The organism is Streptomyces sp. HNM0574 (assembly GCF_012726235.1).
Taxonomy (GTDB): domain Bacteria; phylum Actinomycetota; class Actinomycetes; order Streptomycetales; family Streptomycetaceae; genus Streptomyces.
In genome coordinates this window covers 1-168,635 of sequence record NZ_JAASAH010000014.1, presented here as the reverse complement: position 1 = coordinate 168,635, position 168,635 = coordinate 1, and the positions used below count along the sequence as shown (strand labels likewise).

At 73.7% G+C, this 168,635-nt stretch carries 156 protein-coding genes, 1 rRNA gene, 2 pseudogenes and 2 riboswitches; of the genes and pseudogenes, 68 read left to right on the top strand and 91 right to left on the bottom strand.

Annotated elements, in window-relative coordinates; translation table 11 throughout:
- Positions 1 to 3: 3 nt before the first annotated feature.
- The 11 genes from rrf to HCC30_RS22260 all read left to right on the top strand — a co-directional run bounded on the left by rrf (position 4) and on the right by HCC30_RS22260 (position 11,186).
- A 5S ribosomal RNA gene (gene rrf, locus HCC30_RS22310) occupies positions 4 to 120 on the top strand.
- Positions 121 to 277: 157 nt separating this feature from the next.
- Positions 278 to 886 carry a CDP-alcohol phosphatidyltransferase family protein gene (locus tag HCC30_RS22305; protein WP_169444418.1) on the top strand — a complete coding sequence of 203 codons (609 nt, stop codon included), beginning with the start codon at positions 278 to 280 and terminating at the stop codon, positions 884 to 886.
- Positions 887 to 1,001: 115 nt separating this feature from the next.
- Complete coding sequence (locus tag HCC30_RS22300) at positions 1,002 to 3,497, top strand: mannose-1-phosphate guanyltransferase (RefSeq protein WP_169444416.1); 2,496 nt, start codon at positions 1,002 to 1,004, stop codon at positions 3,495 to 3,497.
- Positions 3,498 to 3,623: 126 nt separating this feature from the next.
- Positions 3,624 to 4,520 carry a DUF881 domain-containing protein gene (locus tag HCC30_RS22295; protein ID WP_169444414.1) on the top strand — a complete coding sequence of 299 codons (897 nt, stop codon included), beginning with the start codon at positions 3,624 to 3,626 and terminating at the stop codon, positions 4,518 to 4,520.
- Positions 4,517 to 4,849 carry a small basic family protein gene (locus HCC30_RS22290; RefSeq protein ID WP_169444413.1) on the top strand — a complete coding sequence of 111 codons (333 nt, stop codon included), beginning with the start codon at positions 4,517 to 4,519 and terminating at the stop codon, positions 4,847 to 4,849. Before HCC30_RS22295 ends, HCC30_RS22290 begins: the two co-directional genes overlap by 4 nt.
- Positions 4,850 to 5,607: 758 nt before the next feature.
- A complete protein-coding gene (locus tag HCC30_RS22285; protein WP_169444459.1) occupies positions 5,608 to 6,570 on the top strand; it encodes a DUF881 domain-containing protein in 963 nt (320 codons plus the stop codon).
- 428 nt (positions 6,571 to 6,998) lie between these two features.
- Positions 6,999 to 7,532 carry an FHA domain-containing protein gene (locus HCC30_RS29055; RefSeq protein ID WP_277348017.1) on the top strand — a complete coding sequence of 178 codons (534 nt, stop codon included), beginning with the start codon at positions 6,999 to 7,001 and terminating at the stop codon, positions 7,530 to 7,532.
- Between the two features lie 17 nt (positions 7,533 to 7,549).
- Complete coding sequence (locus HCC30_RS22275) at positions 7,550 to 8,278, top strand: MerR family transcriptional regulator (protein ID WP_169444411.1); 729 nt, start codon at positions 7,550 to 7,552, stop codon at positions 8,276 to 8,278.
- A 114-nt stretch (positions 8,279 to 8,392) separates the two neighbouring features.
- The gene (locus HCC30_RS22270) at positions 8,393 to 8,866 is read left to right on the top strand and encodes a bifunctional nuclease family protein (protein ID WP_027764781.1); all 474 of its coding nucleotides are present in this window, start codon (positions 8,393 to 8,395) and stop codon (positions 8,864 to 8,866) included.
- A 261-nt stretch (positions 8,867 to 9,127) separates the two neighbouring features.
- Positions 9,128 to 9,721, top strand: a complete 594-nt coding sequence (locus tag HCC30_RS22265) for a MerR family transcriptional regulator (protein ID WP_169444409.1) — start codon at positions 9,128 to 9,130, stop codon at positions 9,719 to 9,721.
- A 31-nt stretch (positions 9,722 to 9,752) separates the two neighbouring features.
- Positions 9,753 to 11,186, top strand: coding sequence for a DNA polymerase IV (locus tag HCC30_RS22260; RefSeq protein ID WP_169444408.1), 1,434 nt, complete (start codon positions 9,753 to 9,755; stop codon positions 11,184 to 11,186).
- Between the two features lie 24 nt (positions 11,187 to 11,210).
- Here the strand turns inward: HCC30_RS22260 and HCC30_RS22255 are convergent, their stop codons facing one another.
- Positions 11,211 to 11,630, bottom strand: a complete 420-nt coding sequence (locus tag HCC30_RS22255; RefSeq protein WP_169444407.1) for a PRC-barrel domain-containing protein — start codon at positions 11,628 to 11,630, stop codon at positions 11,211 to 11,213.
- Positions 11,631 to 11,793: 163 nt separating this feature from the next.
- Positions 11,794 to 11,892, top strand: a riboswitch (glycine riboswitch).
- Positions 11,893 to 12,080: 188 nt separating this feature from the next.
- Here HCC30_RS22255 and gcvP point away from each other — a divergent pair.
- Complete coding sequence (gcvP, locus tag HCC30_RS22250) at positions 12,081 to 14,975, top strand: aminomethyl-transferring glycine dehydrogenase (RefSeq protein WP_169444406.1); 2,895 nt, start codon at positions 12,081 to 12,083, stop codon at positions 14,973 to 14,975.
- Positions 14,976 to 15,118: 143 nt separating this feature from the next.
- Here gcvP and HCC30_RS22245 read toward each other — a convergent pair whose 3' ends face one another.
- Both HCC30_RS22245 and HCC30_RS22240 read right to left on the bottom strand, forming a co-directional pair.
- The gene (locus HCC30_RS22245; protein ID WP_169444405.1) at positions 15,119 to 15,325 is read right to left on the bottom strand and encodes a DUF5999 family protein; all 207 of its coding nucleotides are present in this window, start codon (positions 15,323 to 15,325) and stop codon (positions 15,119 to 15,121) included.
- Between the two features lie 244 nt (positions 15,326 to 15,569).
- Complete coding sequence (locus HCC30_RS22240; RefSeq protein ID WP_169444404.1) at positions 15,570 to 16,229, bottom strand: hypothetical protein; 660 nt, start codon at positions 16,227 to 16,229, stop codon at positions 15,570 to 15,572.
- Positions 16,230 to 16,772: 543 nt separating this feature from the next.
- Between HCC30_RS22240 and HCC30_RS22235 the strand changes: the two genes are divergently transcribed.
- A complete protein-coding gene (locus tag HCC30_RS22235; protein WP_169444403.1) occupies positions 16,773 to 18,269 on the top strand; it encodes a glutamate-cysteine ligase family protein in 1,497 nt (498 codons plus the stop codon).
- 13 nt (positions 18,270 to 18,282) lie between these two features.
- Here the strand turns inward: HCC30_RS22235 and HCC30_RS22230 are convergent, their stop codons facing one another.
- Positions 18,283 to 19,980, bottom strand: a complete 1,698-nt coding sequence (locus HCC30_RS22230) for a substrate-binding domain-containing protein (RefSeq protein WP_169444456.1) — start codon at positions 19,978 to 19,980, stop codon at positions 18,283 to 18,285.
- 361 nt (positions 19,981 to 20,341) lie between these two features.
- Here HCC30_RS22230 and HCC30_RS22225 point away from each other — a divergent pair, with 361 nt between their 5' ends.
- Both HCC30_RS22225 and HCC30_RS22220 read left to right on the top strand, forming a co-directional pair.
- Positions 20,342 to 21,148 carry a CPBP family intramembrane glutamic endopeptidase gene (locus HCC30_RS22225; protein WP_240979815.1) on the top strand — a complete coding sequence of 269 codons (807 nt, stop codon included), beginning with the start codon at positions 20,342 to 20,344 and terminating at the stop codon, positions 21,146 to 21,148.
- Between the two features lie 16 nt (positions 21,149 to 21,164).
- Positions 21,165 to 22,064 carry a phosphotransferase gene (locus HCC30_RS22220; RefSeq protein WP_169444402.1) on the top strand — a complete coding sequence of 300 codons (900 nt, stop codon included), beginning with the start codon at positions 21,165 to 21,167 and terminating at the stop codon, positions 22,062 to 22,064.
- A gap of 46 nt (positions 22,065 to 22,110) precedes the next feature.
- On the opposite strand, the gene HCC30_RS22215 is transcribed toward HCC30_RS22220, so the two are convergent.
- Positions 22,111 to 22,941, bottom strand: coding sequence for a PhzF family phenazine biosynthesis protein (locus HCC30_RS22215; RefSeq protein WP_169444401.1), 831 nt, complete (start codon positions 22,939 to 22,941; stop codon positions 22,111 to 22,113).
- 9 nt (positions 22,942 to 22,950) lie between these two features.
- The gene (locus HCC30_RS22210) at positions 22,951 to 23,922 is read right to left on the bottom strand and encodes an ankyrin repeat domain-containing protein (protein ID WP_169444400.1); all 972 of its coding nucleotides are present in this window, start codon (positions 23,920 to 23,922) and stop codon (positions 22,951 to 22,953) included.
- Positions 23,923 to 24,070: 148 nt separating this feature from the next.
- Here HCC30_RS22210 and HCC30_RS22205 point away from each other — a divergent pair, with 148 nt between their 5' ends.
- On the top strand, positions 24,071 to 24,760 hold the full coding sequence (locus HCC30_RS22205) for a PadR family transcriptional regulator (RefSeq protein ID WP_169444399.1): 690 nt from the start codon (positions 24,071 to 24,073) through the stop codon (positions 24,758 to 24,760).
- 79 nt (positions 24,761 to 24,839) lie between these two features.
- On the opposite strand, the gene HCC30_RS22200 is transcribed toward HCC30_RS22205, so the two are convergent.
- Together HCC30_RS22200 and HCC30_RS22195 are read right to left on the bottom strand one after the other, a co-directional pair.
- Positions 24,840 to 25,478: a DUF4232 domain-containing protein gene (locus HCC30_RS22200; protein WP_169444398.1), complete on the bottom strand. Its 639-nt coding sequence runs from the start codon at positions 25,476 to 25,478 to the stop codon at positions 24,840 to 24,842.
- Positions 25,479 to 25,706: 228 nt separating this feature from the next.
- On the bottom strand, positions 25,707 to 25,916 hold the full coding sequence (locus tag HCC30_RS22195; protein WP_169444283.1) for a hypothetical protein: 210 nt from the start codon (positions 25,914 to 25,916) through the stop codon (positions 25,707 to 25,709).
- A gap of 189 nt (positions 25,917 to 26,105) precedes the next feature.
- On the opposite strand from HCC30_RS22195, the gene HCC30_RS22190 reads away from it, so the two are divergent.
- Entirely contained in the window at positions 26,106 to 26,666 is a 561-nt protein-coding gene (locus HCC30_RS22190) for a Clp protease N-terminal domain-containing protein (protein ID WP_346776755.1), read from the top strand.
- 23 nt (positions 26,667 to 26,689) lie between these two features.
- A complete protein-coding gene (locus HCC30_RS22185) occupies positions 26,690 to 27,703 on the top strand; it encodes an EamA family transporter (protein WP_169444397.1) in 1,014 nt (337 codons plus the stop codon).
- A 55-nt stretch (positions 27,704 to 27,758) separates the two neighbouring features.
- Here HCC30_RS22185 and HCC30_RS22180 read toward each other — a convergent pair whose 3' ends face one another.
- From HCC30_RS22180 to HCC30_RS22170, 3 genes are all read right to left on the bottom strand, one after another.
- The gene (locus HCC30_RS22180; RefSeq protein WP_169444396.1) at positions 27,759 to 28,670 is read right to left on the bottom strand and encodes a TIGR03619 family F420-dependent LLM class oxidoreductase; all 912 of its coding nucleotides are present in this window, start codon (positions 28,668 to 28,670) and stop codon (positions 27,759 to 27,761) included.
- 147 nt (positions 28,671 to 28,817) lie between these two features.
- Positions 28,818 to 29,465 carry a hypothetical protein gene (locus tag HCC30_RS22175; RefSeq protein WP_169444451.1) on the bottom strand — a complete coding sequence of 216 codons (648 nt, stop codon included), beginning with the start codon at positions 29,463 to 29,465 and terminating at the stop codon, positions 28,818 to 28,820.
- A 170-nt stretch (positions 29,466 to 29,635) separates the two neighbouring features.
- A complete protein-coding gene (locus HCC30_RS22170) occupies positions 29,636 to 30,316 on the bottom strand; it encodes a pyridoxamine 5'-phosphate oxidase family protein (RefSeq protein WP_169444395.1) in 681 nt (226 codons plus the stop codon).
- A 91-nt stretch (positions 30,317 to 30,407) separates the two neighbouring features.
- Between HCC30_RS22170 and HCC30_RS22165 the strand changes: the two genes are divergently transcribed.
- A complete protein-coding gene (locus HCC30_RS22165; protein ID WP_169444394.1) occupies positions 30,408 to 31,745 on the top strand; it encodes an aminotransferase class I/II-fold pyridoxal phosphate-dependent enzyme in 1,338 nt (445 codons plus the stop codon).
- Positions 31,746 to 31,765: 20 nt separating this feature from the next.
- On the opposite strand, the gene HCC30_RS22160 is transcribed toward HCC30_RS22165, so the two are convergent.
- A complete protein-coding gene (locus tag HCC30_RS22160) occupies positions 31,766 to 32,236 on the bottom strand; it encodes a pyridoxamine 5'-phosphate oxidase family protein (protein WP_169444393.1) in 471 nt (156 codons plus the stop codon).
- 162 nt (positions 32,237 to 32,398) lie between these two features.
- On the opposite strand from HCC30_RS22160, the gene HCC30_RS22155 reads away from it, so the two are divergent.
- From HCC30_RS22155 to HCC30_RS22120, 8 genes are all read left to right on the top strand, one after another.
- Entirely contained in the window at positions 32,399 to 33,028 is a 630-nt protein-coding gene (locus tag HCC30_RS22155; RefSeq protein ID WP_169444392.1) for a cysteine hydrolase, read from the top strand.
- A gap of 142 nt (positions 33,029 to 33,170) precedes the next feature.
- On the top strand, positions 33,171 to 33,932 hold the full coding sequence (fabG, locus tag HCC30_RS22150) for a 3-oxoacyl-ACP reductase FabG (RefSeq protein WP_169444391.1): 762 nt from the start codon (positions 33,171 to 33,173) through the stop codon (positions 33,930 to 33,932).
- Positions 33,933 to 33,949: 17 nt separating this feature from the next.
- A complete protein-coding gene (locus HCC30_RS22145; RefSeq protein WP_169444390.1) occupies positions 33,950 to 34,708 on the top strand; it encodes an SDR family oxidoreductase in 759 nt (252 codons plus the stop codon).
- 355 nt (positions 34,709 to 35,063) lie between these two features.
- The gene (locus tag HCC30_RS22140; protein ID WP_169444389.1) at positions 35,064 to 36,650 is read left to right on the top strand and encodes an ABC transporter substrate-binding protein; all 1,587 of its coding nucleotides are present in this window, start codon (positions 35,064 to 35,066) and stop codon (positions 36,648 to 36,650) included.
- Between the two features lie 128 nt (positions 36,651 to 36,778).
- Positions 36,779 to 37,465, top strand: coding sequence for a uracil-DNA glycosylase (gene ung / locus HCC30_RS22135; protein WP_169444388.1), 687 nt, complete (start codon positions 36,779 to 36,781; stop codon positions 37,463 to 37,465).
- Between the two features lie 186 nt (positions 37,466 to 37,651).
- The gene (locus HCC30_RS22130) at positions 37,652 to 38,098 is read left to right on the top strand and encodes a hypothetical protein (protein WP_169444450.1); all 447 of its coding nucleotides are present in this window, start codon (positions 37,652 to 37,654) and stop codon (positions 38,096 to 38,098) included.
- Positions 38,099 to 38,205: 107 nt separating this feature from the next.
- A riboswitch (glycine riboswitch) is annotated at positions 38,206 to 38,300 on the top strand.
- Positions 38,301 to 38,583: 283 nt separating this feature from the next.
- Complete coding sequence (locus HCC30_RS22125; RefSeq protein WP_346776754.1) at positions 38,584 to 39,207, top strand: trimeric intracellular cation channel family protein; 624 nt, start codon at positions 38,584 to 38,586, stop codon at positions 39,205 to 39,207.
- A gap of 144 nt (positions 39,208 to 39,351) precedes the next feature.
- A complete protein-coding gene (locus HCC30_RS22120; RefSeq protein WP_169444387.1) occupies positions 39,352 to 40,257 on the top strand; it encodes a Gfo/Idh/MocA family oxidoreductase in 906 nt (301 codons plus the stop codon).
- Positions 40,258 to 40,267: 10 nt separating this feature from the next.
- Here HCC30_RS22120 and HCC30_RS22115 read toward each other — a convergent pair whose 3' ends face one another.
- The 4 genes from HCC30_RS22115 to HCC30_RS22100 all read right to left on the bottom strand — a co-directional run bounded on the left by HCC30_RS22115 (position 40,268) and on the right by HCC30_RS22100 (position 43,990).
- The gene (locus HCC30_RS22115) at positions 40,268 to 40,528 is read right to left on the bottom strand and encodes a hypothetical protein (RefSeq protein WP_169444386.1); all 261 of its coding nucleotides are present in this window, start codon (positions 40,526 to 40,528) and stop codon (positions 40,268 to 40,270) included.
- Positions 40,529 to 40,634: 106 nt separating this feature from the next.
- A complete protein-coding gene (gene lnt, locus HCC30_RS22110) occupies positions 40,635 to 42,137 on the bottom strand; it encodes an apolipoprotein N-acyltransferase (protein ID WP_169444385.1) in 1,503 nt (500 codons plus the stop codon).
- A 122-nt stretch (positions 42,138 to 42,259) separates the two neighbouring features.
- A complete protein-coding gene (locus HCC30_RS22105) occupies positions 42,260 to 42,628 on the bottom strand; it encodes an NUDIX domain-containing protein (protein ID WP_346776757.1) in 369 nt (122 codons plus the stop codon).
- Between the two features lie 192 nt (positions 42,629 to 42,820).
- Complete coding sequence (locus tag HCC30_RS22100) at positions 42,821 to 43,990, bottom strand: methyltransferase domain-containing protein (RefSeq protein ID WP_169444383.1); 1,170 nt, start codon at positions 43,988 to 43,990, stop codon at positions 42,821 to 42,823.
- 386 nt (positions 43,991 to 44,376) lie between these two features.
- Between HCC30_RS22100 and HCC30_RS22095 the strand changes: the two genes are divergently transcribed.
- Positions 44,377 to 45,591, top strand: coding sequence for a chitinase (locus tag HCC30_RS22095; RefSeq protein WP_169444382.1), 1,215 nt, complete (start codon positions 44,377 to 44,379; stop codon positions 45,589 to 45,591).
- A gap of 79 nt (positions 45,592 to 45,670) precedes the next feature.
- On the opposite strand, the gene HCC30_RS22090 is transcribed toward HCC30_RS22095, so the two are convergent.
- Entirely contained in the window at positions 45,671 to 46,006 is a 336-nt protein-coding gene (locus tag HCC30_RS22090) for a DUF952 domain-containing protein (RefSeq protein WP_169444381.1), read from the bottom strand.
- 143 nt (positions 46,007 to 46,149) lie between these two features.
- Here HCC30_RS22090 and HCC30_RS22085 point away from each other — a divergent pair, with 143 nt between their 5' ends.
- The gene (locus HCC30_RS22085) at positions 46,150 to 47,817 is read left to right on the top strand and encodes an AMP-binding protein (protein WP_346776753.1); all 1,668 of its coding nucleotides are present in this window, start codon (positions 46,150 to 46,152) and stop codon (positions 47,815 to 47,817) included.
- A 45-nt stretch (positions 47,818 to 47,862) separates the two neighbouring features.
- Here the strand turns inward: HCC30_RS22085 and HCC30_RS22080 are convergent, their stop codons facing one another.
- Both HCC30_RS22080 and HCC30_RS22075 read right to left on the bottom strand, forming a co-directional pair.
- Complete coding sequence (locus tag HCC30_RS22080; protein ID WP_169444380.1) at positions 47,863 to 49,035, bottom strand: FAD-dependent oxidoreductase; 1,173 nt, start codon at positions 49,033 to 49,035, stop codon at positions 47,863 to 47,865.
- Positions 49,032 to 49,400, bottom strand: coding sequence for a bifunctional 3-phenylpropionate/cinnamic acid dioxygenase ferredoxin subunit (locus tag HCC30_RS22075; RefSeq protein ID WP_169444445.1), 369 nt, complete (start codon positions 49,398 to 49,400; stop codon positions 49,032 to 49,034). The genes HCC30_RS22080 and HCC30_RS22075 overlap by 4 nt, the downstream gene beginning before the upstream one ends.
- 154 nt (positions 49,401 to 49,554) lie before the next feature.
- Here HCC30_RS22075 and HCC30_RS22070 point away from each other — a divergent pair, with 154 nt between their 5' ends.
- Together HCC30_RS22070 and HCC30_RS22065 are read left to right on the top strand one after the other, a co-directional pair.
- Entirely contained in the window at positions 49,555 to 50,373 is an 819-nt protein-coding gene (locus HCC30_RS22070) for an IclR family transcriptional regulator (RefSeq protein WP_169444379.1), read from the top strand.
- A gap of 239 nt (positions 50,374 to 50,612) precedes the next feature.
- Positions 50,613 to 51,698 carry an S-(hydroxymethyl)mycothiol dehydrogenase gene (locus tag HCC30_RS22065; protein ID WP_169444378.1) on the top strand — a complete coding sequence of 362 codons (1,086 nt, stop codon included), beginning with the start codon at positions 50,613 to 50,615 and terminating at the stop codon, positions 51,696 to 51,698.
- A gap of 67 nt (positions 51,699 to 51,765) precedes the next feature.
- Here the strand turns inward: HCC30_RS22065 and HCC30_RS22060 are convergent, their stop codons facing one another.
- The 3 genes from HCC30_RS22060 to HCC30_RS22050 are packed head-to-tail and all read right to left on the bottom strand — an operon-like array spanning position 51,766 to position 54,796.
- Complete coding sequence (locus HCC30_RS22060; protein ID WP_346776752.1) at positions 51,766 to 52,425, bottom strand: LUD domain-containing protein; 660 nt, start codon at positions 52,423 to 52,425, stop codon at positions 51,766 to 51,768.
- Positions 52,422 to 54,011, bottom strand: a complete 1,590-nt coding sequence (locus HCC30_RS22055) for a lactate utilization protein B (RefSeq protein WP_169444377.1) — start codon at positions 54,009 to 54,011, stop codon at positions 52,422 to 52,424. Before HCC30_RS22055 ends, HCC30_RS22060 begins: the two co-directional genes overlap by 4 nt.
- Entirely contained in the window at positions 54,008 to 54,796 is a 789-nt protein-coding gene (locus HCC30_RS22050; protein WP_169444376.1) for a (Fe-S)-binding protein, read from the bottom strand. The genes HCC30_RS22055 and HCC30_RS22050 overlap by 4 nt, the downstream gene beginning before the upstream one ends.
- Before the next feature lie 317 nt (positions 54,797 to 55,113).
- On the opposite strand from HCC30_RS22050, the gene HCC30_RS22045 reads away from it, so the two are divergent.
- A complete protein-coding gene (locus HCC30_RS22045) occupies positions 55,114 to 56,796 on the top strand; it encodes an L-lactate permease (protein WP_169444375.1) in 1,683 nt (560 codons plus the stop codon).
- A 15-nt stretch (positions 56,797 to 56,811) separates the two neighbouring features.
- Here HCC30_RS22045 and HCC30_RS22040 read toward each other — a convergent pair whose 3' ends face one another.
- The 8 genes and pseudogenes from HCC30_RS22040 to HCC30_RS22005 form a co-directional block, all read right to left on the bottom strand.
- A complete protein-coding gene (locus tag HCC30_RS22040) occupies positions 56,812 to 57,540 on the bottom strand; it encodes an FCD domain-containing protein (RefSeq protein ID WP_169444374.1) in 729 nt (242 codons plus the stop codon).
- Positions 57,541 to 57,662: 122 nt separating this feature from the next.
- Positions 57,663 to 58,991 (bottom strand): MFS transporter, encoded by a 1,329-nt coding sequence (locus HCC30_RS22035; protein ID WP_169444373.1) that lies wholly within the window; start codon positions 58,989 to 58,991, stop codon positions 57,663 to 57,665.
- A gap of 65 nt (positions 58,992 to 59,056) precedes the next feature.
- On the bottom strand, positions 59,057 to 60,013 hold the full coding sequence (locus tag HCC30_RS22030) for an MASE1 domain-containing protein (protein WP_169444372.1): 957 nt from the start codon (positions 60,011 to 60,013) through the stop codon (positions 59,057 to 59,059).
- 100 nt (positions 60,014 to 60,113) lie between these two features.
- Complete coding sequence (locus HCC30_RS22025) at positions 60,114 to 60,968, bottom strand: PP2C family protein-serine/threonine phosphatase (RefSeq protein WP_169444371.1); 855 nt, start codon at positions 60,966 to 60,968, stop codon at positions 60,114 to 60,116.
- A 194-nt stretch (positions 60,969 to 61,162) separates the two neighbouring features.
- Positions 61,163 to 62,419, bottom strand: a complete 1,257-nt coding sequence (gene rocD / locus HCC30_RS22020; RefSeq protein WP_169444370.1) for an ornithine--oxo-acid transaminase — start codon at positions 62,417 to 62,419, stop codon at positions 61,163 to 61,165.
- On the bottom strand, positions 62,416 to 63,228 hold the full coding sequence (gene ddaH / locus HCC30_RS22015; RefSeq protein WP_346776751.1) for a dimethylargininase: 813 nt from the start codon (positions 63,226 to 63,228) through the stop codon (positions 62,416 to 62,418). Before ddaH ends, rocD begins: the two co-directional genes overlap by 4 nt.
- Before the next feature lie 169 nt (positions 63,229 to 63,397).
- Positions 63,398 to 63,961: an Lrp/AsnC family transcriptional regulator gene (locus HCC30_RS22010; protein ID WP_169444369.1), complete on the bottom strand. Its 564-nt coding sequence runs from the start codon at positions 63,959 to 63,961 to the stop codon at positions 63,398 to 63,400.
- A 135-nt stretch (positions 63,962 to 64,096) separates the two neighbouring features.
- Positions 64,097 to 64,510 (bottom strand): annotated as a pseudogene (locus tag HCC30_RS22005) (TIGR03086 family metal-binding protein); the annotation flags it as partial.
- Positions 64,511 to 64,651: 141 nt separating this feature from the next.
- On the opposite strand from HCC30_RS22005, the gene HCC30_RS22000 reads away from it, so the two are divergent.
- Positions 64,652 to 65,770, top strand: a complete 1,119-nt coding sequence (locus HCC30_RS22000; RefSeq protein ID WP_169444367.1) for an aminotransferase class V-fold PLP-dependent enzyme — start codon at positions 64,652 to 64,654, stop codon at positions 65,768 to 65,770.
- A 44-nt stretch (positions 65,771 to 65,814) separates the two neighbouring features.
- Here the strand turns inward: HCC30_RS22000 and HCC30_RS21995 are convergent, their stop codons facing one another.
- Positions 65,815 to 66,405 (bottom strand): AAA family ATPase, encoded by a 591-nt coding sequence (locus tag HCC30_RS21995; protein WP_169444366.1) that lies wholly within the window; start codon positions 66,403 to 66,405, stop codon positions 65,815 to 65,817.
- Positions 66,406 to 66,471: 66 nt separating this feature from the next.
- The gene (locus HCC30_RS21990; protein WP_169444365.1) at positions 66,472 to 67,419 is read right to left on the bottom strand and encodes a DMT family transporter; all 948 of its coding nucleotides are present in this window, start codon (positions 67,417 to 67,419) and stop codon (positions 66,472 to 66,474) included.
- A 259-nt stretch (positions 67,420 to 67,678) separates the two neighbouring features.
- Between HCC30_RS21990 and HCC30_RS21985 the strand changes: the two genes are divergently transcribed.
- Positions 67,679 to 68,323: a hypothetical protein gene (locus tag HCC30_RS21985; RefSeq protein WP_169444364.1), complete on the top strand. Its 645-nt coding sequence runs from the start codon at positions 67,679 to 67,681 to the stop codon at positions 68,321 to 68,323.
- 27 nt (positions 68,324 to 68,350) lie between these two features.
- Here HCC30_RS21985 and HCC30_RS21980 read toward each other — a convergent pair whose 3' ends face one another.
- Entirely contained in the window at positions 68,351 to 69,229 is an 879-nt protein-coding gene (locus HCC30_RS21980; RefSeq protein ID WP_169444363.1) for an undecaprenyl-diphosphate phosphatase, read from the bottom strand.
- 86 nt (positions 69,230 to 69,315) lie between these two features.
- On the bottom strand, positions 69,316 to 70,185 hold the full coding sequence (locus tag HCC30_RS21975; protein ID WP_169444362.1) for a TVP38/TMEM64 family protein: 870 nt from the start codon (positions 70,183 to 70,185) through the stop codon (positions 69,316 to 69,318).
- A gap of 170 nt (positions 70,186 to 70,355) precedes the next feature.
- Between HCC30_RS21975 and HCC30_RS21970 the strand changes: the two genes are divergently transcribed.
- Positions 70,356 to 71,201, top strand: a complete 846-nt coding sequence (locus HCC30_RS21970; RefSeq protein WP_169444361.1) for a fused MFS/spermidine synthase — start codon at positions 70,356 to 70,358, stop codon at positions 71,199 to 71,201.
- A 138-nt stretch (positions 71,202 to 71,339) separates the two neighbouring features.
- On the opposite strand, the gene HCC30_RS21965 is transcribed toward HCC30_RS21970, so the two are convergent.
- Positions 71,340 to 71,768: an SH3 domain-containing protein gene (locus HCC30_RS21965; RefSeq protein WP_346776750.1), complete on the bottom strand. Its 429-nt coding sequence runs from the start codon at positions 71,766 to 71,768 to the stop codon at positions 71,340 to 71,342.
- 389 nt (positions 71,769 to 72,157) lie between these two features.
- Between HCC30_RS21965 and HCC30_RS21960 the strand changes: the two genes are divergently transcribed.
- Together HCC30_RS21960 and HCC30_RS21955 are read left to right on the top strand one after the other, a co-directional pair.
- Positions 72,158 to 72,613 carry a DUF4442 domain-containing protein gene (locus HCC30_RS21960; protein WP_169444359.1) on the top strand — a complete coding sequence of 152 codons (456 nt, stop codon included), beginning with the start codon at positions 72,158 to 72,160 and terminating at the stop codon, positions 72,611 to 72,613.
- 153 nt (positions 72,614 to 72,766) lie between these two features.
- Positions 72,767 to 73,543 carry a DedA family protein gene (locus tag HCC30_RS21955; RefSeq protein ID WP_169444358.1) on the top strand — a complete coding sequence of 259 codons (777 nt, stop codon included), beginning with the start codon at positions 72,767 to 72,769 and terminating at the stop codon, positions 73,541 to 73,543.
- 83 nt (positions 73,544 to 73,626) lie between these two features.
- On the opposite strand, the gene HCC30_RS21950 is transcribed toward HCC30_RS21955, so the two are convergent.
- Positions 73,627 to 74,166, bottom strand: a complete 540-nt coding sequence (locus tag HCC30_RS21950; RefSeq protein WP_169444357.1) for a gamma carbonic anhydrase family protein — start codon at positions 74,164 to 74,166, stop codon at positions 73,627 to 73,629.
- Positions 74,167 to 74,338: 172 nt separating this feature from the next.
- Here HCC30_RS21950 and HCC30_RS21945 point away from each other — a divergent pair, with 172 nt between their 5' ends.
- Positions 74,339 to 75,124, top strand: coding sequence for an acyltransferase (locus HCC30_RS21945; RefSeq protein WP_169444356.1), 786 nt, complete (start codon positions 74,339 to 74,341; stop codon positions 75,122 to 75,124).
- A gap of 185 nt (positions 75,125 to 75,309) precedes the next feature.
- Here HCC30_RS21945 and HCC30_RS21940 read toward each other — a convergent pair whose 3' ends face one another.
- Positions 75,310 to 76,182, bottom strand: a complete 873-nt coding sequence (locus tag HCC30_RS21940) for a DMT family transporter (protein WP_169444355.1) — start codon at positions 76,180 to 76,182, stop codon at positions 75,310 to 75,312.
- A gap of 102 nt (positions 76,183 to 76,284) precedes the next feature.
- Here HCC30_RS21940 and HCC30_RS21935 point away from each other — a divergent pair, with 102 nt between their 5' ends.
- Positions 76,285 to 76,857, top strand: coding sequence for an XRE family transcriptional regulator (locus HCC30_RS21935; RefSeq protein ID WP_169444354.1), 573 nt, complete (start codon positions 76,285 to 76,287; stop codon positions 76,855 to 76,857).
- A gap of 55 nt (positions 76,858 to 76,912) precedes the next feature.
- On the top strand, positions 76,913 to 77,467 hold the full coding sequence (locus tag HCC30_RS21930; protein ID WP_169444353.1) for a YbaK/EbsC family protein: 555 nt from the start codon (positions 76,913 to 76,915) through the stop codon (positions 77,465 to 77,467).
- Positions 77,468 to 77,500: 33 nt separating this feature from the next.
- On the opposite strand, the gene HCC30_RS21925 is transcribed toward HCC30_RS21930, so the two are convergent.
- A complete protein-coding gene (locus tag HCC30_RS21925; protein ID WP_169444352.1) occupies positions 77,501 to 77,920 on the bottom strand; it encodes a CoA-binding protein in 420 nt (139 codons plus the stop codon).
- A 79-nt stretch (positions 77,921 to 77,999) separates the two neighbouring features.
- Here HCC30_RS21925 and HCC30_RS21920 point away from each other — a divergent pair, with 79 nt between their 5' ends.
- The 5 genes from HCC30_RS21920 (at position 78,000) to HCC30_RS21900 (ending at position 84,492) form a co-directional block, all read left to right on the top strand.
- Positions 78,000 to 78,626: a YigZ family protein gene (locus HCC30_RS21920; RefSeq protein ID WP_169444351.1), complete on the top strand. Its 627-nt coding sequence runs from the start codon at positions 78,000 to 78,002 to the stop codon at positions 78,624 to 78,626.
- A 210-nt stretch (positions 78,627 to 78,836) separates the two neighbouring features.
- The gene (locus tag HCC30_RS21915) at positions 78,837 to 80,042 is read left to right on the top strand and encodes an exonuclease SbcCD subunit D (RefSeq protein WP_169444350.1); all 1,206 of its coding nucleotides are present in this window, start codon (positions 78,837 to 78,839) and stop codon (positions 80,040 to 80,042) included.
- Positions 80,039 to 83,158, top strand: coding sequence for an AAA family ATPase (locus HCC30_RS21910; protein WP_169444349.1), 3,120 nt, complete (start codon positions 80,039 to 80,041; stop codon positions 83,156 to 83,158). The genes HCC30_RS21915 and HCC30_RS21910 overlap by 4 nt, the downstream gene beginning before the upstream one ends.
- A gap of 61 nt (positions 83,159 to 83,219) precedes the next feature.
- Positions 83,220 to 83,594: a VOC family protein gene (locus HCC30_RS21905; RefSeq protein WP_169444348.1), complete on the top strand. Its 375-nt coding sequence runs from the start codon at positions 83,220 to 83,222 to the stop codon at positions 83,592 to 83,594.
- A gap of 10 nt (positions 83,595 to 83,604) precedes the next feature.
- Positions 83,605 to 84,492: an SDR family oxidoreductase gene (locus HCC30_RS21900; protein ID WP_169444347.1), complete on the top strand. Its 888-nt coding sequence runs from the start codon at positions 83,605 to 83,607 to the stop codon at positions 84,490 to 84,492.
- A 72-nt stretch (positions 84,493 to 84,564) separates the two neighbouring features.
- On the opposite strand, the gene HCC30_RS21895 is transcribed toward HCC30_RS21900, so the two are convergent.
- Genes HCC30_RS21895 through HCC30_RS21880 form a run of 4 tightly spaced genes read right to left on the bottom strand, consistent with a single transcriptional unit; the run spans position 84,565 to position 89,557 of the window.
- Positions 84,565 to 86,262, bottom strand: coding sequence for a DUF885 domain-containing protein (locus tag HCC30_RS21895; RefSeq protein WP_169444346.1), 1,698 nt, complete (start codon positions 86,260 to 86,262; stop codon positions 84,565 to 84,567).
- 36 nt (positions 86,263 to 86,298) lie between these two features.
- Positions 86,299 to 87,642 (bottom strand): GNAT family N-acetyltransferase, encoded by a 1,344-nt coding sequence (locus HCC30_RS21890; protein ID WP_169444345.1) that lies wholly within the window; start codon positions 87,640 to 87,642, stop codon positions 86,299 to 86,301.
- A 31-nt stretch (positions 87,643 to 87,673) separates the two neighbouring features.
- Positions 87,674 to 88,327, bottom strand: a complete 654-nt coding sequence (locus HCC30_RS21885; protein ID WP_169444344.1) for a DUF1990 domain-containing protein — start codon at positions 88,325 to 88,327, stop codon at positions 87,674 to 87,676.
- Positions 88,328 to 88,378: 51 nt separating this feature from the next.
- Positions 88,379 to 89,557 carry a helix-turn-helix transcriptional regulator gene (locus tag HCC30_RS21880; RefSeq protein ID WP_240979795.1) on the bottom strand — a complete coding sequence of 393 codons (1,179 nt, stop codon included), beginning with the start codon at positions 89,555 to 89,557 and terminating at the stop codon, positions 88,379 to 88,381.
- A gap of 373 nt (positions 89,558 to 89,930) precedes the next feature.
- On the opposite strand from HCC30_RS21880, the gene HCC30_RS21875 reads away from it, so the two are divergent.
- Together HCC30_RS21875 and HCC30_RS21870 are read left to right on the top strand one after the other, a co-directional pair.
- Positions 89,931 to 90,158 (top strand): hypothetical protein, encoded by a 228-nt coding sequence (locus tag HCC30_RS21875; protein WP_169444343.1) that lies wholly within the window; start codon positions 89,931 to 89,933, stop codon positions 90,156 to 90,158.
- Positions 90,159 to 90,472: 314 nt separating this feature from the next.
- Entirely contained in the window at positions 90,473 to 90,985 is a 513-nt protein-coding gene (locus HCC30_RS21870; protein ID WP_240979794.1) for a hypothetical protein, read from the top strand.
- Positions 90,986 to 91,438: 453 nt separating this feature from the next.
- Here HCC30_RS21870 and HCC30_RS21865 read toward each other — a convergent pair whose 3' ends face one another.
- Together HCC30_RS21865 and HCC30_RS21860 are read right to left on the bottom strand one after the other, a co-directional pair.
- Positions 91,439 to 93,034: an alkaline phosphatase D family protein gene (locus tag HCC30_RS21865; protein ID WP_169444342.1), complete on the bottom strand. Its 1,596-nt coding sequence runs from the start codon at positions 93,032 to 93,034 to the stop codon at positions 91,439 to 91,441.
- Positions 93,035 to 93,207: 173 nt separating this feature from the next.
- Positions 93,208 to 94,089 (bottom strand): alpha/beta hydrolase, encoded by an 882-nt coding sequence (locus HCC30_RS21860; RefSeq protein WP_169444341.1) that lies wholly within the window; start codon positions 94,087 to 94,089, stop codon positions 93,208 to 93,210.
- Between the two features lie 157 nt (positions 94,090 to 94,246).
- Between HCC30_RS21860 and sigJ the strand changes: the two genes are divergently transcribed.
- Positions 94,247 to 95,173: an RNA polymerase sigma factor SigJ gene (sigJ, locus tag HCC30_RS21855; protein ID WP_346776749.1), complete on the top strand. Its 927-nt coding sequence runs from the start codon at positions 94,247 to 94,249 to the stop codon at positions 95,171 to 95,173.
- A 4-nt stretch (positions 95,174 to 95,177) separates the two neighbouring features.
- Here sigJ and HCC30_RS21850 read toward each other — a convergent pair whose 3' ends face one another.
- On the bottom strand, positions 95,178 to 95,966 hold the full coding sequence (locus HCC30_RS21850) for an SDR family oxidoreductase (protein WP_169444339.1): 789 nt from the start codon (positions 95,964 to 95,966) through the stop codon (positions 95,178 to 95,180).
- Positions 95,967 to 96,242: 276 nt separating this feature from the next.
- On the opposite strand from HCC30_RS21850, the gene HCC30_RS21845 reads away from it, so the two are divergent.
- Entirely contained in the window at positions 96,243 to 96,971 is a 729-nt protein-coding gene (locus tag HCC30_RS21845) for a GntR family transcriptional regulator (RefSeq protein WP_169444338.1), read from the top strand.
- A gap of 160 nt (positions 96,972 to 97,131) precedes the next feature.
- On the opposite strand, the gene HCC30_RS21840 is transcribed toward HCC30_RS21845, so the two are convergent.
- The 8 genes from HCC30_RS21840 to HCC30_RS21805 form a co-directional block, all read right to left on the bottom strand.
- Entirely contained in the window at positions 97,132 to 98,307 is a 1,176-nt protein-coding gene (locus tag HCC30_RS21840) for an ROK family transcriptional regulator (protein ID WP_169444337.1), read from the bottom strand.
- A gap of 108 nt (positions 98,308 to 98,415) precedes the next feature.
- Complete coding sequence (mug, locus tag HCC30_RS21835; protein WP_346776748.1) at positions 98,416 to 98,907, bottom strand: G/U mismatch-specific DNA glycosylase; 492 nt, start codon at positions 98,905 to 98,907, stop codon at positions 98,416 to 98,418.
- 56 nt (positions 98,908 to 98,963) lie between these two features.
- Positions 98,964 to 100,394, bottom strand: coding sequence for an adenylosuccinate lyase (gene purB, locus HCC30_RS21830; protein ID WP_346776747.1), 1,431 nt, complete (start codon positions 100,392 to 100,394; stop codon positions 98,964 to 98,966).
- A 32-nt stretch (positions 100,395 to 100,426) separates the two neighbouring features.
- The gene (locus tag HCC30_RS21825; protein ID WP_346776746.1) at positions 100,427 to 101,248 is read right to left on the bottom strand and encodes an SGNH/GDSL hydrolase family protein; all 822 of its coding nucleotides are present in this window, start codon (positions 101,246 to 101,248) and stop codon (positions 100,427 to 100,429) included.
- A gap of 132 nt (positions 101,249 to 101,380) precedes the next feature.
- Positions 101,381 to 102,400, bottom strand: a complete 1,020-nt coding sequence (locus HCC30_RS21820) for a hemolysin family protein (RefSeq protein ID WP_169444336.1) — start codon at positions 102,398 to 102,400, stop codon at positions 101,381 to 101,383.
- The gene (locus HCC30_RS21815; RefSeq protein WP_169444335.1) at positions 102,397 to 103,743 is read right to left on the bottom strand and encodes a hemolysin family protein; all 1,347 of its coding nucleotides are present in this window, start codon (positions 103,741 to 103,743) and stop codon (positions 102,397 to 102,399) included. Before HCC30_RS21815 ends, HCC30_RS21820 begins: the two co-directional genes overlap by 4 nt.
- A gap of 203 nt (positions 103,744 to 103,946) precedes the next feature.
- On the bottom strand, positions 103,947 to 104,375 hold the full coding sequence (locus HCC30_RS21810; protein WP_169444334.1) for a GNAT family N-acetyltransferase: 429 nt from the start codon (positions 104,373 to 104,375) through the stop codon (positions 103,947 to 103,949).
- Between the two features lie 95 nt (positions 104,376 to 104,470).
- Positions 104,471 to 105,385 (bottom strand): TIGR03621 family F420-dependent LLM class oxidoreductase, encoded by a 915-nt coding sequence (locus HCC30_RS21805; protein WP_169444333.1) that lies wholly within the window; start codon positions 105,383 to 105,385, stop codon positions 104,471 to 104,473.
- Positions 105,386 to 105,770: 385 nt separating this feature from the next.
- On the opposite strand from HCC30_RS21805, the gene HCC30_RS21800 reads away from it, so the two are divergent.
- Positions 105,771 to 107,222, top strand: coding sequence for an aldehyde dehydrogenase family protein (locus tag HCC30_RS21800; protein WP_206324157.1), 1,452 nt, complete (start codon positions 105,771 to 105,773; stop codon positions 107,220 to 107,222).
- A gap of 101 nt (positions 107,223 to 107,323) precedes the next feature.
- Here HCC30_RS21800 and HCC30_RS21795 read toward each other — a convergent pair whose 3' ends face one another.
- The 3 genes from HCC30_RS21795 to phnA form a co-directional block, all read right to left on the bottom strand.
- Positions 107,324 to 108,457 (bottom strand): TIGR03364 family FAD-dependent oxidoreductase, encoded by a 1,134-nt coding sequence (locus HCC30_RS21795; protein WP_169444332.1) that lies wholly within the window; start codon positions 108,455 to 108,457, stop codon positions 107,324 to 107,326.
- A 90-nt stretch (positions 108,458 to 108,547) separates the two neighbouring features.
- Positions 108,548 to 109,822, bottom strand: a complete 1,275-nt coding sequence (locus HCC30_RS21790; protein WP_346776745.1) for an MFS transporter — start codon at positions 109,820 to 109,822, stop codon at positions 108,548 to 108,550.
- A 212-nt stretch (positions 109,823 to 110,034) separates the two neighbouring features.
- Entirely contained in the window at positions 110,035 to 111,321 is a 1,287-nt protein-coding gene (gene phnA, locus HCC30_RS21785) for a phosphonoacetate hydrolase (protein ID WP_169444330.1), read from the bottom strand.
- Between the two features lie 204 nt (positions 111,322 to 111,525).
- Between phnA and HCC30_RS21780 the strand changes: the two genes are divergently transcribed.
- The gene (locus tag HCC30_RS21780) at positions 111,526 to 112,482 is read left to right on the top strand and encodes a LysR family transcriptional regulator (RefSeq protein ID WP_169444329.1); all 957 of its coding nucleotides are present in this window, start codon (positions 111,526 to 111,528) and stop codon (positions 112,480 to 112,482) included.
- Positions 112,483 to 112,603: 121 nt separating this feature from the next.
- On the opposite strand, the gene HCC30_RS21775 is transcribed toward HCC30_RS21780, so the two are convergent.
- The 4 genes from HCC30_RS21775 to bioB all read right to left on the bottom strand — a co-directional run bounded on the left by HCC30_RS21775 (position 112,604) and on the right by bioB (position 116,699).
- The gene (locus HCC30_RS21775) at positions 112,604 to 113,299 is read right to left on the bottom strand and encodes a class I SAM-dependent methyltransferase (RefSeq protein WP_169444328.1); all 696 of its coding nucleotides are present in this window, start codon (positions 113,297 to 113,299) and stop codon (positions 112,604 to 112,606) included.
- 142 nt (positions 113,300 to 113,441) lie between these two features.
- Positions 113,442 to 114,158, bottom strand: coding sequence for a dethiobiotin synthase (gene bioD, locus HCC30_RS21770; RefSeq protein WP_346776744.1), 717 nt, complete (start codon positions 114,156 to 114,158; stop codon positions 113,442 to 113,444).
- Positions 114,159 to 114,163: 5 nt separating this feature from the next.
- On the bottom strand, positions 114,164 to 115,456 hold the full coding sequence (locus tag HCC30_RS21765; protein ID WP_169444428.1) for an adenosylmethionine--8-amino-7-oxononanoate transaminase: 1,293 nt from the start codon (positions 115,454 to 115,456) through the stop codon (positions 114,164 to 114,166).
- A gap of 91 nt (positions 115,457 to 115,547) precedes the next feature.
- Positions 115,548 to 116,699, bottom strand: a complete 1,152-nt coding sequence (gene bioB / locus HCC30_RS21760) for a biotin synthase BioB (protein ID WP_169444327.1) — start codon at positions 116,697 to 116,699, stop codon at positions 115,548 to 115,550.
- Positions 116,700 to 116,887: 188 nt separating this feature from the next.
- On the opposite strand from bioB, the gene HCC30_RS21755 reads away from it, so the two are divergent.
- Entirely contained in the window at positions 116,888 to 118,144 is a 1,257-nt protein-coding gene (locus HCC30_RS21755) for an 8-amino-7-oxononanoate synthase (RefSeq protein WP_169444326.1), read from the top strand.
- Positions 118,145 to 118,158: 14 nt separating this feature from the next.
- Here HCC30_RS21755 and HCC30_RS21750 read toward each other — a convergent pair whose 3' ends face one another.
- A complete protein-coding gene (locus tag HCC30_RS21750) occupies positions 118,159 to 118,398 on the bottom strand; it encodes a DUF397 domain-containing protein (RefSeq protein WP_169444325.1) in 240 nt (79 codons plus the stop codon).
- Positions 118,399 to 118,411: 13 nt separating this feature from the next.
- Complete coding sequence (locus HCC30_RS21745; protein ID WP_169444324.1) at positions 118,412 to 119,317, bottom strand: helix-turn-helix transcriptional regulator; 906 nt, start codon at positions 119,315 to 119,317, stop codon at positions 118,412 to 118,414.
- Positions 119,318 to 119,607: 290 nt separating this feature from the next.
- On the opposite strand from HCC30_RS21745, the gene HCC30_RS21740 reads away from it, so the two are divergent.
- A complete protein-coding gene (locus tag HCC30_RS21740) occupies positions 119,608 to 120,039 on the top strand; it encodes an ATP-binding protein (RefSeq protein ID WP_169444323.1) in 432 nt (143 codons plus the stop codon).
- Positions 120,040 to 120,153: 114 nt separating this feature from the next.
- Here the strand turns inward: HCC30_RS21740 and HCC30_RS21735 are convergent, their stop codons facing one another.
- Positions 120,154 to 121,101 carry a M28 family metallopeptidase gene (locus tag HCC30_RS21735; RefSeq protein WP_346776743.1) on the bottom strand — a complete coding sequence of 316 codons (948 nt, stop codon included), beginning with the start codon at positions 121,099 to 121,101 and terminating at the stop codon, positions 120,154 to 120,156.
- Between the two features lie 987 nt (positions 121,102 to 122,088).
- On the opposite strand from HCC30_RS21735, the gene HCC30_RS21730 reads away from it, so the two are divergent.
- The 9 genes from HCC30_RS21730 (at position 122,089) to HCC30_RS21690 (ending at position 130,278) form a co-directional block, all read left to right on the top strand.
- On the top strand, positions 122,089 to 122,391 hold the full coding sequence (locus HCC30_RS21730; protein WP_169444322.1) for an urease subunit gamma: 303 nt from the start codon (positions 122,089 to 122,091) through the stop codon (positions 122,389 to 122,391).
- 16 nt (positions 122,392 to 122,407) lie between these two features.
- Entirely contained in the window at positions 122,408 to 122,719 is a 312-nt protein-coding gene (locus tag HCC30_RS21725) for an urease subunit beta (protein WP_169444425.1), read from the top strand.
- Positions 122,712 to 124,433, top strand: a complete 1,722-nt coding sequence (locus HCC30_RS21720; protein ID WP_169444321.1) for an urease subunit alpha — start codon at positions 122,712 to 122,714, stop codon at positions 124,431 to 124,433. Before HCC30_RS21725 ends, HCC30_RS21720 begins: the two co-directional genes overlap by 8 nt.
- 121 nt (positions 124,434 to 124,554) lie before the next feature.
- Positions 124,555 to 125,223, top strand: coding sequence for an urease accessory UreF family protein (locus HCC30_RS21715; RefSeq protein ID WP_169444320.1), 669 nt, complete (start codon positions 124,555 to 124,557; stop codon positions 125,221 to 125,223).
- A gap of 60 nt (positions 125,224 to 125,283) precedes the next feature.
- On the top strand, positions 125,284 to 125,982 hold the full coding sequence (gene ureG / locus HCC30_RS21710; protein ID WP_169444319.1) for an urease accessory protein UreG: 699 nt from the start codon (positions 125,284 to 125,286) through the stop codon (positions 125,980 to 125,982).
- A complete protein-coding gene (locus HCC30_RS21705) occupies positions 125,979 to 126,821 on the top strand; it encodes an urease accessory protein UreD (protein ID WP_169444318.1) in 843 nt (280 codons plus the stop codon). The genes ureG and HCC30_RS21705 overlap by 4 nt, the downstream gene beginning before the upstream one ends.
- Positions 126,822 to 126,955: 134 nt before the next feature.
- Positions 126,956 to 128,623, top strand: coding sequence for an alpha/beta hydrolase (locus tag HCC30_RS21700; RefSeq protein WP_346776756.1), 1,668 nt, complete (start codon positions 126,956 to 126,958; stop codon positions 128,621 to 128,623).
- A gap of 95 nt (positions 128,624 to 128,718) precedes the next feature.
- Positions 128,719 to 129,315 (top strand): GNAT family N-acetyltransferase, encoded by a 597-nt coding sequence (locus tag HCC30_RS21695; protein ID WP_346776742.1) that lies wholly within the window; start codon positions 128,719 to 128,721, stop codon positions 129,313 to 129,315.
- 144 nt (positions 129,316 to 129,459) lie between these two features.
- A complete protein-coding gene (locus tag HCC30_RS21690) occupies positions 129,460 to 130,278 on the top strand; it encodes an SAM-dependent methyltransferase (protein WP_169444316.1) in 819 nt (272 codons plus the stop codon).
- A gap of 22 nt (positions 130,279 to 130,300) precedes the next feature.
- Here HCC30_RS21690 and HCC30_RS21685 read toward each other — a convergent pair whose 3' ends face one another.
- Together HCC30_RS21685 and HCC30_RS21680 are read right to left on the bottom strand one after the other, a co-directional pair.
- Positions 130,301 to 131,851 carry a M20/M25/M40 family metallo-hydrolase gene (locus HCC30_RS21685; RefSeq protein ID WP_169444315.1) on the bottom strand — a complete coding sequence of 517 codons (1,551 nt, stop codon included), beginning with the start codon at positions 131,849 to 131,851 and terminating at the stop codon, positions 130,301 to 130,303.
- 209 nt (positions 131,852 to 132,060) lie between these two features.
- Positions 132,061 to 132,774 carry a lysophospholipid acyltransferase family protein gene (locus HCC30_RS21680; protein WP_169444314.1) on the bottom strand — a complete coding sequence of 238 codons (714 nt, stop codon included), beginning with the start codon at positions 132,772 to 132,774 and terminating at the stop codon, positions 132,061 to 132,063.
- Positions 132,775 to 133,055: 281 nt separating this feature from the next.
- On the opposite strand from HCC30_RS21680, the gene HCC30_RS21675 reads away from it, so the two are divergent.
- On the top strand, positions 133,056 to 135,368 hold the full coding sequence (locus tag HCC30_RS21675; RefSeq protein WP_169444313.1) for a molybdopterin cofactor-binding domain-containing protein: 2,313 nt from the start codon (positions 133,056 to 133,058) through the stop codon (positions 135,366 to 135,368).
- Between the two features lie 29 nt (positions 135,369 to 135,397).
- Positions 135,398 to 135,886, top strand: coding sequence for a (2Fe-2S)-binding protein (locus HCC30_RS21670; protein WP_169444312.1), 489 nt, complete (start codon positions 135,398 to 135,400; stop codon positions 135,884 to 135,886).
- 41 nt (positions 135,887 to 135,927) lie between these two features.
- Here HCC30_RS21670 and HCC30_RS21665 read toward each other — a convergent pair whose 3' ends face one another.
- The 19 genes from HCC30_RS21665 to HCC30_RS21575 form a co-directional block, all read right to left on the bottom strand.
- The gene (locus tag HCC30_RS21665) at positions 135,928 to 137,211 is read right to left on the bottom strand and encodes an MFS transporter (RefSeq protein ID WP_169444311.1); all 1,284 of its coding nucleotides are present in this window, start codon (positions 137,209 to 137,211) and stop codon (positions 135,928 to 135,930) included.
- Positions 137,208 to 138,380: an ATP-grasp domain-containing protein gene (locus HCC30_RS21660; RefSeq protein WP_169444310.1), complete on the bottom strand. Its 1,173-nt coding sequence runs from the start codon at positions 138,378 to 138,380 to the stop codon at positions 137,208 to 137,210. Before HCC30_RS21660 ends, HCC30_RS21665 begins: the two co-directional genes overlap by 4 nt.
- A complete protein-coding gene (locus tag HCC30_RS21655) occupies positions 138,377 to 139,069 on the bottom strand; it encodes a metallophosphoesterase family protein (protein WP_169444309.1) in 693 nt (230 codons plus the stop codon). The genes HCC30_RS21660 and HCC30_RS21655 overlap by 4 nt, the downstream gene beginning before the upstream one ends.
- Positions 139,070 to 139,072: 3 nt before the next feature.
- Positions 139,073 to 140,284: an ATP-grasp domain-containing protein gene (locus tag HCC30_RS21650; RefSeq protein ID WP_169444308.1), complete on the bottom strand. Its 1,212-nt coding sequence runs from the start codon at positions 140,282 to 140,284 to the stop codon at positions 139,073 to 139,075.
- The gene (locus HCC30_RS21645; RefSeq protein WP_169444307.1) at positions 140,281 to 140,589 is read right to left on the bottom strand and encodes a glutaredoxin domain-containing protein; all 309 of its coding nucleotides are present in this window, start codon (positions 140,587 to 140,589) and stop codon (positions 140,281 to 140,283) included. The genes HCC30_RS21650 and HCC30_RS21645 overlap by 4 nt, the downstream gene beginning before the upstream one ends.
- Positions 140,589 to 141,731: an alanine--glyoxylate aminotransferase family protein gene (locus HCC30_RS21640; protein ID WP_169444306.1), complete on the bottom strand. Its 1,143-nt coding sequence runs from the start codon at positions 141,729 to 141,731 to the stop codon at positions 140,589 to 140,591. Before HCC30_RS21640 ends, HCC30_RS21645 begins: the two co-directional genes overlap by 1 nt.
- Positions 141,728 to 142,210 (bottom strand): YjbQ family protein, encoded by a 483-nt coding sequence (locus HCC30_RS21635; RefSeq protein ID WP_169444305.1) that lies wholly within the window; start codon positions 142,208 to 142,210, stop codon positions 141,728 to 141,730. The genes HCC30_RS21640 and HCC30_RS21635 overlap by 4 nt, the downstream gene beginning before the upstream one ends.
- Positions 142,207 to 143,346: a hypothetical protein gene (locus HCC30_RS21630; RefSeq protein WP_169444304.1), complete on the bottom strand. Its 1,140-nt coding sequence runs from the start codon at positions 143,344 to 143,346 to the stop codon at positions 142,207 to 142,209. Before HCC30_RS21630 ends, HCC30_RS21635 begins: the two co-directional genes overlap by 4 nt.
- A complete protein-coding gene (locus HCC30_RS21625; protein ID WP_169444303.1) occupies positions 143,343 to 144,284 on the bottom strand; it encodes an isocitrate lyase/phosphoenolpyruvate mutase family protein in 942 nt (313 codons plus the stop codon). The genes HCC30_RS21630 and HCC30_RS21625 overlap by 4 nt, the downstream gene beginning before the upstream one ends.
- Positions 144,281 to 145,288, bottom strand: a complete 1,008-nt coding sequence (locus tag HCC30_RS21620) for an aldolase (protein ID WP_169444302.1) — start codon at positions 145,286 to 145,288, stop codon at positions 144,281 to 144,283. The genes HCC30_RS21625 and HCC30_RS21620 overlap by 4 nt, the downstream gene beginning before the upstream one ends.
- Complete coding sequence (locus HCC30_RS21615; RefSeq protein ID WP_169444301.1) at positions 145,285 to 145,872, bottom strand: thiamine pyrophosphate-dependent enzyme; 588 nt, start codon at positions 145,870 to 145,872, stop codon at positions 145,285 to 145,287. The genes HCC30_RS21620 and HCC30_RS21615 overlap by 4 nt, the downstream gene beginning before the upstream one ends.
- Before the next feature lie 5 nt (positions 145,873 to 145,877).
- Positions 145,878 to 146,384 carry a thiamine pyrophosphate-binding protein gene (locus tag HCC30_RS21610; RefSeq protein ID WP_240979793.1) on the bottom strand — a complete coding sequence of 169 codons (507 nt, stop codon included), beginning with the start codon at positions 146,382 to 146,384 and terminating at the stop codon, positions 145,878 to 145,880.
- Between the two features lie 472 nt (positions 146,385 to 146,856).
- Positions 146,857 to 147,825 carry a zinc-binding dehydrogenase gene (locus tag HCC30_RS21605; protein ID WP_240979792.1) on the bottom strand — a complete coding sequence of 323 codons (969 nt, stop codon included), beginning with the start codon at positions 147,823 to 147,825 and terminating at the stop codon, positions 146,857 to 146,859.
- A gap of 81 nt (positions 147,826 to 147,906) precedes the next feature.
- Positions 147,907 to 149,556 carry an FAD-dependent oxidoreductase gene (locus HCC30_RS21600; RefSeq protein WP_169444299.1) on the bottom strand — a complete coding sequence of 550 codons (1,650 nt, stop codon included), beginning with the start codon at positions 149,554 to 149,556 and terminating at the stop codon, positions 147,907 to 147,909.
- A gap of 50 nt (positions 149,557 to 149,606) precedes the next feature.
- The gene (locus HCC30_RS21595) at positions 149,607 to 150,566 is read right to left on the bottom strand and encodes a diiron oxygenase (protein WP_169444298.1); all 960 of its coding nucleotides are present in this window, start codon (positions 150,564 to 150,566) and stop codon (positions 149,607 to 149,609) included.
- A gap of 44 nt (positions 150,567 to 150,610) precedes the next feature.
- The gene (locus tag HCC30_RS21590) at positions 150,611 to 152,095 is read right to left on the bottom strand and encodes an NAD(P)/FAD-dependent oxidoreductase (protein WP_169444297.1); all 1,485 of its coding nucleotides are present in this window, start codon (positions 152,093 to 152,095) and stop codon (positions 150,611 to 150,613) included.
- 234 nt (positions 152,096 to 152,329) lie between these two features.
- Positions 152,330 to 153,028, bottom strand: coding sequence for a TetR/AcrR family transcriptional regulator (locus tag HCC30_RS21585; protein ID WP_169444296.1), 699 nt, complete (start codon positions 153,026 to 153,028; stop codon positions 152,330 to 152,332).
- A 43-nt stretch (positions 153,029 to 153,071) separates the two neighbouring features.
- Entirely contained in the window at positions 153,072 to 153,743 is a 672-nt protein-coding gene (locus HCC30_RS21580; protein ID WP_169444295.1) for a response regulator, read from the bottom strand.
- A complete protein-coding gene (locus tag HCC30_RS21575) occupies positions 153,740 to 158,029 on the bottom strand; it encodes a HAMP domain-containing protein (RefSeq protein ID WP_169444294.1) in 4,290 nt (1,429 codons plus the stop codon). The genes HCC30_RS21580 and HCC30_RS21575 overlap by 4 nt, the downstream gene beginning before the upstream one ends.
- A gap of 87 nt (positions 158,030 to 158,116) precedes the next feature.
- On the opposite strand from HCC30_RS21575, the gene HCC30_RS21570 reads away from it, so the two are divergent.
- A complete protein-coding gene (locus HCC30_RS21570) occupies positions 158,117 to 159,988 on the top strand; it encodes an ATP-binding SpoIIE family protein phosphatase (protein WP_346776741.1) in 1,872 nt (623 codons plus the stop codon).
- Between the two features lie 9 nt (positions 159,989 to 159,997).
- Here HCC30_RS21570 and HCC30_RS21565 read toward each other — a convergent pair whose 3' ends face one another.
- The 4 genes from HCC30_RS21565 to HCC30_RS21550 form a co-directional block, all read right to left on the bottom strand.
- A complete protein-coding gene (locus tag HCC30_RS21565) occupies positions 159,998 to 160,153 on the bottom strand; it encodes a hypothetical protein (RefSeq protein WP_169444293.1) in 156 nt (51 codons plus the stop codon).
- 131 nt (positions 160,154 to 160,284) lie between these two features.
- Complete coding sequence (locus tag HCC30_RS21560; RefSeq protein ID WP_169444292.1) at positions 160,285 to 161,238, bottom strand: cytochrome c oxidase assembly protein; 954 nt, start codon at positions 161,236 to 161,238, stop codon at positions 160,285 to 160,287.
- Positions 161,239 to 161,378: 140 nt separating this feature from the next.
- Positions 161,379 to 162,107 carry a glutamine amidotransferase gene (locus HCC30_RS21555; RefSeq protein ID WP_169444291.1) on the bottom strand — a complete coding sequence of 243 codons (729 nt, stop codon included), beginning with the start codon at positions 162,105 to 162,107 and terminating at the stop codon, positions 161,379 to 161,381.
- A gap of 30 nt (positions 162,108 to 162,137) precedes the next feature.
- A complete protein-coding gene (locus HCC30_RS21550) occupies positions 162,138 to 163,376 on the bottom strand; it encodes a MurT ligase domain-containing protein (protein WP_169444290.1) in 1,239 nt (412 codons plus the stop codon).
- Positions 163,377 to 163,483: 107 nt separating this feature from the next.
- Between HCC30_RS21550 and def the strand changes: the two genes are divergently transcribed.
- Positions 163,484 to 164,047, top strand: a complete 564-nt coding sequence (def, locus tag HCC30_RS21545; RefSeq protein ID WP_169444289.1) for a peptide deformylase — start codon at positions 163,484 to 163,486, stop codon at positions 164,045 to 164,047.
- A gap of 23 nt (positions 164,048 to 164,070) precedes the next feature.
- Here def and HCC30_RS21540 read toward each other — a convergent pair whose 3' ends face one another.
- The gene (locus HCC30_RS21540) at positions 164,071 to 164,715 is read right to left on the bottom strand and encodes a TetR family transcriptional regulator (RefSeq protein ID WP_169444288.1); all 645 of its coding nucleotides are present in this window, start codon (positions 164,713 to 164,715) and stop codon (positions 164,071 to 164,073) included.
- A 190-nt stretch (positions 164,716 to 164,905) separates the two neighbouring features.
- On the opposite strand from HCC30_RS21540, the gene HCC30_RS21535 reads away from it, so the two are divergent.
- Both HCC30_RS21535 and HCC30_RS21530 read left to right on the top strand, forming a co-directional pair.
- Positions 164,906 to 166,138 (top strand): acyl-CoA dehydrogenase family protein, encoded by a 1,233-nt coding sequence (locus HCC30_RS21535; RefSeq protein WP_169444287.1) that lies wholly within the window; start codon positions 164,906 to 164,908, stop codon positions 166,136 to 166,138.
- A 119-nt stretch (positions 166,139 to 166,257) separates the two neighbouring features.
- The gene (locus HCC30_RS21530; protein WP_169444286.1) at positions 166,258 to 167,058 is read left to right on the top strand and encodes a DUF427 domain-containing protein; all 801 of its coding nucleotides are present in this window, start codon (positions 166,258 to 166,260) and stop codon (positions 167,056 to 167,058) included.
- Between the two features lie 146 nt (positions 167,059 to 167,204).
- Here HCC30_RS21530 and HCC30_RS21525 read toward each other — a convergent pair whose 3' ends face one another.
- On the bottom strand, positions 167,205 to 167,666 hold the full coding sequence (locus HCC30_RS21525) for a hypothetical protein (protein ID WP_169444285.1): 462 nt from the start codon (positions 167,664 to 167,666) through the stop codon (positions 167,205 to 167,207).
- Between the two features lie 283 nt (positions 167,667 to 167,949).
- Positions 167,950 to 168,635, bottom strand: a pseudogene (locus HCC30_RS21520) (hypothetical protein); the annotation flags it as partial.

Sequence of the window (168,635 nt, the reverse complement as noted above, 5' to 3'; positions counted from 1 at the left end):
TGTTTCGGTGGTTATAGCGTGAGGGAAACGCCCGGTTACATTCCGAACCCGGAAGCTAAGCCTTTCAGCGCCGATGGTACTGCATGCGGGAGCGTGTGGGAGAGTAGGACGCCGCCGAACTTCACTTGATGAGGGTCTGTGGTCCCGGAAAGAGAATTCCGGGACCACAGACCCTCTTTTTCGTTGTGGTCGTACCGCCCCGGTGCGTGTCCGTGCCGGCCCTGCCGGTAAGGTCATTGGGACATCACCGGCATAGTTCACGCACAGGAGGCACCGGGTGGAGGTCCAGGAGACACGGGTCCAGACAGACCAGGTCCTCACCATCCCGAACATCCTCAGCATGGCCCGCCTCATCGGCGTACCGGTCTTTCTGTGGCTGATTCTGTGGCCCGAGTTCGGCGGACCGAACGCGGACGGCTGGGCGCTGCTGATCCTGGCGCTGAGCGGCGTCAGCGACTATCTCGACGGGAAGCTGGCCCGGCGCTGGAACCAGATCAGCAGCCTCGGCCGGATCCTCGACCCCGCGGCGGACCGGCTCTACATCCTCTCCACTCTGGTGGGCCTGACTTGGCGGGAAATCCTGCCGTTGTGGCTGACGCTGGCGCTGTTGGCCCGGGAGGCGCTGCTGCTGGTCATGGTGTGGATCCTGGACCGGCACGGTTTTGCGCCGCCGCAGGTCAACTTCCTCGGTAAAGCTGCGACTTTCAACCTGATGTACGCCTTCCCGCTGTTGCTGCTGAGCGACGGAAGCGGCTGGTTGGCTTCTCTCGCTTGCATCTTCGGATGGGCGTTCGCAGGCTGGGGTACGACGCTGTACTGGTGGGCAGGGTTCCTCTACGTGGTTCAGGTCCGCCGGCTCGTGAGGGCGGACTCCGCGGCCGACTGAGCTCGTCCAAGACAGCGTCACGAAAGGCCGGGGTGCCCGTCATGCGCCACCGTGGGTCATCCTGAACGGGTGAGGTCGGTTAGACCGTCGTCTCTGCAAGGAGGGCGCTTCCGACATGAAGGCCGTCGTGATGGCCGGGGGAGAGGGCACACGCCTTCGTCCCATGACCGCGAGCATGCCGAAGCCACTGCTTCCCGTGGCAAACCGTCCGATCATGGAACACGTGCTGCGGCTGCTCAAACGCCACGGGCTCACCGAGACCGTGGTGACCGTGCAATTCCTCGCCTCCCTGGTCCGGAATTACTTCGGGGACGGCGAAGAGCTCGGTATGGAGCTCACGTACGCCAACGAGGAGAAGCCGCTCGGTACGGCGGGCAGCGTGAAGAATGCCGAAGAGGCGCTGCGGGACGATTCCTTCCTCGTCATTTCCGGTGACGCCCTCACCGACTTCGACCTGACCGAGCTCGTCCGCTTCCACCGCGAACGCGGCGCGCTCGTCACCGTCTGCCTGACGCGGGTGCCCAACCCGCTGGAGTTCGGCATCACCATCGTCGACGACGAGGGGAAGGTCGAGCGTTTCCTGGAGAAGCCCACCTGGGGGCAGGTCTTCTCGGACACGGTGAACACCGGCATCTACGTGATGGAGCCGGAGGTCTTCGACTACGTCGACCCGGACGTGCCCGTCGACTGGTCCGGTGACGTCTTTCCCCGTCTGATGAAGGACGGAAAGCCCGTCTACGGTTATGTCGCCGAGGGGTACTGGGAGGACGTCGGTACGCACGAGAGTTATGTGAAGGCGCAGGCGGACGTTCTCGAGGGCAAGGTCGACGTCGAGATCGACGGGTTCGAGATCTCGCCGGGCGTATGGATGGCCGAGGGCGCCGAGGTGCACCCCGATGCCGTTCTGCGCGGGCCGCTGTACATCGGGGACTACGCGAAGGTCGAGGCCGGTACGGAAATCCGGGAGCATTCCGTCGTCGGCTCGAACGTCGTCGTGAAGAGCGGGGCCTTTCTGCACCGTGCCGTGGTGCACGACAACGTCTACATCGGGCAGCAGTGCAATCTGCGGGGCTGCGTCGTCGGGAAGAACACCGACGTGATGCGGGCCGCGCGGATCGAGGACGGGGCGGTCATCGGGGACGAGTGTCTCGTGGGCGAGGAGTCCATCGTCCAGGGAAATGTGCGGGTCTATCCGTTCAAGACGGTCGAGGCCGGCGCGTTCGTCAACACCTCCGTCATCTGGGAGTCGCGGGGCCAGGCGCATCTTTTCGGTGCGCGGGGCGTCTCCGGGATTCTGAACGTCGAGATCACGCCGGAACTCGCGGTGCGGCTCGCGGGCGCGTACGCGACGACGCTGAAGAAGGGCTCGACGGTCACCACGGCCCGTGACCACTCGCGGGGTGCCAGGGCGCTGAAGCGGGCGATGATCTCCGCCTTGCAGGCGAGCGCCATCGACGTGCGGGACCTGGAGAACGTGCCGCTGCCGGTGGCGCGGCAGCAGACCGCCCGCGGGAGCGCCGGCGGCATCATGATCCGCACGACGCCGGGGGTCCCGGACAACGTCGACATCATGTTCTTCGACGAGCGCGGCGCGGACCTCTCGCAGGCCGCACAGCGCAAGCTCGACCGCGTCTACGCACGTCAGGAGTACCGGCGGGCGTTCCCGGGGGAGATCGGCGACCTGCGGTTCCCGTCCAGCGTGTACGACTCGTACACCGGCTCGCTGCTGCGGGCGGTGAACACGGAGGGGATCGCCGAGTCGGGGCTGAAGGTGGTCGTGGACGCCTCGAACGGCAGCGCGGGGCTCGTCCTGCCCAGCCTGCTCGGGCGGCTCGGCGTCGACTCACTGACGATCAACCCGGGCCTGGACGAGGCCCGTCCCACCGAGACGACCGAGACTCGCCGGGCCGGCCTGGTCCGGCTCGGGGAGATCGTGGCCTCGGCGCGGGCCGCCTTCGGCGTCCGCTTCGACCCGGTGGGGGAGCGGCTGTCGCTGGTGGACGAGCGGGGCCGGATCGTCGAGGACGACCGTGCGCTGCTGGTCATGCTCGACCTGATCGCGGCGTCCCGGCGCAGCGGCCGCGTGGCGCTGCCGGTGACGACGACCCGGATCGCCGAGCAGGTCGCCGCGTACCACGGGACGCAGGTGGAGTGGACGACGACGTCGCCGGACGATCTGACGCGGGTGTGCCGTACGGACGGAACGGTGTTCGGCGGTGACGGGCGGGGCGGGTTCATCGTCCCCGAGTTCAGCTCGGTGTTCGACGGTACGGCCGCGTTCGTCAGCCTCATCGGGCTGGTGGCGCGTGCGCAGTTGACGTTGAGCCAGATCGACGCGCGGATCCCGGGGGCGCATGTGCGGCGCCGGGACCTGGCGACGCCGTGGGCGGTCAAGGGCCTGGTGATGCGCACGGTCGTGGAGGCCGCGGGCGAGCGGCACGTGGACACCACCGACGGCGTCCGCGTCGTCGAGCCCGACGGCCGCTGGGTGATGGTGCTGCCCGACCCGGCCGAGGCCGTCACGCACCTGTGGGCCGAGGGGCCGGACGACGCCTCGGCGCTGGCGCTGCTGGACGAGTGGGCGGCCGTCGTCGACAGCGCGGGGAAGTGAACCGCGCGGCGCCGTGGGCCGTCCTGTGACGGGGTTGTGCGGGCGCGGCGGGTGTCAAGTACCGCCGCGTTGAACTCCCGTGGGCCCATTCGGCGGTAGCGGGCTCGACGTGCGACGATGTGCGGCATGTCGCAGCAGCATCCCGGAGGGACGAAAGCATCGCGGCCTGCGCGGCTGGATGCCTCCATGTCGCTGCTGACCAACGCGATGCACCACAGCCTCGACGACGGTTACGCGCAGGCCGCCGCACGCCGGGGTGCCGAGGGCCGGTCCGGGCTTCCCCGCTCGACGCGGGCGAAGCTCGGCCTGGCCGGCGGCCTGCTGCTGGCGGGGCTCGTGGTGACGGTCGGCGCCGCGCAGGCGCGGAGCGCGGCGCCCGAGCTGGCGAAGGAGCGGGAGGAGCTCGTCGAGCGCATCGACCAGGGCTCCGACCGGGCGGACGCGTTGCAGAAGAGCGTCGACGGCCTCCGTTCCGACGTGGAGACGAAGCAGCGCAGGGCCCTGGAGAAGCACGGCGGGGACACGTCGTACGAGGCGGCGCTGCTGTCCGGTGCCGTGCCCGTCAAGGGGCCGGGCGTCAAACTCGTCGTCGACGACGCGAAGGACGCCAAGAGCGAGGGCGGCGGGCCGCGCGAGAGCGGCGGCTTCGCCGACACCGGCCGGGTCCGCGACCGGGACCTGCAGCGGGTGGTCAACGGGCTGTGGGAGTCGGGGGCCGAGGCGGTGTCCGTCAACGGGCAGCGGCTGACGAGCCTTTCGGCGATCCGTGCCGCCGGTGACGCGATACTCGTCGACAACAAGCCGCTGGTGCCGCCGTACACTCTTCTCGCCGTCGGCCCCGGGCAGGAGCTCAGCACCGACTTCCAGGACAGCGCGGACGGGCAGTACTTGCACGTGCTGCAGGAGAACTACGGTGTGCGCACCAGCATCAGCACCCAGGACGCGCTGCGGCTTCCGGCCGCGCCGAGCCTGACCGTACGAACGGCACAGCCCGTGAAGACAGGAGAGGGCAGCACATCGTGATCGCCGTACTGGGCCTCATCGTGGGAGTCGTGGCCGGACTCGTCGTCCGGCCCGTCGTCCCCACGGTGGTGGAGCCCTACCTGCCGATCGCCGTCGTCGCGGCACTGGACGCGGTGTTCGGCGGCCTGCGCGCCATGCTCGACGGGATCTTCGACGACAAGGTCTTCGTCGTCTCGTTCCTGTCGAACGTCGTGGTGGCAGCGCTGATCGTCTTCCTCGGCGACAAGCTGGGCGTCGGCGCGCAGCTGTCCACCGGCGTCGTGGTCGTCCTCGGCATCCGGATCTTCTCCAACGCGGCCGCGATCCGGCGGCACATCTTCCGGGCGTGAGGCCGATGAGCGACGACGACAAGACGCCACCGGGCGAGCTGCCGCCGGAGCGGCCCGAGCGGGACGGGAACGAGACGGACAAGCCGGAACCGCGGACCCCGGACGGGGAGCGGGACGGCAAGCGGGACGCGAAGCCGGAGCCGGCCTCCGGGGCGAAGCCCGAGCCGGAACCGGAGTCGAAGCCCGGGCGGAAGCCCGAACCGGAGCCGGAGCAGGCGTCGAAGCCGGAGCAGGAGGGCGCCCGGAAGTCCGGTCGCCCCTCAACTCCCGCGTCCGGCCCGGAATCCGAGCCCGGCGCGGGCCAGAAGCCGGGCCCCGGCCAGAAGTCCGGCCGACAGCAGAAGCCCGCCCCGGAACCGAAGAACGCACCCGAACCGGAGGCCGCCCCGGAACCGGAGCGTGCCCCGGAGCGGAAGGACGGGCAGCCCGGGCCGAAGCGTGGGCCCGAGCCCGAGCGCGCCCCCGGGCCGAAGGACGGGCAGCCCGGGCCGAAGAGCGGCCCGCCGAAGGGTGAACAGGCCCCGCGCAGTGGCGAGTCGGGCTCGTCGGCGCGGCCGCCGGCCCGTCCCGGAGCCGGTGACCGGTCCGCCGGCGGGCGCCCGTCGGCGAGCGGAAACGGACGCGAGCCCGGGCCCGGGCGCCCGCAGCCCGGGCGTACGCCGCAGCCTCCGCCCGGGGCCCGGCCCCCGCAGCGTCCGCAGGGAGGTGCGGGACGTCCGCAGCCGGGACCGGGGCAGCGCAGGCCGGGCAACGGGCCGATGCCGCAGGCCGGTTCGGGTGCCCCGCGGCCGATCCCGGGCAATGCGGGTGTGCCGCGCGGCCCCCATCCGGCGGCCCGTGGCGGAGCCGTGCCCTCCGGCCCACGTGGACCGCAGGGTCCCGGAGGTCCGCAGGGCCCGCGCGGCGGCGCGTCCGGTGCGACGCCCGAGCCGCCGGACGGCGGGAAGCCGGAGCAGGACAAGGAGCAGGCGCACACCCAGGCGCAGGGCGACGAGACCCGGAGCAGCGGGCGCCGCAGACTGGCGGAGGCGCTGTGGCCGCCGCGGGTCTCGCGGGCCCAACTCATCGTCGCCGTGCTGCTGTTCGTGCTCGGCCTCGGCCTGGCGATCCAGGTGCGTTCGACGAGCGAGAACAGCGCGCTGCGCGGTGCCCGCCAGGAGGACCTGGTCCGCATCCTCGACGAACTCGACGACCGCACCAAGCGGCTGGAGGACGAGAAGCGCAGCCTGGAGCGTCAGCGCACCGAGCTGGACAACAGCTCCGACCAGGCCGAGGAGGCCCGCAAGCAGACGCGGGAGAAGCAGCGTCAACTCGGCGTCCTGGCAGGTACGGTCAAGGCCGAGGGGCCCGGCATCGCGCTGACGATCTCCGACCCCGGCGGCTCCGTCGAGGCGGACATGCTGCTGGACACGGTCCAGGAACTGCGTGCCGCCGGCGCGGAGGCGATCGAGGTCAACGAGGTACGTGTGGTGGCGAGTACGTACTTCTCGGACGCGGGCGGCGGCATCAGCGTCGACGGGCGTAGGATCACTCAGCCGTACCGTTTCGAGGTCATCGGCAAGCCACAGGACCTGGAACCCGCGTTGAACATCCCCGGCGGTGTCGTACAGACTCTGCGCAAGGAGCAGGCGGAGGTCGTGGTGAACCGCTCCGAGAGAATCACGGTGGACGCCCTCCGACCTGCGAAGCGACCGCAGTACGCGGATCCGTCGTCGTCGTGAGGCACCGGCGCGGGCGGCGGGGGGCCGGGGGGCTTGCCGGGCTCGGTGTGAGGGAAACTGTCTGAAGGCCGCAGACGTTGTCCGGGTATCAAGAATCGGTCAATGAGAGTATCGAGGGTCTGTCCTGCCCCACGGGCGGGTCTGTTTCGTGCGAGGGGAATACGCCCGTGAGTTTTTTTGCGAAGTTGTTCGGCAAGAGCCGCCAGGACGGCGGCAGCGGAGCCGCACGGCACGCCGCGCCCCGGCACGGAGAATCCACGGGGAATGCTGAGGAAGAGGGCGCGGCGCGCCCGTTGTTCCGCGACGAGGTGGCTTCCCAGGGCGGTGCCGATTCGAGTGGTCACGGTGCGGCGTCTGTTGACCCCGGAGCGTCGGCACGCATAGGTTCCGATGCACCATCAACCTCGAACACGGGTGGAGGGTCTTCCTTGCCGCTGTGCAACCGGTGCGGGACGCGCGCCGCCGAGGCGAGCCGCTTCTGTTCCAACTGCGGTGCTCCGCTTCGTGGTGGCGCACCCGCGGCGGAGCGGCCGTCGGAGACGACCTCGACCATTTCCATCTCGGGCCTGGAGGCGTACGACGCCGAGGTGTCGGGGCAGCAGGCCCCGCCGCTGTCGCCCGAGGCGCAGGCCGCGGTGGACGCGCTGCCCATGGGTTCGGCACTGCTGGTGGTCCGCCGGGGCCCCAACTCCGGTAGCCGTTTCCTTCTGGACAACGAGCTGACCACGGCGGGTCGTCATCCCGAGGGTGACATCTTCCTGGACGATGTCACCGTCTCGCGGCGGCACGTCGAATTCCGCCGTGGCTCCGACGGAGTCTTCACCGTGTCCGACGTCGGCAGCCTCAACGGCACCTACGTCAACCGCGAGCGCATCGAGGCGGGTGTCCCGCTCTCGAACGGCGACGAGGTCCAGATCGGGAAGTACCGGCTGGTCTTCTTCGCGAGTCAGCGCACGATCTGATCGCTTCGGGGAGGCCCATGAAGCACGCACCGTCGGGCGGTGCCGTCCGTGGCACCGCCACTGAGGACAGCGGACCGCTGAGCATCGGTGCCGTGCTTCATGTGCTCCGCGAGGAGTTTCCCGACGTCACGGTCTCCAAGATCCGTTTTCTGGAGACCGAGGGTCTCGTCGAGCCGGGGCGCTCGCCCTCCGGGTACCGCAAGTTCAGCCCGGAGGACGTCGAGCGCCTCGGCTGCGTGCTGCGGCTGCAACGGGACCACTACCTGCCGCTGAAGGTGATCAGGGACCACCTGGACGCCCTGGCCCGCGGCGAGCGCCCCCCGCTCCCGGGCCCGCGCCGTGACCCGCTGGACCCGGACCCGGCCGCTGCCCCGCCCGCCGCGCGCGTGGACCGCGCGCAGCTGCTCACCGCCGCCGACGTCACGGAGGACGAGCTCGCCGCCTGGGAGGCGTACGGGCTGCTGTCGCCGGGCGAGGACGGCTCGTACGACGGTGAGGACGTCACGGTCGCGCGGCTGATGGGGGATCTGGCGCGGTTCGGGCTGGAGCCGCGTCATCTGCGTGCGGTGAAGGCGTCGGCGGACCGCGAGGCGGACCTCGTCGAGCAGGTCGTCGCCCCGCTGCGGCGGCACCGCAGCCCCCGTACGCGGGCCCGGGCCGAGAGCACGGCCGCGGAGATGACGGGGCTGTCCGTCCAGCTGCACGCCGCGCTGCTGCGTTCCGCGCTGCGGCTGCGGACGGGCTGAGAGCGCTCCCGGACGGTGCGTGAGGGCCGGAAGCCGGCCGCGGGAGCGCTCCTGCCGTGAGACGGGACGGGCCCCGACTACCCAAACAGGCCGGGCACGGCCTAGGGTTGCTGTGTGAACGAGCTCGACGTTGTGGGTGTCCGGGTCGAAATGCCCTCCAACCAACCGATCGTGCTTCTGCGTGAAGTGGGAGGCGATCGGTACCTCCCTATTTGGATCGGCCCTGGCGAGGCGACCGCGATCGCCTTCGCGCAGCAGGGCATGACTCCCGCGCGCCCACTGACCCATGACCTGTTCAAGGACGTCCTGGAAGCCGTGGGGCAGGAGCTCACCGCTGTCCGGATCACGGATCTGAGGGAGGGCGTGTTCTACGCCGAACTGGTATTCGCCAGCGGTGTGGAGGTCAGCGCCCGTCCGTCCGACGCCATAGCTCTCGCTCTCCGCACGGGCACGCCGATCTACGGCAGCGACGGTGTGCTGGACGACGCGGGGATCGCGATCCCGGACGAGCAGGAGGACGAGGTGGAGAAGTTCCGCGAGTTCCTCGACCAGATCTCTCCCGAGGACTTCGGCACCAGCAGCCAGTGAGGCGGCCCGCTGCCACCGTCCGGCCCGTGGCTGCCCGGGCCGTTCCGGGTGGTCCCTCGCACGAGTGAGGGCGCCGCGTCCCGGCGGGGCCGGTGGGCAAACGGTCAGCCATTCCCCGGTCCCGGGCACGGAAAACCACACCTCGGGTGATTATCACTCGCCGTGCCGAGTGTGGCGATCGTTGACGCACCCCGGGCGACTGCCTACCTTCAATGAGGCAGGTCCCAGGGGTGACCCGGGATGTGAAGGACGGAGGTCGGGGTGAGCAGTACCGGCGACGGTATGGCAGCGGGCGGTTTGTCCCCGCTCGCCGGTTCCGCGGAGTGGACTCGGTCCGCGCCGACGCCGCAGGAAAGCGCCTCGGACCAGGTCGGCTACCGCGGCCCCACCGCGTGTTCGGCCGCGGGCATCACGTACCGCCAGCTGGACTACTGGGCGCGTACGGGGCTGGTCGAGCCGAGCATCAGGCCGGCCTTCGGCTCCGGCAGTCAGCGGCTGTACAGCTTCCGGGACGTGGTCGTCCTCAAGATCGTGAAGCGGCTGCTCGACACCGGGGTCTCCCTGCAGAACATCCGCACCGCCGTGCGGCACCTGCGTTCGCGGGGCGTCTGTGATCTGGCGCAGATGACGCTGATGAGCGACGGCGCCACCGTCTACGAGTGCTCCTCGCCCGACGAGGTCGTCGACCTGCTCCAGGGCGGCCAGGGGGTCTTCGGGATCGCCGTCGGCGTCGTCTGGAAGGACGTCGAGGGGGCGCTGTCCCAGCTGCACGCGGAGCGGGTGGACACCGGCGAGACGATCGTCGGCGACCATCCCGGGGACGAGCTGGCTCGGCGCCGTAACCGGGCGGTCTGACTGTCAGTGCCGTGCGGCACCATCTGTCGGTGTGAGAGCTTCCCCGACGATCCTGCATCTGGACATGGATGCCTTCTACGCCGCCGTCGAACAGGCGGCGAAACCCAGCCTGCGCGGGAAGCCGGTGATCGTCGGCGGGCTGGGGCCGCGGGGTGTGGTGGCCACCGCCTCGTACGAGGCGCGGGTCTTCGGGGTGCACTCGGCGATGCCGATGGGGCAGGCCAGGCGGCTGTGCCCGAACGCCGCGTTCCTCACGCCGCGCTTCGGGCTGTACCGGCGGGTCAGCGACACCGTCATGGAGCTGCTGGCCGGGCTGTCGCCGCTGGTGGAGCCGTTGAGCCTGGACGAGGCCTTCGTGGACCTGGAGGCGGGCGGGGCCGTCGCGGCGGACGCGGCACCGGAGGCCGTGCGCCGCGTCGGTGAGGAGCTGCGGGCCGCCATCCGGAACGCGACGGGGCTCAGCGGGTCGGTGGGGGTCGCGGGCGCGAAGATGCTGGCCAAGCTCGGTTCGGAGCAGGCGAAGCCGGACGGGCTCACGCTCATCCCGCCCGGAACGGAACGTGAGTTGCTGGCGCCGATGCCGGTGCGGGTGCTGCCCGGGGTCGGCCCCGCGACGGCCGAGACGCTGCGCCGGGCCGGCATCCACACCGTGGGTGAGACGGCCGAGGCGGGCGAGGCGGAGCTGCTGCGGCTGCTCGGGAAGGCGCACGGGACGTCGCTGTACGCGATGGCGAACGGGCGCGACGACCGGCCCGTGGTGGCCGAGCGGGACGCCAAGTCGATCTCCGTGGAGGACACCTTCGACGTCGATCTCACGGACCGGCTGAGCGTGCAGTTGCAGGTGGCGCGGCTGGCCGACCGGTGCGTGGAGCGGCTGCGTGCCTCGGGGCGGTCGGGCCGGACGGTCGTGGTGAAGATCCGGAGCTACGACTTCTCGACGGTCACCCGGTCCGAGACGCTGCGCGGGCCGACCGACGATCCCGGGGTGGTGCGGGAGGCGGCGGCGCGGCTGCTCGCCGGGGTGGACACCACGGCGGGGGTGCGGCTGCTGGGCGTGGGCGTGAGCGGGCTGGCGGACTTCACGCAGGAGGACCTGTTCGCGCAGGCCACGGCGAGCGGGGCGGCCGAGGACGCGGAGAGCGAGGCCCACGGGGAGGCCGGTGCGGAGGAGCGCCCGGCGGAGGTGCGGGAGGAGGCGCCGGAGGAGCGGCACTGGGTTCCGGGGCGCGACGTGGTGCACGCGGAGCACGGTCCCGGCTGGGTGCAGGGCAGCGGGGTCGGGCGGGTGACCGTGCGGTTCGAGGAGCCCGGGTCGGTGCCGGGGCGGGTGCGGACCTTCTCGGTCGACGACCCGGAGCTGCGGCCCGCGGAGCCGCCGCTGCTGGCCCCGATGCGGGAGGCGGCCGAGCGCGGGCCCGGGGATACGGCCGAACGTGTCACCGGCGAGGCGGAACGCACGCCGTGACGGGGCGGCCGGCGCCGGTGCCGGTCAGGTCTGGTTGCGGCCGGCTATGCGGCCGAACTCCCGGTCGGGGGGCCGCTGTCCGGGCTCCTGCGGGGTCAGCGGGACCTGCGGGAAGGGCGCCTCGGCGGGAGCCCGTACGTCCAGGCCGTAGTGGCGGTAGAGCAGGAGTTCCTGCTCGGGGGAGAGGTGACGGCCCGCTCCGAAGTCCGGGGCGTCCTTGATCAGCGCGCGTTCGAAGGGCACCCGGAGGGCGTCCTCGACGACCTCGCTCGGCGCCAGCGGGACGAAGGCGTCCCGGCTGAAGAGTCCGGTGCGGACGGCGGCCCACTGCGGTGTGCCGGTGGCGTCGTCGAGATAGACCTCGTCGACGGTGCCGACCTTGGTTCCCTGGATGTCGAATGCCTTGCGGCCGATCAGATTCCGCGGCTCGATCTCGGTCTGCACGGGACCTCCAGACTGATCGTGGTCGTCACCGGGGCGTAGCGCCCCAGGTACTACCAAAAGGCACATTCGCGGTGTCGGCCAGTTGAGCGGGTGTGCTGCTGGGACGGGTGTGCCTGCGCCATTCACCGGCGCATGTGCCGCTGGTAGGCTCGGCAGTGGCTGACGACCCCGAGCGGGAGAGTCCTCCGGCGAGATGCGCCGGAGGCGCCGAAGGAGCAACTCCTCCCCGGAATCTCTCAGGCTCACGTACCGCGCGGACGAGGTCACTCTGGAAAGCAGGGCGGGCCACGGACGAGCGCCATAGCCCCTCCTCACCGACGGTGAAAGCCGGCTCGGCCGACAACGGGCCGGCCGGTGAAACTCTCAGGTGTAGATGACAGAGGGGGAGGCCGTCCGGGCACCGAGCCGTGGTGCCCCTCGTAGGTCGCAGAGACCAGGAGGCCCCCGCAGATGACTGCCAACCGCATCCCCCTCGACGAGCTGGAGCGCGGCACGCCGTTCGAGCAGCGTCACATCGGGCCGCACGCCGGCGACCAGGCCAAGATGCTCGCCCAGGTCGGCTACGGCTCCCTCGACGAACTCACCGCCGCCGCAGTGCCGGACGCGATCCGCAGCGTCGGCGCGCTGAATCTGCCGGACGCCCGCAGCGAGAGCGACGTACTCGCCGAACTGCGCGCCCTGGCGGGCCGGAACCAGGTTCTGACGTCGATGATCGGCCTCGGCTACTACGGCACCGTCACGCCGTCGGTGATCCTCCGCAACATCATGGAGAACCCGGCCTGGTACACGGCCTACACGCCGTACCAGCCGGAGATCTCGCAGGGCCGGCTGGAGGCGCTGCTCAACTTCCAGACGGTGGTCGCCGACCTCACCGGGCTGCCGACCACCGGCGCCTCGCTGCTCGACGAACCCACCGCGGCCGCCGAGGCGATGGCCATGTCGCGCCGCGTCGGCAAGGTCAAGCAGGGCGTGTTCCTCGTCGACGAGGACTGCCTCCCGCAGACCGTCGCCGTGATCCGGACCCGCGCCGAACCGACCGGCGTCGAGGTCGTCGTCGCCGATCTGAGCGAGGGCATCCCGGCCGAGGTCGCCGAACGCGGCGTCTTCGGCGTCCTGTTGCAGTACCCGGGCGCCTCCGGCGCCGTGCGGGATCCGCGCGGTGTGATCGAGCAGGCGCACGAGCTCGGCGCCGTCGTCACCGTCGCCGCCGACCTGCTCGCGCTGACGCTTCTGACCTCGCCCGGCGAGCTCGGCGCGGACATCGCCGTCGGCAGCACCCAGCGCTTCGGCGTCCCGATGGGCTTCGGCGGGCCGCACGCCGGCTACATGGCCGTCCGCGACAAGTTCGCGCGCAGCCTGCCCGGGCGGCTCGTCGGCGTCTCCAAGGACGTGGACGGGAACCAGGCGTACCGGCTGGCGCTGCAGACCCGTGAGCAGCACATCCGCCGCGAGAAGGCGACCAGCAACATCTGCACCGCGCAGGTGCTGCTCGCCGTCATGGCCGGGATGTACGCCGTGCACCACGGCCCCGAGGGCCTGGCCGCCATCGCCCGCCGCACGCACCGCTTCGCCTCGCTGCTGGGCGCCGGGCTGCGTGCCGGCGGCGTGGAGACGGTGCACGGGGCGTACTTCGACACCGTCACCGCGCGGGTCCCCGGCCGTGCCGCGCAGGTCGTGGAGAACGCGCGCGGCGCGGGCGTCAACCTGCGCCTGGTGGACGCCGACCACGTCGGCATCGCCTGCGACGAGACCACCGGGCGGGACCAACTGGCCGCCGTCTGGGGCGCGTTCGGGGTCGAGGCCGAGGTGCCCGGCATCGAGGAGCTGGACGCCGGGTCCGAGGACGCGCTGCCCGAGGCGCTGCTGCGCACCGACGAGTACCTGACCCACCCGGTCTTCCACAGCTACCGCTCCGAGACGGCCCTGCTGCGCTACCTGCGGCGGCTGGCCGACCGGGACTACGCGCTGGACCGGGGCATGATCCCGCTCGGCTCCTGCACCATGAAGCTGAACGCGGCCACCGAGATGGAGGCCGTCACCTGGCCCGAGTTCGGCGGGCTGCACCCCTTCGCCCCGGCCGAGCAGGCCGCCGGGTACCTCACGCTGATCCGTGAGCTGGAGGAGCGGCTGGCCGAGGTCACCGGGTACGACGCGGTCTCGCTCCAGCCCAACGCGGGCTCGCAGGGCGAACTCGCGGGACTGCTCGCCGTGCGCGCGTACCACCGCGACAACGGCGACGAGCAGCGCACCGTCTGCCTCATCCCGTCCTCGGCGCACGGCACGAACGCGGCCAGCGCCGTCATGGCGGGCATGCGCGTGGTCGTCGTGAAGACCGGCGAGGACGGCGACGTCGACGTCGAGGACCTGCGCGCCAAGATCGAGCAGTACGGGGACGAGCTCGCCGTCCTCATGGTCACCTACCCCTCGACGCACGGCGTGTTCGAGGAGCACATCACCGACATCTGCGGTGCCGTGCACGACGCGGGCGGCCAGGTCTACGTGGACGGCGCGAACCTCAACGCGCTGCTGGGGCTGGCCAAGCCGGGCAAGTTCGGCTCCGACGTCTCGCACCTCAACCTGCACAAGACCTTCTGCATCCCGCACGGCGGCGGCGGTCCCGGCGTCGGCCCGATCGGTGTCCGCTCGCACCTCGCCAAGTACCTGCCCAACCACCCGCTGCAGCCCGCCGCCGGGCCCGAGACCGGCATCGGCCCGATCTCGGGTGCGCCGTGGGGCTCGGCCGGCATCCTGCCGATCTCGTGGGCGTACGTGCGGCTGATGGGGGCCGAGGGTCTGCGGGACGCCTCGCAGGTCGCGGTGCTCGGCGCCAACTACATCGCCAAGCGCCTGGAGCCGCACTACCCGGTGCTCTACACCGGCCCCGGCGGCCTCGTCGCGCACGAGTGCATCGTGGACGTGCGGCCGCTGACGAAGCAGACGGGCGTGAGCATCGACGACGTCGCCAAGCGGCTGATCGACTACGGCTTCCACGCGCCGACGATGTCCTTCCCGGTGGCCGGGACGCTGATGATCGAGCCGACCGAGAGCGAGGACCTGCGGGAGATCGACCGCTTCTGCGAGGCGATGATCGCGATCCGCGCGGAGATCGACAAGGTCGGCTCGGGCGAGTGGCCCGCGGACGACAACCCGCTCAGCAACGCCCCGCACACCGCGGCCCAGTTGGGCGGCGCGTGGGAGCACCCGTACAGCCGGGAGGAGGGGGCCTTCCCCGGCGGGGTGCAGGCGTCCGACAAGTACTGGCCGCCGGTGCGGCGCATCGACGGCGCCTTCGGCGACCGGAACCTGGTCTGCTCGTGCCCGCCGCTGGAGGAGTACGACGGCTGAGCGTGACGCTGCGGCCGGGGTGAGCTGACCCGGACATGTGTCAGGGCCGGTGCGGCGGTTGCCGTGCCGGCCCTGGTGTTTCTCGCGTGCGGTGCTCGTCGTGCTCGGTTGTTCGTCGCGCCGGCGCCGGGCGGGGGTGCCCGTCAGGCCGCCGTGGTGATGCCCCGGGTGCCGAGCGGGCGGTGCGGGGCGATGATCTGTCCGTTGGGCAGCAGCTCACCGGTGTCCTCGAACAGCAGGACGCCGTTGCACAGCAGGCTCCAGCCCTGTTCCGGGACGTGGATCATGGGCTGCGCCGCCTCGCGGTCCGCGGAGTCGGCGGTCGGGCACGGTGATTCGTGCTGGCACATGGGCGGTTTCGTCTTCCGTTGCGTCGTGGATTCTGTCGTGCGGCTGGGTGTGGATTCCATGGCCGCTACCCCCGTTCCTCGCGTATGGGCCCAGTGTTCACCCGCGGCGCCGATTCCGCAGGCATTTCGCGCCACCTCGCCGCCCTCGGCGCGCGCGCATCCCCCGTCCGGGCGGTTTCCGTCAACGGGACGGTCCCGACGGGTGGTTCGCGGGTGCGGGACGGACTAGTCCGTCCCGTCGCCCTCACACAGGGGTGGTCAGCGCGGCGGAGGACGGCACCCTCCGGCGGGTCAGCAGCGGCAGCAGCGCGTCCAGTTCGTGCGGGCGGTGCGCCGCGATGCCCGGGGGCGCGGGGGCGAGCGGGATCAGCAGGTCGCCCGGGACGGGGCTGCCCTCGGCCGGGTCGGCCGCGACGTCCTGGTGCAGCCAGAGCGTCAGCATGTACAGACCCGGCACGCACAGCAGCCGCGGCTGGTGGACGCCGCTGAGCGTCTCCGCCTGGTGCAGGGCGCGTTCGGTCGAGGTGACGTACGGGCCCTCGCGGAAGTCGGAGAAGGCCCAGCCGTCGGCGGTGAGCATCGCCTCGGCCGAGCCGACGGCCGGGCTGCCCGGCGGCGCGTCGGCCTCGCGCAGCAGGAAGCGCCAGCCCGTCAGCCGGGTGCGCGGGGCGGCCGGTGCGCGGTGCGCGGACGCGGTGCCGGGCGGTACCGGTGGCCCGGCCGGTGCGTGGCCCGGCGATCCCTCCAACTCGTGGACAGCGAGGGGGAGTTCGGGGCTGAGGACGCCCTGGGCCGCGCGCGCGACGGCGGGCAGGTGCGCCCCCTGTACGGCGGTGGGGGAGCGGAGGGCCGCGAGAACACTGCGCAGGGCGGGGGCCGGAGCCTGGGGGACGTGCAGCGGCATGGTGGGTCACCTCTCGCTCGGGAGCCGGGGAGGCGGGCGCGGGTGCTCGGCGATACGCGGACGGCGCTGTCGGCGAAGGAAGAGCCGCGAGGGCGGCAACGGGGTCAACGGCCGGTCCGCCGGATTCCCGCCTCCTGACGGAAGTTTATACGACGGGTGTTCGGAAGGGTTTTGCGCTAGAGGCTTCCGGTGTTTCCGGCAAGGACTTATCCGGTCGATATCCCTTGCTGTTTCCCCGCCTTCGCACACTTCTACACGAGGTCGGAACGGAAAAGCCATACGTGCGCGTACGGCCGGATCGCGCGGGTTGTTTCCGTTGTGACGGGACTTCCGCGACGGTGATCGTGAGGTCTTCCCGCCGCCTTCTCGCCGCCCCCGCACGGTACTTCTTGCAACTGTCCTGTGACGCTGGAATGTGCCATTGCCGAACACGCGCCGCGCGCACGGCAGTTCGGTGTTGCGGGTGGGGTGAGGGGTTGTCGATCACCTGCCCGGGCATCATGGCTCACACGACGCGGCCGTATCGAGGAGGGGGACGCCCCGATGGGAGAAGAGGTCGTGGCGGACAGGTTCGGCCTGTCCGATCGGCAGCGGTACCGGCGGAAGTTGCGCCGGTGCCTGGAGGGTCTGGAGAGGTTGCTGGAGGAGCGGCGCTTCGACCGTCCGCGTAATCTCATGGGGCTGGAGATCGAGCTGAATCTCGCCGACCCGGACGGCATGCCCAGAATGATGAACGGTGAGGTGCTGGAACGCATCGCCAGCCAGGATTTCCAGACCGAACTCGGGCAGTTCAACCTGGAAGTCAACATCGTTCCGCACCGGCTGGAGGGGCGGGTATTCGATCAGCTCGCCGAGGAGCTGCGCACCGGACTGGGATATGCCGACCGGCAGGCCCGCGAAGTCGCCGCGCGTATCGTCATGATCGGAATTCTGCCGACGCTCGCCGACACCGATCTGGTCCGGGCCAATCTCACCGCGATGGACCGCTACCGGCTCCTCAACGACCAGATCATGGCGTCCAGAGGCGAGGAGGTCGTGCTCGACATAGCGGGCGTCGAGCATCTGGAGTGCACCTCGGCCTCCATCGCCCCCGAAGCGGCCTGCACCTCCGTCCAGTTGCACCTGCAGGTGACCCCGGGACGCTTCGCCGACGTGTGGAACGCGGCGCAGGCGCTGGCCGGGGTGCAGATCGCGATGGGTGCCAACTCGCCGTTCCTGTTCGGCCGTGAGCTGTGGCGCGAGTCGCGGCCGCCGCTGTTCCTGCAGGCCACGGACACGCGTCCGCCCGAGCTGCGGGCGCAGGGCGTCCGACCGCGTACCTGGTTCGGCGAGCGGTGGATCGACTCCGCGCACGATCTGTTCGCGGAGAACCTGCGCTACTACCCGGCGCTGCTGCCCATCTGCGCCGAGGAGGACCCGCTGCGCGTCCTCGACTCCGGCGGTGTCCCCACCCTCGCCGAACTGGTGTTGCACAACGGCACCGTCTACCGCTGGAACCGGCCGGTGTACGGGGTCGCCGACGGCGTTCCGCACCTGCGGGTGGAGAACCGCGTCCTGCCCGCTGGGCCCACCGTCACCGACGTGCTGGCCAACACCGCCTTCTACTACGGGCTGGTGCGGGCGCTCGCGGACGAGGCGCGCCCGGTGTGGTCGCGGATGCCGTTCGAGCGGGCCTCGGCCAACTTCGACGAGGCGTGCCGGTACGGCATCGACGCGCAGCTGTGGTGGCCGCGCGCGGGCAGGGGCGGGGGCCTCGTCCGCGTACCCGCCGTCCGGCTCGTGCGCGAGGAGCTGCTGCCGCTGGCCGAGGCGGGACTGGACGCCTGGGGTGTGGAGGCGCGGGACCGGGACCGCTACCTCGGTGTCATCGAGGAACGGTGCCGGCTGCGCACCAACGGCGCTGCCTGGCAGGCCGCCGCCTACCGCCGGGCCGGGGAGTCGGGACTGGAGCGGGAGAAGGCGCTGGCCGCCGTCACCCGGCGCTACTGCGAACTGGCCGCCGGCGGCGACCCGGTGCACACCTGGCCGACGGGGCCCTGAGGGGCCCCGGGCGTCAGCCGGCCCTGCTGCCCGCCGCCATGATGGCCTTGAGGATCACGGCGTTGATCTGCGCCGGATCCTCGATGCGGTACGACGAGCCGCCGGTCGCCTCGGCGATCTCCTCGCAGGCCGCCGCGTCCGCGTCCGGGCCCACGGCGATCGCGACCACCGGCACCCGCCGCTCCCCGCCGAGCCGCTTGAGCTCGGCGACGAGGGCGCCCCGCGAGATGCTGCCCGGGTCCTCGTTCGCCCCGTCGGTGAGGACGACCAGGGCGTTGAACTTGCCCTCGGTGTAGGTCTTGTGGGCGTCCTTGTACGCGGCCAGCACCGTGTCGTACAGCCCCGTCGCGCCGCCCGGGATCGGTGCCAGGCCGGAGAACGCGGAGGTCAGCTCGTCGCGGTGGGTGCCGCCGCCCTCGGCGCGGTCGCCGAGCCGGGAGGTGGGGACGAGCCGGCGGTAGTCGTGCCCGCCGTCGAGCCGGGTGGCGAAGTCCCAGAGGCCGAACTCGTCGTCGGGCGTGAACTGCGAGAGGCCCTGGATCAGCGAGGCCTTGGTGACGTCCATCCGGGACTGGCCGTCGCGCCCGGGCACGGGGGCCGACATGGAGGCCGAGGCGTCCACCGTGAGCGTCAGGCGGGCGCTCTGCACCGTGATCGTCCACATGCCCTGGGCCGCGCTGACGCTCCGCGCCGACGGCGGCTCGGCGGCGTCCGCCCTGTACGGCTGCGGGTCGCGGGCGCCGGCGCGACGGGCCAGGCCGGCGGGGGCCGAACCGTCGGCGGCGCGGAAGCCGTGCCGGGCGAGGACGCGGCGGCCCGGCTCGTCGCCGAGCAGGGTCTGGAAGCGGATGGCCGCGCGGCTGCGTTCGGTGCCCAGCGACTCGCTGTCGACGAGCGTGTAGGGATAGTCGAGCAGCGTCAGCCCGCCGTCCGGATAGAACAGGCGCAGCCCGGGCGCACCCTGATGTGCCCTGTTGTGCGCGTACGCGGCCTGCTCGGAGAGCAGCAGGGCCTGATTCCGTTTCGGATTGCCCATCTCCGCGCCCGAGGTGTCGCGGGGGAGGGTGGCGAGCACCTGCGAGTCGCCCGGAGCGGTGCGCTCCGCCAGGAGCTTGGCCGCGGCGGCGGTCTCCGCGTCGCCCTTCTTCCCTTTGCCTGCGGAGGCCGCGTTCTGGATGCGGGTCAGTGCGAGCAGGCCGGTCGCGCTGCGCGCCGGGTCGGCGCTGCCGACGCGTACCGCGCCGTCCTCGGCGGAGGACGCGGCGATCCGCGGCCAGCTGTAGGTCTTCTCCGGCCAGCCCATGCGCTTCGCCGCGCGCGGCACCGCGGCCAGGGTGAGCGGCGAGGACGCCACGCTGCCCGCCGCCTCCAGGGGCGGGGCGCCGCTGGAGGCGGACGCCTCCTCCACCCACAGCGAGGAGTCCGGCAGCCAGACGTCGTAGTCCGGGTCCTCGCCGTGCCCCAGCGCCGCCGCCACATCGGCGCCGCTCCGCTCGCTCACCCGTACGTCCAGGCAGTGCCCGTCGGAGGTCACCCGCTCCGCGCGGGCGTGGGCGGCGGCCGCGCGGACCGCGGGCGCGATGTCGGGCGCCGCCGCGACGCTCAGCCGTACCGGGTCGCCGTCGCAGCCGTCGCTGAAGGGCGGGAGCCCGGCGCGCTGCGCCACGACCGTCCCCGCGGCGACGGCGAGCACCAGCGCGGTGGCCGCCACCACCCGGGCCCGCCTGCCCCGGCCCGGACCGGAACGCCGCGCGGCACCCGAACCGGAACGCCGGGCCGGGCCCGGAGCGGAACCCAGGGACCCGGGGGCGCCGCCGCGTGCGCGGGGCGGGCCCTGGCCGGGGTCCTGACCGGGGCCGTACGTACCGTGGTCATCGGGCAAGCTGTGACGTTCCATGGCGTGTACGCCTCTCCTGGCAGCCTGATACGGCGACGGAGCAGGGGTGTGCCCGATGGACGGCGCGCGTCCCCGCGGCTTGTCGCGCACGATCTTCGTACCTGCATTCGAGACCCTAGCGGTGCGGAAGTGCCCGTGCGGCGGGATTGGTGAACTGGAGGCATGTGTGCGGTCACTGGCAAGTGACACCGGCTCGTCCCCCGAGGGGAGCGCGGGAGGAACGCTCCTCTCCCGGCGGCTGCTCGGCCAGGAGACGGGGCTCGTCCTGGCGCTGTCGCTCGGGGCCAGCGCGCTCTCGGCGCTGATCAGCTTCCTCGGCTCGCTCACCGCGCCGGGGCCGCTGTCCGACCAGGCGGCGAACCTCAACACCTCGCGGGCGCCCGACCGTCCGTGGCTCGACCTCGCCTGGCAGCTGTTCGGCATCGCCACCGCGCTGGTCCCGGTGCTGCTCGTCGCCCACCTGCTGACCCGCGAAGGCGCGGGCGGGCTGCGGGCGTTGGGCTTCGACCGGCGCCGCCCCGGCTTCGACCTGCGCTGGGGCGCGGCGGTGGCGGCGGCCATCGGCGGCACCGGCCTGCTGCTCTACATCGGCGCGCGCTCGGCCGGATTCAACCTGACGGTGGTACCGGAATCGCTGCCGGAGGTGTGGTGGAAGTTCCCGGTGCTGATCGCCTCCGCGGTGCAGAACTCCGTGGTGGAGGAGGTCATCGTCGTCGGCTATCTCGTCCGCAGGCTCGACCAGTTGCGCTGGGGGCCGTGGGCGGTGCTCGCCGCGAGCGCGGGGCTGCGTGGGACGTACCACCTGTACCAGGGCATCGGCGGGCTCGTCGGGAACATGGCGATGGGCGTCGTCTTCGTGCTGCTGTACCGGCGTTGGGGCCGGGTCGGCCCGCTGGTCGCCGCGCACGCGCTGATCGACATCGTGGCCTTCGCCGGGTACGCGCTCCTCGCGGGCGAGGTCTCCTGGCTGCCGACGGCCTGACGGGAGGGGAGCGGTCGTGGTGTTCGCGGAGGTGCCGCTGACGGCGGCCGCGCGGTGGGTCTGCGGCGTCGACGGGCCGGCCACCCGGCTGTACGGCGGCGAGGAGTCCGCCGCCTGGCGGGTCGGCGAACACGTCGTCCGCGTCGCCGGGTTCGCACGGGACCCGGCCGAGGTGGAGTGGTGCCACCGGGTCGCGGCGGCGGCGCGGGCCGGCGGCTGCGCCGAGGCGCTCGCGCCGCTGCCCCTGCCGGGCCGGCCGGACGGGGCGACGGCGGCGCACGTCGAGGGGCGGACGGTGTCCCTGTGGCCGCACGTCGACGGGGTGTGGGCCTCGCCGGGCGAGGCGGGCGCGGTGCTGGCGGCGCGGCTGCTGGCCCGGCTGCACCGGGCGCTGGCCCCGGCCGCGCTGCCGCCCAGACCGCGCCCGAACTTCCTGCTCACGGGCCTGGACGGCCGCGCCACGTACGAGGACCCGCGGCTGCGCGACCCCCGACTCGACGCCTGGCTGCGGGAGTTCCACGCCCGGGCCCGCGCGCCGCACCCCCTGCACGGCGACTTCTACCGCGGCAATCTGCTGGCCGCGCCCGGCGACCCGGCCCGGCTGCTCGCCGTACTCGACTGGGACGAGGCGCTGGTGGCCCCGCCCGAGACGGAAGTCGCCAGCGCGGCCATGGAGTTCGCCGGGGACTTCGGCGCGGACACGGCAGCCGTCCGCCGCTTCGTCCGCGCCTACCGCGAGTCCGGCGGCACCGCGCGGCTCCTGGACGACGAGGCGCTCGCCCAGCTGATGCGGCACCGACTGCGGTGCGAGAGCGTCCGGTTCGCGGATGCGGCGGCCCGGGGCGAGCCGCAGGACGCGGAGGACCTGGCCCACCACCGGCGCCGCCTGACGGCCTTCGCCCGGCTCCGGCCCTGAGCTCCCGTACGGGGCGCGTGCCCGGATGCGGCACGCGCCCCGTCGCTCACAGGCCGGGGAGCAGCTGCGCGTCCAGCACGGTGACGGCGTCGCCGGTCAGTTCGGTGCGGTCGCCGCGGAGGGTGGTGCGGACGTGGCCGGTGCGGGCCGACGCCTGGAGGCCGGTGAGGGTGTCGCTGCCGAGGCGGGCCGACCACAGCGGGGCGAGCGCGGTGTGCGCGCTGCCGGTGACGGGGTCCTCCGGGATGCCGACCGCGGGCCCGAACATGCGGGACACGTAGTCGTGCGCGCTGTCCGGGGAGGCGGCCCGCGCGGTGACGATGACGGCCCCGTACGCGTCCAGCCTGCCGACGGCGGCCAGGTCGGGCGCGAGGTCCCGGACGGTGCGCTCGTCGGCGAGTTCGACGAGGAGGTCGCCGAGCGGGCCGGTGTCGTAGGCCCGTACCACCGGAGCGCCCAGTGCCTCGGCGAGGCCGTCCGGCGGGGCGATCCCGGTGAGCGGGCTGGTGGGGAAGTCCAGCGTGATCGAGCCCTCCGGGGTGAAGGCGGCGGTGAGCAGGCCGCTGCGGGAGCGGAAGCGGACGCTCTTCTCGGCGAGGCCGTCCGAGCGGAGCACGTGCGCGGTGGCGAGGGTGGCGTGACCGCAGAGGTCGACCTCGGTGGACGGGGTGAACCAGCGCAGCTCCCAGTCGTGTTCGGGGTCGTCGGGCAGGGGCAGCGCGAAGGCGGTCTCGGCGAGGTTGATCTCCATGGCGAGCCGCTGGAGGCGCTCGTCGTCGGGGAAGCGGCCGGGGCCGTCGCCGGGCAGCAGCACCACCCCCGCCGGGTTGCCGGTGTAGGGCCGGTCGGTGAAGGCGTCGACAGTACGGATCCTCATGGCACGAGCTTAGGAGCCCGGCGGGGCCGCGCGGCCTGGCCAATGCGCCTGGCCACGTTCCGGGAGTTCGGCCCACCGGCCGGGCGGGCCCGTGACGGGGGTCGCGTCCGTCGGGCGCAGTCCGGCGAAGGCGCAGGCGTAGGCCACCGGGTGGTGCTGGTACAGGTAGGCGCTCAGCAGCTCCTCGGGGCCGTCCTCCGCCTCCGGCCGGCCGCCGGGGTGCAGGTCCTGGCCCTCGACGGCGCCGTCCCTGGCGATGCTGCCCTGGTCGCCGCTCTTGGGGTTGGCGTACAGGCCGTAGCAGACGGTGCCGGGGGACAACCGGGCCAGTGCGCCCGGCAATTGGGGCGCGTACCCCCAGGGCTGGGTGACGACGCAGCCGCCCGGGACGGTCGTCACGCCGATGACCCGCACGTCCTCGTCCAGGTCGAAGCCGTACGGGTCCGCCAGCCGCCGGACGGCCTCGTCCGAAGCCGGTGCCGCCGCCAGGCGGCGGACCGCCTCGGCCGCGTCGATCCCGGCCACGCAGGCCAGGCCCGTGCCGTCGCACTCGAGGCTGCCGAGTGCCGCGATGAGCCTGTGGGCCTCCCGGGCCGCCGCCTGTTCGGCGTCGGTCAGGCCCGTCCCCGGTGGTGCCGGGAACAGGTCCGGTTCCGGCCCGGCCAGGCTCAGCCGCCCCGGGGACCAGTCGCCGACCGTGCTCAGCCAGGGGTCGGCGCCGGCGGCGGCGAGGGCGCGCGCGGTGTCCGTCCGGCCGGAGACGACGGCCTCCCACAGCGCGGTCGCGCCGTTCGCCGTCGCGTCCACGTCCGTGACCCGGGCGGCCAGTTCCGCGACGACCTCGGGGGTGCCGTACACCGCCGCGTGGTGCAGCGGCCGGCCGTCCTCCCAGGTGTCCGGGTCGGCGCCCTCGTCGAGCAGGCGGCGCGTGTGGCCGGCGTCGGTCTCGTCCCAGCCCCTGGCCGTCCAGATGTCCGTCATCGGTTCCCCTCCCACGGCGGTTCACGGGGCTTCCCCGCGTCCGCGCATGCTCGCACGCGGCTCGGACAGTCTTGCCGGAGAAGAGTTACCGATATATCGTTGAGGCATCGCGATAGATGGACGACAGATCACGGAAGAGGTGTGAGCGATGCACGCGGAAGGACACGAATACGGACAGCACGGCAAGCAGGGCCCGCACGGGCGCGGCCCGGGCCGGGGCGGCGGCCCCTGCGGTCCCGGCGGCTTCCAGGGCCCGGGCGGCCCCGGCGGCTGGGGCGGCTTCGGGCCCGGCACGGGCCCCTGGGAGCGCCGCGCCTTCGGCGCCTTCGGGCCGCCCTTCGGGGACGGACCGTTCGGCGGCGGCCGGGGCCGCGGCGGACGCGGCGGACCGCGCGGGCGCGCGCGGCGCGGGGACGTCCGCGCGTCGATCCTGGCGCTGCTGACGCAACGGCCGATGCACGGCTACGAGATGATCCAGGAGATCGCCGAACGCAGCGGCGGCGCGTGGAAGCCCAGCCCCGGCTCGGTCTACCCGACGCTCCAGCTGCTGGAGGACGAGGGCCTGATCACGAGCGCCAGCGAGGGCGGCAAGAAGCTGTTCTCGCTCACCGACGAGGGCCGTGCCGAGGCCGAGTCGGGCCCCGACGCGCCCTGGGAGGAGGCCGGGCGCGGCATCGACTGGGAGGCCATGAACGAGGTGCGCAAGGCGGGCAGCGGACTCGTCGGAGCCTTCCAGCAGGTGTGGACGACGGGTTCGCCCGAGCAGCGCGAGAAGGCGCTGGAAGTGGTCAACGACGCCAGGAAGAAGCTCTATCTGATCCTCGCCGAGGAGGACTGACGCAGCGGCGCCCCGGCGCCGGACACCCGATCCCCACCGTGAACGGGCGCCCGGCGCCGGGGCGTTGGCGGATGCGCGGTCAGTGGTCGGGGCCCGAGCCGGTGCCGAGCGGGAGGACGTCGACCTCACCGGTGCCGCACACGGTGCCCTGGTCCCACTTCGTCGCGCTCGGCGTGCGCGCGTCCGGCGGTGTGACCTTCAGGCCCGCCGGGTCCGGGCAGCCGTCGGAGGGATCGCCCTCGGACGGGACGACCGTCCAGTGCAGCCGGCTCCACGCGTTGCCGCCCGGCTCCAGCGTCAGCTGCTCCGGGGTGCGGCTGCGGTCGCGCACCGCGTCGGTGGGCAGCGCCTCGCCCGCCGCGTCGGTCAGCTGGAGCCCGGGCCAGCCCTGCGTACGGCAGGCCGTGTCCGAGGTGTTGGTGAGGACGAGGGCCGAGTAGCGGTTGCCCGCGGCGGATTCGAGGGGGCGGAGCGAGGGCGCGAGGTCGTCCGTCGCGCACCAGGGGCTGCCGGGTGCGGACTGCCCGTCGTCCGGGGCGTGCTGCTTGTCGGGGGCGTCCGCGTCCTCCGCGGGCGGTCCTTCGACGGCGGACGACCGCGCGTCCGAGGGGGCGTCGCCGCCCTGCGGGGCGACGGTGTCCGCGCCGCAGCCGGTGACGGCCAGCGCGGTGCCGGCGGTGAGAGCGATGAGGGCGGAACGTGCCGAATGCCGTGCCATGGGATCTCCAGGGGGCTGCCGAACCGGGGCGTCACGCATGAGACGGGCGCTTGGCCACACAGGTTCCCCATATGGCCTCAATCACGCATGTGTCGGGGAACACGCCCCGCCTGTGGGGGAGTTCGCGTCGCGTGAGACCGGCGCGATTTCTTCGGTCCGTACTCCCGGCGCGGTACGCCGGAGGTTCCGGTGCGCGGCGGGTGGTGCGGAACGGGCGCGCGCCCCGGGTCAGTCGAGGAGCTGCCAGATCTCGGCGGTGTCGAAGCAGTCCAGCGTCCGGGGCAGCAGCGAGTCCTCGTGGCAGTGGAAGGCGGACCAGAACAGGTCGCCGGGGCGCGCGTCGTCGGGCGCGTAGACGCGGTACACGTACTCCCGGCCGTCGGCCGCGAGCAGCGCCACCATCCAGCAGGACAGGACGGGCTGCGCGCGGGTGGCCATGGGTCTCCCTCGACGGACCGGGGACGGGCGCGTGTGACGGGTGCGGAGGGGGAGACGTGGCAGCGCGTCGCGTGGTTGCCTCTCCTCCTCAAGGAGGAGAAACGGCGGGGCCCGCCCCGACCTCAGTGTGACGGGCAGATGCCACGGGGCGAGGATGTTCAGCCACGATCCATGTGATGTGGTGGTCCTGTGCAGACCCCTACACCGTCCAGCCGTCCCGCCGACACAGAAGCCGATGCAGCCGAGGACCAGCTCAGCCCGCAGCTGGCCGACATGACGGCCACCGCGCGGCGGCGTGCCGCGCGGGACGGAGACCGGCAGGTCGACACCGCGCACCTGCTGCACAGCCTGCTCGAATCCGACCGGCGCGTATGGGACTTCCTGGACGGCGGCAGCCCGCAGGCGGGCAGGCTGCTCGGCTATCTCGTGCAGCGCAGCATCGGCTACGGCCTGCGCTGGCAGGGCACGGTCGAGGACTCCGGCGCGATCCCGCTCGCCGCGGCCGGGGAGCAGCCGGGCGCCGCGCCGCGCTGGTCGCAGGCGGCCGTCGCCGCGCTGGACCTCGCGCTGCGCCGGGCGCACCTGCGGGGCAGGCAACGGGCCGAGGGCGTCGACCTGTTCGCCGGGCTGGTGGCCGACGGCGAGTGCCGCGCCGCCGAGGTGCTGGAGCGTGCCGGGGTCGACCGGGAGCGCCTCGCGGGCCGACTGGGCGTCAGGGGCGAATCCGGTGACACCCCTGTCACCGCTTGACATGACGTTGACATGATGGGGCGATGTCGACCGCCGCACCCGATGCCTCCGCCGCGCGCCACCGCGGCCTCGGACTTCCGCTCGCCCTGATCTCCGCGCTGGCCTTCGGCGGCTCGGGCCCCGCGGCCAAGCCGCTGATCGAGGCGGGCCTCGACCCGCTGCACGTGACCTGGCTCCGGGTGGCGGGCGCGGCCCTGGTGATGCTGCCGCTCGCCTGGCGGCACCGGGGGCTGCTGCGTGAACGCCCGGGGCTGCTGGCCGGGTTCGGGCTGCTGGCCGTCGCGGGCGTCCAGGCGTTCTACTTCGCGGCGATCTCCCGCATCCCGGTCGGCGTCGCGCTGCTCATCGAGTACCTCGCGCCCGCGCTGGTGCTCGGCTGGGTGCGGTTCGTCCAGCGGCGGCCGGTGACGCGGGCCGCCGCCGTGGGCGTCGTGCTCGCCGTCGGCGGGCTGGCCTGCGTCGTCGAGGTGTGGTCCGGGCTGCGGTTCGACCTGCTCGGGCTGCTCCTCGCGCTGGGCGCGGCCTGCTGCCAGGTCGGCTACTTCGTGCTCTCCGACCACGGCAGCGACGCGTCCGACGGCAGGAGCGCCGCCGACCCGCTCGGCGTCATCGCCTACGGGCTGCTCGCGGGCGCGGCCGTCCTCACCGCCGTCGCCCGCCCCTGGACCATGGACTGGGCCGTACTGGGCGGCCCCGCGAGCATGGACGGGACGCGCGTGCCCGCCGCCGTGCTGCTGGCCTGGATCGTCCTCGTCGCCACCGTCGCCGCGTACCTGACGGGGGTGCTCTCGGTGCGCAGGCTCTCGCCGCAGGTGGCCGGTGTCGTCGCCTGCCTGGAGGCGGTCGTCGCGACCGTCCTGGCGTGGGTGCTGCTCGGTGAACACCTCTCGCCCGTACAGCTCGTGGGCGGCGCGGTGGTGCTGCTGGGCGCGTTCATCGCGCAGAGCGCGACGCCGAAGGCCCGGAGCGGGGAGCCGGTCGCCGCGGGCGGCGAGCCCCGCCTCCCGGACGAGGAGCGCGCGGGCGTCGGCGGCTGAACGGACGCTTCCGGCCCGGGAGTCGGACCTCCCGGGCCGGCCGCCCCTGCCGGGGTCAGCGCACGGTGCCCTTGGCCGGGTCGACGACGTGTTCCGTGAGCTGTTCCAGGACGGCGCGGTCCTGCTCGGCGGTGCCCCGGTCGGTGGGGTCGCCGGGGTAGGTGTCCACGAGTACGTGGGTGGCGCCGAGTTCGGCCAGCTCCGCGAAGTCGGCGCGGATCTGCTCCAGCGTGCCCTGCCCTGCCGTCCGCCCCGACTCCTCCAGCGGGCCGTCGGTGATGCGGACGGGGAGCCGGGGGACGAGCTCGGGCGCGGGCCGTCCCGCCTTGTCCGCCTCGGCGGCGAGGACGGGGAGCGCGGCGCGGATCTCGTCCAGCGTGGGCGCGACCGGGTGCCAGCCCTCGCCCAGCCGGGCCGCCCGGCGGAGCGCCGCCTGCGAGGAGCCGCCGACCCAGACGGGCAGCGGGCGCGCGACGGGCCTCGGCGCCGTGTGCACGTCGGTGTAGTGGACGTACTCGCCGTGGAAGGTGGTCGGGTCCTCGCGCCAGGCCGCGCGGATGGCGGTCAGGTACTCGTCGGCGATCCGGCCGCGCTGCGCGAAGGGGACGTTGAGCGCCTGGTACTCGGCGCGGGACCAGCCGATGCCGGCGCCGAGGATGAAGCGGCCGCCGGTGAGGACGTCGAGGTTGGCGGCGAGCCGGGCGGTCTGCAGCGGGTGGCGGTAGGGGAGGACGGTCACCGTGGTGCCGAGGGTGAGCTCCGGCTCCTTCGCGGCGAGCCAGGCGGCCAGCGTGAACTGGTCGTAGAACGGCGCCGGGTAGACGGCGTGCACGTCCTGGGTCACCGCGATGTGGTCGGAGATCATGACGAACCCGAAGCCCAGGGTGCGGGCCCTGGCCGCTTCCTCCGCGAGGGAATCGGGCGTCGTGCCGGGGCCGAAGTTGAGCAGATTGACGCCTAGGCGCACGTCATCTCTCCGTTCCTGTGCGGGACGTGGCGGTCGGCCCCCGAGCGTATCCCGCCCGCCCCCGGTGACGAGGGCGGACGGGCTCCGACTGCCGTACAGGAGACGGGAGTTGACGTTGTGTCACCGAGGGCGGGTGCGCCCGGAGGGTCAGGTGTGCGGGGTCAGGCCGAGCTCGCGGTCGACGGCGGGGCTGGTGCGGGTCGAGGCGGCGATGACCGCGGGCCAGCTGCCGTACTTGGTGTACAGCTGGTCGGCCGTCGGGCCCAGCGGGTTGCCGTACTTGACGACGTTCCGCCGCTCCAGGGCCTCGACCTGCTCGGGGGACATGCCGGCGCGGGTGATGTCCTTGGCCTCGTTGCGCATGGCCACCAGTTCGCGGGCGATGTCCTCGTCCGAGGCGCCCTCGGCGCGCATCCAGGCCTCGGTGCGCTCCATCCGGTCCAGCAGCGCGTGGTAGCGGACGCGCACCTCGCGGGCCTCGGCGCGCTCCTCCGGCGTCATCTGCCGGATGGTGCAGACGACGGGCTCGGGGCTGGTGCACGGCGCGTCCGCCTCCAGCGGCGGCGCCGCGACCGAGCCGGGCGAGGCGTCCGGGCCCGCGGCCGGGTCGGCAGCGGCCGTGGCGGGCGGCGGGGCCTGCGCGGGCGCGGCGGCCGTCGCAGCGGAGGCCCCGCCGCCGAGCAGCGCGAGCGCGCCCAGCAGCAGCGCGGCGATCCGCCGGGCCGCGAGCGAGCGGTACGGCCGTGCGGTGGCCGGGAGTTGGGGCGGGCGGTCCTGGCCGGTCGAGTCGATCATGGTTGCCATGGCCGCATCCTGGCCGCTGCCCCGTACGCCCCGGCCAAGGCGCGCGGACGGGGGCGGCGGCGCGTGGGTGCGGAAGCGCGGCGCGGGCCCGCCGTCCGGAAGCCCCCGCGCGGGCGGGGGAGTTGACCCGCCCAGGCCTCAGCCCGGCGCCGCCCCCGCCGTCACAGTGCGGCGAGGTAGCCGGGCAGGGGGGTCTCCCGGGCGCGGGCGTCGGCCGGTTCGGGGTCGCCGTAGGCGCGGCGGACGGGGACGACGCCGCTCCAGTGCGGCAGGGCGAGGTCCCGTTCCTCGTCGTTGGGGCCGCCGGTGCGGACCTTCGCCGAGACCTCCTCCAGGTCGACCCGGAGCACGGCGGTGGCCGCCAGCTCCTTGCCGTCCGCCGGACGGGAGTCGGCCGCCCGCCCGGCGACGACCTGGTCGGTGAGCGCGTCCAGCGCGGCGCGCTGCTCGGCCTCGTCCGTCACCGGGTACGCGGTGCCGTGCACCACCACACAGCGGTAGTTGACCGAATGGTGGAAGGCGGAGCGGGCCAGCACGATCCCGTCGACGTGGGTGACCGTCACGCAGACCGGCATCCCCTCCGGGCTGCCGCTCGCCGTCCGCAGCGGCCGGGAGCCGGTGGAGCCGTGCACGTACAGCCGGTCGCCGGAGCGGGCGTAGAGCGTCGGCAGGACGACGGGCGCCCCGTCGCGGACGAAGCCGAGGTGGCAGACGAACTCCTCGTCCAGGATGCGGTGCACCGACTCCCGGTCGTACGAGGCCCGCCGGCGGGCCCGGGTGAGCGTGGTGCGCTCGGTTCGGGGATAGGCGGCGGGGGCGCTGCTGCTGCTCGTCGGGGGCATGGGCTCTCTCCCTCGTGGGTTCGGGCCGCTCGCCGGCCGTGGTGCGTGTTCCGGCTTGCGTCTCTCGTTGTACTAGTGCAAACTGTGCTTTGTGCTAGGAGAGTACAGGATCACGGGCAGGCGCGCAGCGGAGATCGCGGCGAGCGTCGAACAGGGCGTCGGATCGGGGGAGTTGGCGCCCGGCGCCGCGCTGCCGCCGATGCGGGAGCTGGCCGCCGAACTGGAGGTCAACCCGAACACGGTCGCCGCGGCCTACCGGACGCTGCGCGAGCGCGGCGTCATCGAGACGGCCGGCCGCCGCGGCAGCCGGGTGCGGGCCAGGCCCGCGAGCACCGCGCGCGAGGCCCTCCGGGTCGAACCCCCCGAGTGGGCCACCGACGTCTCCCAGGGCAACCCCGACCCGGCGCTGCTGCCGCCGCTGGGCGAGGCGCTGGCCGCCGCGGCCGCGCGCGCGGCCCGCAGCCCCGTCTTCTACGGCGACGAACCCGTCGACCCCGGTCTGGCGCGGGCCGCGGCCGAGGCGTTCGCGGCGGACGGCGTCCCCTGCGGCCCGGACGGCATCGTGCTGACCTCCGGTTCGCTGGACGCCATCGAGCGGGTGCTCGCCGCGCACCTCAAGCCGGGCGACACCGTCGCCGTCGAGGACCCGGGCTGGGGCAGCCTGCTCGACCTCGTCCCCGCGCTCGGCCTGCGCCCCGTCCCGCTGCCGCTGGACGACGAGGGTCCGCTGCCCGACGGGCTGGAGCAGGCCCTGGAGCGCGGGGCCCGCGCCGTCGTGGTCACCGGCCGGGCCCAGAACCCGACCGGCGCCGCCGTGTCCGCCGCGCGGGCCCGCGCGCTGCGCGAGGCGCTCGCCCGCCGTCCCGGCGTCCTCGTCGTCGAGGACGACCACGGGCACGGCATCGTCGACCTCCCGCTGTGCACCCTCGCGGGCGCCACCGACCGCTGGGCGCTGGCCCGTTCGACGGCGAAGGCGTACGGGCCCGACCTCCGGCTCGCCGTCCTCACCGGGGACGCGGTCACGCTGGACCGGGTCCGGGGGCGGCAGCGGCTCGGCCCCGGCTGGGTCAGCCACCTCCTCCAGGACGCCGTCGCGCACCTCTGGCACTCCCGCGCCGTCGACCCGGCCGCGGTGGCCCGCGCCTACGGGCGGCGCCGCGACGCGCTGGTGCGCGAGCTGGCCGGGCGCGGGGTGCCGGCGTACGGGCGCAGCGGCATGAACGTCTGGGTGCCCGTCGCCGACGAGACCGGTGCCGTGACGGCTCTGCTCCAGTCCGGCTGGGCCGCAGCCCCCGGCGCGCGCTTCCGCGTCGCCTCGCCGCCCGGCATCCGGCTGACGGTCTCACCGCTGGACGACGTCGGCATCCCCCGCCTCGCCGACTCCGTCGCCGCGGCCGTCCGCCCGGCCGCGCCCCGCCGGTACGCCTGACGGACGGCGCGGCCCCGGCTTCAGATCTTGCGGAAGTCCCAGGAGACGACGCTGTCCGGGGTCAGGCGGAGCCAGGCGTGCCGGCCGTCGTGCGGCATCCGGTCCATGCCGAAGTACTTGGCGGCGAACAGCCGTTCCGGGGCGGCCAGTTCGGGCACGTCCGCCTCGCCGCGCGGGGCCTCGCCGACGGGGACGGCCCGGCCGGTGAGCTCCACGCCGCGCAGTTCGCCGTACTCGCGCCCGTCGTCCACGACGACCGCGACGCGCGGGTCCCGGCGCAGCTGGGCCCAGCGCCGGCTGCGGGTGATCGAGTACAGCCACAGGGAGGCGCCGTCCCAGCAGAAGAACAGCGGGCCCACGTGCGGGGTGCCGTCCGCGCCCACCGTGGCCACGCGGCAGGTGTGCTGCTCGGTGAGGTAGGCGTCCAGCTCCTCCGGGGACATCCTGATCCGGCGTCCGCGCCGCTGGCCGCGCTGTTCGGTGACGCTCATGGGCTCGTCCTTCCGCGTCCCTCCGCGCCCTCGCCCGACTGTTGCTGATGGCACGTCAGAAAATCATGCGCGCCGGACCGCCCCCGCGCAATGCCCCGCCCCCTTCCCTCTTCGTGCGGCGCCCTCTAGCCTCCGGTCACGCCGGGCGGAGAGGGGAGCGGGATGAGCGCGCACGGGGCACTGGAAGCGCTGCTGGAGCCGTCGCGCACGGCGCTGCTCACCGTCGAGTGCCAGAACGGTGTGGTGGGCGAGCGCAGCGCGCTGCCCGAACTCGCCGCCGCGGCACGGGAGTCCGGCATGCTCGACCGCGTCGCGCGCCTGGTGGGCGCCGCGCACGGCGCGGGCGTCCAGGTGCTGCACGCCGTCGCCGAACGCCGCCCGGACGGCCGGGGCTCAGGCGCCAACGCGCGCCTGTTCCGCGCCGCTTCCCGCCTGCCGGTGCAGCAGCTGTCCGGGACGGAGGCCGTACGGGTCGCCGCCCCCGTGCCGGTCGCCGAGGAGGACCTCGTCGTCCGCAGGCTGCACGGGCTCTCCCCGCTCGCGGGCACGGACGTCGACCCGCTGCTGCGCAACCTCGGGGTGCGGACGCTGGTGGTCACGGGCGTCTCCGCGAACGTCGCCGTGCCCAACGCGGTCTTCGACGCCGTCAATCTCGGGTACACCGTGGTCGTCCCGGAGGACGCCGTCGCCGGGGTACCCGAGGACTACACGCCCGCGATGGTCCGCCACACCCTGGCCCTCGTCGCCACGGTCACCGACACCGCGACGCTGCTCGGCCACTGGGCGCGCTGAGCCTTTCCCGGACCGCTCCCTCCCCGCGCCGGACGGCCCGGCGGCCAGGGACCGTTGACAGCGCGTTGCCCGCCTCATAGCGTCACGTCAGCCGTAGGTACTAAGCGGTTGCTCACCAATCCAGGGCGAGGAGAGAACCAGAATGTCCAGCACCGAGCAGCGTGTCGCGATCGTGACGGGCGGGGCCAGGGGGATCGGCGCCGCCACCGCCGTCCGGCTGGCCGCCGAGGGGCGTGCCGTCGCCGTACTCGACCTCGACGAGGCGGCCTGCAAGGACACCGTCGAGAAGATCACCGCGGCGGGCGGCAAGGCCGTCGCCGTCGGCTGTGACGTCTCCGACGGTGCGCAGGTCGAGGCGGCCGTGGCCCGCGTGGCCGAGGAGCTCGGCGCTCCCACCGTGCTCGTCAACAACGCCGGAGTCCTGCGCGACAACCTCCTGTTCAAGATGGAGGAGGCCGACTGGGACACCGTGATGAACGTGCACCTGCGCGGCGCCTTCCTGATGTCCCGCGCCTGCCAGAAGCACATGGTCGACGCCGGGTTCGGCCGGATCGTGAACCTCTCCTCGTCCTCCGCGCTCGGCAACCGCGGGCAGGTCAACTACTCGGCGGCCAAGGCCGGTCTGCAGGGCTTCACCAAGACGCTCGCCAAGGAGCTCGGCAAGTTCGGCGTGACCGCGAACGCCGTCGCGCCCGGCTTCATCGTCACCGACATGACCGCGGCCACCGCCGAGCGCGTCGGCATGGGCTTCGAGGACTTCCAGGCCGCGGCCGCCTCGCAGATCCCCGTCCAGCGCGTCGGCCGCCCCGAGGACATCGCCAACGCGATCGCCTTCTTCACCGGCGAGGCGGCCGGCTTCGTCTCCGGCCAGGTCATGTACGTGGCCGGCGGACCGCTCAACTGATCCCGGAGGCAGTGGACATGGCACAGCAGGGGCAGCAGGGCGAGGTCGCGCTCGTCACCGGCGGCAGCCGCGGGATCGGGTACGGCGTCGCACAGTCGCTGATCGCGCGCGGCGACCGGGTGTGCATCACCGGCCGGAACGAGGACGCGCTCAAGGAGGCCGTCGAGGCGCTCGGCGCCGACCGCGCGATGTACGTCGCGGGCAAGGCGCACGACGAGGCGCACCAGACCGACGCGGTGGAGAAGGTCATGGCCGCCTGGGGCCGGGTCGACCACCTCGTCAACAACGCGGGCACGAATCCGGTCTTCGGGCCGATCGCCGAACTCGACCTCAACGTCGCCCGGAAGGTCTTCGAGACCAACGTCGTCTCGGCGCTCGGTTTCGCGCAGCGCACCTGGGCGGCCTGGCAGCGGGAGAACGGCGGCTCGGTCGTCAACGTCGCCTCCATCGCCGGGATCTCGGCCTCGCCGTTCATCGGCGCGTACGGCATGAGCAAGGCCGCGATGGTCAACCTCACGCTCCAGCTGGCGCACGAGTTCGCGCCGGGGGTGCGGGTGAACGCGGTCGCGCCCGCCGTGGTCAAGACCAAGTTCGCCGCCGCGCTCTACGAGGGGCGCGAGCAGGAGGCCGCGGCGCGGTACCCGATGGGGCGGCTGGGCGCCCCGGAGGACATCGGCGGCGCCGTCGCGTACCTCACATCGCGGGACGCGGCGTGGGTCACCGGGCAGACACTCGTGGTCGACGGCGGTCTGTTCCTCAATTCGGGCGTGGAGTGAACGAATTGGACTGAGCGGGCACCCCGGGGCCGGACGGTGCCCGCTCTGCGGACGTGCGGGTACCGGTCCGTCGCCGGGTCGGTACCCGCAGTCACGACGCACCCCTCCTCACCTGGCTCGATGCGGTACAAATCCTTGATCTGTGCATGCTCCGGAGCGTCCGGCTGAGGTATGGTCGCTCTCGCCTTCGGCAGCGGATCCCCCGCGCGGCCGCCGCGTGCGCGGCGCGCGAGAGCGGAACGGACAGGGCGAGTGGCCGACGGCGAATTCCCTACGGGACGTCCATGGGCCCGCCCTTGGCGTCTTCTGGCAACCGCATCAGCAGTAGTGGCCCCGCCGACTGAGGAGCGCGTACGTGTTCGACCGCAACCGACCCCTGAGGCTGACCGCGTCCGTCGCGATGTCAACAGCCCTGCTCGCCGGGTGCAGTTCGCTGTCGGGAGACGACGGCAAGGGGGACGAACCGGTCGTCGTGGGCACCACCAGCGCCCCCAGCGTCCTCGACCCCGCGGCCGCCTGGGACGGCTCCTGGGAGCTGTACCGGAACGTCTACCAGACGCTCCTCACCGTCCCGAACTCCAGCAGCACGCCCGAACCGGACGCCGCGGAGCGGTGCGGTTTCACGGACTCGGCCAGCAAGGTCTACCGCTGCACGCTCAAGGGCGGGCTGACCTTCTCCGACGGCAGCACCCTGGACTCCGCCGCCGTCAAGCACTCCATCGACCGCATCCGGAAGATCGACGCGCCCGCCGGGCCGATCGGCCTCCTGGACAGTCTCGACCGGGTCGAGGCCCCCGACCGCAAGACCGTCGTCTTCCACCTCAAGAAGTCCGACGCGACCTTCCCGTTCATCCTGGCCACCCCCGCCACCTCGATCGTCGAGCCGGAGAGCTACCCAGCGGACCGGCTCCGCACCGACGAGGGCGTCACCGGCTCCGGGCCGTACCAGCTGGCCTCGTACACCGACGGCGAGAAGGCCGAGCTGACCCGGAACGAGTCCTACAAGGGCGCCGCCGACATGAAGAACGACGGCGTCACCATCCGCTACTTCTCCTCCTCCCGGAAGATGGTCGCGGCGCTGAAGGACGGCAGCATCGACCTGAGCTACCGCGGACTGACCCCGAGCCAGGTCACCACCCTCCAGAAGGCCGGCGCGAAGGGCGCCGACGCCCTCGAACTCAGCGAGATGACCGGCTCCGAGATCCGCTACCTGGTCTTCAACTCCCAGGACAAGACCGCCGGAAACCCGGCCGTACGCAGGGCGATCGCCCAGCTCGTCGACCGCAAGGCCCTGGTGCGCAACGTCTACGAGCGCACCGCCGACCCGCTCTACAGCATGGTCCCGAGCGGCATCACCGGCCACACCAGCGCCTTCTACGACCGCTACGGCGAGCCCAGCCGCGAGAAGGCGAAGCGGACGCTGGCCGCCGCCGGGATCAACCGCAAGGTCGAGCTCACCCTCTGGTACACCACCGACCGCTACGGCACCGCCACCAAGCGGGAGTTCGAGGAGCTGGAGCGGCAGCTGGAACAGTCCGGACTCTTCGACATCACCATCGAGGGCCGCGGCTGGAAGGAGTTCCAGAAGGGCTACAACAAGGGCCAGTACCCGGTCTTCGGCCGCGGCTGGTTCGCGGACTTCCCCGACGCGGACAACTACATCACCCCCTTCGTCGGCAAGCGCAACGCCGTCGGCACCCCGTACGAGAGCGAGCAGCTCGCGAGCACCCTGCTGCGCTCGCGCGAGGAGAGCGACCGGGCCGCCGCCGGGGAGCACTTCGCCAAGGCGCAGCGCGTCATCGCCGAGGACGCCAAGCTGCTGCCGCTGTGGCAGGGGCGCGTCTACATCGCCTCCCGCAAGGACATCGCGGGCGTCGAGTGGTCCCTGGACTCGTCGGTGATCATGCGGATGTGGGAACTGCACCGCAAGTCCAGCTGGTGACGGGCGAGTTGGGCACCCGCCCGGCCACCGCGACGGGTGCCCCGCGCCCGTTGTCGGTGGCCGGCGGTACGTTGCCGGACAGCACATGCACGAGCGAGTGCCTGTCCGGCACCGACGGAGGTTGACGCGTGAACGGCACCACGGGCCTGTTGCCCGCATCCTGGCAGGACGTCCTGGAGGAGGAGACGGCCAAGCCCTACTTCGAGGAGCTGACCGAGTTCGTGGCCCAGGAGCGGGCCCGCGGCCCGGTCTACCCGCCGCGGGAGGAGGTCTTCGCCGCGCTGGAGGCCACCCCGTACGACCGCGTCAAGGTACTGATCCTCGGCCAGGACCCGTACCACGGCGAGGGCCAGGGGCACGGGCTGTGCTTCTCGGTGCGGCCCGGCGTGAAGACCCCGCCGTCGCTGCGGAACATCTACAAGGAGCTCCGGGACGACCTCGGCCACCCCGTGCCGGACAACGGCTGTCTGATGCCCTGGGCGCAACAGGGCGTGCTGCTGCTCAACGCGGTGCTCACCGTCCGCGCGGGCGAGGCCAATTCGCACAAGGGCAAGGGCTGGGAGAAGGTCACCGACGCGGTGATCCGCGCCGTCGCCGCCCGCCCCGACCCGGCGGTGTTCGTCCTCTGGGGCAACTACGCGAAGAAGAAGCTGCCGTTGATCGACACCGAACGGCACGCGGTCGTGCAGGGCGCGCACCCCTCGCCGCTCTCCGCGCGGAAGTTCTTCGGCTCCCGCCCCTTCAGCCAGATCGACGAGGCCGTCGCCGCGCAGGGCCACACCCCGATCGACTGGCGCATCCCGGACCTCGGCTGACGCGCCCCCGCTCCCCGTCCCCTCCCGCCGGACCGCCGTGCGGGGGCCGCCGGGAGGGGCGCCGCGAGTGCCTGGACGGGATTGTCAGTGGCGGCGGTTAGCGTCGTGGAGACGACTGGCCGGGCCGCAGGACAGCAGGAGGCACTCGTGGCCGAGCAGCAGCAGAACGCGTCCCACGACGCGACGATGGTCCGGATCGGGCAGGCGATCATGCTGCACCGCGGCGGGGACCGGGAGGAGGCCCGCAACCGCTTCGCGCAGCTGTGGACGGAGACGGGCGAGCAGGAGCTCTTCCACCGCTGCACCATCGCGCACTACATGGCCGACACCCAGGACGACCCCCGCAGCGAGCTGGAGTGGGACCGAAGAGCTCTCGCCGCGGCCGACGCCCTCGCCGGGGACGAGGTGCGCTGGGGCGAGCACTCGCTCGCGGTCCGCTGCCTCTACCCCTCGCTCTACCTCAACCTCGCGGCCGATCACGCCAAGCTCGGCGAGGACGCCCCGGCCCGGCGCGAGCTGGCCAGGGCCCGCGAGGTCGCGGGCGAGCTCGCGGACGATCCGTACGGGCAGGGCATCCGGGCCGCGATCGACCGCCTGGGCCTCCAACTCGACGCGGGCGGCCGGGAGTTCTGACCCCGCTCCGGAGCCCGCCTGTCCCGGGCCCGGGTCCGCCCGGAGCGAGCGGGAGAGGCGGGTCCAGGCCGCGTGTTAGCGTGGCCGGACAATCGAACACAGGCTGTTGACCCCGTGCGGGAGAACACGTGCGCTCAGTGACCGCGTGTGCCGAAGGAGCAACTCTCCCGGAATCTCTCAGGCCACTTACCGCACGGGACGAGGCGACTCTGAAAAGCGGCTCCGCACCGGAGCCGCGCCGACGGGGCAAACCGCCGAGCAGGCGGTGAAACTCTCAGGCTCCATGACAGAGCGGGAACCCGCGCCGGGCGCACACCGCGCCCGGACGTACGCCCTCCGGATCACCGGAGGGCCTGCCGAGTCTCCCCGCGAAAGAGAGCCCTCCCGCCGTGTTTCCCCCTTCCTCCGTGCTGCCTGCCCACGGCAGCCCCGCCCGCCCCGTCCTGCCCGCGGCCCACGCCGCCGCGAGTGAGTGAGGAGGCGTCGTGGTGCTGCACGTGCTCTACCTCATCGGGATCGCCGCCTTCGCGGCCAGCGGCGTCCTGGCCGCGCACGAGGCGAAGATGGACCCCTTCGGCGGCCTCGTCCTCGCCCTCGCCGCCTCGATCTCCGGCGGCACCCTGCGGGACGTGCTGCTCGACCGCCGCCCGCTGTACTGGACGCAGGACTGGGTGCTGCTCGCCGTGATCGCCACGGTCGCCGTCCTCACCAGCCTCTACCTGCGGCGCCGCCGGCTGCCGCACCGGGTGCTGCTCACCGTCGACGCCGTCGGCCTCTCCGTGGTGACCGTCATCGGCGCCAAGGCGGCCCTGGACAGCGGCGTCACCCCGCCCGCCGTGATCATCCTCGCGGTGATGACCGGCGTCACCGGCGAGATCGTCCGGGACCTGCTGTGCGGGAGCACCCCGCCGCTGCTGCTGCGGGAGGACTTCTACGCCACCGCCGCGACCGTGGGCGCCCTGTGCTACCTCGCGATGGACGCGCTCGGCGTCCCCTCGACGCCCACCACGGTCACCTCCGCCGGACTGGTCTTCGCCCTGCGCATGCTCGCGATCCGCTACGGCTTCCGGCTGCCGCTGCTGCGCACCCCGGAGGCCGGCCGCGTCTGACCCCGAGCCCGACCCCGCGCCGGGCCCGCGCCGTCAACTCCGGCGCGGCGCCCGTATGCTCTGCCGGTACGCACGCCCGGCACAGCGGGCGCCCGCCACCGAAGGAGCCGGCCCCGACCGGGCCGTGCCGGACGAGGAGCCACCGTGAGAATCGGCGTCATCGGACTCGGCGACATCGCGCAGAAGGCCTACCTGCCGGTGCTCGCCGCGCAGCCGGACCTGGAGCCGCACCTGGTGACGCGGAACCCCGAGACGCTCGAACGCGTCGGCGCGGCCCACCGGGTGCCCGCCGGGCACCTGCACACCGACCTCGACGCGCTGCTCGACCGACGGCCCGACGCCGCCTTCGTGCACACCGCCACCGTGGCGCACCCGGAGATCGTCACCCGGCTCCTGGAGGCGGGCGTCCCCACCTACGTCGACAAGCCCCTGGCGTACGAACTGGCCGAGGCGCAGCGGCTGGTGGAGCTCGCCGAGCGGCGCCGCACCGGCCTCACCGTCGGCTTCAACCGCCGCCACGCGCCGGGGTACGCCCAGTGCCTGGAGCACCCGCGCGACCTGATCCTGCTGCAGAAGCACCGCGTCGGCCTGCCCGAGGCGCCGCGCACGATGGTCTTCGACGACTTCATCCACGTCGTCGACACCCTGCGCTTCCTGGCGCCGGGTACGCCCGACCACATCGACATCCGCACCCGGGTACGGGACGGCCTGCTGCACCACGCCGTCCTCCAGATGTCGGGCGACGGCTTCACCGCGATCGGCGCGATGAACCGGCTCTCCGGCTCGGCCGAGGAGGTGCTGGAGGTCTCCGGCGCCGACAGCAAGCGCGAGGTGCGCGACCTCGCCGCCGTCGTCGACCACCGGGGCCAGCCCAGCGTCCGGCGCCGCGGCGACTGGGTGCCCGTCGCCCGGCAGCGCGGCATCGAGCAGATCGTGCTGGCCTTCCTCGACGCCGTGCGTGCGGGGGAGCGGCCCTCGGCCCAGGACGCGCTGCTCACCCACGAGTTGTGCGAGCGCGTCGTCATCGCCGCGGAGGAACAGGCGGGTTGACCCCGCGTGTTCAGGCCGTCAGCGCGGGCGCGGCGCGGCGGATGCCGAGCACGGCGCCCGGGATCGCGGCCAGGTGGCCGACGAGGGCGAGGAAGTAGCCGTTGGCGGTGAGCACGTCCACGGCGACGCCGAGGAGCGCGCCGAGGGCGAAGCCCGCCCAGGCGCCGACGAGGGCGCCCAGCAGGGGCCGGAGGCGGGGCCGCCGGTTCCGGATCAGTACGGCGGCGACGATCAGGGCGATGAGGGTCACGGAGAGCGCAGGCATCAGCATGCCTCCAGCGTCCGCGCACCCGCCGCCCCCGGCCATCGGGAGCTCCCCGGAGTTCACCCCGCCCCGGCCCCTAGGGGCGGTCCGGTGGTTGCCCGGAGCACGCGCCTCAGCCCGGCCTCCGCCGCAGGGCCCGTACGCCCTCGGCCGAGCCGAACGCGGCCAGCGCACCCAGTGACAGCCCCAGCACCCAGTCCCCGAAGCGGACGTACGGAGTGGTGCCGCCGGCCATCGGCACGGGGTAGACCGCGCTGCCCTCGTCCTCCGTGCCCAGCCGTGGGCCGACGGCCTCGCCGCGCGGCCCGTACACCGCGCTGACCCCGGTGAGCGTCGCGTGCACCATCGGCCGGCCCGTCTCGGCGGCGCGGAGCGCGGCCAGCGAGGCGTGCTGCTGCGGGGCCCAGCTGTTCTGGAACGTCGAGGTGGCGGTCTGCCCGACGAGCAACCTGGCGCCCTCGCGCACCAGATGGCGGCTCATGTCGGGGAACGCCGTCTCGAAGCAGATCAGCGGGCCGAAGACCAGCCCGCCCGAACGCATCAGCACCGGCTCCTCGCCCCGGTGCCGGTCCTCGCCCGCGGCACGGCCCACCGAGGTCGCCCAGCCGAGCACCTGCCGGGCCGGGACGTACTCGCCGAAGGGCACCAGTCGCATCTTGTCGTAGCGCGGGCCGACCGGCCCCCCGGGACCGACCAGGACGGAGCTCTTGAAGATGCCGGGCCCGTGGGCGCGCCGCGCGTCCACGTTCACCAGCAGCGGGGAACCGGTCGCGCGGGCCAGCGCGGTGAGCCGCCGCCGCAGGTCCGGGTGGGCGCCCAGGTCGTAGCCGACGCTGCTCTCGCCCCACACGATCAGCTCGGGCGCGCGGCCCCGCTCCTCCCGGGCGAGTGCGCGGGTGAGCTCCTCACCGCGCGCGAACCGGTGCCGCGCGTCGGCCGTCCCGCCCGGCTGGACGACGCCGACCCGCACCGTCCCCTCGGGCCGCGGCTGCGGCGCCCACGCCCACACCGCGCAGGTGAAGAGCGCGGCCCCGGCCAGCCCGGCCGCCGCGGGGCGCCGGGCCGAGGGCGTGGCGATCAGCCCCGCCAGCGCCGTGTTCACCGCGACGAGCAGGAACCCGACGAGCCACACCCCGCCCACCGAGGCCAGCCGCAGCGCGGGCGCGACCTGCCACTGGCTCGCGCCGAGCAGCCCCCACGGGCCGCCCAAGTACTCCCAGGAGCGCACCAGTTCGACGAGGAGCCAGCCCGAGGGCACCAGCAGCAGCGCGGCCGCGAACCGTCCCGGGCCCGGAGCGCCGCCCAGCAGCCGCCGGACGAGCAGGCCCCACGGGGCCCACAGCGCGCCCAGAAGCAGGGTCAGCGGGAGCAGGAAGACGTGCAGGCTCGGCAGCAGCCAGTGGTGCACCGCCAGCATGAAGCCCGCGCCGCCGAGCCAGCCGGTGAGCGCCGCCTGCCGGGCGCGGGGCGCGGACCGGGCGAGCAGCAGCAGCGGCACCAGCGCGAACGGGGCCAGCCACCACAGCGCGGGCGCCGGGAACGCGAGCGCGGGCACCGCACCGGCCAGGACCGGGAGCACCAGGCGTACCCACCGGGACTCCTGTGCCACCCGCATACCGCGTGCCTCCCTCGTCCCCGGTGCCGCCCGCAGCCGGGTCACCAGTGTGCGCGAGGAGTTCCGCCGGGGCGAGAGTGCCGTGCCGGACGCCCGGCGGGCTCAGGGCTCCGGGGCCCGGCTCAGGAACCCAGGCCGAGGAGGGGGACGACGTGCCGGGCGATGGCGGGGGCCAGCGTGAGGGGACCGTCGTCGTCGCTCTCGCCGTCCCGCAGCCAGCGCATCGAGGCCAGTTCGGCGGCCGGGACGGGCTCCCGGTCGAGGCCGGCCCGGAAGACGGTCAGGTGCATGGGGACGTCCTCCAGCACGGCCCAGTCCTCCACCGTCACCAGCGGGGTCAGCCCGGTCGGCGTGACGCCGAGCTCCTCGTCCAGCTCGCGGGCCAGGGTCTGCTCGGGCGTCTCGCCGGGGTCGGGCTTGCCGCCCGGCAGGTAGTAGACGTCGGGCGCTGCCTGCTTGCTGACCACCAGCAGCCGCCCCTCCCGGACCACGGCGGCCGCCACCACACTGATCCCCTCCGCGCCTGGACTCTGTTCCGCGCCGGGGGTCTGTGCGGGGGCCGTCTCGGTTCCGGGGGTCACCTGTTCGTATGCCACGGCCCGCATTCTCCCAGCCGTCCCCCGGGGGCCGACGAGGCGGTCGCCGTCCCGGTGCGGGGCGGGAAGGGCGCGGGCCCGGCCACGTCACGTCCGCTGCTGCGGTGCCGTGTGCGCCACCACGTTCTCCGGGGTGTCCAGCCACGCCCGCTGGCCTGCCGGGTCCACGGTCAGTCCGTGCCGAGTGACTCCGGGGCGCCCGGCCTGCCGCCAGGCGGCATACGCGGCCACCACCTCGTCCCACAGGTTCCGCCGGCCGAAGACCCGCACGGCCCCCGCCTGCCACCAGTGGTCGTAGTCCACCAAGGTCACGTTCCGGCCGGACTCGTCCCACAACTGCACCTGCCGCGCCCGGCCTTCACCACGGTGCGTGTAGTCGATGTCCGGAACCCGCAGGCCGATCACGAAATCCTGCTCCCACGGCCCCCGGAACACGTCCGCCGGGTCCAGGGGCGAAGCGGCGGGAGTGTGTTCCTCCGGGGGTGCCAGGCTCCGCGGCGGCCGGTGGCTGCGCGCCCACATGTACCAGGCGCAGCCGGTGAACCGTCCCGATGCCGTGCCTTCGTTCACCCGCAGACGCACCAGGCCGCCGCTGGCGTACGCCGTGCCGAAGGGCGTGACGATCACCGCTTCCGGCGCGCACCGGGCGAGCCATTCCTCCGGTACCCGCCGCAGCGCGGCCGTGGACAGCACCCGGTCGTACGGGCCGCCCGCGGGACACCCGGACAGGCCGTCGCCGCACACCGTCGTCACCTCGTAGCCCGCGGCCCGGAGGTTGGCCGCACCCCATGCCGACAGCCCCGGATCGACCTCGACGGTCACCACCTGTCCGTCCCCGGCCAGTTCGCGCAGCAGGGCCGCGTTGTACCCGGACGCGGTGCCCACCTCCAGGACCCGGCACCCGGGCCGCACGTCCAGCTGCGCCAGCTTCTCGAAGACGATGTCCGGAGCCGACACCGACGAGGTGAAGTCGCCCACCGCCGGTTCAACGGGGCGGCCGCTGTCGTCGTCGAGCTGGACAACGGCGCTCAGCCGGTCGTCCCACACCGCCCGCAGCCATCCCCGCGCGTCCTCGGCACGGTCCACCACGGGATACAGCCCGTCGTCTCCCCGCCGGGGAAGCCAGAACCGCGAGGGTACGAAGGCGGCCCGGTCCACCGCGTCGAATGCGGCGGCCAGGCCCGGCGCGCGGAAGGCGCCCTTCGTCTCCAGCGCCGTGCGGCACACCTGCCGCCAGTCGGTCACCTCGTCGGCCACGGGGAGTTCACTTCTTCTCCGGGTTGTCGCCGTCCGGGCTCGGCGGCTCCGGCGGCGGCGTCCACGGCTTGTCGGACGGCCCCCCGCGGTGCTTGTCCTCCATGTCAGCCTCCTTCTCTCCGGCCGGAACCTGACGGAGAGAAGTATGGACACCGCCCGACAGCAGCCACAAGCAGGCGCCGACGCGAGCGCCGGATCGAAGCCACCACACACCGGCAGCCGCTTCCCGAGGCTCAAATGTCCATCTGGTCCAGACCATTGACAGCATTGGTCCGGTCCTGTTTGCTCCGGCGGCGAGGGGTACCGCCGGGGAAGCCTCCCCAGCGCAACAGCTTCCGGCCGGAGCCCCTCACCGGATCGACCCCGCAGTCGACGAGGAGGCCCCCATGCGCCCTGGCGCCCGCTCGAACCGCCGCACCCCCTTACTCTTCCGCCGCAACGGCCCCCGGCCGCGGCGGCACAGACGAGCGCTCATCGCCGTCCTCGCCGGACTCGCCGCCGCCGGCCTGCCGGCCACCTCGGCCACCGCCGGACCGCCCGCCTCCGCAGCCCCGGAGAAGGCCGCCACCGCGGAGACCGCCGCGCTGCCCAAGAACGCCCTCGTGGGCTATCTGCACACCAGCTTCGCCAACGGCTCCGGCTACACGCGCCTCGCCGACACCCCCGCGAGCTGGGACGTCATCCAACTGGCCTTCGGGGAACCGACGTCCACCACCTCCGGCGACATCCGCTTCTCGCTCTGCCCGAAGACGGAGTGCCCGAACGTCGAGACGGAGGCCGAGTTCACCGCGGCGGTACGCGCCAAGCAGGCCGCGGGCAAGAAGGTGCTGCTCTCCATCGGCGGCCAGAACGGTCAGGTCAGGCTGACCACGACGGCCGCCCGCGACGCGTTCGTCAGGTCGGTCGGCGGGATCATCGACAAGTACGGACTGGACGGCGTCGACATCGACTTCGAGGGGCACTCGCTCTCCCTCGACCAGGGCGACACCGACTTCAAGAACCCGAAGAGCCCCGTCATCGTCAACCTGATCTCCGCGCTCAAGTCGCTGAAGGCGAAGTACGGGGCGGGCTTCCACCTCACCATGGCTCCGGAGACCTTCTTCGTCCAGCTCGGCTACCAGTACTACGGCTCGGGCAAGTGGGGCGGCCAGGACCCGCGCGCGGGCGCCTACCTGCCCGTCATCCACGCGATGCGCAACGACCTCACGCTGCTGCACGTCCAGGACTACAACTCCGGTCCCATCATGGGCCTGGACGACCAGTACCACACCATGGGGAACGCCGACTTCCACATCGCCATGACCGACATGCTGCTCGCCGGCTTCCCCGTCGCGGGCGACAGGAACAACGTCTTCCCCGCGCTCAAGCCCTCCCAGGTCGCCATCGGCCTGCCCGCCAGCCCCCAGGCCGGCAACGGGCACACCCCGCCCGGCGAGGTGAACAAGGCCCTGGACTGCCTGACCAAGGGCTCGAGTTGCGGCTCCTACAAGACCCACGGCACCTGGCCGGACATGCGCGGCCTGATGGCCTGGTCCATCAACTGGGACCGCTTCGCGGGCGGCGAGTTCGCGAAGAACTTCGACCGGTATTACGCACGCTGACCAACCACCCGACGCGGCCCGCCCCTTGGACTCCGGGGGCGGGCCGCGTCGGGTGGTGCCGGGGACGGAAGGCCACCGCTCAGCCCACCCAGTCCCTCCACCGTTCGACGCGGGTGACCGCTGTGACCGGGAGCGGGCCGTACAGGTGGGGGAAGTCCTCGGCGCCGGGCACGGGCGGCTCGTAGCGGACCGGGACGGTCAGCCGGGTGTCGTCGATGACGAGGACGACCAGCTCGTCGTGGTCGTCGTCGCCGCCGTACAGGGCCTCGGCCACGGTGGCCAGCTGGTGCGGCAGCGAGGCGTGGATGAAGCCCACCTCGGCGAGGGTGCGGCCGCGTGTGGACATCTCGTAGGTGCCCCTCTCGCGCGCGGCGTCCCAGAGGGGGCGCTCGGTGATGTGCAGCAGCTCGGTCATGCGCCGACGGTACGGGCGGACCGCGCGCCGGGGAAGCACGCCGCTGTTGTCCCGTGGGCAGACAGGCGGCGGCGGGGCGCGTATAACGTCACCGGCCGGGCCCTGATCCGTGATGTCCGCCGCGTTCCGTGAGCTTCAGTTCCGTGACGTCCACCGCCAGGAGGTTCGACGTGCCGACCGCGCCCGCAGTGCCCAGTTACGCATCAGGCCCCTCCACCGTGCCGCTGCTCGGTGACACCATCGGCGACAACCTGGACCGCACCGCGGCCCGCTTCCCCGCCCGGGAGGCCCTCGTCGAGTACGCCACCGGCCGCCGCTGGACCTACGCCGCCTTCTGCGAGGACGTCGACGTCCTCGCGCGCGGACTGCTGGCCATGGGCCTGGCCAAGGGCGACCGGGTCGGCGTCTGGTCGCCCAACCGCGCCGAGTGGACGCTGCTCCAGTACGCGACGGCGAAGGCCGGCACCGTACTCGTCAACATCAACCCGGCCTACCGCACGCACGAGCTGGAGTACGTGCTGCGGCAGTCCGGGGTGCGCGCGGTGTTCGCGGCGCGGGAGCACAAGTCCTCCGACTACGCGGGCATGCTGGCCGAGGCCGGACCGCGCTGCCCGGACCTGGAGCACGTGCTGCTCTTCGACAGCGCGGAGTGGGACGGGCTGCTGGCCTCGGGGAAGGACGCGGACCCGGCGGCGCTGGCGGCCCGGCAGGCGGCGCTCAGCAGCGACGACCCGGTCAACATCCAGTACACCTCGGGCACCACCGGCTTCCCCAAGGGCGCGACGCTCTCGCACCACAACATCCTCAACAACGGTTTCTTCGTGGGGGAGTTGTGCGGCTACACCGAGCGGGACCGGGTGTGCATCCCGGTGCCCTTCTACCACTGCTTCGGCATGGTGATGGGCAACCTCGCGTGCACCACGCACGGCTCCGCCATGATCGTCCCGGCCCCGTCCTTCGAGCCGGCCGTCACTCTCGCCGCCGTGGCCGAGGAGCGCTGCACCTCCCTGTACGGCGTGCCGACGATGTTCATCGCGATGCTCAATGAGCCCTCGCTGGAGTCCCGCGACGTCTCTTCGCTGCGGACCGGCATCATGGCCGGGTCCACCTGCCCGGCCGAGGTGATGCGCCAGGTCATCGAGCGGCTCGGCATGGCCGAGGTGGCGATCTGCTACGGCATGACGGAGACCTCGCCCGTCTCCAGCCAGACCCGCGCCGACGACCCGCCGGAGCGCCGGGTCGGCACCGTCGGCCGGGTGGGCCCGCACCTGGAGCTGAAGGTCGTCGACCCGGACTCCGGGCTGACCGTGCCCCGCGGCGAACCCGGCGAACTGTGCACCCGCGGCTACTCGGTGATGCTCGGCTACTGGGACGAGCCGGAGAAGACGGCGGAGGCCATCGACGCGGCGCGCTGGATGCACACCGGCGACCTCGCCGTGATGGACGAGGAGGGCTACGTCCGGATCACCGGCCGGATCAAGGACATGGTGATCCGCGGCGGCGAGAACATCTACCCGCGCGAGATCGAGGAGTTCCTGCTCGGCCACCCCGACATCCTGGACGCCCAGGTCATCGGGGTGCCCGACGAGAAGTACGGCGAGGAGCTGATGGTCTGGCTGCGGATGCGGGAGGGTACGCGCCCGCTGGACGCGGAGGCGCTGCGGGACCACTGCCGGGGCAGGCTCGCCCACTTCAAGGTCCCGCGCTACGTGCACGTGGTCGACGAGTTCCCGATGACGGTCACGGGGAAGGTCCGCAAGGTCGAGATGCGCGAACAGGCCGTGCGCCTGCTCGGGCTGCCGCGGACCTGACCGCTCCCGCCGTCGACCCGCCTGCTGTGGCCCCGAGTTGCCGGGTCACAGCGCCGCGGGCAGGGTCTCCCGGGCGAGCGCCCGGCGGGTGCGGGTGAAGGCGCGCGGGCGGTTCAGCGCGAGCGCCGCCGTCGTGCCGCCGGTCTCCGGGTTCTCGTAGACGGCGAGGAAGCTGCGGTCGTCCGGGGAGCCCTCGGCGATCCGGACGGTGTCACCGGGACGGTGCCGTCCGGCGAACTGCAGCCGCGTCCCGTACTGGTCCGACCAGAAGTACGGCAGCGGGCGGTGCGTCTCGACGGTCGCGCCGGCCAGGAGGTTGCGCGCGGCGATGCCGGCCTGCGCCGTGGCACTGCTCCAGTGCTCGGCGCGGGACCCGGCCGTGCGCACCACGTCGCCGACCGCGACGATGCCGGGCACCGGCGTGACGCAGCCCGCGTCGGCCACCACCCCGTCGTCCAGGGGCAGTCCGGAGTCCTCCAGCCAGCCGGTGCTCGGGCTCGCGCCGATGCCGACGACGACCACGTCGGCGTCGAGGGTCCGCCCGTCCGAGAGCTCGACGCCGCGGACCCGGCCCGCGCCGTCGTCCAGCAGGGAGGCGACGCCGGTGCCGCACAGCAGCTGGACGCCGTGGTCCGCGTGCAGCTTGGCGCACTCGTGCGCCATCGCCTCGCCGAGCTGCCCGATCAGCGGTTGCAGCGCGGCCTCCACGACCGTCACCAGGTGCCCCCCGGCCGCGCAGGAGGAGGCCACCTCGGCGCCGATGAACCCGCCGCCGATGACGACGATCTGCCGCTGCCCGGCGGACAGTTCGGCGCCGAGCGCCTCCGCGTCGTCCAGGGTGCGCAGGGTGTGCACCCCGGCGAGGCGCTCGCCCGGCAGCCACCGCGCGGCGGCGCCGGTGGCGATCACCAGCCCGTCGGTGGTCACCCGCCGGCCGTCCTCGAACTCGACGGTGCGCGAGCCCGGTTCGAGGCGGCGGGCGCGGGCGCCGAGCAGCCACTCGGCGTCGAGCGCCGCCTCGTCCTCGGCAGGGGCGAGGGCGATCTGTTCGCGCGTCAGGTCACCGGTGAGGAAGCCCTTGGAGAGGGGCGGCCGGTCGTAGGGCCGGTGCGGCTCGTCGCCCGCGATGACCAGGCGCCCGTCGAAGCCCTGGTCACGCAGTGCGGTGGCGGTGTACAGGCCGGCCAGTGATGCTCCGACGACGGTGATGGTCCTCATGCGGCACTCCCTTCACGGGGGATCGCGGCGGAGTGCGCGGTCCCGGCATCTGCGGTCACGGCATCGGCTGCCGCGTGGACGTACACCGTGCCGTCCTCGACGGTCACGCGGTGGGTGCGGACGGGGCGACGAGCGGGGAGGCAGGTCGGCGCCCCCGTACGGAGGTCGAATGAAGCCTCGTGGAGCGGGCATTCGATGAAGCAGCCCTCCAGGAAGCCCTCGGACAGGGACGCGTCCTGGTGGGTGCAGGTGTCATCGATGGCGTACACCTCGCCGTCGGCGTGGAAGACGGCGATCGGAGGCTGCGTGGCAATGCGGACGGACTCGCCCTCGGGCAGGTCCTCCAGACGGCAGACGGGAATCACTGGGTCCCCCTCGTACTCTTCGGTACCATGCTCGTTGCGCATCACGCACGACATAGCGTGATGCGCAACAGAATCCAGACAGCAGGGGCGCGCGTCAAGGGATTCCTGGCAAACGGGCGTGCCAACCAGCCACATGGACGGTGGAGTTGAACACATGACCGACAAGACGGAGGACAAGAAGGCCGAGGACAAGGCGGAAGAGAGGGCCACGAAGGGGACCGCGGGCGGCGTGCAGTCCGTCGACCGCGCGGTCAGCGTGATGGAGATCCTCGCCCAGCACGGCGAGGCCGGAGTGACCGAGATCGCGGACGAGTTGAACGTCCACAAGTCGACCGCCTTCCGGCTGCTCGGCGTTCTGGAGAACCGCGGACTCGTCGCTCAGGAGCAGGACCGCGGCAAGTACTACCTGGGCGCCGGAGTGCTGCGCCTCGCCGGATCGGCCGCGGCCCGGCTGGACATCTCCCAGGAGGGAGCCCCCGTCTGCCGCGACCTGGCGGCCGAGGTGGGGGAGACGGCGAACATCGCGGTGCTGGACGACGACGCCGCGGTCAACATCATGCAGGCGCGCGGCACTTCGTCCGTCACGGCGCAGAACTGGCTCGGCCGCCGGACCCCGCTGCACGCGACCTCCAGCGGCAAGGTGCTGCTCGCGCACGAGCCCAAGTCGGTCCGGGAGAGCATCCTCGCCCGCAAATCGGCACGGATCACCGAACGCACGGTGACCGTCGCGGGCGAACTGCGGGCGCAGCTGGACGCGGTGCGCGCCAACGGCTTCGCCGTCGCGATGGACGAACTGGAGGTCGGACTGCACGCGGTGGCCGCACCGGTGCACGCGCACGACGGCGACGTGATCGGCGCGATCAGCGTCTCGGGTCCCGCGTACCGGCTCGAGGGAGAGACCTTCGAGGAGCTGATCAAATGCACGATGGCGGCGGCCGCGGAGCTCTCACGGCGGATGGGATACCGCTACTGACACCCGTGCGCCGGGCCGCGCCTCCCGTGCGCCCGGCGTGCCGCGCGGCGAACCTCCCACTCGCGCGCCGGAGTTGACGAACCCGCAGGGCGGGGCCGGTGTTCCGGCCCCGCCCGCGGCTCGTCGCCCGGGGTGACCAAGTCGTGACGCGCGGGGGTTGACGGTGGCCCGCGGTCGTTCCCAGTATGTCTCTCATAACGCAACTGGTCGTGCAGTACGCAACAGTTGAGGGAGCGATCATGCCGCACGAAGTCCCTGCTGTGATTGCGGGCAAGCAAGGCGCTCCGGTCGAGGTGCAGACGATTTCGGTGCCGGACCCCGGCCCTGGTGAGGCCCTGGTCTCCGTCCAGGCGTGCGGTGTCTGCCACACCGATCTGCACTACCGGGACGGCGCCGTCAACGACGAATTCCCCTTCCTGCTCGGCCACGAGGCGGCGGGCGTCGTGGAGGAGGTCGGCGAGGGCGTCACCGATCTGCGGCCCGGCGACTACGTCGTCCTCGCCTGGCGCGCGCCCTGCGGCAGCTGCCGGTCCTGCCGCCGCGGCCGGCCCTGGTACTGCTTCGACTCCGGCAACGCCGCCCAGCCCATGACGCTGCTCGACGGCACCCCGCTCACGCCCGCGCTGGGCATCGGGGCCTTCGCCGAGAAGACCCTGGTCGCCGCGGGCCAGGCGGTACGCGTCGACCCGGCGGCCCGGCCCGAGGTGGCGGGCCTCATCGGCTGCGGGGTGATGGCCGGTTACGGCGCCTCGGTCAACACCGGCGGCGTCACCAGCGGCGACACCGTCGCGGTGATCGGCTGCGGCGGGGTCGGCAACGCGGCCGTCGCGGGCGCCTCGTTGGCCGGCGCGCGCCGCGTCATCGCCGTCGACATCGACGAGCGGAAGCTCGACGGCGCCCTCCGCTTCGGCGCCACCCACGTCGTCAACTCCCGCCACACCGACCCCGTCGAGGCCGTACGGCAGCTCACCGGGGGCAACGGCGCGGACGTCGTCGTCGAGGCCGTCGGCCGCCCGGAGACCTACCGGCAGGGCTTCTACATGCGCGATCTCGCGGGCACCCTGGTCCAGGTCGGGGTGCCGGACCCGGAGCAGAAGGTCGAGCTGCCGCTGATCGACCTCTTCGGCCGCGGCGGCTCCCTCAAGTCCTCCTGGTACGGGGACGCGCTGCCCAGCCGGGACTTCCCGATCCTGATCGACCTGCACCTCAGCGGAAAGCTCGACCTCAAGGGCTTCGTGACGGAGAAGATCGGCCTGGACGACGTCGAGGAGGCGTTCGCGCGGATGCGCCGCGGCGAGGTCCTCCGCTCCGTCGTGGTCCTCTGAGCCCGGTGGGGGCGCCGGGCGGGTTCCTCAACTCCCGCCCGGCGTCCGCCGTTTGCACGGCGCCGGCTCAGGCGTCCGTACGGATCACGACCTCCAGGGTGCGCGGCCCGTGCACGCCCTCGACCCGCTCCAGCTCGATGTCGGAGGTGGCCGAGGGCCCGCTGATCAGCGTCGTCGGCCGCTCCGGCACCAGCCGGGCCACGGCCTCCGGCACCCCGGCCTCGACGCTCGACAGGTCCACCACGCACACGTGCAGGTCCGGGACGAGGGACAGGGCGCGGCGGCCCTGGTCCGGCGAACCGTCGAGGAAGACCGTGCCGGTCTCCGCGCAGCTCACCGCCGAGGACGTCACCACCGCGTCCAGCGTGGCCAGTTGGGGCGGCGGCGCCGCGGGCCCGTCCTCGCGCACCTCGTCCAGCTCCGCCTCCAGCGCGGCCCGCCACGAGACGTCCAGCCCCGGCGGGACGCCGACCCGCCGCACCCCGTGCCCGCGCAGCAGCCCGGTCAGCACCTCGGCCGTGGCGGCCGCCGTGCACGGGGTCACCCGCGCCCGGTAGTCGACCAGCCGGTCGGTGAACAGGGCCAGCCGCTCCGCGTCGGGCAGCGTCCGCCCGGTGCGGTAGGCGCGGGGGACGTCCGGGGGAGGGGAGCCCTCAGGGCGGCTCAGCGCGAGCGCGTCCCGCACCCGCCCGAGCACCGTCCCGCGTGCCGTCACGTCCTCGCTCACTGCTCCGACTCCCTTCCGCCGCCCTGCACTTCACCGTTCCCCGGCTCCCCGGCGCGAGCCCGGCGGCCCTCCTCGGCCGCCGCCGCGAGCGTCGCCGCGCCCTCGTCGGAGGCGAGCCAGGAGCGGAACGAGCGGCGCGGCGGGGCCGGAGTGTCCCGGCTGTCGCTCCAGCCGGTGAACGGGGGCGGCAGCCGCCGCAGGGTCCCGTCCCGGCCGCCGAGCACGTGACCGAGCCCGGCCGCCTTCTGCGCCGCGGTGTAGAGCCGGGGCCGCTTCATCACCCCGGCGGCGGCCTTCATCGCCGCCGACTCGGCGCTCCGGCCGGCCGACTCGGTGTGCTGGTGCCGCAGTTCGACGAGCAGCGAGGGGATGTCGATCTTCACGGGGCAGGCGTCGAAGCAGGCCCCGCACAGGCTGGAGGCGTACGGCAGCGAGCTGTTGGGGTCGTCCTCGGCCGCGTGCATCCCGGCCAGCTGCGGGGTGAGAACGGCGCCGATCGGGCCCGGGTAGGTCGAGCCGTAGGCGTGCCCGCCGGCCTGCTCGTAGACGGGGCAGACGTTCAGACAGGCCGAGCAGCGGATGCAGTTGAGCGCCTCGCGGCCGACGCGGTCGGCGAGCGCCGCCGTCCGCCCGTTGTCGAGCAGCACGAGGTGGAAGTCCTGCGGCCCGTCGCCCGGGGTGACGCCCGTCCACATCGAGGTGTACGGGTTCATCCGCTCGCCGGTGGAGGAGCGCGGCAGCAGCTGGAGGAAGACCTCCAGGTCCTGGTAGCGCGGCAGCACCTTCTCGATGCCCATCACGGTGATCAGCGTCTCGGGCAGCGTCAGGCACATCCGCCCGTTGCCCTCGGACTCGACGACCGACAGCGTGCCCGTCTCGGCGATGCCGAAGTTGGCCCCCGAGACCGCCACCCGCGTGGTCATGAACTTCTCGCGCAGATAGGCCCGCGCCGCCGCGGCCAGGTCCTCGGGCACGGAGGTCAGCCCGGGGTCGACGCCCGGGATGCCGTCGAGGAAGATGTCGCGGATCTCGTCCCGGTTCCGGTGGATCGCGGGCACCAGGATGTGCGAGGGCCGGTCGTCGGCGAGCTGCACGATCAGCTCGGCGAGGTCGGTCTCGTACGCCGTGACGCCCTCGGCCGCCAGGTGCTCGTTGAGGCCGGTCTCCTGCGTCGCCATCGACTTGACCTTCACGGCCTCGTCGCTGCCGGTCTCCTTCACCAGCCGGGTGACGATCGCGTTGGCCTCGTCCCCGTCCCTGGCCCAGTGCACCGTGCCGCCGGCCTCGGTGACCTTGCGCTCCAGCTGCTCCAGGAGCTCGGGCAGCCGGTTCATGGTGTCGGTCTTGACGGCCGCGCCCGCGTCCCGCAGCGCCTCCCAGTCGGGCAGCTCCCCGGTGACGGACAGCCGCTTGGCCCGGATCGAGTGCGTGGCCTTGCCGATGTTGCGGCGCATCTGCTCGTCCCGCATCGCGCCCTTCGCGGCCTCGGGGAAGGCCGCCGTGCCGCGCAGGTTCCCCGAGCCGTACGGCGAGCGGGGCGGGGGAGCGGGCATGCCGAGGAAGGTGCTGCTGCCGTTCGCGTTCATCGGGCGGCCTCCGGCTGCGTCTCGTCCGTACGGGGCAGGGTCAGCGGCGACTGCCGGGTGGAGCTGAGGATCTGCGCCAGGTGCAGCGTGCGCGTCCCGGCCCGGAGGCGGGAGAGACCGCCTCCGATGTGCATCAGGCACGAGGAGTCGCCCGCGGTGCACACCTCGGCGCCGGTGCCGGTGACGTGGCGCAGCTTGGCCCGGAGCATCGCGCCGGACGTCGCGGCGTTCTTCACCGCGAAGGTGCCGCCGAACCCGCAGCAGGAGTCGGCCTCCGGCAGCTCGGCCAGGTCGATGCCCTCGACGGCGCGCAGCAGCCGCAGCGGCTTCTCGCCGACCCGCAGCATCCGCAGCGAGTGGCACGTCGGGTGGTAGGTGACGCGGTGCGGGAACCACGCGCCCACGTCCGTCACGCCCAGCACGTCGACGAGCAGCTCGGACAGTTCGTAGGTCTTCTCCCGCACCCGGGCCACGCCGGAGCGCAGCGCCGCGTCCCCGTACCGCTCGGCGACGATCCCGTGCTGGTGGCGTACCGACCCGGCGCAGGAGCCCGAGGGCATGACGACGGCCTCCAGGGAGGGGTCGCCGAACTGCTCGGCGAAGCCGCGTACCAGCGGGACGGGTTCGCGCTGGTAGCCGGTGTTGACGTGCATCTGGCCGCAGCAGGTCTGGCCCGGCGGGAACACGACCTCGTGCCCGAGCCGGGTGAGCAGGACGGCGGTGGATTGCACCGCGTCCGGGAACAGCGTGTCTCCCAGACAGGTGGCGAAGAGTCCGATGCGCATGGGACCTCCCCGGAACGATTTATGGTCCGACCATACTAGCCACGGGCCGGACCGGCGGACGCGAGTGCCCCGTTACGAGGGCGCCGAGGAAGCCCAAGAAGCCCGTGAACAAAGGGATCCACCGCCTTCCCGGCAGGCCGGGGCAGGCAGGGTGGCTCCCGGTCTCCGGTGAAAAAGTTTGGTCGGACCTTATTGACATGCGACATCGCTCGGTGCGCTACTGAGTCCTCGTTCGCCCGCCACACCGCGCCGACACCCCCGGAGCCGTCCAGTCCCGGGGGCGCCGTCGTGCGCGCCACTCGACGAGGAGCACCCCTGTGGCCGCCACCGCACCCCCGGCCGTCCTCGCGGCCTACACCCCGGACGTGAGCGCCGTCGGCGACAGCCTCGTCGCCACGGCCCTGCTCGGCCTCGTCCCGCTCGCGGTCTTCTTCGCGCTGCTGACGGCCGCCCGGCGCAGCGCCCTCCAGTCCGCCCTCGGTGCCCTCGCGGCCGCGCTGCTCGTCGCCGTCCTCGGCTACGGCATGCCCGTCGGACTCGGGCTGCTCTCCGCCTCGCAGGGCCTGGTCTTCGGGCTGTTCCCGGTGATGTGGATCGTCGTCACCGCGATCTGGTTCTACGAACTGGGCGTCGTCAGCGGCCGGTTCGAGGACCTGCGCCGCGCCTTCGGCGCCGTCGGCCGCGGTGACCTGCGGGTGCAGGCGATGCTCGTCGCCTTCTGCTTCGGCGGGCTCCTGGAGGCCCTCGCCGGGTTCGGCGCCCCCGTCGCCATCACCGCCGCGATGCTGCTGGCGCTCGGGCTGCCCCCGGTGAAGGCCGCCGTCACCGTCCTCGTCGCCAACACCGCGCCCGTCGCCTTCGGCGCCATGGCCATCCCCGTCACCACGGCGGGCAACCTCACCGGCATCCCCGCCGAGCACATCGCCGCCGTCATCGGCCGCCAGAGCCCGCTGCTCGCGCTGTTCGTGCCGCTGCTGCTGCTCGTCATCGTCGACGGGCGGCGCGGGCTGCGCCAGCTCTGGCCCGTCGCGCTGGTCACCGGGGCCGCCTTCGCGCTCGCCCAGTACTGGTGCTCCTCCCACTTCGCGTACGAACTCACCGACGTCGTCGCCGCGCTGGCCGGCTTCGCCGCCGCCGTGCTCACCCTCCGCGTCTGGACGCCGCGCACCCCCGAGGACCGGCGCACCCCGGACGCCGCCGGGGACGGCCCGCTCACGCCCCGCCGGGTCACCCTCGCGGTGCTGCCCTACGTCCTGGTCGTCGCCGTCTTCGGACTCGCCAAGCTGGAGTGGGGCCCGGTGGACGTGCCGCGCGCGCTCGGCGTCCTCGACGTCGAACTCCCCTGGCCCGGGCTGCACGGCAACCTGCTGGAGCGCGGCGGCGAGGCGGCGGACAGCGCCGTCTACACGCTGGAGGTGCTCGGCAACCCCGGCACCCTGCTGCTGGTCACCGGGCTCCTCGTGACGGCCGTGTACGCGCGGGCCGCCGACGCCGGCCGCTTCCCGCTCGGCCCGCGCGCGGCGCTGCGCGCCTTCACCGGCACCGTGGTGCGAATGCGGACGTCGATCGCGACCGTCGCCACCGTGCTCGCGCTGGGGTACGTGATGAACCAGTCCGGGCAGACCGTCGCCATCGGCGTCTGGCTCGCCGGGACGGGCGGCCTGTTCGCGCTGCTCTCCCCGACCCTCGGCTGGCTCGGCACCGCCGTCACCGGCTCCGACACCTCCGCCAACGCGCTGTTCGCCACGCTCCAGCAGACCGCGGGCAAGGCCGCCGGCATCGACCCCGCGCTGCTCGTCGCCGCCAACACCTCGGGCGGCGTCGTCGGCAAGCTCGTCAGCCCGCAGAACCTGACGATCGCGGCCACGGCCGTCGGACAGCCGGGCTCCGAGGGCCTGTTGCTGCGCCGCGTCGCGGGCTACAGCCTCGCGATGCTCGCCGTGCTGTGCGTACTGGTCCTGCTCCAGTCGAGGCCCGTCCTCGCCTGGATGCTGCCCTGAACCGGGGCGCGGGGCTCAGTCCCCGGACGCCGGGACGAGGGTGCCGTGCAGCCCGCGGATGTGCTTCTCGACCAGCGCCGCCGCGCGCACTCCCTTGCCCGAACGCAGCAGCCGCAGCAGCTCCTTGTGCTCGGCGTTGAGCGCGCGGGCGGTGGCCGGCCAGTCCTCGGCCGCCTCCAGCGCGCGCAGGATCAGCGGGCGGACGGACTCGCGGACGGCCGAAGTGAGCGTCGACGTCAGCTCGTTGCCGGAGCCGCGGGCGATCCGGACGTGGAACCGGGTGTCCAGATCGTTGAACTCGACCGGGGAGACGTCCGGTTCGGCCATCCGCGCGACCAGTTCCTCCGCCTCGTCGAGGTCCTCGGCCGAGGCGTGCTCGGCGGCGGCCTGGAAGCTGGAGCGCTCCAGGGTGACCCGCGCCTCCAGCACGTCCTCCAGGCTGTAGCTGCCGAGCGCGAAGTGCAGGCGCAGCAGGCGGCCGAGCGCGTCGTCCGGGTTGAGCGTGATCCGCGCGCCCGCGTCCGGGCCCCGGCCGGCCTGCGCCGTGAGGACGCCGATGGTCTCCAGTACGCGCAGGGCCTCGCGGAGCGCCGAGCGGCTGACGCCGAGGACGGGGGCGAGCTCGCGCTCCGGCGGCAGCCGGTCCCCGGCCTTCAAGTCGCCCGCGAGAACCCGCTCCTCGATGCTCTCCAGCACCAGCTCGTGCGTGCGGGACTGCCGCACGGGCCGCCACTCGACAGGCATCCGTCACCACTCCCTGACTCGGCGGAGCTGGCCCCGTTCACCACTCCGGACTCGCGGGAAACTATGTCACACACCAGCAGTGGTAGGACCAAAACCGGCAGCCCGCCTCCCGCCGGCGACCGCTAGGCGGAAGGCGACGCCGGCGGGACGTCCCGCGGGGCGGCCGGGCCCGTGTCCGCCGGGTGGCCCGGGCTCGTGGTGAGGGCGCGCACCGAGCGGCTGCACAGGGCCAGGCCGGTGGCCGCCACGACGAGGCAGACGCCGCCGAGGAGCGTGGCCCGGTGGCCGAAGCGCTCGGCGAGCAGACCGGCCGACATCTCCCCGACGGGCAGCGCCAGGATCGAGCCCAGCATGTCGTACGAGTAGACCCGGGCCAGCCGGTCGGCGGGGACGTTCTCCTGGAGCGACAGATCCCAGGCGACGCCGAACTGCTCCAGCGCCAGCCCGTTCACGAACATCGCCACCAGCAGCAGCGCGAGCGGCGCCGACTCGGCGAGCGCCAGCAGCGGCAGCGCGTCCAGCGCGACCACGGCGACCCCGATCCGCAGCGCGTGCCGCGAGCGCGAGCGGCCGACGACGAAGCCGCCGACGAGCGCGCCCAGCATCTGCGTGGCCAGCACGAAACCCCAGGCGGTGCGCCCGTACGTGGTGTTGGCGAGCGCGGGCCCGAGCACCTGGATGCCGCCCGCGGTGACCGCGTTGACCACGAAGAACTGCACCACGACGACCCACACCCAGGTCCGCGAGGTGAACTCCCGCCAGCCGTCCCGCAGTTCCCGCAGCGGCCCGGGACGCGCGCCGTCCTCCCCGCCCGGAACCCCGGCGCCACGCGGCTGCGCCGCCACCCGCACGCCCCGGTAGGCCAGCGCCGCGAGCCCGAACACCAGGGCGTTCCCCGCCAGGCCCCAGCCCGGGCTGAACGCCGCGGTGATCAGACCGCCGAGCGAAGCGCCCACGATCATCCCGGTGTTGATGCCCATCCGGGTCACCGCGTTCGCCGGGCGCAGCTCGTCCCTCGGGACCGTCTGCGGGACCAGGGACGTCGACGCGGGCATCGCGACCGCCGCCACCGCGCCGTTGACCACGCTGAGGAAGAGCAGCACCCCGAGCGAGGCGCTGTCCGTCAGCAGCAGCACCGCGACCGCGCCCTGCACCCCCGCGGCGACCAGGCTCGAACCGCACAGCAGCAGCGACTTGCTCAGCCGGTCCGCCAGCAGCCCGCCGAACAGCACCAGCGCGATCGTCGCCACCGAGCGCCCGCCCACGACGATGCCGACGTCCACGGCGGAGCCGGTCAGGTCGAGCACCGCGAAGGCCAGGGCGATCGGCGCCATCGCGTTCGCCAGCCGGGTCAGCGTGCCCCCGACGGCGAGCCACCGGAAGGGGCGGTGCCGTAACGGGCGCAGCACGGGCCCGCCGGGCCCGGGACGGTGCGCTTCGGTTTCCGTCATGAGCAGAGTGTCCGGCCCGGCCGCACGTCCATCAAACCCTTTTCCGGGGCGCCGGGGACGGCCCGTCAGCCCTCGGAGCCGCCGCGGCCGCGTACCCGCCACCGGTCCGGGTTCTCCTCGGGGGCCAGGCGCTCGACCACCTCGGCCAGTTCCTGGCACGCGTCCTCGATCCGGGCCCGCATGTTGGCCTGTTCGGTGACCACGGCGGCCAGCAGCAGCGCCGTCAGCGCGGCCGACCCGTTCAGCGCCTGCAGCGTGACCATCCCCTGCATCAGGCTCAGCCCGGAGAACGGCCCCGCGTGGTCCGTCGCCGCCCACACGCCCGCGCCCGAGACCAGCAGCGCGCACGGCGCGCTCCCGGCGAGCTGGAACCGCAGAGCCGCCCAGATCAGCAGCGGGAAGACGAGGAAGAGCAGCCCGAGGGAACTCCGCGTCGCCACCAGCGTCAGCGGCACCGCGACGACCACCAGCGCCACCGCCTCCGCCCACCTCCGGGCGGTACGCGGCAGCCGGATGCGGCGCAGCACCAGCAGCAGCGGCGTGAACACCAGCACGCCCATCGCGTCGCCCACCCACCACGCCGTCCACACCGGGCCGAACGACTCCAGCGGGAGCTTGGCGTCCAGCACCAGCAGGCAGGTCGCGACCGTGGCGCTGATCAGCATCCCGCCGAGCGCGCCGAGGAAGACCAGCGCCACCCCGTCCCGCACCCGGTCCAGCGCGGTGCGGAAGCCCGCGTACTGGAGCATCAGGTACGAGCACACCGGGGCCAGGGTGTTGCCCATCAGGAGGAAGACGGAGTTCAGGTCGACCGAGGCGATCGTCGCGATGACGCCCAGGGCGCCGAGCGCGATGCCCGGCCAGATCCGGGTGCCCATCCACAGCAGGCACGCCAGCGCGACCCCGGTGGCCGGCCACAGCGGCGTGACCACCGCCCCCTCGACCGCCACCTGGCGGAGCAGGCCGATCCGGCCCGCCGCGTAGTAGCCCGCGGCCACCGCGAGCACGCGGAGCAGGGCCATGGCCTGACGTCGGTAATCAACGGAGCGCAGCACAGCAGCTATCAGACCCGTTCACCGGCCCTTCACCCACCCGTGACACGCGCGCCGCGCCGCCCCGGCCTCACGCGCCCGCGGGGTGCGGGCCCTCGCGGGGCCCGAGGTCGTGGCGGAGGACCAGGACGGCGGCGTCGTCGGAGTGCCCCGTGTGCTCGGCCACCGTCATCACCTCCGAGGCCAGCTCGTCCGGGTCGCCGCCGGGCAGCGAGGCGACGACCCGCGCCACCCGCTCGATGCCCTCCTCCAGCGGGAACGAGGGCCCCTCGACCACCCCGTCGGTCAGCAGCACCACCGCGCCCGGGGTGGTCAGTTCACGCCGCGTCACCGGGTACGTCTCGCCGGGCTGGATGCCGAGCGGCAGCCCGCCCTCGTCCTCGTCGGTGCCGTACCGGCCGTCGACGGTGGCCCAGACGGTGGCTATGTGCCCGGCCCGCGCGCTCTCCAGCACCCGTCTGACGGGGTCGAAGCGGTAGAAGCTGCACGTCGCGAAGAGGTCGTCGGCGCCGGACTGGAGCAGGTCGTTGGCCCGGCCGAGGACCTCGCCCGGGTCGGCGTCCGGCGCGGTCGAGGCGACGGCGCGCAGCCCGATCCGGATCTGTCCCATGAACGCGGCGGCCTCGACGTCGTGCCCCTGCACGTCACCGATGGTGAACCCGAGGGAGCCGTCGGGCAGCGCGAAGCAGTCGTACCAGTCGCCCCCGATGTCCAGCCCGTCCCGTGCCGGGGTGTACCGCGCGGCGACCCGCAGGCCCGGCAGTTCGGGCAGCTTCCCGGGGAGCATCTCCCGCTGGAGCACCTCGGCCAGCTCGACCCGGGCCCGCTGGAGCTCCACACCCTGCCTGGCCTGTGAGGTGAGCCGTCCGAGCCGGCTCAGCAGGTCGTCGGTGCTCGCGGGCTGGTCCGGACGGCGCCGGGGCATAAGCCACTCCGAGATGTGTCCACTCGCGTGCCGCGGGTCGGCGCGTGCCGCCTGGTGGCGGGACTGGCCACATCGTACGCACGCCCACCGCGCCGTGCCCCACGAAAGCGGCGCCCCGGTCCCGCTCGCGAGGGAGCCGGACCGGGGCGCCGAAACGGGGCACTGCTGTTCGGGGCGCCCCCCTGCGCGCGGGCCTAGCCGAGGACCTTACGGAGCGCGGCGAGCGAGATCTCCAGCTCCTCGCGGGTGATGGTCAGCGGCGGGGCGAGCCGGATCGTCGAGCCGTGGGTGTCCTTGACCAGGACGCCCTCCCGCATCAGCCGCTCGCTGATCTCCCGCCCGGTGCCGAGCGACGGGTCGACGTCCACGCCGGCCCACAGCCCCCGCGAGCGGAACGCCGTCACGCCCTCGCCGACCAGCCCGGTCAGCCCCTCCCGCAGCACCTCGCCCAGCTCGGCGGCGCGGCGCTGGAACTCGCCGGTCTCCAGCAGCCCCAGCACGGCCGTGCCCACGGCCGCAGCCAGCGGGTTCCCGCCGAAGGTCGAACCGTGCTCGCCCGGGTGCAGCACCCCGAGCACCTCGCGCCGCCCGACCACGGCGGAGACGGGCACGATGCCGCCGCCGAGCGCCTTGGCCAGGACCACCAGGTCGGGCCGTACGGACTCGTGGTCGCAGGCGAGGGTGCGGCCCGTGCGGCCCAGGCCCGACTGGATCTCGTCGGCGAGGAACAGACAGTTCGCGCGCCGGGTCAGCTCCCGTACGCCGGTCAGGTAGCCCTCGTCCGGGATGAGCACCCCGGCCTCGCCCTGGATCGGCTCGATCAGGACCGCCGCGGTGGTCTCGTCGATCGCGGCCTCCAGCGCCGCCAGGTCGTTGTACGGGACGCTGCGGAAGCCGGGCGTGAACGGGCCGAAGCCCTCCCGGGCCTCGGGGTCTCCGGAGAAGCTGACGATGGTCGTCGTCCGGCCGTGGAAGTTGCCGTCGGCGACGACGATCGTGGCCCGGTCGCGCGGGACGCCCTTCACGTCGTACGCCCACTTGCGGGCCAGCTTCACCGCGCTCTCGACGGCCTCGGCGCCGGTGTTCATCGGCAGCACCATGTCCTGCCCGGTGAGCGCGGCCAGGCGCTCGGCGAAGCCGGCCAGCCGGTCGTTGTGGAAGGCGCGGGAGGTCAGCGTCAGCGCGTCCAGCTGGCGGTGCGCGGCCTCGGTGAGCACCGGGTGCCGGTGGCCGAAGTTGAGTGCCGAGTAGCCCGCGAGCATGTCGATGTAGCGGCGCCCCTCGACGTCCTCCAGCCACACCCCCTCGGCGCGGGCCACGACCACCGGCAGCGGGTGGTAGTTGTGCGCGAGCACCGGCTCCTCGGCGCGGATCAGCGCCTGCGAGGAGCGGGAGGCGGACGGGGCGGGGGAGGAGGCGGGAGCGCTGTGGGTACCGGTGGGTGCGTTCATGAACGGATCTCCTGAGTGCAGCACTTGATCCCGCCGCCGGCCTTGTGGAACTCCGACAGGTCGACGGGAACGGGGACGTATCCGCGGTCGGTGAGGGCGGCGATCAGGTCCCGGGCGCCGGGCGCGACGAACACGTGCCGCCCGTCGGACACCGAGTTGAGGCCGAAGGCCAGGGCGTCCTGACGGGTCGCGGTCACCGCGTCCGGGAAGAGGCGGCGCAGCACCTCACGGCTCCCGGGCGAGAAAGCGGGCGGGTGGTAGGCGATGTTCTCCTCGTCGAGGGTGAACAGCGCGGTGTCGAGGTGGTAGAAGTACGGATCGGTCAGCTGGAGGCCGATCACGGGCACGCCGAGGTACTCCTGCGCCTCCCGGTGCGCGGCCCGCGTCGTGCGGAAGCCCGTACCCGCGAGCAGGAACCGGCCCGCCGGTACGAGATCGCCCTCGCCCTCGCAGACCGACTCCGGAACATGGACGCCGAAACCGGCCGCCTTGAACCACGACTGGTAGGCCGCGGCCTCCGGGCGGCGCTGCTCGGCGTGGAAGCGGGAGCCGAGGACGCGGCCGTCGACGACCACCGCCCCGTTGGCCGCGAAGACCATGTCGGGCAGGCCCGGCACGGGTTCGGCGAACTCCAGCGCGTGGCCGTGCGCGCGGTACGCCTCGGTCAGCGCCTCCCACTGCCGCTGGGCGAGCGCGGTGTCGACGGGAGCGTCCTCGCGCATCCACGGGTTGATCGAGTACTCGACGGCGAAGTACCGGGGCGGGCAGAGCAGATAGCGCCTGGGGCGCTGGGTACGCGTCGGGGGCACAGCGGCGTTCCTCCGTGTCCGGCGGGGGCCGGGGCCGTGCGGGGACGGTCCGGCGGGGACCGCCCGGTCGGGGCGACCGGCGGTGCCTTCAACGGTAGGAAGCGGCGGATCGGCTGAACAAGATCCGATTACTGCGTGTTGGCGCAGGAATGCTGCGTGCGGCGGCAGTTCACCGCAAAGGTCGTGCGCCGTCCACGGGGCCGGTCACCGTACCCGGGTCCGGACCGGTCCCGGCCGGGTCGGTCACCGTGCGCGGGGCCTGGCCGACGGCTCCCGCCTCGGGGCTGTCCGGCAGCAGGTGGGAGAGGACCATGTAGCTGATGGTCTTGCGGATGAAGGGCTCCGCCCTGATCCGCTCCAGCACCTCCTCGAAGTGCCCCACGTCGGTGGCGCGGACGTGCAGCAGCGCGTCGGCCGGGCCCGAGACCGTCATCGCGGCGGTGATCTCCGGGTAGTCCCGCACGACCTCGGCCAGCCGCCGGGGCGGCGCCGCGCTGTCGCAGTACACCTCGATGTACGCCTCGGTGCGCCAGCCCAGTGCGGCGGGCCGGACGGTGGCCGTGAACCCCGTGATCACTCCCGTCTCCCGCAGCCGGTCCACCCGGCGCTTGACCGCGGTGGCCGAGAGGCCGACCGCCGTACCGATCTCCGCGAAGCTGGTCCTGGCGTTCGCGGTGAGCGCCGCGACGATCCTCCGGTCCAACTCGTCGAAGGCCGAGGGGTGCTGGGGCATGGCTGGGGTGACCTTTCGTCAGCCGGTGTGCGACCGGCCGTACGCCGAACAATCCCGCAGCGTACAGCGCCGCACCCGGCCCCCGCGCCCGCGCGCACGCACCCCGCCCGCGCCCCCGGCGGGCCGCGCCCGCCCTCAGCCCGGCGGCGACCAGCCGGGGTCGCGGCCGCTGAGCGCGGCCACCCGGTCCAGCAGCGGGGCGTCCGGCGGCACGGGCAGGCTCGGCCCGAACATGCCCTCCCGCTCCGGCCCGTCCGGCGTCCCGCTCACCAGCGCGTGCGCGACGTCCAGAGCGGCGGGGTCCGGCGCGTACGGGCGGCCCGTGGCGCGGGCCAGGTCCCAGCCGTGCAGCACCAGTTCGTTCACCGCGACCTGCCCGGCCACCGCCGCGGGCAGCTCGACCCCGCCCGCGCGGGTGTCCCCGCGCCACGCCTCCGGGGCCCGCCACGCCTCGGCCAGCTCGGCGAGCCGGGCCACGAGCGCGGCCTGCGGGCGCAGATCGATCGTCTCGGGTGCGCCGGTCATGTCGTCCTCCCTCGGAGCGGCGTCCGATGTGAGGACCCGCGCCGGCGGGGAAACTCATCGGCGCCGCTCACCAGGGCGGCCTCCTCGGGCCCGTCGGCCGCCACGTACAGTCGGGCCGGAGAGGAAGCCGTGAGAGTGCGGCTCGCCGCAGCTGGAAGGGCCACCGTGACCGTGCCATTCAACGCCCTGGACCTGCCGCCGCTGACCGCGCAGGACTTCGCCCGCATCGAGGACAAGGCCGCCGCCGTCATGGGGACGCGCGCCGACGTCGTGGTCATGCAGGGCGAGGCGCTGCTGCCGCTGGAGGCCGCGCTCCGCTCGGCGGCGCACCCCGGCAGCACCGCGCTGAACATCGTCACGGGCCCGTACGGCGAGACCTTCGGCGGCTGGCTGCGCTCCTGCGGGGCGCACGTCGTCACCGTCAGCGCCCCCTTCACCGCCGCCGCCACGGCCGGGCAGGTGCGCGAGGCGCTGCGCGAGAACCCGGCGATCGACCTGGTCAGCCTCGTGCACGCGGAGGCAGCCACCGGCAACACCAACCCGGTGCCCGAGATCGCCGCCGTCACCAGGGAGCACGGCGCGCTGCTGATGCTGGACGCCGTCGCCTCGGTCGGCGCGGAGCCGTTGCTCACCGACGAGTGGGGCGTCGACCTGTGCGTCATCGGCGGCCAGAAGGCGCTCGCCGGGCCCGCGGGCGTCTCCGCCGTCTCCGTGAGCGACCGCGCCTGGGCGCGCATCGCGGCGAACAAGCAGGCCCCGCGCCGCTCCTACCTCTCCCTGCTGGACTGGAAGGAGCGCTGGACCGACGCCGGCCGCACCGCCCTCCCGCACGCGCCCGCGCAGCTGGAGATGCTCGCGCTGGAGCAGGCGCTCGACCGGGTCGGCGCCGACGGCCTGGACGCCACCGTCGACCGGCACCGCGCCGCCTCCGCCGCGCTCCGCGCCGGCGCCCGCGAACTGGCGCCGCTCACCCCGTACGTGACCCGCGACGAGGACGCCGCCCCCGCCGCGACCACCCTCCGCGCGCCCGAGGGCCTGGACGCGCGGGAGGTCGTCGCCGCCGCGCTGGCCGCCGACGCCGGCGTCCCGGTGCAGGCGGCGGCCGGTGCGCTCGCCGAGGACATGATCCGGGTCAACCACTACGGGCGGGCCGCCGACCGCGAGGTCGTCCTCGCCTCGCTCGCGGCCCTCGCCGCCGGCCTGCGCGCTCTCGGCCACGCGCCGGGCGCCGAGGCCGTACGGGACGCCGCCACGTCCGCCTGGGAGAAGACCCTCGCGGGCTGAGCGGCCAACTGCCGCGCCTGGCGCGCCGGTCGGGGCGGCCCCGGTCAGGGCACGGCGCCCTCGGTCCAGGCGCGGGTGAGGATCTCCCGCACCGTCTCCGCGACGCTCTGGCCCGTGGTGTCCAGCCACAGCCCCGTCCCGCGCGGCGTCCGCTCGCGGAAGGCGGCGTCCAGACCGGCCACCGACCAGTCGGCTCCGTAGGCGGACTTGGCCCGGCCCGCCTCCCGCTCCGCCACGGCGGCCGGGTCCGGCGCGAGCACCACGACGGCGAGCGGCCGCGCGGTGATCTGCCGGGCCGTCTCCGCCAGGTACGGGCCCAGCACGGTGTCCTGCGCGACGACGGTGAACCCGGCCCGCGCGTACTCGTCCGCGCACAGGGCCGTCAGCCGGTGCCGGAGCCGGAGCTGGGCGTGCGCCTCCTCGTCCGCGTCCGGCGTCATGGCCGCGCGCCCGCCGACGATGCTCCGGCGGAACGTGTCGCCCCGCAGGTGCACGGACCGGGGCAGCCGCTCGGCCAGCGCCTGCGCGACGGTGGACTTCCCCGCCGCCTGGATTCCGGTCAGCAGCAGGACGCCCCCGCCGGACCAGGCGTCGGGCGGGGCGGGGGCTTCGGGGGCACGGGCGGCACCGGTCATGGCCGGGATTCTGCCGCGTCCGCGCCGGGCGCGGGACGGATTTTCCGGCGTGGGGGACGTACCGCTTCAGCGGGAGAGCGGCCGGTGCCGCGCGCCGTGCTCGCGGGCGCACGGCACCGGACGCTCCCGCGGCACCACGGACACGGCACCCAACCCCCGCTCCGGGACGGGCTCTTGACCCGTACCGAGTCCCCCTCCCGTGGCGAGGACGGTCAGGCCCCAGGCCGTGACCAGCGCGCCCGCGAGGGCGCCGAGCCCGCCCGCGGTGCCGTACCGGAAGCCCTCGTCCAGCAGCAGGATGCCGGCGGCCGCCGCGACGGCCGGGTTGACGACGGTCGCCGTCGCCAGCGGCGTGGCCAGGCCGCCGCCCCGGTACGCGGCCTGCGAGGCCGCGAGCCCGGTCAGGGCCAGCGCCCCGATCAGCAGCAGTACGGGCAGCGACCTCACCGCCGAGGCCGCGCTCCACCCGTCGGCGACGGTCTTCACGAAGACCGAGGCGGTCCCGTACGCGACCCCCGCCGCAGCGGCCAGCGACACGGTGCGCACCGCGCCGGGGCCGCGCCGGGCGAGCAGCCCGACGGCGAGCAGCAGCGCCAGCCCTCCGCCGCCCGCCGCCGTGAGCAGCAGCTGCTCCCGCCCGTCGAGCGGGCGGGAGGTGGCGGTGCCGGTGAGGGAGAGGATCGCGGCCAGCCCGACCGAGACGAGGGCGATGCCGCGCCAGGCGGTGCCGCCGACGGGCCGCCTGACCAGCATCGCCGCCAGCGGCGCCGCGAGGACGAGGGTGAGCACCCCGAGCGGCTGCACCACCGTCAGCGGGCCGAGGCCGAGCGCCGCGGCGTGCAGCAGGGCGCCGGTGCCGTTGAGCGCGGCAGCGGCCCACCAGCGTCCCGAGGCCAGCAGCCGGTAGCGGCTGGGCGGGGTCGTCGCGGCGAGCCGCTCCTGGACGATCGCGGCCGAGGCGTAGCAGAGGGACGACACCACGGCCAGCAGGACCGCAGTCCAGAGACCGCTCATGACGGACGGCCCGGACGACCGTGCAGGACCGGCCCCGCGCTCGTGCGGAATTCGGCATTCCGGTTCATATGCTCAACGATGCACCGGTACGGACGAGATGTCCTCGTCTGACAGGCGGTATCCGCGCAGCGCCACCGGCCGGACGCGTACGGCCACGGCCCCGCGTCCCGCTGTCGGCGGCGGCCGTTAAGATCCACCCCGCGCACCGGCAACCGGTGACGCGGGAGTCACGGCACACCGGGGGAAACGGGGGAGCGCCATGAGCGCATCGCAGGAAGCGGCACAGGCACCGCAGGCCGAGCGGCCGGCGACGGGCGGACAGGAGCGGGGGCCGGGGCCCTCGCGGCGCGGGAAGGTGATCGCGGGGCTCGTGGCCGGCGGGCTGCTGATGCTCGCCGGCTGGTCGATGTTCGAGTCGAAGTACCTCGAACTGCGGCAGGTCATGGACCACGGCACCGCCGGGACCTTCACCCTCGAATCCTGCGAACGGTCCGGGAGTTCACGCAGCGGCCCCAGCACCACCTGCACCGGAACCTTCCGCTCCGCGGGCGGCGCGGTCGTCGTCGAGGACATCGAGCTCACGGAGAAGAACGACGCCCGCTCCCTGAGCCCCGGCGCCTCCTTCCCCGTCCGCGCGACCGTCACCGAGTACGGCTCGGGCCACGACGTCGAGAACGTCCTGCGGGACGACCCCGAGGGCCGGGGCAACCTCACCCAGAACGGCATCGGTTCGGCCGGCATCGGCGTCCTCGGCCTGACGACGGCGGCCCTCGGCTCGCTCGCCCTGTGGCCGCGCGGCTCCGGGGCCCGCCGGGCCGTCAGGACGACGCTGATCGTCGGCGCCGTCGCCGGCGCGGTGATGTGGGTGGCCGGCCTCACCGCGGGCGGCGGCTTCCTCACGTGACCGCCGGCCGGGGCCACCGGCGGAGGATCAGCCTCCGCCGACGGCCTCGCCCGCGTGCGGCGTGAGCACGCCCATGCCGATCAGCACGAAGATGACGATGCCGAGCACCACCCGGTAGATCACGAACGGCATGAAGCTGCGGGTCGAGATGAACTTCATGAACCACGCGATCACCGCGTACGCCACACCGAAGGCCAGCACCGTCGCGAACACGGTGGGGCCCCAGGAGACGTGGCCCTCACCGATGTCCTTCAGCTCGAACAGGCCCGAGGCCAGCACGGCGGGGATCGCCAGCAGGAAGGAGTACCGGGCAGCGGCCTCGCGGGTGTAGCCCATGAACAGCCCGCCGCTGATGGTCGCGCCGGAACGCGAGACGCCCGGCACCAGCGCGAGCGCCTGCGCGCAGCCGTACAACAGGCCGTCCCGGACGCTGAGTTCGTCCAGGGTCTTGCGCCGCCGCCGGACGCGGTGGCGGCCGCCCTTGGCGTCCCGCGCCGCCATCCGGTCCGCGACGCCGAGCACGATGCCGAGCGCGATCAGGGTGGTGGCGGTCAGCCGCAGGTCGCGGAACGGGCCCTCGATCTGGTCCTTGAAGGTGAGCCCGAGGACCCCGATCGGGATCGAGCCGACGATGACGAGCCAGCCCATCTGCGCGTCGTGGTCGCGCCGCCACTCCTTGTCGGTGAGGGAGCGGAACCAGGCCGAGATGATCCGGGCGATGTCCTTGCGGAAGAAGATCAGCACCGCGGCCTCGGTGCCGATCTGCGTGACGGCCGTGAACGCCGCGCCGGGGTCCTGCCATCCGGCGAACGCGGCCGTCAGCCGCAGATGGGCGCTGGAGGAGATCGGGAGGAACTCGGTCAGACCCTGGACGAGTCCGAGAATGAACGATTCGAACCAAGACATGGAGTGGGTCTGCTCGTCCTCGTGGTGGTGAACGGGTGGACCGGAGCGGCACACTTCGGACCGATCCGGGGCGGGACCGTCAGATGCTACGGCTCCGTGGCGCACGCCCCCTTGGTGCCCGCCGCCTCGCGTGTGTCCCGGCCGTCCGCCGGTTCGCCCCCGCCGACCGCGGCGGCCGCCGCCGGAACCAGCCCCGCCTCGGGCCCGTACGCAGGGGATTCGCCGTCCGCGGCGGCCGCGTGCTGGGCCCGTGCGGCCGCGCCGCGCAGGTGCGCGCGCTTGCGCCAGGCGATCAGCGCGCCGCCCAGCGCGGACAGCGCGATGAACCCGAACGAGGCGAGGAAGACCGGGGACGTGGGCGAGCGGGCGCTGCTGCCCGCCACCACGTAGGCGGCGGTGTTCGGCACCGAACCGAGCGTCGTCGCCGTCAGGAACCCGGGCCACCGGATGCGCGAGACGCCCGCCGCGTAGTTGGACGCGGCGAACGGCACCCCGGGCATCAGCCGGAGTACCAGCGTGGAGCGGAAACCGTGCCGGCTCAACTGCCGGTCGGCGAGGGCCAGCCAGCGGGCCCGCAGCAGCGGACGCAGCGCGTCCTGCCCGAGCAGCCGCCCGAGCGCCATCGCGAGGCTGGCGCCCAGCACCGTCCCGGCCAGCGCCGAGGCCGTCCCGGCCTGCGCCCCGAACACCGCGCCCGCGGCGATGTTCAGCACCGGACGCGGCACGAACGCCGCCGTGAACACCCCGTACGCGCCGCCGAAGAGCACCACGGCCTCGCCGCCGGAGAGGTGTCCGGGGAAGCCGCTGGTCAGCAGCTCCTGCGGCTCGTAGACGAGCATGCACACCGCGGCCGCGCCGAGCAGCACCACCAGCAGCACGAGCCGCGCCCAGGGCGACAGCAGGACCTGGGCACAACGGGCCGGGAGACCGGCGGGCTGCGGAGCTGGGGCGGACACGGGGGGAGCGTAACCGACGTGACTGTCCGACCGGCGAATCCCGCCGAGGTCACAGCGGCCCCTTCCGGCGCGCTTCACCCCACGTGCGCTGCCACGTCACCGCACCGCCCTCCGCCGGCCACCGACGGCCCGCGGACCGGGGCGGGCCCGACGGCCCGCACAATGGACGGATGGACGATCCGATACCGGTGAGCCGTGCCGTGGACCACGGCACCGCCAAGCTCATGCCCGACGTCGACCGTGACCACGCCTGGCTGCTCACCCTCGACGGCTCGCCCCAGTCGTACGTCGACCTCGACGACCCCACCCACCTGGAGTTCGAGTACGCACGCCGGGTGGCGCACTTCCTGGACACCACCGCGCCCGCCGGCACCCCGCTCAGCGTCCTGCACCTCGGCGGCGGCGCGCTGACCCTGCCGCGCTACCTGGCGGCGACCCGCCCCGGCTCCGCGCAGCACGTCGTCGACGCGGACGCCGCCCTGCTGGACCTCGTCACCGAGGTGCTGCCGCTCCCGTCCGGCTCCGGCATCGACGTCCGGGCGGCCGACGCCCGCGCAGCCCTGGAGTCCGCCGAGCCCGGCAGCCGTGACGTGGTCATCGGCGACGTCTACGGCGGCACCCGCGTCCCCGCGCACCTGACGACGCTGCCGTACGCGCACGCGGCGGCCCGCGCCCTGCGCGAGGACGGCCTGTACCTGCTCAACATCGCCGACGCCGCCCCGTTCGGCTTCCTCGGCTCCCAGCTCGCCACGCTCGCCGCGGTCTTCCCCGAGCTGTGCCTGGTCGCCGAGCCCTCGGTGCTGCGGGGGCGCCGCTACGGGAACATCGTCGTCGCCGGTTCGCGGCGGCCGCTGCCCTGCGACGAGGTCGCCCGCCGCAGCGCCTCCGACGTCTTCCCCGCCCGCGTCGTCCGCGGCGCCGGCCTGGACCGCTTCGTCCAGGGCAGGTCCCCGGTGGCGGACGGCGACGCCGTCCCCTCGCCCGAGCCCCCGGAGGGCGCCTTCACCATCGGCTGAGCGGCACCCGCCGACTCCCGCCCCCGCGCCGGGAGTTCGGACCGTGCGCGCGCACGGAAAGGGCGGAGCACCGGACAATTCCGGGGCTCCGCCCTTTTCACTCCCGTGCCTCGCTACGGGGATTCCTCAGATGCGCGCTCAGCCCTTCGGCGCGACCGATTCCGGGGTGGCCTGCTGCTGCGCGTTCTGCGTGGCCTCCTGCTCGGCGCGGGTGACCTTGCACCACCGGACGGGACGGTCGTTCTTCACGTAGCGCGCGGCGACCCAGTTGTGGTTGTGGTAACGCAGCTTGTACCAGATGCGGTTGCCGTCCACGTTCTGCGACTTCGTCTTGCAGGCCAGGCCGACCCGCTGCTTGTACTTCAGGAAACCCACGACCTTGGAGTGCGTGGTGGGGTGGTCCCGGACGTTCAGCCCCGAGCGGCTGACGACCGTGCCGACCGGCTTGTGCGCCGCGACGGAGGCCTCCTCACCGGTCGGGCCGGGGACGATGTCGGACGGCGCTGCCTGCGCGAGACCGGCACCGAGAAGCGAGGCGCCAAGCACTCCGGAGGCGACGGCGGACACGGCACGGAGTCTGAATACGTGGGAAGACGTGGGCATGTGACTTCCTCTCTGCGGAGATATTCGCTGAACTCCCCGATTCCGGCTGCTGCCTGTTCCGCCGCGCTTTTGCCTCGGCGTAGGGGAGATGAATGGGAAGAAGGTAGCGCCGCCGTGGTTTTTCGCCGGGCATTTCTGGCGGCCGCGTGTTTCCCGGGTACGGGAAGAACCGTTGTCCGTGCGGGGACCGGGGCCCGAGTCCGCGCGGAAAGCCGTCGTGGGGCGGGGCCATTCGGTGGCCGTCGTCGCGTCGTCCCGCTCGGGGCCGGGGCGGCGGGGGCCCGGCGCGGGCGGTGTGAGAAATCCTCGCGGAGGCCCTGACTGCTGTATTACTCGGTGGTAACATCCGGGGCATGTCCGCAGAAGCGCTGCCGTCGATCGGCGAGATGATGACGGCCTCCGTGCCGATGACCCGCACCCTGAACCTGGAGTTCACCGAGACCACCCCGGAACGCGCCGTCGTCTCGATGCCCGACCAGTCCGCGTTCCACAACCACGTCGGCGGGCCGCACGCCGGTGCCATGTTCACCCTCGCCGAGTCCGCCAGCGGCGCCGTCGTCATGGCGGCCTTCGGTGACCAGCTCTCCCGTGCCGTGCCGCTCGCCGTGCGCGCCGAGATCGGCTACAAGAAGCTCGCCATGGGTGCCGTCACCGCGACCGCGGAGATCGGCAGGACCAAGGCCGAGGTGGTGGCCGAGCTCGACGCGGGCGAGCGCCCCGAGTTCCCCGTGCACGTCTCCATCGCGCGCGAGGACGGTGCCGTCACCGGCGAGATGACCATCGTCTGGACCCTCCGCCCCAACAGCTGATCCCCTCCACCTCCTCCCGGCCGGGGCGGCCGCCCGCGCGGAACGGGCGGCCGGGTCCGGTCGAGTAGGCTGCCCGGATGCGCGTCCGCAGGCAGGGACCGGGCGCCTGACCGGCCCGCCGCAGCGCGCGCCCAGCAACGGGAGGAAGTGAACTTGCACGTCCAGGAGTGGCTCGAATCCGTGCCGGCCGTGAGCGTCTATCTCCTGGTGGGGGTGGTCATCGGGCTGGAGAGTCTCGGCATTCCGCTGCCCGGCGAGATCGTCCTCGTCAGCTCCGCGCTCCTGGCCTCGCAGCACGGCGAGATCGACCCCGTGGTGCTCGGCGTCTGTGCCACGGCCGGCGCGATCATCGGTGACTCGATCGGGTACGCCATCGGCCGCAGGGGCGGCAAACCGCTGCTCGACTGGCTCGGCGGCAAGTTCCCCCGCCACTTCGGTCCCGGTCATGTGGCCGCCGCGGAGCGGTCGTTCGAGAAGTGGGGCATGTGGGCGGTCTTCTTCGGCCGCTTCGTCGCGCTGCTGCGGATCTTCGCCGGGCCGCTGGCCGGGGTGCTGAAGATGCCGTACTGGAAGTTCCTGATCGCCAACGTGCTCGGCGGCATCCTCTGGGCCGGCGGGACCACGGCCGTCATCTACTACGTGGGCATCGTCGCCGAGGCGTGGCTGAAGCGGTTCTCCTGGCTCGGGCTCGTCCTCGCGCTGCTCGTGGGCCTGGGCTCGATGCTGCTGATCAAGCGCCGGGCGAAGAAGGCGGAGGCGGAGAGCGCCTCGGCCGGAACGGACGCCCCCGGCGAACCGGAGGCCGGCGAAACCGCGCCCGGTGACGCCGAGTCCGGTGACGCGGAGTCCGGTGACGCGGAGTCCGGTGACGCGGAGTCCGGTGACGCCGAGGCGGGTGGGCGGGAGCCCGTCCGTACGTCCGCCGGCTGAGCGGCGGCGGGCGGGAGTTCTTCACGGCCGTGTGCCACCCGGAACGTCCGGGTGGCACACGGCCGTTCGCATGGGCGGGGGCGTCAGTCGACGGGGGTGGACTCGTCGCGGTGCAGGCGGGCCAGTTCCTCGTACATGGCCGCGTTGGCGCGGACGCCCTCGCGCTCCTCGGCGGTCAGTTCGCGCTTCACCTTGGCCGGGACGCCGGCGACCAGCGAGCCGGGCGGCACCTGCATGCCCTGCGGCACCAGCGCGTGCGCCGCGACCAGCGAACCCTCGCCGATGCTCGCCCCGTTGAGGACCGTCGCGCTCATGCCGACCAGGACGTCGTCGCCGACGGTGCAGCCGTGCAGCACGGCGTTGTGGCCGACCGAGACGTTCTCGCCGACGGTGGCGGGGAAGCCCGGGTCGGCGTGCACCGTGCAGTTGTCCTGGATGTTGGAGCGCGCGCCGAGCGTGATGCTGTCGCAGTCGCCGCGCAGCACCGCGCCGTACCAGATGCTGGCGCCCGGGCCGAGCCGGACGTCGCCCACGACCACGGAGGTCGGCGCGGTGTACGCGTCCTCGTCGATCTTCGGCTGCTTGCCGCCCACGCCCGAGATCACCGCTCGCTGCTCAGTCATCGTCTCCGCTGCCTTCCCGGCTCGTCCGTCGCTGGCTGTCGCTCACGTCCGCCGGCGGGGGAGAAGCTCTCCGCACGGGCCGGACGCTCCGTGCACCGTAAGCGATCGGTGGGTTGAAGATCACAGCGCATCCGCGGGTACCGGGCCCGTACTCCCGGACTACGGTGAGCCGGTGCCCTCGATCCGCGACTCCCTCTCCGCGCTGGCCTCCCGCGCCGTACACCGCGCCTGGGGCTGGGCGCAGCGCACCGGCGCGGTGACCGCCGAGCGCCCCGGCCCGTACGCCTTCCGCCGGATCGGCACCGGTACCCGGCTGGCCTTCCCGCAGGGGACGGTGTTCGGTACGCCGTGGATCGAGCTCGGCGACCACTGCATCGTCGGCCAGGAGGTGACGCTCACCGCCGGGATGATGCCCGACCTGGACCTCGGCCCCGACACGGTGCTGCGGCTGGGGAACGGGGTGGTGCTCGGACGCGGCAGCCACGTCATCGCCGACACCTCGGTGACGGTGGGGGACGACGTCTTCTGCGGCCCGTACGTCTACATCACCTCCACCAACCACTCCTACGACGACCCGGACGAGCCCGTCGGCAAGCAGTGGCCGCGTACCGCGCCCGTCGAGATCGGCAGCGGCAGCTGGCTCGGGGCCGGTGCCGTGGTGCTGCCCGGCGCCAGGCTGGGCCGGAACGTGGTGGTCGCGGCCGGTTCCGTCGTCCGCGGCGAGGTGCCCGACCACGCCGTGGTGGCCGGTGCGCCGGCGCGGGTGGTGCGCCGGTGGGAGCCGGAGGCGGGCTGGCAGCCGCCGCTGCGCACGCCGCCGCCGGTGCCGGTGCCGGAGGGCGTGACGCCCGAACAGCTCGCGGCGCTGGGCAGGTTGCCCGCGCAGGAGGGCGCCCCCGGCTCCGGCACGGAACGGGGGAGCGGGGGCACACTGGACTCGGCTGCCGGGGAGCGGTAGCCGCCCCGGCCCCGGGCCGAAGTGGGGCGAGGGAGGAGGCAGCCGTGAACGACCGCGTGCTCCGTATCCTGCTCGCGTGCGCCGTCGCCCTCACGGGCGTGGCCATGCTGGCGTACCTGATCCGGCACCTGTGACCGGCGGGCGCCCGACCGGCGTCCCCGGCAGGGCCGTTGGGCCCGGGCCCGTCAGGCCGAGGCGAGGAGGACGGTGCCGAAGAGGGCGAGTCCGGCGCCGGCCGCCTGCACCACGCGCAGCCGCTCGCGCAGGAAGCCGCGTGCGGCGAGCGCGGTGACGACGGGGTAGAGCGAGGCCAGCACCGCGGCCATCGTCACCGGGCCGAGCTGGGCCGCGAGCATGTACGTGCCGTTGGCGGCGACGTCCGCGAGCCCGACGAAGGCGAGCGCGGGCAGCGCCGCCGCGACCGCCCGGCGTCCGGCCGCGCCCACCGCCGGGAGCGCCGGGACCCCGCGCCTGACCTGGGCGAACAGGGCGACGCCGCCGACGGCGACGTTGCACACCCGCTGGACGAACAGGGCGAGGAAGAGCCCGGTGAGGGTCGTCGAGGCGTGTTCGATCAGGGCCATCACCGCGCCGAAGCCGAGCGCCGAGAGCAGCGTCAGCGCGATCGTCTGCCGCTGCACGGGCGCGCCCCTGAACTCGGGCCCGCCCGCGAGGAGTACGCCGACGAGCGCGATGGCGAGACCGACGCCCTGGAGCAGCCCCGGGTGGTCCCCGAGGGCCAGCCCTGCGCCGACGGGGACGAGCACCGACAGCGAGGCGAGCGGGGAGACGACGCCCATGGGGCCCTGGGAGAGCGCCTTGTAGAAGGCGAGCATCCCCACCGGGCCGACGACCCCGGCGGCGACCGCGAACCACAGCTGCGGTCCCCACTCGCTCCAGCCGCCGGTCGCGACGACGATCCCGCCGAGGACCACGGCGGCCAGCGTCTGCGAGACCACGACGACGGTCAGCGCGGACATCCGCCGGGTGAGCAGCCCGCCCCCGAAGTCGGCCAGTCCCCACAGCAGGCTCGTGGCCAGGGCCAGGGCCGCGGTCATGGACGCACCTCGCAGTACAGTTGCCTGAACGATCAAGTCCAGTGCAGCGTAGGTCATTGAAATGCACACTGTCATCCAAAATATTGGACGGTACGGAAAACCGTGACGGACCTCGACCACCTCACGCAGTCCCTCGCCCGGAACCTCAAACGGTGGCGCCAGGAACGCGGGTTCACCCTCGACGCCCTCGCCGCGCGTGCCGGGGTCAGCCGCGGCATGCTCATCCAGATCGAGCAGGCGCGCACCAACCCCAGCGTCGCCACGGTCGTGAAGATCGGGGACGCGCTGGGCGTCAGCGTCACCACGCTCCTCGACTTCGACCAGGAGCCGCGCGTCCGCCTCGTCCCCGAGGAACAGGCCGTACGCCTCTGGTCGACCGAGGCGGGCAGCCACGGCACGCTCCTCGCGGGGGCCGAGGCGCCGGGGCCCGTGGAGCTGTGGCACTGGCGGCTGGAGCCGGGGGAGGGCAGCGAGTCGGAGCCGCACCCCTCGGGGACCGCCGAACTGGTGCACGTGCGGGAGGGCGAGCTCACGCTCACCGTCGACGGCGCCGACTACCGCGTCCCCGCGGGCACTTCGGCCACCTTCGAGTCCGGCGTCGCGCACGCGTACCGCAACCACGGGTCCGAGCCGGTGGCGATGACCATGGTCGTGGCCGTACCGGTCCCGCGCTGACCGGCAGTTGGACACCCGCCCCGCCGGCCCCTGACGCGGTGTTAGCGTGCGCCGCATGCGCCCGCCCATCGGAACCTTCGAGCACGCCGAGCCCGCCGCCGAGTCCGACGCCTGCACGGGGCCGGCGGCCGAGGCCGTCCGCGCCTGGAGCGGCCCCGTCCCCGCCGACCAGCTGCTCTACGTCGACACCGACCCCGAGAAGGCCGACACCGAGGTCTTCGTCCGCACCTACGGCGAGGAGCTGTGGGAGGCCTCGGCAAACTGCGTCGTCGTCGCCGCCAAGCGCGGCGGCGAGCGCGGACTGGCCGCCTGTGTCGTCCCCTCGGCCACCCGCGTCGACGTCAACGGGGCCGCGCGGCGCCAACTCGGCGCGCGCAAGGTCTCGTTCGCGCCGCGGGACCTCGCCGTCGGCGAGACCGGCATGGAGTACGGCGGGATCACGCCCGTCGGCCTGCCCGAGGCGTGGCCCCTCCTCGTCGACGCCGCCGTGGCCGATCTGCCCTGGGTGCTCATCGGCAGCGGACGGCGGCGCGGCAAGCTGATCGTGCCCGGCAAGGCGCTCGCCGGACTGCCCGGAGCAACGGTCGTGGAGGGCCTCGGCGTCCGCTGACCCGGCCCCCGGCCCCCGCCTCCAGTCCCCGGCTCAGCGCAGGCGGGGGATCTCGATCGCCGGGCAGCGGTCCATGACCATCTCCAGGCCCGCCGCGCGGGTGCGCGCCAGCGCGGCCTCGTCGATCACGCCGAGCTGGAACCAGACGGCCTTCGCGCCGATGGCGACCGCCTCGTCCGCCACGGCCCCGGCCAGCCGGGAGTTGACGAACACGTCGACCACGTCGACCGGGAACGGGATGTCGGAGAGCGAGGCGTACCCCGGCTCGCCGTCCACCGTCTCCGCCTTCGGGTGCACCGGCACCACGCGCTTGCCGAAGCGCCGCAGCACCCGGGCCACGCCCAGGGCCGGACGCTGCTCGTTCGTCGAGAGGCCGGCCACCGCCCAGGTGTCGCCGCTCTCCGTGAGAATCCTGCGGATCGTCCGCTCGTCCGCGTAACCGTCTGCGTTCATGACCCCGGCAACCGGTGCGGGGGCGCGGGCATTCCCGCCCGGCGGTATCGCTGTCGGCGGCCCCGCATAGGGTGGCGGGATGCAGGAACAGTACGTGACCCTCGCGGGCGAGGGGGTGCACGAGTCGGAGATCAACCGCTCACGCTTCCTGTGCCATCTGGCCCCGGCCGCGACCGAGGAGGAGGCGCAGGACTTCGTCGCGCGCATCCGCCGGGAGCACCCGGGCGCCAACCACAACTGCTGGGCGTACGTGATCGGCGCCGACGGCGGGATCCAGAAGGCCAGCGACGACGGCGAGCCCGGCGGCACCGCCGGCGTGCCCATGCTGCAGATGCTCACCCGCCGTGACATGCGGTACGTCGTCGCCGTCGTCACCCGCTACTTCGGCGGCGTGAAGCTCGGCGCCGGAGGGCTGATCCGCGCCTACGGCGGCGTGGTCGGCGAGGCGCTGGACGCGCTCGGCACGGTCACCCGCAAGCGGTTCCGGATCGTCACCGTCACCGCCGGCCACGAGCGGGCCGGACGGCTGGAGAACGACCTGCGCTCGGCGGGCCGCGCGGTGCGCGAGGTGACGTACGGGGCCGAGGTGAGCATCGAGGTGGGCCTGCCGGAGGCGGATCTGGAGGAGTTCCGGGCCTGGCTGGCGGACACCACCGCGGGCACCGCCGGGCTCGAACTCGGCGGCGAGGCGTACGGGACGGTCTGAAACCGTACGCGCGAACCGGGGCGAACCGGGCACGCCCGGTGCGTTGTCGGTGTCCGGTACTAGGGTGGGCCGCCGCTGATCGACAGCCGCCGGAGCGGGCGGCGGGCGGACAGGACGAGGACCGGGGCGGGAAGGGCGGGGAGCTGTGGCGACGGAGACAGGCGCGCCGACAAGGCGGGCCGAAAGGTGCGGCCCGGCGGAGGTGCCCTGGTGAGGCTGCTGCACACCTCGGACTGGCACCTCGGCCGCCGCTTCCACAAGGAGAGCCTGCTCGACGCGCAGCACCTCTTCCTCGACCACCTCACCGCCACCGTCGAACGCGAGGCGGTGGACGCCGTCGTCGTCGCCGGTGACGTCTACGACCGTGCCGTCCCGCCGCTCGCCGCCGTCGAGCTGTTCGACAGCGCGTTGCACCGGCTCGCCGACCTCGGCGTCCCGACGGTCATGATCTCCGGCAACCACGACTCGGCCAGGCGGCTCGGTGTCGGCTCCGGGCTGATGCGGCGGGCCGGAATCCACCTCCGCACCGACCCGGACACCTGCGGCGAGCCCGTCGTCCTCCCCGACGCGCACGGCGACGTCGCCTTCTACGGGCTGCCCTACCTCGAACCGGCCCTCGTCCGCGAGCAGTTGGGCGCCGAGGGACGCGGGCACACCGCCGTGCTCACCGCCGCCATGGACCGGGTGCGCGCCGACCTCGCACAGCGGCCCGAGGGCACCCGCTCCGTCGTCCTCGCGCACGCCTTCGTGCAGGGCGGGCAGGGCTCCGACAGCGAACGCGACATCACCACCGGCGGCGTGGCCTCCGTCCCGGTCTCCGTCTTCGACGGCGCCGACTACGTCGCCCTCGGCCACCTGCACGGCTGCCAGACCCTCACCGGCCGCGTGCGGTACTCCGGCTCGCCCCTCGCGTACTCCTTCTCCGAGGAGCACCACCGCAAGTCCATGTGGCTGGTCGACCTCGACGCCGAGGGCTCCGTCGAGGCGCGGCGGCTGTACTGCCCGCGCCCCCGCGCGCTCGCCCGGCTCACCGGCACCCTGGAGGAATTGCTCGGCGCGCCGGAGCACGAGGAGGCCGAGTCCGCCTGGGTCGAGGCCACCCTCACCGACCCGGTGCGCCCGCACGAGCCGATGGCCCGGCTCGCCGCCCGCTTCCCGCACGTCGTCAGCATCCGCTTCCGCCCCGACCGCCCCGAGGAGACCGCCTCCGGCACCTATGCCGAACGGCTCAGGGGACGCGACGAGCGGCAGATCGCCGAGGACTTCGTCGCCCACGTCCGCGGCGGCACCGCCGCCGACCCGGCCGAACGCCGCCTGCTCGGCGAAGCCTTCGACGCGGTACGCGAGGACGAGGCCCGCGAGACGGCGTACGCGCCCCCGGCCCGGGCCGACGAGCGGGCGGAGGCGGCGCGTTGAGGCTGCACCGGCTCTCCGTCACGGCCTTCGGCCCGTTCGGCGGCACCCAGCACGTCGACTTCGACGAACTCTCCGCCGCCGGCCTGTTCCTGCTGCACGGCCCCACCGGCGCGGGCAAGACCTCCGTCCTGGACGCCGTCTGCTTCGCGCTGTACGGCAGCGTGCCCGGCGCCCGCCAGCAGCCCGGCGGCACCCTGCGCAGCGACCACGCCGAGGCGCACACCCTCACCGAGGTCGTGCTCGACCTCACCGTCGGCGGCCGCCGCCTGGAGGTCACCCGCAGGCCCGAACAGCTCCGGCCCAAGCGGCGCGGCGACGGGTACACCACGGAGAAGGCACAGTCCTGGCTCCGCGAGTACCGCTCCGGCGCCTGGGACGGGCTCAGCCGCTCCCACCAGGAGATCGGCGAGGAACTGACGCAGCTCACCGGCATGAGCCGGGACCAGTTCTGCCAGGTCGTGCTGCTCCCGCAGGGCGACTTCGCGCGCTTCCTGCGGGCCGGCGCCGAGGACCGGGCCAAGCTCCTCGGCAAGCTCTTCGACACCGGTCGCTTCGCCGCCGTCGAGGAACAGCTCGCGGGCATGCGCCGCACCGCGCAGGAGCGGGTACGCGCCGCCGACGAGGCGCTGACCGGCCTCGCCCAGCGCATGCGCCAGGCCGCGGGCCCGGGAGCCCCCGAGGCCCCGGGGCTCTGGGAGGCCGAGGACGGGGCCGAGCCGGGCCTGCCCGACCAGCGCCGCCGAACCGGACGCCGCAGCGGCACGGCCAAGCAGCGCGCCGAACGCCGCGAACCGGCCCCCGCCGACCCGGAGTTGGCCCAGACGGTCCTCGGCTGGGCCGCGCTCGCCCGCGCCGAGGCACGCGAACGCCGCGACATCGCCGCGAGCGCCCTGCGCCTCACCGAGCGGGCGCAGGGCGAGGCCGCCGCCCGCCTCGACGAGGAACGCGGCCTCGCCCGCGCCCAGGACCGGCACGCAGCGCTCCGGCAGCGCGCCGCCGCACTGGAGTCCGTCGCCGCCGAGCGGGAGGAGACCGCCGGACGGTTGCGCCGCGCGCAGGCCGCCGAGGCCGTCGCCCCCGCGGCCGCGCTGTGCGCCGCGGCCCGTGAGGAGCACGCCCGCGCGGCCCGCGCCGAACAGACGGCCCGCGCCCAACTCCCGCCCGGCACCGCCGAGGAGAGCCCCGCGGCGCTCACCGAACGGGAGCGCGCGCTCCGCCAGGAGCTCGGCTCCCTCGACGCGGCCCGCCGCGCCGAGGCCCGCACCGCGGCCCTCACCGACGAGGTCGCCGCCCTCGACCGCGAGGCACGCGCCGACGAGGACCTCCAGCGCGAGGCCGCGGAGTGGCTCGCGGGCTGGGAGTCCAGGCGCCACACCCACCAGCGGCGGGTCGACGCGGCGCACGAGGCCGCCACCCGCACCGAGCAGCTCGCCGGGCAGCTCGGGCCGCTCCGGCAGCGCCTGGAGGCCGCCCGCCGCCGGGACAAGCTGGAGGAGACGGCGCGCGGCACCGAGGAGGAACTGCTGCGCGCCCGCGAGGCGGCGGCCGCGGCCCAGGAGCACTGGCTCGCCCTCAAGGAGCGCAGGCTGCGCGGCATCGCGGCCGAGCTCGCCCGGGAGCTGAGCGCGGGCGAGCCCTGCGCCGTCTGCGGCGCCACCGAGCACCCGGCACCGGCCCGCGCGGGCGAGGGGCACGTGGACCGCGCGGCCGAGGAAGCCGCGCTCGCCGCCTCCCGCGCCGCCGAGGAGTCCAGGGACCGCGCCGAGCACCGCGCCATGGGCGTCCGGGAGGAACTCGCCGCCGCACGCGCCGAGTCGGGCGGCGACGGCACGGACGGCCTGGAGAGCACGGACCGCCTCGCCGAGGCCGTCGCCGAGCTGGAGGAGCGGCACACCGCGGCGCGCGCCGCCGCCGGGGACGCGCACGCGGCCCGCGAGGCCCTCGACGCCGCCGAGCGCGAGCACGACCGCCGTCAGGAGCAGCACCAGGAGGCCGCCCGCCGCGCCGCGGCGCGTACCTCGCGGCGGGAGGCGCTCCAGCGGGAACACGAGGAACTGGCCGCGCAGTTGGCGCAGGCCAGGGGCGAGGAGGGCAGCGTGGAGGCGCGCGCCGCCGTCCTGGAGCGCCGCGCCGCGCTGCTGGCCGAGGCGGCGGAGACGGCACGCGCCGCCGGGACCGCGGCGCGGGCGCGGGACGACGCCGAGGCGCGGCTCGCCGAGGCCGCCGCGCGGGCCCGCTTCGCGTCCCCGGAGGAGGCCGTCGCCGCGGTCCTCGGCGAGGACGAACAGGCCGCGCTGCGGCACCGCCTGGAGTCCTGGCAGGCCGAGGAGGCGGCCGTCGAGGCCGAGTCCGGCGAGCCGGAGCTGGTCCGGGCCGCGGCGCTCCCGCCGGCGGAGGTGGCGGCGGCCGAGGCGGCCGCCGAGTCCGCCACCCGCCGCCTGCGCGAGGCGTACGCCACCGAGGAGACGGCCCGCGCCCGCTGCGCCGACCTCGACGCGCTGACCGCCGAGGCCGTCACCGGCGTCCGGGAGACGGCGCCGCTGCGCGCGCACGCCGCGCGCGTCGCCAGGATCGCCTCCCTCGCCGCCGGCACCTCGGCGGAGAACGAGCGGAAGATGCGGCTGGAGAGCTATGTGCTGGCGGCCCGGCTGGAGCAGGTCGCGGCCGCCGCCGGCATCCGGCTCGCGGCCATGTCCGCCGGCCGCTACACCCTCGTCCACTCCGACGAACGCACCGGCGGGCGCGGCAGATCGGGGCTCGGGCTGCACGTCGTCGACTCCTGGACGGGCGTGCGCCGGGACACCTCCACGCTCTCCGGCGGCGAGACCTTCTCCGCCTCGCTCGCGCTCGCGCTGGGCCTGGCCGACGTGGTCGCCGAGGAGGCGGGCGGCACCCGGCTGGAGACGCTCTTCATCGACGAGGGCTTCGGCAGCCTCGACGAGGAGACCCTGGACGAGGTGCTGGACGTCCTCGACTCGCTGCGCGAGCGCGACCGCTGCGTCGGCATCGTCAGCCACGTCGCCGACCTGCGCCGCCGTATCCCCGCCCAGCTCCAGGTCACCAAGTCCCGTACGGGATCGGGCCTCCGGCTGCGCGGGGCGCCGCTCGCCGACTGAGCCGCCCGGCGCGGCGAAATCCACACGACGCCGGGCGGTGCCGCGTGGAACGCTGGGGCGCATGCTCGATCACGTCGCGATCCAGGTCCAGGACGTGGGCGTCAGCGCGGAGTTCTACGCGCGGGCCCTCGCACCGCTCGGCGGCACCCGGCTGAAGGAGTACGGCGCGAACGCCGGCTTCGGTACGGCCGGCCACCCGCCCTTCTGGCTCGTCCCGGCGAAGGACGGGGGCGGCGCACCCCGCGAGGCGCACCTCGCCTTCGCCGCGCCGGACCGGGCCGCCGTCGACGCCTTCCACGCCGCCTGTGTGGCGGCCGGCGCCGAGTCGCTGCACGCGCCGCGCCTGTGGCCCGAGTACCACGGCGCGTACTACGGCGCCTTCGTCCGTGACCCCGACGGCAACAACGTCGAGGCCGTCTGCCACACCGCCCGGTGAAGGAGGCCGCATGCCGCACCACGACGCACCTTCCGGACCCCCGTTCCGTGACCCGTATCCGCTGCGCGGCCGGGCCGCCCTGGTGACGGGGGCCAGCCGCCGCGGCGGCATCGGCTTCGCTGTCGCCCGGCGGCTCGCCGCCTACGGCGCGAGCGTCTACCTGCACCACCACCGCCCGCACGACGAGGACCAGCCCTGGGGCGCCGACGAGGCGACCCCGGCCGAACTCGCCGCCGCCGTCCGCGAGGTGGCGCTCGACGGCGCCGTCGTCGCGCACGGCCCCGGCGACCTGGCCGACCCCGATGCGCCCGCCGCGCTGGTCGCCGAGGCCACGGCCGCGCTCGGCGCCGACCGCCTCGACGTGCTCGTCGCCAACCACGGGCGCAGCGGCGGCGACGGCCCGCTCGACGCCGTCGACGCCGCGATGCTCGACGCGCACTGGGCCGTCAACACCCGCTCGGTGATCCTCCTCGTCCAGGCGCTCGCCCGGCAGGGACGGGCGCCCGGCGGGCCCTCGGGGCGGATCGTGGTGATGACCTCGGGCCAGGACGTCCGCGGCGGCATGCCCGACGAACTCGCCTACGGCCTCGCCAAGGGCGCCCTCTCCTCGGCCGTCCGGACGCTCGCCACCGCGCTCGGCGCCGACCGGTACACCGTCAACGCCGTCAACCCCGGCCCCGTGGACACCGGTTACCTCACGGACGAGGACCACGCCGCCGTGGCCGGGCTGTTCCCCGGCGGGGCCTGGGCCGAGCCCGACGAACCGGCGCGGCTGGTCTCCTGGCTGGCCACCGACGAGGCCAGGTGGATCACCGGCGAGGTCGTCAACTCCGAGGGCGGCTTCGCCCGTTGGCCCCCGCCCGCCGGCCGGGGCGGCCCCGGCTCCGGGCACGCCTGACCCGCGCACACGAAGGGGCGCCCCGCATCCCGTGACGGGGTGCGGGGCGCCCCTCGTGCGCCGCGTGCCTGATCAGAGCGCCGCGAGCTCCTCCTCCAGGTCGTCCAGGCCCAGCGAGCCCTGCGACAGCGCGGCCATGTGCCACTTCTTCGGGTCGAAGGCGTCGCCGTGAGCCCGGCGGGCCGCCTCCCGGCCGCGCAGCCAGGCCCTCTCGCCCAGCTTGTAGCCGATCGCCTGCCCCGGCATGCCCAGGTAGCGGACCAGCTCGCTCTCCACGAAGTCCGCCGGACGCCCGCTGTGCAGACCGAAGAACTCCTGCGCCAGCTCCGGCGTCCAGTGCTCACCGGGGTGGAACGGCGAGTCCTGCGGGATCTCCAGCCCCAGGTGCATACCGATGTCGACGATGACCCGGGTCGCGCGCATCATCTGCGCGTCGAGGTAGCCCAGCCGCTGCTCGGCGTCGGTGAGGAAGCCCAGCTCGTCCATCAGGCGCTCCGCGTACAGCGCCCAGCCCTCGGCGTTCGCGCTGACCATGCCGACGGACGTCTGGTACCGGGACAGCCGGTCCGCGACGTGCAGCCACTGCGCGAGCTGGAGATGGTGCCCGGGGACGCCCTCGTGGTACCAGGTCGTCACCAGGTCGTACACCGGGAAGCGGGTCTCGCCCATCGTCGGCAGCCAGGTCGTGCCGGGCCGCGAGAAGTCCAGCGAGGGCTGTGTGTAGTACGGCGCGGCCGCGCTGCCGGGAGGCGCGATCCGGGACTCGACGCGCTTGACGCGCTCGGCCAGGTCGAAGTGGGTGCCGTCGAGCTTCTCGACGGCCTCGTCCATCAGACCCTGGAGCCAGTCCCGGACCTCGTCGACGCCCTCGATCGCCTTGCCGTGCGTGTCCAGGTGCCGCAGCGCCTCCCAGGGAGTCGCCGCGCCCGGCAGGATCTTCTCGGCCTCCTCCCGCATCTCGGCCAGCAGCCGGTGGTACTCGGACCAGCCGTACGCGTACGCCTCGTCCAGGTCCAGGTCGGTGCCGTTCCAGTAGCGGGACCACAGCGCGTACCGCTCGCGGCCCACCGTCTCCGGCTCGCCCTCGATCGCGGGGGCGTAGACGTCGCGCAGCCAGTCGCGGAGGGCGACGATGCCGCGGGTGGCCTCGGCCGCCGCCTCGGTCAGCTCGGACCGCAGCGCCTCGGGGCCCTCGGCGACGAAGTCGGCGAACCAGCTCGCGCCGTTCTCCGGCATCTCCGTCCACTCGCCCAACTGACCGATCACGGTGGAGACCTGGCGCGGGCCCGCGTACAGCTTCCGCTCCAGGCCCGCCTCCAGCGAGGCGCGGTAGCCCTCGACGGAGGCGGGGACGGCGCGCAGCCGGCGGGCGACGTTCCGCCAGTCCTCCTCCGTCTCGGTGGGCGTGACGGAGAAGATCCCGCGGACCGAGTGCACGGGCGAGCTGAGGTTGCTGACCGCGCGCAGGCCCTCGCCCGCCTCGTGCACGGCCAGTTCGGCGGTGAGCCGTTCCCGCAGCAGCCGTGCGCAGCGCCGTTCCTCGTCGCTGTCGCCGCCGGGACGCGCCTCGGCCTCTTCCAGCTTCCGCAGCGTGCTGCGGCCGAGCTCCGCGAGGGTCTCCTGTCCTGCGGGGGAGAAGTCGGGCAACCGGCCGTTGCTCTCGGGGACTCCGAGGTAGGTACCGGTGATCGGGTCGAGTCGGACGAGCTCGTCGACGTACGCGTCGGCGACCTGGCGCGGCAGTGGCGCCGTCTTCATTGCATCGGGCATGAACCCATCCTCTTACGGGAGGGGGCCCGGCCGCCATCAGTAGGCGGGGGGTACCGCGTCCTCCACGGCGTCCGCCGTCCCCGCGGCCTCCGCCGTCTCCGCGACGGGGCCGACCCGGGCCGTGACGACCAGGGTGCCCTCCTCGACCTGGTAGTCCAGCGGCAGCCCGAGGCTCCGCATCGCGGACACCATCGGGGTGTTGGACGCCTGGGTGACGGCGTACATCTGCTCCGCGCGGGCCTCCACGGCGAGCGCGGTCAGCCGGCGCAGCAGCTCCCGGCCGATGCCGCGCCGCTGCCAGGCGTCCTCGACGAGCAGCGCGACCTCGGTCTCGTCCCCGTCCCACAGCAGGTGGCCGAGGGCGACGAGCCGGCCGGAAGCGGTCTCGACGGCGAGGGTCCGGCCGAACCGGGGCGAGAGCAGGTGGCCCAGGTACCGGTCCGCGTCGGCGACGGGGCCGTGGTAACGCAGCGTCAGCGTCTCGCGGGAGCAGCGCGCGTGCATGGCGCGGGCGGCGGCCACGTCCTCGGTGTCGGCCCGGCGGACGGTGAGGTGCTGCCCCTCGGCCAGGGTCAGCGGGTCGCGCCCGTCGGGGACGCGGCCGTTGCCCGCGCCGCCGCCGAGCCGCGCGTCCAGCTCGACCAGGGCGCGGGCGCGGGCGAACTCGGCCGGAGTGAAGGGCAGTTGGGGGCGGTCGACGACGAGTGCGCCACCGGCCGGGTCGGGCAGCCGCAGCACGGTGCCGTCGAGCTCGCCCTCGGGCGGCACCCCGTGCGCGGACGGGCGGCCGCCGAGGGTGCGGGCCGGGAGCGAGTGGATGGTGCAGCGGCCGAGCAACTGGCGGAGGGCGAGCGGGAGTTCGGCGGTGTCGAGCGCGGTGCGGGTGGCCAGGCCGAGGACCCGGGTGGGGGTGTCGACGAGATCGTGCGCGTCGGCGCGCTCGGCCCAGGTGTCCCGGCCGCCCGCGTCCTCCACGGTCCGGCGCAGGTCCTCGGCCTGGAGCGGGCCGGGCACGCGGAGCAGGAACTCGTCCAGCGTCCAGTCCCGTACGCCGCCCGGGGCACCGGACTCGGGGCGCGGGCCCAGCGGGTGCGTCTGGAGGCTGACGATGTCGATCCGCCGGGCGGCGAGCGCCGTGCACAGCTCGGCCAGCGAGCCGGGCTCCTCGCGCACGGCCGTCCGCATCCGCCAGAGCGACGCCGCGACCGCCGCACCGTCCGCCGGGGCGGAGGTTCCGGCGGCCGCGGCGCCCGTATCGGACGAGGGCGGCGGCGCGTGTGTGTGCCGCTTTCGCAGCCGGGACCAGCAGGCGTGCACACCGGTGGTGGCGCGGAGCCAGGGGGTGCGGCGGGGGCCGGGGGCGTTGGGAGTCTCGTTCATGGCACCACTGTCCCGAAGGGGTATTGCCTGATCAAGAACGCTCTGTGACCGATGGGTTAAGGCTGGTTTTGTCCGATTGCCGGGATTCCGCGGCTCGTCGGACGAGCCGGAATCTCCCCTCGGCGCTCCCCGTCTCGCGGCGCACGATACGGCGCAACGCCCGCCCGCACCACCAGGCGTACGCCCGCTGGAAGGCCGGGAGCAGCGGACCGGCGGCCCGCGTCCACCACGTCACCGGGCGGCTGAAGGCCTGTACCGTCAGCCGCACCGTACCGTCCGCGCCGAGCGTGACCCGGAACGCCTCCTCGCCCGCGACCGGATGCCCGGGCAGCGTGCCGTACGCCCACCCCGCCGCCGTCGCGCGCTCCTCGGACCACACCACCCGGCACGGGCCCGGCACCCGCAGCCGCCCCACGCCCAGCCGCACCGTGACCTGCGCCCCGGGCCGCGCCCGCCGCGCCGCCGTCCGCACGGCGACGCCCATCTCGCGGTGCGCCCGCCACTCCAGCAGCGCCGCCGAGGCGGCGTCGAACGCCGCGCGCCCGTGGCCCAGTTCCGCCCCGTACCGCAGCGTCCGGAACCCCGCCCTCCGCAGCCGCTCGGGCGGCCAGGCGCCGGGTTCGCCGGTCGCGCCCACCGGCCGGTAGGTGAAGCCGGGCGCCCCGGCGCGGCAATCGTCCGTCACGCCGCCCGAGTATCCCGTACGCCCGGCGCCGGGGGCTCAGCGGGACTTGGCCTACGCGGCCGGGTGTTCCGCCAGGAGGGCGGCTACCTCGGGTACGTCCTGGAACTCGGTCAGGCGTCGGAGTACGACGGACGATCGACCGGCGGTGCGTTCGGAGGCTCCGGCGGAGGACAGGGTGATGACCCGGCCGGCCACGGCTGCCGCCTCTTCCGGCTCGTTCGCGTCGGCCAGGGCGACGGCCAGCCAGGAGAGGTAGAGCGCCAACTCACGGGTGTGCGTGGTGTCGTACTGGTCCAGGGCCCGGCGAAGGAGCGGCACGGCACGGAGGGGGCGTTGCAACTCCGTGTAGACCCTGGCGTCCATCACCTCCAGCTCCTCCGCGGATACCCAGTACGTCCACGTTGGTTCGTCGGCGCCTCGGCCGTCCGCGAGGGCGCTGTGAGCATCTGCCAAGGCCCGCATGGCGGGTTGTGCGTCCCCGGCCTTGGTGTGGGCCCAGGCAACCCTGTCCAGGAACAGCGCTCGGGCCCGTGGCGGCGCGTCCGGTCCGGCGGCTGAGGCTGCCGCGAGGGCCATCTCCACGGCCTCCCGGGCGTCACCGACGTTCGCCACCTGGTAGGCCAGGGAACCCAGGAGCTGTCCACTCAAAGTGCCGTCCCCGGCCATCTCCGACGCAGCCAGGCCCAGGCGGTAGATGCGCTCTGCTTCGGCGTACTGAGCTGCGTCGGAAGCCACCCATCCGGAGATCTGGGCCAGTTCGCCAATGACGCGCAGGAGTTCACGGCCCACGGCCTCCGTGTGGGTGGTCTCCCGGTACAGCTTGATGGCTGCCTTCAGCTCCCGGAGCGTCGGGCCGATCAGGTCGTGACCGTAGACCACGTCGTCGGCCAAGCGGAGGGCGTGGACGCGCTGGGCCCAGTCGGCAACGGTGTCTGTCCCGATGCGTCGGCCGTGACGAACTGCCAGGGGCGCCAACGGGTCTCCCGGAGGGAGGAAGTCCTCCACGGAGACCGGGGCGGCCGGCGCGGTCCCTGCCTGGCGCTGTCCGCTCTCGCCCAGCAACGTCCCCAGGGCGGAAACCAGTTGGGGCGAAGGGGGCTGCTTTCCTGCGAGCACGCGAGACAGATACGCGTGGTCGTAGTTGAGAGCCCGTGCGACGGAGCGAATCGACATGCGGCGATTCTTCAGGCTCTCGCGGGTCCAGCTCACGAACTCCCCTGCCTTCTCCATGGGCCGAGGGTAGCCGTCACCACCGAGTCACCACCCAGTCACCACACGAAGCCGCTCGCCGGCGGAAGACTCTCGTTCAGCAGGCAGAGACCCCCGCGACGCGGCTACGTCCGGGGGCATGGACTCCCTGAGAGGCAGGCAGCCGTGCAGAACCCTACGCGGAGACCGTCGCCGCCCGCGACGGCGACAACCAGCCGGATGACGCTGCGAGTCAGCCGAACCAGTGGGCGAACCTGGGCCGACCGCGAGACCGTCACCCGAAGCTGGGACAGCCACGAACTCCCTTCCAACCCCCTGCGGTTCCCTCCGTGCCGGTGCGGGTCCCCGGAGTGCCCGGACGGGGGTGCGGACCGTGGGCGGAGTGCCCGTTCCGATGGCTGAGCAGAAGCCGGTGCAGGAAGGTGACTTCCGGGTTCACGAGAAGTCCGGGGTCGTACGCGTCCGCAGCAGGACAGAGCACTATTGCGTGGCCCGGCTGGTAGGGCCGCCGTGGTCGGTGTTGATCGTCATCCCCGAAGATCTTGTGCCCTTGTCCTCCAAGGAACGCCTTGCGGCCTTCAACACGTGGGAGGCCACGTTCGGAGACGGGGGCGTCCGGTGAGCGAAGCCGAGAAGGAAGGACCGCCCGAGTCCTGGCACCCGCCGCGCCCGGCCACCAACGTCATCAAGCTCGCTGGGGGTGAGACGCCGGAACCGTGTCCGTTCCCCTGCATCGCGTGCCGGGAGAGGGGCCGCCAGTGAGACAGGCCACCTACGCGGACCCGCGCGGCTGACCCCACAGACCCCCGGCGCCGGATGACGGACAGCCCGGCGTCGGGGTGCACGAAGAAGAGAAGAAGCCGTCCCCCGCCGTGGGCTCACATTCCACCGATCACCCACGGCAGGAGACCACCATCTACCGGAGGTAGACAGCAGATGGCAGTACAGCACAGGGAGAGCGCCGAACGGCAGGCGTCTGCCCGGGACCTGCTCAGCCCGGAGGTCTTCGCCTCGGTCGCCGCAACTGTGCGGGACGCGAACAGCGGCATGTCCGTGGACGTGGCGGAGCGGATCGTCACCGAAGCCGTCGCGTTCATCGCGGCGTGCGCGGCCCCCGGCGGGAAGGGCCTGCGCCCCTCCCGGATCGTGGACGAGGGCTGGCACGCCCTGATCCTGCACACGCTGGTGTACCGGGAACTGTGCGAGCGGCTGGGCCGGTTCGTCCACCACGTGCCGGAGCGACCGGACCCGACCCGGTACGACCCCGGCGCCATGGACCGGACGCAGAACGCGATCCGGGCCCTGGGGTACACGCCGGACCCGATGCTGTGGGCGGGCCCGTTGGACGACACCATCCCGGTCTCCGCGAACTGCACCCACGGCCCCGGCGGTGAGGAAGGGACCTGCACCGGTGACCCGGACGGGGACGGGCCATCCGGCCCCAACTGATACGCCGCTGGGCTACGTTGGGTAGCTGGCTGCACACCCTCGGGAGGAGTACCCATGGCAGGTGCCGACTGGATGAATCCGAAAGCTCCGGAGATCTCGGAGCACGCGATCCACCACCCCATGACAAAGGGCTCGCACAGGGCCAAGAAGCGTCCTGACGCCGCTTTCAGGGCCGTTCCCCCGGCGTTCACGTACAGGGATGCCGACGGGGAGAACCGCGTCATCTGCTGTGGGTGCCTCCAAGGTTCCTGAACAACTCCGGCTCGGGGAGCCGCTCCGCCGGTTCTGCGAACGGCGGAGATCACGGAATCCCGGCGGGGTGAAGTCCACGGACCTGGACGGCCCCGGAGGCGGACCGTCTCCTCAGCGCCGCACGTGAGAATGGGCCCCTGCCCTCCCTGCCGTCCCGTGCAGTGAGGGCAGGGGCCCACACGATCGCGTCCGGTGAGCGGCCTATTGCCCCACCCGCCCCGGCTCCAGCACCTTGGTGAAGAGCACCGCGCCGCCCTCCTCGCGGAGGCGGACCGTCAGCTCGCCGGTGTCGCCGTCGATGTCGACCTGGCCGAAGTACTGGCCGCCCTCGCCGGGCGGGGTGTTGGCCTTCTCGGGGGCCTGGACGAAGACCTGGTCGGGGCCGAAGGTGCGATCCAGCTTCAGCGCGGGGAAGCCGCCCGCGTTCAGCGGGCCGGAGACGAACTCCCAGAACGGCGCGAAGTCCGCGAAGGCGGCGCGCGAGGGGTCGTAGTGCTGCGCCGAGGTGTAGTGCACATCGGTGGTGAACCACACGGTGCCGGTGATGCGTTCGTGCTTGATGTACCGCAGCAGCTCGGCGAGTTGCAGCTCCCGGCCCAGCGGCGCGCCCGGGTCGCCCTGCGCGACGGCCTCGAAGTCCCCCTCGCCGTCCGGCACGACGAGGCCGAGCGGCATGTCGGAGGCGATCACCTTCCACACCGCCCGCGAGCGCTTCAGTTCCCGCTTGAGCCACCGCAGCTGCGTCTCGCCGAGGATGCCGCGCGCCTCGTCGGGCTGCCTGCCGGGCGAGTTGGCGTTCCGGTAGGTGCGCATGTCGAGGACGAAGACGTCCAGCAGCGGGCCGCGGTGCACCACCCGGTACACCCGCCCGTCCTCGTCCTCCGGCGGCAGCGTGCCGACGGGCTGGTACTCGCTGAACGCCCGCCGCGCCCGCGCCGCGAGGGTGTCGACGTCCTTCACGGTGTACCGCTCGTCGTCGTGGATCTCGCCCGGGTACCAGTTGTTCAGCACCTCGTGGTCGTCCCACTGCACGACGGACGGGACCCGCGCGTTGAACGCGCGCAGCTGCTCGTCCAGCAGGTTGTAGCGGAAGTTGCCGCGGAACTCGGCGAGGGTCTCGGCGACCTTCGCCTTCTCCTCGGTGGTGACGTTCCGCCACCAGGAGCCGTCCGGCAGCTTCACCTTCTCCTCGATCGGCGAGTCCGCGTAGATGGTGTCGCCGCTGTTGAGGAAGAAGTCCGGCTCCAGGCGGCGCATCTCGCCGAAGATCGGGTAGCCGCCGCGGTCCGGGTTGATGCCCCAGCCCTGCCCGGCCAGGTCGCCCGACCACAGGAAGCGCACCCCGTCCCGCCGCCGGTCCGAGGCCGTGCGGAAGGTGCCGCACACCGGCTCGCCGGTGCGCCGCGGATCGTCCGGGTCCTCCAGCGTGACGCGGTAGTGGACGCGTTCACCGGCGGGCAGCCCGTGCAGCGCGAGGCGGCCGGTGAAGTCCGTGTCCGGGCCGATCAGCGGCCCGGACAGCCGCCGTACCCGCCGGAAGGACTCCGTCGCCGAGGTCTCCACCAGCATCCGCGCGGGCCGGTCGGACCGCACCCACACCAGCCCCGAGGAGGACGTCACGTCCCCGGCCTGGGTGCCCCACTCGGCCCGCGGACGCCCGCGCAGCGCCTGGGCCGGGGCGGCGCAGCCGAGCGCGGGCAGGGTCAGCGCGGCGCCCGTGGCCAGCGACCCCCGCAGCAGCGCACGCCGCCCGGGGCGCGCGGTCTTCTCGGCCGGGGTCGGGCTGTGGGGTTCCATGGGACGGCCTTTCGGGATCGGCGGGGCGTGCGCGTACCGGACAGGTGGACAGTGCCGGATTCCGCGGTGCCCCACAAGTACCTCCGTGACCCCACGAGGACGCCCACGTCACGTGCCCCACGGGCGACACCCGGGTGAACAGCGGGCCACGGACAGCCCGGTTGGCGCCCCGGTCAGCCGGCGGCCGTGCGCGCGAGGGTGTCGGTGATGACGCGGGTGACGGTCGCCGGGTCGTCGTTCATCGGCACGTGCCCGCAGCCGGGCAGCCGGACCAGCCGGGCCCCCGGAATGGTCCGCTTGGCCCGCACGCCCTGGCGGCGCAGCAGCACCCGGTCCCGGTCGCCCCAGCCGATCGTCACCGGCAGCCCGGACAGGTCGGCGCGGAAGCGGGCGCCGGGCCGCCGGCCCTCGCGGAGCACCGGCCAGAAGCCGATCGCGTCCCGCAGCGCCTTCGTCTCCGCCGTGACCGACTCGGGTGAACGCGCCCCGGGGCGGGCGTAGATGGTGCTGGTGAGCGCGGTGCGGCCGGCCGCCGTCCGGGCCAGCTGCCGGACCAGCGCGTCCGGCATGGCCTGCGCGCCGGCCCGCATGCCGCGCAGCACGCCGAAGGCCAGCAGGCGCTCGGGCGTGTTCCAGAAACCGGCCGGGGAGAGCGCCGTCACCGTGCGGGCGTGCCCGAGCAGGCCCAGCTCCAGGGCGAGCAGTCCGCCCAGCGAGTTGCCCACCACGTGCGGGCGTTCGACGCCCAGCGCCCCGAACGCCGCGCCGAGCAGCGGAACGACGGTCTCCATCGCGTAGCCCGTCTCCGGCGGCAGCCCGGGGGAGGCGCCGAAGCCCGGCAGGTCGAGGGCGATCACGTCGTACGAGGAGGCGAGCGCCGTCAGCACCGGCTCCCACGCCTGCCAGTGGTGCCCGATGCCGTGCAGCAGGACGACGGGCTCGCCGCTGCCGCGCCGCTCGTACGCGACGTCGAACGGCGGGTACCCGTCCGGGCTGACCCGGACGACGGAGCCGGAGGTGCGCACGGGGACGTACGGGGACGAGACGGCGGACATGGCTGCTCCTCGGTCGGCGGACTCGGCCGGACTCCGGCCGCGCGGGCCCGGCGGCACCGGAGCTGGTGGACACGATGTCAGCAACTGGCCCGGCGGGGAAGGCCGTTGCGGCAAGGCCGTGCGCGGCCCGCGCGGCGGCGGATGCCATGATGACCCCGTGAGCGACCAGGACCCGGAGCACAACACCCCGTACGGAACCGCCGACGCGGCGGCCGAGGTGTTCGAGGAGCACCGGTCCGTGCTGACCGGCGTGGCCTACCGGATGCTCGGCCGGGTCGCGGACGCCGAGGACGTCGTCCAGGAGGCGTGGCTGCGCTGGTCCGGGGCCGACCGCGAGGGCGTCCGCTCGCCCCGCGCCTTCCTCGTCCGCGTCACCACCCGGCTCGCCATCGACCGGCTCCGCCAGGAGCAGTCCCGCCGCGAGTCCTACGTCGGGCCCTGGCTGCCCGAACCGCTGCCCACCGACATGGCCTCCGAGCCGGTGCCCGACGGCGCCGACCGCGCGGTGCTCACCGAGTCGGTGTCGCTCGCCGTGCTCGTGGTGCTGGAGTCGCTCTCGCCGCTGGAGCGCGCGGTGTTCGTGCTCCGCGAGGCCTTCGGCTTCCCCTACGCCGAGATCGCCACCGCGCTCGACCGGGGCGAGGCGGCCGTGCGCCAGCTCGCGGGCCGCGCCCGCCGGCACGTCGAGGAGCGGCGCCCGCGCTTCGAGGTCGACCCGGGCCAGCAGCGCGACCTCACCCACCGCTTCCTCGACGCGGCCACCGGCGGCGACCTCGAAGGCCTGATGAGCCTGCTCGCGCCCGACACCCGCCTGATCGGCGACAGCGGCGGCAAGGCCAGGGCGCCGCTGCGGGTGATGACGGAATCCCGCAAGATCGGCCGCTTCCTCGCGGCGATCGGCCCGCAGGGCGCCGGCTACGAGTGGACCGTCCGGGAGCTCAACGGGGCCCAGGCGCTGCTGGCCTGGGAGGGGGAGCGGCTGCGCGCCGCGTTCGTCCTCGACGTCGCCGACGGACTCGTCCGCTCCGTGTACATCCTCGTCAACCCCGACAAGCTGGCCCGCCTCCGGCGCGGGGCGGGCTGACGCCTCAGAGACCGCCGCCGACGCGCAGCACCGCGCCCGTGGTGAACGACGCCTCGTCCGACATCAGCCAGCCCACCGCGTCGGCGATCTCCTCCGGGGTGCCGGGGCGCCGCACCGGCGTGCCCTCGGCCTTCCGCCACGCCCGGTCCGGCTCGCCCATCGCGGCGTGCATGTCCGTGAGGACCGAGCCCGGCTGCACCGAGTTGACCCGGACGCCCTCGGGCCCGAACTCCTTGGCCAGGCCGACCGTCATCGCGTCCACGGCGGCCTTCGACGCGGCGTAGTGCACGTACTCGCCGGGCGCGCCCAGCGTCGCCGCGCAGGAGGAGATGTTGACCATGCCGCCGCCGGACCCGCCGTGCGCCGTCGACATCTCCCGCAGCGCCCGCCGGGCGCACAGCAGCGTGCCGAGGACGTTGACGTCGACGACGCGGCGCAGGTGCGTGGTCGCGGTCTCCGTGAACCGGCCCAGCGGGCCCGTCACACCCGCGTTGTTCACCAGCCCCGTCACCGGGCCCAACTCCTCGCGCACGGTGCGGAAGAGGACGTCGACCTGCTCCTCCTCGCTGGTGTCCAGCCGCACGGTCACCGCGCGGCGGCCCTCGGCCCGCACCGCGGCCGCCGTCTCCTCGGCCGCGTCGGCGGCCTGTTCGTAGCCGATGCCGATGTCGTGCCCGGCCCGCGCGAGACGCCGCGCCACCGCGGCGCCGATGCCCCGGCTGCCGCCGGTGACGACGGTGACCCGCCGGCCCGCTTCCGCCGGCCCGTCCGTCCGCCGCTGTCCGTCCGTCATGGCTCGCCCTCCGTCTGTCGTCGCGCCCGGCTGGTGATCTTGGCACGGCGGGGGTGTGCGGCCACCGGCCGTCTCGCGCATTGGTCTTGACCAAGGCAGAGGGCGGTCCTAGGGTCGCAGGCATACGCAAGAACCTTTAAGAAAGAACCATGCGGGAAGCGGCGGCCTGAACAGGGGCCCGCCGCAGCGGAATCGGGCCGGTGCCGACCGGGAGACGACGGCCGGTGCCCGGCACGGCAAGGAACCGGTCGGCACACGGCGAACGCGGAGGCAAGGGTGGGGACCACGCAGCTGGAGACGGTGCCGGAGCCCAAGTACTGGCACCTCAAGACCGTCCTGTCCGACGCGCTGGACTCGGAGTTCGCGGTCGGGGAGATCCTGCCGAACGAGCGGGAGCTGGCCGCGCGCTTCGGCGTCGCCCGCGCCACGCTCCGGCAGGCCCTGGAGCAACTGGAGCTGGAGGGACGCCTCCAGCGGCGGCGCGGCGTGGGCACCACCGTCGCCCCGCCCCGCTTCGGCGTCGGCATCGGCCCCGCGGGCGAGGGCCCGTTCGCGGACGCCGAGGGCGGCTGGCAGACCGAGGGCGGCGGCGAGACGGTGCCGCCCGCCGCGGTGGCCCGGCTGCTGGAAACCCCGGCCGGCGCCCGGGTGTTCGCCCTGCGCCGCACCCGCGTCACCCACGGCCAGCCCGTCGCCACGGAGCTGCTGTACGTCCCCGAGCAGGCCGTCCCCGAGGAGACCCCGGAGGGCGACGAGGCCGCGCGGCGCGTCCTCGCCGCGCTGGGCCGGCTCGGGCTGGAGAGCCAGGAGCGCTCGGTGGAGCTCGGCTCGGTGCGCGCCGAGGACGCCCGCCGCCTCGACCGGCTGCCCGGCGCCCCCGTCCTCGTCGTCACCACCCGCTACGCGGCGCAGGACGGCCCCGCCGTCGTCGCCGTCTCCACCTACCGGGCCGACACCTGCCGCCTCACCTTCGCCGACAGCGGCGCCGAGGCCCTCGCCGGCTGAGCAACGGCCCCTTCCGCGCCGCCTGTTGGGGTCGGGGGCGCCCGCGCCGATGACGCGGGCCGGCCCGTCGGCGTGCGCCGCGGCCTCCGTCGTGACCTTCCGCGGCGTCCGGTGCTCGGGGCTCGGTGAGGGCCACCGTGCCCGGCCCACAGCGGCAGATCTAGCCGTCCGCGGCGTCCTCGAGGCTGAAGAGGTCGGCCTCCACATGATCCAGCGCGAGCCGCAGCGCGCCCGTCGCCACCGCCGTCTCGCCCAGCACGGACAGCTCGACGCGCGGCGGACGCAGGCAGTAGCGCTCCAACTCCCGCCGCAGCGGGGCCAGTACGTCGTCCAGCCCCGAGGCCCAGCCGCCCACGACGACGAGTTCCGGGTCCAGCGCCAGCGCCAGCGCGCCCACGTCGTGCGCGAGCCGCCGCTGGAAGCGGGCCATTGCCCGCCGCGCCTGCCCGTCGCCCGCGCGGGCCTGCGCGAACACCCGGGCCACCGCCGCCTCGTCGAGCGGCGGCAGCGGCTCGTCCGTCGTCGACAGCAGCCGCTCCGGGGTCGCCTCCCGGCCCAGCAGGTGCAGCGCGCCGATCTCGCCCGCCGCGCCGCCGAACCCGCGGTGCAGCCGGCCGCCGATCAGCGACCCGGCGCCGGGGGAGAGGCCGACCAGCACCATCACCACGTCCCGGACGCCCTCGGCCGCGCCCTGCCAGTGCTCCGCCAGGACGGCCGCGTTGGCGTCGTTCTCCACCAGGACGGGGCAGTGGAAGGAGCGCCGCAGCCGTTCGCCGAGCGGTAGCCCCGTCCAGCCGGGCAGCGCCGTACCCAGGACGACGGACCCGTCGGCCCGGACGATGCCCGGGGTGCCCACGCCGACGGCGCGCAGCGTGCTCCGGGAGACGCCGGTACGGCGCAGCAGTTCGGCGACGGTGGTGCGGGTGCGCTCCAACCGCTCGGCGGCTCCCACCCGTTCGCCGGTCTCGCGGGAGTGCGTGCCCACCGTCGTGCCCGTGAGGTCGGCGAGGGTGGCGGCCACCCGGTGCGGGCCGATCTCCAGGCCCAGCAGGTGCCCGGCCTCGGCGCGGAAGCGGAAGCGGCGCGCGGGGCGGCCGCGGCGGACCACCGTACCGTCCTGGCCCTCGTCGGCGACGGCGACCAGGCCCGCCTCGCCCAGCCCCTCGACCACGCCCTCGACGGTGGGCCGGGACAGGCCCGTGGCGCGCACGAGTTCGGTCAGCGTGAGCGCTTCCCCGTGCCGGGGCGGCGGCCCGGCGGAGCGCAGGGCCCGCAGGACGACGGCGGAGTTGATGCGCCGCAGCAGTGACGGGTCCCCGCCGGTGAGCCTCGCCACGTCCGCCTCCGCCTCCCTGTGCCTGCGCGTGTGCGGATGGTATCGGCTGCCCCCGCGCGCTGCGAGGGTCCGCGGGGTACCTCCCGGGGAACGCCGGAGGGCTTCCGCTCAGGCGCCTTCCGCGTCCTCGCGCAGCGCGCGGAACGCGTCGGCCATCGTCGCCACGCTCCAATGCGCGTTCAGCCCGCTCGGGTTGGGCAGCACCCACACCCGCGACGGGCCCAGCATCCGCTCCTGCGGGCCGACTTGAGCCTTCCGCTCGCCGAAGGCCGTGCGGTACGCGGTGACGCCGACGACCGCCAGCACCCGCGGACGCAGCCGCTCCACCTTCCCGGTCAGAATCCGGCCGCCCTCGCGGTACTCCTCGGCGTCCAGCTCGTCGGCCCGCGCCGTGGCCCGCGCGACGACGTTGGTGATGCCCAGCCCGTACCGCAGCAGCTCCCGCTCCTCCTCGGGCGCGAGCTGCCGGGGCGTGAAGCCGGAGCGGTGCAGCACCGGCCAGAAGCGGTTGCCGGGGCGGGCGAAGTGGTGGCCCGTGGCCGCGGACATCAGCCCCGGGTTGATGCCGCAGAACAGCACGCGGAGGCCGTCCGCGACCACATCGGGAACGAGGCGGTCGCGGGCGGCCTCCAGCTCGCTCGCGGTGAAGCGCGGTGTCAGAGGATCGCTCCCGGCGCGTAACCGGCCGCCTGCGGGTGCTCCTTCACGATCTCCTCGACCCGCCCGGCGACGGCGCCGACCTGCGCGGCGGCGGCACCGGTGAAGGACAGCCGGTCGGCCATCAGCGCGTCCAGCCGGCCGCGCTCCAGCGGAATCCGCTCGTCCTGCGCCAGCCGGTCCAGCAGCTCGTTGTGCGCCGCGCCCTCGCGCAGCGCCAGCGCGGAGGCGACGGCGTGCTCCTTGATGACCTCGTGCGCCAGCTCGCGGCCGACACCGGCGCGGACGGAGGCCATCAGCACCTTCGTCGTCGCGAGGAACGGCAGGTACCGGTCCAGCTCCCGCTCGACGACGGCGGGGAAGGCGCCGAACTCGTCCAGCACCGTCAGGAAGGTCTCGATCAGCCCGTCGAAGGCGAAGAACGCGTCCGGCAGCGCGACGCGGCGGACCACGGAGCAGGAGACGTCGCCCTCGTTCCACTGGTCGCCGGAGAGCTCGCCCGCCATCGACGCGTAGCCGCGGAGGATCACCATCAGGCCGTTGACGCGCTCGCAGGAGCGGGTGTTCATCTTGTGCGGCATCGCGGAGGAGCCGACCTGGCCCTCCTTGAAGCCCTCCGTGACCAGCTCCTGGCCGGCCATCAGCCGGATCGTCTTCGCCAGCGACGAGGGCGCGGCCGCCAGCTGCACCAGCGCGCTCACCGCGTCGTAGTCCAGCGAGCGCGGGTAGACCTGGCCGACGGAGGTGAACGCCTCCCGGAATCCGAGGTGTTCGGCGACCCGCTGCTCCAGCTCGGCCAGCTTGTCCTGGTCGCCGCCGAGGAGGTCGAGCATGTCCTGCGCGGTGCCGACGGGGCCCTTGATGCCGCGCAGCGGGTAGCGCGAGAGCAGGTCCTCCAGGCGCCGGTAGGCGACGAGCAGTTCGTCGGCGGCCGTCGCGAAGCGCTTGCCCAGCGTCGTCGCCTGCGCCGCGACGTTGTGCGAACGCCCGGCCATCACCAGCTCGGCGTGCTCACCGGCCAGCTTGCCCAGCCGCGCGAGCAGCGCCACCGTACGGTCCCTGGCCAGCAGCAGGGACTGGCGGATCTGCAGCTGCTCGACGTTCTCCGTCAGGTCCCGGGAGGTCATGCCCTTGTGCACGTGCTCGTGCCCGGCCAGCGCGTTGAACTCCTCGATCCGCGCCTTCACATCGTGCCGGGTGACCTTCTCGCGCTCGGCGATCGAGGCCAGGTCGACGTCCCCGAGCACCCGCTCGTAGTCGGCGACGGCCTGCTCGGGCACCTCGATGCCCAGGTCGCGCTGGGCCTTGAGGACGGCCAGCCACAGCTGCCGCTCCAGCACCACCTTGTGTTCGGGGGACCACAGCCGGGCCAGATCGGCGGAGGCGTAGCGGTGGGCGAGGACGTTCGGAATGCGCGGCGCTTCAGTCACGCGGCCGATTCTACGGGGTGCGTGTGCCGCCGTTACGGGGAGTCCTCGCAGGCCAGCGGTGCCAGCTCGGGGCGCTTCGGGGCGCGTCCGTCGCCGGAGGAACGGCCCGTCAGCCGCCGCCCCACCCAGGGCACCAGGTGCTCGCGTGCGAACCGCAGGTCCGCGATCCGCCGCCGGGCCCACGGCGCGGGGACGGGCGGCGGGAGCGGGGCCCGCCAGTCCGACTCGGGCGGCAGGCCCAGCCCCTGCCACACCGCCTCGGCCACGCGCGCGTGGCCCTCGCGGGTCAGGTGCAGCCGGTCGTCGGCCCACAGCCGGGGGTCGCCGAGGACCGGGGCGCCGAGCAGGTCCACCACGGTGGCGCCGTGCCGTGCGGCCAGCTCGTCGATGAACGTGCACAGCTGGTCGAGGCGGGGGCGGTAGCGCTCCATCACCGGGCCCGAGCGGCCCGGGCTGCGCATCAGCACCAGCCGTCCGCAGTGCGGGGCCAGTTTCTCCACCGACTCCTCCAGCAGGCCGAACACCCGCCCGAGGTCGCACTTGGGGCGGAGGGTGTCGTTCAGCCCGCCGACGAGGGTCACCAGGTCGGCGTGCATCCCGGCGGCGCGGTCGACCTGCTCGGCCGCGATCTGGCCGATCAGCTTGCCGCGCACGGCGAGGTTCGCGTACCGGAACGCGGCGGGGGCCTCGGCGCCGTCGTCCGGGACGGCGGCACGGGCGGCGAGGCGGGCCGCGAGGACGTCGGCCCAGCCGCGGTAGGTGCCGTCCGGGAGGCGGTCGGACATGCCTTCGGTGAAGGAGTCGCCGAGGGCGACGAAGCTGCTGACGCGGGGGCTGAGGGATGCGCTGTCCACGACCGGCAAGCCTAACCGGTTGCCCGGGGCACCGACTCGGGCCCGGCCCCTCCGGCTCCCCGGCGGACGACGGAACGACGGAGGGCGCGGCACCAGGACGAACCCGCCGCCGCGCCCTCCGGGCCCCGCGCGTCAGGCGGCGGGCTGGGTGCCCACCAGTTCGCGCAGCACGTCCTCCATCGTCACCACGCCCACGGCCCGCCGGTCCGCGCCGATCACCGCGGCCAGGTGCGTACGGCTGGAGCGCATCGCGGCCAGCACGTCGTCCAGCGGCATCGACGCCTGGACCAGCGCGATCGGCCGCATCGCGGACTGCGGGAACGGCTCGTCCCGGGGCGAGGCGTCCAGCGCGTCCTTGACGTGCAGATAGCCCACGGCCCGCCCGCTGGAGTCGACGACGGGGAAGCGGGAGAAGCCCGAACGGGCCGACATCTGCTCCAGCTCCTCGGGCGTCACCCCGAGCCGCGCCGAGACCACCCGCTCCGTCGGCCTGGCGACCTCGCCGACCGGACGGGTGCCCAGCTCCAGCGCGTCCCGCAGCCGGGCCGTCGAGCGGTCGTCGAGCAGGCCCGCCTGGCGCGAGTCGGCCACCATCTGGGCCAGCTCGTCGTCCGAGAACGCGGCCTCGACCTCGTCCTTCGGCTCCACCCGCAGCAGCTTCAGCAGGCTGTTCGCGAAGGCGTTGATCGTGAAGATCACCGGGCGCAGCGCGCGCGAGAGCTTCACCAGCGGCGGGCCCAGCAGCAGCGCGGTGCGCTCCGGCTCGGCCAGCGCGATGTTCTTCGGGACCATCTCGCCCAGCAGCATGTGCAGGTACGTCGCGAGGGTCAGCGCGATCACGAACGACACCGGGTGCGTCAGCCCGTCCGGCATGCCCACCGCGTGGAAGACCGGCTCCAGCAGATGCGCGATCGCGGGCTCGGCGACCACACCCAGCACCAGGGTGCACAGGGTGATGCCCAGCTGCGCCGCCGCCATCAGCTGCGACACGTGCTCCAGGCCCCACACCACCGTGCGGGCCCGCTTGTTGCCCTCGTCCGCGTGCGGCTCGATCTGGCTGCGCCGGACCGAGATCAGCGCGAACTCGGCGCCGACGAAGAAGGCGTTGACGACCAGCGTCAACAGTCCGATCAGCAACTGGACCGCGGTCATCGCCCGGCCTCCTCGTCGTCCTGGTCATCGGCGGCGGGCAGCGGTGCGAGCAGGCGCACCCGCGCGGCCCGCCGGCCGCGCGCGTCCGTCACCGTCAGTTCCCAGCCCGTCACCGTCACCGTGTCCCCCTCCGCGGGGATCCGGCCCAGCTCGGTGGCGACCAGGCCGGCCAGCGTCTCGTACGGGCCCTCCGGTACGCGCAGGCCGATGGTCTGCAGCTGGTCGGCGCGGGCCGCGCCGTCGGCGTCGAAGACCCGGCGGCCCTCGGCGTCCTCGCCCGCGGGGGCCAGGTCCGGGGTCTCCAGCGGGTCGTGCTCGTCGCGGACCTCGCCCACGACCTCCTCGATGATGTCCTCCAGGGTCACCACACCGGCCGTGCCGCCGTACTCGTCGATGACGACCGCGATGCTGCGGTCGCCGCCCGGCATCCGGTCCAGCAGCTTGTCCACGGTGAGCGACTCGGGCACCAGCAGCGGCTCCCGCATCAGCTCCGTGACGGGCTTGCGCAGCCGCTGCTCGGCCGGGACCGCCAGCACGTCCTTGATCCGCACGATGCCCGCGACCGAGTCCAGGCCGCCGCGCACCACGGGGAAGCGGGAGAGGCCGGTGGCCCGGGTCGCGTTCGCCACGTCCTCGGCCGTGGCCTGCACGTCGAGGGAGGTGACCTGGACGCGGGGCGTCATCACGTTCTCCGCCGTCAGCTCGGCCAGGTGCAGGGTGCGCACGAACAGCTCGGCCGTGTCGACCTCCAGCGCGCCCTCCTTCGCCGAGTGCCGGGCCAGCGCCACCAGCTCCTGCGGCGAACGGGCCGAGGCCAGCTCCTCGGTGGGCTCCATGCCCATCCGGTGCAGGAGCCGGTTCGCGGTGTTGTTCAGGTGCTTGATCAGCGGCCGGAAGACGGTGCTGAACGCGCGCTGCGGCGTCGCGATCCGCTTGGCCATCGGCAGCGGGCGGGAGATCGCCCAGTTCTTCGGGACCAGCTCGCCGACCACCATCAGCACGACGGTGGAGACCGCCGTGCCCAGGACCAGCGCGATCGAGGACGAGGCCGACGCGGGAACGCCGACGGCCTCCAGCGGGCCCTTGATCAGCTTCGCGACCGAGGGCTCGGCGAGCATGCCGACGACGAGGTTGGTGACGGTGATGCCGAGCTGCGCACCCGAGAGCTGGAAGGTGAGCGAGCGGACCGCCGCGAGGGCGCTGCTCGCGCCGCGCTCGCCGCGCTGCACCGCCCGCTCCAGGTCGGCCCGCTCCACGGTCGTCAGCGAGAACTCGGCCGCGACGAACGCGCCGCACGCCAGCGACAGGAGAAGCGCCACGAGAAGGAGAAGCACCTCGGTCATCGGTTCACCTCCGTCCCATCGTCGGGCAGGGGGGAGGGGATCGCTCGATGTGTGCTACTGAGAGGGTCGCCCATGGGCGGACGCTCACGACCTTTCGAGGACGCTGCGGATATGGAGCTGTCCATCGTAAAGGACGGGCAAAAGCCGCGGTCGCGCAGGAGTGCGACGCCGGTCACAGGCGACCGGGTACGGGGCGCCCCGGCTCAGTCCCGGGCCAGCGGCTTGACCCAGCGCCGCCAGTGGTCCTCGCGGTGGTAGCCGGCCGCGGCCCAGGTGTGGTGGGCCGGCTCGTTGGCCTCCAGCACCATGGCGTCGGCCCGCCGTCCGCCGAGGGCGAGGAAGCGCTCCTCGGCGGCCTCCATCAGCGCCGCGGCGATGCCCTGCCGGCGGCAGCCGGGGCGCACGGCCAGCCGGTAGGCGGAGCACCGCCAGCCGTCGAAGCCCGCGATGACCGTCCCCACGAGACGCCCGTCGCGCTCCGCGAGGAGCAGCGCCTCCGGGTCCCGGGCGAGGAGCCGGGCCACCCCGTCCCGGTCGTCACTGATGCTCGTCCCCTCCGCCGCCTCGCGCCAGAACCGCAGCACGGCGTCGATGTCGGAGGGGCGGGCGTACCGGACGTGAAGATCGCTCATGGGGCGAGCCAAGCAGAGAACGGGCCGGGACGGCGAGGGTTTCCACTGGCCGGACCTGCCCCAAGTCCCCGGCGTACGGGGCCAGTCGGCGCCGCTCACCCCCTCCGCAGCTCCCGGACGACCTCGCCGAAGGGTTCCAGGAAGGGTTCCAGGACGGTGATGTAGGAGAAGCCGAAGCGTTCGCGGAAGACGTGCAGTTGGTGGGCGACCTCGTGCGGGGTGCCCGCCAGGAGTGCCGGGTGCTCCAGCAGGTCCTGCTCGGTCAGTGCGGGGGCGTACGGGAGCAGCGCGGCGGCCGCGGCCCGGCGGTCGTCGGTGAGGACCACCCGCTGCACCAGGTGGTTCAGCTCGGCCGGTTCCGTGCGGTCCGCCCGGGCGGCCTCGAACGCGCGGTAGGCGGTGACGCGTTGCTCCAGCTCGGCGGGGGAGAGCAGCTGGAGTTCGCCCTGCGGCCCGTCCGGCGCCTGCCGAGCGCCGGTGAACGCGGCGACCGCGGCGCGCTCGGCCGCCAGCCGCAGCACCCGGTCCCCGTTGCCGCCCACCAGCAGCGGGACGCGGCGCTGCGCCGGGCGCGGCTCGTGGTCCGGGTCGGCCAGCAGGCGCGCCACCTCCCGCACGGTGTGCTCCAGGTGCGCGGCCCGCTGCCCCGGGGTGCCGAACGGCAGGCCGGCGGTGTCGTGTTCGGCCTGCACGTACCCCGCGCCGAGGCCCAGCTCCAGCCGTCCGCCGGTCAGCAGGTCGCAGGTGGCGGCCTCGCGGGCCAGCAGGGCCGGGTTCCAGAAGCCCGCGTTCAGCACGAAGGTGCCCACCCGGACGCGTTCCGTCGCGGCGGCCGCCGCCACCAGGGCGGGGAACGGCGCGGGGGCGCCGAGGTGGTCGGGCACGTGCACGGTGTCGTAGCCGAGCTCCTCGGCCCGGCGGCAGAGCGCCTGCCACCGGGGTCCCGGAGCGGCGGTGGTCAGGTTGACGCCGAAGCGGAATGGGCGGTTCCCCGCCGTGGCCTGGTACATGGCGGCTCCTCGGGTGCGGGTTCCTGGGGGCGTGCCGGTACGTACGCGCCTGCCGGTACGCCGTCACGGTAGCCGCACGCCCGCCCGCACCGGACCGGCTCCGCGCGGATTCGGCCGAGGGCAGAGCGGCGGTGTCCGCGGCACCGTCCATAGCCGCTCGCTATGCCCCGCATTCGTGATTGACGGATGGTCACGGCCCCCGGCCTGGGCGAACCTGGCCGCGACCCAGGAGCACCGGAGGAAGGACGGCGGCAGCATGGCCCGCATCCAGGAACACCCGCGTGTGACGGCACCCCACAAGGACGCGGCCGGGACCCGGCCCGCGACGGAGGACGACCCGCCCGTGGCGGGAGACCATCCGCCCGTGGCTGGAGACCATCCGCCCGTGGCGGAGCGATACCTGCTCAACCTCGTCGACGGCGACTGGTGCCCCGCCGAGTCCGGACAGACCCGGGTGAACGAGAACCCGGCCGATCCGGCCGACCGGATCGGGGAGTTCACCGAGTCCGGCGGCGTCGACACCGACCGCGCCGTCGACGCGGCGGCCCGCGCCTTCCCCGCCTGGCACGCCCTCGGCCCCGTCGCCCGCGCCGAACGCCTCGCCGCCGCCTCGGAACTCCTCGGCCGCCGCGCCGAGCTGTTCGCCCGCGCCATCACCCGCGAACAGGGCAAGCTGCTGCGGGAGGCGCGCGCCGAGGTCCAACGCGCCCGCTCCGTCCTCGACTTCACCCTCGGGCAGGCCAGGACGCTCGGCGGGGTCACCGCGCCCGCCGAGGAGGAACGCGTCTTCGCCTGCACCTTCCGCCGCCCCCTCGGCGTCGTCGGGCTGATCTCGCCGTGGAACTTCCCGCTCGCCATCCCGATGTGGAAGGTCGCCCCCGCGCTGCTCTCCGGATGCACCGCGGTGCTCAAACCGTCCCCGCTCACCCCGCTCACCGCGGCCCTGCTCACCGAGCTGTTCCACGAGGCGGGCGTCGGCGACGGCGTGCTCAACCTCGTCCAGGGCGACGCGGCGGCGGGCCAGGCCCTGGTCGACAACCCGGCCGTACGGGGCGTCAGCTTCACCGGCTCCCTCGCCGTCGGCACCGCCATCCAGACCGGGGGAGCGGCCCGGCTGCTGCGCACCCAGCTCGAACTCGGCGGCAAGAACGCCGTGGTGGTCCTCGACGACGCCGACCTGGACCGCGCCGTCGACGCCGTCGTGCAGGGCGCGTTCGGCCAGGCGGGCCAGCGGTGCAGCGCCACCAGCAGGGCCGTCGTCGACGTCCGGGTACGGGACGAGTTCCTCGACCGGCTGGTGCGCCGGGTCACCGCGCTGCGCGTCGGCCCCGGCGACGACCCGGAGTCCCAGGTCGGCCCGCTGGTCAGCGCCGCCCGCGCCGAAGCGGCCCTGGACGCGGTGGCCGCGGCCCGCCGGGCCGGCGGCACCGTGCTGTGCGGCGGCGGCCCCGAGCGGCGGCCCGGCCTGCCGGAGGGCGCCTACGTACGGCCCACCGTCGTGCGGGACGTCGCCAGGGACAGCGCGCTCGCGCAGGAGGAGGTGTTCGGCCCCGTCCTCGCCGTCCTCGACGCGGACGGCTTCGACGACGCCGTCGAGGTCGCCAACTCCGTCCGGTACGGCATGTCCGGCACCGTCTTCACGGCCTCCCAGTCCCGCGCCTTCGAGGCCGTCGAACGGCTGGAGGCGGGCATGCTGCACGTCAACCGGCCGGGGACCGGCGCCTACGCGCACCTGCCGCACGTGGGCACCAAGGCGTCCCAGTTCGGGCCGCCCGAGTGCTCCCCGCAGGTCTGGGACTTCTACACCGAGTGGCGCTCCGCCTGCATCGGCTACTGAGACACCGCAGGGGCCCCGTCCGGACACCTCCGGGCGGGGCCCCGCTCGTGCAACGGCCGGTGGCACCGGGGGAGTTGGTCCCCCGGCGCCACCGGCCGGGTTCAGCGGTCGAGGACCTCCTCCGCCAGGCCGAACGAGAGGGTCATGCCCGCGCCGCCGACGCCGTTCACCACCGTCACACCCGGCTCCGGCTCCACCACCAGTTCCGTCCGGCCGTCCGGCAGCGACGGGTAGTAGCCCGTCCAGCGTTCGGTGACGGAGGGGTCCGGGAGCCGGGCGAAGCCGTGCAGGTAGCCGAGGATCGCCGCGTTGATCTCCTCGCTCTCGAACGGGTCGTGCGTCGACGCGTACGCGTGGCTGTCGCCGATCGTCAGCCGCCCGTCCGCCGTCTGCGACAGCAGGACGTGGATGCCGTGGTCCCGGTGGAACGGCAGCTCGGCGCGCATCCGCCGCTCCAGCGCCGCCCGCGAGGCGCACTCCTCGAAGGCCGCGTAGTGCAGCAGCGTCAGCCCGCCGCACAGCATCGGGCCCAGCTGCCAGCCGCCCGGCTGCACGCCCGTACGCAGCATCTGCAGCTTGCAGCGGACCAGGCCGCTGTCGGCGAACACCTCCGGGTAGAGCGTGGCGAAGTCGTTCCCGCTGCACACCACGACCCGCTCGGCACGCCACTCCCCGGCGGTCGTCGACACCCGCGGCAGCTCGACACCCCGCACCGAGGTCCCGAACTCGATGCGTACGCCGTACTCCTCGGCCAGGTGCGCGGCCACCGCCGGGATCGCCCGGCGCGGGTCGACGTTGAGCTCCGTCGGGCTCCACATCGCGCCGAGCAGCCCCTCCTCCCGCACCGCGTGGCTGCGCCGCGCCGCCTCCCGGGCGCCGGTCATCCGGGTGCCCCGGTCCCGCGCCTCGGGCGTGCCGGCCACGAACTCCTCCAGCACGGCGAGCTCGTCGGGCCGGTGCGCGAGGTGCAGCGAACCGGCGGGCTCGGCCCACAGGCCCGTCTTCGCCGCGATCTCGCCCCAGATCTCCCGGCTGCGCAGGGCCCGTTGGTAGGTGGCGCCGCGCCGCTGGCCGATCGCCCAGATCATCCCGAAGTTGCGGATCGAGGCCCCGGCCGCGAAGTCGTCCCTCTCGAAGAGGACCACGCGGTCACCCCGCCGTGCCGCGGCCAGCGCGTGCGCGAGCCCGACGATGCCTCCGCCGACGACCGCCGTGTCGGCCTGCTTGAGCGTCATGAGATGTCTCCCCTCTGCCCGACGTGCCCTTGCCCGGCTCGGTCGCGCCGGGACGCCTCTGCCCCCGATGGCGCCGGTACGGTCCCGGCCTCAACTGCCCTGCGACGGCTGCGGATCGGCCGCGCGCGGGCGACGGTTCCAGTGCGGGAGGAGCAGCGCCCCGGCGACGAAGGCCGCCGCGGCGAAGCCGTAGAACAGCGCGGTGCCGGACAGGAATCCGGGCAGCAGCCCGCCGAGCACGGCCCCGAGGGAGCCGCAGCCGTTGACCACCCCGGCCGCCGTGCCCGCACCGTCCTCGGTGCCGAAGTCCACCGCGGCGACGCAGGAGATCATCGCGTCGGCCGCGTACACCGTCAGCCCGACCGCGCCCAGCACCGCGATCATCACGGGCACGCTCCCGGCCGCCGTCAGCGGCGTGAACAGCGCCATCACCAGCGTCAGCAGCCCCAGCGCCACCACGCACGGCGGGACCCGGCGCGAGCCGCAGACGGTGTCGGAGATCCAGCCGATGACGACCGGCGCCACCACGCCCGCGATCCCGAACGCGACCGGCACCAGCGTCGCCCCGACCTTGTCGATCTCGGGGAGCCGCCGGCTGACGATCACCGGGCCCCACAGCAGGATCGCGTAACGGGCCGGCTTCAGCAGGAAGTACGCGGCGCCCAGCGTCCGCACCATCGGGTCCCGCAGCGTCGCCCGGTACACCCCGGTCCGGGTCCGCGCCGTGCCGCCGCCCGTCTCCGGCGCGGCCTCCCGGCGGGGCTCCGGCACCGTGAGCCCCGCGTGCCGCGGGCTGTCCCGCTGGAAGAGCAGGAACAGCACCAGCACGACCGCCAGCGTCGCCGCGCCCGCGAAGAACGCCGCCTGCCACGCGTCGAACACGGCGTACGCCCACCAGCCGAGGAACGGGGGAGCGACGAGCCCGCCGAAGGCGTAGTTCGTGCTCCACACCCCGAGCACCCGCCCCCGCTCCCGCACCGGGAAGAAGCTGCTCATGTTCTTGCACAGCGGCGCCCAACCGGCCGACTGGGCCAGGCCCTGGAGCACCATCGCCACCCCGAAGACCGGCAGCGCGGCGGACGCGCCCATGGCCACCGAGGCCACGATCGCCCCCGCCATGCCGCCCGCCACCACGACCCGCGGCCCGAACCGGTCGGCCCACATGCCCCACACGAACTGGCCCACCGCGTACGCCAGCAGATACACCGCGTCGACGACGCCGAGCACCCGCTCGGTCAGCTGCGCCCCCGCCGCCGGGTCCTCCAGGATGCCCAGCTTCGCCACCGAGAACGCCTGGCGCGCGAAGTAGAACCCTGCGTACGCCACCCACGTCACGGCGAAGATCTGCCAGCGCCAGCGTGCCACCCCCCGCCAGGCCCCCGTACGCTCCAGCGCCGCGCGGGTGGTCAGCGGCCCCCCGGCCGTTCCGGGCGGTTCCCCCCGTCTTTCGGGTTCCTCCGGCTGTCGCTGTGGTGCGAGATCGGCCATGGCGTGTCCCGTCGTCGGTGGTGGTTCTCTCCTGTGGGGGGTCGTCTGCGGAGGTGCTGAGGTGCCGAGGTGCCGAGGTGGGTCCGGGGTCAGTCCCCGGCGGGTGCGGCCGCGAGGGCCGTGGCCAGCCAGTAGCTGTCGAAGTTGCGCAGCCGGTGCCCGGCGGGCAGCCAACGGCCCGGCGCCACCGGCACGTTGACCAGGAACGGCACCCGCTGCTCGGAGAGCCCGCCGTGCGAGCGCAGCGGCTCGGTGAAGCCGGAGATGTCGTGCCGCTCCGGCGAGGTGCCCAGCACGGTGTTCCGCTCCGCGACGACCACCAGCTCACCGATCCGGTCGCCCGGCAGCTCGAACCGCGCGCACGCCTCGTCCCGCGTCAGCACCTCCAGCACCCCCTCGGTGGCGGCCAGCCCGGCGGCCACCGCCGCGAGGTCCGTACCGTCCGGCAGGTGCACCGTCGCGTACGAGCCCAGCGCCCCGTGGTGCACCGTGTACGGGTCGGTGATCGGCAGCACGACCCGGGCGCGCGGGCCCCCGGCGGAGCCGAGCCGCGCGTCCAGCACGTCCTGGAGGAAGACCACCCGGGCCTCGCCCGCGCCGTCGCTCTTGGCGTTCATGCCGTGGTCCGCCGTCACCACCAGCACCGCGCCCAGCGCGTCGATCCGCTCGAACCAGTGGTCCAGCATCGCGTAGAACGCGTTGGCCACCGGCGAGCCCGGCGCGTGCTTGTGCTGGATGTAGTCCGTGAGCGACAGGTACGTCAACTCCGGGCGCTCCGACTCCAGTACGGACACCCCGGCCGCCATCACCAGCTCGCTCAGCTCCGCGCTGTACACCGACGGCTGGTCCATGCCCACCCGTTCGAGCACCTTGCCGATGCCGTTCTCCTCCTCGGTGGCCTCACCGGCCTTCTCCGCCGAGAAGCAGATGCCGCCCTTCAGGCCACGCCCGAGCAGCCGCCGCAGCTTGTCCTTCGCGGTGACGACGGCGACCCGTGCGCCCTGCTGCGAGAACCGCGCGAACAGGGTGTCCGCACGCAGCAGTTCCGGATCGTTCATCATCACCTCGGCGTCCGAGGCCGGGTCGTAGAAGTAGTTGCCGCAGATGCCGTGCACGGAGGGCGGCGCCCCCGTCGCGATCGACAGGTTGTTGGGGTTGGTGAACGAGGGCATCGCGCAGTCGGCGCGCAGGTCGGCGCCGCGCTCCAGCATCCGCTCCAGGAACGGCATCCGGCCGTCGGCGACGGCCCGTTCGTGGTACGCCGCCTCGCTCCCGTCCACACAGACCACCACCACGGGGCGGTCCGGCCACGGGTAGCGGCGCCCGTTGACCTCCAGCGGTCCGCGCCGTCCGTCTGCCGTCTGCGTTCGCGTCATCCGACCCTCCACCCGGTGTCCGTCAGCGGTGCCGGCGGTGTGTGCCGCACCGGGACATGAGTAGCACCGCGCCGAGGGGCCGCAGAACCACCGGCGTCGCTATACCGCCCATAGCCACAAGCGGCCCGCACCGGCCCCTCCCGGCCAGGGCGTCGGCCGGATACGCTCGCCCCGGCACCGGGCGGTCTCGTGGGCGGGAGGGCCGTGGAACTCAACCTCCACCGACTGTGGATCTTCATGCAGGTCGTCGAGCACCAGGGCTTCTCCGCGGCGGCGCAGAAGCTGTACATGAGCCAGCCCTCGGTCTCCAACCAGGTGCGCAGGCTGGAGCAGTCGCTCCGCGTCCCGCTCATCGACCGCTCCGGGGTACGGGCCAGGGCCACGGCCGAGGGGGAGGTCCTCGCGAGCTACGGCAAGCGGGTCTTCCTGCTCGCGGACGAGGCCGTCGCCGCCGTACGGCAGGTCAGCGGGCTCGTCACCGGCAGGCTGCTGGTCGGCGGCTCCACCACCGTCGGCACCTACCTGCTGCCGGCGCTGCTCGCCCGCTACCGCGAGGCGCATCCCGGCATCGACTGCGACATCTTCGTCGGCAACAACGAGGCCGTGCGGGAACGGCTGTTGAGCGGCGGCATCGGCGTCGCCGTCGTCGCCGGGGCCCCGCACGCCACCCAGCTGCACACCGAGCACGTGCTCGACGAACGGCTCGTCCTCGTCGCCCCCGCCGGGCACCCCCTCGCGCGGGACCCGGAGACGGACGGCCCCGTCACCCCCGCCGAACTCGACGGCGCCCGCTTCCTGTTGCGCGAACCCGGCTCGCAGACCCGCGAGCTCCAGGAACAGGTCCTCGCCGACTGGGGCCTGCGCACCGCCTCACGGGGCGACGTGTGGGGCCCCGAGGCGCTCAAGCGCTGCGTCGCCGCCGGCCTCGGCCTCACCCTCGTCTCCGAACACGCCGTCGCCGAGGACCTCGCCCACGGCTCCCTCACCGTGCTGCCCGTCGAACCCGCACCACGCCCCCGCCCCGTCAGCCTCGTCCGCCGCCGCGACCGCCTCCTCTCCCCAGCCGAATCCGCCTTCACCACCCTCCTCCGATCCCACCCCACCTGGCCCACCCCAGAAAGGGGGAACGACGCGAACAACCAGGACGCACCCGCACTTTGAGGACGGCCGCAAGGCCATGAAGGGGCGCGGGGAACGGCGCGAACAACCCCCACGCACCCGCACCCTGACGACGGACGCCAAGACCCAAAGGGGGCGCACGGCGCAAACCCCCGAGAACGGCCTACCCCCGCCGCGCACTCCCCAGCACATGAAACGAGTAGGGCAACGCCGGCCCCCGAGCCGGCACCAGCACACGCCGGAACCCCGAAACCTCGAACCCCGCCCCCCGGATCTCGGACAACGGCGCCCGCGCCGTATGACACCCCCCGAACAACCGCGGCCACACCGTACGGTCCAGCCCCCGCTGCACAGCGGACATCACCGGCCGCCCCTCGGCCACCCCGTGCTCGTAGAACCGCAGTTCGCCCCCGGGACGCAGCACCCGGTGCAGCTCCGACAGCGCCCGCCGCACGTCCCCGACCGAGCACAGCACCAGCGCGCACACCGCCGCGTCGAACGACTCGCTCTTCACCGGCAGCGCCTCGGCCGTACCCGGCACCACGTCCACCGGCACCCCCGCCTGCACCGCCTCCTCGGCCGCCAACCGCCGCATGTGCGGCTCGGGTTCGATGGCCACGACCTCGGAGACGGTGTGCGGGTAGCGGGCGAAGTTCAGCCCGTTGCCGGCGCCGAGCTCCAGCACCCGCCCGGACAGTCCGGCGAGCAGCTCGTCCCGGTGCTCGCCCACCCCGGCGCGGGTGTCGCTGACCCGGCTGAGCCGCGCGTAGAAGCGTGCGAACAGCGGGTGCCGCACGGTCGAGTACCGCGGCGGGCCGCCGCCCCGTCCACCGTCGGGAGCGTTGCTGGGTACGGGCATGGCCGGTTCCTCCCCGTCGACGTCGTCCGGTGCGCGGGCGGACGGCGCCGAACGGTCCGCCCGGTGCCCGATTCTCCCCGTATCGGGGCCGCGTGACGCCCGAACGCGCGGAACCACCCGGACGAGCAGCCCCGCCGGGAGCTCAGGGCTCCCGGCGCCCGCCCAGCCGCGGGTCCAGCCAACCCGGCGCCGCCGCGCGGAAGTCGGCCGGGTCCAGCCCGCCCGCGCCCTCCGGCAGCACCCCGAGCAGCGGCGCGCCCGCGACGTCCGCGAGCTCCCCGAGATTGCAGCGCGTCGCCAGGTCGGGCCGCGCGGGCAGGCTCCCGACGACCACGCCCGCCGCGTGCAGACCGCGGGCCCGCAGCGCCTCGGCCGTCAGCGCCGTCGCGTTGAGCGTGCCGAGGCCCGGGGCCGCGACCACCAGCACCGGCGCCGCCAGCAGCCCGGCCGCGTCGGCCAGCGTCCCGCCCTCCGCGTCGAACCGGACGAGCAGCCCGCCGGCGCCCTCCACGAGCACCAGGTCGTGCCGCGCCGCCAGCTTCGCCGCCTCCTCCGCGACCCGCGCGGGCCCCACGCAGGGCAGGCCCGCGCGGCGCGCGGCGGTCGCGGGCGCCAACGGCTCGGGGTAGCGGGCCAGTTCGGCGCCCGTCACCGCGCCGGCGGCCCGGTCCTGGGGACCGGCCGCGAGCCGCAGCACCTCGGCCACGTCGCCCGGCTCCTCCTCGGCCACGCCCGTCTGCGCGGGCTTGAGGACGGCGACGGAACGGCCCGCGGCGAGCGCGGCGGCGGTCAGCGCCGCCGTCGTCACCGTCTTGCCGATCTCCGTCCCCGTGCCGGTGACGACCAGTACCTCGCCCACGGCGCTCACCCCTCCTCGGCCGCGGCACGCAGGGCCGCGCAGATCAGTGCCACGTCGTCGTCACCGGTGACGTACGGCGGCATCGCGTACACCGTGTCGCGGAACGGGCGCAGCCACACGCCCGTCCGCACCGAGGCGCGGGTCGCGGCGGCCATGTCGACCGGGCGGTCGAGCTGCACCACGCCGATCGCGCCGAGCACCCGCACGTCCGTGACCCCGGGGATGTCCTCGGCGCCCGCCAGCCCCGCGCGCAGCCCGCGCTCGATGCGGGCGACCTCGCCGGCCCAGTCCTGCCCGAGCAGCAGCCCGAGCGAGGCGTCGGCGACGGCGCAGGTCAGCGGGTTGCCCATGAACGTCGGCCCGTGCGCCAGCACCGGCACCTCGCCCCGCGAGATGCCCTCGGCGACGCGCGGGGTGCACAGCGTCGCCGCCAGCGTCAGGTACCCGCCGGTGAGGGCCTTGCCGACGCACAGCACGTCCGGCGTGACCCGCGCGTGGTCGGCCGCGAACAGCGCCCCCGTACGGCCGAAACCGGTCGCGATCTCGTCCAGCACCAGCAGCACGTCGTGCGCGTCGCACGCCTCGCGCAGTGCCCGCACGTACGCGGGGGAGTGGAAGCGCATCCCGCCCGCGCCCTGCACCACCGGCTCGACGATCACGGCGGCGAGCTCGTCCGCGTGCCGGGCGACCGTCTCGTGCAGGTGCCGTACGTACGCCTCGTCCGGCCCGTCGTCGAAGCCGGGCGGCGGCGCGTCCGCGAAGACCTGACGCGGCAGCACCCCCGACCACAGCTCGTGCATGCCGCCCTCGGGGTCGCACACCGACATCGGCTGCCAGGTGTCGCCGTGGTAGCCGCCGCGCCAGGTCAGCAGCCGCCGCTTGGCCGGCCTGCCCAGCGAACGCCAGTACTGCAGGCACATCTTGACCGCGACCTCGACCGAGACCGAACCGGAGTCGGCCAGGAACACATGCTCCAGATCGCCCGGCGCGACGGCCGCCAGCCGCTGCGCCAGCCGCACGGCGGGCTCGTGCGTGAGCCCGCCGAACATCACATGGCTGACCTGCTCCAGCTGCGTCCGCGCCGCCTCGTCCAGCACCGGGTGCCGGTAGCCGTGGATCGCGGACCACCAGGAGGACATCCCGTCCACCAGCTCGCGCTGCCCGTACGCCTCCTCGGCCAGCCGCAGCCGCACCCCGGAGGCCGACTCCACGACCAGCGGCGCCTCCCGGCCCGGCATCGGACCGTACGGGTGCCACACGTGCTGCCGGTCCAGCGCCAGCAGTTCGTCCGGCTTCATCGGCACCTCGGCGCCGGGCAGCGCCCGCGCCGCCGGCCGGGGCCCGGGAAGGCCGGGCCCCGACGGCGCCCCGTGCTCGGGAAGGGCCCGCTCAGGCATTGGGCGGCAGCTCCGTCCCCGCGCCCCGGCGCCGCACCGACACCAGCTCGTCCGACCGCTCGGCACCGGAGCCGGCGCCCGGCGGGGGGACGGGGGCCGCCTCCGGGGAAGCTCCTGCACCGGCCTCCCCGGAACCGTCCCGCCGGTGGCCGGGGAGCGTCGTCGTCTCCGTGCCCTCGACCACGAAACCGGCGTCCGCGATCATGTCGAGGTCGGCCTGCCCCGCCTGGCCCTCACTGGTCAGGTAGTCGCCCAGGAAGATGGAGTTGGCCAGGTGCAGCGCCAGCGGCTGGAGCGAGCGCAGATGCACCTCGCGGCCGCCGGCCAGCCGCACCTCCGCGTCCGGGCACACGAACCGCACCATCGCCAGGATGCGCAGCGCGTGCTGCGGCGTCAGGTGCCACTCCTTGGCCAGCGGCGTCCCCTCGAACGGGATCAGGAAGTTCACCGGCACCGAGTCCGGGTCCAGCTCCCGCAGCGCGAACACCACGTCGACCAGGTCCTCGTCGCGCTCGCCCATGCCCGCGATCAGACCCGAACAGGCCGAAAGACCCGCCTGCTGCGCCTTGTTGACGGTGTCCACCCGGTCGGAGAAGCCGTGCGTGGTGCAGATGTCGCCGTACGTCCCCTCCGAGGTGTTGAGGTTGTGGTTGTACGCGTCCGTCCCGCAGGCGCGCAGCGTCTCGGCCTGCCCCTCGGAGAGGAAGCCCAGGCAGGCGCAGACCTCGACGCCCTCGTGCTGCTCCTTGATCGCCGAGACGGCCTCCGAGACCCGCGCCACGTCCCGGTCCGTCGGGCCGCGTCCGCTGGCGACCAGGCACACGCGCTTCGCGCCGCCGCGCACGCCCGCGCCCGCCGCCTCGACGGCCTCGTCCTTCTTCAGCCAGGTGTACTTGAGGATCTCGGCCTTCGAGCCGAGCCGCTGCGAGCAGTACGAGCAGTCCTCGGGGCACAGGCCCGACTTGAGGTTCACCAGATAGTTGAGCTTCACCCGGCGCCCGAACCACTGGCGCCGCACCTTCCCCGCGGCCGCCACCACGTCGAGCAGGTCGTCGTCGGAGGTCCCCAGCACGGCGAGTGCTTCGGCCCGCGTCGGCAGTTCGCGCCGAAGCCCCTTGTCCACAAGCGTGTTCAGCAGATCCATGGCGCTGATCATGTCCGACCCCGAGGCCCCAGGCTATGGAGAATCCCCACAACGGGCTGTCCCGGAGGTGTGGTTATTGCCACACCACGCCCCCTTCCGCGAGGGACTACCGTCTATGCACTGCATACAAAAAGCACCCGCCGCCGCTGGTGCACCGCAGCGCCGACCCGGAACGAGGAAAGCCCGCCATGACCGCGCCCGCCTCCGACACCTCCAGCGCGCCCGCACCCGGAAGCTCCCCCGAACCGGCCCCCGCCACCCCCGACGCGCCTGTCACCCCCGTCACGTCCGGCACCCCCGCGGCCGGGGGCCCCTTCGCCTGGACCGAACGGGCCCTGGCCGACCGCAGGTCGGCCGGCCTGCTCCGGGCGCTGCACCCCCGCGCCGCCGAGACGGAGGAGCTCGACCTCGCGGGCAACGACTACCTCGGGCTCTCCCGGCACCCCGACGTCACCGAGGCCGCCGCCCGCGCGGCACGCCACTGGGGAGCCGGGGCCACCGGCTCCCGCCTCGTCACCGGATCGACCCGGCTGCACGCGGCGCTGGAGGCCGAACTCGCCGAGTTCTGCGGCTTCGAGGCGGCCCTCGTGCTCTCCTCCGGCTACGCCGCCAACCTCGCCGCCGTCACCGCGCTGAGCGGCCCGGACACCCTCCTCGTCTCCGACGCCGCCAACCACGCCTCCCTGATCGACGGCTGCCGCCTCTCCCGCGCCGCCACCGCCGTCGTCCCGCACGCCGACCCCGGCGCCGTACGCGAGGCCCTCGCCGGACACGGCGGGCCCGCGCTCGCCGTCACCGACTCGGTGTTCTCCGTCGACGGCGACGCGGCCCCGCTGCCCGCGCTCGCCGCCGCCTGCCGCGCGCACGGCGCCGGGCTGCTCGTCGACGACGCGCACGGCCTCGGTGTCCTCGGCGCGGGCGGCCGCGGCGCCGCGCACGCGGCCGGGCTCGCGGGCGCGGCGGACACCGTCACCACCGTCACCCTGTCCAAGTCGCTCGGCAGCCAGGGCGGCGCGGTGCTCGGCCCGGCCCACGTCATCGACCATCTCGTCAACACGGCGCGGACGTTCATCTTCGACACCGGGCTCGCACCCGCCGCCACCGGCGCCGCGCTCGCCGCGCTCCAGCTGCTGCGGCAGGAACCGCACCGCGCAGGCCGCGTCCGCACGGCCGCGACCGCGCTGCACACCGCCCTCACCGAGGCGGGCCTGCGCGCCGTACGCCCCGACGCGGCCGTCGTCTCCGTCGCCGCGCCCTCGCCGGAGGCGGCCGTCCGCTGGGCTGCCGACTGCCGCGCCGCCGGGCTCCGGGTCGGCTGCTTCCGCCCGCCCTCCGTGCCCGACGGCGTCTCCCGGCTGCGCCTCACCGTGCGCGGCGACCTGACGGACGAGCAGCTCGCGGCGGCGGCCCGCACGGTCGCCGCCACCGCACCGCCCGCCGCCTGACGTCCCTTCCGGGTTCAGACCTCGGCGCGCCCCAGGCCGTCGAGGAACGCGTCCCACGCCTCCGCGCGGAAGCGCAGCACGGGCCCGTCCCGGTCCTTGGAATCGCGCACGGCCAGCCCGCCGGAATCCGGAACGGCCGTCTCCACGCAGTTGTTCGCCCCCGTGCTGTAGCTGCTGCGTAACCAGCCGGGACGGTCCGGCCGCGCCGGAGCCGTCGCCGGGGCCGCGTCCCCGGGGTGTCGCTGTGCGGGCATGTCGGCTCTCCCTTCACCTGCCCTCGCCGAGAGCGGCGAGGAACGCGAGTGAATCGTCGTACGACAGGGCGCGAGCACGCAGCGTGGCGAACGCGGTGCTGTACGCCCGGAGTTCGTCCTGCTGTTCCAGGTGGAGGCTACCGGTCAGGTGGTCGAGAACCACCACGTCCAGATCGGCCATGCGCGAGAATGAGAAGATCACGAAAGGCCCGGTGACGCCGATGTGCACCCCCGCGCCGAACGGCAGCACCTGCAGCCGCACGTGCGGGAGTTGACCCGCGGTCACCAGGTGCGCCAGCTGCTCGCGCATCACCTCGCGCCCGCCCACCTCCCGCCGCAGCGCCGCCTCGTCCAGCACGACGTCCAGCCGCAGCGGCCGCGCCGAGCGCAGCACCCGCTGCCGCCGCGCCCGCACCTCGACCAGCGCCGCCACCCGCTCCCGGTCCGCCTCCGCGCCCAGCGCGGCCCGCGTGACCTGCTCCGCGTACGCCGAGGTCTGGAGCAGGCCCGGGATCACGTGCGTCTCCAGCGTGCGGGCCTGCGCCGCCTCCGACTCCAGCGCGATGAAGTCCCGGTAGGCGGCGGGCAGCGCCTCCCGGTACGCCTGCCACCAGCCCCGGGCCGCGCGCCCGTCGTCCGGCGCGCCGTACGGCCCCGGCGGCCCGTCGGGCGCGGTGCCGCCGGACAGCGCGGCCAGCACCGTCCGCAGTCCGGGGTCGCCGACGCCGTAAGCGTCCAGCAGGCGTTCCAGGTCGGCCGGTTTGACGCCACTGCTGCCGGTCTCGATTCGGCTGACTTTCGACTGATGCCAGCCCACCAGCCGGGCCGCCTCCCCGCTGGTCACACCCGACTGGCCGCGCAGGCGGCGCAGTTCCGCGCCCAGCTTGCGGCGGCGTACCGCCGGAGCGTGGTGCGTCATCCTCGTCCGTCCCCCTCGTCCCGCGCTGCCGTGGCCCGTCCCGCGCGGGCCGTCCCCAGAACCGATAGGCCACAGCACCGGTCAAATGCGCTCTCTCGTCACGGAGTTCACTGCTTCGGGCGACAGATATATGCATATCCGGGGGAACGGGCGCATCGGGCGCGTGATGATGGCACTCTGTCGCGAAGCAGCCATCCGAGAGCGGTTCCGCAGCCACTGCCGCGCGGGCAGTCCGCGCAGTCCGCCGCCCCCGCGGAGACCGTCACAGGTGCGAAAGGGACAGCGCCGCCATGGCAGACCACCAGGAAGCATCCGTCACGCTGCCGAGCGCTCCCGCCTCGGTGACCGCCGCTCGGCGCTACGTCGCCGGAGTCCTCACCGACTGGGGCCTCGCGGAGGGCAGTGACGCGGCCGACGCCGTCCGTCTGATCGTCTCCGAACTCGCCACCAACGCCGTGCAGCACACCCTCGGCCAGTCCCCGGACTTCACCGTCGACGTGCTGCTGGAGCGCGAGGAACTGCTCAGCATCGGCGTCACCGACAGTCATCCGAGCATGCCGCGGCGGCTGCCCGCCGCCGTGCAGCAGGACAACGGGCGCGGCATGGTCATCGTCCGCGCCCTCGCCGCCGAGTCGGGCGGCAGGCTCACGGTCAGACCGACCGACGGCGGCGGCAAGACCGTCTGGATCTCCCTGCCCTGGGCCCCCGCCGCGCCCCGCTGACACGTTTCACCGGACGGCCCCGACGGCCTCCCGCGCGGCGGCAGTTCACCCCGGACGGCGAACGGCCCGGCCGCCGGTGAACGGGCGGCCGGGCCGGTACGACGGAGCGGGTGCCTACTTGCTCAGCTCCCACACCGCGTGCGCTATGGCGTCGCTGTGCAGGTCGAGGGCCTTCTCGTCGATGTTGCCCGAGTCGTCGCACTGCGAGTGGTAGCACTTGTCGTACGGCTCACCCGCGGTGCCGCCCCACTTCTTCGCCTGCTCCTCGGTCTTGGTCTCACCGGCGCCGGTGAACGTGCCGCCCACCGTCACCCCGGCCGCCTTGAACGAGGCGTGGTCGCTGCGGCCGTTGGTCTCCTCGGACGCCTCGGTCTCGACGTCCTTCTTGGTGAAGTAGTCCTTGAAGACCTTCTCGACGGCCGCGTCGTCCTGGTAGACGAAGTGGCCGGCGTTCGGGGAGCCGATCATGTCGAAGTTGAGGTACGTGTCGATCTTGCTCGCCCCGTCCTTGCCGAGGCTGTCGACGTACGCCTGGGACCCGACGAGTCCCTCCTCCTCGGCGCCCCACCAGCCGAACCGCAGGTGCTTGGTGGGCTTGAGGTCGGCGTCGGCGACGGCGAGGGCGGTCTCCAGGATGCCCGCCGAGCCGGAGCCGTTGTCGTTGATCCCGGCGCCCTCGCCGACGGAGTCGAGGTGGGCGCCGGTCATGACGGTCTTGTTCTCGTCGCCGCCGGGCCAGTCGGCGATCAGGTTGTAGCCGGTCGCACCGCCGTGGTCGAACTCCTGGACACTGGTCTTGAACCCGGCCTTGTCCAGCTTGGCCTTGAGGTGGTCGACCGAGGCCTTGTAACCGGGCTGGCCGTGCGCCCGGTTGCCGCCGTTCTCCTCCGCGACGGACTGGAGTTCCTTGAGGTCCTGGGTGACCTTCTCGACGGGGATGTCGGGCGCGGCCGCCGTCTCGGCCACGGTCGCCTGGGCGCCTGCGGCCCCGAGCAGCGTGACGGCGAGCGCGGCGCTGGCGGAAGCCGCGATGAGCGTACGTCGCTTGTCTCTTGCGTTCACAGTGGGCTCCGATGTGCGTGGGACATGTGGGGGGTCGTGCGGAGCTGACAACGTGCATTGACGCGGGCATGAGGATCGGCCCTCTGTTGAGGCCACGTCAAGAGCGCATAGCGGACGTGCTGTTGCGCCCAGCGGAGGGGCGCGGGCGAGCCGGCAGGTCACCGCACGAGTCTCCTGCGCCCCACGCGGCCCCGCCCGCTCCCGGAAGCAGACGGCGTACGAGGTACGCCCGGGACGGCGGGGGAGGGGCCGGACGTGACCGGATGTCAGCGGTGAAGGGGCGGCGTCAACGGCCGCCCGGGCGGCGGAACATCACGCTCCGGTCGCGGGCCCGGTCCTGTCGCCTGCGGGTTCGCCGCCCGGTTCGGCGGAACCCGTCACCCGCGCGGCCCCGGGTGGGTATCCTGGCTCCCGGCGCGCGCTCCCGTCCGGAGCGCTCTCTCCCCGCCCTGCCGCTGCTCAGCGGCCCCCGCCTGTCCCGGCCCGGCCCGCCTCCCAGTGCCCGGCCGCACCGGCCCCGCCCGCGAGGGCCCCGCTTGTGAAGGTCCGGCCCGAGACGGTCCCGGCCCGGGACGGCCCTGCCTCGACGGCCCGGCCGCGGTCCGGGGTGCCCCGGCGCGGAAGCGGACGCCGGAACGAGGGGCGAAGGGGTCGCGCGGGGTGCTCGTCGCGGGGGTGGGCGGAGGTGCCGCGGTGACGGTGTTCGGGGGGTGCGGTCAGGTGGGGAACCGGCTTGGTTTCAGGCGGGGTTGTGGGTTCGGGGCACACTGTGGCGAACATCACCAAAAGGTGTTATTTCGGGCGCGGAGCCCAGGGTTAACAAGGGTGAAACGGCACCGAAAAGGCCGCTGAAACGCCGGGCTCCTAGTGTCCGGCGGACCTGGCGGGACACGCGGAGGCGCCTGCGTGGTACATCTATCTTGTAGCGCGTCGCCGCAAGGAATCGGGCGGTCCCGCCCCGACGCGCTGATTCCGAAGTGGGAGACCATGCAACTGACCCCGCATGAGCAGGAACGCCTGCTCATCCATGTCGCAGCAGATGTCGCGTCCAGGCGCCGCGAACGCGGCGTCAAGCTGAACCACCCCGAGGCGGTCGCGCTGATCACCTCGCACGTGCTGGAGGGCGCCCGCGACGGGCGCAGCGTCGCCGAGCTGATGGAGTCCGGCCGCGCCGTCCTCGGCCGGGACGAGGTGATGGACGGCGTGCCGGAGATGATTCACGACGTGCAGGTCGAGGCCACTTTTCCCGACGGGACGAAACTCGTCACCGTCCATGAGCCCATCGCCTGAAGCGGAGCACGCCCAGATGATTCCCGGAGAGATCCTCTACGCCGACGAACCGGTGGCGCTGAACGAAGGCGCCGAACCCACCCGGCTGACCGTCCTCAACTCCGCCGACCGCCCGGTGCAGGTCGGCTCGCACTATCACTTCGCCGAGGTCAACCCCGGCCTCGACTTCGACCGCGCCGCCGCCCGCGGCAAGCGCCTCGGGATCGCCGCCGGCACGGCCGTACGCTTCGAGCCCGGCATCCCGGTCGACGTCACGCTCGTGCCCCTGCGCGGGAAGCGGATCGTCGCGGGGCTGCGCGGTGAGACGGGAGGCGCGCTCGATGCCTGAGCTGTCACGTCCGGCCTACGCCGACCTCTTCGGCCCCACCACGGGGGACCGCATCCGCCTCGCCGACACCGGCCTGCTGATCGAGATCGAGCGCGACCTCGCCGGCGGCCCGGGCAACTCCGGTGACGAGGCCGTCTTCGGCGGCGGCAAGGTCATCCGCGAGTCCATGGGCCAAGCCCGTACCACCCGCGCCGAGGGCGCGCCCGACACCGTTGTCACCGGGGTGCTCGTCCTCGACCACTGGGGCGTGGTCAAGGCCGACCTCGGCATCCGCGACGGGCGGATCACCGCGCTGGGCAAGGCCGGGAACCCGGAGACCATGGACGGCGTCCACCCGGACCTCGTCATCGGCCCCGAGACCGAGATCATCGCGGGCAACGGGAAGATCGTCACGGCCGGCGGCATCGACACCCACGTGCACTTCGTCTGCCCGCAGATCGTCGACGAGGCCCTCGCCTCCGGCATCACCACCCTCGTCGGCGGCGGCACGGGACCGGCCGAGGGCTCGAAGGCCACCACCGTCACCCCGGGCGCCTGGCACGTCGCCCGCACCCTGGAGGGCCTGGACGGGATGCCCGTCAACATCGGCCTGCTGGGCAAGGGCAACACCATGTCCGAGGCGTCGATGACGGACCAACTGCGCGGCGGCGTCGCCGGGTTCAAGATTCACGAGGACTGGGGCGCGACCCCGGCCACCATCGACGCCTGCCTGAACGTCTGCGAGAAGACCGGCGCGCAGGTGGCCATCCACACCGACACCCTCAACGAGGCCGGTTTCATCGGCGACACCCTCGCCGCCATCGCCGGACGCGGCATCCACGCGTACCACACCGAGGGCGCCGGCGGCGGGCACGCGCCGGACATGATCACGGTCGTCGGCGAGCCGAACGTCCTGCCGTCCTCGACCAACCCGACGCGGCCGCACACCGTCAACACCATCGAGGAACACCTCGACATGCTGATGGTCTGCCACCACCTCAACCCGGCGGTCCCCGAGGACCTGGCCTTCGCCGAGTCCCGCATCCGGCCCAGCACCATCGCGGCCGAGGACTTCCTGCACGATCTGGGTGCCATCTCGATCATCTCCTCCGACGCCCAGGCCATGGGACGGATCGGCGAGGTCGTGCTCCGCACCTGGCAGACCGCGCACGTGATGAAGCAGCGCCGCGGCAGCCTCCCCGGCGACGGCCGCGCGGACAACCTCCGCGCCCGCCGCTACGTCGCCAAGTACACGATCAACCCGGCCGTGGCACAGGGCCTCGACCACGAGGTCGGATCGGTCGAGCCGGGCAAGCTCGCCGACCTGGTGCTGTGGGAGCCGAAGTTCTTCGGCGTCAAGCCGCAACTGGTCATCAAGGGCGGCCAGATCGCGTACGCGCAGGTCGGCGACGCCAACGCGTCCATCCCCACCCCGCAGCCGATGCTGCCGCGGCCGATGTACGGGGCGACGGGCCGGGCGCCGGGCTCGAACTCGCTCAACTTCGTCACCGGCACCGCGCTGGAGGACGGTCTCCCCGAACGCCTCGGCCTCGGCAAGCGGTTCGCCGCGATCCGGGACACCCGGCCGGTCACCAAGGCCGACATGCGGGAGAACGACGCGCTGCCCGAGGTGAAGGTCGACCCGGACACCTTCACCGTCACCATCGACGGCGACACCGTCGACCCGCAGCCCGCGGCCGAACTGCCCATGGCCCAGCGGTACTTCCTCTTCTGACGGTCCGCCCCCGACGGACCCCTCCGGCCACCGCCGGTCCCGCGCCGCCGCGGGACCGCGGGGCCGGCCCCTCACCCCGTACCGGTACGGGGCCCCACCGAGCACCAGCGCGAGGCACCCCATGACCCGAGCAGCCCTGCTCGTCCTCGCCGACGGACGATTCCCCGCCGGCGGGCACGCGCACTCCGGCGGCGCCGAGGAGGCCGTCGAGGCCGGCCGCATCACCGACGCGGCGACCCTCGGCGCGTTCTGCCACAGCCGGCTGCACACCGCCGGCCTCGTCGCCGCCTCGCTCGCCGCCGCGGCGGCCACCGGACGGCACGACCCCCTCGGCCTCGACGACGCCGCCGACGCCCGCACCCCCTCGCCCGCCCTCCGGCACACCGCGCGCCGGCTCGGCCGGCAGATGATGCGCGCGGCCCGCGCCACCTGGCCCTCGCCCGAACTCGACGCGCTCGCCGCGGCCCGCCCGCGCGGCGCGCACCAGCCGATCGTGCTCGGGCTCGCGGCGCGCGCCGCCGGGCTCACCCCGCTCGACGCGGCGCACGCGTCCGCGTACGAGGCGGTGTCCGGACCCGCGACGGCGGTCGTCCGGCTGCTCAGCCTGGACCCCTTCGACGCGACCCGCGTCCTGGCCCGCCTCGCCCCCGACCTCGACGACGTCGCCGCCCGCGCCGTCGCCGCCGCCGCGACCGCGGACACCGACGAGCTCCCCGCGGCCTCCGCGCCGCTGCTCGACCTCGGGGCCGAGGCCCACGCGGCCTGGCAGGTACGCCTGTTCGCCTCCTAGCGCGGAGACCCCGGAGCGCGGCCGCCGCCACCGAAGACCACGACGAGAACGGAGCACGCCATGCACCTCGACCACGACCTCCCCGGCAGCCACCGGCACGCCCACAGCGCCGAGGCCGTCCGGCCCGACGGGACCCGCCGGGCGCTGCGCATCGGCCTCGGCGGACCCGTCGGCACCGGCAAGACCGCCACCGTCGCCGCTCTCTGCCGCGCCCTGCGCGACCGCTACTCGATGGCCGTCGTCACCAACGACATCTACACCCGCGAGGACGCCGCCTACCTGCTCAGCGAGGGCGTCCTGCCGCCCGAGCGGATCGCCGCGGTGGAGACCGGCGCCTGCCCGCACACCGCCATCCGGGACGACATCTCCGCCAACCTGGAGGCCGTCGAGGACCTGGAGGACGCGGTCGGGCCGCTGGACATCGTGCTCGTCGAGTCCGGCGGCGACAACCTCACCGCCACCTTCTCCAAGGGCCTGGTCGACGGCCAGATCTTCGTCATCGACGTCGCGGGCGGCGACGACATCCCCCGCAAGGGCGGCCCCGGCGTCACCACCGCCGACCTGCTCGTCGTCAACAAGACGGACCTCGCCCCCTACGTCGGCTCCGACCTGGACGCGATGGCCAGGGACGCGGCCGGACAGCGCGGCGAACTGCCCGTCGTCTTCCAGTCGCTGCGCGGCGAGAAGGGCGTCAGCGACGTCGCCGACTGGGTGCTCGCGCAGCTCACGGCCTGGAACGAAGCCCCCGCCGCCGCATGACCACGCACACCGCGACCCCCACCGCGCCGCTCCCGCACCCCCGCCCCGCGTCCGACGCCCCGTCACCCGCCGGTCCCGCGAGCGGGGTCCGGGCGCGGGCGCGGGTGACCGCCGCGCCGGACGGGCGCGGCGGCACGGCCCTCCCCGTGCTCAGCGGGGAGGCGCCGCTCGCGCTGCGGCGCACCCGCGCGCCGGGCCGCGGCGCCCGGCTCACCCTCGTCGGCGCCATGTGTGCCCCCCTCGGCGGGGACCGGCTCGCGCTGGAGGCCCGGGCCGAACCCGGCGCCGACCTCACCCTGGACGGCACCGCCGCGATGATCGCGCTGCCCGGGCGCACCGGCGAACAGGCCCACTACGACGTGCGGTTGAGCGTCGGCGAGGGCGCCCGGCTGGCCTGGCTGCCCGAGCCGCTCATCTCCGCCGCCGGCAGCGACCTGCGCCAGACCACCCGCGTCGACCTCGCCCCCGGCGCCCGGCTCGTCCTCCGCGAGGAACAGATCCTGGGCCGGACGGGGGAGGGGACGGGACGGCTGTCGACCCGGCTCGTCGTGCACCGCGCCGGACGCCCGCTGCTCGACCAGCAGCTCGACTACGGCCCCGGCGTTCCCGGCTGGGACGGGCCCGCCGTGCTCGGCGGAAACCGGGCGGTGGGTCAGATCCTGGTCGTCGACCCGCAGTTCGAGGAGCCCGGCGCGCGGCCGCGCGAGACCCGGTTGCTCGGGCCCGGAGCCGCCGTCACCCCGCTCGCCGGTCCCGCCGTTCTCGTGACGGCCGTTGCCCCTGACGGCCTTCAGCTCAGGCGGGCTCTGGAGAGCGCCGGTAGATTCACGTCTTGGTAAAGAACATCAGTACGGTCTGTCCCTCGATACGGGCGAGAAGGGAAGATCCTCCTCGCCAGCAACGTGATCCCGGATCACTCCGCCACCAGCGGGCAGCGGCCCAGGGGGAGTTACACGTGAACAGACGCAAGGCAGTGCTCGGCACGGCAGGGGCCGTCGCCGTCGGAGCCCTCGTCGCGGGCTCGATGACCGTCCCGTCGGCCTACGCCGACAGCCACGCCTCGGGGAAGGGCGCGGCGACCAGCGCCCGCTCCCAGAACACGCCCGCGGAGGCCAGGGGCACGGCGGTCGCCGCCGCCCGTGCCGCGCGCGCGGGCATCGACTGGAAGGACTGCCCCGAGGACTGGGGGGTGAAGAACCCCGTGCAGTGCGGCTTCGTCACCGTCCCGGTGGACTACGCGAAGCCCGACGGACGCACCATCAAGCTCGCCGTCGACCGGGCCGAGAGCACCGGCACCGACGAGGAGCGCCAGGGTTCGCTGATCTACAACCCGGGCGGCCCGGGCGGCTCCGGGCTCTCCTTCCCGTCCCGCATCACCGAGAAGAACCCGCTGTGGGCCAAGACCGCGAAGGCGTACGACTTCGTCGGCTTCGATCCGCGCGGCGTCGGCCACTCCGCGCCGATCTCCTGCGCCGACCCGGAGGAGTTCGTCAAGGCGCCCAAGGCCGACCCCGTCCCCGGCGACGAGGCCGACAAGCGCGCGCAGCGCAAGCTCGCCCGCGAGTACGCCGAGGGGTGCCAGGAGCGCAGCGGCGCCATGCTGCCGCACATGACCACCCCGAACACCGCCCGCGACCTGGACGTCATCCGCGCGGCGCTCGGCGACGAGAAGCTCAACTACCTCGGCGTCTCGTACGGCACCTACCTCGGGTCCGTCTACGCCACCCTCTTCCCCGGCCACGTCCGCCGCATGGTCGTCGACAGCGTGGTCAACCCGGACACCGACCGGATCTGGTACAAGAACAACCTCGGCCAGAACGTCGCCTTCCAGACCCGCTGGGAGGACTGGAAGAAGTGGGTCGCCGAGCACGACGACGCCTACGGCATCGGCGACTCGCCCGAGGACGTCCAGGACGCGTGGGAGGACCTGCGCGCGAAGGCGAAGAAGGACCCCGTCGGCGGCGTCGTCGGACCGGCCGAGCTCACCGGCTTCTTCCAGAACGCGCCCTACTACGACGAGATGTGGGCCGAGGTGGCCTCCGTCTGGTCCGCGTACCTCAAGGGCGACGAGAAGCCGCTGGTGAAGGCCGCGGGCCCGGACATGTCCGACACCGAAGGCAACAAGTCGGCGGAGAACGGCAACGCCGTCTACACCGCCGTCGAGTGCGGCGACGCCAAGTGGCCGCGGGACTGGGGCACCTGGGACCGCGACGCCGAACGCCTGCACCGGGACCACCCGTTCCTCACCTGGTCCAACACCTGGATGAACCTGCCCTGCGCCACCTGGCCCGCGAAGCAGCACGAGCCCGTCGAGGTCGGCACCGGCAAGGGCCTCCCGCCCGTCCTCATCGCGCAGTCCGAGCGCGACGCCGCCACCCCGTACGACGGCGCCGTCGAACTGCACAAGCGGCTCAAGGGCTCCCGCCTCATCACGGAGCGGGACGCGGGCTCGCACGGGATCACCAACGTCGAGAACAGCTGCATCAACAAGCGCGTCGACGCCTACCTGCTCAAGGGAACCGTCGACGACAAGGACGTCACCTGCGACCCGCACAAGGCGCCCGAGCCGAAGAAGGCCGAGGAGAAGGCGGCCGAACTCGTCCGCGGCGTCAAGGCGTCCCTGCTGCCCCCGCTCCACTGACGGCACCGTGCCGAAGGGGACGGCCGCACCCGCGGCCGTCCCCTTCCGCACACCCTGCCGGGGGCCCGCGGAGGGGCCGGGGCAAGAATGAGCCCGTGCCGCAGACGAACAGCCCGACGAGGGCGACCCACGACGACGCCGGAGCCGTCGGCCGCATCCTGGCCCGCGCCTTCGACGACGACCCGATGATGCGCTGGTTCTTCCCCGCCGAGGCCGATCGGCAGGCGGGGCTGGCCCGTTACTTCACCACGATGTTCACCGGCCTGTACCTCCGGCACGGGCTGTGCGAACGCACCGGCGGAGCGGCCGCGTTCTGGGTGCCCCCTCAGGCCCGCGAGGCCGCCGTACCCGACGCGGAGACCGCCGGCGCACTCCAGGACATCCTGGGCGACCGGGCCCCGCTGTTCCGCGCGGCCGTCGAGGCGGCGGGCGCGCACACCCCCGCCGAACCCCACTGGTACCTGGCGCTCCTCGGCGCCGACCCGGACGTCCGCGGCCGTGGCCACGGCGCGGCCCTGCTCCGCTCAGGACTGGCCCGCGCCGACGCCGCCGCCCTCCCCGTCCACCTGGAGTCCTCCAAGCCCGCCAACATCCCCGTCTACACCCACTTCGGCTTCACCGTCCTCGGCGAATTCCCCCTCCCCGGCGGCGGCCCGCCCCTGTGGGCCATGCGCCGGGCGGCGGGGGGCTGAGCGCGCCGGCTCCTTCGCGCCGTCCCGTCAACCCCCCGACTACTTCGGCCGGTTGACGTCGTGGGTGGGGGTGTCCACGTGGGAAGCTTTTCGGTGCGTGGCCGAGGGGCCCGCGGGAGGGCGAGGAGAGCCGGAGCATTGCGGATGCGGGAGCAGCAGGCCGTGGCGGGGGTGGACGTGAACACCCCCAGCGCGGCCCGGATGTACGACCACTACCTGGGCGGCAAGGACAACTACGAGGTCGACCGGATCGCGGTCGCCGAGCTGGACAGACTCGCCCCGCACACCCGCGCCGTGGCGCTCAACAACCGCCGCTTCCTGCAACGTGTGGTGCGGGTGCTGGCGGAGGACTTCGGCGTGCGCCAGTTCCTGGACCACGGCTCCGGGCTGCCGACGCAGGACAACGTGCACCAGGTCGCGCAGCGCGTGGACCCGGACGCGCGGGTCGTGTACGTCGACAACGACCCGATCGTGCTGGCCCACGCCCGCGCCCTGCTGGAGGACAACACCCGCACGGCCGTGGTCCAGGCCGACTTACGGGACACGGAGGCGATTTTCGGTCATCCCGAGGTGAACCGGTTGTTCGACCTCTCGCAGCCGGTGGCGGCCCTGTTCGTGTGCGTCATGCACTGCGTCGGGGACGAGTCCGACTTCGGCGGCCCGGCCGACGTCGCGCACCGCACCGTGGACCGCATGGCACCCGGCAGCTTCATGGTGCTCAACCAGCTGGTCAGCGCGGACCCCGACGTACGGGACGCGGTCAGCTCGTTGATGCGGACGGCCACCGGCGGCCAGTGGGGCCGGGTCCGCGAGGAGCACGAGGTGGACCGGTGCTTCGAGGGCCTGAAGCCGCTGGAGCCGGGCCTGTGCCGGATCAACACCTGGCGGCCCGAGACGGACTTCTCGTACTGGCCGGAGGCGGCGGACTGGTACGAGTACGGCGGCGTCGGCCGCAAGCCCTGACCCTGGGCGGCGCCCGGTTCACTCAGTCGAGGAAGCGGGCGAACATCCGGTACAGGTACGCAGTGCCCCGCCGCAGGGCCTCGACGTGGATCCGTTCGTCGTTCCCGTGCATGGCGACGAGCTGGTCGTTGTCGATGACGTACGGGTAGACGCCGTACCCGGGAATCCCGCGCTCGCGCCACGGCGCCAGGCTGGTGCCCGCCTCGAACAGCGCCGGTGCGAACACGGCGTCGGGGTAGGTCTCCCCGGCGGCGCCGGAGAGGGCGCGGAACAGGGGAGTGGCGATGTCGGCGGGCGGCGCGGCCCACGCCTCGTCGAGCTCGTCGAGATGCTGCTCCTCGGTCCTGCCCTCCGGCGCCGCGAGTGCCACCCGCACCCCGCGCCGGTCCGCCATCCCGCGGACCTGCGCGAGGAAGTCCCGGGGCCGCTGCCCGCCGGGGATGCCACGGCAGTTGACCCGGACCTTCGCGGAGGACGGGATCACGTTCTCCTTGTAGCCCGACTCCCCGATGACGAAGGCGTGCGTGGTGCGGAGCAGGGCCTGGTGCAGCCACGGGTAGGAGGACCTCTTCACGACGACGCGGGCGGCCCGCTCCCGCGCGTCCTGACCGCGGGCGGAGAGCAGGAGTCCGAGCGCACGGGCGAACTCCTGGTCGTCGGTGGCCTTCGCCAGCGCCCCGAAGTACTCGCGCGTCACGGCGGTGAGGTGGACGGGGGCCAGCCAGTCGCCGAGTTCGGCGACGGCGCGGGAGAGGGTGACGAGGGCGGCGTCGGGGCTGGGCTTGGAGGAGTGTGTCGCCGTGCCGTGGGCGCTCAGGTCCAGGTTGAAGTAGAGCTTGTCCTGCCGGGTGGCGGTGATCAGCATCGGGGTGGTCCCGTCCCGCCGGGCCAGGAACCAGCCGCCCTCGGTGAGGACGGATCCGGCGTTCACCTTGTCCCAGTGGTGCTTGGCCAGCCACTCCGATCCGTACGGCCCGGCCTCCTCGTCGCAGTCGGTGAGGACGATGATGTCGCGCTCGAAACGGGCCCCTTCGGCGAGGTGCCGCAGCAGCGCGCTGACCGTCGCCGAGTTCGCGCCCTTCATGTCGAGGGCGCCGCGTCCGTAGATCTGCCCGTCGCGCACCGTGCCGGCGAACGGGTCGACGGACCACTTCCCGCGTTCCACCGGCACCACGTCGGAGTGGCCGAGCATGAGCAGCGGCGCGGCGGAACCGGTCCCCGGGATGCGGGCGATCAGGTGCACGTTGTCCGGGTGCGGGGTGTCGATGATCTCCGTGGGCACGTCCGCGTTCTCCCACACCGCCCTGAGCATCTCCGCGTGCGGGCGCGTGTTCGCGCCCTGGCCCGCGTTCCGGGTGTCGTGGGCCAGCATGCGCCGGAGCAGGTCGAGCGGGTCCCGGTCCGCCTCAGGTACCGGGGGCGCCGCGGCCGCCGGGGTGAGGGCGCTGCCGGTGAACATCCCGACGCCGCCCACCCCCGCGGCGCCGAGGGCGGCGGCACCGGCTCCGCCGAGGAAGGTGCGGCGGGCCAGGCCCGTCCCGGAGGCGGCCGTCACGTCGGGCGGGTCGTCCATACTCTTCTCCTCGGTACGCGGTGGCCGGTGGCGGCGGTGCGCGGTCACGCGGGTGTGCGGTATGACGACGTGCGCCGGGCGCGCGCAACTGACAGGGTGCGCCCGGTCCTTGCGGGTTCTAGTACAGAACGTGCCCGGGGTGAAGCCCTTTCGCGACCGGGCGGCGGAGCGGGACGGGAGACGCGCCGGCGGAAGCCGGGGCGATGGCCTCAGTCCTGGTCGCGCGTCCCGGGCCGGGCCGCCGCCTGCTGGGCGGCCTTCGCGTCGGGCGCGTACAGGTCCACGTACTCCTGGCCGGAGAGGTTCAGGACGGACTGCATGATCTCGTCCGTCACGGCCCGCAGTACGGCCCGTTCCTCGTGCATCCCGGCGTGCCGGGAGAAGTCCAGCGGGGCGCCGAAGCGGATGGTGACGCGGCGGCCGAGGCGGGGCAGGCGCCTGCCGGGAGGCTGGAGTTCGAAGGTGCCGACCATCGCGCACGGGATGACCGGAACCCCCGCCTCCAGCGCCATCGCGGCCACGCCGACGCGCCCCTTGTACAGCCGCCCGTCGTGCGACCTGGTGCCCTCCGGGTAGATCCCCAGCAGCTCGCCCTTGCGCAGGACGCCGAGGCCCTCGTCGACCGCGGCCCGGCCCGCGCCCTTGCCGGAGCGGTCGACCGGGATCTGGCCGATGCTGTGGAAGAACGCGGCGGTCAGCCGGCCTTTGATGCCGGGCCCGTTGAAGTACTCGGCCTTCGCCAGGAACGTGATCCGCCGCTGGAGCATGGCGGGCATCAGGAAGTGGTCGGAGAACGACAGATGGTTCCCCGCGACGATCGCCGCGCCCTCGTCCGGGATGTGCTCGACGCCCTCGATCCGCGGCCGGAACAGCAGCCGCAGCAAGGGGCCCAGCAGTACGTACTTGAGCAGGTGATAGAACACCGCGATCCACGACCTCACACGACCCGTCCGAGACCTGCTCCGTCGCAGGTCACCCCCCGAGGGTTCGGGGCCGTCAGTGTAGGCACAGGTGTGCCCGCGGGTAACAGCCTCCGCCGGTCCGGCGCCCGCACGGGCCCGCGCCCGGGCACAGCTCCGGCACCCTTCGCGTCCGGGTTGTGCGGGTTCCGAGGAGGGGGCTGACCAGGGGAGGGACCGCCGGGAGTGTCCGTGACACACTGTCGCGGTCTCTAGTGGGTTCGAAGCGAACTGAGGGCTTTCACATGTCAGTTGAGCGCCAAGGCACCGCGGGCGTGGACCGCAGGCGGTTCTTCGGCTACGTGCTCGCCGCGCCGACGCTCGTCGCCGCGGCTCAGGCCGGCGAGCTGGTCACGGCCGAGGAGGCCGTCGCCCTGCCGTCGCTCCCGACGCCCGCGGAAATCGTCGACCTGAACGACCTGATCTCCGTCGCCGCCGCGCCCACCGCCCACCTGATCACCGTGGCCCTGCACGAGGACGGCACCGCGTCCCTGGCGCTGCCCCGCAGCGAGGTGGGCCAGGGCATCACCACCTCCACGGCCATGCTCATCGCCGAGGAGCTGGACCTGCCGGTCGAGAAGGTCCGCGTCACCCTCGCCGACGGCCGGCCCGAGCTGCTGTTCAACCAGTTCACCGGCGGCTCGACCACCACCACCTCGACCTTCACCCCGGTACGCGTGGCCGCCTCGATCGCCCGCGGCCAGCTGCTGAAGGCCGCGGCGACCGTCCTCGGCGACACCCTCGCCAACCTCCGCTCGCACCTCGGCGTCATCACCGACAGCCGCGGCAACGAAGTCGGCTACGGCGAACTCGCCGCCCGCGCCGCCGCCGTGCGCAGCAAGAGCGTCGAGACCGAGCTCAAGGCCACGAGCGACTTCCGCGTCATCGGCACCCCGCGCAACCGCGTCGACGCCCGCGAGGCCGTCACCGGACGCAAGACCTTCGCGATGGACCTGGACGTCCCCGGCGCGCTGCCCGCGATGATCTGCCGCCCGCCGACGGTCAACGGCACCGTGCGGAAGGTCCGCAACGCCGCCGAGGTCGAGGCGATGCCGGGCATCACCCACGTCGTCAAGGTGTCCTCCGGGGTCGCCGTGCGCGGGAAGACCTTCGGGCAGTGCATCGACGCCGTCCGCGCCCTGGACGTCGACTGGGGGCCGGGCACCGCCGAGGGCAAGTCGGACGAGAGCGTGGAGCGGGAACTGCACCGCGCCGCCGTCCCGCCCGCCGTGCCGAAGGTCCCGGCTCTGGCCCGCAGCATCGACGAGACCTTCACCTTCGCCTTCCGCAGCAACAGCGCCCTGGAGCCCAACTGCGCGGTCGCGGACGTCCGTCCGGACCGGGCCGAGATCTGGGGCTCGCTGAAGCTGCCCGTCGCCGCGCAGACCGCGATCGCGGAGCTGCTGGGCCTGCCGCTCGGCCGGGTCACCGTCCATGTCACCGAGGGCGGCGGCTCGTTCGGGCGGAAGCTGTTCTTCGACGCCGCGCTGGAGGCCGCCGAGGTCTCGCAGAAGACCGGGGCGCCGGTGCGGCTGATGTGGCACCGCACCGACGACTTCCGGCAGGGCCGCACCCACCCGATGGCGATCTCCCGCATCCGCGCCACCTGGCGCGGGGACGAGGTGCTCACCTTCGAGCAGCGGCACACCAGCGTCGAGACGGACTTCCGGCACGGCCTGGCCGACATCGTCACCTCGCACGCGGGCAAGATCCCCGGCGCGAACGGCGTCCTCTCGCAGACCATCTTCGCCCTCACCCAGGAGGTGCCGTACCACTTCGGGCTGGTCAGCCAGATCCTGAGCGAGACCGACGACGGCTTCAACACCTCCAGCATGCGCAACATCTACTCCCCGGACGTGCGCACCGCGCAGGAGCTGATCGTCGACCGGATCGCGGCCGAGACCGGCAGCGACCCGTACCGCTTCCGCCGCCGGGTGCTGAAGCGGAAGCGCTTCGTCTCGGTGCTGGACAAGGTCGCCGAGGCGGGGGAGTGGGGGCGGAAGCTGCCCAAGGGCGTGGCCCAGGGCATCGCCGTGCACCCCGAGTACAAGACGGCCGTGGCGGCCCTCGTCCAACTCGACTGCCGCAAGGAGACGGTGGAGCGCCCGGTCGAGGGCGAGTCGTACGCCGGGCCGCTGGTGACGAAGGTGGTCCTCGCCGTCGACGCGGGGCTGCCCGTCAACCCGCGCGGACTGGAGGCGCAGATGATGGGCGGCGCCATGGACGGCATCGCGCTGGCCCTCAGCTCCAGCCTGCACCTGGACAACGGGCGCTTCCTGGAAGGCAGTTGGGACAACTACTTCTACACCCGGCAGTGGAACACCCCGCCCGAGCTGGAGATCCACGTCATGCCGCCCAGCTCCGACCAGCCCGGCGGCGCGGGGGAGCAGGGCGTCGCCGCGGTCTGCGCCGCCGTGGCCTGCGCCTACGCGCGGGCGACCGGCACCGTGCCGAAGCGCTTCCCGCTCAACCACGCCGACGAGCCGCACTTCGAGCCGCTGCCGACCGTCCCGCCCGTCCCCGCCTCGCCCACCGACGGGCTCGACGCCGTCCGCTGACGGCCGGCCCACCCCTGAGAAGGAGCAACGTGCCGGAACACTCATTCATCCTCAACGGCGAGCGGGTCACCGTGGACGCGGGGGACGACGAGCGGCTGCTGTGGGTGCTGCGCGACCGCCTCGGCGTGACGGGACCCAAGTACGGCTGCGGCATCCGCGTCTGCCGGGCCTGCACCAGCCACCTCAACGGCCGGGAGTTCAACCCCTGTTCGGTGCCGGTCTCCAAGGTCTCGGCCGAGGACCGGGTCACCACCATCGAGGGCCTGCCCGACGCCGAGGACGCCGGTGACGGCGAACTGCACCCGATGCAGGAGGCCTGGCTGGAGAGGGACGTCGTGCAGTGCGGCTACTGCCAGCCCGGCCAGATCATGACGGCCGTCTCGAAGGTCCGCGAGGCCCGTGCCGCCGGCCGCGAGATCGGCGAGGAGGACCTCGCCGAGATCCGCAACATCTGCCGCTGCGGCACCTACCACCGCATCCGCGAGGCCATCCTCGACGGGGCGCGGCGGATGGGCTGACCCGCTGCCGCCGGACCGCCCGGCGTCCGGCCCCGCGTCCGCTAGGACGCCTCCGCCGGACGCCGCGTGTCCGGCGGAGCCGGGCGCCGCACGGTGAGCGGGGCCAGCAGACCGGCCACGGCGAACACCGTGCCGAGCAGGATCCAGCCGCGCCCGGTGTCGTCCCCCAGGCACAGCACGGCCAGCAGCCAGGGGGCGACGGCGGTGGCCGCGCCGCGGCCGAGTGAGAAGAACCCCTGGTACTGGCCGTGTGCCCCGTCCGGGGCGAGAGAGAAGCTCAGGCCGAACGAGCCTGCCGACAGCCAGAGTTCGCCGAGCGTCAGCAGGGCGGCGAAGAGCAGCAGCAGCCCGGCGGCGGGCCAGGCGGGGGGAGCGGCGGTGAACGCCATCACCCCGCAGGCCAGCAGCAGCGCGAGTCCGGCCCGGCGGCACAGCCGCGCGGCTCTGGTGTCGTCCTCCGCCCCGCGGCTGGCCCGGATCTGGAACAGGACGACCAGCACCGTGTTCACCACGACGACGGCCGACACCAGGACAGGCGGCGCCGAGGTGTGGTCGACGACCCAGACCGGCACGGCGAACGAGAGCACCGGGGCCTGCAACGACAGCACGCCGCAGACGGCGGTGACCGCGACGTAGCGCCCGTCGCGCAGCACGCTCCACGCCGAGGCCCCGCGCTCCGCCCGCGCACCGGCGACGGCGTCCCGCGGCAGACCCCGCAGCGGTACGGCGGCTCCGAGGTAGGTGAGGGCGGTGCACAGCAGCAGCGTGGTGTACGCGGTCCGGCTGTCGGCCTGGATGGCCAGGGCGGCCAGTCCGGCGCCGACGGTGATGCCGACGTTCGTGACGACCCGCAGGTAGGCACGGAGCCGGATGCGCTCCGCGCCTTCCCCGACCGTGGCGACCAGCGCCCCCCGCGCGGCGGTGCTGCCCTGCTCGGCGAGCAGGAACAGGGTGATGAGCCCGAGGAACAGCGGGAACCCGCGGACCAGGACGAGGGCGGCCATCACCGTGAACTGCACGGCCAGCAGGGCGGCGTACACCCGGCGCGGGCCGAACCGGTCGGCGAGCCCGCCCAGCGGCACGGCCCCGGCGAGTGCCACGATCCCGGCCACGGTGAGACCGGTGGCGACCTGCGGCACGGGCAGGCCGGCGACGCGGGTGAAGTACAGCGTGCTGGTGGGCAGATACAGCCCGCTGCCCACCGTCTTGACCAGCCAGGAGACGGCGAGCAGCCGGTGCTGCCCCGGCGCGGGCAGCACGGCCCGCGCCGCTCTCCGCAGCCGCGCCTGCCCGCCGTCGTCCGCTGCCGGCTGCCGCCCGCTCATCGCGGCCTGCCCGTCCGCACCGGCAGGCCGGGCAGGCTGTGCAGCCGGGTGTTGAGGTCCTCGATCCCGGCGTCGTCGTCGGCGCCGAAGAACGCCTCCAGATTGCCCGTACCGCTCTCCTCGGGCGTGCGCACCTCCAGCACACCGGGTACGGCCGCCGCGCTCTCCCGGATTCCGGGGAGTGCCGGGAGCTGGGTCCGTCCGACGAGGCCGGGGCGGCTGCCCGGAGCGGGCTCGGAGGGCGGTTCGCCGAGCCCGGTGCGGACGAACTCCTCCCACAGGTCGATGCCGAAGGCGTGCCACCACATGCGCGGGATGCCCAGACCACCGGGCCGGACGGCGATCTCGCCGACCAGGAGCCCCTGTTCGGTGCCGAAGACCTCCAGGTGCGTCACCCCGTCGGTCAGCCCCAGCGCCGCGACGACCCGCCGGTGGAGGTCCAGCACGCCCTCGGCCAGCGGCCCGCGCTGCTCCATGACGTGAGAGCAGTCCAGGTCCCGGTGGATCTGCAAGGGGGGCGTGAAGTAGCGGGACACGGCGGCCCGGTGGACCGTCCCCGCGTGCAGCACACCGTCGCAGTGGTACTCCGACTCGAACCGCACCAGCCGCTCCACCTGGACGGGCGCGGGCTGCGCCGCCAGGTCGGCGAAGTCCCCGGCGCGGTGTCGTGCCTCGAAGTCGGCGGCGGACTCCACCCGGTGCGTGCACTTCGAACCCGAGCCGAAGACGGGCTTGATCATGACGGGCCATCCCGTCGTCTCCGCCGCGCGCGGCACGTCGTCGACGCCGGCCGCCTGCGCGTGCGGCGTCACCGGGATTCCCGCCGCCCGCAGCCGGTCCTTCATCGCCCGCTTGTGCGTGGCCCACAGCGACTGGTCGAAGCCAGGACCCGGAACCCCGAGCAGCGCCCGGACCAGCCCGGCCGGGACGACGCTCTTCTCGGTGGCGGCGAGCACGTGGTCCACCGGGCCGCCGCCGGCCAGCCGGTACGCGGCGCGTTCCACCTGGGCGAGATCGTCGAGGCGGTCCACGAAGGCGGTCTCGTGGTTCCGGTACAGCGGCGCGTACCGCTTGCGGGCGAGAACCCGGACCCGGACGTCGGGCCGGGCGGCCAGCGCGCGCAGCACCTCGGGCTTGTCGGAATTGAGCAGCAGTACCTGCCGGGTCACGCCGTCTCCTTCTCTCGTGGGCCCGCGCCGGGCCCGCATCCGTGGAACGTGAGGGTCGCCGCCCGCTCGTCGAGAACGGCCCAGGCGGGGGTGGGGCCGCGGTCCGGGCCGGCCCGGGTGACGGAGCCGACGTTCACGACGTACCGCGCCCCGTCGTCCAGCCGCACGGGGACGCCGGGGCGGACGGGGACGCGCTGCGGCACCCCGCGGCGGCCGCCGCCCGGCGGGAGCCGGTGCAGCGCGCTGCGGTGGTGGTGGCCGTGCACCAGGGCGGTGCCGGTGAAGCCGGCGCCCAGCGGGGACCACAGGCCGGGTTCCGGTTCCTGCCACGGCAGGGTGTGGCCGTGGCAGTACACGGCGAACGGGGTGGTGTACTCCAGCGGCGCGGTGAGGAGGCCCCGGGCCCAGGCGGGGCACAGGTGCCCGGGCACCAGCCGGGTGATCCGTTCCTCCTGGTTGCCGCGCACCACGACCGCGTCCGCCAGCAGGCGGGCGAGCGCGGGGTCGGGGTCGAAGACGTCCCGCAGCGCGCTGAACTCGTAGCCGGGGACGTCCCGTTTGCCGACCCGGCACTCGAACACGTCGCCGAGGCAGACGAGCCGGTCGACGTTCTGCTGCGCGACCTGCCGGAGCACCCGGCGCAGGCCCGCCGTATCGCCGTGGATGTCGGTGACGACGGCATGACGCACGGCTCACTCCTCCGTTTCGATCCGTATCCCGCGGCTGATCCGCTCGCAGCGTGCGGCCGCCTCGGTTGCGTCCGTGCCCTCGGCCAGGACGTATCCGGCCCGGTCGGCGGACGAGCGGACGGCGCGTACGACATCGCCCACCTCCACGTCCAGGGAGACCACGGGCGTGCCGTCGTCCGCCCCGGTCAACCGCGGTGTGCCGATGCGGCGGACGGTGCCGGGCCGCGGGGTCAGGAAGCGGATGGCGGCGCCGCCGTGGGGTTCGGGCGGCCGCTGCGGCGGGTCCAGCAGGCCGAACGGCACGCCCGCGGTGAGGCGTACGAGGTCCAACCGGTAGGCCCGGCGGACGAGTTCGCGGATCTTGTCGCCGCCGATGCGGTTGTGCGACTCGATGACACGGGGCCCGCCCGGGGTCAGCTTCATCTCCGTGTGGGCGGGCCCCTCGCGGAGGCCCACCGCGTCCAGGAAGGCGCGGGCCAGGCCGGCCGCCGCCGCGGTCTGCTCGTTGCCGTGGGTGCTGGGCAGGGTGTGGCCGGTCTCCACGAAGGAGGGCAGGGTCGTCTTGTCGGTGACGGCGACGACCGTGTGCCGCCCGTCGTGGGAGAAGGTCTCCACGCTGATCTCGGGCCCGTCGAGGAACTCCTCGGCCACCGCGTCACGGCCCCCCGCGGCGGCGAACCGTGCCCACACGGCCGCCGTGTCCTCCCCGGCGCCGACCCGGAAGACCGCACTGCTGCCGGTGCCCGCCGCGGGTTTGAGGATCACCGGACCGTCCAACTCCCGTACGAACCCCGCGAGTTCACCGGCGGACGCGACCGGCCTGGTGCGGACCGGGCTCAGAGCGTGCGCCGCGAGCAGGTCCCGCATCCGGCGCTTGTCCTGGAGGGTACGGACGGTGCCGAGGCCGTTGCCGGGGAGCCCGAGCGCGTCGGTGAGGGCGGCGGCCGGCAGCAGACCCGTCTCGGTGAGGGAGAGGACGCGTCCGAACGGGGCCGAGGCGTGCAGCGGTTCCACGGCCGCCAGGAGAGCGGAGTGGTCGGTGAGCGCCGCCGGGACCGCCTCGTCCGCCTCCGCCGCGGCGGCCGGGGCCGGGCCCGCGGAGTCGTAGACCAGGGTTGTGCGGATCCCCAGGTCCCGCGCGGCGCGGAGGAGGTGCGGGGTGCCCGCGACCACCGCGAGACGCGGTGGCGCGGGCACCCCGGCGGAGCGGATCACGCGGGGTTCTCCGCCGGACCGGGCGCGGCGTCACCCGCACCCTCCGGGCGGACGGCCTCGGGGTCGGCGTACCGCTCCGTGAGATACGCGATCAGGTCGGCATTCTGCTTGAGCTTGCCGGGGAGGACGGTCGCCCCGTCGACGAGTGCCGGGATGAACTTGCTGCCCGTGACCCGGATCAGCTCGTGCCGCTCCTCCCTGGGCTTGGGGACGTTGACGTTCATGTACGAGATCTGCAGGCGCGTCAGCAGCTCGCGCACGGGCTTGCAGTCCGGGCAGGTCTCGCGTTGGTAGAGCACCAGCATCAGCGGGCCTCCTGGTGGAAGGTGCGGATGATCTCGCCCGTGCCGGAGCCGGGCGTGACGTCGTGGCCGAGGTCGAGCAGGGACATCTCCACGGCGGCGAACACGCCGCTCAGGTCCAGGGCGTCCGCCGCGCCCACGTGGCCGACGCGGATGAGCTTGCCCTTGAGGTGCGCCTGGCCGCCGGTCATCGTCACCCCGTACCGGGTGGAGAGGTTCTTCAGCAGCTGCGAGGTGTCGATCCCGTCCGGCGCCAGCGCGGAGGTGATGACGTGGCTGCGCCGGTGGGGCTGCTGGATGAAGGTGCGGAACCCCAGTGCGGACAGGGCCCGTTCGGCGGCGAGGCCGAGCGTCGCGTGCCGCCGGCGGAAGGCCGGCAGCCCTTCCTCCCCGAGCATCTTCAGCGACTCGTGCAGGGCGAGCAGGAGGGAGACGGCGGGGGAGGAGGAGGGCATCGGGTGGAACTGGCGGAGCCGCTGGAAGGACCAGTAGTAGGCGGGCCCCGAAGCGCGCTCCACCGCCGTCCACGCCTTGTCCGAGAGGGCGATGAACGCCAGCCCGGGCGGCAGCATGAATCCCTTGTGCGAGGCGGCCAGCACCACGTCCAGTCCCCACGCGTCCATCTCCAGCGGGTGGACGAGGAGTCCGCTGATGGCGTCGACGACCACGACCACGTCGGTGTCGCGGAAGATCCGGGCGATCGCCTCGATGTCGTTGAGCGCGCCCGTGGAGGTCTCGCTGTAGACGGCGAAGACGCCGCGGATGTCCGGGTGCGCGGCGTACGCCTCGGCCACCCGGGCCGGGTCGGCGCTGGTACCCCAGTCGCTCTCGACGACGTGCACGGTCAGCCCGTAGCCGCGGCAGATCGCCTGGAAGCGTTCGCCGAAGTAGCCGTTGGAGACCACGAGGACCTCGTCGCCGGCGGAGAAACAGTTGGCGACGGCGGCCTCCATGGCGCCGGTGCCCGAGGACGCGATGGTGTGGACCGGCCGGGTGGTGCCGAACAGCGGCGGGAGTTCGGCGGCGATCCCGCGGATGAGCTCCTCCATCTCGCCGGAGCGGTGGTGGATGATCTCCTGGGCACCGGCCAGCAGCAGCCGCTGCGGGACCTCGGTGGGGCCGGGGGTGGCGAGCCGTAGCTTCATCGGGCGCTCTCCTGCTTCTCGTGCCGGTCGCGTGCCGTCGGTGCGGCGGGCTCCGGGGTGTTCGGGCGGGGCGGGTCGACGAAGACCCGTCGGGTGGCGGGCTTCAGGTCGAAGTCGAGGAGCACGACGCGGTGGGTGGGCGACATCGCGGCCTCGCCGTCCCGGAAGGGCACCAGCAGACTGGTGCCGATCAGCGACGACTTCAGATGCGAGAAACCGTTCGGGTCGTCGGTCGTGAGCTCGTGCAGATAGCGGCTTCCGCCGGCCGGGCTCTCGGGCGCGAGCCGCTCCAGCGTCCGCAACAGGTCCTGGACGGCGCCCTGTTCGTACCGCATGACCGTGAGGCCGACGGTGCTGCCGTGGGCGAAGACCCCTGCCAGCCCGTCACCCGCGCCCGCCTCCTTCAGGGCTTCGGTGATCCGGTCCGTGAGGTCGTAGTGCGAGTTGAGGCCGGTGCTGGGGACGGTCAGTTCGATCACGCGGCACCGCCGTGGGTGCCGTCCGGACCACCGGCCCGGGGTGGCCAGTTGCCGGGTGTGAGGTCGCCGGGGCCGGTGAGCTGCCAGGCCGGCACGGCGGCGAGCCGGGCCAGGATGCGGCCCCGGCGCGCGGCCTGCGCGGCGCGGCCGTCCGGCAGGTAGCTGTTCCAGCCGGCGTGGGCACCGTCGAAGGCGGACTCCAGGTTCGCCTCGAACACGGCGGCCCGGTCCTCCGTGCTCCCGCCGACGGGCTCCAGCACGGTGCGGTCGCCGGGGCCGATCGACGGGTGGACGACCGCGGCGACGGGGACGTGCGTGCCGAGCGGCGCGCTCGGGAACCGTTCCCGGAACCGCTCGGGGTCCACGGCGAACTTGCCGAAGGGCGAGAACGCGTGGTCGCCCGCGGGCCGGTAGTCGTCGCCGAGCCCGGCGATCTCGCGCAGCCCGGGGTACTTGGCGACGGTCCCGTACCCGAGGTGCGGGTAGTCGGGCCAGCCCGCGGCCAGGACGGTGCCGTCCGGCTGCTCGTGCAGGAGCGTCTTGTCGCCGCTCATGATCTCGTAGCCGAAGTGCTCCACCAGCTCCAGCAGGACGGTGCTCTTGCCCGCTCCCTTCGCCCCGGTGACGAGCACGGCGGAGCCGTCCCGGTAGGCGGCCGTCGCGTGCAGCACGGCGGCGCCGGTGTTCTCCTGGTGCTTCAGGACGAGGTCCCGCACCAGTTCCACGACGTCCATGGTGCCCTCGGGCCCGGCGAGGACGTCGACGGTGCGCGCACCGGCGTCGAACACGAACCGGCTGCCGGTCTTCGTGCACTCCAGGTACTCGCGGCCCTCCTCCCGCGCACGCCGGGCGGGCACGGTGAAGAACTCGCTGGCGCTCTTGCGGATGTGGATGTCCTCGCGGTGCACGCCGGGGGACGGCGTGAACCGGCCCGGGTCCCCGTCCGGTTGCGGTGCGTGCACCCGCAGGGTGGCGACCGGTTCGGGGCCGTCCCCGTCGCCCGCCGGTGCGGGGACGACGTGGGTCTCCAGGAAGCGCAGCGCCCCGTCGATGCCGGCTCCCGGTTCCCGGAGCAGTTCCAGGCGGGTGCCGTGGAAGTCCAGGACGGTACGCGCTGCCGGGTTGTGCGTGGTCACTTTCCTGCCTCCGCGAGCTTCTGTCCGAGCGCCTCGTAGTGGGCCTGCTGTTCGAGCATCTCGGGCACCCGCTGGAGGCCGAAGATGTCCTTCAGCGAGGCGAGTTCGCCCTCGACGTGGTGGGTGGTGCCGTCGTTCTTGATCCTGATGAGGGTCTCCCGCATGGCCCGGAGGGAGCTGCGGAGCGCCTGGTTGGCGTAGATCGCCATGGCGAAGCCGCGCTGCTCCAGCTCGTCCGCCGTGACCTGGCTGTAGGTCGTGGGGACGACGATCACCGGGAGGTCGCCCGAGTAGGCCGCGCGGAAGGCGAACACCTCGTCGGGGTCGGTGCGCTTGGAGTGGATCAACAGCGCGTCGGCACCGGCCCGTTCGTACACCTCGGCCCTGCGCAGGGCCTCCGCCATCCCCAGGCCCGAGATGAGGGCCTCGATGCGGGCCACCACGACGAGCTCGCGGCGGACGTCGGTGGCGGCGCGGATCTTGCCCGCGAAGTCGTCCAGCGGAGCCAGGTCCTGGCTGCCGGCGCTGCCCTCCAGGAAGCTGTTCAGCTTCGGGAACCGCTTGTCCTCGATGCACACTCCGGCCACCCCGCGCCGCTCGTAGGCGCGCACCATGTGGATGACGTTGTTGACGTTGCCGAAGCCGGAGTCGCAGTCCGCGAGCACCGGGAGCGCGACGGAGTCCGCCAGCGAGGCGGCCGATTCCAGGCATTCGGGCATGGCGAGGATGTTGGCGTCCGGCACCCCGGCGGTGGCGGAGATCTCCAGTCCGCTGGACCAGACGACGTCGAACCCGGCCTCCTCCGCCAGCCGGGCGCTCAGCGGGCTGTGGGCGCCCATCGCGCGCGCCAGCCGGGGTCTGCGCAGGGCCGCCAGCAGGCGCTGCGCGGCCGTCTGCCGCTCGGCCGCCGGCTGCGTGGGTGCGGTGGCGGTACTCATACGGACTCCCCTGTGGTCAGTCGGGCACAGATGTCGGCGACCGTCTCGTCCGAGACCTTGCGCGGGCGTGCCGCGCCGAGGCGGCGGCCCACCGCCCAGGCGTCCAGCCCGTGCTCCGCGCTGATCTTGTCGATGCGGTCCTGAAAGTAGAAGTGGTGATCGTTGACCCCGGCCGCGATCTCCGCGCGGCGCACCGTCATGGGCCGCGGCAGCACCTGCTCGGCCACGTACTCGGACGCCTCGCACAGGGCGGAAAGGTCGGTGTGCGTCTCGTACTTGGGCCAGGCGGTGAGAAACGCGGCGGCCTGCTCCGTGGCGAGGTTGCCCGCGCCGCGGGCCATCGCGCAGAGCGAGGCGTCCAGCCAGGCGGCGCCGGCGTCGAGGGCGGCGAGCGCGTTCGCGGCGGCGAGGCCGAGGTTGTTGTGCATGTGCACGCCGACGGGGACGCCCACCGTCTCCGTCAGCAGCGCGACGCGTTCCCTGACGCCGTCGGGGGTCAACGCCCCGAAGGAGTCGGCCATGTACAGCAGATCGGGAGCCTCGCTGCGCACCGTCCGGGCGATCCGCGCGAGCTCCTCGGGTCCGGCGTAGCTGACGGCCATCAGGTTCACGCCGGGACGCAGGCCGAGGTCCCGCACGGCACGCACGTACTCCGGCACCCGCTCGACGTCCCACGGGTACGCGGCGATCCGCACCATGGACACGGGGCTGTCCGGCAGGTCCTCCAGCGCCGACAGCGGGCAGACGGTGGGCACGACCATCACGGCCAGGTCGGCGTGCGAGGTCTCGGGCAGCGCGGCGAGATACTCCGGCGAGCTGTGCGCCGAAGGACCCGCGGTGTCGCTGGACCTGCTGCCCGAGCCGCCGCGGTACCCGACCTCGATCACGTCCACCCGTGCCCGGTCCAGGGTGCTCACGATGGTGCGGACGTCGGTCTCCGTGAAGTGCCAGTCGTTCTGGTTGCCGCCGTCGCGCAGCGTGCAGTCCAGCAGAACGGGCTTCATCGCGTGGCCTCCCCGCCCGAACCGGCCGGTGCCGGAACGCCGTTCGCCCGCAGACCGTCGCGGAAGCGTCCGACGAGCTGCTGGGGTGTCAGCTCCACCCGGCGTCCGGCCGGATGGGTGCGGGGACGGCACCGCACGTGCACGAGCGCCGGGCCCCGGTCGAGGTCGGCCGCGTTCAGCTCCTCCTCGGTACCGACGGTGTACGCGGCCGGGTAGCCGGCGGCGAGCGCCGTGGCGGCCGGGTCGCCGAGCGCGGAGGTCCGCTGGCCGCCGGTGCTGTCGTGCGCGCCGTTGTCCAGCACGGCGTGCACGAGGTCCGGGGCGTGCTCGGCGATCATCGGCAGGCACCCGGGGTTCATCGCGAACGAGCCGTCGCCGTCCAGCACGAGGACGCGCCGCCCGGTGGCCAGGGCGACGCCGAGCCCCACGGGGGCGGCCATGCCCATCGACCCGACGAGGTAGAAGTGCTGCGGACGGTCGGCGAGGTTGTACAGGTCGCGGGTGAGGTAGCCGCACGTCGAGATCACCAGTGCGTCCGGCTCACGGTCGAGCAGGGTCCTCAGCGCGGTACGGATGTCGAGCATGCCGGTCACACCCCTTCCCGGACGATGAGGACGGACGTGCGCCGCTCCGCGTCGTACCGCTTCAGGAACGCGGCGGTGGACTCGTACGGGTCCTGGTTGTCCAGAACGGTCCAGGGCAGCTCGAACACGTCGAGCAGCCGGGTCAGTTCGCGGCCGATGACGTCGTGTTCGACGGCGTCGTTCCCGTCGTGGCCGCGCCAGCTGACGACGAGCGGCAGGTGCACGTCGTAGATGAGGTTGAAGGACGTCAGGACGTTCAGCGAATAGCCGAGCCCGGAGTTCTGCATGAGCACGACGGGGCGAGCACCCGCGACGGCGAGGCCGGAGGCGACGCCGAGCGCGCTGTCCTCCCGGGGCGCCGGCAGATAGGCGGCCGGGAAGTCCGGGGTTTCCAGGGCGCGGAAGAGCCCCTTGAGGAGCGAGCAGGGGACGCCGGAGAAATGCGTGTGGCCCTGGTCGAGAAAGGCGGCGAGTACGGCGTCGGCCGCACCGTCCTTTCTGGAGATGTTCAACACTGAATGACTTTGACCCATGTTTCCCCCTTGAAGCCGGGATCGCAGCGGAAAGGCCGAAATCCCGGTTGTTAACCCTTGGTTCACGCGATGGGCTCGCAAGCGACAGTGATCGTTGACGAGAGGCGGCACCGGCTCAACCCGGTGACCGCATGGTGAGAACCGGGGCACGTTCTGTGATCACAGAAGCCTCCGATGTCGGCCTGTTTGATCCCGCAGGGCTGGGATCATCCGCTTTGGCGGCGATTCACGCCGGGCGGTACGTCCGGTTTTGACGCGTGTCGCCGAGGCTCGTGCGGCGCTCTCACGCGTCAGATGCGTGTGAGGTGAATCACGTGAACCAGGGCAAAGGGAATGCAATGTTCCACCCGGACGGAGGCAATGGCTCCGCCAAGGGGCCGGCGGGCGAACAGAAGGGCCCGCCACCCGAGCAGCAACTCCGGTGGCGGGCCCGTCCGTTCGGAACTCCCGGCTACGGCACCAGCAGGGTCTTGCCCACCGCGGCGCGGGTCTCCATCGAGGTGTGGGCCTCGGCGGCGCGGTTCAGCGGGAGGCGCTGGGCGATCAGCGGGCGGATGCGGCCGGCGGCCGCCTCGTCCAGCGCCCTGGCGGTCATCTCCCGGTGCCGCTCGGGCGTGAACTGCACCTGCTCGATGCCGGAGAGGCGGATGCCGCGCCGCTCCACCTCGGCCGGGTCGTGCGCGGCGAAGCCGCCGCTCGGCGCCCCGTACGAGGCGACGCGGGCGCCGTCGGCGGCCAGGCGCAGGGCGCTCGCGCCGAGTTCACCGCCCACGCCCTCGAAGACCACGTCGGCGGCGAGCCCGCCGACACCGTCCGCCCACTCCGGGCCGGAGTAGTCGACGACGGCGTCGGCGCCCAGTCCGCGTACCGCGTCCAGCTTCCGCTTCCCGCGCGCCGCGCCCGTGACGTGCGCCCCGGCCGCCTTCGCCAGCTGCACCAGCAGGCTGCCCGCGCCGCCGGCGGCGGGCAGCACCAGCACCGAATGCCCGGCGCGCACCTGGGCGTTGGTGAACAGGGTGAGCGCGGTCGGCCCGTCGTGCAGCAGCGCCGCCGCCGTCTCGGGCGCGAGGCCGGAGGGCAGCGGGAGGAGCTCCCCCTCGGGGACCAGCACCCGCTCGGCGTAGCCGCCGCCCTGCCGGGTCGCCGCGGCGACCGTGCGGCCCGTCCAGGACGGGTCCACCCCCTCGCCGGTCGCGGCGACCACGCCGGCCACGGCACCGCCGGGGACGTACGGCGGGGTCACGCCCCACATCTCGGCCGCCCAGCCGGAGCGGACCTGCGTCTCCACGAAGATCGTGTCGGCGGCGGCGACCTCGACCACCACCTCGCCGGGGCCCGGAACGGGGTCCGGCAGCTCCACCGTCTCGATCACCTCGGGCCCGCCGAACCTGGTCACCTGTGCCACGCGCATCGTCGTCATCTCCCCTGGATCGGTGTGAGGAGACCAGACTCCGACATGAAGCATGGTTGAAGTCAAGCTTCCGCGGATCGTCGAACAGTCCTACGGTGCCGGGCGGAGGTGCGTGTGCGCCGTCCTTCCGCCGCCCGCCGCCGCCAACAGCGCCTCCCGGTCGGTGAGTTTGACGCGGGGACGGCCCTCGCGGGCGCCCGCCGCGCGCTCGGCCCGGTCGATGGCCTGCCACCCGCCGAGCCCGACGGACCCCCGCAGCGCGGTACGGGCGGCGGTGGCGCCGTCCTCTGCCGGGGCGGTGAGCCGCCCCGCCTCGAAGTCGTCGAGGAGCGCGGTGACGGTCTCCTCCGCGCAGGACTTGTTGGTCCCGATGAACCCGGTGGGCCCGCGCTTGATCCACCCGGCGACGTACACCCCGGGTGCCACCCGGCCGCCCTCGTGCGGCACGGCCCCGGCCGCCTCGTCGAACGGCAGCCCCGGCACCGGACGGGCCCGGTAGCCCACCGCGCGCAGCACCAGCCCGGCCTCGATCACCTCGGTGCCGTCGCCCGCCGGGACCGCCCGTACGGTCCCGTCGTCCTCCGTGCGCAAGGCGGTGCGGGTGACCTCCAGGCCCTCGACGCGGTGCTCGCCCAGGACGCGTACCGGCGCGGTCAGGAAGCGCAGCACGATCCGCCGCCGGCCCGGCACCGGCGTCCGCGCCGCCAGTTCGGCCAGCACCCGGGTCTTGGGCGAGGCGTCCCCGTCCGGCTCCTCGGGCAGGCCCTCGACGAGCACGTCGACGTCCTCCAGCGCGGCGAGCCCCAGCAGTTCGGGCAGCGTGAACGCGGCCTCGGCGGGCCCGCGCCGCCCGAGCACGACCACCTCGCGGATCCGGCTGTCCCGCAGCGCGGCCAGCGCCGGCCCGGCGATGTCGGTACGGGCCAGCGCCCCGGGGTCGGCGGTGAGCACCCGGGCCACGTCCAGCGCGACGTTCCCGTTGCCGACGACGACGGCCCGCTCCCCGTCCAGCGGGTACGCGGCGGGCCCGTCCTGGTGGTCCGGGTGGCCGTTGTACCAGGCGACGAGGCCGGTGGCGGAGGCGCTGCCGGGCAGGTCCTCGCCCTCGACGCCGAGCCGCCGGTCCGTCGGGGCGCCGACCGCGTAGAGCACCGCGTGGTACGCGCGCGCCAGGTCCTCGTGGCGGATGTCCGTGCCGACCTCGACGTTGAGCCGGTAGGCGAAGCCCGGCTGGTTCTCGACGGCCCGGAACAGCTCGGTGACCCGTCGGGTGTCCTGGTGGTCCGGCGCCACGCCCGCGCGGACGAGCCCGTACGGGGTCGGCAGCCGGTCCAGGACGTCGACCGTCACGCCCGGATGCTTGAGCAGCTCGTCGGCCGCGTACAGCCCGGCGGGCCCCGCGCCGACCACCGCGACCCGCAACTCGCCCGCGGGCAGCCGTCGTTGGGGCGGGACGAGGGCGAGCGGGGTGCGGTCCGGGTGCGGGGCCTGCTCGTAGTAGGCCGCGTTCAGGTCGAGGAAGGGCTCCTCGGCCGGGGTGAGCGCGGTGTGCGGCTTCAGCGCGTCGACCGGGCAGGCCGTGGTGCAGGCGCCGCAGTCGACGCAGGTGTGCGGGTCGACGTACAGCATCTCGGCCTCGGCGAAGCCGGGTTCGCCCGGCGCCGGGTGGATGCAGTTGACGGGGCAGGCCATCACGCACGACGCGTCGGCGCAGCAGGAGCGGGTGACGACGTAGGGCATCGGGGTTCCTGGTTCCTGGTTCCTGGTTCCTGGGGTCGGGCGGTGGGCCGTCAGGAGGCGAGGGAGGCGGGCTGGCCGCGGTAGCGGGAGGCGCGGCCGTCGATGCGGAGCAGCTTCCAGACCCGGCGGGAGACGGGGTTCATCAGCCCCGTGTCCTCGGCGAGCATGCGCACGTCCGCGAAGAGGTCGCGGAGCATCTTCCGGCCCTCGGGGCTCTTCCAGAAGATGTCCCGGATCACCCGGCGCGGCACGCCCAGTTCGGTCGTCATCCGCTTGCCCGGGATCATGATGACGTCGCCCAGCGTCCGCATCACCAGCGGGTACGCGACGGACAGCGCGCCCTTCCGGAACTTCCCCAGCTCCGGCGTCTTCTGCCGCAGGAACTCGTGCGCGAAGGAGATGTGCCGGGCCTCCTCCGCGACGTGGATCTGCATGATCCGCCGCAGCAGCGGGTGCTGGGTGGCGCCCGAGCGCAGGATCGCCTTCTGCACGTGGTCGATCGGCTCCTCGCCGGCGAGCACCCCGGTGAAGAACACCTCTGGCCACAGCGAGCCCGCCAGCGGCAGGAACCGGCTGAGCACCCGGAACGAGGGGCGCCCGCCGGGCACGTCGCACCCCGAGCGGTTCACGAACTCCTGGAACATCTGGGTGTGATGGGTCTCCTCGGTGCACTCGTGCGTGAGGTACCGGAACTCCGGCTTCCCGTTGGGCAGGCTGAAGAGGTAGTCCATCGCGCCCCGGATGAGGACGTTCTCGAACTGCATCCCCACCTTGGTGATGTTGACCATCCGCCACAGACCGATCTCGATCTGCCGCTCCAGGGGCTGCGCTTGATACCACGGGTGCCCGCCCAGCGGGTCCACCTCGGGCAGGACCCAGCGGGGGTCCTTGAGGTCGATCGTCCAGTCCGGGTTGTCCCAGTCGATGTCGGTGAACGCGTCGAAGTGGGTGTGCACCGACCCCTCGGAAAGGGTACGGAGCACCTCGTCGTAGGTCTGCCGGCTGCTCATCGGAGTCCTCGATTCCTGAAGGGGTGGGCGTGCCCCGCCGTGGGTCACGGCGTCGTCCGCGGAGCGCTCGCGCCGTCGAAGCGGAGCGCCGGGTCCTCGATCGGGGAGCGCTCCAGGGCGCGTCGGTCGCGGTAGTAGTTGTTGAAGATCTTCCAGGGCGCTCGGGTGCCCTGCCGCGGCATCACCGCGTCCCCGCGCCGGATGTAACCCGAGGTCAGCGAGTCGCCCATGGCGGACTCGGCGGCCCGGTCCTGGGCCGTCGCGACGGCCGTGACCCGCGTGTGGCCCGTGCTGCGCATGTACGCGAGGAGGCGGCTGAACCAGTCGGCGGCGAGGTCGGCCTTGAGCGTCCAGGAGGCGTTGGTGTACCCGAGGATGATCGCCAGATTGGGGATGCCGTCGAGCAGCACGCCCCGGTAGACCACGTGGTCCCGGGTGGTCACCTTCCGCCCGTCGACCTCCAGTTCGGCGCCGCCCGCGATCTGCACCCGCAGCCCGGTCGCGGTGACGACGACGTCCGCCGGGATCTCCTCTCCCGAGGTGAGCCGGACGCCGGTCTCGGTGAAGGTCTCGACGGCGCCGGTCGCCACGGAGGCGCGGCCCTCGCGCAGCACCTTGAACAGGTCACCGCCCGGCACCACGCACAGCCGCTGGTCCCAGGGCTTGTACGACGGGGTGAAGTGCCGCATGTCGACCTTCCGCCCCACCTGCGCCCGCACCCCCGCCAGCAGCACCTTCCGCATCACCCCGGGCGCCGCCCGGCACGCGGCGTACAGCCCGCGCTGGAGCGCGATGTTCCGGGTCCGCCCGAACCGGTGGACCGGGCCCTCGGGCACGCCCGCCTTCCGCAGCAGGACCGACACCGGGTCGTGCTCGGGCAGCGTCATCACGTACCCGGGGGAGCGCTGGAGCATGGTGACGTGCGCGGCCTCGCCGGCCATCGCGGGCACCAGCGTGACGGCGGTGGCGCCGCTGCCGATGACGACCACGCGCTTGCCGCGGTGGTCCAGGTCCTCGGGCCAGTGCTGCGGGTGGACGACCGTCCCGCCGAAGCGCTCCTCGCCGGGGAACTCCGGCCGGTGGCCCCGGTCGTAGTCGTAGTAGCCGGTCGCGTTCACCAGGAAGTCGGCGGTGCGGATCTCGGTCTCGCCGGTGGCCTCGTCGACGGCCTCGACGGTCCACACCCCGGCCTCGCTGGACCAGCTCGCCCGCACGGCCCGGCGCCCGAAGCGGATGTGTCCGGTGACGCCGTACTCCTCGGCGGTCTCCCGCACGTAGCGGCGGATGCTCGGCCCGTCGGCGAGGGTCTTCGTCCCGCGCCAGGGGCGGAAGCGGTAGCCGAAGGTGTACATGTCGGAGTCCGAGCGGACGCCCGGGTAGCGGAACAGGTCCCAGGTGCCGCCGATCCGGGAGCGGCGCTCCAGGACGGTGTAGCTGGTGCCCGGGTTCTGCCGGGTCAGGTGACAGGCCGCGCCGATGCCCGACAGCCCCGCACCGAGGATCAACACGTCGACGTGCCGCTGCGTCATGTCCCGTCTCCCTTAGCTGCGTTGCGCGGTGCTGCCGGAGGTTCCCGTACCGACGGATTCCGGGCGGGCCGGTGGGTGTGTGTTACCCGAGGTAGCCCCAAGCTAACTGCGACAGCGTGTTTCAGATATCTGGGTGCAGTGTGGCGTACGTCATAGCGCCGCCCGGTCGCGGAACAGCGGGCACGCGTACGGGGGAGACGCCCAAGTCACCGGCGGGCACAGGAAGTTGGGAGGTCAGGCGCCCGGCAGGTCCGAGACCGGGTGGTCCGGGGAGAGCTCGACGCCCAGGCGCCGCAGGTTGCCGTCGAGCACCGCCCAGATCGAGCAGGTGAGGAACTCGGCGAGCTCCTCCGTGTCCGGCGCGCCGCCCGTCCTGCCCTTCCCGGAGAGCCAGTTGTTCACCGTGGCGTCCACGAAGCCGACCAGCCCGGAGGCGATCGACGGCGCCAGTCCGGCGTCCTTGCCGAAGGCACCCAGCAGCCCCGCGAACACGTCACCGGTCCGCACCGTGATCGCCGCCTTGGTGTCCGCGACGGCACGCGAACGGCCCGTCGGCCGCCCGGAACCCGCACCCAGGAAGGCGTGCAGCCGGGGATGCGCGGTGACCCAGCCGAGATAGGCGTCCACGGAGCGGCGGATCGACGAGATCACCGTGCCGTCCGGCTCCAGCGCGGGCGCGAGCTCCGCCATCAGGGAGCCCATCACGCGCTGCCGGATCAGCTCGTCGAGATCGGCGCGGTCCTTGAAGTGCCGGTACACCACCGAGCGCGGCAGTCCGATCCGCTCCGCGATCCGCTGCACCCCGACGTGCGGACCGTGCTCCTCCACGGCGGCCATGGCGGCGTCGAGGATCTCGGCCTGACGCCGGGCCTTGTGCGCGTTCCACCGCGTGGACCGCCCGTCCACCCCGGCCCGCTTCGCCGTCTCCGCCATCCCGCCACCCTAGCCGCGCCCGCCGAAGCGGCCGCACGGGGCGCTACTCGCCCGTGCCCAGGGCCCTCACGAGGCGTTCCATGTCGGCCAACCGGTCGGCCAGGCCCGGGGGTTCGTAGCCCTCCGCCTCCCGGAGCAGGTCCTTGATCTGGCCGAGCTTCTCCACGATCTCCGTGAGGCGTTCCTCGCCAGGAGGGGTGGCCGCCCGCGGCTCCGCCGGGGCCGCCTCCGCCGTCGTCCCGTCGTCCGCCGCCGGGCCCGTGATCAGCAGACGGCGCAACTGCTCGGCCTGCGCGGCGAGTTGCCGGTTCTTGCGGTGCAGCTCCAGGAAGACCGTGACCTTGGTGCGCAGCACCCACGGGTCGATGGGCTTGGCCAGGAAGTCGGCCACCCCCAGGGCGTAGCCCCGGTACGCGTAGTCGGTGTCGACGTCGGCGCCGGTGACCAGGATGACGGGCACGTCCTTGGTCTGGTCGAGGCGCTTGATGTTGCCGACGGTCTCGAACCCGTCCATGCCCGGCATCAGGACGTCGATCAGCGCCACGGCGAAGTCCTGCCGGAGCATGGCCTTCAGCGCCTCCTCGCCGGACCGCGCCGACACCACCCGCTGGCCCAGCGGCCCGAGCACGGCCTCCAGCGCCGCCAGGTTCTCCTCGGCGTCGTCGACGATGAGGATGCTGGAACCCCCCGAGGGGGAGGGCAGCGGCGTCGTCATCCGGACTCCTCCGTCCCGTCGTCGGCCTCTGTCCCGCCCGGGCCCCCGGCCGCGTCGTCCGGCTCCGTGCCGGGCGGGGGCGGGGTCCGGGCGCCGCTGTCGCGGGCGAGGAGGAGCTCGTAGATGGTGGCCAGCATCCGGTCCACGTTCACCGGCTTCGGGATGTACGCGTCGGCGCCGCTCTCGATCGCCTTCTCCCGGTCACCCGGCATGGCCTTCGCCGTCAGCGCGACGACGGGGACGCGGGAGAGCCGGGGGTTGTGCCGGATCGCCTGGATCGTCTGGTAGCCGTCCATGCCCGGCATCATGATGTCCATCAGGACCAGCGAGACCTCGGGGGAGCGGTCGAGCACCTCGAACCCCTCCCGCCCGTTCTCCGCGTACTTCACCGAGATCCCGACGCGGCCCAGCACATGGGTCAGCGCGAACACGTTCCGGATGTCGTCGTCGACGATCAGCACGTGACGGCCCGCCAGCACCTGCCCGGGCAGCCCGCTCAGCCACTGCCGCAGCCGCGTCGTCTCCGGCCAGGTGTCCTCGCCCCCGTCCTCCGCGCCGTACGGCCGCACCTCCACCCCGCTCCCGTACGCCTCGTACGTCCCGCGCGCCCCCTCCCACGTCTCCCGCACACCCGCGCCCCGGGGCTCCGGCTCCCCGGCGGCCCCGGACCGTTCGGCCGCCACGGCCTCGGGCTCCGGCGCGGACGCTTCCCGTACGGGCGGCTCCTCGCGCGGGCGCGGTTCCGGGGGCGGGAGCTCGGAGGGGACGCCGGCGGCGGGGGAGCGGTCGCCGCCGGTCAGCACGGAGGGGACGTACAGCGTGAAGCGCGAGCCGGCGCCCGGCTCGCTCTCCGCCTCGATCCGGCCGCCCAGCAGCCCGGCCAGGTTCCGGCTCACGGACAGCCCGAGCCCGGTACCGCCGTAGGTGCGGTTGGTGGCGCTCTCCGACTGCTGGAACGCCTCGAAGATGACGGACAGCTGCTCCGGCGGGATGCCGATGCCCTCGTCCGTCACGGCGAACGCCACCACGCACTCCGCCTCCCGCAGCGTCTCCTCCTCGAACCGCTCCGGCGACACCCGGTCGACCCGCAGCTCCACGCCCCCGGAGGAGGTGAACTTCACCGCGTTGGACAGCAGGTTGCGCAGGATCTGCTGGAGCCGCTGCTCGTCCGAGTGCAGCTGCCGGGGCACGTCGTCCGCGACGACGATGCGGAAGTCCAGGCCCCGGTCGACGGTCAGCGGCCGGAACGTCGAGTCCACGTAGTCGAGCAGCTTGCGCAGCGGCAGCTCGCGGGGGCGCACGTCCAGCCGCCCCGCCTCGACCTTCGACAGGTCCAGCACGTCGTTGATCAGCTGGAGCAGGTCGGCCCCGGAACGGTGGATGGTGGTGGCGAAGTCGACCTCCTGCTGCGACAGATGACCCTCGGGGTTGTCCGCGAGCAGCCGGGCCAGGATCAGCAGCGAGTTCAGCGGGGTGCGCAGCTCGTGCGACATGTTCGCCAGGAACTCCGACTTGTACTGCGAGGCCGTCGCCAGCAGCGCCGCCTTCTCCTCCAGCTCGGCATTGGAGCGCTGCAACTCCTCGGAGCGCTCCCGCAGTTGGGACGTCAGCCGCTGCGACTCGGACAGCAGCGACTCGGTACGGGCGTTCGCGATGATCGTGTTGATGGAGACGGCGAAGGTGTGCGCGAACTGGTCGGTGAACGTCAGCTGCATCTCGTTGAACCGGCTGAACGAGGCCACCTCGATCACACCCAGCGGCCGGTCCTCGAACAGCACCGGCAGGATCAGCACGTTCACCGCCGGCGCCGAACCCAGCCCTGACTCGACGGTGACGTAGTCGGGCGGCGCGTCCTCGATGAGGATGCGCCGCTTCTCCGTGACGGCCTGCGCGAGCAGCCCCCGCAGCGGACTGTCCGCGTCCCGCCCCTCGCCGTCCCGCCCCGCGGTGCCGTACCCGGCGATGAACTCCAGGCCCCCGGCCACCCCTTCGCCCCCGGACGCCGCCCCGGCGCCGTCCGTCAGGAAGAACGCCCCGGCCTGCGCGTTCAGCAGCGGCGCCAGTTCCCGCAGGATCAGGTCCGCCACCTCCACCAGATTCCGGTGGCCCTGCATGAGGTCCGCGATCCGGGACAGGTTCGACTCCAGCCAGTCCTTGGTACGGGTCGTCTCCCGCAGGTTGGAGACCATCAGGTTGACGTTGTTCTTCAGCGCGGCGACCTCGCCCTTCGCCTCCACCGTGATCGCGCGGGACATGTCGCCCTGGGTCACCGCGCTGGCGACCTCGGCGATCGCCCTGACCTGCGTGGTGAGGTTCAGCGCGAGCTCGTTGACGCTGGTCGTGAGCTGCTTCCAGGTCCCGTACACGCCCTCGACCCTGGCCTGCCCGCCCAGTTGGCCCTCGCTGCCCACCTCCCGCGCGACCCGGGTGACCTCGGAGGAGAACGAGGAGAGCGTGTCCACCATCGTGTTGACGGTGGTCTTCAGCTCCAGGATCTCGCCGCGCGCGTCGACGTCGATCTTCTTGGACAGATCGCCGTTCGCGACCGCCGTCGCCACCTGCGCGATGTTGCGGACCTGCGAAGTGAGGTTCGACGCCATGAAGTTGACGTTGTCCGTGAGGTCCTTCCACACCCCCGAGGCGCCCTGCACCACGGCCCGCCCGCCGAGGTTTCCGTCGGTGCCGACTTCGCGGGCGACGCGGGTGACTTCGTCGGCGAATGCGCGGAGTTGCTGGACCATGCTGTTGACGGTGGTTTTGAGTTCGAGGATTTCGCCGCGTGCGTCGACGTCGATTTTTTTGGAGAGGTCGCCGTGTGCGACGGCGGTGGTGACGTGGGCGATGTTGCGGACCTGTGAGGTGAGGTTGGAGGCCATGAAGTTGACGTTGTCCGTGAGGTCCTTCCACACCCCCGAGGCGTCGGTGACGCGGGCCTGTCCGCCGAGGTTTCCGTCGGTGCCGACTTCGCGGGCGACGCGGGTGACTTCGTCGGCGAATGCGCGGAGTTGCTGGACCATGCTGTTGACGGTGGTTTTGAGTTCGAGGATTTCGCCGCGTGCGTCGACGTCGATTTTTTTGGAGAGGTCGCCGTGTGCGACGGCGGTGGTGACGTGGGCGATGTTGCGGACCTGTGAGGTGAGGTTCGACGCCATGAAGTTCACGTTGTCCGTGAGGTCCTTCCAGACTCCCGAGACATCCGTGACGCGCGCCTGCCCGCCGAGCGTTCCTTCGGTCCCGACCTCCCGCGCGACCCGGGTCACCTCGTCCGCGAAACCCGAGAGCTGATCCACCATCGTGTTCAGCGTCGTCTTCAGCTGAAGGATCTCGCCCTTCGCGTCCACGGTGATCTTCTGGCTCAGATCGCCCCGCGCCACCGCCGTCGCCACCTGCGCGATGCTCCGCACCTGCGAGGTCAGATTCAGCGCCATCGAATTGACGTTGTCCGTGAGGTCCTTCCACACCCCCGACGCCTCCGCCACATGCGCCTGACCACCGAGGTTGCCGTCCGTCCCGACCTCCCGCGCGACCCGGGTGACCTCCTCGGTGAACGCCGACAGCCGGTCCACCAGCGTGTTCACCGTCAGCTTCAGATCGAGCAGCTCGCCCGACGCCTCGACGGTCACCTTCCGGGTCAGATCGCCGCGCGCCACCGCCGTCGTCACCGCCGCGATGTCCCGCACCTGGCGCGTGAGTTGGTCCGCCATCGCGTTGACCGCGTCCGTCACCTCCCGCCACGCACCCGACAGCCCCCGTGAGACCGCACGCCCGTCCAGCCGCCCCGCCGTACCGAGCTCGTGCGCGACCCGCGTGACCTCGCCGGTGAACGCCGACAGCTGGTCGGCCACCCGGTTCACGCTCAGCCCCAGCCGCCGCAGCTCCCCGCGCGGCCGGGACCGCCCGCGCGGCGGGTCCACCCGCTGCCCCAGGTCCCCGCCCGCCAGCGCCTCCAGCACCCCCGTCGCCCGGGTGACGGGCTCGGCCAGCGCGCCGACCAGCTCGTTCGCGTCCTCCACCGCGCCCGCCCAGGCCCCGGCCCCGGGGCTCGGCGCCAGCCGCTCCTCCAGCCGGCCCCGGTCCGCCACGGCACGGCGTACGCGTCCGAGCTCGCCGGAGAGATGCGCGTTCCGCGAGGCCACCTCGTTGAGGACCTCGGCCAGCTCACCGAGGACGCCGTCCTGCCCGGTGTCGGCCCGGACGGTGAAGTCCCCGTCGCGCAGCGCCCTCAACGCCCCCAGCAGGGGGCGGAGATCGGCCGTGCGCACCGGCCGCCCGTCCGCGTCACCCATGGCGCCGCCCTCATTCCCGGCCTCCACGCTGAATCCGGCCGTATCCTACTTTAGTAGGTTTCGTTCCCCTCCGACGTGGGAGTTCCCGTGCGCAGACCCACCCCGGCCCCGGGCAGCCCCGGGGCGCGGACCGGTTTGCCCGCGAGCCGGTCCGCACCGTCGCGGGCCCGCTCCTTCGTGCGTGCCGTCATCGCCGACCGGACCGCGGGAACGCCCGCGGCCGGACCCGGCGCGGAGCGGCTGGCCGACAGCGCGGCCCTGCTCGTCAGCGAGATCGTCACCAACGCCCTGATGCACGCCGGCACCGGCATCGACGTCCGCTGCACCGTCACCACCGCCCCCGGCGGACCGGAACCGGAACCGGAACCCGCACCGGAAGTCTCCGACGAGCCGGACACCGCCGGAGCCCTCGCCGAGGTGTGGGTCGAGGTCGTCGACGAGCAGCCCTCCGGACGCGTCCCCGGGCCCTCCGGGCTGCGCCGCGCCGGCCGCGGCTTCGGCCTGCACCTCGTCGGCGCCCTCGCCGACTCGTGGGGCGTGACCTACCGGCGCACCCAGAAGTCCGTCTGGTTCCGCCTCCTCCTCACCCCCGCGACGGCCGGGGCCGCCGAGCCCGCCGCACCCGCCGGCTCGCTGCCCGAACCGCTGCACCGGGAACTCGAAGCGGAAGGCATCGTCGGCCCCGGAACGGGCCCCGCCCCGCACCGCGGAGCGGAACGCGAACCCCGCGGCGACACCTTCCTCGCCGAGGCCGGCGAACTCCTCTCCGGCCAGCTCGACGAGGACATGGTCGCCGCCCTCGCGGGCCAGCTCCTCGTCCCGCGCCTCGCCGACTGGTGCGGCGTATGGCTCAGCACCGCCGCCGGAGGCATGCGCCTCTCCCGCGTCTGGCACACCGACGAACACTGCGTCGAGGCCCTGCGCCGCGCCCTGGAACCCGACGCCCCCTCGCCGGGGCTCCGCACCGCCGGCACCCCCTGGCCCTGGCCCGGCGACGCCGGGGGCGGCGAGAGCGGCGCCGCGCTGGCGTTCTCGCTGGTCGCGGGCGGCGCCTGCCAGGGCGCGCTGGTCCTCGGCCGCGCCGGACCGGCCGAGGTCACCGGGTCGGCCGCGCGCATGATCGAGGACGTGGCACGCAGGGTCGCGCAGTCCGTCCTCACCGCGCGCCAGTACACCCATCAGGCCGGCATCAGCAGCGTCCTCCAGCGCAGACAGCTGCCGTCCTCGCTGGCCAGCCTGCCCGGCGTCGAGTCGGCCATCGTGTACGAGCCGCACGGCAGGGGCCAGACCGTCGGCGGCGACTTCTACGACCTCTTCCCCCTGCGCGACGGCCGCTGGAGCTTCCTCCTCGGCGACGTGCAGGGCAAGGACGCCGAGGCCATGTCCGTCACCGGCCTGACCCGGCAGATGATCCGCCTCCTCGCCCGCGACGGCCACGGCGTCGCCTCCGTCCTGGGCAAGCTGAACGCCGTCATGACCGAGGAGGGCGAGGAGGCCGTCGCTGTCGGCGGCGAGGACGCCAGCCCCCGCTTCCTGAGCCTCGTCTACGGCGAACTCGTCCCCGACCCCGAGGCGGGCGGCGCCCACTGCACCCTCGCCAGCGCCGGACACCCGCCACCACTGCGGCTGGCCCCCGACGGCCGCGTCACCCCCGTCACCGCGGCACAGCTGCTGCTCGGCATCGACGAGACCACCCGCTTCACCGCCGACGCCTTCGACCTCGCCCCCGGCGAGACGCTGCTCTGCGTCACCGACGGCGTCACCGAACGCCGCTCCGGCACCCGGCAGTTGGACGACGACGACGGCCTCGCGGCGATCCTCGCCGAGTGCGCGGGCATGGGCGCGATGGCCGTCGCCGAGTGGGTGCGCCAGGCCGCGCACGACTTCGGCCCCGAGCCGGTCGAGGACGACCTCGCCGTCCTCGCCCTGCACGCGGTCCCCAGGACCCCGCGCCACTGACGGCAACGGTCAGTCGCGCGCCGTGACGACCCCCAGCGTCACCAGGCCCAGCACGATCCAGGCGAACCACAGCCAGCCGCTGCCGCCGACCGCCACCGTGTAGCCCGTCGCCACGACCAGCCCGGCCACCGTGGCCACGCTCAGCGTCTTCGCCGCTCCAGCCATCGTCACCCTCCTCCCGGACGGGACGGCCCCGGTCCTCCACGACGCGAAGGAGCCGCAGCCAGGTCACCATCGTGACCCCGCTGCGGCTCCCTCGGCCATCCGGGTGGCCGGCCCCGTCCCGTCCCCGCGGGTCAGCGCCCGCCGCGGGCCTGCAAGGACGCCAGGTAGGCGTTGTACGCGGCCAGCTCCTGGTCCCCGTCCCGCTCGGCCCTGCGGTCCTGCCGCCGCGACTGCCGCTGGTCCGAGACGTACCACTGGAAGACCAGCGCGATCAGCACGACCACGGACGGGATCTCGCTGAACGCCCAGGCGATGCCGCCCGCCGCCGTCTGGTCCGAGAGCGCGTCCACACCCAGCGAGGCGGGCGGGTTCGCGTACGTGTCGACCATCGGCTGCGAGGCCATCATCAGCGCGATGCCGAAGAACGCGTGGAACGGCATGCCCGCGAAGAGCTCCAGCATCCGCATCACGTAGCCCGGGCGGTGCGGCCCCGGGTCGACGCCCATGATCGGCCAGAAGAAGACCAGACCCGTCGCCAGGAAGTGCACCATCATCGCGATGTGCCCGGCCTGCGAGCGCATCAGCAGGTCGAAGAGCGGCGTGAAGTAGAGCGCGTAGAGGCTCGCGATGAACAGCGGGATGGTGAACGCCGGATGCGAGATCACCCGCATGTAGCGGCTGTGCAGCAGCGCCACCAGCAGCTCGCGCGGCCCCTTGCGGCCCCGCCCGGCGGCGGGCAGCGCCCGCAGCGTCAGCGTCACCGGGGCGCCGAGCAGCAGCAGGATCGGCGACAGCATGCTGATCACCATGTGCTGCACCATGTGGACGCTGAAGAGCACCATCCCGTACTCGTTCAGCGCCGTGCACATCACCAGCGCCACCGTCAGGACGCCGATCACCCACGACACCGTCCGCCCCACCGGCCACGGGTCACCGCGCCGCCGCAGCCGGACCACGCCCCAGGCGTACAGTCCCAGCCCCAGCAGGCAGGCGACCAGGAAGAACAGGTCGCCCGTGAACTCCAGCCCGCGTGCCAGCGTGAACGGCGGAAGGTCCATGTTCATGCCGTGTCCGCCGTGATCCATCCCTGCACTCCCGCTTCGCGCCGATCTGCCCGGACCAGCGTAGAACCGCCCCCGCAACGCGCTGCGTCGGGGGGCGGTTTACCCGCCGCCACCCGTCCCGGGCGGACGGGGACGGCGGCGGGGCGAGGCGGACGCTCAGGTCACGCGGGCGCGGTCGCCGCGGCGATCCGCTCCTGGCGCAGCGCCTCGTACCAGCGGTCGTTCGTCGGCGGCAGCGCGTTCACGTCGAGCGCCAGCTTGATCAGGTGGTCCGCGATCAGCGGGTTCCGCGCCAGCACCGGGCCGTGCATGTACGTGCCGAACACGGTGTCGTGCCAGGCGCCCTCGGTGCCGTCCCCGGTGCCGTTGCCCTGGCCGAAGTGGACCCGCGCGAACGGCCGTGCCTCCGGCCCGAGATGGGTCACGCCCTGGTGGTTCTCGAAGCCCGTCAGCTGCGGCAGCCCCAGCGAGCTGTCGATGTCCGCGAGGACGTCACCGACGCACCGCTCGGCCTCGCCGCGGGTGCTGACGACGTCGAGCAGCCCCAGACCCTCCTGGCGCTCACCCAGGTCGTTCACGAACTCCTTGCCGATGATCTGGTACCCGGCGCAGACGGAGAACACGATCGCGCCGTTGTCCACCGCACGGTTCAGGCCGCCGTCGCGGATCAGCCGCTCGGCCGCCAGCCGCTGCGGCCGGTCCTCGCCGCCACCGATCAGGTAGATGTCGCCGGACGTCGGGATCGGCTGGTCCGAGCGGACGTCCACCCGCTGCACCCCCAGGCCGCGCTGCTGCGCGCGGCGCTCCACCAGGAGCACGTTGCCCTGGTCGCCGTACGTGCTGAGCAGGTCGGGGTAGACCCACACCACGCGCAGGCTGTTGTCACTCATGCTGGCCAACTCCTTGAGCGGGTCGATGGATCAGTTGCCGACGACGCGGCGCAGGTCCTGGAAGGCGGTGTAGTTCGCGATCGCCTCGATGCGCCCGGGCGGGCAGGCGTCCACGGCCTCCTGCGCGCTGTCGAACACCTCGAACTCGACGCCCGCGACCTCCAGCCGCACTGCGAGGTCCAGCTTGCGGTCACCGACCACGCAGATCGGGTGCCCGGCCAGCCGCGAGTAGTCGACGTCCCACAGCCACGAGGTGTCCGTGCCGTCCGCGCCCCGCGCGTTCACCGAGAGGATCACCGGCGCCGGCGGCGCGTCGATCAGCGAGAACGTCTCCAGCCAGCCGGCCGGGTTCTTCGCCAGCAGCAGCCGGATGTCGCGCTCGCGGTAGGTCACCACGTCGTACCGGCCCGCGACCGCGGTCACCGAGTACATCCGCTCCAGCGCCGTCTGCGGCGGCACGCCGAAGGCGGCGGCGACGGCGGCGGACGTGGCGGCGTTCGCCTTGTTCGCGCGGCCGGGCAGCTGGAGCTGGATGGGCCAGGCCGAACCGTGCGGGTCCAGCACGTAGTTGCCCGACAGCGCCCAGCTCGGCATCGGCCGGCGGAAGCCGCACTCGGCGCAGAACCAGTCGTCGCCGGGACGCTGCAGCACACCGCCGCACGCCGGGCAGGACCAGGCGTCGTCCTTCCACTCCTGGCCCGCGGCGACCCACACCACGTTCGCCGACGAGGAGGCCGCCCACACCACCAGCGGGTCGTCCGCGTTGGCGATGATCACGGCCTTCTGGCCCGACAGCCCCTCGCGCCACCGCTCGGCCAGCATCCGCGTCTCGGCGGCGCGGTCGAGCTGGTCGCGGGAGAGGTTGAGCAGCGCGATCGCCTTCGGCGTCACGTCCTTGGCGACGCCCGCGAGGTACTTCTCGTCCACCTCGATCACGCCGTACCGGGCCGTCGAGCCCCCGGCCAGCGCCGAGGTGATGCCTGCGGGCATGTTCGCGCCCAGCGCGTTCGACACCACTTCGCCGTTGGCGCGCAGCGCCTCGGCGATCAGCCGGGTCGTCGTCGTCTTGCCGTTGGTGGCCGACACCAGGACCACGTCCAGGTGATTCGCGACTTGCGCCAGCAGGTCGGGGTCCAGCCTCAGCGCGACCTTGCCGCCGATCACCGATCCGCTGCCGCGGCCGGCGGCCCGCGACACCGCGGCCGCGGCCCTGCCGGCCGTCACGGCCAGCCGCGCACGCGGCGACAGCGGCTCCGTGTTACCTGCCATGGTCCTTGATCCTCCTTGCCCCTCGGTCGGGGAGAAGCCTACCGAGGCCGCGCTCCGTCCCCGTACCGCGGCACCAGGCAAGATCACCGCCCCGTACCCTTGCCCTCATGCAACGCGGCAGCATCCCCGGCGGTTCCGGCTCCGTACGTCCCCTGCGACTGTACGGCGATCCCGGGCTGCACAGCCCGTCCCGCGAGGCCGCCGAGGAACCGCTCGCCGCGCTCGTGGAGGACATGTTCGCCACGATGTACGCGCACCACGGGGTCGGTCTCGCCGCACCGCAGATCGGTGTGCCGCTGCGGCTGTTCGTGTACGACTGCCCCGACGACGAGGACCGCCGTCACCTGGGACATGTTCTCAACCCTCGGCTGACCTCGACCGGCGGGGTCACCGTGCGCGGCCCCGAGGGCTGCCTGTCCCTCCCGGGCCTGGAGGCCGCCACCGCACGGCACGACCTCGCGGTGGTCGAGGGGCACCGGGTGGACGGGACGCCGGTACGCGTCGAGGGCACCGGGTACTTCGCCCGCTGCCTCCAGCACGAGGTGGACCACCTCGACGGCCTGCTCTACACCGACCGCACCACCCGGGGGCGCCGCCGCCGCGTCCTGCGCGCGGCCCGTCGCGCGCACTGGGCGGGCGCGACGGAACTCCCGCCGGGCGCCTGGGCGTAGCGGCCCCGCCCGGGGCCGCGGGATCAGAAGCCGGGGCCGCCCGCGCGGTTCCCGGCGCCGGCCAGCCGGCCCCACAGCAGGTCCGTGAGGTGCGAGACCAACTGGGCGCGGGGGCAGGGCTGTTCGCGCAGCCACCAGTCGCCGGCGGCGTACATCATCCCGACGATGCCGTGTCCCCAGACGCGGGCGAGCTCGTCGCCGCCGGGGCCGAGGTCGACGCGTTCGGCGATGACCTTCGCCAGCTCCTCGCCGAGCCGCCGCAGCAGCGGCGCCGAGTGCCGTCCGACGTCGAAGCCGCGCTCGCTGCCGGAGTCGGCCTCCGAGGGGTGCATCAGGAAGCGGTACACCTGCGGCCGCGCCTCGATGATCGCCAGGTAGGTGTCGAGCGTGGCCTCGACGCGGGCCCGCCGCTCGGTGGGCGCGTCGAGCGCGGCACGCAGCGAGTCGAGCAGGGCGTCGGTGTGGCGTACGGCGAGGGCGCGGTACAGACCCTCCTTGTCGCCGAAGTGCCGGTAGAGGATCGGTTTGGTGATCCCGGCCTCGGCGGCGATGGCGTTCATGGACGCTCCGGGGCCCTCGCGGAGCACCACGCGGTCGGCGGCCTCCAGGAGTTCACCGCGCCGGCGTTCGGCAGTGTTCAGGTGGTCGTCCTGCTGCATGGTCCCCATGGTCTGTGCTCGTCCTCGCCCCACGTCGTCCCGCCCCGTTTGTTCAGCGCTTCCCCCGCGAAAACCTAACACCGCATGCCGGGAGGGGGTGTGCCCGCCCGGGAGTTGACATCTCTTACTGGCGAGTAACAGACTGCTGCCATTCAGGGATTACCTGCGGTAATAGCAGTCTCGAAGGGATGTCGCCACCATGGCCGACCCGGCGTTCGCGCTCGATCTGAATGACGACCAGAAGGAAGTCCGTGACTGGATTCACGGCTTCGCCGCCGACGTGATCCGCCCGGCCGCGGCCGAGTGGGACGAGCGCGAGGAAACCCCCTGGCCGATCATCCAGGAGGCCGCCAAGATCGGCCTGTACTCCCTGGACTTCTACGCCCAGCAGTTCTTCGACCCGACCGGCCTCGGCATCGCCATGACGATGGAGGAACTCTTCTGGGGCGACGCCGGAATCGGCCTCTCCATCGTGGGCACCGGACTCGCCGCCGTCGGCGTCCTCGCCAACGGCACCGAGGAGCAGATAGGCACCTGGGTCCCGCAGATGTACGGCGACGCCGACGACGTGAAGGTCGCCGCCTTCTGCTCCTCCGAGCCCGACGCCGGCTCCGACGTCGCCGCCATGCGCACCCGCGCCGTCTACGACGAGGCCAAGGACGAGTGGGTCCTCAACGGAACCAAGACCTGGGCGACCAACGGCGGCATCGCCAACGTCCACGTCGTCGTCGCCGTCGTCGACCCCGAGCTCGGCTCGAAGGGGCACGCCTCCTTCATCGTCCCGCCGAACACCCCGGGACTGTCCCAGGGGCAGAAGTTCAAGAAGCACGGCATCCGCGCCTCGCACACCGCCGAGGTCGTCCTCGAGGACGTCCGCATCCCCGGCCACTGCCTGCTCGGCGGCAAGGAGAAGCTCGACGAGCGCCTCGCCCGCGCCCGCGAGCGCGCCAAGAAGGGCGGCGAGCGCGTGAAGAACGCCGCCATGGCCACCTTCGAGGCGTCCCGCCCCGCCGTCGGCGCCCAGGCCGTGGGCATCGCCCGGGCCGCGTACGAGGTCGCCCTGGAGTACGCCAAGACCCGCATCCAGTTCGGCCGCCCGATCATCGACAACCAGGGCGTCGCCTTCCAGCTCGCCGACATGCGGACCAAGATCGACGCGGCCCGGCTGCTGGTGTGGCGCGCCTCCTGGATGGGCGCGGCCGGCAAGCCCTTCGAGTCGGCCGAGGGCTCCATGTCGAAGCTCTTCGCCGCCGAGACCGCCAAGACCGTCACCGCACAGGCCATGCAGATCCTCGGCGGCAACGGCTACACCCGCGAGTACCCCGTCGAGCGGATGCACCGCGACGCCGCGATCTACAGCATCTTCGAGGGCACCAGCGAGATCCAGCGCCTGGTCATCGCCCGCACCGTCTCGGGCACCCAGATCCGCTGACGGCCCCCGGCCGACGGGCCCCGCTCCGCCCCGGCGGAGCGGGGCCCGTTTCCGCTGCCCCGGGCCACCGCGCGACGCACACTGGAGAACCCGGACCGACCGCCACTCCAGGAGACGTCATGACCCTCACCCTCGGAGGCGGCCCGCTCTCGACGCAGCCGCCCGAGACCGCCAACTACCGCATCGAGGCCCCCGCGCACCGGCTCCTGTGGCAGCCCTTCCCCCGCCGCGTACGGGCGCTCTTCGCCGGCCGCACCGTGGTCGACACCACCGAGGCGAAGCTTCTGCACGAGAGCAACCTGCTGCCCCAGCTGTACATCCCCGACACCGACGTCAACGACCGGGTGCTGGAGGCCACCGAGCACCGAACGCACTGCCCGTTCAAGGGAGATGCGCGGTACGCCACCGTCCGCGTCGGCGACCGCGCCGCCGAGAACGCCCTGTGGAGCTACCCCGAGCCCGTTCCCGGGGCGGAGTGGCTCACCGGGCACTCGGCGCTCTACTGGAGCTCGATGGACGCCTGGTTCGACGAGGACGAGGAGGTCCAGGGCCACATCCGCGACCCGTACCACCGCGTCGACGTCCGGCGCACCAGCCGCCACGTTCGCGTCACGGCGGGGGAGACCACCGTCGCCGACACCCGCCGCGCCCTGCTGCTCTCCGAGACCGGGCTCCCCAACCGCTTCTACGTCCCGCTCACCGATGTGCGCCCCGGACTGCTGCTCCCCAGCGCCACCCACACCGTCTGCCCCTACAAGGGCCGGGCCTCCTACGGGAACCTCCGGGCGGGCGGGAACGTGCTGGACGACGCAGCCTGGTGGTACCCCAGCCCGCTGGAGGAGGCCGTCGCGACCGCCGGACACGTCTGCTTCCTCGCCGACGGCGTCACCACCTACGTCGACGGCGCGCCCCTGGAATGACGAAGCCGCCCCGGCCCTGTGCGGGCCGGGGCGGCGGAGCGGCCCGGCGGGAGCGGGCCGGGCCGGGAGACGCGTGAGCCCGGGAGCAGGACGCCTCAACCGTCCCGCTCCCGGGCTCACCGCCTCCTGGGAGGACGCGCGGGTGGTCAGCCCACGGCGTTCTGCGACTCGGGGCTCTTCGACAGCGACGAGGGGTACTTGTCCTTGCACAGCATCACGTGGCCGTGGTTGTCGACGTACCGGGCCGTGACCCAGCGCTCCGGGGCGCCCCGCAGCTTGTACCAGATCGTGTTGCCGCCGATGTTCTGTGCGTTGACCTTGCAGTCCAGGCCGCGGTGCTGGCCCTTCTTGAGCAGGCCCTTCGCGGTGGAGTCGGTGCTCGGGTACTGGCGGACGTTCAGCGCGCTGGCGATGACCGTGCCGTACGGCTTGGCCGGGACCAGGTTGGCCTGCGACTGCTGCTCGGTGGTCTGCTGCCGGTCGGCCTGCTGACCGGGCTGGGCCGGCAGGATGTCGGCCTGCACCGAGCTTGCGCCCAGCAGGGAGCCGCCGAGCAGGAGGGCGGTGGAGGCGGCGAGAACAGGGATGCGACGAGAGAGGCGAGACACGACTCTCGGCTCCTTTCTGTGGATGCATCGGGTGAGACCGCGACAGAGGGAACGCCTGGGAGTGGTCACCCGGATTCGGTGAAATGTGGCATTTGTGATGCCGAGTCGAGATTAGCGGGCTGACGCCCCGTCAGTGCCCATGCCGTCGGACCGGCGTGGCGTGCCCGGGCCTTGGGGTGCCGCGCCGGTTGCGGAGGGTGCGGGAAAGGCGGCGGGGGCCGGTGCGTCGCCGCACCGGCCCCCGGCCGTCCTGCTGTTGGGAATCCCCGGGCCTCCCGGTCCGTCAGCCGCCGGTGGTCTCCTGCGGGCGGCCGCCGTCGAGCGAGGCCATGCGCAGCCGCACGTCCTCCAGCGCGCCGGGGCGTGCGCCCGGAGCGCGCTCGCGCAGGCCCACCAGCGCGGCGCCCAGCTCGCGGGCCGCCGGGACCTCCGTGACCTGGTGCCAGCAGTGGTGCGCCCGGTCCACGGCGCCGGAGACCTCCGGGGACGCGGGGTCCTGCCCGGACTGCAGGCGCGAGGAGGCGGCGTACAGCCAGAGCCGGCAGGACAGCGCCGAGTCGCCTGCTCTGCGGGCGAGTTCGGCCCGGACCTCCAGCCAGTGGACGGCGTCGGGCGAGGTCGGGCCGCCCGCGCGCAGGGCTTCCTGCTCCCAGGTGACGGCCATCGCGTTGGCCTCCCCGTGCCGCCCCTCGTCGGCCGCGCTGAAGACGGCGGTACGGCGTACCGTCCGCTCCTCGGGCGGCTCGGGCGGGGACTGCGGCGGCGGGGGAGCGGGCGGCGTCTTGGCGAACGACACGGGCTGCGGCGCGGGCTGTTGCCGCGGCGCTTCCTGGGGCGTCTTCGCGAAGGACACCGGCTGCGGCGGCGGGGCCTGCGGCTGCGGCGGGGTTTGCGGCGCGGGCTCCGTGGGCGGCGCGGGCCGTGGCGCGGGCTCGGCGGGCGGCACGGGTTGCGGTGCGGCGGGCGGGG

Coding starts and splice junctions, on each gene's coding strand:
- HCC30_RS22300 (WP_169444416.1), top strand. CDS start 1,002: ATGAAGGCCGTCGTGATGGCCGGGGGAGAGGGCACACGCCTTCGTCCC.
- HCC30_RS22295 (WP_169444414.1), top strand. CDS start 3,624: ATGTCGCAGCAGCATCCCGGAGGGACGAAAGCATCGCGGCCTGCGCGG.
- HCC30_RS22285 (WP_169444459.1), top strand. CDS start 5,608: ATGCCGCAGGCCGGTTCGGGTGCCCCGCGGCCGATCCCGGGCAATGCG.
- HCC30_RS22275 (WP_169444411.1), top strand. CDS start 7,550: ATGAAGCACGCACCGTCGGGCGGTGCCGTCCGTGGCACCGCCACTGAG.
- gcvP (WP_169444406.1), top strand. CDS start 12,081: ATGACTGCCAACCGCATCCCCCTCGACGAGCTGGAGCGCGGCACGCCG.
- HCC30_RS22245 (WP_169444405.1), bottom strand. CDS start 15,325: ATGTGCCAGCACGAATCACCGTGCCCGACCGCCGACTCCGCGGACCGC.
- HCC30_RS22240 (WP_169444404.1), bottom strand. CDS start 16,229: ATGCCGCTGCACGTCCCCCAGGCTCCGGCCCCCGCCCTGCGCAGTGTT.
- HCC30_RS22235 (WP_169444403.1), top strand. CDS start 16,773: ATGGGAGAAGAGGTCGTGGCGGACAGGTTCGGCCTGTCCGATCGGCAG.
- HCC30_RS22215 (WP_169444401.1), bottom strand. CDS start 22,941: ATGAGGATCCGTACTGTCGACGCCTTCACCGACCGGCCCTACACCGGC.
- HCC30_RS22210 (WP_169444400.1), bottom strand. CDS start 23,922: ATGACGGACATCTGGACGGCCAGGGGCTGGGACGAGACCGACGCCGGC.
- HCC30_RS22205 (WP_169444399.1), top strand. CDS start 24,071: ATGCACGCGGAAGGACACGAATACGGACAGCACGGCAAGCAGGGCCCG.
- HCC30_RS22200 (WP_169444398.1), bottom strand. CDS start 25,478: ATGGCACGGCATTCGGCACGTTCCGCCCTCATCGCTCTCACCGCCGGC.
- HCC30_RS22195 (WP_169444283.1), bottom strand. CDS start 25,916: ATGGCCACCCGCGCGCAGCCCGTCCTGTCCTGCTGGATGGTGGCGCTG.
- HCC30_RS22185 (WP_169444397.1), top strand. CDS start 26,690: ATGTCGACCGCCGCACCCGATGCCTCCGCCGCGCGCCACCGCGGCCTC.
- HCC30_RS22175 (WP_169444451.1), bottom strand. CDS start 29,465: ATGATCGACTCGACCGGCCAGGACCGCCCGCCCCAACTCCCGGCCACC.
- HCC30_RS22170 (WP_169444395.1), bottom strand. CDS start 30,316: ATGCCCCCGACGAGCAGCAGCAGCGCCCCCGCCGCCTATCCCCGAACC.
- HCC30_RS22160 (WP_169444393.1), bottom strand. CDS start 32,236: ATGAGCGTCACCGAACAGCGCGGCCAGCGGCGCGGACGCCGGATCAGG.
- HCC30_RS22155 (WP_169444392.1), top strand. CDS start 32,399: ATGAGCGCGCACGGGGCACTGGAAGCGCTGCTGGAGCCGTCGCGCACG.
- fabG (WP_169444391.1), top strand. CDS start 33,171: ATGTCCAGCACCGAGCAGCGTGTCGCGATCGTGACGGGCGGGGCCAGG.
- HCC30_RS22145 (WP_169444390.1), top strand. CDS start 33,950: ATGGCACAGCAGGGGCAGCAGGGCGAGGTCGCGCTCGTCACCGGCGGC.
- HCC30_RS22130 (WP_169444450.1), top strand. CDS start 37,652: ATGGTCCGGATCGGGCAGGCGATCATGCTGCACCGCGGCGGGGACCGG.
- HCC30_RS22115 (WP_169444386.1), bottom strand. CDS start 40,528: ATGCTGATGCCTGCGCTCTCCGTGACCCTCATCGCCCTGATCGTCGCC.
- lnt (WP_169444385.1), bottom strand. CDS start 42,137: ATGCGGGTGGCACAGGAGTCCCGGTGGGTACGCCTGGTGCTCCCGGTC.
- HCC30_RS22095 (WP_169444382.1), top strand. CDS start 44,377: ATGCGCCCTGGCGCCCGCTCGAACCGCCGCACCCCCTTACTCTTCCGC.
- HCC30_RS22090 (WP_169444381.1), bottom strand. CDS start 46,006: ATGACCGAGCTGCTGCACATCACCGAGCGCCCCCTCTGGGACGCCGCG.
- HCC30_RS22080 (WP_169444380.1), bottom strand. CDS start 49,035: ATGAGGACCATCACCGTCGTCGGAGCATCACTGGCCGGCCTGTACACC.
- HCC30_RS22070 (WP_169444379.1), top strand. CDS start 49,555: ATGACCGACAAGACGGAGGACAAGAAGGCCGAGGACAAGGCGGAAGAG.
- HCC30_RS22065 (WP_169444378.1), top strand. CDS start 50,613: ATGCCGCACGAAGTCCCTGCTGTGATTGCGGGCAAGCAAGGCGCTCCG.
- HCC30_RS22055 (WP_169444377.1), bottom strand. CDS start 54,011: ATGAACGCGAACGGCAGCAGCACCTTCCTCGGCATGCCCGCTCCCCCG.
- HCC30_RS22050 (WP_169444376.1), bottom strand. CDS start 54,796: ATGCGCATCGGACTCTTCGCCACCTGTCTGGGAGACACGCTGTTCCCG.
- HCC30_RS22040 (WP_169444374.1), bottom strand. CDS start 57,540: ATGCCTGTCGAGTGGCGGCCCGTGCGGCAGTCCCGCACGCACGAGCTG.
- HCC30_RS22035 (WP_169444373.1), bottom strand. CDS start 58,991: ATGACGGAAACCGAAGCGCACCGTCCCGGGCCCGGCGGGCCCGTGCTG.
- HCC30_RS22030 (WP_169444372.1), bottom strand. CDS start 60,013: ATGGCCCTGCTCCGCGTGCTCGCGGTGGCCGCGGGCTACTACGCGGCG.
- HCC30_RS22025 (WP_169444371.1), bottom strand. CDS start 60,968: ATGCCCCGGCGCCGTCCGGACCAGCCCGCGAGCACCGACGACCTGCTG.
- rocD (WP_169444370.1), bottom strand. CDS start 62,419: ATGAACGCACCCACCGGTACCCACAGCGCTCCCGCCTCCTCCCCCGCC.
- HCC30_RS22010 (WP_169444369.1), bottom strand. CDS start 63,961: ATGCCCCAGCACCCCTCGGCCTTCGACGAGTTGGACCGGAGGATCGTC.
- HCC30_RS21995 (WP_169444366.1), bottom strand. CDS start 66,405: ATGACCGGTGCCGCCCGTGCCCCCGAAGCCCCCGCCCCGCCCGACGCC.
- HCC30_RS21990 (WP_169444365.1), bottom strand. CDS start 67,419: ATGAGCGGTCTCTGGACTGCGGTCCTGCTGGCCGTGGTGTCGTCCCTC.
- HCC30_RS21985 (WP_169444364.1), top strand. CDS start 67,679: ATGAGCGCATCGCAGGAAGCGGCACAGGCACCGCAGGCCGAGCGGCCG.
- HCC30_RS21980 (WP_169444363.1), bottom strand. CDS start 69,229: ATGTCTTGGTTCGAATCGTTCATTCTCGGACTCGTCCAGGGTCTGACC.
- HCC30_RS21970 (WP_169444361.1), top strand. CDS start 70,356: ATGGACGATCCGATACCGGTGAGCCGTGCCGTGGACCACGGCACCGCC.
- HCC30_RS21960 (WP_169444359.1), top strand. CDS start 72,158: ATGTCCGCAGAAGCGCTGCCGTCGATCGGCGAGATGATGACGGCCTCC.
- HCC30_RS21950 (WP_169444357.1), bottom strand. CDS start 74,166: ATGACTGAGCAGCGAGCGGTGATCTCGGGCGTGGGCGGCAAGCAGCCG.
- HCC30_RS21940 (WP_169444355.1), bottom strand. CDS start 76,182: ATGACCGCGGCCCTGGCCCTGGCCACGAGCCTGCTGTGGGGACTGGCC.
- HCC30_RS21930 (WP_169444353.1), top strand. CDS start 76,913: ATGCGCCCGCCCATCGGAACCTTCGAGCACGCCGAGCCCGCCGCCGAG.
- HCC30_RS21925 (WP_169444352.1), bottom strand. CDS start 77,920: ATGAACGCAGACGGTTACGCGGACGAGCGGACGATCCGCAGGATTCTC.
- HCC30_RS21920 (WP_169444351.1), top strand. CDS start 78,000: ATGCAGGAACAGTACGTGACCCTCGCGGGCGAGGGGGTGCACGAGTCG.
- HCC30_RS21905 (WP_169444348.1), top strand. CDS start 83,220: ATGCTCGATCACGTCGCGATCCAGGTCCAGGACGTGGGCGTCAGCGCG.
- HCC30_RS21900 (WP_169444347.1), top strand. CDS start 83,605: ATGCCGCACCACGACGCACCTTCCGGACCCCCGTTCCGTGACCCGTAT.
- HCC30_RS21895 (WP_169444346.1), bottom strand. CDS start 86,262: ATGCCCGATGCAATGAAGACGGCGCCACTGCCGCGCCAGGTCGCCGAC.
- HCC30_RS21890 (WP_169444345.1), bottom strand. CDS start 87,642: ATGAACGAGACTCCCAACGCCCCCGGCCCCCGCCGCACCCCCTGGCTC.
- HCC30_RS21880 (WP_240979795.1), bottom strand. CDS start 89,557: ATGGAGAAGGCAGGGGAGTTCGTGAGCTGGACCCGCGAGAGCCTGAAG.
- HCC30_RS21875 (WP_169444343.1), top strand. CDS start 89,931: ATGGCTGAGCAGAAGCCGGTGCAGGAAGGTGACTTCCGGGTTCACGAG.
- HCC30_RS21870 (WP_240979794.1), top strand. CDS start 90,473: ATGGCAGTACAGCACAGGGAGAGCGCCGAACGGCAGGCGTCTGCCCGG.
- HCC30_RS21865 (WP_169444342.1), bottom strand. CDS start 93,034: ATGGAACCCCACAGCCCGACCCCGGCCGAGAAGACCGCGCGCCCCGGG.
- HCC30_RS21860 (WP_169444341.1), bottom strand. CDS start 94,089: ATGTCCGCCGTCTCGTCCCCGTACGTCCCCGTGCGCACCTCCGGCTCC.
- HCC30_RS21850 (WP_169444339.1), bottom strand. CDS start 95,966: ATGACGGACGGACAGCGGCGGACGGACGGGCCGGCGGAAGCGGGCCGG.
- HCC30_RS21820 (WP_169444336.1), bottom strand. CDS start 102,400: ATGACCGCGGTCCAGTTGCTGATCGGACTGTTGACGCTGGTCGTCAAC.
- HCC30_RS21815 (WP_169444335.1), bottom strand. CDS start 103,743: ATGACCGAGGTGCTTCTCCTTCTCGTGGCGCTTCTCCTGTCGCTGGCG.
- HCC30_RS21810 (WP_169444334.1), bottom strand. CDS start 104,375: ATGAGCGATCTTCACGTCCGGTACGCCCGCCCCTCCGACATCGACGCC.
- HCC30_RS21805 (WP_169444333.1), bottom strand. CDS start 105,385: ATGTACCAGGCCACGGCGGGGAACCGCCCATTCCGCTTCGGCGTCAAC.
- HCC30_RS21795 (WP_169444332.1), bottom strand. CDS start 108,457: ATGACGCTCAAGCAGGCCGACACGGCGGTCGTCGGCGGAGGCATCGTC.
- phnA (WP_169444330.1), bottom strand. CDS start 111,321: ATGACGCGAACGCAGACGGCAGACGGACGGCGCGGACCGCTGGAGGTC.
- HCC30_RS21775 (WP_169444328.1), bottom strand. CDS start 113,299: ATGCCCGTACCCAGCAACGCTCCCGACGGTGGACGGGGCGGCGGCCCG.
- HCC30_RS21765 (WP_169444428.1), bottom strand. CDS start 115,456: ATGAAGCCGGACGAACTGCTGGCGCTGGACCGGCAGCACGTGTGGCAC.
- bioB (WP_169444327.1), bottom strand. CDS start 116,699: ATGGATCTGCTGAACACGCTTGTGGACAAGGGGCTTCGGCGCGAACTG.
- HCC30_RS21755 (WP_169444326.1), top strand. CDS start 116,888: ATGACCGCGCCCGCCTCCGACACCTCCAGCGCGCCCGCACCCGGAAGC.
- HCC30_RS21750 (WP_169444325.1), bottom strand. CDS start 118,398: ATGCCCGCACAGCGACACCCCGGGGACGCGGCCCCGGCGACGGCTCCG.
- HCC30_RS21745 (WP_169444324.1), bottom strand. CDS start 119,317: ATGACGCACCACGCTCCGGCGGTACGCCGCCGCAAGCTGGGCGCGGAA.
- HCC30_RS21740 (WP_169444323.1), top strand. CDS start 119,608: ATGGCAGACCACCAGGAAGCATCCGTCACGCTGCCGAGCGCTCCCGCC.
- HCC30_RS21730 (WP_169444322.1), top strand. CDS start 122,089: ATGCAACTGACCCCGCATGAGCAGGAACGCCTGCTCATCCATGTCGCA.
- HCC30_RS21725 (WP_169444425.1), top strand. CDS start 122,408: ATGATTCCCGGAGAGATCCTCTACGCCGACGAACCGGTGGCGCTGAAC.
- HCC30_RS21720 (WP_169444321.1), top strand. CDS start 122,712: ATGCCTGAGCTGTCACGTCCGGCCTACGCCGACCTCTTCGGCCCCACC.
- HCC30_RS21715 (WP_169444320.1), top strand. CDS start 124,555: ATGACCCGAGCAGCCCTGCTCGTCCTCGCCGACGGACGATTCCCCGCC.
- ureG (WP_169444319.1), top strand. CDS start 125,284: ATGCACCTCGACCACGACCTCCCCGGCAGCCACCGGCACGCCCACAGC.
- HCC30_RS21705 (WP_169444318.1), top strand. CDS start 125,979: ATGACCACGCACACCGCGACCCCCACCGCGCCGCTCCCGCACCCCCGC.
- HCC30_RS21690 (WP_169444316.1), top strand. CDS start 129,460: ATGCGGGAGCAGCAGGCCGTGGCGGGGGTGGACGTGAACACCCCCAGC.
- HCC30_RS21685 (WP_169444315.1), bottom strand. CDS start 131,851: ATGGACGACCCGCCCGACGTGACGGCCGCCTCCGGGACGGGCCTGGCC.
- HCC30_RS21675 (WP_169444313.1), top strand. CDS start 133,056: ATGTCAGTTGAGCGCCAAGGCACCGCGGGCGTGGACCGCAGGCGGTTC.
- HCC30_RS21665 (WP_169444311.1), bottom strand. CDS start 137,211: ATGAGCGGGCGGCAGCCGGCAGCGGACGACGGCGGGCAGGCGCGGCTG.
- HCC30_RS21645 (WP_169444307.1), bottom strand. CDS start 140,589: ATGCTGGTGCTCTACCAACGCGAGACCTGCCCGGACTGCAAGCCCGTG.
- HCC30_RS21640 (WP_169444306.1), bottom strand. CDS start 141,731: ATGAAGCTACGGCTCGCCACCCCCGGCCCCACCGAGGTCCCGCAGCGG.
- HCC30_RS21625 (WP_169444303.1), bottom strand. CDS start 144,284: ATGAGTACCGCCACCGCACCCACGCAGCCGGCGGCCGAGCGGCAGACG.
- HCC30_RS21620 (WP_169444302.1), bottom strand. CDS start 145,288: ATGAAGCCCGTTCTGCTGGACTGCACGCTGCGCGACGGCGGCAACCAG.
- HCC30_RS21615 (WP_169444301.1), bottom strand. CDS start 145,872: ATGCTCGACATCCGTACCGCGCTGAGGACCCTGCTCGACCGTGAGCCG.
- HCC30_RS21605 (WP_240979792.1), bottom strand. CDS start 147,825: ATGACGACGATGCGCGTGGCACAGGTGACCAGGTTCGGCGGGCCCGAG.
- HCC30_RS21600 (WP_169444299.1), bottom strand. CDS start 149,556: ATGCCCTACGTCGTCACCCGCTCCTGCTGCGCCGACGCGTCGTGCGTG.
- HCC30_RS21595 (WP_169444298.1), bottom strand. CDS start 150,566: ATGAGCAGCCGGCAGACCTACGACGAGGTGCTCCGTACCCTTTCCGAG.
- HCC30_RS21590 (WP_169444297.1), bottom strand. CDS start 152,095: ATGACGCAGCGGCACGTCGACGTGTTGATCCTCGGTGCGGGGCTGTCG.
- HCC30_RS21585 (WP_169444296.1), bottom strand. CDS start 153,028: ATGGCGGAGACGGCGAAGCGGGCCGGGGTGGACGGGCGGTCCACGCGG.
- HCC30_RS21580 (WP_169444295.1), bottom strand. CDS start 153,743: ATGACGACGCCGCTGCCCTCCCCCTCGGGGGGTTCCAGCATCCTCATC.
- HCC30_RS21575 (WP_169444294.1), bottom strand. CDS start 158,029: ATGGGTGACGCGGACGGGCGGCCGGTGCGCACGGCCGATCTCCGCCCC.
- HCC30_RS21565 (WP_169444293.1), bottom strand. CDS start 160,153: ATGGCTGGAGCGGCGAAGACGCTGAGCGTGGCCACGGTGGCCGGGCTG.
- HCC30_RS21560 (WP_169444292.1), bottom strand. CDS start 161,238: ATGGATCACGGCGGACACGGCATGAACATGGACCTTCCGCCGTTCACG.
- HCC30_RS21555 (WP_169444291.1), bottom strand. CDS start 162,107: ATGAGTGACAACAGCCTGCGCGTGGTGTGGGTCTACCCCGACCTGCTC.
- HCC30_RS21550 (WP_169444290.1), bottom strand. CDS start 163,376: ATGGCAGGTAACACGGAGCCGCTGTCGCCGCGTGCGCGGCTGGCCGTG.
- def (WP_169444289.1), top strand. CDS start 163,484: ATGCAACGCGGCAGCATCCCCGGCGGTTCCGGCTCCGTACGTCCCCTG.
- HCC30_RS21540 (WP_169444288.1), bottom strand. CDS start 164,715: ATGGGGACCATGCAGCAGGACGACCACCTGAACACTGCCGAACGCCGG.
- HCC30_RS21535 (WP_169444287.1), top strand. CDS start 164,906: ATGGCCGACCCGGCGTTCGCGCTCGATCTGAATGACGACCAGAAGGAA.
- HCC30_RS21530 (WP_169444286.1), top strand. CDS start 166,258: ATGACCCTCACCCTCGGAGGCGGCCCGCTCTCGACGCAGCCGCCCGAG.